At 71.2% G+C, this 230,686-nt stretch carries 172 protein-coding genes, 1 tRNA gene and 5 pseudogenes (1 of these 178 cut by a window edge); 115 read left to right on the plus strand and 63 right to left on the minus strand.

All coding sequences use genetic code 11. From position 1 onward, the window contains the following. Window positions 1-135: 135 nt before the first annotated feature. Window positions 136-2,154 (minus strand): hypothetical protein, encoded by a 2,019-nt coding sequence (locus AB0C25_RS08895; protein WP_357372008.1) that lies wholly within the window; start codon window positions 2,152-2,154, stop codon window positions 136-138. Between AB0C25_RS08895 and AB0C25_RS08900 the strand changes: the two genes are divergently transcribed. Next, window positions 2,110-3,204: a hypothetical protein gene (locus AB0C25_RS08900; RefSeq protein ID WP_357371969.1), complete on the plus strand. Its 1,095-nt coding sequence runs from the start codon at window positions 2,110-2,112 to the stop codon at window positions 3,202-3,204. The two genes, AB0C25_RS08895 and AB0C25_RS08900, sit on opposite strands and share 45 nt — an antisense overlap. Further along, window positions 3,201-4,232 carry an HAD-IIA family hydrolase gene (locus AB0C25_RS08905; RefSeq protein ID WP_357371099.1) on the plus strand — a complete coding sequence of 344 codons (1,032 nt, stop codon included), beginning with the start codon at window positions 3,201-3,203 and terminating at the stop codon, window positions 4,230-4,232. Before AB0C25_RS08900 ends, AB0C25_RS08905 begins: the two co-directional genes overlap by 4 nt. A 9-nt stretch (window positions 4,233-4,241) precedes the next feature. On the opposite strand, the gene AB0C25_RS08910 is transcribed toward AB0C25_RS08905, so the two are convergent. After that, complete coding sequence (locus AB0C25_RS08910; RefSeq protein ID WP_030334914.1) at window positions 4,242-4,580, minus strand: SCP2 sterol-binding domain-containing protein; 339 nt, start codon at window positions 4,578-4,580, stop codon at window positions 4,242-4,244. A gap of 111 nt (window positions 4,581-4,691) precedes the next feature. On the opposite strand from AB0C25_RS08910, the gene AB0C25_RS08915 reads away from it, so the two are divergent. The 5 genes from AB0C25_RS08915 (at window position 4,692) to AB0C25_RS08935 (ending at window position 11,496) form a co-directional block, all read left to right on the plus strand. Next, window positions 4,692-5,339, plus strand: a complete 648-nt coding sequence (locus AB0C25_RS08915; RefSeq protein WP_357371101.1) for a hypothetical protein — start codon at window positions 4,692-4,694, stop codon at window positions 5,337-5,339. A gap of 179 nt (window positions 5,340-5,518) precedes the next feature. Further along, complete coding sequence (locus AB0C25_RS08920; RefSeq protein WP_357371971.1) at window positions 5,519-5,701, plus strand: hypothetical protein; 183 nt, start codon at window positions 5,519-5,521, stop codon at window positions 5,699-5,701. A gap of 38 nt (window positions 5,702-5,739) precedes the next feature. Next, a complete protein-coding gene (locus tag AB0C25_RS08925; protein WP_357371103.1) occupies window positions 5,740-6,597 on the plus strand; it encodes a TlyA family RNA methyltransferase in 858 nt (285 codons plus the stop codon). Window positions 6,598-6,697: 100 nt separating this feature from the next. Next, on the plus strand, window positions 6,698-7,582 hold the full coding sequence (locus tag AB0C25_RS08930) for an NAD kinase (RefSeq protein ID WP_357371105.1): 885 nt from the start codon (window positions 6,698-6,700) through the stop codon (window positions 7,580-7,582). Between the two features lie 191 nt (window positions 7,583-7,773). Continuing rightward, window positions 7,774-11,496: a S8 family serine peptidase gene (locus tag AB0C25_RS08935; RefSeq protein ID WP_357371107.1), complete on the plus strand. Its 3,723-nt coding sequence runs from the start codon at window positions 7,774-7,776 to the stop codon at window positions 11,494-11,496. Between the two features lie 75 nt (window positions 11,497-11,571). Here the strand turns inward: AB0C25_RS08935 and AB0C25_RS08940 are convergent, their stop codons facing one another. Next, window positions 11,572-12,591, minus strand: coding sequence for a helix-turn-helix domain-containing protein (locus AB0C25_RS08940; RefSeq protein ID WP_357371109.1), 1,020 nt, complete (start codon window positions 12,589-12,591; stop codon window positions 11,572-11,574). An 89-nt stretch (window positions 12,592-12,680) separates the two neighbouring features. On the opposite strand from AB0C25_RS08940, the gene recN reads away from it, so the two are divergent. The 18 genes and pseudogenes from recN (at window position 12,681) to AB0C25_RS09030 (ending at window position 35,148) form a co-directional block, all read left to right on the plus strand. After that, window positions 12,681-14,438: a DNA repair protein RecN gene (recN, locus tag AB0C25_RS08945; protein WP_357371973.1), complete on the plus strand. Its 1,758-nt coding sequence runs from the start codon at window positions 12,681-12,683 to the stop codon at window positions 14,436-14,438. A 119-nt stretch (window positions 14,439-14,557) separates the two neighbouring features. Further along, window positions 14,558-15,736: a putative cytokinetic ring protein SteA gene (gene steA / locus AB0C25_RS08950; protein WP_357371112.1), complete on the plus strand. Its 1,179-nt coding sequence runs from the start codon at window positions 14,558-14,560 to the stop codon at window positions 15,734-15,736. A gap of 27 nt (window positions 15,737-15,763) precedes the next feature. Next, a complete protein-coding gene (locus tag AB0C25_RS08955; RefSeq protein ID WP_357371114.1) occupies window positions 15,764-16,708 on the plus strand; it encodes a copper transporter in 945 nt (314 codons plus the stop codon). A 67-nt stretch (window positions 16,709-16,775) separates the two neighbouring features. Continuing rightward, window positions 16,776-17,642 (plus strand): hypothetical protein, encoded by an 867-nt coding sequence (locus AB0C25_RS08960; RefSeq protein WP_357371116.1) that lies wholly within the window; start codon window positions 16,776-16,778, stop codon window positions 17,640-17,642. A gap of 1 nt (window position 17,643) precedes the next feature. Further along, the gene (locus AB0C25_RS08965) at window positions 17,644-19,323 is read left to right on the plus strand and encodes a lipid II flippase MurJ (protein ID WP_357371118.1); all 1,680 of its coding nucleotides are present in this window, start codon (window positions 17,644-17,646) and stop codon (window positions 19,321-19,323) included. Then, complete coding sequence (locus AB0C25_RS08970; protein ID WP_357371120.1) at window positions 19,320-20,489, plus strand: glycosyltransferase family 4 protein; 1,170 nt, start codon at window positions 19,320-19,322, stop codon at window positions 20,487-20,489. Before AB0C25_RS08965 ends, AB0C25_RS08970 begins: the two co-directional genes overlap by 4 nt. Beyond that, window positions 20,489-22,948 (plus strand): hypothetical protein, encoded by a 2,460-nt coding sequence (locus AB0C25_RS08975; protein WP_357371122.1) that lies wholly within the window; start codon window positions 20,489-20,491, stop codon window positions 22,946-22,948. The genes AB0C25_RS08970 and AB0C25_RS08975 overlap by 1 nt, the downstream gene beginning before the upstream one ends. Window positions 22,949-23,103: 155 nt before the next feature. After that, a complete protein-coding gene (locus AB0C25_RS08980) occupies window positions 23,104-24,855 on the plus strand; it encodes a CTP synthase (protein ID WP_357371124.1) in 1,752 nt (583 codons plus the stop codon). A gap of 37 nt (window positions 24,856-24,892) precedes the next feature. Beyond that, the gene (locus AB0C25_RS08985) at window positions 24,893-25,498 is read left to right on the plus strand and encodes an NUDIX hydrolase (protein ID WP_357371126.1); all 606 of its coding nucleotides are present in this window, start codon (window positions 24,893-24,895) and stop codon (window positions 25,496-25,498) included. Window positions 25,499-25,839: 341 nt separating this feature from the next. Beyond that, the gene (gene ald / locus AB0C25_RS08990; protein ID WP_357255836.1) at window positions 25,840-26,955 is read left to right on the plus strand and encodes an alanine dehydrogenase; all 1,116 of its coding nucleotides are present in this window, start codon (window positions 25,840-25,842) and stop codon (window positions 26,953-26,955) included. 38 nt (window positions 26,956-26,993) lie between these two features. Next, window positions 26,994-27,959 carry a site-specific tyrosine recombinase XerD gene (locus tag AB0C25_RS08995; protein WP_357371128.1) on the plus strand — a complete coding sequence of 322 codons (966 nt, stop codon included), beginning with the start codon at window positions 26,994-26,996 and terminating at the stop codon, window positions 27,957-27,959. Between the two features lie 181 nt (window positions 27,960-28,140). Next, window positions 28,141-29,064, plus strand: coding sequence for an AAA family ATPase (locus tag AB0C25_RS09000; RefSeq protein WP_030487987.1), 924 nt, complete (start codon window positions 28,141-28,143; stop codon window positions 29,062-29,064). A gap of 23 nt (window positions 29,065-29,087) precedes the next feature. Continuing rightward, window positions 29,088-30,005 (plus strand): annotated as a pseudogene (locus AB0C25_RS09005) (segregation/condensation protein A); the annotation flags it as partial. Window positions 30,006-30,933: 928 nt separating this feature from the next. After that, window positions 30,934-31,740 carry an SMC-Scp complex subunit ScpB gene (gene scpB, locus AB0C25_RS09010; protein WP_357371975.1) on the plus strand — a complete coding sequence of 269 codons (807 nt, stop codon included), beginning with the start codon at window positions 30,934-30,936 and terminating at the stop codon, window positions 31,738-31,740. After that, window positions 31,727-32,497, plus strand: a complete 771-nt coding sequence (locus AB0C25_RS09015; RefSeq protein WP_357371130.1) for a pseudouridine synthase — start codon at window positions 31,727-31,729, stop codon at window positions 32,495-32,497. The genes scpB and AB0C25_RS09015 overlap by 14 nt, the downstream gene beginning before the upstream one ends. A 195-nt stretch (window positions 32,498-32,692) precedes the next feature. Beyond that, the gene (cmk, locus tag AB0C25_RS09020; RefSeq protein ID WP_357371133.1) at window positions 32,693-33,373 is read left to right on the plus strand and encodes a (d)CMP kinase; all 681 of its coding nucleotides are present in this window, start codon (window positions 32,693-32,695) and stop codon (window positions 33,371-33,373) included. Window positions 33,374-33,503: 130 nt separating this feature from the next. Then, window positions 33,504-34,880 carry a ribosome biogenesis GTPase Der gene (gene der, locus AB0C25_RS09025; protein WP_357255867.1) on the plus strand — a complete coding sequence of 459 codons (1,377 nt, stop codon included), beginning with the start codon at window positions 33,504-33,506 and terminating at the stop codon, window positions 34,878-34,880. 194 nt (window positions 34,881-35,074) lie between these two features. Next, window positions 35,075-35,148 (plus strand) — tRNA-Pro (locus tag AB0C25_RS09030). Between the two features lie 113 nt (window positions 35,149-35,261). Here the strand turns inward: AB0C25_RS09030 and AB0C25_RS09035 are convergent. Continuing rightward, complete coding sequence (locus AB0C25_RS09035) at window positions 35,262-36,443, minus strand: site-specific integrase (protein ID WP_357371134.1); 1,182 nt, start codon at window positions 36,441-36,443, stop codon at window positions 35,262-35,264. Window positions 36,444-36,639: 196 nt separating this feature from the next. On the opposite strand from AB0C25_RS09035, the gene AB0C25_RS09040 reads away from it, so the two are divergent. Continuing rightward, entirely contained in the window at window positions 36,640-36,879 is a 240-nt protein-coding gene (locus AB0C25_RS09040; protein ID WP_357371136.1) for a hypothetical protein, read from the plus strand. On the opposite strand, the gene AB0C25_RS09045 is transcribed toward AB0C25_RS09040, so the two are convergent. After that, window positions 36,864-37,133: a helix-turn-helix domain-containing protein gene (locus AB0C25_RS09045; protein WP_357371137.1), complete on the minus strand. Its 270-nt coding sequence runs from the start codon at window positions 37,131-37,133 to the stop codon at window positions 36,864-36,866. The two genes, AB0C25_RS09040 and AB0C25_RS09045, sit on opposite strands and share 16 nt — an antisense overlap. Before the next feature lie 334 nt (window positions 37,134-37,467). Between AB0C25_RS09045 and AB0C25_RS09050 the strand changes: the two genes are divergently transcribed. The 8 genes from AB0C25_RS09050 to AB0C25_RS09085 all read left to right on the plus strand — a co-directional run bounded on the left by AB0C25_RS09050 (window position 37,468) and on the right by AB0C25_RS09085 (window position 43,882). Continuing rightward, the gene (locus AB0C25_RS09050; RefSeq protein ID WP_357371139.1) at window positions 37,468-37,689 is read left to right on the plus strand and encodes a hypothetical protein; all 222 of its coding nucleotides are present in this window, start codon (window positions 37,468-37,470) and stop codon (window positions 37,687-37,689) included. A gap of 430 nt (window positions 37,690-38,119) precedes the next feature. Further along, entirely contained in the window at window positions 38,120-38,692 is a 573-nt protein-coding gene (locus AB0C25_RS09055) for a hypothetical protein (RefSeq protein ID WP_357371141.1), read from the plus strand. An 87-nt stretch (window positions 38,693-38,779) separates the two neighbouring features. Next, window positions 38,780-39,313 (plus strand): hypothetical protein, encoded by a 534-nt coding sequence (locus AB0C25_RS09060; RefSeq protein WP_357371977.1) that lies wholly within the window; start codon window positions 38,780-38,782, stop codon window positions 39,311-39,313. A 24-nt stretch (window positions 39,314-39,337) separates the two neighbouring features. Next, window positions 39,338-40,075 carry a TIGR02391 family protein gene (locus AB0C25_RS09065; protein WP_357371143.1) on the plus strand — a complete coding sequence of 246 codons (738 nt, stop codon included), beginning with the start codon at window positions 39,338-39,340 and terminating at the stop codon, window positions 40,073-40,075. A gap of 1,559 nt (window positions 40,076-41,634) precedes the next feature. Continuing rightward, the gene (locus tag AB0C25_RS09070) at window positions 41,635-42,063 is read left to right on the plus strand and encodes a hypothetical protein (protein WP_357371145.1); all 429 of its coding nucleotides are present in this window, start codon (window positions 41,635-41,637) and stop codon (window positions 42,061-42,063) included. Window positions 42,064-42,452: 389 nt separating this feature from the next. Further along, window positions 42,453-43,142, plus strand: a complete 690-nt coding sequence (locus AB0C25_RS09075; RefSeq protein ID WP_357371147.1) for a tyrosine-type recombinase/integrase — start codon at window positions 42,453-42,455, stop codon at window positions 43,140-43,142. Further along, window positions 43,052-43,315, plus strand: a complete 264-nt coding sequence (locus AB0C25_RS09080; RefSeq protein ID WP_357371149.1) for a DUF1883 domain-containing protein — start codon at window positions 43,052-43,054, stop codon at window positions 43,313-43,315. The genes AB0C25_RS09075 and AB0C25_RS09080 overlap by 91 nt, the downstream gene beginning before the upstream one ends. A 372-nt stretch (window positions 43,316-43,687) precedes the next feature. Beyond that, window positions 43,688-43,882, plus strand: coding sequence for a GNAT family N-acetyltransferase (locus tag AB0C25_RS09085; protein WP_357371151.1), 195 nt, complete (start codon window positions 43,688-43,690; stop codon window positions 43,880-43,882). 196 nt (window positions 43,883-44,078) lie between these two features. Here AB0C25_RS09085 and AB0C25_RS09090 read toward each other — a convergent pair whose 3' ends face one another. Beyond that, a complete protein-coding gene (locus tag AB0C25_RS09090) occupies window positions 44,079-44,312 on the minus strand; it encodes a hypothetical protein (RefSeq protein ID WP_357111728.1) in 234 nt (77 codons plus the stop codon). 210 nt (window positions 44,313-44,522) lie between these two features. After that, on the minus strand, window positions 44,523-44,897 hold the full coding sequence (locus AB0C25_RS09095; protein ID WP_357371154.1) for a VOC family protein: 375 nt from the start codon (window positions 44,895-44,897) through the stop codon (window positions 44,523-44,525). A 1,180-nt stretch (window positions 44,898-46,077) separates the two neighbouring features. Here AB0C25_RS09095 and AB0C25_RS09100 point away from each other — a divergent pair. Further along, window positions 46,078-46,685: pseudogene (locus tag AB0C25_RS09100) on the plus strand (transposase family protein); the annotation flags it as partial. A gap of 375 nt (window positions 46,686-47,060) precedes the next feature. On the opposite strand, the pseudogene AB0C25_RS09105 reads toward AB0C25_RS09100, so the two are convergent. Further along, a pseudogene (locus AB0C25_RS09105) lies at window positions 47,061-47,264 on the minus strand (DUF2510 domain-containing protein); the annotation flags it as partial. A gap of 170 nt (window positions 47,265-47,434) precedes the next feature. Between AB0C25_RS09105 and AB0C25_RS09110 the strand changes: the two are divergent. Continuing rightward, window positions 47,435-47,647, plus strand: coding sequence for a hypothetical protein (locus AB0C25_RS09110; protein WP_357371156.1), 213 nt, complete (start codon window positions 47,435-47,437; stop codon window positions 47,645-47,647). Window positions 47,648-47,971: 324 nt separating this feature from the next. Here the strand turns inward: AB0C25_RS09110 and AB0C25_RS09115 are convergent, their stop codons facing one another. The 4 genes from AB0C25_RS09115 to fxlM are packed head-to-tail and all read right to left on the minus strand — an operon-like array spanning window position 47,972 to window position 51,985. Then, the gene (locus AB0C25_RS09115) at window positions 47,972-49,300 is read right to left on the minus strand and encodes an MFS transporter (RefSeq protein ID WP_357371158.1); all 1,329 of its coding nucleotides are present in this window, start codon (window positions 49,298-49,300) and stop codon (window positions 47,972-47,974) included. Next, window positions 49,297-50,199, minus strand: a complete 903-nt coding sequence (locus tag AB0C25_RS09120; protein WP_357371160.1) for a hypothetical protein — start codon at window positions 50,197-50,199, stop codon at window positions 49,297-49,299. The genes AB0C25_RS09115 and AB0C25_RS09120 overlap by 4 nt, the downstream gene beginning before the upstream one ends. Then, window positions 50,196-50,747, minus strand: a complete 552-nt coding sequence (locus AB0C25_RS09125) for a kinase (protein WP_357371162.1) — start codon at window positions 50,745-50,747, stop codon at window positions 50,196-50,198. The genes AB0C25_RS09120 and AB0C25_RS09125 overlap by 4 nt, the downstream gene beginning before the upstream one ends. Continuing rightward, complete coding sequence (gene fxlM, locus AB0C25_RS09130; RefSeq protein WP_357371164.1) at window positions 50,744-51,985, minus strand: methyltransferase, FxLD system; 1,242 nt, start codon at window positions 51,983-51,985, stop codon at window positions 50,744-50,746. Before fxlM ends, AB0C25_RS09125 begins: the two co-directional genes overlap by 4 nt. 427 nt (window positions 51,986-52,412) lie before the next feature. Between fxlM and AB0C25_RS09135 the strand changes: the two genes are divergently transcribed. From AB0C25_RS09135 to AB0C25_RS09145, 3 genes are all read left to right on the plus strand, one after another. Next, window positions 52,413-53,276 carry a helix-turn-helix transcriptional regulator gene (locus AB0C25_RS09135; RefSeq protein WP_357371166.1) on the plus strand — a complete coding sequence of 288 codons (864 nt, stop codon included), beginning with the start codon at window positions 52,413-52,415 and terminating at the stop codon, window positions 53,274-53,276. Between the two features lie 93 nt (window positions 53,277-53,369). After that, window positions 53,370-53,921, plus strand: a complete 552-nt coding sequence (locus AB0C25_RS09140) for an NUDIX domain-containing protein (RefSeq protein WP_357371168.1) — start codon at window positions 53,370-53,372, stop codon at window positions 53,919-53,921. 273 nt (window positions 53,922-54,194) lie between these two features. Then, on the plus strand, window positions 54,195-54,605 hold the full coding sequence (locus tag AB0C25_RS09145) for a hypothetical protein (RefSeq protein ID WP_357371170.1): 411 nt from the start codon (window positions 54,195-54,197) through the stop codon (window positions 54,603-54,605). A gap of 155 nt (window positions 54,606-54,760) precedes the next feature. Here the strand turns inward: AB0C25_RS09145 and AB0C25_RS09150 are convergent, their stop codons facing one another. The 3 genes from AB0C25_RS09150 to AB0C25_RS09160 are packed head-to-tail and all read right to left on the minus strand — an operon-like array spanning window position 54,761 to window position 56,999. After that, complete coding sequence (locus tag AB0C25_RS09150; protein WP_357371172.1) at window positions 54,761-55,264, minus strand: hypothetical protein; 504 nt, start codon at window positions 55,262-55,264, stop codon at window positions 54,761-54,763. After that, window positions 55,261-55,845 (minus strand): sigma-70 family RNA polymerase sigma factor, encoded by a 585-nt coding sequence (locus tag AB0C25_RS09155; RefSeq protein WP_357371174.1) that lies wholly within the window; start codon window positions 55,843-55,845, stop codon window positions 55,261-55,263. Before AB0C25_RS09155 ends, AB0C25_RS09150 begins: the two co-directional genes overlap by 4 nt. A gap of 11 nt (window positions 55,846-55,856) precedes the next feature. Further along, on the minus strand, window positions 55,857-56,999 hold the full coding sequence (locus AB0C25_RS09160) for a S8 family serine peptidase (protein WP_357371176.1): 1,143 nt from the start codon (window positions 56,997-56,999) through the stop codon (window positions 55,857-55,859). On the opposite strand from AB0C25_RS09160, the gene AB0C25_RS09165 reads away from it, so the two are divergent. The 4 genes from AB0C25_RS09165 to AB0C25_RS09180 all read left to right on the plus strand — a co-directional run bounded on the left by AB0C25_RS09165 (window position 56,970) and on the right by AB0C25_RS09180 (window position 62,581). Then, window positions 56,970-59,885 carry a CHAT domain-containing protein gene (locus tag AB0C25_RS09165; protein ID WP_357371178.1) on the plus strand — a complete coding sequence of 972 codons (2,916 nt, stop codon included), beginning with the start codon at window positions 56,970-56,972 and terminating at the stop codon, window positions 59,883-59,885. The two genes, AB0C25_RS09160 and AB0C25_RS09165, sit on opposite strands and share 30 nt — an antisense overlap. Before the next feature lie 271 nt (window positions 59,886-60,156). Further along, window positions 60,157-61,227, plus strand: a complete 1,071-nt coding sequence (locus tag AB0C25_RS09170; protein ID WP_357371180.1) for a hypothetical protein — start codon at window positions 60,157-60,159, stop codon at window positions 61,225-61,227. Window positions 61,228-61,815: 588 nt separating this feature from the next. After that, window positions 61,816-62,199, plus strand: coding sequence for a hypothetical protein (locus AB0C25_RS09175; protein ID WP_357371182.1), 384 nt, complete (start codon window positions 61,816-61,818; stop codon window positions 62,197-62,199). An 88-nt stretch (window positions 62,200-62,287) separates the two neighbouring features. After that, the gene (locus tag AB0C25_RS09180; protein WP_357371184.1) at window positions 62,288-62,581 is read left to right on the plus strand and encodes a hypothetical protein; all 294 of its coding nucleotides are present in this window, start codon (window positions 62,288-62,290) and stop codon (window positions 62,579-62,581) included. Between the two features lie 670 nt (window positions 62,582-63,251). On the opposite strand, the gene AB0C25_RS09185 is transcribed toward AB0C25_RS09180, so the two are convergent. After that, on the minus strand, window positions 63,252-63,587 hold the full coding sequence (locus tag AB0C25_RS09185) for a cold shock domain-containing protein (protein ID WP_357371186.1): 336 nt from the start codon (window positions 63,585-63,587) through the stop codon (window positions 63,252-63,254). Window positions 63,588-64,122: 535 nt separating this feature from the next. Between AB0C25_RS09185 and AB0C25_RS09190 the strand changes: the two genes are divergently transcribed. Further along, complete coding sequence (locus tag AB0C25_RS09190; RefSeq protein WP_357371188.1) at window positions 64,123-65,166, plus strand: DUF808 domain-containing protein; 1,044 nt, start codon at window positions 64,123-64,125, stop codon at window positions 65,164-65,166. Between the two features lie 858 nt (window positions 65,167-66,024). Here AB0C25_RS09190 and AB0C25_RS09195 read toward each other — a convergent pair. From AB0C25_RS09195 to AB0C25_RS09210, 4 genes are read right to left on the minus strand one after another with little or no spacing between them, the layout of a single operon-like run. Then, the gene (locus AB0C25_RS09195; protein WP_357371190.1) at window positions 66,025-66,837 is read right to left on the minus strand and encodes an ABC transporter ATP-binding protein; all 813 of its coding nucleotides are present in this window, start codon (window positions 66,835-66,837) and stop codon (window positions 66,025-66,027) included. Continuing rightward, a complete protein-coding gene (locus AB0C25_RS09200; protein ID WP_357371192.1) occupies window positions 66,830-67,645 on the minus strand; it encodes an ABC transporter permease in 816 nt (271 codons plus the stop codon). The genes AB0C25_RS09195 and AB0C25_RS09200 overlap by 8 nt, the downstream gene beginning before the upstream one ends. After that, window positions 67,642-68,412 (minus strand): ABC transporter permease, encoded by a 771-nt coding sequence (locus AB0C25_RS09205; RefSeq protein WP_357371194.1) that lies wholly within the window; start codon window positions 68,410-68,412, stop codon window positions 67,642-67,644. The genes AB0C25_RS09200 and AB0C25_RS09205 overlap by 4 nt, the downstream gene beginning before the upstream one ends. Before the next feature lie 7 nt (window positions 68,413-68,419). Continuing rightward, a complete protein-coding gene (locus AB0C25_RS09210) occupies window positions 68,420-69,394 on the minus strand; it encodes an ABC transporter substrate-binding protein (protein ID WP_357371196.1) in 975 nt (324 codons plus the stop codon). Between the two features lie 237 nt (window positions 69,395-69,631). Here AB0C25_RS09210 and AB0C25_RS09215 point away from each other — a divergent pair, with 237 nt between their 5' ends. Genes AB0C25_RS09215 through AB0C25_RS09225 form a run of 3 tightly spaced genes read left to right on the plus strand, consistent with a single transcriptional unit; the run spans window position 69,632 to window position 71,828 of the window. Further along, window positions 69,632-70,870 carry a flavin-dependent oxidoreductase gene (locus tag AB0C25_RS09215; RefSeq protein ID WP_357371198.1) on the plus strand — a complete coding sequence of 413 codons (1,239 nt, stop codon included), beginning with the start codon at window positions 69,632-69,634 and terminating at the stop codon, window positions 70,868-70,870. Further along, a complete protein-coding gene (locus AB0C25_RS09220) occupies window positions 70,867-71,334 on the plus strand; it encodes a MarR family transcriptional regulator (protein ID WP_357371200.1) in 468 nt (155 codons plus the stop codon). The genes AB0C25_RS09215 and AB0C25_RS09220 overlap by 4 nt, the downstream gene beginning before the upstream one ends. After that, window positions 71,331-71,828, plus strand: coding sequence for a DUF3237 family protein (locus AB0C25_RS09225; protein ID WP_357371202.1), 498 nt, complete (start codon window positions 71,331-71,333; stop codon window positions 71,826-71,828). Before AB0C25_RS09220 ends, AB0C25_RS09225 begins: the two co-directional genes overlap by 4 nt. Window positions 71,829-71,969: 141 nt before the next feature. On the opposite strand, the gene AB0C25_RS09230 is transcribed toward AB0C25_RS09225, so the two are convergent. After that, entirely contained in the window at window positions 71,970-72,524 is a 555-nt protein-coding gene (locus AB0C25_RS09230; protein ID WP_357371204.1) for a hypothetical protein, read from the minus strand. A gap of 7 nt (window positions 72,525-72,531) precedes the next feature. Next, the gene (locus tag AB0C25_RS09235; protein ID WP_357371206.1) at window positions 72,532-73,152 is read right to left on the minus strand and encodes a TetR/AcrR family transcriptional regulator; all 621 of its coding nucleotides are present in this window, start codon (window positions 73,150-73,152) and stop codon (window positions 72,532-72,534) included. A 194-nt stretch (window positions 73,153-73,346) separates the two neighbouring features. Here AB0C25_RS09235 and AB0C25_RS09240 point away from each other — a divergent pair, with 194 nt between their 5' ends. Next, window positions 73,347-73,802: a DUF1772 domain-containing protein gene (locus tag AB0C25_RS09240; RefSeq protein WP_196926089.1), complete on the plus strand. Its 456-nt coding sequence runs from the start codon at window positions 73,347-73,349 to the stop codon at window positions 73,800-73,802. A 242-nt stretch (window positions 73,803-74,044) separates the two neighbouring features. Here AB0C25_RS09240 and AB0C25_RS09245 read toward each other — a convergent pair whose 3' ends face one another. Then, window positions 74,045-74,626 carry a helix-turn-helix domain-containing protein gene (locus AB0C25_RS09245; RefSeq protein WP_357371979.1) on the minus strand — a complete coding sequence of 194 codons (582 nt, stop codon included), beginning with the start codon at window positions 74,624-74,626 and terminating at the stop codon, window positions 74,045-74,047. Between the two features lie 505 nt (window positions 74,627-75,131). On the opposite strand from AB0C25_RS09245, the gene AB0C25_RS09250 reads away from it, so the two are divergent. Continuing rightward, window positions 75,132-75,257: a hypothetical protein gene (locus AB0C25_RS09250; RefSeq protein ID WP_357371209.1), complete on the plus strand. Its 126-nt coding sequence runs from the start codon at window positions 75,132-75,134 to the stop codon at window positions 75,255-75,257. Window positions 75,258-75,270: 13 nt separating this feature from the next. On the opposite strand, the gene AB0C25_RS09255 is transcribed toward AB0C25_RS09250, so the two are convergent. Next, on the minus strand, window positions 75,271-75,555 hold the full coding sequence (locus AB0C25_RS09255; RefSeq protein ID WP_357371981.1) for a lipoyl domain-containing protein: 285 nt from the start codon (window positions 75,553-75,555) through the stop codon (window positions 75,271-75,273). 677 nt (window positions 75,556-76,232) lie between these two features. On the opposite strand from AB0C25_RS09255, the gene AB0C25_RS09260 reads away from it, so the two are divergent. Next, window positions 76,233-77,189, plus strand: coding sequence for a trypsin-like serine protease (locus AB0C25_RS09260; RefSeq protein WP_357371211.1), 957 nt, complete (start codon window positions 76,233-76,235; stop codon window positions 77,187-77,189). Window positions 77,190-77,243: 54 nt separating this feature from the next. Here AB0C25_RS09260 and AB0C25_RS09265 read toward each other — a convergent pair whose 3' ends face one another. After that, window positions 77,244-77,732: a hypothetical protein gene (locus AB0C25_RS09265; RefSeq protein WP_357371214.1), complete on the minus strand. Its 489-nt coding sequence runs from the start codon at window positions 77,730-77,732 to the stop codon at window positions 77,244-77,246. 254 nt (window positions 77,733-77,986) lie between these two features. Here AB0C25_RS09265 and AB0C25_RS09270 point away from each other — a divergent pair, with 254 nt between their 5' ends. The 14 genes and pseudogenes from AB0C25_RS09270 (at window position 77,987) to AB0C25_RS09335 (ending at window position 108,456) form a co-directional block, all read left to right on the plus strand. Beyond that, window positions 77,987-78,232 carry a DUF2267 domain-containing protein gene (locus AB0C25_RS09270; protein WP_357371216.1) on the plus strand — a complete coding sequence of 82 codons (246 nt, stop codon included), beginning with the start codon at window positions 77,987-77,989 and terminating at the stop codon, window positions 78,230-78,232. Between the two features lie 319 nt (window positions 78,233-78,551). Continuing rightward, window positions 78,552-82,064 carry an AMP-binding protein gene (locus AB0C25_RS09275; protein WP_357371218.1) on the plus strand — a complete coding sequence of 1,171 codons (3,513 nt, stop codon included), beginning with the start codon at window positions 78,552-78,554 and terminating at the stop codon, window positions 82,062-82,064. After that, on the plus strand, window positions 82,061-85,144 hold the full coding sequence (locus AB0C25_RS09280) for a thioesterase domain-containing protein (RefSeq protein ID WP_357371220.1): 3,084 nt from the start codon (window positions 82,061-82,063) through the stop codon (window positions 85,142-85,144). The genes AB0C25_RS09275 and AB0C25_RS09280 overlap by 4 nt, the downstream gene beginning before the upstream one ends. Next, a complete protein-coding gene (locus AB0C25_RS09285; RefSeq protein ID WP_357371222.1) occupies window positions 85,141-85,356 on the plus strand; it encodes a hypothetical protein in 216 nt (71 codons plus the stop codon). The genes AB0C25_RS09280 and AB0C25_RS09285 overlap by 4 nt, the downstream gene beginning before the upstream one ends. Window positions 85,357-85,404: 48 nt before the next feature. Beyond that, on the plus strand, window positions 85,405-88,926 hold the full coding sequence (locus tag AB0C25_RS09290) for an amino acid adenylation domain-containing protein (RefSeq protein WP_357371224.1): 3,522 nt from the start codon (window positions 85,405-85,407) through the stop codon (window positions 88,924-88,926). A 14-nt stretch (window positions 88,927-88,940) separates the two neighbouring features. After that, complete coding sequence (locus AB0C25_RS09295) at window positions 88,941-94,412, plus strand: SDR family NAD(P)-dependent oxidoreductase (RefSeq protein WP_357371226.1); 5,472 nt, start codon at window positions 88,941-88,943, stop codon at window positions 94,410-94,412. A gap of 22 nt (window positions 94,413-94,434) precedes the next feature. Next, window positions 94,435-95,388, plus strand: a complete 954-nt coding sequence (locus tag AB0C25_RS09300; protein WP_357371228.1) for a TauD/TfdA family dioxygenase — start codon at window positions 94,435-94,437, stop codon at window positions 95,386-95,388. Continuing rightward, window positions 95,388-95,576 (plus strand): MbtH family NRPS accessory protein, encoded by a 189-nt coding sequence (locus tag AB0C25_RS09305; RefSeq protein WP_357240545.1) that lies wholly within the window; start codon window positions 95,388-95,390, stop codon window positions 95,574-95,576. Before AB0C25_RS09300 ends, AB0C25_RS09305 begins: the two co-directional genes overlap by 1 nt. A 55-nt stretch (window positions 95,577-95,631) precedes the next feature. Beyond that, window positions 95,632-98,748, plus strand: coding sequence for an amino acid adenylation domain-containing protein (locus AB0C25_RS09310; protein ID WP_357371230.1), 3,117 nt, complete (start codon window positions 95,632-95,634; stop codon window positions 98,746-98,748). Further along, a complete protein-coding gene (locus AB0C25_RS09315; RefSeq protein WP_357371232.1) occupies window positions 98,745-104,309 on the plus strand; it encodes an amino acid adenylation domain-containing protein in 5,565 nt (1,854 codons plus the stop codon). Before AB0C25_RS09310 ends, AB0C25_RS09315 begins: the two co-directional genes overlap by 4 nt. Window positions 104,310-104,432: 123 nt before the next feature. Then, window positions 104,433-104,576 (plus strand): annotated as a pseudogene (locus AB0C25_RS09320) (SDR family NAD(P)-dependent oxidoreductase); the annotation flags it as partial. Between the two features lie 205 nt (window positions 104,577-104,781). Next, window positions 104,782-105,282 carry a hypothetical protein gene (locus AB0C25_RS09325; RefSeq protein ID WP_357371234.1) on the plus strand — a complete coding sequence of 167 codons (501 nt, stop codon included), beginning with the start codon at window positions 104,782-104,784 and terminating at the stop codon, window positions 105,280-105,282. 341 nt (window positions 105,283-105,623) lie between these two features. Further along, the gene (locus AB0C25_RS09330) at window positions 105,624-107,051 is read left to right on the plus strand and encodes an MFS transporter (RefSeq protein WP_357371236.1); all 1,428 of its coding nucleotides are present in this window, start codon (window positions 105,624-105,626) and stop codon (window positions 107,049-107,051) included. Between the two features lie 34 nt (window positions 107,052-107,085). After that, window positions 107,086-108,456, plus strand: coding sequence for a carotenoid oxygenase family protein (locus AB0C25_RS09335; RefSeq protein WP_357371238.1), 1,371 nt, complete (start codon window positions 107,086-107,088; stop codon window positions 108,454-108,456). A 162-nt stretch (window positions 108,457-108,618) separates the two neighbouring features. Here AB0C25_RS09335 and AB0C25_RS09340 read toward each other — a convergent pair whose 3' ends face one another. From AB0C25_RS09340 to AB0C25_RS09350, 3 genes are all read right to left on the minus strand, one after another. Continuing rightward, a complete protein-coding gene (locus AB0C25_RS09340; protein ID WP_357371240.1) occupies window positions 108,619-110,694 on the minus strand; it encodes an ATP-binding protein in 2,076 nt (691 codons plus the stop codon). Between the two features lie 64 nt (window positions 110,695-110,758). Then, window positions 110,759-111,331, minus strand: coding sequence for a TetR/AcrR family transcriptional regulator (locus tag AB0C25_RS09345; protein WP_357371983.1), 573 nt, complete (start codon window positions 111,329-111,331; stop codon window positions 110,759-110,761). Between the two features lie 255 nt (window positions 111,332-111,586). After that, complete coding sequence (locus AB0C25_RS09350; protein WP_357371242.1) at window positions 111,587-112,528, minus strand: hypothetical protein; 942 nt, start codon at window positions 112,526-112,528, stop codon at window positions 111,587-111,589. A gap of 730 nt (window positions 112,529-113,258) precedes the next feature. Here AB0C25_RS09350 and AB0C25_RS09355 point away from each other — a divergent pair. From AB0C25_RS09355 to AB0C25_RS09400, 10 genes are read left to right on the plus strand one after another with little or no spacing between them, the layout of a single operon-like run. Continuing rightward, the gene (locus tag AB0C25_RS09355) at window positions 113,259-114,494 is read left to right on the plus strand and encodes an ATP-grasp domain-containing protein (RefSeq protein ID WP_357371244.1); all 1,236 of its coding nucleotides are present in this window, start codon (window positions 113,259-113,261) and stop codon (window positions 114,492-114,494) included. Further along, window positions 114,491-115,339 (plus strand): DUF364 domain-containing protein, encoded by an 849-nt coding sequence (locus tag AB0C25_RS09360; RefSeq protein WP_357371246.1) that lies wholly within the window; start codon window positions 114,491-114,493, stop codon window positions 115,337-115,339. Before AB0C25_RS09355 ends, AB0C25_RS09360 begins: the two co-directional genes overlap by 4 nt. Next, complete coding sequence (locus tag AB0C25_RS09365; RefSeq protein WP_357371248.1) at window positions 115,333-116,409, plus strand: PLP-dependent cysteine synthase family protein; 1,077 nt, start codon at window positions 115,333-115,335, stop codon at window positions 116,407-116,409. Before AB0C25_RS09360 ends, AB0C25_RS09365 begins: the two co-directional genes overlap by 7 nt. After that, window positions 116,406-117,428 carry an enolase C-terminal domain-like protein gene (locus AB0C25_RS09370; RefSeq protein WP_357371250.1) on the plus strand — a complete coding sequence of 341 codons (1,023 nt, stop codon included), beginning with the start codon at window positions 116,406-116,408 and terminating at the stop codon, window positions 117,426-117,428. The genes AB0C25_RS09365 and AB0C25_RS09370 overlap by 4 nt, the downstream gene beginning before the upstream one ends. Continuing rightward, a complete protein-coding gene (locus AB0C25_RS09375; protein ID WP_357371252.1) occupies window positions 117,425-118,669 on the plus strand; it encodes an MFS transporter in 1,245 nt (414 codons plus the stop codon). Before AB0C25_RS09370 ends, AB0C25_RS09375 begins: the two co-directional genes overlap by 4 nt. Beyond that, window positions 118,666-119,469, plus strand: a complete 804-nt coding sequence (locus AB0C25_RS09380; RefSeq protein WP_357371254.1) for a class I SAM-dependent methyltransferase — start codon at window positions 118,666-118,668, stop codon at window positions 119,467-119,469. Before AB0C25_RS09375 ends, AB0C25_RS09380 begins: the two co-directional genes overlap by 4 nt. Window positions 119,470-119,498: 29 nt before the next feature. Beyond that, entirely contained in the window at window positions 119,499-121,064 is a 1,566-nt protein-coding gene (locus tag AB0C25_RS09385; RefSeq protein WP_357371256.1) for an ABC transporter substrate-binding protein, read from the plus strand. Beyond that, window positions 121,061-122,005 (plus strand): ABC transporter permease, encoded by a 945-nt coding sequence (locus AB0C25_RS09390; protein WP_357371259.1) that lies wholly within the window; start codon window positions 121,061-121,063, stop codon window positions 122,003-122,005. The genes AB0C25_RS09385 and AB0C25_RS09390 overlap by 4 nt, the downstream gene beginning before the upstream one ends. Next, window positions 122,002-124,392 (plus strand): ATP-binding cassette domain-containing protein, encoded by a 2,391-nt coding sequence (locus tag AB0C25_RS09395; RefSeq protein ID WP_357371261.1) that lies wholly within the window; start codon window positions 122,002-122,004, stop codon window positions 124,390-124,392. Before AB0C25_RS09390 ends, AB0C25_RS09395 begins: the two co-directional genes overlap by 4 nt. Then, window positions 124,389-125,120, plus strand: a complete 732-nt coding sequence (locus AB0C25_RS09400) for a GNAT family N-acetyltransferase (protein WP_357371263.1) — start codon at window positions 124,389-124,391, stop codon at window positions 125,118-125,120. The genes AB0C25_RS09395 and AB0C25_RS09400 overlap by 4 nt, the downstream gene beginning before the upstream one ends. Window positions 125,121-125,337: 217 nt before the next feature. On the opposite strand, the gene AB0C25_RS09405 is transcribed toward AB0C25_RS09400, so the two are convergent. The 3 genes from AB0C25_RS09405 to AB0C25_RS09415 all read right to left on the minus strand — a co-directional run bounded on the left by AB0C25_RS09405 (window position 125,338) and on the right by AB0C25_RS09415 (window position 129,922). Beyond that, window positions 125,338-126,252, minus strand: a complete 915-nt coding sequence (locus AB0C25_RS09405; RefSeq protein ID WP_357371266.1) for a phosphotransferase — start codon at window positions 126,250-126,252, stop codon at window positions 125,338-125,340. Between the two features lie 461 nt (window positions 126,253-126,713). After that, a complete protein-coding gene (locus tag AB0C25_RS09410) occupies window positions 126,714-129,191 on the minus strand; it encodes an FtsX-like permease family protein (protein WP_357371268.1) in 2,478 nt (825 codons plus the stop codon). Beyond that, window positions 129,185-129,922: an ABC transporter ATP-binding protein gene (locus AB0C25_RS09415; protein ID WP_357371270.1), complete on the minus strand. Its 738-nt coding sequence runs from the start codon at window positions 129,920-129,922 to the stop codon at window positions 129,185-129,187. Before AB0C25_RS09415 ends, AB0C25_RS09410 begins: the two co-directional genes overlap by 7 nt. 174 nt (window positions 129,923-130,096) lie before the next feature. On the opposite strand from AB0C25_RS09415, the gene AB0C25_RS09420 reads away from it, so the two are divergent. The 5 genes from AB0C25_RS09420 (at window position 130,097) to AB0C25_RS09440 (ending at window position 135,000) form a co-directional block, all read left to right on the plus strand. Then, the gene (locus tag AB0C25_RS09420; protein WP_357371272.1) at window positions 130,097-130,855 is read left to right on the plus strand and encodes a GNAT family N-acetyltransferase; all 759 of its coding nucleotides are present in this window, start codon (window positions 130,097-130,099) and stop codon (window positions 130,853-130,855) included. A 260-nt stretch (window positions 130,856-131,115) separates the two neighbouring features. Continuing rightward, entirely contained in the window at window positions 131,116-131,949 is an 834-nt protein-coding gene (locus tag AB0C25_RS09425) for a hypothetical protein (protein ID WP_357371274.1), read from the plus strand. Between the two features lie 442 nt (window positions 131,950-132,391). Beyond that, window positions 132,392-132,880 carry a hypothetical protein gene (locus AB0C25_RS09430; RefSeq protein WP_357371276.1) on the plus strand — a complete coding sequence of 163 codons (489 nt, stop codon included), beginning with the start codon at window positions 132,392-132,394 and terminating at the stop codon, window positions 132,878-132,880. A gap of 88 nt (window positions 132,881-132,968) precedes the next feature. Beyond that, window positions 132,969-133,823, plus strand: a complete 855-nt coding sequence (locus AB0C25_RS09435) for a hypothetical protein (RefSeq protein WP_357371278.1) — start codon at window positions 132,969-132,971, stop codon at window positions 133,821-133,823. Window positions 133,824-134,370: 547 nt separating this feature from the next. Further along, window positions 134,371-135,000 (plus strand): hypothetical protein, encoded by a 630-nt coding sequence (locus AB0C25_RS09440; protein ID WP_357371281.1) that lies wholly within the window; start codon window positions 134,371-134,373, stop codon window positions 134,998-135,000. A gap of 629 nt (window positions 135,001-135,629) precedes the next feature. On the opposite strand, the gene AB0C25_RS09445 is transcribed toward AB0C25_RS09440, so the two are convergent. Together AB0C25_RS09445 and AB0C25_RS09450 are read right to left on the minus strand one after the other, a co-directional pair. Next, window positions 135,630-136,622 (minus strand): hypothetical protein, encoded by a 993-nt coding sequence (locus tag AB0C25_RS09445; RefSeq protein WP_357371283.1) that lies wholly within the window; start codon window positions 136,620-136,622, stop codon window positions 135,630-135,632. Window positions 136,623-136,633: 11 nt separating this feature from the next. Continuing rightward, on the minus strand, window positions 136,634-137,131 hold the full coding sequence (locus tag AB0C25_RS09450) for a sigma-70 family RNA polymerase sigma factor (protein WP_357371285.1): 498 nt from the start codon (window positions 137,129-137,131) through the stop codon (window positions 136,634-136,636). Between the two features lie 1,210 nt (window positions 137,132-138,341). On the opposite strand from AB0C25_RS09450, the gene AB0C25_RS09455 reads away from it, so the two are divergent. After that, window positions 138,342-138,980 carry a DUF6461 domain-containing protein gene (locus tag AB0C25_RS09455; RefSeq protein WP_357371287.1) on the plus strand — a complete coding sequence of 213 codons (639 nt, stop codon included), beginning with the start codon at window positions 138,342-138,344 and terminating at the stop codon, window positions 138,978-138,980. Window positions 138,981-139,005: 25 nt separating this feature from the next. On the opposite strand, the gene AB0C25_RS09460 is transcribed toward AB0C25_RS09455, so the two are convergent. The 5 genes from AB0C25_RS09460 to AB0C25_RS09480 form a co-directional block, all read right to left on the minus strand. Continuing rightward, window positions 139,006-139,509 (minus strand): RNA 2'-phosphotransferase, encoded by a 504-nt coding sequence (locus tag AB0C25_RS09460; protein WP_357371289.1) that lies wholly within the window; start codon window positions 139,507-139,509, stop codon window positions 139,006-139,008. Between the two features lie 8 nt (window positions 139,510-139,517). Then, complete coding sequence (locus tag AB0C25_RS09465; RefSeq protein ID WP_357371291.1) at window positions 139,518-139,667, minus strand: hypothetical protein; 150 nt, start codon at window positions 139,665-139,667, stop codon at window positions 139,518-139,520. Between the two features lie 140 nt (window positions 139,668-139,807). Next, entirely contained in the window at window positions 139,808-139,942 is a 135-nt protein-coding gene (locus AB0C25_RS09470; protein ID WP_357371293.1) for a hypothetical protein, read from the minus strand. A gap of 238 nt (window positions 139,943-140,180) precedes the next feature. Beyond that, window positions 140,181-140,558 carry an aminotransferase class I/II-fold pyridoxal phosphate-dependent enzyme gene (locus AB0C25_RS09475; protein ID WP_357371296.1) on the minus strand — a complete coding sequence of 126 codons (378 nt, stop codon included), beginning with the start codon at window positions 140,556-140,558 and terminating at the stop codon, window positions 140,181-140,183. Window positions 140,559-140,891: 333 nt separating this feature from the next. Further along, window positions 140,892-141,320: a DUF4440 domain-containing protein gene (locus AB0C25_RS09480; protein WP_357371298.1), complete on the minus strand. Its 429-nt coding sequence runs from the start codon at window positions 141,318-141,320 to the stop codon at window positions 140,892-140,894. Between the two features lie 66 nt (window positions 141,321-141,386). Here AB0C25_RS09480 and AB0C25_RS09485 point away from each other — a divergent pair, with 66 nt between their 5' ends. Further along, complete coding sequence (locus AB0C25_RS09485) at window positions 141,387-141,728, plus strand: helix-turn-helix domain-containing protein (protein ID WP_357371300.1); 342 nt, start codon at window positions 141,387-141,389, stop codon at window positions 141,726-141,728. Between the two features lie 168 nt (window positions 141,729-141,896). On the opposite strand, the gene AB0C25_RS09490 is transcribed toward AB0C25_RS09485, so the two are convergent. The 3 genes from AB0C25_RS09490 to AB0C25_RS09500 form a co-directional block, all read right to left on the minus strand. Beyond that, entirely contained in the window at window positions 141,897-142,409 is a 513-nt protein-coding gene (locus tag AB0C25_RS09490; RefSeq protein ID WP_357371302.1) for a hypothetical protein, read from the minus strand. After that, entirely contained in the window at window positions 142,399-144,198 is a 1,800-nt protein-coding gene (locus AB0C25_RS09495; protein ID WP_357371304.1) for a RyR domain-containing protein, read from the minus strand. The genes AB0C25_RS09490 and AB0C25_RS09495 overlap by 11 nt, the downstream gene beginning before the upstream one ends. A gap of 76 nt (window positions 144,199-144,274) precedes the next feature. Then, window positions 144,275-148,489, minus strand: coding sequence for a HEAT repeat domain-containing protein (locus tag AB0C25_RS09500; protein ID WP_357371306.1), 4,215 nt, complete (start codon window positions 148,487-148,489; stop codon window positions 144,275-144,277). Window positions 148,490-148,784: 295 nt separating this feature from the next. Between AB0C25_RS09500 and AB0C25_RS09505 the strand changes: the two genes are divergently transcribed. After that, complete coding sequence (locus AB0C25_RS09505; RefSeq protein ID WP_357371308.1) at window positions 148,785-149,741, plus strand: SCO2521 family protein; 957 nt, start codon at window positions 148,785-148,787, stop codon at window positions 149,739-149,741. A 6-nt stretch (window positions 149,742-149,747) separates the two neighbouring features. Here AB0C25_RS09505 and AB0C25_RS09510 read toward each other — a convergent pair whose 3' ends face one another. The 4 genes from AB0C25_RS09510 to AB0C25_RS09525 all read right to left on the minus strand — a co-directional run bounded on the left by AB0C25_RS09510 (window position 149,748) and on the right by AB0C25_RS09525 (window position 154,403). After that, window positions 149,748-150,725 (minus strand): SCO2522 family protein, encoded by a 978-nt coding sequence (locus tag AB0C25_RS09510; protein WP_357371310.1) that lies wholly within the window; start codon window positions 150,723-150,725, stop codon window positions 149,748-149,750. After that, on the minus strand, window positions 150,710-151,639 hold the full coding sequence (locus AB0C25_RS09515; protein WP_357371312.1) for an SCO2523 family variant P-loop protein: 930 nt from the start codon (window positions 151,637-151,639) through the stop codon (window positions 150,710-150,712). Before AB0C25_RS09515 ends, AB0C25_RS09510 begins: the two co-directional genes overlap by 16 nt. Then, the gene (locus AB0C25_RS09520) at window positions 151,640-153,481 is read right to left on the minus strand and encodes an SCO2524 family protein (protein WP_357371314.1); all 1,842 of its coding nucleotides are present in this window, start codon (window positions 153,479-153,481) and stop codon (window positions 151,640-151,642) included. Window positions 153,482-153,611: 130 nt separating this feature from the next. Then, the gene (locus AB0C25_RS09525) at window positions 153,612-154,403 is read right to left on the minus strand and encodes an SCO2525 family SAM-dependent methyltransferase (protein ID WP_357371316.1); all 792 of its coding nucleotides are present in this window, start codon (window positions 154,401-154,403) and stop codon (window positions 153,612-153,614) included. A gap of 585 nt (window positions 154,404-154,988) precedes the next feature. Between AB0C25_RS09525 and AB0C25_RS09530 the strand changes: the two genes are divergently transcribed. Genes AB0C25_RS09530 through AB0C25_RS09545 form a run of 4 tightly spaced genes read left to right on the plus strand, consistent with a single transcriptional unit; the run spans window position 154,989 to window position 159,014 of the window. Then, window positions 154,989-156,530 (plus strand): phenylacetate--CoA ligase family protein, encoded by a 1,542-nt coding sequence (locus tag AB0C25_RS09530; protein ID WP_357371318.1) that lies wholly within the window; start codon window positions 154,989-154,991, stop codon window positions 156,528-156,530. Then, window positions 156,527-156,973, plus strand: a complete 447-nt coding sequence (locus AB0C25_RS09535) for a DUF4188 domain-containing protein (protein ID WP_357371320.1) — start codon at window positions 156,527-156,529, stop codon at window positions 156,971-156,973. Before AB0C25_RS09530 ends, AB0C25_RS09535 begins: the two co-directional genes overlap by 4 nt. Continuing rightward, window positions 156,970-158,079, plus strand: a complete 1,110-nt coding sequence (locus AB0C25_RS09540) for a hypothetical protein (RefSeq protein WP_357371322.1) — start codon at window positions 156,970-156,972, stop codon at window positions 158,077-158,079. Before AB0C25_RS09535 ends, AB0C25_RS09540 begins: the two co-directional genes overlap by 4 nt. Next, window positions 158,076-159,014, plus strand: coding sequence for a hypothetical protein (locus AB0C25_RS09545; protein WP_357371324.1), 939 nt, complete (start codon window positions 158,076-158,078; stop codon window positions 159,012-159,014). The genes AB0C25_RS09540 and AB0C25_RS09545 overlap by 4 nt, the downstream gene beginning before the upstream one ends. A gap of 104 nt (window positions 159,015-159,118) precedes the next feature. Here the strand turns inward: AB0C25_RS09545 and zwf are convergent, their stop codons facing one another. From zwf to AB0C25_RS09560, 3 genes are all read right to left on the minus strand, one after another. Then, window positions 159,119-160,612: a glucose-6-phosphate dehydrogenase gene (gene zwf, locus AB0C25_RS09550; RefSeq protein WP_357371326.1), complete on the minus strand. Its 1,494-nt coding sequence runs from the start codon at window positions 160,610-160,612 to the stop codon at window positions 159,119-159,121. A 232-nt stretch (window positions 160,613-160,844) separates the two neighbouring features. After that, a complete protein-coding gene (locus tag AB0C25_RS09555) occupies window positions 160,845-161,297 on the minus strand; it encodes a hypothetical protein (RefSeq protein ID WP_357371328.1) in 453 nt (150 codons plus the stop codon). Between the two features lie 52 nt (window positions 161,298-161,349). Beyond that, complete coding sequence (locus AB0C25_RS09560) at window positions 161,350-161,811, minus strand: hypothetical protein (protein WP_357371329.1); 462 nt, start codon at window positions 161,809-161,811, stop codon at window positions 161,350-161,352. Window positions 161,812-161,945: 134 nt separating this feature from the next. On the opposite strand from AB0C25_RS09560, the gene AB0C25_RS09565 reads away from it, so the two are divergent. The 5 genes from AB0C25_RS09565 (at window position 161,946) to AB0C25_RS09585 (ending at window position 165,926) form a co-directional block, all read left to right on the plus strand. Then, complete coding sequence (locus AB0C25_RS09565; protein WP_357371331.1) at window positions 161,946-162,590, plus strand: LysE family translocator; 645 nt, start codon at window positions 161,946-161,948, stop codon at window positions 162,588-162,590. Window positions 162,591-162,634: 44 nt separating this feature from the next. Continuing rightward, a complete protein-coding gene (locus tag AB0C25_RS09570) occupies window positions 162,635-163,297 on the plus strand; it encodes an HAD family hydrolase (RefSeq protein ID WP_357371333.1) in 663 nt (220 codons plus the stop codon). A gap of 194 nt (window positions 163,298-163,491) precedes the next feature. Further along, the gene (locus tag AB0C25_RS09575; protein WP_357371335.1) at window positions 163,492-163,620 is read left to right on the plus strand and encodes an NAD-dependent epimerase/dehydratase family protein; all 129 of its coding nucleotides are present in this window, start codon (window positions 163,492-163,494) and stop codon (window positions 163,618-163,620) included. 161 nt (window positions 163,621-163,781) lie between these two features. Further along, window positions 163,782-164,243, plus strand: coding sequence for a hypothetical protein (locus AB0C25_RS09580; RefSeq protein ID WP_357371337.1), 462 nt, complete (start codon window positions 163,782-163,784; stop codon window positions 164,241-164,243). Window positions 164,244-164,339: 96 nt separating this feature from the next. After that, window positions 164,340-165,926, plus strand: coding sequence for a hypothetical protein (locus tag AB0C25_RS09585; RefSeq protein ID WP_357371339.1), 1,587 nt, complete (start codon window positions 164,340-164,342; stop codon window positions 165,924-165,926). Window positions 165,927-165,933: 7 nt separating this feature from the next. Here the strand turns inward: AB0C25_RS09585 and AB0C25_RS09590 are convergent, their stop codons facing one another. After that, window positions 165,934-167,091 (minus strand): NADAR family protein, encoded by a 1,158-nt coding sequence (locus tag AB0C25_RS09590; RefSeq protein WP_357371341.1) that lies wholly within the window; start codon window positions 167,089-167,091, stop codon window positions 165,934-165,936. 369 nt (window positions 167,092-167,460) lie between these two features. Here AB0C25_RS09590 and AB0C25_RS09595 point away from each other — a divergent pair, with 369 nt between their 5' ends. Together AB0C25_RS09595 and AB0C25_RS09600 are read left to right on the plus strand one after the other, a co-directional pair. Beyond that, window positions 167,461-168,039 carry a hypothetical protein gene (locus AB0C25_RS09595; protein WP_357371343.1) on the plus strand — a complete coding sequence of 193 codons (579 nt, stop codon included), beginning with the start codon at window positions 167,461-167,463 and terminating at the stop codon, window positions 168,037-168,039. A gap of 93 nt (window positions 168,040-168,132) precedes the next feature. Continuing rightward, a complete protein-coding gene (locus tag AB0C25_RS09600; RefSeq protein WP_357371345.1) occupies window positions 168,133-168,768 on the plus strand; it encodes a LysE family translocator in 636 nt (211 codons plus the stop codon). 20 nt (window positions 168,769-168,788) lie between these two features. On the opposite strand, the pseudogene AB0C25_RS09605 reads toward AB0C25_RS09600, so the two are convergent. Next, window positions 168,789-169,097, minus strand: a pseudogene (locus AB0C25_RS09605) (transposase family protein); the annotation flags it as partial. Window positions 169,098-169,151: 54 nt separating this feature from the next. Between AB0C25_RS09605 and AB0C25_RS09610 the strand changes: the two are divergent. Together AB0C25_RS09610 and AB0C25_RS09615 are read left to right on the plus strand one after the other, a co-directional pair. Next, entirely contained in the window at window positions 169,152-169,493 is a 342-nt protein-coding gene (locus AB0C25_RS09610) for a hypothetical protein (RefSeq protein ID WP_357371347.1), read from the plus strand. A gap of 39 nt (window positions 169,494-169,532) precedes the next feature. Beyond that, window positions 169,533-170,033, plus strand: a complete 501-nt coding sequence (locus AB0C25_RS09615; RefSeq protein ID WP_357371985.1) for an NUDIX domain-containing protein — start codon at window positions 169,533-169,535, stop codon at window positions 170,031-170,033. Here AB0C25_RS09615 and AB0C25_RS09620 read toward each other — a convergent pair. Together AB0C25_RS09620 and AB0C25_RS09625 are read right to left on the minus strand one after the other, a co-directional pair. Then, a complete protein-coding gene (locus tag AB0C25_RS09620; RefSeq protein WP_357371349.1) occupies window positions 169,954-172,533 on the minus strand; it encodes a DUF6493 family protein in 2,580 nt (859 codons plus the stop codon). The genes AB0C25_RS09615 and AB0C25_RS09620 overlap by 80 nt on opposite strands. Then, complete coding sequence (locus AB0C25_RS09625; RefSeq protein WP_357371351.1) at window positions 172,530-173,864, minus strand: SWIM zinc finger family protein; 1,335 nt, start codon at window positions 173,862-173,864, stop codon at window positions 172,530-172,532. The genes AB0C25_RS09620 and AB0C25_RS09625 overlap by 4 nt, the downstream gene beginning before the upstream one ends. Before the next feature lie 89 nt (window positions 173,865-173,953). Here AB0C25_RS09625 and AB0C25_RS09630 point away from each other — a divergent pair, with 89 nt between their 5' ends. Then, window positions 173,954-174,574 carry a hypothetical protein gene (locus AB0C25_RS09630; RefSeq protein WP_357371987.1) on the plus strand — a complete coding sequence of 207 codons (621 nt, stop codon included), beginning with the start codon at window positions 173,954-173,956 and terminating at the stop codon, window positions 174,572-174,574. Window positions 174,575-174,648: 74 nt separating this feature from the next. Then, entirely contained in the window at window positions 174,649-175,263 is a 615-nt protein-coding gene (locus AB0C25_RS09635; RefSeq protein ID WP_357371353.1) for a hypothetical protein, read from the plus strand. Window positions 175,264-175,356: 93 nt separating this feature from the next. Here AB0C25_RS09635 and iolB read toward each other — a convergent pair whose 3' ends face one another. From iolB to AB0C25_RS09670, 7 genes are all read right to left on the minus strand, one after another. Beyond that, entirely contained in the window at window positions 175,357-176,229 is an 873-nt protein-coding gene (gene iolB, locus AB0C25_RS09640; protein WP_357371356.1) for a 5-deoxy-glucuronate isomerase, read from the minus strand. 13 nt (window positions 176,230-176,242) lie between these two features. Then, window positions 176,243-177,427: a glycoside hydrolase family 88 protein gene (locus AB0C25_RS09645; RefSeq protein WP_357371358.1), complete on the minus strand. Its 1,185-nt coding sequence runs from the start codon at window positions 177,425-177,427 to the stop codon at window positions 176,243-176,245. Window positions 177,428-177,511: 84 nt separating this feature from the next. Continuing rightward, window positions 177,512-178,189 (minus strand): hypothetical protein, encoded by a 678-nt coding sequence (locus tag AB0C25_RS09650; protein WP_357371359.1) that lies wholly within the window; start codon window positions 178,187-178,189, stop codon window positions 177,512-177,514. A gap of 5 nt (window positions 178,190-178,194) precedes the next feature. Continuing rightward, entirely contained in the window at window positions 178,195-179,088 is an 894-nt protein-coding gene (locus tag AB0C25_RS09655) for a carbohydrate ABC transporter permease (protein WP_357371361.1), read from the minus strand. Beyond that, window positions 179,088-179,951: a sugar ABC transporter permease gene (locus tag AB0C25_RS09660; RefSeq protein WP_357371363.1), complete on the minus strand. Its 864-nt coding sequence runs from the start codon at window positions 179,949-179,951 to the stop codon at window positions 179,088-179,090. Before AB0C25_RS09660 ends, AB0C25_RS09655 begins: the two co-directional genes overlap by 1 nt. 116 nt (window positions 179,952-180,067) lie before the next feature. After that, a complete protein-coding gene (locus AB0C25_RS09665) occupies window positions 180,068-181,372 on the minus strand; it encodes an extracellular solute-binding protein (RefSeq protein ID WP_357371365.1) in 1,305 nt (434 codons plus the stop codon). A 42-nt stretch (window positions 181,373-181,414) separates the two neighbouring features. Continuing rightward, the gene (locus AB0C25_RS09670; RefSeq protein WP_357371367.1) at window positions 181,415-183,418 is read right to left on the minus strand and encodes a DUF2264 domain-containing protein; all 2,004 of its coding nucleotides are present in this window, start codon (window positions 183,416-183,418) and stop codon (window positions 181,415-181,417) included. Between the two features lie 265 nt (window positions 183,419-183,683). Between AB0C25_RS09670 and AB0C25_RS09675 the strand changes: the two genes are divergently transcribed. The 6 genes from AB0C25_RS09675 (at window position 183,684) to AB0C25_RS09700 (ending at window position 192,317) form a co-directional block, all read left to right on the plus strand. Then, window positions 183,684-185,654, plus strand: coding sequence for a heparinase II/III family protein (locus AB0C25_RS09675; protein WP_357371369.1), 1,971 nt, complete (start codon window positions 183,684-183,686; stop codon window positions 185,652-185,654). Next, on the plus strand, window positions 185,651-186,790 hold the full coding sequence (locus AB0C25_RS09680; protein ID WP_357371371.1) for a substrate-binding domain-containing protein: 1,140 nt from the start codon (window positions 185,651-185,653) through the stop codon (window positions 186,788-186,790). Before AB0C25_RS09675 ends, AB0C25_RS09680 begins: the two co-directional genes overlap by 4 nt. Before the next feature lie 114 nt (window positions 186,791-186,904). Further along, window positions 186,905-188,230: a serine/threonine-protein kinase gene (locus AB0C25_RS09685; RefSeq protein WP_357371373.1), complete on the plus strand. Its 1,326-nt coding sequence runs from the start codon at window positions 186,905-186,907 to the stop codon at window positions 188,228-188,230. An 84-nt stretch (window positions 188,231-188,314) separates the two neighbouring features. Continuing rightward, a complete protein-coding gene (locus tag AB0C25_RS09690; protein WP_357371375.1) occupies window positions 188,315-190,081 on the plus strand; it encodes an extracellular solute-binding protein in 1,767 nt (588 codons plus the stop codon). Between the two features lie 148 nt (window positions 190,082-190,229). Then, on the plus strand, window positions 190,230-190,739 hold the full coding sequence (locus tag AB0C25_RS09695) for a hypothetical protein (RefSeq protein WP_357371376.1): 510 nt from the start codon (window positions 190,230-190,232) through the stop codon (window positions 190,737-190,739). A gap of 438 nt (window positions 190,740-191,177) precedes the next feature. Then, window positions 191,178-192,317 (plus strand): glycosyl hydrolase 53 family protein, encoded by a 1,140-nt coding sequence (locus AB0C25_RS09700; RefSeq protein WP_357371379.1) that lies wholly within the window; start codon window positions 191,178-191,180, stop codon window positions 192,315-192,317. 86 nt (window positions 192,318-192,403) lie between these two features. Here the strand turns inward: AB0C25_RS09700 and AB0C25_RS09705 are convergent, their stop codons facing one another. Next, window positions 192,404-193,489, minus strand: a complete 1,086-nt coding sequence (locus AB0C25_RS09705) for a hypothetical protein (protein WP_357371381.1) — start codon at window positions 193,487-193,489, stop codon at window positions 192,404-192,406. Between the two features lie 351 nt (window positions 193,490-193,840). Between AB0C25_RS09705 and AB0C25_RS09710 the strand changes: the two genes are divergently transcribed. The 4 genes from AB0C25_RS09710 to AB0C25_RS09725 all read left to right on the plus strand — a co-directional run bounded on the left by AB0C25_RS09710 (window position 193,841) and on the right by AB0C25_RS09725 (window position 217,487). Next, the gene (locus AB0C25_RS09710; RefSeq protein ID WP_357371383.1) at window positions 193,841-196,321 is read left to right on the plus strand and encodes a hypothetical protein; all 2,481 of its coding nucleotides are present in this window, start codon (window positions 193,841-193,843) and stop codon (window positions 196,319-196,321) included. 238 nt (window positions 196,322-196,559) lie between these two features. Beyond that, on the plus strand, window positions 196,560-211,856 hold the full coding sequence (locus AB0C25_RS09715; protein ID WP_357371385.1) for a toxin glutamine deamidase domain-containing protein: 15,297 nt from the start codon (window positions 196,560-196,562) through the stop codon (window positions 211,854-211,856). 178 nt (window positions 211,857-212,034) lie between these two features. Beyond that, window positions 212,035-214,782 carry a LuxR C-terminal-related transcriptional regulator gene (locus AB0C25_RS09720; RefSeq protein WP_357371387.1) on the plus strand — a complete coding sequence of 916 codons (2,748 nt, stop codon included), beginning with the start codon at window positions 212,035-212,037 and terminating at the stop codon, window positions 214,780-214,782. Then, entirely contained in the window at window positions 214,779-217,487 is a 2,709-nt protein-coding gene (locus AB0C25_RS09725; protein WP_357371389.1) for an AAA family ATPase, read from the plus strand. Before AB0C25_RS09720 ends, AB0C25_RS09725 begins: the two co-directional genes overlap by 4 nt. On the opposite strand, the gene AB0C25_RS09730 is transcribed toward AB0C25_RS09725, so the two are convergent. Continuing rightward, window positions 217,472-220,015 (minus strand): hypothetical protein, encoded by a 2,544-nt coding sequence (locus tag AB0C25_RS09730; protein WP_357371391.1) that lies wholly within the window; start codon window positions 220,013-220,015, stop codon window positions 217,472-217,474. The genes AB0C25_RS09725 and AB0C25_RS09730 overlap by 16 nt on opposite strands. Window positions 220,016-220,099: 84 nt before the next feature. Then, window positions 220,100-221,530: a hypothetical protein gene (locus tag AB0C25_RS09735; RefSeq protein ID WP_357371393.1), complete on the minus strand. Its 1,431-nt coding sequence runs from the start codon at window positions 221,528-221,530 to the stop codon at window positions 220,100-220,102. Window positions 221,531-221,653: 123 nt separating this feature from the next. Between AB0C25_RS09735 and AB0C25_RS09740 the strand changes: the two genes are divergently transcribed. The 8 genes from AB0C25_RS09740 to mycP all read left to right on the plus strand — a co-directional run bounded on the left by AB0C25_RS09740 (window position 221,654) and on the right by mycP (window position 229,789). Beyond that, a complete protein-coding gene (locus AB0C25_RS09740; RefSeq protein ID WP_357371395.1) occupies window positions 221,654-221,941 on the plus strand; it encodes a hypothetical protein in 288 nt (95 codons plus the stop codon). Then, complete coding sequence (locus tag AB0C25_RS09745; protein WP_357371397.1) at window positions 221,938-222,267, plus strand: hypothetical protein; 330 nt, start codon at window positions 221,938-221,940, stop codon at window positions 222,265-222,267. Before AB0C25_RS09740 ends, AB0C25_RS09745 begins: the two co-directional genes overlap by 4 nt. Window positions 222,268-222,321: 54 nt before the next feature. After that, entirely contained in the window at window positions 222,322-223,272 is a 951-nt protein-coding gene (locus tag AB0C25_RS09750) for a hypothetical protein (RefSeq protein ID WP_357371399.1), read from the plus strand. Between the two features lie 188 nt (window positions 223,273-223,460). Beyond that, window positions 223,461-224,018, plus strand: a complete 558-nt coding sequence (locus AB0C25_RS09755) for a sigma-70 family RNA polymerase sigma factor (protein WP_357371401.1) — start codon at window positions 223,461-223,463, stop codon at window positions 224,016-224,018. A gap of 117 nt (window positions 224,019-224,135) precedes the next feature. Continuing rightward, window positions 224,136-225,896 carry an RICIN domain-containing protein gene (locus tag AB0C25_RS09760; RefSeq protein WP_357371403.1) on the plus strand — a complete coding sequence of 587 codons (1,761 nt, stop codon included), beginning with the start codon at window positions 224,136-224,138 and terminating at the stop codon, window positions 225,894-225,896. Then, a complete protein-coding gene (locus tag AB0C25_RS09765) occupies window positions 225,893-227,575 on the plus strand; it encodes a S8 family serine peptidase (protein WP_357371405.1) in 1,683 nt (560 codons plus the stop codon). Before AB0C25_RS09760 ends, AB0C25_RS09765 begins: the two co-directional genes overlap by 4 nt. A gap of 130 nt (window positions 227,576-227,705) precedes the next feature. Then, window positions 227,706-228,593 (plus strand): zf-HC2 domain-containing protein, encoded by an 888-nt coding sequence (locus tag AB0C25_RS09770; RefSeq protein WP_357371407.1) that lies wholly within the window; start codon window positions 227,706-227,708, stop codon window positions 228,591-228,593. Window positions 228,594-228,595: 2 nt separating this feature from the next. Next, complete coding sequence (mycP, locus tag AB0C25_RS09775; RefSeq protein WP_357371409.1) at window positions 228,596-229,789, plus strand: type VII secretion-associated serine protease mycosin; 1,194 nt, start codon at window positions 228,596-228,598, stop codon at window positions 229,787-229,789. Between the two features lie 15 nt (window positions 229,790-229,804). Here the strand turns inward: mycP and eccCa are convergent, their stop codons facing one another. Beyond that, window positions 229,805-230,686, minus strand: the final stretch of a protein-coding gene (gene eccCa / locus AB0C25_RS09780) for a type VII secretion protein EccCa (protein ID WP_357371411.1). The gene runs 3,087 nt beyond the window's last position; only the last 882 of its 3,969 coding nucleotides appear in the window; its start codon lies beyond the right edge, outside the window; its stop codon occupies window positions 229,805-229,807.

A 230,686-nucleotide genomic window follows, 5' to 3' on the forward strand; every position in this document is an offset into this window, starting at 1 on the left:
GGTACTGCACTCGTGAGGGTGTGGGAGAGTAGGACGCCGCCGGACAATCTTCCAGTCGAGGGCCGCCCCATCCGGGTCGGCCCTCGACTGCGTAGCGCCATTGGTGGCGCAATCAGGAAGGATGTACCTGTGAGTTCAGGACCGCAGGGCGGAGACCGTCCCCGTCGCTACGAAGACCGTACTGACGGTGCGGGCGGACGCGACCGCGGCCCGCGCCGCGATGACCAGGGCCGGCCCCCGTACCGGGGAGACCGCGACAGCGCTGGTGGCGCCCGCGGCGGCTACGCCGGCGGCCGTGACTCTGGTTCCCGTGGCGGTGACCGGGACAGTTCGCGTTCCAGCGCTCCCCGTGAGGGTGGTTACCGGGGTGGCGACCGCGACGGTTCGCGTTCCAGTGCCCCGCGTGAGGGTGGTTTCCGCGGTGGCGACCGCCGCGAAGGCGGTTACCGCGGCGGTGACCGCGACGGTTCGCGCTCGGGCGCTCCCCGTGAGGGTGGTTACCGGGGCGGCGACCGGGACGGTTCGCGCTCGGGCGCCCCGCGTGAGGGTGGTTTCCGCGGCGGTGACCGCGATGGTTCGCGTTCCAGTGCCCCGCGTGAGGGTGGTTTCCGCGGTGGCGCTCCCCGTGAGGGCGGTTACCGCGACGGTGGCTTCCGGGGCGGCGACCGCGAAGGTGGCTTCCGCAGCGGTGACCGCGACGGTGGCTTCCGGGGCGGCGACCGCGAAGGTGGCTTCCGCGGCGGTGACCGTCGCGAAGGTGGTTTCCGTGGTGGTGATCGGGACAGCTCGCGTTCCAGTGCCCCGCGCGAAGGTGGCTTCCGCGGCGGTGACCGCCGTGAGGGCGGCTACCAGGGTGGCGGCGATCGCACCCGTTCCGGCCCCTCCCGTGAGGGTGGTTTCCGGGGCGGTGACCGCGACGGTGGCTTCCGCGGCGGTGACCGCCGCGAGGGATCCCGGCCTGGCGCGCCCCGCGAGGGCGGCGGTTTCCGTGGCGGTGACCGTCGTGAGGGCGGGTTCCGTGGCGGCGACCGGGACGGTTCCCGCACGGGTGCCCCCCGCGAGGGCGGCTTCCGTGGCGGTGACCGTGATGGTTCGCGCTCGAGCGCCCCGCGTGAGGGTGGCTTCCGTGGTGGTGACCGTGAGGGTGGTTTCCGCGGGGGTGACCGTCGTGAGGGCGGGTTCCGCGGTGGCGACCGTGATGGTTCCCGGTCGAGTGGACCGCGTGACGGCGGCGCGCCTCGTGAGGGCGGCTTCCGCGGCGGCGACCGTGAGGGCGGCTTCCGCGGTGGTGACCGTGAGGGCGGCTTCCGCGGTGGTGACCGCGAGGGCGGCTTCCGCGGCGGTGACCGTCGTGAGGGCGGCTTCCGTGATGGTTCCCGGTCGAGTGGACCGCGTGACGGCGGCGCGCCTCGTGAGGGCGGTTTCCGCGGTGGTGACCGTGAGGGTGGTTTCCGCGGTGGCGACCGTCGTGAGGGCGGTTTCCGCGGTGGTGACCGTGATGGTTCGCGTTCCAGCGCCCCTCGTGAGGGCGGTTTCCGCGGTGGCGACCGTGAGGGTGGCTTCCGGGGCGGTGACCGTCGTGAGGGCGGGTTCCGCGGTGGCGACCGTGATGGATCGCGCTCGAGCGCCCCGCGTGAGGGCGGTTTCCGGGGCGGCGACCGGGCCGGTTCCCGGCCGAGTGGACCTCGTGACGGCGGCGCGCCTCGTGAGGGCGGCTTCCGCGGCGGCGACCGTGACGGCGGCTTCCGCGGCGGCGACCGTGACGGCGGCTACCGGGGCGGTGACCGTCGGGAAGGCGGCGCGTCTCGCGAAGGCGGCTCCCGCGGTGCTCCCCGCGAGGGCGGCTTCCGAGGTGGCGACCGGGACAGCTCTCGGCCGAGTGGGCCGCGTGACGGCGGTGGCTACCGGGGCGGCGACCGTGAGGGTGGCTACCGGGGCGGCGACCGGGCTGGTGCTCCCCGGGCCGACGATCGGCCGCGTCGCGAGGGCGAGTTCCGCCGCGACGACCGTGCTGGCGGCTCCGACTCGTACGACGGTGGACGTAGCTCGGCCCCGGCCCTGCCGGACGACATCGTCGCGACCGACCTCGACAAGGACGTTCGCGCTGAGCTGCTCTCGCTGAACAAGCCGGTCGCCGAGACGGTGGCCCGGCACCTGGTCGCGACGGGTCAGCTGATCGACGAGGACCCGGCCGAGGCGTTGGCGCACGCGTTGGCCGCCCGGCGGCTCGCGTCGCGCATCTCCGCAGTCCGTGAGGCGGTCGGTCTGGCCGCATACCACGCGGGGGAGTGGCAGTCGGCGATCGCCGAGCTGCGCACGTACCACCGGATGAGTGGTCTGCAGAGCCACCTGGCGGTGCTCGCGGATTGTGAGCGGGCGCTCGGCCGGCCGGAGCGGGCCATCGACCTGTTCCGCGGTGCCGACCGGGAGAAGCTGGACCAGGCCGTCGCGATCGAACTGCTCATCGTGGCCGCGGGTGCCCGCGGTGACCTCGGGCAGAAGGACGCCGCGGTCGCGATGCTCCAGGTCCCGGACCTCACCAGCGAGGCGACGGTGCCGTGGACGGCCCGGCTGCGCTACGCGTACGCCGACGCGCTGCTCGCCGTGGGCCGACGTGAGGAAGCCCGCGAGTGGTTCTCCCGTGCCGCTGACGTGGACACCGAGGGTGAGACGGACGCCGCCGAGCGGCTGCTGGAACTCGACGGCGTGGTCATCGAGGGTGACGACGAGGACGAGGCCGCTGAGGAGATCGCCGCGGGTCCGGGCGCTCCGGGAGCGGTTCCGGCGGAACCGGACGCCGACCTGACCGGCGAGAACGACGACGACCGCGACGAAGACGAAGACGACGACGACCGCGACGACGACGACCGCGACGACGAGGACGACGACGACCGCGACGACGACGAAGAGGACTTCGACGACGACGAGGACGACGACGAGGACGACGACGAGGACGAGGACGACGGCGAGGACGACGAGGACTTCGACGACGACGAGCGGGACGGTGCGGTCGGCCGTCCTGGCGACGACGAGGACTCCGTCGACGAGGACTCCGTCGACGAGGACGAGGACCGTCACCCGGACGAGGCCGGCAACGCCGAGGCGGACACCGCTGCCGACGGCAGTGTGACGTCCGGCGACACGGTGAACGCCGACGAGACCGCCCCCACCCGGGGCGACGAGTCGGAGCCGACGCAGCGGTGAACGGGGGCGCGGGGGAGCGGCTGGTCGACGGGTACACCCTTGTCGTTTTCGACCTGGACGGGGTGATCTACCTGATCGACCGGCCGATCCCCGGCGCCGTCGAGGCGGTAGCCCGGCTGCACGACGAGGGACGGGCGGTGGCGTACGCCACCAACAACGCGTCCCGCCGGTCCAGCGAGGTCGCCGGCCTGCTGACGGGGATGGGTGTGCCGGCCCGGCCGGAGGAGGTGCTCACCTCCGCGGCGGCGTCGGCCGAGCTGTTGCGGGATCGGCTGCCCGCCGGTGCGCCGGTGCTGGTGGTCGGGGCGGAGGCCCTGCGTGCGGAGCTGCGCGCCGTCGGCCTGACCCCGGTCACCAAGGCCGACGAGAATCCGGCCGCGGTGGTGCAGGGGTACGGGCCGCAGGTCGGCTGGGCCGAGCTGGCCGAGGCGTCGATCGCGGTGCGCTCCGGAGCGCTCTGGATCGCCACCAACACCGACCGGACGCTGCCCAGTGGGCGAGGTCCGTTGCCCGGCAACGGGTCGCTGGTGGCGGTGCTGCGGACGGCGCTGGAACGGGACCCGGACGTGGTGGTCGGCAAGCCGGAGTCGGCGCTGTTCGAGACCGCCGCTCGGCGCGCGGGAGGTGGCCGGAGCCTCGTGGTGGGTGACCGGTTGGACACCGACATCGAGGGTGCCCGCCGGGCCGGGCTGGACAGCCTGCTCGTGCTCACCGGCGTCCACGGCGTACCGGATCTGCTGGCCGCCCCTGCGCAGCGGCGTCCCACGTACGTGGCGAATGACCTGGCGGGGCTCTTCGACCCGGCGGCTGCCGTGCGGGTCCCGGGCGCGGCGGACGCCGCTGGCTGGTCCGTGACCGACCGCGACGGCACCCTGGAGCTGGCCGGCTCAGGTCGGCCGCTGGACGCGGTGGCGGCGCTCTGCGCGGTGGCCTGGTCGGCGCCGGAGCCGGCGCTGCCGAGGATCCGCCCGATCGGCCCGGACGCGACGCACGCGGTGGAGCGCTTCGGTGTGACCGCCGCTGCCTGACCGGGCTCGTCAGAGCAGTTTGCGCAGCTTCAGCAGGTCGAACGGGTTGGCCTTGATCGACACCCGGCGGGAGGTCACCGCGTTGGTGACGTCCAGGTCGCCGCGGACCAGGGCGAGCAGGTCATCGCTGGACGTGCTCAGCGCGATCTTGGCCTTGGGGTCGTCGCCGTCGGTCAACTCGACAAGTCGACCGCCGGTGATGCGGCCGTGGAATGCGGTGTCCAGGTCGGTGATCCGGCAGGCCAGTGTCCGGTCCAGGTCGATCCGTTCGCGCACCGTCTCGGCGTTGCGATCCAGCCGGGCGGCCAGCTCCTGCAAAGCCTGCCGGCACTCGTCCACGCTGGCCACATCTCCCCCTCGTTGATCGCCACGCCGTCCTCGGCACCGTACCGCACGGGTTGGTCCGGGGTGCCCGGTAGCGTGACACCTGCACACCCCGCCCCGTGGAAGGACTCAGGCATGCAGGACGCGTGGCGCGCCTACCTCGAGCTGGCCATGGGCCTCGCGGAGGCGCCCCGGAAGAAGGCCCAGGACGTGGCCCGTCGTCTCGTCGGCTCCGGCGGCGCGACCGCCGCCCAGCTCCAGGCCCTCGGCGAGGAGCTGGTCACCACCGGCGCCGCCAACCGGGAGGCGCTGACCAAGCTGGTCCGATTCGAGGTCGACCGGGCCCTCGGCGCGGTCGGGCTGGCCACCGCCGACGAGGTGGCCGAGCTGACCCGACGGGTGCACGACCTGGAGCGGCAGCTCCGCGAGGCGCGCGCCGCCGAGCCGACCACCGCGCCGGCTGTCACCGAGCCGACCGCGACCCCGTCGGCTGTCACTGAGCCGACCGCCGCCGCGCCGACCACCGCCGGCAGCACGGCGCAACCTGACCCCACGCTGGCCGCGCGGCCCGGCACCGGTCTCGTGCCCTCCGACGCCTCGGCCGGTGCCCCGGTGGCCAAGGAGGCCGTGGCGAAGAAGGCCGTGGCGAAGAAGGCAGTGGCGAAGAAGGCCATCGCCAAGAAGTCGTCAGCGCCGCTCGGCGCCGCCGACGAGGCTCCCACTCCCGCGGACATGCCGGCCAAGAAGGCGGTCCGCAAGCAGCCTCCGGACGACGCCGAATGAGCCAGCCAGGCGCACCGGCCGGCGGGTCGTTCCCGGCCCGGCCCGGCCCACCACCCAACGCGGCGTTCCCAGCCCGTCCCGGCCCACCGGCCGGCGGAGCAGCCCGTCCCGGCCCACCGGCCGGCGGAGCAGCCCGCCCCGGCCCGCCAGCCGGTGGCGCGGCCCGGCCCGGCCCGCCGATGGTCGTCCGGCCCGGCCCGTTGCCGGACGTCGGAGACGACGAGGCGCGGCACCCGGCGGTGGACGCCGCGGTGCGGGCCATGGCCAACGCGGCGACGCTGGCCCCGGCCGATCAGATCGCCCAGTACGAGGCGGCCTACGAGACGTTGCGCGAGACCCTCGCCACCATCGACCAGACCTGAGTGGGACGACCAGGCCTGAGCAGACCGGAGAACCACCCATGGCACGTCGCAACCGGCTGGACGCCGAACTCGTCCGCCGTGGTCTGGCCCGCTCCCGGGAGCAGGCCGCCGCGTTGGTCGACGCCGGCCGCGTCCAGCTGCGGGGAGTCGTCGCGCGCAAGGCCGCCGCGATGGTCGACCCCGCCGATCCGCTGCTGGTGACCGGCGAGGACCCGACCGAGGAGTACGTCTCCCGGGGCGGTCACAAGCTCGCGGGCGCGCTGGCCGCGTTCGGGGCCGGTGGGCTGCGCGTCGCCGGCCGGCGCTGCCTGGACGCCGGGGCGTCAACGGGTGGTTTCACCGACGTGCTGCTGCGCGCCGACGCCGCCGAGGTGGTGGCCGTGGACGTCGGCTACGGGCAGCTCGCCTGGTCACTGCGTACGGATGAGCGGGTCCGGGTTCTGGAGCGCACCAATGTCCGTACCCTCGAGCCGGATGCGATCGGCGGGCCGGTCGATCTCACGGTGGCCGACCTGTCGTTCATCTCGCTGCGGCTGGTGCTGCCGGCGTTGGCCGGCTGCACGCGGGACGACGGTGACCTGGCGTTGATGGTGAAGCCGCAGTTCGAGGTGGGCAAGGACCGGGTCGGCGCCGGTGGTGTGGTGCGCGATCCGCAGCTGCGCGCCGAAGCGGTGCTGGACGTGGCGGCGGCGGCGGCGCGGCTCGGTCTCGGCCTGGCCGACGTGGCGGCCAGTCCGCTGCCCGGGCCGAGCGGCAACGTGGAGTTCTTCGTATGGTTGCGCCGGGGCGCGCCACCGGCCGACCCGGAGCGGGTGCGGGCGGTGGTGGCGGCCGGGCCGGACGGCCCGACGGTCGGCGACGTGCCGGACGTGGCGGCGGAGGAGGTCGCAGGGTGAACGCGCGCAGCGAGGGCGCCGCGACGGTCCGCGGGAGGACACGCGGCCGGGTCGGGGCGACGGCGACGGTGGCGTGCCACGGTCCGGGGCGGGTGGCCCGATGAGCCGGACCGCGTTGCTGGTGACCCACACCGGCCGACGGCGCAGCACCGAGCATGCCCGGTCGGTCGCCGCCGACCTGATCTCCGCGGGTTTCGAGGTGCGGGTGGTCGCCGACGAAGCCGACGACCTCGACCTGCCCGGTGTGGTGCCGGTCGCCGGTCCGCAGGCCGCCGAGGGCGCCGAGATCGTCTTCGCGCTCGGTGGGGACGGCACCTTCCTGCGCGCCGCCGAGCTGGCCCGGCCGGCGAAGGCGCCGCTGCTCGGCATCAACCTCGGCAAGGTGGGTTTCCTCGCCGAGGCCGAGATCGACGACCTGGACAGCGCGGTGCGCGACGTCGTCGGTCGCAACTACACGGTCCACGAGCGGCTCACGCTGGACGTGACCGCCGAGTTCGACGGTGGGCCGACCATCGAGTCCTGGGGGCTCAACGAGATCAGCATCGAGAAGGGCGAGCGGGCGCAGATGCTCGAACTGCTCGTCGACGTGGACGGGCGGCCCCTGTCGCGCTACGGCTGTGACGGTGTCGTGTGCGCCACCCCCACCGGCTCCACCGCGTACGCGTTCTCCGGTGGCGGGCCGGTGGTCTGGCCGGAGGTGGAGGCGTTGCTGCTGGTGCCGATCAGCGCGCACGCGTTGTTCAGCCGCCCGTTGGTCACCGCCCCGACGTCCACCTTCGTGATCACCGTCGACCCGTTCACCACCCTCGCCGTGTTGTCCTGCGACGGGCGGCGCGTCTACGACCTGCCGCCGGGCGCCCGGGTGACGGTGCGTCGGGGCGCCCTGCCGGTGCGCATCGTGCGGTTGCGGGCACGCCCGTTCACCGACCGGTTGGTCGCCAAGTTCGGCCTTCCCGTGCACGGGTGGCGCGGCAGCCGCCGGTGACCGCTGCACGGCTGGCGCGGCAGCCGCCGGTGATCGCGGCGTGCACCGTGGGTGGACGGCGGTTGTCCACCTGACGACATGTCGCCGCTGCGGCGGCTGGCGACTAGTGACCTGATGACAGGCTCCGTCGCAGACTCCGATCGGCCCTCATCCACGGATGGCGGGCCTGGAGGAGTAGAGGAGCGCATCGCATGCACTGGTCCCCCCGCTGGCTCGCCGTCGGCGCGGTCGGCGCGTTGGTGGTCGGCCTCGCCGCACCGGCGTCCGCCGACCCGCCCGTCCGGCCCACCGGCCCGAACTCGGGCACGCCCACCCCGCTCGCGGCACCCGTCCGCGTCACCCTGATCACCGGCGACCAGGTCGAGCTCGCGCCGGCGGCGCCGGGCCGGGTCGCCGCCACCGTCCGCCCGGGACCCGGGCGTGAGCGGATCATCTTCCAGACTCTGGAGGTCGACGGCCGGCTGCGGGTCCTGCCCAGCGACGTCCTTCCCTACGTCTCCAGCGGGGTCCTCGACGCGAACCTCTTCGACGTGCAGGAGTTGGCAGCCGACGGGTACGGCGACGCCGAGCAGGGCGCGTTGCCGCTGATCGTGCGCTACCAGGAGCAGGCCGCGGGGCGGGTCAGGCCGCTCGCCGGTGCCACCGACGCCCGGCCGTTGGAGAGCATCAACGGCGCGGCGTTGCGGGTCGGCAAGGGCGACCTCGGTGGCCTGTGGACCACGCTCGCCGGCACGCCCGGGCAGCGTGCCGCCGCCGGGACGCCGGCCACACTCGGCGCCGGCATCGCGCGGATCTGGCTGGACGGGAAGGTCCGCCCGACGCTGGAGCACAGCGTGCCGCAGATCGGCGCCCCGACGGCCTGGGCAGCGGGCCGCGACGGTGCCGGCGTGACGGTGGCGGTGCTCGACACCGGCGTCGACGCCACCCACCCCGACCTGGCCGACCGGATCGCCGAGGCGCGGGACTTCTCCAACAGCGGCAGCCCCCGCGACGGGCACGGCCACGGCACCCACGTCGCGTCCACCATCGCCGGCAGCGGCGCGGCCTCCGCCGGACTGCGCAAGGGCGTGGCCCCCGGCGCGAAGCTGCTGATCGGCAAGGTGCTCGACGACGGTGGCTCCGGCTACGACTCGTCCATCATCGCCGGCATGGAGTGGGCCGCCCACTCCGGCGCGAAGGTCGTCAGCATGAGCCTCGGCGGCGACCCGACCGACGGCACCGACCCGATGAGTCAGGCCGTCAACGACCTGACCGCCGAGACCGGCGCGCTGTTCGTGGTCGCCGCGGGCAACGCGGGTGCGGCGCGTACCGTCGGTTCGCCGGGCGCGGCCGCCGCGGCGCTCACCGTCGGCGCGGTGGACCGCGACGACAACCTGGCCGAGTTCTCCAGCCGCGGCCCGCGGCTCGGCGACAACGGCCTGAAGCCGGAGATCACCGCCCCGGGCGTCGGGATCATCGCCGCGCGGGCCGCCGGCACCACCATGGGTACGCCGGTGGGCGACGCCTACACGACCGCGAACGGCACCTCGATGGCCACCCCGCACGTGTCCGGGGCGGCCGCGATCCTCGCCCAGGAGCACCCGGACTGGAATGCCGGCAGGCTCAAGGACGCGCTGGTGAGCACCACGAAGGCCAACCCGGCGCTGACCGTCTTCGAGCAGGGTGGCGGTCGCGTCGACGTGGCCCGGGCGCTCACGCAGCAGGTGGTCGCCTCGGCCACCGCGGACTTCGGCCGGCTCTCCACCGGCGGTACGGCGGTCGAGCGGACGGTGACGTACACCAACGGCACGACTGTCGCGCTGACCCTGCGGCTGGCCCTGGACCTGCGCAACCTGGACAGCGGTGCGGCCGAGACCGACGGCGTCGCCGTGGCCTCCGGCGAGGTGACCGTGCCGGCGGGCGGCAGTGTGGCCGTGCCGCTGCGCGCCGACCCGGCGAAGCTGGCCCGGGGTCCGCACGGTGGCTGGCTGGTGGCGACCGGTACGGACGGCGTCGCCGTGCGGACCCCGGTCGGGCTGACCGTCAGCGGTCCGATGCACCAGGTGACCGTGCAGGTGTTGGACCGGCAGGGCCAGCTGACCGTGTCGCCGGGGATGACTCTCTTCGGTGAGCAGCCCGAGTCGGACTTCTGGGGCTGGTGGCCGGGCGAGGGCACCCTGCAGGTCGAGGAGGGCTCGTACCTGCTGACCGCGATGGTCGAGCACGGCGCCCCGTTGGACGAGCAACTGACCGAGGTCGTCGAGCCGGAGCTGACCGTCGACCGGGACCTGACCGTGGTGCTCGACGCCCGCAAGGGCACGCCGGTGCGGATCGAGACGCCGAAGCCCAGCGAGCAGCAGGCGACGCTCAGCTACTACGTGCACCGGGTGATGGGCAACGGCCGGCAGGTCGACCACGGGGTGATGTCGTACAGCACCGTTCAGCAGGTCAACGTCACGCCGACGCGCCAGGTGCGCCGGGGCGAGTTCGAGTTCGCCTCGCGCTGGCAGCTCGTCGCCCCGATGGTGGAAGCGAAGATCAGCGGCGTGTCCGGTCCGCTGGACATCAACCTGATGGGCACGTCACCGGCGCCGACCGGCCGGCGGAAGCTGGCGCTGGTCTGGGCCGGCACGGGGACTCCCGCTGAGCTGACCCGGGTGCGGGGCGCCGCCGCGCTGCTCGCCACCGACCCGAACCGCTCCGAGGACGAGCAGATCGCCGCCGCGGCGGCCGCCGGTGCGGCGGCGGTGCTTGTCGTTCGACCGGCGGACTTTTCCGCGTGGACGGTGTGGCGCCCCCTCGGGGACCGACTGCCGATCCCGTCGATGGCGGTCGCCCACGACGACGGGCAGCGGCTCATCGCGGCGGCCAGGAAGGGCCCGGCGACGCTCGACCTGACGCTGACCGTTTCCAGCCCCTACCTGTACGACGTGTGGCAGGTGTCGAAGGGCCGGGTGCCGGAGCGGATCGTGCACACCGTGACCGCGAAGAACACCGCCGAGGTGAGCGCGAGCTACGGCGACACGGGTGCGGGTTGGGCCAGTGAGCAGCGCTTCGGTTGGCGTCCGTGGCAGGAGTACTCCTGGAACGACGACCAGCGGATGGTTCGCAACGGCACCACCCGGCAGGAGTTCGTCAGCGCCGGGGACAACTGGTGGCAGCACCGGGTGCAGCACAAGCTCATGTACCTGCAGTGGGGGCAGTTGGCCGGCGGCCTGAACCAGGAGCCCCGGCGCTACGGCGCCGACGATCGGGAGACCGAAGCCTGGCACGCGCCGGTGGTCCGCCCGGCCGTACCGGCGAGCGGGGTGCCGGTTCCCACGCGGACCGGTGACACCCTGGCTCTGCGGGTGCCCGAGTTCGTCGACGCAGACGGGCACTACAGCGTGGCCGGCGGAAGTGAGGAGTCGGACACCGTCGAGGCCCGGGTCAGCCGGGACGGGCAGCAGATCGCCGACCTGTCCGGTGGGTGGGTCCCGGTGCCCACCACGGCGGGTCGGGCCCGCTACCGGCTGGACCTGACCACGAAGCGGTCCTCGGACGAGTGGCGCTACGCCACCCGGACCGACACGGCCTGGGAGTTCACCTCGGCGCGACCGACGGGCGACGCCGCCACGCCGTTGTCGCTGTTGCAGGTGGACTACCGGGTGCCGGCCGACCTGCTCGGCACGGTCCGCGGCGACCGGCCGCACCAGCTGGGGTTGACCCTGCGCCAGCCCGCCGGGGTGCCCGCGCCGACCGGCGCCAGCGTCCGCGTGCAGGTCTCCTTCGACGGGGGCGTCACCTGGCGCACCGCGCCGACCAGGGGGTCGGGTACCCGGTACACCGCGACGGTGCCGGCCGGGCGCGGAACGGTGTCGCTGCGGGTGCGCGCCGCCGACCGGGCCGGGAACACCGTCGAGCAGACGGTGCTCGCGGCGTACGGGCTGCGCTGACGCGTACCGGGCGGGGCGGCGGGGGCCGTCCCGCCCGGGTGGGGTCCGCCGTCGCTCGAGGGCGGACCCGCCGCGTCAGAGCCAGCCGCGTCGGGCCACCTGGAACGCCAATCCGGGCCGGGTGTCCACCCCGGCGGCGGCCATCAGGTCGGCGACGCGTCGCTGCACGGTGCGCCGGCTCACCCCGAGCTGGGAGGCGATGGACTTGTCCGGTACGCCCGCCACGAACAGCGACAGCAGCCGTGCCTCGTCGGCGTCGGGCTGGTAACCGTCGCCCGGTTGGTCCGCGGGCTCCGGCCGTCGAGCCTCGGGGGCTGCGACGGCCAGGGGATCGTCGAGCCGCAACCGGGTGGCCACCCGCCAGTGGCTCTCGAAGAGGGCGAGCAGCGCGTCGAGCAGTTGACTGCGGCCGATCACGGCGGCGCTCGGCTCGCCGCCGTCGCGGTCGGGCACCAACGGGCAGATGGCGATGCGGGCGTCCACGATGGCCAGTCGGACCGGCAGCCGGTCCAGGACCCGGGCCTGTTCCCCGGCGGCGACGCCCTTGGCCAGGTCGGTCAACGCGCCCGGTTCCAGCAGCAGGTCACGCTCGTAGATGGCCCGGTAGCTCACCCCGCGGGCCAGCGCGTCGAACTCCTCGACATTCTCCGGGCCGGCCATCGCCAGGGGGTTGGCGCGGCAGAACCAGAGCACCTCGGTGCGTGCCGCATTCTGCAGATCGCGCAGACGGTCGCGGAGCACCCGGGCGCCGGCGATCACCTCGACGAGGTGGTCGACGTGCTGCCGGCGTAGGCCGGACCGGTACTCCTCGGCCAGTTGGGTGACCCGTCGGCGGGCCGCCTCCAGGTCCTCCTGGCGGCGCAGGAGCGTCGCGCCGAGGGCGACGTCCGGGGCGGTCGGGCGCAGCGACGCGTCCGGGTCGTTGTCGGTGGGCTGCACCAGGCCCTTGGCGCGCAGCGCCTCGACCTGGGCGACGACCTCGTCGCGGGGTCGGTTCAGTCGGCGCACCAACTCGTCGATGCGGGCCGTGGTGAGCTGGAGCAGGCAGCGGTAGAGCTCCTCCTCAGCCGTGGTCAGGCCGATCACATCCAACACGGGGCAGAACTGTACGGCGGCCGGGTGTCGGCCGCACCCGGGCCCGTCGGCTGGTCAACTGTCGGGCCTCGCGTCTACTGTCGGTGGCTGTGCTGGAAGAGCTGCGCATCACCGGACTGGGCGTCATCGAGGACACCACGCTGCCGTTGACCGGCGGCATGAACGTCATCACCGGCGAGACCGGTGCGGGCAAGACGATGGTGGTGACCGGCCTCGGCCTGCTCTTCGGAGGTCGGGCCGACGCCGGGCGGGTCCGCGCCCAACCCGGCCGGGCGGTGGTCGAGGGGCGGTTGCGCCTGAGCGGTCGGGTCGCCGACGCCGTGCACGCGCGGATCACCGAGGCCGGTGGCGAGCCCGACGAGGACGGCTCGGTGCTGCTGAGCCGCACGGTCACGGTGGAGGGGCGCTCACGCGCCCACGTCGGCGGCCGGAGCATGCCGGTGTCGATGCTCGGTGAGGTCGGTGAGCAGGCCGTGGCCGTGCACGGCCAGTCCGACCAGCTGCGGCTGCTGCGCCCCGCCGAGCAGCGCGCCGCACTGGACCGCTTCGCCGGGCCCGCGCACGAGAAGCTGCTCGACGCGCTGCGGGAGGCGTACACCGGGTGGCGGCGGGTGGTCGACGACCTGGCCGACCGGCGGCGCAACGCCCGCGAGCGCAACCAGGAGGCCGACCTGCTGCGGCTCGGTCTCGACGAGATCACCCGGGTCGATCCGCAGCCCGGTGAGGACGACGAGCTGAAGACCGAGGCGCAGCGGCTGGAGCACGCCGAGGGGCTGCGGACCGCCGCGCAGATCGCCCAGCAGTGCGTGGCGGGTGGTGCGGAGGCCGCCGACGAGGCGCCCGACGCGGCGGTGCTGCTCGGCACTGCCCGACGGACGTTGGAGGCGCAGTCCGGCACCGACCCGGCGCTCGGTGAGCTGGCGGCCCGCCTGGAGGAGGCGGCCACGCTGGTCACCGACGTGTCGGCGGAGCTGTCGGCGTACCTGGCGACGCTCGACGCGGACCCGGCCCGGTTGCAGCACGTCTACGAGCGGCGGGCGGCGCTGCGGGCGCTGACCCGCAAGTACGCCGACGACGTCGACGGGGTGATCGCCTGGGCCGACCGGGCGCGCACCCGACTGTCCGACCTGGACACGTCCGACGACCTGCTCGACGAGTTGGAGCGCGACGGTCAGCGGCTCGCCGTGGAGGTGGCCGACCTGGCCGGGCGGGTGTCGGCGTCCCGGCAGGAGGCGGCGGTCCGGTTCGCCGACCAGGTCACCGTCGAGCTGGCCGGGTTGGCCATGCCACACGCGCGGATCGAGGTGGCGGTGCTGCCCCGCCCGGCTGGTCGCGCCGAGCCGTCGCTGTCGGTCAACGGCGTGGAGGTGGGTGTCGCGCCGGACGGCGGTGACGAGGTGGAGTTGCGGTTGCTGGCTCACCCGGGCGCGCCGTCGTTGCCGTTGCAGCGGGGCGCCTCCGGCGGTGAGCTGTCCCGGGTGATGCTCGCCATCGAGGTGGTCTTCGCCGGCTCGGGTGGCCCGCCCACGTTGGTCTTCGACGAGGTCGACGCGGGCGTCGGCGGTCAGGCGGCGGTGGAGATCGGTCGGCGGCTGGCCCGGCTGGCCCGCAGCCACCAGGTGCTCGTCGTCACACACCTGCCGCAGGTGGCCGCGTTCGCCGACCGGCATCTGGTGGTGGCGAAGGACACCGGCGGCGCGGTGACGACCAGCGGGGTGCGGGTCGTGGAGGACACCGAGCGGGCCCGGGAGTTGGCCCGGATGCTTGCGGGTTTGCCCGATTCCGATCTGGGTATCGCTCACGCCGAGGAGCTCTTGGCCGTGGCCGCCAAGGAAAGGCGGCTGTGACGCCGCGTATTGTGAGCGCAAGCACACCGGCTTGTGCCGTCGTGTGCTTCCCTGGGTAGGCGGCCCTGCTCAGGCATGTCGCGACAGAAAAGTCTGCCTCACATGCCAGGATGGTCACGATGCGTCTACCCACGTTGCGCCGGAATCGGAACTCCGAACCGGGCAGAGTCCTCGGCACCGCGCGCCTTGATCGCCGGACGAAACGCCTGGTCGGTCGGCTGCGCCCTGGAGACATCGCGATCATCGACCACGTCGACCTGGATCGGGTGGCGGCCGATTCGTTGGTCGCGGTCGGGGTCGGCGGGGTGCTCAACGCCAAGCCGTCGGTCTCCGGCCGTTACCCGAACCTCGGCCCGGAGGTGCTGATCGCCGCCGGCATTCCGCTCCTCGACGACCTCGGGGAGGGCGTCTTCGAGCAGATCCGCGAGGGCGACCAGATCCGCATCGAGGGCAACACGGTCTTCGCCGGTGACGAGCCGGTGGCCCACGGCAGCCTGCAGGACGCCGAGTCGGTCGCCAAGGCGATGGCCGATGCCCGGGAGGGCCTGTCGGTGCAGTTGGAGGCGTTCGCCGCCAACACGATGGACTACCTCCGTCAGGAGCGCGATCTGCTGCTCGACGGTGTGGGTGTGCCGGACATCGAGACGCAGATGCAGGGGCGGCACTGCCTCATCGTGGTGCGCGGCTACGACTACAAGGCCGACCTGGACGTGCTGCGCCCGTACATCCGGGAGTTCAAGCCGGTGCTCATCGGCGTCGACGGCGGGGCCGACGCGCTGGTCGAGGCCGGGTACACCCCCGACATGATCATCGGGGACATGGATTCGGTCACCGACGACGTGCTGCGGTGCGGCGCCGAGGTGATCGTGCACGCGTACCCGGACGGGCGGGCGCCCGGCCTGCCCCGGGTCAACGGTCTCGGCGTGCCGGCGATCACCTTCCCGGCGGCGGCGACCAGCGAGGACCTGGCCATGCTGCTGGCCGACGAGAAGGGCGCCTCGCTGTTGGTCGCGGTCGGCACCCACGCCACGCTCGTCGAGTTTCTCGACAAGGGTCGCGGCGGGATGGCCTCGACCTTCCTGACCCGGCTGAAGGTCGGTGGCAAGCTGGTCGACGCCAAGGGTGTGAGCCGGCTCTACCGGCAGAGCATCTCCGGGTCCTCGTTGCTGTTGCTGGTGTTGTCGGCGATCGCGGCGATGGCGTCCGCGGTGGCTGTCTCGACCGTCGGGAAGGCGTACCTGGGCGTGGTCGCCGAGTGGTGGGACAATTTCGTGTTCCAGCTGTACCGGCTCTTCTAGTTCCCGACCGATCAAGAGGCTGCAAGCGTGATCAACTTCCGCTACCACGTGGTGTCCCTCACCGCGGTGTTCCTGGCTCTGGCGATCGGCCTGGTGGTCGGCACGGCCGCCCTCAACGGCCCGGTCGCCGATTCGCTCGAGGGGCAGGTCACCGGGCTGCGCAAGGACAACCAGTATTGGCGCCAGCAGGTCAACAACATGGAGACGCAGCTCGGGCGGGAGGAGGAGTTCGCCGACAAGGTGTCCGAGGTCATCCTCCCCAGCACCCTGACCGGGCGGCGCGTGCTGGTGATGACCCTGCCCAACGGGCGCGACCACACCGAGGGTGTGCTCAAGAAACTTCAGCTCGCCGGGGCCACCATCACCGGCCGGGTCGATCTGCAGGACAAACTCGTCAACCCGGACAACAACTCCAACCTGCTGGAGTTGGCGGTGACCGCGGCCCGCCCGACCGCGCAGACCACCGGCCTGCCGGGCAACGGGCACGGTGTGGAGACCTCCAGCGCGCTGCTGGCCAGTGTCCTGCTGGACCGTTCCCAGGGCGTCGCGCCGGTCAGCGACGCCGACCGGCGGGCGGTGCTCGCCGCGTACAACAACGCCGGCTACCTGACCACCGACAACAACAAGGTCACCGGCTCGGCCGAGGCGGTCGTCGTGGTCAGCGGTCAGCCGTACGTCGACAAGGACTCCGACAAGCGGGACGAGTCGGTCGTCAAGATCGCTGAGCAGTTCGACCGGACCGGTTCGATCGTGGTGGCCGGCAACGGGTCCGCCGGCGGCAACCTGGTGTCCGTGGTCCGCGGTGACCCGGTGCTCTCCCAGACCATCTCCACCGTCGACAACGCCAACACCGTGCAGGGCCAACTGGTCACCAGCCTCGCCCTGGTGCAGCAGCTCACCGAGAAGAAGGCCGGCCAGTACGGCGTCGGCGACAACGCCGCCTCCGGCCTGGTGCCTACACTGCCCCAGTGAGCGAACGACGTACCCCCGTGTCCGTAATCGACGCTTCCGCGAGCCTGCGGCCCCGCGGGGCGGCGGCGTGAGCGCGCTGGGCCGGCTGCTGATCGCCGGTGCCGGCGCCGCGGCGGCCCGCTACGCGCTGCGCGAGGTGCGCACCTCCCCGGCCGGACCGGCGCTGGAGCGCACCAACTTCCGGGGCCGCACGCTGACCCTGGCCGCCGGCCCGGCGCTCGCCGCCGGGGCGAGCGCCGCTGGCGCGTTCGGTGCCACCAGCGGCGCCTCCGGTGCCGCCGCCCTGCTCGCCGGCCTCGGTGCCGGTGGCGTCGGCCTCTACGACGACGTGGTCGGCGCGCGACCGGAGCAGAAGGCGGCCAAGGGCTTCGCCGGTCACCTCGCCGCGTTACGCGCGGGACGGATCACCGCGGGCCTGGTCAAGGTCGTCGGAGTGGGTGCTGCCGGGCTGGGTGCCGCCGCGCTGCTCGCCGCCGACCCCCGCGTCGCCGCGCACCCTCGCCGGCAGCGTCACGGCGCGTTCGGTCGGAGCGTCGACGTGCTGCTCGGCGCCGGCGTGATCGCCGGTACGGCGAACCTGCTCAACCTGCTCGACCTGCGGCCGGGTCGCGCCCTCAAGTCCGGGCTGCTGCTCGCCGCGCCGCTGACCGGCGGCCCGCACGGCGGGATCACCGCCGGCGTGGCCGGTGCCGCCGCCGGCCTGCTCCGCGACGACCTGGCCGAGGACGTGATGCTCGGCGACAGCGGCGCGAACGCGCTCGGGGCGCTGCTCGGTGTCGCGCTCGCCGCCCGCAGCGGCCCGCTCGGCCGCGCCGGTCTGCTCGCGCTGCTCGCCGGTCTCACCGCCACCAGCGAGAAGGTCAGCTTCACCGCGGTGATCCAGCGGACCCCGGGGCTGCGGGAGCTCGACGCTCTGGGCCGGCGCGCCGACTGACGTGACACGACCGGCACCCCTCGCCGGCGCCGGCCGGTTGGCCGGGGCAGCCGCGCTCATCGCCGTCCTCACCGTGGCCAGCCGCCTCGCCGGCTTCGGCCGCACCGCCGTGTTCACCTGGGTGGTCGAGCAGAGCGACCTCGGCGGCATGTACGTCATCGCCAACACGGTGCCGAACATCGTCTTCGAGATCGTCGCGGGCGGGGCGTTGGCCAGCCTGGTCGTGCCACTGCTCGCCGGGGCGGTCGCGGCGGACGACCGGCGGACGGTGGCGGCGACCACCGGCGCCCTGCTCACCTGGACGGTGAGCCTGCTGGTTCCCCTCGCCGCGCTCGTCGTCCTGTTCGCCGACCCGATCATCTCGCTGATCAGTGAGGGACGATCGGCGGCGGAACTCGCCGCCGGCGCGCGGATGCTGCGCGTGTTCGCCCCGCAGTTGCCGCTCTACGGGATCGGCATCGTGCTCACCGGCGTCCTGCAGGCACATCGACGCTTCGCCTGGCCCGTCATCGCGCCGCTGCTGTCCAGCCTCACCGTGGTCGTCGTCTACGTGGCCTTCGGCGCCGCTCAGGGGCGGGGCGTGTCCGTGGCCCAGGTCGGCCGCAGCGGCGAACTGCTCCTCTCCGGCGGCACCACCCTGGGCGTGGTCGTGCTGTCGCTCTCGCTGCTGATCCCGCTGCGGCGGCTGCGGGTGCGGCCCCGCTTCGGGTACGCCTTCACCGCTGACGCGCGGGAGCGGATCGGCGGGCTCGCCACGGCCGGTGCGGTGACGGTGGCCGCACAGCAGATCGCGCTCCTGGTGGTGCTGAACCGGGTCTCCGGGGGCCCCACCGGCTCCCCGCAGGTGTTCAACCTGGCCCAGGCGATCTACCTGCTGCCATGGGCGGTCCTCGCCGTGCCGTTGGCGGTGGCCTCCTATCCCACCCTGGCCACCGCCAGCGCCGCCGGGGACGAGGACGGTTATCGACGGACCCTCTCCGGCGCGGTGCGGGGCGTGCTGCTCTTCAGTTGCCTGGGCGTCGCGGCGTTGATCGGCACCGCGCAGCCGATCGCCGCCCTCTTCTACCCGGACAACCCGGCGTCGACCGCGGCGGCCATCAGCGGGTTCGCGCCGGGGTTGCTCGGCTACGGGTTGTTCGCGGTGCTGTCTCGCGCGCTGTACGCCCGCGGCGACACTCGCTCGGCGACGGTGGCGATCACCCTCGGCTGGCTGGTCGTTCCGGCCGTGGCGCTGCCGTTGACGGCGTTGCTCCCCACCGCCGACCGGGTGCTCGCGGTGACGTCCGCGAACTCGGTGGGGATGCTGGTCCTCGGGGCGCTGCTGCTCCTGGCGGTGGCGCGCAGCGCCGGCCGTCCGGCGCTGGCCGGCGCGGCCCGTGCCGGGGCGGCCGGTGGCCTCGCCGGTGTGCTCGCCGCGCTCGCCGGGCTGGGCCTCACCCGCTGGCTCGACACACCGGGCGGCGGCACCCCGACGACGGCGGCGGCACTCGGTCAGGGCATGCTGTCCGGGGTTCTGGTCGGGGCGGTGTTCCTCGCTGTGGTCTGGTTCGTCGACCGGCGAGACGTGCAGCCGCTGCTCGCCGGGGTGCTGCGGCGTCTGGGTCGGCGGGGGCCACGGGGCGGCGGGCCGACGCCGGTCTCCCCGCAGCGGGGCGACGGGAAGGAGACGGCAGCGCGATGACTGAGTCACCTCAGCCTGCCGGTTGGTCGGGCAGGGTCGCGTTGGTGCTCGCGTCCAGCACCGGCGGGGTCGGCCAGCACGTCCGCTCGGTGGCCCGTGGTCTCGTCGCCGGCGGCGCGGCCGTCGTGGTCTGCGGGCCGGCCGCCACCCAGGAACAGTTCGACTTCACCGGTGTGGGTGCGCGGTTCGAGCCGGTGGAGATCCCGGCCAGCCCGACTCCGGCCGACGCCCGTGCGGTGCTGGCCCTGCGGCGGGTGCTCTCCGCCGCCCGCGTCGACGTGGTCCACGCGCACGGCCTGCGGGCCGGGCTGGTCGCCGTGCTGGCCCGTCCCGCCGCCCCGCTGATCGTGACCTGGCACAACGCGGTGCTCTCCGGCGGGCTGCGGGGTGGGATGTCCCGCCTCGCGGAACGAGTGGTGGCCCGCAGCGCACGGGTGGCGCTGGGCGCCTCCACGGATCTGGTGCGCCGGGCCGCCGCGCTGGGCGCCACCGATACCCGACTCGCCCCGGTCGCCGCGCCGACGCTTCCCGCGCCGCGCCGACGCCCGGCGGCGGTACGCGCCGAGTTCGGCGTACGGCCGGACCAGCCGTTGATCGTCTCGGTTGGCCGGTTGCACCCGCAGAAGCGCTACGACGTGCTGATCGACGCGGCTGCCCGCTGGCGGACGCGTACCCCACCGCCGGTCGTGGTGATCGCGGGCAGTGGGCCGGCGTATCTGCCGCTGGCCGCGCGGACCTCCGCGGCCCGCGCACCGGTGACCCTGCTGGGGCACCGCACCGACGTGGCCGACCTGCTCGCCGGCGCCGACCTCGCGGTGGTGACCAGCGACTGGGAGGCCCGGCAACTGTTCGCGCAGGAGGCGCTGCGCGCCGGCGTACCGCTGGTGGCCACCGCGGTCGGCGGCCTGCCGGAGCTGGTCGGCGACGCCGCCACGCTGGTTCCTCCCGGGGATGTGGACGCGGTCGACGCGGCGGTGCGTGCGCTGCTGGACGACCCGGCCGCGCGGGCCGAGCTGGGCCGGCGGGGCGCGCAACGGGCGGCGACGTGGCCGACCGAGACGGACACCGTCGCCACGCTGGCCGCCCTCTACGCCGAGCTGACCGGGCAGTCGACCGGTCCGGCGGCCACCCCCGACTCCGACGCCCCGAGAACGGGACAGCGGTGATGCTGCGCCGAATCGCCCCCGCCCTGTTGACCGTGCTCGTGGTGGCGCTCGGCGTCACCGCGCTGGCCGCCCGCCCGCCACGGAGCGCCCCGCAACGCACCGCCGACTTCGTGGTGCTCGCCGGGATCGCCGGGCTGCGCTGGGAGGACGTCGATCCGCAGAGCACCCCGACGTTGTGGCGGATGGCCCAGGACGGGTCGATCGGCTCGCTGTCGGTGCGTTCCGCGCACCGACCCACCTGCCCGGTGGACGGCTGGCTGACCCTGGGCGCGGGCAGCTTCGCCGGGTGGAACGGCAGCCGGCCCCCCGACGGCTGCCCGCCGGCCGGGGTGGCCGTGGAACAACCCGACGGCATCGGCGCGAACCTGCCCGACCAGGAGAGCGTGGTGCAGTACAACCAGCAGCGCCTGTCGTGGGGTGCCATGCCCGGTTCGCTGTCGGAGTCGGTCCGCTGTTCCGTCGCCGTGGGTCCGGGTGCGGCCGTGGCGGCCGCCCGACCGTTCGGCCGCGTCGACAGGTACGCCTCGGCGTTGCCGGCCGATCCGCGGGTGCTGCTCGGCTCGTGCGTGCTGAGCATCGTCGACCTCGGCACGGTCGAGGGGACCGACCCGGCGTCGCGCGCGGGGCAGGCCCGAGCGGCGGACGCCCAGCTGGCCCGGGTGCTGGCGGCGCGGCCACCGCAGTCGTTGGTGCTGGTCGCGGGGATCTCCGACACCGCCCAGCCGTCGCGGCTGCACGTGGCGGTCGCCGACGGTCCGGGCTGGGAGCGGGGGTGGCTCACCTCGGCCAGCACCGGCCGCGACGGCTACCTGCAACTTGTCGACCTCGCGCCGACCGCCCTCGCCGCGTTGGGCCGGCCGATGCCGGAGCGCCTCTTCCTCGGCCGGCCGGCGGTCAGCACCGGTGGTCGTCCGGCCGACCTCGCCGACGCGATCAGCGCCCCGGCGAACGCCGATCGGGAGGCGGCCGCCCAGCGGACCGTCTCCGGTCGGTTCTTCACGCTGCTCGCCGGTGTGCAGGTGCTGTTGGCGCTGGCGGTCCTGCCGCTGCTGCGCCGTGCCCGCCCGCACGCCGGGCCGGCCGGTCCGACCGCCGTCTCCGGGCGGGTCGCGGCCGTGGCGGAGTTGCTGCTGGTCGCCGTGGCGTTGACGGTGCCGGCGGCGCTGCTGGCCGACGCGGTGCCCTGGTGGCGGGGCGACCACCCCGGCTGGTTGTTCGCCGGGATCACCGGGCTGCTGGTGGCCGCCGGCACCGCGGCGGTCCGGTTCGCCCCCGGGTACGCGGGCACCCTCGGCCCCCTCGGTGCGGTGGCCGGTCTCACCACACTCGTCGTCGGGCTGGACGTGCTCACCGGGGCCCGACTGCAGCTCAACGGCGTGGTCGGCTACTCGGCGTTGCAGGGTGGCCGGTACGCCGGGCTGAGCACCGTGGGGCTGGGAGTCTTCCTCGCCGGGGCGTTGCTCACCGGGGGCTGGTTCGCCCAGCGGCTGCACCGGGGTTGGCGGCCCGCGGTGATGGTGGCCGTGGGTGGCCTCGCCGTGGTGGTGGTGGGCAGCCCGTTCCTGGGCGCCGACCCGGTCGGCGCGATCGCCCTCACCGCCGGGGTGAGCGTCGCCGCTGTGATCAGCGCCGGTGGCTGGTTGACGGTCAGCCGGCTGGCCTGGGCCGCCATGGCCGCCCTGGCGGTCGGCATCGGGTTCGCCGTGGTGGACCTGCGGCGTTCGGCGGCCGAGCGGGGCAGCCTGGGCCGGTTCCTCTCCGCGCTCGGCGACGGCACCGGCGGGTTCACCGTGCACCGGTCCAGCACGGAGAATTTCGAGACGTTGGTCAACAGCCCGCTGACCGTGCTGGCGTTGGTGGGTGGGTTGCTGGTGTGGTTCGCCCTGTTGCAGCCGTGGGGTGGGCTGATGCGGTTGTTCGGCATCTATCCGGCGGTCCGGGCCGCGATGGCCGGCACCGTGGTCGCCGCCGTGCTCGGTGGTGTGCTCGACGGTGCGGCACTCGACGTGCTGGGCGCTGCCGCCGCGCTGGTGGTGCCGATGGCGGCCCTTGCGTCGTTGCGGGTCCTCGGACACGCCGCCGACCGGACCCGCCCGCTGCCGGGTCGCTCCCGCGCGGACGGCGCCGACGACCCCGGGTCCGGCGGGGTCGGTCCGGTCGGTGGGGGTGACGGGCCGACCGGGGGTGGCGGGCCGCTGGGTGCGGTCCACCCCCGTCCGATCAGCGGACCGCCCGCGGGCGTACCGGAGGCGGTCGCGCCACCGGAGAGCCCTCCGGCCGACGCCGACGCCTCTCCGGCCGACGCCGACGAGCCCTCGGCCGACGCCGAGGACTCCTCCGTCGACTCCGACGAGCCGGCGGGGCCGACCCGGGGTGGGACGACTCCGGAGGCCGCCTCGCCGGTGCCCGTGCCGCCCCGACAGGTCAGCCGGTCATCGACCGAGGTTGCCGCGTCCTGAGCGCCCGGACGACCCGGTGGTGTCGCAGCCGGGGTGCGGCCTGCGGGTACCCGCCCGGGAGGTGTTACCGTCGAATCCCGTGGATCGCGTGATCACTTTTGCTGATCAAGCACGGCGGTCTGCCATGACCGCGACAGACGACACGGGAGCAGGCCTTGGCCCCATCAGCACGGACGACCAGGCACATTTTCGTCACCGGGGGCGTCGCCTCCTCGCTGGGTAAGGGCCTCACCGCCTCCAGCCTCGGCAACCTGCTGACCGCGCGCGGGTTGCGGGTGGTGATGCAGAAGCTCGACCCCTACCTGAACGTCGACCCCGGAACGATGAACCCGTTCCAGCACGGTGAGGTCTTCGTCACCGAGGACGGCGCCGAGACCGACCTCGACGTCGGGCACTACGAGCGCTTCCTCGACCGGGCGTTGTCCGGCAAGGCGAACGTCACCACCGGCCAGATCTACTCCGACGTGATCGCCAAGGAACGGCGCGGGGAATACCTGGGCGACACCGTCCAGGTCATCCCGCACATCACCAACGAGATCAAGTCGCGGATCCTGGCGATGGCCGACCCGGACGAGGACGGCCAGCTCCCCGACGTGGTGATCACCGAGGTCGGCGGCACCGTCGGCGACATCGAGTCGCTGCCGTTCCTGGAGGCGATCCGCCAGGTCCGCCACGACCTGGGCCGGGACAACTGCTTCTACCTGCACGTCTCGCTGGTGCCGTACCTGGCGCCCTCGGGTGAGCTGAAGACCAAGCCGACCCAGCACTCGGTGGCGCAGCTGCGCAACATCGGCATCCAGCCGGACGCGATCGTGCTGCGCTGCGACCGGGAGATCCCGGTGAAGCTCAAGGAAAAGCTGTCGCTGTACTGCGACGTGGACACCGAGGCGGTCGTCGCCGCCCCGGACGCCCCGAGCATCTACGACATCCCGAAGGTGCTGCACCGCGAGGGGCTCGACGCGTACGTGGTGCGCCGGCTCGGGCTGTCGTTCCGGGACGTGGACTGGGCCAGCTGGGACGACCTGCTGGAGCGGGTGCACCGGCCCCGGCACACGGTCACCGTCGCGGTGGTCGGCAAGTACGTCGACCTGCCCGACGCGTACCTGTCGGTCAGTGAGGCGATCCGCGCGGCCGGGTTCGGTCACCGGGCGCGGGTGCAGCTGCGCTGGGTGCCCAGTGACGAGTGCGTCACCCCGGCCGGCGCCGCCGCGGCGTTGGCCGGCGTGGACGGCATCCTCATCCCCGGCGGCTTCGGCGTGCGCGGCATCGAGGGCAAGATCGGCACCGCCCGGTACGCCCGCGAGACCGGCATCCCGCTGCTCGGCCTCTGCCTCGGCCTGCAGTGCATGACCATCGAGGTGGCCCGGCACCTGGCCGACCTGGACGGCGCCAACTCGCTGGAGTTCGACGAGCAGGCCGCACACCCGGTCATCGCCACCATGGCCGACCAGGAGGACATTGTCGCCGGCAAGGGCGACCTGGGCGGCACCATGCGGCTCGGGGCGTACCCGGCGACGTTGACCGAGGGGTCGATCGTCGCCGAGGCGTACGGCAGCACCGAGATCAGCGAGCGGCACCGGCACCGGTACGAGGTGAACAACGCCTACCGGGACGCGCTGACCAAGGCGGGCCTGCACATCTCCGGCACGTCGCCGGACGGTCGGCTGGTCGAGTTCGTCGAGCTGGACCGCAGCCTGCACCCGTTCTTCGTGGCCACCCAGGCGCACCCGGAGCTGAAGAGCCGACCCACCCGCCCGCACCCGCTGTTCGCCTCGTTCGTCAAGGCCGCGGTGACGTACTCGCAGGCCGACCAACTGCCGGTCGACCTGGACGCGGCGGCGGAGGCCCCGACGACGCGCAAGGCCGCCCGCAACGGCGCCGCGACGAAGGCGGCATCGTCCTCGTGAGCGAGCGCACCAGCAGGCTCGGTAGCGGGGCGACGGCGTGAGCGGGGTCGAGCACCGCTACGAGGTGCGCTCGCGCGAGGAGCGGTACCGGGGGCGGATCTTCGACGTGGTCACCGAGGAGGTGACCATGCCCGGCGGCGGGACGGGCGTACGCGATGTCGTCCGGCACGTCGGTGCGGTGGCCGTGGTGGCGCTCGACGACGTCGGTCAGGTGGTGCTGATCCGGCAGTACCGGCATCCGGTCGGCCGGCACCTGTGGGAGCTGCCCGCCGGGTTGATGGACGTCTCCGGCGAGGAGTTGCCGGCCGCCGCGTTGCGGGAACTGGCCGAGGAGGCCGACCTCACCGCCGGGCAGGTCGACGTGCTCGTCGACCTGCACAGCTCACCCGGGTTCACCAACGAGTTGGTGCGGGTCTTCCTGGCCCGGGATCTCGCCGAGGTGCCGGCCGACGAGCGGCACGAGCGCCGCGACGAGGAGGCCGACCTCCAGGTCGTCCGGATCGATCTGGACGAGGCGGTGGCCATGGTCCTGGCCGGTGAGATCACCAACGCGTCCGCGGTGGCCGGGCTGCTGGCCGCGGCCCGCGCCCGGGACACCGGCTGGGCGGCGCTGCGCCGGGCGGACGCGCCGCTGCCCCGCTGAGCGACGCCGCCGGTCCGACCCGGCGAGGGAGTACGCGCGAAGGGGTCCCGCGGTCAACCGCGGGGCCCCTTGCCGGCTGTCCTCAGCGGCATGCGGCAGATGGGGCGATAATGGTCGAACCCCGTCCCGGCGGCGGAGGCGACCGCGCACCGGCGAATCCGCCCGCGTGCCCCTGACACTCCGTCAGGACACCCGGGCACCGGATGCCACTGTGCTGGCTCACGGCGGCACCGGGCGCGCCTAGACTGCCGCCGGCGGGACCGGTGGACCGTGGTGGCAAAGGGGCCACCGTGGCACCGAGCAGTCGGGGGAGAGCAGCCCCGAAGAGAGGTGTCTGCATCGTGAAGGTCGGAATCCCACGCGAGGTCAAGAACCACGAGTACCGCGTGGCGATCACGCCAGCGGGCGTCAACGAGTTCACCCGCAGTGGTCACCAGGTCTTCGTCGAGGCCGGTGCGGGGGTCGGCTCCAGCATCACCGACGAGGAGTTCACCGCCGCCGGTGCGACGATCCTCGCCACCGCCGACGAGGTGTGGGAGACCGCCGAGCTGGTGCTCAAGGTCAAGGAGCCGATCGCCGAGGAGTACCACCGGATGCGCGAGGGGCAGGTGCTCTTCACCTACCTGCACCTGGCCGCCTCCAAGGAGTGCACCGACGCGCTGATCGACCGCAAGGTGACCGGCATCGCGTACGAGACGGTCGAGCTGCCGGACCGGTCGCTGCCGCTGCTCGCCCCGATGTCCGAGGTCGCCGGCCGGCTCGCCCCGCAGATGGGCGCCTTCTACATGATGCGCACCGGCGGTGGGCGCGGTGTGCTGCCCGGCGGTGTCTCCGGCGTGTACGCGGCCAAGACCGTCGTCATCGGCGCCGGCGTGTCCGGCATGAACGCCGCCGCGATCGCGCTGGGCCTGCAGTCCGAGGTGCTGCTGCTGGACAAGAACGTCGCCCGGCTGCGCTCGGCCGACGCCATCTACCGGGGCCACCTGCAGACCATCGCGTCCAACGCCTACGAGGTCGAGCGGGCCGTGCTCGACGCCGACCTGGTCATCGGCGCGGTGCTGGTGCCCGGCACGAAGGCGCCGACGCTGGTCTCCAACGAGCTGGTCTCCCGGATGAAGCCGGGCAGTGTGCTCGTCGACATCGCCATCGACCAGGGCGGCTGCTTCGAGGACTCGCGCCCCACGACCCACGCCGACCCGGTCTACAAGGTGCACGAGTCGATCTTCTACTGCGTCGCGAACATGCCCGGCGCGGTGCCGAACACCAGCACCTACGCGCTGACCAACGTCACCCTGCCGTACGCCCTGGAGTTGGCCAACCACGGCTGGCAGGAGGCGCTGCGCCGCGACCCGGCGCTGGCGCTGGGCCTGAACACCCACGCCGGCCAGGTCACCTACGGCCCGGTCGCCGAGGCGCACGGCATGGACGTGCTCCCGCTGACCGACGCGCTGGCCTGAGCGGTGGCGGGCTGACCGGCGGCACGGACCCGGCCGGCGTGGGCGAGCAGCCCACGCCGGCCCTGCGCCGTGCCGTACGCGGCTACCTCGACCACCTCACCGTCGAACGTGGACTGTCCGCGAACACGCTCGCCTCGTACCGCCGGGATCTGGACCGCTATCTGACGACGCTGGCCGACGCCGGCGTCACCGACCTCGCGGCGGTCGGCGCCGGTCTCGTCGAGTCGCACCTGGCCCGGCTGCGCGCGGGCGACGACGCGCACCCGCCCCTCGCCGTCTCCTCCGCCGCCCGCGCGGCCAGCGCGGTCCGCGGCCTGCACCGCTTCGCGGTGCGCGAGGGCCTGACCAGTCTCGACCCCAGCCGCGACGTGCGCCCGCCCACCCCGCCGCGCCGGCTGCCCCGGGCGTTGCCGGTCGACGACGTGGTCCGGCTGCTGGAAACCGCCGGCCCGATCACCGCCGCCGGCGACGACGCGCCGCTCGCGCTGCGCGACCGGGCGCTGCTGGAGTTCCTGTACGGCACCGGCGCGCGGATCTCCGAAGCGGTCGGCGCCGCCGTGGACGACCTCGACACCGACGAGGGCACCGTGCTGCTGCGCGGCAAGGGCGGCCGGGTGCGGCTGGTGCCGATCGGCGGGTACGCCGTCGACGCCGTGCGCGCCTACCTGGTCCGGTCCCGTCCCGGCCTGGCCGCCACCGGTCGGGGCACCCCGATGGTGTTCCTCAACGCCCGCGGCGGCGCGCTGACCCGCCAGGGCGCCTGGGGCATCCTGCGCGCCGCCGCCGGCCGGGCCGGGCTGCCGGTCGACGGGCCCGCGGCCGTCTCCCCGCACACCCTGCGCCACTCGTACGCCACCCACCTGCTCGACGGCGGCGCCGACGTCCGGGTGGTCCAGGAGTTGCTCGGCCACGCGTCGGTGACCACCACACAGGTCTACACACTTGTCACCGTGGAGCGGCTGCGCGAGGTGTACGCCACCGCCCATCCGCGCGCCCGGGACTGAACCCGGTGGCGGTCGGCGCCGACACGCCGGGCCGGTGCCCAACCCCCTGCTGGTCGGTGGCGTACAGTCGGCATCGGCGCGGACCTCCTGGAGCGACACGACCGGGGTGCGCAGCGGCGCCGCGAAGGACGTCGGACGGCTCCGACGCCGGGTGGGGTCGTCGGGAGGGGGCAACGAGCACATGGCTGGCAACGGTGACCGTGCCGAGACCTGGACGTCGGAGCTCCGCGAGCAGCAGGCCACGCTCGGCGCGGACCTCGGTCCGGCGGACCCGGCTGCCTACACGATGCGCAAGCCCATCCCGGAGCCGATGCCCACCGACCGGCACGGGCCGGCGCGCATCATCGCGATGGCCAACCAGAAGGGTGGCGTGGGCAAGACCACCACCACCATCAACCTGGGCGCGGCGCTCGCCGAGTACGGCCGCAAGGTGCTGCTCGTCGACTTCGACCCGCAGGGCGCGCTCTCGGTGGGGTTGGGCGTCAACCCGCACAACCTCGACCTGTCCATCTACAACCTGCTCATGCAGGACGACATCATCGCCGAGGACGTGGTCATCAAGACCGACGTCGCGGGGCTGCACCTGCTGCCGGCCAACATCGACCTCTCCGCCGCCGAGATCCAGCTCGTCAACGAGGTCGCCCGGGAGATGGCCCTGGCCCGGGTGCTGCGCACGGTCCGCAAGGAGTACGACTACATCCTGATCGACTGCCAGCCGTCGCTCGGCCTGCTGGCGATCAACGCGTTGACCGTCGCGCACGGGGTGCTCATCCCGCTGGAGTGCGAGTTCTTCAGCCTGCGCGGGGTGGCACTGCTGCTGGACACCATCGACAAGGTGCGCGAGCGGCTCAACTTCGACCTGGAGCTCGAAGGCATCCTCGCCACCATGTACGACAGCCGCACCACGCACTGCCGTCAGGTGTTGCAGCGGGTGGTGGAGGCGTTCGGCGACAAGGTCTACCAGACGGTCATCACCAAGACGGTGAAGTTCCCCGAGTCCACCGTGGCCGGTGCCCCCATCACGACGATGGACCCGGCCTCCTCCGGGGCACGCAACTACCGTCAGCTGGCCCGCGAGGTGATCGCCGCCCAGTCGGAGCGGTAGCCGGACCGCCCGGTGCCCGCCTCGTGGACTACGGTCGTGCGGTGACCGCGCCACCCCTCGACCCACCCGACACCGCTGCTCCGGGCGAGGTCGACGGTGTGCCGCTCGCCGACCCGGCTGCCGACCCGCCCGCCGGGGCGGCCGACCTGCCTGCCGCCCCGGCGGCCACCGGTTTCACGGTGCGGCTGGCCAACTTCACCGGCCCGTTCGACCTGCTGCTGCAACTCATCGGCAAGCACAAGCTCGACGTCACCGAGGTGGCCCTGCACACGGTCACTGACGAGTTCATCGCCTACATCCGGGCCATGGGCGACGACTGGGACCTGGACGAGGCCAGCGAGTTCCTGCTGATCGCCGCGACGCTGCTCGACCTGAAGGCGGCCCGGCTGCTGCCCTCCGCCGAGGTGGAGGACGAGGCGGACCTCGCCCTGCTGGAGGCCCGGGACCTGCTCTTCGCCCGGCTGCTGCAGTACAAGGCGTACAAGGAGGCGGCGGCGTACATCGCCGAGTTGGAGGCGGTCGGCGGCCGCCGGTACCCGCGGGCGGTCAGCCTGGAGGCCCGCTACGCCGACGCGCTGCCCGACCTGGTCCTCGGCATCGGCCCGCAGCGGCTGCTGAAGCTGGCCGTGAAGGCGATGACCCCGAAACCGGTGCCGGAGGTGTCCATCGCCCATGTGCACATGGTCCGGGTCAGTGTCCGCGAACACGCGGCGATCCTCGCCGCCCGGCTGCGGCGGGCCGGCACGGCCACGTTCTCCCTGCTCTGCGCCGACTGCGAGGCCACCCTGGAGGTGGTGGCGCGGTTCCTGGCGCTGCTGGAGCTGTACCGGGAGGGGCTGGTCGCCTTCGTGCAGGAACAGGCCCTGGAGGAGCTGACCGTGCGCTGGACCGGCCCGGTCGACGGCGACACCGAACTGCACGTCGACGAGTACGCCGGCACCCCGGCCGACGCCGGTCCGCCGAGCGCCGCCCCTGAGCCGGTGGAGCCTGAGCCGGTGGAGCCTACGCCGGTGGGTCCTGAGCCGGTGGAGCCTGAGCCGGTGGGGGTTGGGCCGGTGGGGGTTGGGCCTGAGCCGGCCGGAGCTGAGCTGCACGGGACCGGGCCTGCGTCGGCGGGGGTTGGGCCTGCGCTGGCGGTGGCTGAGCCTGCGCTGGCGGTGGCTGAGCCTGGGTCGGCGGTGGCTGAGCCTGGGTCGGCGGTGGCTGAGCTTGAGTCGGCGGGGGCTGAGCCTGAGTCGGCGGGGGTTGGGCCTGCGCTGGCGGGGGTTGGGCCTGTGCTGGCGAGGGCTGAGCCTGGGTCGGCGGTGGCTGAGCCTGAGTCGGCGGGGGCTGAGCTTGAGTCGGCGAGGGCTGAGCCTGGGTCGGCGGGGGTTGGGCCTGCGCTGGCGGGGGCTGAGCTTGAGTCGGCGGGGGCTGAGCTTGAGTCGGCGGGGGTTGGGCCTGCGCTGGCGGGGGCTGAGCTTGAGTCGGCGGGGGTTGGGCCTGCGCTGGCGGGGGCTGAGCCTGCGCTGGCGGGGGCTGAGCCTGCGCTGGTGAGGGCTGAGCCTGAGTCGGTGGGGGAGGCCGGCGGGCCGGACGGGACGGGAACGACGGAGGGTGCGCGGGATGAGTGACGAGCAACGCCGGGACTCACTGGCCGACCAGGCCGCCGCCTGGGTCCCCCCGTGGGACCGCCCCCGCCCGCCCGCCGCCGACGGCACCCAAGACGCCCCCGAAGCCCCGCCGAACGAGTCGACCGAACAGCCAGACGAGTTCGCCGCGGCGCCACCGTCGAACCCCGAAGATCTTGGAGAGAAAGTGCCCCTCCAGGGGCCGGAACCTTCCAAGATCTCCGACGAGCCGGCCGCGAACGCGTCGGGCTCGGCGTGGGTGGGGCAGGGCTCGGCGGTGGGGCAGGGCTCGGCGGTGGGGCAGGGCTCAGCGGTGGGGCAGGGGTCGGCGGCGGGAGAGCCGGGGGGCGTTGAGGGGGAGGGCTCGGCGCAGGCGGGGCAGGGCTCGGCTGCGGTGGAGGGCTCGGCTGAGGTGGGGCAGGGCTCGGCGGGGGAGTCGGGGGGTGCTGGGGACGTACCTCGGCGGCAGTTGGCGGGGCGGCGGCGGGTGCCCGTCGCGCCGGAGCCCGCGCCCGACATGTCCGACAGTGAGCTGCGTGGCGCCCTGGAAGCGATCCTGCTGGTGGTCGACGAGCCGGTCAGTGAGCTGGTCCTGGCGCAGGTGCTGGAGCAGCCCGCTGAACGGGTCGGGCCGATGCTCGACGAGATCGCCGCCGGCTACACCGCCGCCGGGTACGGGTTCGAGCTGCGTCGGGCGGCTGGCGGGTGGCGGCTGTACACCCGGCCGGAATACGCTACGTACGTTGAGCGGTTCGTGTTGGACGGGCAGTCCGTACGGCTGACCCAGGCGGCGTTGGAGACGCTCGCCGTGGTCGCCTACAAGCAGCCGGTGACCCGTTCGCGAATCTCAGCCATCCGGGGTGTGAACGTCGACGGGGTCATCCGTACGCTGGTCACCCGCGGCCTCGTCGAGGAGTGTGGCACCGAAACGGACAGCGGGGCGTTCCTCTACCGGACCACCACGTTGTTCCTGGAGAAGCTCGGGTTGAACACCGTTGCCGAGCTGCCGCCCCTCGCACCTTTCCTGCCCGACGACGTAGAAGAGCTTGCTGATGCGACCCGATAACCGTTCCCCCAAACCCGACGCCCCTGTCTTCGAGGGGGCTGAGCGCCTGCAGAAGGTGCTCGCCGCCGCCGGCGTGGGTTCCCGGCGTGCCTGCGAGGACCTGATCTTCCGCCGCCGGGTCACCGTGGACGGGCGGGTCGCCAAGCTCGGCGACAAGGTCGACCCGGCCATCGCCGTGATCCACGTGGACGGCGAGCGCCTCCAGGTCGACGTCCGCCTGGTCTACGTGGCGATGAACAAGCCGCGCGGGGTGGTCACCACGATGGCGGACGAAAAGGGACGCAACGAGCTGTCCGACTTCATCGGCGCCCGGCTGGAGCAGCGGGTCTACCACGTCGGGCGGCTCGACGCGGACAGCGAGGGCCTGCTGCTGCTCACCAACGACGGCACGCTCGCGCACAAGCTCATGCACCCCTCGTACCAGGTGCTGAAGACCTACCTCGCCGAGGTGGTCGGGCCGATCCCGCGCAACCTGAGCAAGCGGCTGCTGGCCGGGGTCGACCTGGAGGACGGGCCGGTCAAGGTCGACTCGTTCAAGGTGGTGGACACGCTGGGTAAATCCGCCCAGGTGGAGCTGAGCCTGCACGAGGGGCGCAAGCACATCGTCCGGCGGCTGATGGAGGAGGTCGGCCACCCGGTCACCCGGCTGGTGCGTACCTCGATCGGGCCGATCCGGCTCGGTGACCTGCGGACCGGGCGGATCCGGCGGTTGACGAACGCCGAGGTCGCCGCCCTGTTCAACGCCGTGGGTGACTGACCCCCGAGTTCGGGGTACGGCTGCCGGTAGGCTCCACAACGGCCGAGACGCGGCCGCGGGGGTGGCGTGGGTCGCCTCCGGCGGCGTCGCGCGCGGGTCCGCCACGGACCGCGGGCATGATTGATGACGATTGACCATCCGCTTGCGGCGCCAGATCACCGGGCGATCCGTGAGGTACGGGCTGAGGAGGACACGGTGGAGGAAAACGTACGGGCCAGGCGATGTGTGGTCGCTGTGGACGGGCCGTCCGGTTCGGGTAAGTCCACCGTGTCGCGGCGGCTCGCCGTCGCGATCGGTGCGCGCTACCTGGACACGGGAGCGATGTACCGGGCGATCACGTTGGCCGTGCTGCGCTCCGGCGTGGACCTCACCGACGCCGCGTCGGTGGCCAAGGTCGCCGGCGACGTCAAGCTGCACATCGGCACCCACCCGCAGGGGTACGCCGTGACCGTCGACGGCGTGGGCGTGGACGCGGAACTCCGGGGCCCGGAGGTGACCGGCGCGGTTTCGGCAGTCGCCGCCGTGGCGGCTGTTCGTGAGCTGCTCGTCACCCGGCAGCGCGAGATGATCGCCAACGTTGGCCGGATCGTCGTCGAGGGTCGGGACATCGGCTCGGTCGTCGCGCCGGACGCGGACCTGAAGGTGTTCCTGACCGCTTCCGAGGCGGCCCGTGCCGCCCGGCGTAGCGCCGAGGACGCCGCTGACGTGGCGGCCACCGCGGCCGACCTGGCCCGACGGGATCGGCTCGACTCGACCCGCGAGGTCAATCCGCTGGCGCAGGCACCCGACGCGGTGGTGCTGGACACCACCGAGCTGGGCATCGACGAGGTCGTGGCGCGGTTGCGCGAGCTGCTCACCGAGCGGGGTGTGGCATGAGCAGCGCGGTGGTGTCTCAGGTCGGTCCGCAGCGTAGCGAGCGAATCATCGGGCTCAGCGCGATTGGGTCTCAGGTCGGTCCGGAGCGCAGCGGAGGAGCGGCGTGAGCGAGGGTGCAGGATGGGTCGAGCTGCGTGAGCCCGACGTCGCCGTCGAGGAGCCGAGCGGCCCGCAGCCGGTGGTGGCCGTGGTCGGCCGCCCCAACGTGGGCAAGTCGACGCTTGTCAACCGGATCATCGGCCGTCGGCAGGCGGTCGTCGAGGACGTCCCGGGCGTGACCCGCGACCGGGTGCCGTACGACGCGCAGTGGAACGGCCGGGCGTTCACGGTGGTGGACACCGGCGGTTGGGAGCCGGACGCGAAGGACCGTGCCGCGGCCATCGCGGCGCAGGCCGAGACGGCGGTCGTCACCGCCGACGTGGTGCTCTTCGTGGTCGACGCGATGGTGGGCTCCACCGACGTGGACGAGGCCGCGGTGAAGATGCTAAGGCGCAGCGCCAAGCCGGTGATCCTGATCGCCAACAAGGCCGACAACACCGCCATCGAGATGGAGGCGACCTCGCTGTGGTCGCTCGGCCTCGGTGAGCCGTTCCCGATCTCCGCGCTGCACGGGCGCGGCTCCGGCGACCTGCTGGACGCCATCCTCGCCGCGTTGCCGGAAGCCCCGGCGATCGTGGAGAACCGGCCGCGCGGCCCCCGCCGGGTGGCGCTGGTCGGGCGGCCGAACGTGGGCAAGTCCAGCCTGCTCAACCGGTTCTCCGGCGAGGACCGGGCGGTCGTCGACTCGGTGGCGGGCACCACTGTGGACCCGGTGGACAGCCTGGTCGAGATCGGTGGTCAGACCTGGCAACTGGTCGACACGGCCGGGCTGCGCAAGCGGGTCGGTAAGGCCAGCGGCACCGAGTACTACGCCAGCCTGCGCACCGCCGGCGCGATCGAGGCCGCCGAGGTGGCCGTGGTGTTGCTGGACTCCAGCGAGCCGATCAGTGAGCAGGATCAGCGGATCCTGTCGATGGTGACCGAGGCCGGTCGGGCGATGGTCATCGCGTTCAACAAGTGGGACCTGGTCGACGCCGACCGTCGGTACTACCTGGACAAGGAGATCGACCGGGAACTGCGTCGCATCCCCTGGGCGATCCGCCTGAACCTGTCCGCGATGACCGGCCGCGCGGTGGACAAGCTGGCCCCGGCCCTGAACAAGGCCCTGGCCAGCTGGGAAACCCGGGTGCCGACCGCGCAGCTCAACCAGTGGTTGACCGCGCTGGTGCAGGCCACCCCGCACCCGGTGCGCGGCGGTCGCGCGCCGCGGATCCTGTTCGCGACGCAGGCCGGCGTGGCGCCGCCACGGTTCGTGCTCTTCACCACCGGTCCGCTCGACGCCGGCTACCAGCGCTTCGTCGAGCGCAAGCTCCGCGAGGAATTCGGGTACGAGGGCAGCCCCATCGAGATCTCGGTCCGCCCGCGCAAGAAACTCGGCCCCGGCGGCCGAGGCAAGGCGCACGGCTGACCCGTTCTTGTTCTCCAGAAATGCCGGATGGGTGGTCCTCGCCCGTCCGGCATTTCTTCCACCCCACCCTCCTAGGACGCTGTAGGGGTTGTGCGGTGGTTCGGTCACCTCGCGACGCGGGTGGGGCCTGTGCGGAGGACCCGGGGCAGCTGCGCTAAGCTGTACCGGCTGCCGCGGGGGAAACCGCGCGGGGGCGGGACGTAGCGCAGCTTGGTAGCGCACTTGACTGGGGGTCAAGGGGTCGTCGGTTCGAATCCGGCCGTCCCGACAGAGTTTCGGCAGGTCAGAGGCCTTGATTCACTTCGGTGAGTCGGGGCCTTTTGCCGTTTCGTCTCACAATTTCTCACGTACGCGCGTACTGCTGAATTTCGGGCGCTCGAGTCACCCGAACAGCCCTGATTCGAGGTGCTCGGCCGCCACCTTGAGGTGGCTGCTGTCGGGGTGGACGTAGACCCGCTTGGCGAGCGTGCCGCCGTCGGCGTGGCCGGCCCAAGCCGCCAGCACGACGTCGGGCACTCCGACGCCGGCGAGGTAGGTCAGGCAGGCGTGCCGGGCGTCGTACGGCCGGACCTTGCGTACTCCGACCTTGGTCATCAGCTCGTAGACCCGGCGGCGGAGCCAGTCGGTGCGCTGCGGCTGGCCGAGTTCGTTGACCAGGACGTAGCCGCTGTCGACGTAGGTGTTACCGGCCTTCAGGCGTTCCTTCTTCTGCAGGGTGTTGAACGCTTTGAGCGCCTTCGTTACCGTCGCGGGCATCGGCAGGCCGCGTTTGCCGGCCGCCGATTTGGCTTCCTTCTCCTCGATCTCTCCGTCAACGAGCGTCCGGGTGTTGTCCCCGGCCGCGATCGTCCCGGTCTCGAAGTCGACATCGGACCATCGCAGCCCGCACACCTCAGCCGGTCGAAGACCCATCAGCGACAGCAGGCAGGCGGCGTAGAGGCGTTCGCTTGTGATGCCGGTCAGAAACGCCTTCACCTCTTCCTGGGTCCAGGGCTTGCGCTCAGCCTGTGCCTCGGCCGCGGCCTTCGCAGCCGCTCTGGGGATGGCGACGAACGCGGCGACGTTGCGGACCACGAGCTGACGCCGAACCGCCACGTTCAGCGCGGTTCGAAGGCGGCCGAGCGTCAGGCGCACTGACCGGACACCGAGCCCCGATCCTGGCTTGCCACCACGTTTCCGGCCCTCCGTCAGCATCCAGTCGATCAGAGCCTCGATGTCGGCCTCGGTGACGTCCTGGAGTGGCTTGCTGCCAAGGCGGGCGCGGACCGGCAGCAGCGCATCGCGGTAGTTGGCGGCGGTGGCCTTCTCTACATCGCGGGTGGCGGACGCCAACCACTCGTCGAGGAAGTCGTTGACCGTGATCTTGCCGGGTTTGACGTATGTGCCGCGGTCGGTCTCGTGCTTGATCCGGGCGTACTCCGCCTTGGCTTCCTTCCTGGTGTCGAAGGTGTACGTCCGCTGGTCCCGACGCCCGTCCGGCTTGCGTCCGATGTCGAGGACGAACCGGTAACGGGTCTTGCCGCTTCGAAGCGTGATCTTCTTGATCGGATCCGAGGTGCTCATTCTGCTTCTGCGCCTTTCGTGGAGGGGTTTCGTCGGGGCCTGCAACGGGGAGGATGCGTCTTCAAATGGTACCGAAAAGAGGTACCAAATTCCGGCCCCGGCGTCCGGCTCATGGCGGATGGCGATAGGCGATGTGAGATGTGGGACCCTCGACTCGTCATGCGGCCGTTCGATCTGCTTGCCTAGGAGTTGAGGTATGCCGCGACAGCGCCCTGTCGCTGACAACCTGCCGCCGTTGCCGGCGCGGGAGAAGCGGGATCAGCAGGTCAAGATCAGGCTGACGCCGTCGGAAATGGAGAAGTTGGGTGTGCTGCGGCCCGACCTGACCCCGCCCGGGATCGTCGCCTTGCTCGTTGACGATGTGCTCACCGGTCGGTACCGGCCGGCATGGGCTGCCACTGCGCCCGACGAGGATGGACCTCAGCGATCGGCGTAGCGCCGCTCTGTCTGTTCCAGACGATCATCACGGACAGCCGTGGGCTGTCGGTCGACGCCGACGAGCCGGAGCAAATCTGCCGTGCGCACGCGGTACGAGGTTCCAATCCGAAGTACCGGGCAGGGGAAGGCGTTGCTCTTTGCCAGGTCGTAAGCCTTTGTGCGGCCAACTCCGAGAGCGCGGGCGGCGGTCGCCAGGTCGATCATCGCAGGAAGTTGCAGTAGCTCGTCCTGGTTGAAACTGCTGGTGGTCATCACCCTGCTCCTTCGGTCGAGGGGAGCGGACGCCAGGGGCGTCTGGTTGGAGAGGCATGGTCTGGCATGCCTCGACACGACCATCCGGTATGGGCGTTGTTTGTGGCGCTACCCGTTTCTGGTAGCGGTGTTCCAGGGAGCGCGGTAACACGGCTTGCGATCCAAGTTCGGACCCTGTTTCTTCGCCGGTCCGGCCGTTCTGTCCCGGGCCCCCAGGCGTCTAGTGAGTGTGGCGACGCTTCAGAACGGCGCTGACGGCTGGTGCCGCTTCCGGGCTGCGGAAGGGCGTCAAACCGCTGCAGCCGTCGGCGGCACTACTGCGGCGACGGCGACCATGATTCTGCTGACGGCCTTCAGCATTATCTCCTGGCTGCTGGGCACCACCACGGCCGTGGTCGCCGGCATGGGTGCCTGCACTCTGGCGGACGACGAGATTCGCCGCTACCTCGGCGTTGCCGTCGACCAGGAACTCCGTCCGCAAAGTTCAAGGCGTCCGAGGATCCCAGGCGGGATGACGAATGAGCGCGAGGATCGGCCCATCCAAGAAGCCGCTTGACCCAACCGCCGGGCTCGTCGTGCATTCGCCTACTCCCTGCGGAGGCTGCGCCAGGAGGCCAGCAGCCCGTCGTACCGGACACTGGCGAACCGCACGTACTACTCGGTGTCCGCGCTGTTCGTCGCCTCTAGCGGAAGCAGTTTCCCGAGTGGGGCATGCGCTGAGGCATACGTCCGGGACGTGCGGGGTCGGTGGCGACCCCTAGATGAGTTCCTCACCGCGCTGGACCAGGCGGGGCAGCGCAGGTCCGGATCCAGCAGGCGCTGTATGACTACGTCGACCGGATCTGGGAGGACACCAAGGCCCGCGGCATGAGCCCGGCGGTCCGGCCGGACTGGAACGTCGTGGCCGGGCTGCGGGACGTGACGAGATGCGCTGGTCGAGCAGGCCGGGCAGGCGCAGGCCGACGCCGGCGAGGACTGAGCTGCCGATGACCGACAGCGGCTCGCGTGATGCCGAGATCCGGGACCTGGTGGCCAGCACAGCGATGCTCGGCCGGGTGTCCGGGCACGAGCTGCTTTCACGGTGGCCGGTGGCCGGTGGCCGGTGGCCGGTGGCCGCGCCGGTCCGGCTGGCCGGTCGTGCCCCGGCTGGCCGCGCCGTGGCAGGACACCCTCACGAGCGGATCGGCTGGCGGATGCGCGCGGCGAACCTACGCGGCCACGACCCCGATGACGCTTCCGTGCGGGACGAGTTCGTCTTCGAGGCCGACTACCAGATATGTCATCGGTGCCGGATCGGCTGGGTCGAGCAGCCGCATGCCCTGCCGGCCTATCGCCGCCGCGGACTGGCCGCCGCCGGCCTCGCGGCGTTGCGCAGGGAAAACGCCTGCTACGACTGGCACACGCTCGGCGGGTACATCGACGGCTCGCCGGCCTTCTGGGACACCATCGGCGCCGACGTCCCGGGCGGCTACCGGCCCCGCCGTGTGCGAGCAGGTCGCCGCCGGTGGCTGAACGGCCAGGACGTCACAACGGCGCCTGAGGATGTGGACTCCAGGTAGGGGCAGCAGCCGGGAGGGCGCGGGTGCGTCAGACCCCCGCCGTAGGCTGGACCAGACGGTAGGTCAGAGGAGAGGATCTTGGCGAAGGTGACCATCAACAAGCAGGGGATCGCCCGGATGATGCGCGAGATGCAGCGCGAGTTCGACAAGCACCCCATCCAGGTGACGACGGTCGCCGATGCGCCGACGGGCCTGCGCGGGGCGGAGCGTACTACCGTGCCGACGACGATCACCTACAACGGGCCGGTGATCCACGGCGGGGCCGCAGGCGCTCAGCTGGCATGGAACAACACCGGCACCGTCAACCAGACGCAGACACACAACGAGCAGATCACGCCTGGCTTCGAGGCCCTGGCCCAGGCCGTGGTCAGCACCCGACAAGGGCTGTCGGCGGTTGGTCTGTCGGAGCAGGACCTGCAGGATGCAGAGGCTGCCGCCGACGAGGTCCTCACCGAGGTCACCCAGGAGACGCCGGACCCGAGCCGGCTGCGGCGCGGCGTCGCCGCGCTCAAGGGACTGCTTGCCCCAATCGCCACCGGCCTGGCCATCGGTGCGGGTGAGGGAGCCCAGGCCTGGGCACAAACCGCCATCGAGCAGCTGGGCAACGCCGCGATCGGCTGACTCAGATCCAGGAGCCTCGACCACGTGCAGAACTGGACCCTCACGGCCGACGAAGTTCGCGCCCTAACCCTCGACGAGCTCGCCCTGCGGGTGCTGGCCTCCGCGCAGGATGCGTGGAACTGGCGCAACTGGCTACTCGAAGTCCGGCAGGATCACTATCCCCGGGATCCGGACACGGTTCAGCTCCTGTCGGAGGCATGGGGCTGGCTGCAGGCCAAGTGCCTGATCGCCCGGACCGTTGACCAGAGCGCCGCCGAGGCATTTACCACCACCAGGCGCGGTCGTCAGTTTCTACTTCACGGTGCCCACTGGCTCCGGGCGGTCGAGCGGCTCGACGTCGACCTCGTTCCTGAACTGGAGTTCACCGCCCGGCCTCAGTTCCTGCGCGGCGATTACGAGACGGCGGCGTTCACGGCGTTGAAGGAGGTCGAGGTCCAGGTCCGTCGCCGCGCCGGGCTCTCCGACAGCCTGGTGGGGACGAAGCTGATGCAGGAGGCGTTCCGCCCGCCGAAGAACCCCAGCGACCAAGCCGGCCCCCTCTGGCGCGATGACCTTGACCCAGGCGAGTCGGTGGCCCAGATGGAGCTGTTCAAAGGCGCCATCGGGCTGTTTAAGAACCCATCGAGCCATCGCCGCGTCGACTACTCCGACTCCACCGAAGCCGCCGAGACCGTCCTCCTGGCGGACCTACTTCTCAGGCTGCTCGGCAAAATCCCCGATGGTCCCGTCGCTGGTGAAGGCGTGGACCTTCACGGCGACTGACCCTTCCCATCGCGTGAGTGCCAGACGGAGCGCGTCGGGGTCAAGGCAGGCACTATTGTTCCAGTCTGGACGTCAAGGAGCGGTGACGGCGGGCGGCAGCGTCGCTGCAGGGCTACCTGGCGCCACTGGAGTTCACCGACTGGTCCGCCGCCCGGGTGACCGCCGAGTTGACTCGCCAGGTCGTGGGCTGGGGTGTGGAGCACGGATGGCGAGTGCGCCGCGAGGTGCCCAGCATCGCCGGCCTACCCGGACCACACCCTGACCGACCCGGCTACCTGGACGTCGTGTGTCAACGGCTCGACGGCCCGCCCATCGCTATCGAGATCGACCGCACCGACAAGCAGTGGTCCAGCCGGAAACTGCTGTGCGAGGCCGACGCCGGTGCGATCCCGCTCTGGGTGCGCTGGAACGACGCGAGGACATGGATCGTGCCCGACCCGATTGGAGTAGTCCGAATACCTACCATCCGCCGGAGGATCGCCGGGCGACCGCTCTACTCCCGGGCTGCCGCCGAGCACACGCGCCGCGCGCCCATGACGCAACCAGTGCCACCAGTCGAGGGAACGGTCGTCCTACAGCCTGCAGATCCGGCGCAGCCGAGCGCACACTGCTCGGCTGTCACTACCAAAGGCGAGCCCTGCATGATCGACCCACGACCGTCCGGTCTGTGTCACGTTCACGACCCGGCGGTGCAGTGCGGAGCCATCAATCGCAAGGGCAGACGCTGCACCATCGCCACCGGCGGAGGCCGCTGCAAACGTCACCAAGATGTCGACGGGCACGGTGCAGGGCTGTTCGCTCGCCCCGACACCCTGCTCTAACAATCATCACCCGATCCCACCCGGCTGGCCGATCCGGAGCATCATCGGCATTCGCTGGATCCGCCTCGAACAGATGTGCGCCGTCATCAGCGTATCGAACCTGGACAGAACCGGGGATGTACCGGGTCTGTGGGAGAGGAACATTCCTCGGCACTGCGGTTGTCACCAACCGTGGAGCTCCTACCGCTCGGCGCCGCTTCTCGGAGCGAGCGCGGGGGTCCAAACCCCGCAGCCGAAGAGGAGGATTGCGGTGCGACAACAGCCGGAGCAGGACGCTCCGCGCAGGTCACCTCGTGAACCGAGCTGTCGGCGTGCGCAACTGGTGTGTCTACGGTTGTGATGCAATGCGCCGGCTGCCCACGGTCCTCGGGTACTATCAGAGTGTTCTCGGCAGTCGGACTTGGGAGGGGCTACTAGGGATGAGCCCGCCGGAGAGGCTCTTTACAGCAATTTTCGGCTAATGGCCAGTTAGCCGATGCTGCCCAAAATCCGGCGGAGATCATCAAGATTGGCCTCGCGTTAGCGCTGGTCACCGGGGCCCTGACCTTTTCCTACCACTTTTCCAAGCAATTGGCTTCGATCCTCTGCGCGGTGATCCGCACGGTGGCCGCTGGCAAGCTCCCTGATGTTCCGTCCACTGGGTCGGCCCCTCCGGAAGGCTGTTGCTGCGACGGTCAGCGGTGCCGACCGTCAGTCGTACTCTTTGCGCAGCCCCGCCGCGGGGATCATGCGGACACGGTGAGAAAACAGGACGCCATGTCGCATGCAGGGTTCGGCAAGACCATCAACCACTATGGCCCGGTCATCTACGGCAACGTGGACAGGACGCAGTTGGCTTGGGGGAACAACACGGTCAGCCAAGCGTGCAGCCATACGGAGCAGGTTGCTCCGGGGTTCGAGCTCATCGCCGAAGCGGTGGCAGGCACGGTAGAGAAGCTGGCCGACGTTGGCTTGAGTGAAGATGATCTCCGTGAGGCACGGCTGGCGGCTACCGATGTCTTTGTCGAGGCTGCGCAGACTGAACCTGACCGGGAAAAGGTCCGTCGTGCCGTCAACGCGTTGAAGGGCCTTCTCGCCCCAGTGGCTATGGGCGTGGTGGCTGGCAGTACGGCAGGTGCTCAGGAGCGGGCTCGTACGGCAATCGAGCAGCTTAGCGTGCCGTTCTGACGGCCTGGTGGACCAATACGCACGCCTGTACGACGGGTGCCGCCGCCGCGCGCGTCATCTGCGCACTGGCCGCCAACACCACCAAGGCGTACCGGGCCCGCACCCGCGCGTACGCCGCCTGGCTCGACGAGCACGCCGGCGAGCACCCGGACGCCTTCGTCGACCAGGTCGGCGCCGAGACCGCCGTCACGCCTGGCGGCGGCACCTCACCGCCACCAACGCCGGTTTGTCCAGCTGAACCAAGCCCTCGCCGCCGTCGACCTGCTCTACGAGATTGGCGCGCGCCGGGCTCCGGCTGAAGGTCAAGCGGACCCGCGTGTCCCGACCCGGCGAACCCGACGCGCTCACCCCCTAGGAGCAAGGCGCCGTCGATCGGGCCGCCAGCCGCCGTGGCGTCCGCGACGCCGCCGTCGCCGTGTTGTTTATACCGACGCCCGGCGCAGGAGTGCGCCCGCCTCGACGTCGACGACCTCGCCCTCACCGTCCGCACCGGCACGATCCGCCTGTACGGCAAGGGCGACGAGGTCCGTCAGGTGCCGGTCCCGGCACCGGCACGCGAACGCCTCAGCGCCTGGCTCTGCCACCGCGGCACCGAGGCGGAACCGCTGTGGACCGGGCAGCGCGGCCGGCTGACCACCTCCGGCATCAGCCAGGTGGTGCTCATCGTCGGCGACGCCGCCGGCCCGCCCAGCCTGCGCCCGCACCGCCTGCGCCACACCTACGCCACCCGGTTGCGCCAGGGCGGCGGGAGCTCCGCGCAGTTCCAGGCGCTGCTCGGGGCACGCCTCGCTCGACACCACCGCCGGCTACTTTCGCGCAAGCATCGCGGAGCAAGCCGCCATGGTGGAGCGGATCTTCGAGTGAGCTCTTCGAGGAACGGCCAGGCCGACCTCCGTATCGCCGCCGCACGCAGGACGGGCACCACCGCTGTGACCGTGCTCGCCCGGCAGCCTTCCTACCGGGCGTCACCATCCACTACACATAGCGTATGGATCACCTCTACTGGAACCTCGGCACGTGCGCGGGCGGCGCAGTGTTCGAGGTCGGGTTGCGTGGCTCGACCGCCCGGGTCTGCCTGATGGACGGCGACGAGTATCAGGCGTATCTCGACGACGAGGAGTACGAGTACTTCGGCGGCTTCTACGACCTCACCCCCGTGTTCCTGGAGGTGCCCTACGACGACCACTGGTTCCTCGTGGTCGACAGCCACCCCGATCGCATCCGGGTCACGGTGAACCAGGTCTTCGACTGACCGTTTCCGGCCCACCACGACGGCGAAGGCTTCGTCAGATTGAGCTCGCAGGACCCGCAGCCACCACTGGCCGCTGCCCAGGCCGATCGGAATGGTGACCAGACCGAGGATCAGGGTGAGGATCAGCGACGGCAGCGAGCGGGACAGCGCGCCGTAGGTGAAGCCGCCGATCAAGGAGCACGAGGCCCAGAGCGCTAGCACCACGCCGGTCCAGTCGACCTGGCCAGCGTCACGCAGCATCGCAACCACTGACACATCGATGCCGGCGATCACCAGTGTGCTGGCCGTGCCACCGGCGAGCAGCCCGATCAGCCGTGGGGTCAGCCACTGCCGGCGGCTGGCTACCGGCGCTGGCCGGGGCTGGTGGCCCACATGTGCGTACTTACTAAGCCGAATGAACGTGGGCGCGGGCTGGCGCGTGCCGTTGCCTCCGTAGCAGTCGCGGACGGTTTGGCGAACCATCTGCTGCCGCAGTGGCGGGCTCGACCGGAACCGTCGCGCCGAGTGGCGCGGGCGCTGGGATTCCGTCAGCTTGGCGCTCAGCTGAGCATCCGGATCAGAGCCTGAGCCCCGAACGCCAGTTCGCCGGCTGCGCGGACGGCCGTGCCGAACGCGGCGCGAGTCGCGCGATCAGCGGCAGATGCCGTGCGTTCTCGGGTCGTTGCCCGTGGAAGCGTTCTGCGGGACCGGACCGGACCGGTGCCGCACCGACCGGCTGACCTCTGGCGGCCCAGACAGCCGCATCACCGACCGGACTGCCTCGTTAACGGTCCTGCTCGGTTCTCAGCACGCGCATCATTCGCAGGATGCCCTGATGAATCAACACGCCGACGCCGGTGTTGGCTATGGCGAGCCCAGACGCGCCGAGCAACCCCGGCCCGACACTCATCACGTCGTCGGCGGCGAGCAGGACTGGCCACCCCAGAGCGGCGGCGATGAGCGACAACCGCCACCAGCGTCCGAATACAAGGCCGAACAAGATCAGTGTCGGGATCACGGCGATCCGCCCTTCGCTGCTCCCAACATACGCTCATCGGCCGGGCGTCCGCCCCACCCCGCGACGTCACGGAACGGGGCGCCCGCTCGGCGGCAGAAGAGTGTGTCGACGGCTCCACACTCTCGCGGCCACTTCTGATCAGTGGCAACGACGACGGTGCGTACGACGCCATCAGCAGGTCTCGGATGCTCGGTCGAAAGCCGAACCAGATCACACCCGGTAGTACTGCACGACGCAGAACTCGTTGTCCTCCGGGTCGGCCATGACGAGGACTGCGCCCTCCTGGTAGTCATGCCGTTCACCTGTCCACCGCCCGCCCAACATCCCGATCCGATCGACCGCTTCGTCAACGTCGTCAACGGCGATGTCGAGGTGTAGTCGCGTCTTGCCAGCCTTGGGCTCCGGGACCGGCTGGAATGTCAGCACCGGGCCGCCCCCGGCGACATTGACGCGCCGCCAGCCGGGAAGAGACTCCGTCACGCGTCCTCCAAGCACCACGGACCAGAAGTCAGCCAGTCGCTGCGGATCCCGGCAGTCGACTGTGACTCCGGCAAGTCGGCCCAGTGTCTCCACGACACCGACCATAGCGACGATGTGCAGCCCGCTCCGACTGGGGCGCACTCAGCTCGGCAGATCAGTGCGCACCGCGTCGGGTCGTGGAGACGCGTCCGGCTGAGAGGGCTCGTGACAAAGACGGGTTTCGAACGCCTGGCGCGGGACCTAGGTGGGCTGATCTTCAGCTGAGCGGGATGGCGCCGATAAGGCGTATCCCACGTCGGGCATCGGTCCGTGGCGGTCCACCGAGACGAACCCCTTGCCCGGGGTAGGCGAGTCGCGACGGGCGGGCGCACGCTGTTTTCTGGTGACGGCACGTCCCCGATGGCGGGGGAGCGGGGCGCGCTGGGACCCAGCACTGTCATGTCTGCCGGGCCCCCGTTTACCCCCCGAAAACCCCCGTCTGCCGTTGACAATCAGTGGCAAGGAGCGACCAGCGTTTTGATCGTGTCCGTGCAGCTCAACGCCTATTTTTGACAATCAATGACAAGCTCGGTTTCGTTACGGATGGTAACAAGGGGTTTTGACAAGCAATGACAAGCCTTGACGGAGGAGGCTTGACATGAGGTCTTCGTGGGTTCAATTCCCCTCGTTCCCCACGAGCATCTGGCTCCTAAAGCGAAGGTTGCGTCGGTCGAGGTTACTACGAGCGAGCCGGATCGCCGACTACTTCGCAGTTGACAGCAGCACGCCTCGGTGATCGAGATGTCCGTTCAGTGCGGCAAGATCCGCCGATCGTAAAGGTGCATATGGCGTGAAGGGTCATCGCGGCGCACAGGGCTGGGGCTTCAGGTGAGAGCTTGCTGGGTTGCTTCCGCCGCCTGAGATGCGGTGGGAGATCCGTGTTGACATCCACGACGTGGCTCTTCGGCTTGGGGCATCTTCGGCGCTCCGATGGGGAGCGTGCCTGCAACTGCGTCGTCCGTACGCTTTGTGCTCGCCGGGCCGTGTGCAGCACGCGCCGGGCGAGTCGTCGTCCCGGCATCTCTCGGCGTGGTCGTGCCGGTACGGGCGGCGGCGCCACGCATCTGGTGGGGACCCGACGTGGTGCGGGATCGGCGGTCAGCGCCATCGACGAAGCGCTCCCCGCGAGGAGGTTGAGGCGGCGAGGAGAGTGCTCGCTGTCGACTATGACAAGAGCCAGCCATCCAGCCGATGAAGAGCTAAAGCGATCGTTGGCTGCCAAGGACGGTCCGGCGGGATGCCGGGGGTGCAGGTGATCACGGCAGCCCGCCCGGAGTGGATCTTCCCGATCACACGGTTGCAGCCCGCGCAGTTCCGCACGCTGGTCCGGCTGGTCGCCGAGCGTGGCGGTGACGGCATCGCTGACGGCCGACCGGGTCGGCAGTGGGCCCTGGACCTGCCGGATCGGGTGTTGCTGGTGGCCGCCTACTGGCGAACGAACCTGACGATGCGGTAGATGTGGTCCCCTGTTCGGGGTGTCGCACTCGGCGGCGCACCGGGTCATCGACACACAGCACCGCTGCTGGCTTTGGCGCCGGTGCGCAAGCGGCCGGTCGAGCACATCGCGATCGTCGACGGCACTCTGAGTCCGACGCGCGATCACCGGCTGGCCGCACGGAGCAAGAACTACCGATACTCGACAAACCTGCAGGTCGCCATCGACGCCTCCACCCGCCTGGTCATCGCTGTCGGCGAACCCCAGCCGGGCAACCGCAACGACACGATCGTCTACCGCACCTCCGGCATCAACCAAAGCTGTGCGGGCGGACGGTAATGGCCGACGGTGGGCACCGCGGCAATCCCGAGGTGATCATGCCGTACCGCAAGCCCACAAACGGCAGCTCGCTGCCGGAGCGCGGCCACCGCCGAGACTAGTAAGGAGCAGACACCCACAGCAGACAGCAGCAAGGTCTGGGCAAGGACAGCCGTGGCCGGAACCAGGAATTCGAAGAGACCTGCGCGATCTGCCCTGCCCTCCCCTGCCGTAAGCGCAGGCGGAGGTTCACCAGCCCGAACTGGCACGTAGAGCCCTGCTCGAAAAGCTTGACGTGGCACTCGGCTGAGTCCAGCCCGTCTCGTCGCTACTGGCACGACGAGCCTTCTTCGAGAGGCTTGACGTGGCACTCGGCGTCGAGCCCGCGTCGTCGCTGAGAGGTCAGCTGGCCAGTCTATGTCCAACCCCTGAAAGGCTGCCGCAACAGCATGCCACCCCGGATTAGTGGGACCGGAAGCCGCACGAGTGCGGTCGGTCCAGCAGCGGCCATCGAAGTACCGCTCCAGCGGCAGATCCGAGGGGCACTGAAACCAGCCCTTAGCCTGCTCTGCCATCGACCATCCCCCCGCGTGTGCAGATGATAGCGCTGGTGTGTGGATCTGGCGGCACCTCTCTATGTCAAGGATTTGGCATAGAGAGGCCTCCGCGTCCATGATCATGCTTCGATAGACGACGTCGATGAGGCACGCGCATGGCCTTGTGTGGGTCTTACCTGCGGCCCGTTGGCGCTGGTATTAGCGCGTCTCTGTCGACCCCAGCGGCGGCTTGGACCCGCACGTCGCCCGTCTGTCCGTCGCGCGCCCCCACCGATGATCCCGAGAACGCGCGGATGTTCGCCGCGGTGACCGCACTGCGCGCCCAGGGCCTCGACGGCCGGGTGTTGACGGCTGCTGAGACGTTGTTCCTCGAACCAATCCAGCCCGAAGTGCCCGGCGCTGTCGTTCCGTACATCAACGGCCGACACCGGGCTGACGCGATGCTCGACGCCGGCGTACGCCACACCGTCATCGGCCGCTGGAGCGACCCAGGCGCCGACCGGTGACCAGCGGCGCGTATGCCCTAGTCGGGCCATGAACTCGGACGGGGGCGCGCCGGCTTGCAGACCGGTGGTGATCGCCGTGGACAACGCTTCGGTTAGGCCGGCCAGGGTGGAGCCGTGTTTGTCGACGCGCAGGTCGACGTGGGTGAGCTGACCGGACGAGGTGGCCGTGGTGAGGCGTCTCGTGTGCCGTCCAGCACGAAATCCGTGGTGGTGCCGGTGTAGCGGCGGGGGTGCCCGCCGCTGCGCGTTGTCATCGCTCACTTTGCGTTCTCCCTGGGTGTGGTGGCGGCGGCCGTGACGGCGGTGGGTAGGCGGGTGCTCGCGCTACCGGAATGACGTGCCGGTAGGCGACGTCCCTCTGGGCGGGTTGGCGGCGGGGGTGTGGGTCGGGTTGTTCATGGTTGTCTTCCATGGCAGGAACGCGGCGCTGGTGAGGGTGAGGGCGGCGGTTGCCGTGAGGGCGGTGCGGGGGCCGGTGGCGGCGGCGAGGATGCCGGCGGCGGCGATGACGATGGGTTGGGTGAGTTTGCTGGTGATGGACCAGGCGGTCAGGACGCGGGACAGGCAGTGCTCGCTGGTGTGGTTCATGCGGTAGGCGGCGAAGGTGGGATTGAACGTTCCCGCCATGAACAGCAGGAGTGTGTCGGCGAGGGTGATGATGATCAGTCCCGGTGTGCCGGGCGGGGCGAGGGGGATGAATCCCATCCAGGGGGTGCGGGCGACGCCGGTGGTGAGTAGGACCGTGCGGAGGCCGTATCGGGTGGTGAGGGGGCCGGCGGTGAGGGAGCCGAGGATGCCGCCGAGGCAGGGCAGTCCGAGGGCCAGGCCGTACTGCCAGGGCGCTAGGTGGAGGTCGCGGAGCATGAACACCGCGATGATGGGCGTGCTGGCCGTGATGGCGCCGCCGAAGATGATGGCGTTGACGAACAGGGCTCGCAGGCCCGCGTGGTGAAGGATGTTCCGCCATCCTTCGATGGCTTCCCGGCCGCGGCTCGGGGCGGGTTGCCGCGTTGGTGGCGGCGGTTCGGGGCTGCGGAGGCGGTGGATCCCGAGCGCGGACATCAGGAAGCTCGCGGCGTCGACGGTGATGGACGCGGTAGCGCCGAGCCAGGACACGAGGACACCGCCGATGGGTGAGCCGAGGCTGTTCGCCGTCCACTGGGAGGTCTCGAATCGGCTGTTGGCGGTGACACGTTGATCGGGGGTGACGAGGTGTTTCAGGTGTGCGCCGCTGGCGGCGCTGAACACGATGGTGCCGGCGGTCTGCACGACGGCGACGACGCACAGCTGCTCGTACGTCAGGGCGCCTAGCGCGGCGGCGATGGGGACGCTGGTCAGGGCCGCGAAGCGCAGCAGGTCGGCGCCGATCATCACGGGCCGTTTGCGCCGGAACTCAATCCAGGGACCCAGGGGTAGGACGATGACTGCCGAGGCGAGGCCGGAGATCACCGCGAGCAGGGAGATCTGCAGACTCGATGAGTCCAGCAGCAGGATCGCGACCAGCGGCAGCGCGCCCGCCCCGACGGCGGATCCCAGGTGGCTGACCGAGTAGGCGCCCCACAGCCGGTGGAAGTCACGGCTCAGCGGGGAAGGTGCCTGTGAGCCGCCCACAGGGCTGGGCTGGACCGGCGCGCCGGCGGTCGTCCGGTTCATGCCCATCGCGTCAGCGCCTGAACGTGGTGGCGTGCCTGGCTGAGTGGCTGTCGCAGGTACGCGAGCCGGGACGTGGTCGCGCCGCCTGCTGGCAGCACAGTGTGCAGACGGATCTCTCGGCAGGTCAGCAGGAGCAGGCTGACGTAGTAGGCCGTCGTAATGTCGGCGGTGAGCACACGTTCGGCGATCGCGGCAGTGAGGGTCGGGCTGGCCGCAGCGCCGACGATGTGCAGCAGCGCGAGGTCGTAGCCGGGTAGGTAGCTGCCGGTGTGCACGAAGTCGATGAGGGCGCAGTGCTCGCGGTCGAGGAGCAGGTTCGCGGGTAGGGGGTCGCCGTGCGCGGTGACCCGGCCCGCGCCGAGCTGGTCAACGAGGGTGTGTAGGGCGTACTGATCGGCGTCGTCGAGGAGTCCGGCGGCGTGTTCGGCGTCGGTGCGGCCGTGGTAGTCGACAGGTTGCGGCAGCGGCGGTGCCGGCGTCCAGGCGGCGACGGTGTCGAGGGTGTCCAGGACCAGCTGTGCGGTGGCCGGGCTGACGTCGCGAGTGAGGTGGCGTTGGTCGTCCAGGCGCTGCCCGGGTAGCTGAGTAAGGACGGTCAGGTGGGCATCGGCGTACAGGACCCGCGGCACGCGCACGAGGGGCGGCTGATCGGTGAACAGCTCGTACATGCGCAGCTCGTGCTGACGCCAGCCGACCCAGTACGGGTCATCGGTGGTCAACACTTTCACGATCACCAGTCGGCCGTCGCGGCGGCCGGTGGCGACGACGGCCTTGCCGGTACGGTGCACCACCCGGCCGGCGCCCACCCGTGCGGCAGCGGCACGGGCGACCAGCGCCGCGAACACATCATCCGCCCCGAGCCCGGCATTGTCTGGGGTTGCTCTCGGTGGTGCGGTCATGGGACTGCCGGGAGCAGGTCGTCGTCGCGGCCGGTCAACGGCAGGCCGGCCGCGGTGGCGATGCGCTCGATCGCCTGCTCCAGCGTGGTGGTCTCGGGCAGGACGAGTTCGTCGCTCCAGCCGAGGACGTCGCGTGGGGTGTACCAGCTGCGCAGGTTCTCCGGCGACACCTCCGCCGCCATGGGACGCGTTTCGTGGCGCCGTAGGGTCTCTGGCAGCGACACGTCGAGGTAGACGAAGAGCGTTCGCCCGCGGTGCGCGTCGCGCTGCTCGGTGAGCATGCTCCGGTACCGGGCGGTGTGCATGATCCCTTCCAGGATCACGTGGTAGCCGTGGTCGAGACAGAAGCGGACGTTCTGCGCCATGAGCGTGGGTGCGAGACCACCTGGCCTGTCACGTTCCCTGAGCAGGATCCGCCTAATATGATCTTGGCCGACGAGGGCGCAGCCGCGGCCGTGTCGATACCGCAACTCACGGGCGATGGTGCTCTTACCGGAGCCGGAGTTCCCGCGGAGGCAGATCAAGATCGGCAACTCGGTGTTGCTCATCGGTCTGTCTCCGGCCAGGTGATCGCGGTCAGCGTGTGGCGGCGGGGCACGAGCAGCTGCAACCGTTCAGTGTCGGGCAGTCGCGTGCCGGCCGGGTGCACGGTGATGTCCGGGCCGGCGCCGGCGCGGAACTGCCGGTCCCAGGCCACTGTCAGTGCCATCAAATCGCTGGTCAGTTCGGTGGCGTGCGGACCGAAGCCGTGCCCGCCGAGCTGCCACGTCGTCGTGTCGTAGCCGCGCACGGTCAGGTAGGCAAGGCTGTCACCGGTCAGCAGGGTGGGGCAGAAGAAGCGGTCCTGTGGATCCAGCAGGCCGGCGGTGCGGTCCCGGTCGACTCTGAGCACGCCGTACGGGCGGGGTTGACTGGCCAGCCAGAGGTGCAGGCTCTCGAGGCAGGTGCTCATGCTCATGTCCAGGGTCACCGGCGAGGACACCTCGACCCGTGGGCCGTCAAGGGCAGCGCGGAGGGCCTCGGTGTTGGTGGTGGTGGTGTCGTCGTCCAGGGTGAGAACGGCGTCGTCGCCGCGCAGCGGCACCCGGCGGGCCGGGCCCCGTCCGTGGCCTTGCATCGCGACGAAGCCGCACTGCACGGATGCTGTCGCGGCCAGGTGGTCACCTGCGGACTGCAGGGTGAGGCAGCGGGTGTTGCCGCGCATCCGCAAAGGCACCACCAGTCTGCCGGCTGGTGAGAGCTGGTCGGTCCACGCGGGTGGGAGGTCACTTGCCTCGACCGTGACGAGCACCGTGTCCCACAACCCGTCGGCAGGATGGCCGTGGACGCCATCGGCGTGGACCACCTCGACCTGCGGGTAGCCGGCCTGTGCCAGCGCCTCTCGCGCGTGGGTGACGACCTGCACGTCGATGTCGACGCTGACGACGGTTCCGGCTGGGCCGACGACCTCGGCGATCAGCGCGGCGTTGTACCCTCCTGAGCCGATTTCGAGGACCCGGGCTCCGGGCCGCAGCTCGGCGGTTTCCAGCATGTACGCCTGCAGCCACGGCGCGGAGATCGAACTGGTCGCCTTCCCGTCCGAGCCGCGTCGGGTGACGACAACACCATTCGCGTACGCGCTCTCGATGCTGGTACCGGCCGGCGCGAACAGGTGCCGCGGTACTGCGGTGAACGCCGCCGCCACCTCCGGTCGGGTAATCCAACCCTGACGGCGCAGCTGGTCGACCAGCTGCCGGCGAGCGTCCTCCGTCTTCAACGTCTCGGTCGTCCTGCTTCCAGGTGCCACGACATTTCCTCCCTCGAACGAATATCAGGTGAGCAGCCGGCCGACCGCGACGAGCATCGGCCCGTTGCGGGGATGCGGCAGGTCGAGATCAGGAGACCGGCACGCCGTCTTCGAGGTAGCGGGTCGACCCGTCGACAGGCTGCTGGAGGCATTCGCTGACGCGGCGGGCCAGCGGTGAATTCCTGGGGGGTCGGAGGGCATGCGGGCACCGTAGGACTCCAGGTAGTCGACACGCCCGCAGCGCCGCGCGCCGACAATGTCGGCACATCTCGACATCAGCTCCAACACCCGCCGCCTGGACCGCTTTCGGCGACAGCCGATGGTGCTACCCCGCCGCATGATGCGCCGGCTGTCGGCCCGACAAATGTCACAGCCAGTCGCTACGGTGACCGCTCACCGTGAGCGCTCTACCCGGGGGTGGTGGCCGATGGGCGACAGCGACGAGATCAGTGCTGCGCGCCGCGCGCTCGGCCGTCGCCTCGCGCAGCTGCGCAAGGCTGGCGGACTCACGCAGCATGGCCTCGCCCCTCTTGTGCGGTATGCCCGCAGCTCCATCGCCAGCATCGAAACCGGTCGGCAGCACCCCGACCGGACGTTCTGGTGCCGCTGCGACACGATCCTGCGAACGGGCGGCGCGCTGAGCGCCGAGTACGACCGCATCATCGAGCTGGACCTTCACCGTCAACGCGCCCAGGCCAGGCCGGCCGACACCGCGGCGGCCAGTGGTGACGTGCTGTTCGAGCGCGAGGAATGCATCATCGCCCGCCGGTCGGCCCTGATAGGCACCACAGACGATGACGCCCGGCTGACGCACCTGGAACACGAGATTCAGCGGGCGATCATTGACAACGAGCGCTTCGCGCCGAGCACGCTGGTTGCCCGTCTGCGTCCGCTGAGGGCCTGCGTCGACGAGCTGATGGCCGCCCAACACCCACCGCAACGGGCTCGGCTCTACACGGCCGCCGCACACCTGTCCGGACTGCTCGCCGCCCTCGCCCTGGACCTGGGGGCCTTCCGCATCGCGCGCGCGTACGCCGCCGAGGTGTCCGACCTGGCCGTCGCCGTAGAGAAGCCCGAAGTACTGGCCTGGGCCCACGCCACTCAGAGCCTGATCGCCAATCACACTAGCGATCCACCGGAGGCCCTCACTGATGCGGAGGGCGGCCTGATACAGGTCGAAAAATGCTCACACCGCATCGGCGTGGTCATCAGTGGGCTGGCGCGGCATTCGTCCGCATCGGCGGTCGCAACGACGTCGACCGCGCCGCCGAAGATGCCGTCGCCTCGATAGCAAGCAGCCGACAGGCACAGGTCAGCTCACCTTGTCCGAGCAGTCGACCCGGAAGAAGTGTGCTCGGGCTACCACCGACAACGGAGGCGAGTCGTGACGATCGACAACTCGGACGTCTTGGGAGCCTTGTCTGCCTACCTCACGTTCTACCCCCACGAAGCCGCAGGGCTGGCGGTGCCGATGCGGCTGTTGTCCGAAGGAGCGAACGTCGCCTCTCGTTCTCATCTGCCCATGCACGTGACTGTCGGCGCGCTTCTGGTGCGCGGCGGCGCCGAAGTACTGCTCGTCGATCACCTCGCCTACGGGATACTGCTCCAGCCTGGAGGACACCTCGAGCCGACTGATGCCACGCTGATCGGCGCGGCGATACGGGAGCTCGTGGAGGAGACCGGCGTTGATCCCTCCGGTATTGTCCCGACCTCGCAGGTGCCGGCTTATGTCGAATACGGGCAGGTGCCGGCGCGGCCCGACAGAGGGGAACGCGCGCACTTCCATCTCGACTTCGGGTTTCCGTTTGCGACAGCGTCTGCTGATGTGGGTCTGATCCAGGAGTCGGAGGTGCGAGGTGCCGCCTGGTACCCGCTGGCCGAGGCCGAGCGGCTTGTCGGCAGCCGCATCGCGCGGGCGGTGACTGCGCCGGCATGACGGGTTGACCAGGCCGGGTGACGTTTGCTCCCCCCGAACCGCCGCTGGGCTGACGCACCCCGGCCCCTACCGGTCTGCCTTCGCCCGGCACGACTCTGCGGGTAGCGTCATCGGGGGCGATCGCGTAGAACATTCCGGCGAGCCGCCGCATCGGTGGACGGTCCCTTCGATGTCTTGCCTCCCGTGACGCGCTGTGCGCTGCTGGTTTGACGGCGCCCGTGATTGCGTCGATCTCTGCGGTGGATGTTGCCAGACGGCGGAGGAGGGTTAGCCATGCGTATCTGCGTCGCCTGCCGAGCAGACCTGCGCACCGATGTTCGTATCGGCAGATGGGGCCTGCCGCACGGTACTCCCGGGCACCAGGTCAATTACCGCTGGACCAGCCTGTCTGCCTGTCCTTTGTGTGGGGCCGGGCTTCTCGTGTACTTCGATCATGACTGTTTCCGCCAGCCCTGGGAGGAGCCGTGGGACATGGACTGGTCGTGGCCGGTCGCCGTTGACGGGGTTCAGCAGTTGAACGCTGCTCTTGGCCGATGTCCAGATCTGCTGCATCCGTCGTGCGAGTGCCCTGTGCACCGGTCGTTGCGTGACAGCATCGAGAGCCCGCCGTCGCGTGAGGTTCCGCTGACGGTTGCGCTGACCGAGGAGGGGCTGCCACAGGTTCGGTCAGCACGCATGCCGTGAGGCGGCGCGGCACGGTGGCAGGGCCAGCGGGGGCGATCAGACCTGCGGGATTCTGTGTGGGACTCCCGTTTACCCCCCCGAAAACCACCGTCTGCCGTTGACAGTCAGTGACAAGAAGCCGCCAATGTCTGATCGTTTCTGTGCAGTCAGGTCAGTCAGCGCGGATAACGCAGGACAAGCCAGCTCGTCACCATGGTTCCTTCGGCGAGTATCGCCCGCAGCCGCACCGGCCCTGGCGCAGGCAGTGGCAACTCAAACCCGCCCAACTCGGCGAGTGGGGAGTGGCCGAAGACGCCTCGGGGGGTCTCGCCGACCACCTCGAGGAGAGGCTCGTCGGGGGCAGCCGGGTCGGTGCCGTCGATGGTGTAAACCTGTCCGACCAAGCCGGATTCGGTGACTTCGACGTCGATCGCGAGTCGGTCGGTGCGGAACGCCAGGAGGCGCGCGGAACCGACCGCCCGGATCGGACCGGCTGGCTCGGGATCGCAGGCTGAGTCGAACACCAGCTCCGCGAGGATGGCCTGGCCGTGGGTGCGGCCGATGTCGAATGTGGAAAGCGCCTGCTGCCGGAGCAGTTCTGATGACAGCCCGCCGGGAGACAGGGCCGCATGCAGATCGGTGACCAACCAACGGTCGTCATCCCACCGCCGCCCGTTCACCTCGTCACCGTCCGCCCACGCTCGAGTTGCGCGGCCACCGTTGGGCTCGCGCGGAGCTTGTCAAGGCACCGGCGTTGGGTGGGCCCGATGCTGCCGATACGCATGCCGGTCCTTGTCACGATGTCGCGGTAGCTCATCTGCGGCTCGCCGAGCAGCATGCTCAACAGCTCACGGCATCGGTCCGGCAGTTGGGCGAAGCCGGTACGCAGCGCGTGGTACTGCTCCTCGCGCAGCGCAGCCTCCATCGGGTCCAAGGGCTCGGTCTCCCGGCTCATCAGCTCGTCTTCGCTGCCGACGAGGTGCGCGTGCTGGCCCGCGGTGCGTTGCACGCGCAGGCACTCCCGTCGGGTGGTGGTGTCGATCCACTTCGGCAGCGCTGCCGGGTGACGCAGATGCTCCAGCCACTCCACCACGCGCAGCCACACTGTCTGGTTGACCTCGGCGGCGTCCGGGCCGGTCAGCCCGCACTCCTCGATGGTCGCGACGATCATGGGCATCAGGTGGGTCACCAGCTCCTCCCATGCCCGCCGGTCCCCGCCGGCGGCCGCCCGGACGGTGGCGTCCAGATCGACGTGCGTCACCTGTTCACCGCTCACGGCACTACGGCGCCGTATCCGGCGTACGGCTTGGGTCCGACGCACAGCGAGGCGGCGGCGGCCTGCGGGCTGATGCCGAGGTTGGTGACCAGCTTGGCCATCCGGCCGATGGCGTACGGAACCGCGAACGAGGTTCCGTGCCAGGTTGCGAAACCGTCGAAGGACAATGGTTTCTGGTCGGGCGGGGCGAGCAGACCGGTGACGTACGGTCCTTGATGTCCGCCGATGGCACACAGGTCGACCCAGGGTCCGAAGTTGCTGTATTCGGTCGGCACCTGGCCGAGCAGGGCGTCCGTGCGCAGCGCCGCGACCGCGACGACACCCGGTAGCGCCGCCGGCCAGGTGGGCCGGGCCGATCCGGCATTGCCCGCCGCGGCCACCACCACCGGCGCCACGCTCGGCGTGGGAGCGAGGCTGGCGATCGCGTTGGCCAGCGGCAACGAGGGCACGTTGCCCATGGTGTAGCAGCCCAGCGAGAGGTTGACATACGACACGGTCGGGTTCAGCGACGCCAGGGCTGCCGCGACCGAGGCCTCGTCGCCGATCCCGTGGGGTGTGAGCGCGACGGCTGGATCGAACATGATCGACGGAGCCGTCCGGCGCAGGACGCCGGCGATGAAGGTCCCGTGGCCTGCCTGCAACGCCAGCGTGGAGTTCCCCTGGTAAAGCTCATCGATGTCGGCCGGTGCGGCAGCGTAGCTGCCGGCGAACCAGAGCGGGTGCCTCTTGGTCGCGTCGGCCCAGATCCCGGTGTCGCAGATGCCTACGAGCTGGCCGGAGCCCGTAGAGCCCGTCGCCGGTGCGACGGACACCGCGAGCGACGCGGGCGCATCGCCCGGGTTGCCCATGATGTTGGGGTACCCGACAACGACGTGGTGCGGCTGCACCACCGGGACGGGCGCGGCCCAGTTCGCCCGATTGCGCAGGTCATCCACGATCGCCTTGATGTCGACGTCCACCCTGAACATGACCCGGGCGACACCTGCGAACGGGGCGCCGGTCGCGACGACGTACCCGAGGTTGGTCAGGCGCGCCATGACGCGGCCAAGGTCGGCGGGAGCGACCAGGAGCTGCCGGGGCCGATACCAGAACTCCTGGCCGGGCGTCAGGTGGGCGCGGATGTTCGGGTCGGTGGCCACGACAGACTGGAATGCCTGCTCATACCATCCGGGAGCGGCGATCGCCCGCCCGGGGCGCAGCAGTGCTCCCAATGCGGCGGCCCCTCCCGCCGCAAACACGGTCCGTCGACGCAGCCTTCCAGGCTCGATACGCATGGCGCGCCTCCCATCCTTGTGGATGCGGATGCATCGTTGCCAAGGCTAGGATGTCTTTTCGCGATGGTCATCCATAAAGCCGACCGTATCAAGGCGGGCTCAGCCGCCTCGTCGGCTGCCGGCCGGCAGGAGCTGGCCGACCTCGCCGCGCGTGCGCTGGCGTTACGGCAGCACCAGCCGCGCGAGGCGATCGTCCTGGCCGAAGAGGTCCTTGTCGGCTGCGGGCGTACTGGCTTCGCTCAGGAGCGATCCGTCGCCGAGCGGGCCCTCGGCCTGGCTCACAAGGAGATGAACGACCTCGTGGCGGCAGAGCGGCACCTACGTCGTGCGGTGGCCGCGGGTCGCCGCAGCGGGTCGTCGCAGATCTTGGCCATGGCCCAGATGAGCCTCGGCTATGTGCTCGCAGCCGCGGGGAGAACCGCCGCCGCGTACCACGCCGTCAGTGCCGCGCTGCCGCAGCTCGGCGGCGCCGAGGCCGGGCAGGCGCTGATGCAACGCGGCGTCGTGCAACATTTCCGCGGCCGGTACGCAGAGGCGGCCGTCGACTACGGCGCAGCCATCGATGTCGCCCGAAGGGAAGGCGATCGGCTGGTGGAGGCCCGGGCCCGCAACAATCGGGCGGTGCTGCCGATCGGCGATCACGTCCTGTCGGGTGAAGCAGATCTGGAACGGGCCGCCGAACTCTTCGGCGAACTCGGCCTGGATCTTGCTGCAGCCGATTGCCGTTGGAACGTCGGGCATCTCGCGGCTCGCTGCGGCGACCTGGCCCGGGCGCTGGAGATCTTCGCCGACACCGAACGCCAGTACCGCCGCCTCGACGTGCCGCGCCCCGGCCTGCTGCTCGACCGGTTCGAGCTGCTCGCCGCCGTACCGCTGATCGGGGAGGCGGCGGCGATGGCGGAGTTCGCCGTGGCGGAACTGCACCGCCGAGGGCTTGACTCCGATCTCGCCGAGGCGTTGCTGGCCAGGGCGCGTGCTGAACTGCTCGCCGGTGACCCGCAGCGGGCCGCAGGCTCCGCGGCGGCGGCATACCGGAGGTTCCGGCGACAGCATCGCCCAGTGTGGTACGCATTCGCCCGCCACATCGAGCTGCGTGCCCGGTTCGCACAGGGTACAAGGACCCCGGCCCAGCTGCGCGCCCTGAGCGACAGCGCCGCCACGCTGGCCTCGGCCGGCCTGACCGGTCTCGCGCTGACGGCCTGGCACGAGGCGGCGACGGTCGCCTTCGCGGTGAACCGGCCAAGCCAGGCCCGAACACTGCTGGCGCTGGCGGCCAGACACAGGCGCGGCGGACTGGCGGCAGAACGGGCCCAGGGCTGGCACGCCCAGGCGCGACTGCACCGCCTGGACGGCAACGACCGAGCCGCCATGTCCATGCTTCAACGCGGACTGTCCGTTCTCGACGAATATCGCGTGACCCTGGGCACGTCCGAGCTCCGGGCACGCAGCAGCGCTCACGGGCAGGAGCTGGCCCGGGAAGGTCTGGAAATCGCCATCGCCACCGGAGCACCCGCACGGGTCCTGGCCTGGGCGGAACGGTGGCGCGCGAGCACCCTGCGGATCCAGCCCGTGAGTCCGTCGACCGACCCGGAGCTGACCGCGGCACTGGCCCGCCTGCGGGTCGCGGCCCGCGACGCCGAGGACGCCGCGCTGGCCGGCGGCTCGCAGCTCGCGGCGATGCTGCGCCAGCAGTCCGCACTCGAGGCCAACGTACGCGACCTGGCCCGACGGAGCCAGGGCGCCGGCACCGGAGGCGGGACGCCGGTCTGCGTGCCTGACATCGCGGCGATCACCGCTCAGCTCGGTCCGGCGGTTCTCGTCGAGCTGCTTAGCCACGGCGACCGGATCTGGGCGGTCCTGGTGCGTGACGGGCGGGCCAGCCTGCACGATCTCTGCGCGCTGCCTGCCGTGCTCAAGCACCAGGGACGCATTCGGTTCGCCCTGCGGCGACTGGTCACGCTGGGCGCCTCGGCCGGGGCGTCGGCGGCACTCGAGCACTCCGCCGGCCTGGTCGACGCAGACCTGTTCGGCCCGATCCGGCGCAGGCTCGGCGATCTGCCATTGGTCATCGTGCCCGGCCAGGCGTTGTACGCGCTGCCATGGGCAGCACTGCCGTCCTGCGTGGGGCGTCCGGTCACGATCGCACCATCGGCCGCGACCTGGCTCGCCGCCACCCAACGGTCCGCACCCGGCGGGCGGCCGGTCCTGGTCGCCGGTCCGCGCCTGCCGGATGCGCTCAGTGAGGTCGCGGCACTCGCGGCGCTGTGGCCCGAGGCGACTGCGCTGGTAGGGGAGCAGGCTACGGTGGACACCGTCACCGCAGCCCTGTCCGGTGCGCGCCTGGCTCACATCGCGACGCACGGAACGTTCCGTGCCGACAACCCGCTTTTCTCGACTCTGGAGCTCGCCGACGGCCCGCTGTTCGCGTACGAACTGGAGCGGCTGAGCACGGCTCCGGGATGCGTGATCGCCTCCGCCTGCGAGAGCGGACGGGCCGAAGCCACCCTCGGTGATGAACTCATGGGCTTCGTCTCGGCACTGCTGGCGAGCGGCACCCGCACGCTCGTCGCGGCGCTGCTGCCGGTGCCCGCGGACCGCACCGTGGCACTGATGACCGAGCTGCACCGTCGACTGCGGGCGGGCACACCTGCCGCGCCCGCCCTCGCCGAGGCGCAGCAGGTGTTGCGCGCCACCGGCGACCCGGTGGACCTCGCCACGGCTGCCGCTTTCGTGTGCCTTGGCGCCGGATAAGCGCCGGTGCGCGCTAATTGAACGGCAGGCCTACAGGCCGATGATGAGCCCAGAAACCGGTGTGTATCAAACAGCGACGAGTCGCCTCTGAATGGTGCGGACCTCGGCAGATACCTCGCTACGGTGTGGGATCGTCCACAACAGTTACTGACCGATTCCCATTGAAAAACGTAGGCGCCGCGCCCATTGTGAAGCAAATCGCCGGATCGGAATCTGGGGCTCCACTCGAATTCAGGTCCGGCAACTCGACCCCGACAAGGGAGTGGTCTACATGCAACCCAGGAATATCGGGCGGCGCCCAAGGTACCTCATCCTGGCCCTGGCCCTGCCGCTGCTGACCGTCGGCCAGCCGGCGCAGGCGGCTCCGCACGCCGACGGAGACAGCATCCGTCAGGTGGGTACGGCCGTCAGCGCCGAGGCGTGGGCGGCCGGCAGGCAGCGGTACGGCGCGCAGGTGACTGCCGACGCGGCGATCGAGGTGTACTGGACGCCCGAGCGGATGCGCAATGCCAGGCCCGTCGAGGAGTCTCCCTCGTACAAGGCCGCGGCACGCCGTTTTGCCCAGAGTGGAGGAACCTCGTCTGCCGCGCCGACCAGCCGGTCCAGGCCGGTGGATGTGCCTCCGGTGGCGGGCCTGATGGGTACCCCGGGCATGTCCACGCAGGCCATCAACCCCAACCTCGGCTCCAACCACCCGACCGCCCGGTCCAACGGCAAGGTCTTTTTCAACATGGACGGCGGATCGTGGGTCTGCTCGGGCGCGGTCATCAACTCGGTTGGCTTCAACACCGTGTGGACGGCTGGCCACTGCATCCACGGCGGCCCCGGCAGCAGTCTCGCCACCAACTGGTCGTTCGTCCCGGCGTACGACGATGACCTGGCCAACCCTCGGCCGCACGGCACCTGGACGGCCCGCGAGCTGTGGACCTGGAGCAGTTGGATCGACAGCTCCAACTGGGAGGCCGACATGGCCGTGGCCATCATGAACACCCGCAACGGCGTCCACATCGTGAACCAGTTCGGGGGCCACGGCTTCCGTACGCACCAGGGCTTCACGGTCGGCATCAACAACTTCGGCTACCCGAGCGGCGCGCCGTTCGACGGCGGCAACCTGTTGAGGTGCAGCGGCAACTCGACCCAGTCCGGGGCGCGGATCCGCATCAACTGCGACCTGACCGCAGGCGCCAGCGGCGGCCCGTGGTTGATCAACTGGAATGGGAACTGGGGCTACCTCAACGGGGTCAACAGCACGCTCAACTCGTACGCGGCACCGACCTTGTGGTGGTCACCCTATTTCGACGACACCGCGTCGGAGTTGTACGACTTCACCGCCACTCACTGACCGATGTCCGGTGACGGATGTCTCGTCCCGGTAATGCGCACTTGACCTGAGCGGGCCGGCTCCAATGGCAAGTGATCGAGCGACTGGTCGCCATTGGAGCCGGCCTACGGCGTGTCGGACGAGCTACTCGCAGAGCGAGGTGCGGTTGTTCTCTGTGGCGGGGAATCGGTGTGATGCAGGGTGATCGTGTAGTCGGTTGACGGCTGCGCTGAGCTGGGGTGTCCTCGTGGCAAGCGGCCTTTGTGGAGGCGAGTAGAGCGGGTGAGACCGCACCGTCCGTGGTCGCCGGCTACCCCGACGCGTCACCACCCACCGTCACCGAGGGTGAGACGTCAGGACTGCTACGCGCCTTGTCGCGCGTACCGGATCCCCGCGACCCTCGCGGGGTGCGGTACCCCCTGACAGGTCTGGCGCCGGCAGAAGAAGCCGTCAGGATCCACCGGCGGCTGGCCGAAACCGACCCTGACGCCTACCTCCCCAACCTCGCGAGGTCGCTCTGGACATTCGCCTCTTTGTGTACGGCAAGCAGAAGAGAACTTGCGAAGTCACTCGCATCAATACGAGAGGCGATCGGCATATACGAGAGCCTTGCCGCAGATCTTCCGCAGGCGTTCGGACCGTCCCTTCTGTGAAGGCAACCGGCAATTTGACGGCATGACCGCCCAGGTGACCCAGATCGAGGCCCGGCCCGATCGGCGCAGATTGCCTTCACGAAAGGTTGTGCCGCTGCCGATCGGCGGTCTTGCCGCCCCGGACGCGATCGGGGCCTGGGCCGGCCGCTACCTCGACGCTGCCATCCGCGGCGTCCGCTCGGCCAAGGTCGCCGACAAGATCGCCCTGCACCTGGCCCGTTCCGCGACCACTTCCACGAGTGACAATGCATTCGGCAACTTCGAACTCCCGCCTCAGCCTGTGTCGCGGTTCATTTGGGCCGTTGCTCGAACCTTGACTTCGGATCGTGTCGACGGATGATTGTGTCCACCAGGGGGCCGGTCGTCCCGCGTCCACCCTCCGTAGAGCCGATGGTCTCGGGCCGGTCGCGTCGCTAGGCTCCAAGGCCATGCGAACCATGTGGGAGTACGCACGCCTGCAGCTGAGTTGCGATCCCGGCAAGGACGTCAATGAGATTTACGGCTTCCTCTCCCTGCCCGGAGCGACCGACTGGGAGCAGCTCGGGCTGGTCACAGGCATCACCGCTCTGCTCAACAAACTAGGCCGGGACGGCTGGGAGCTCGTCGGCATGCCGAACGACGTGAACGCGGTCTTCGCGTATCAGGCGGCCAATAGCACCTGGCATGACCGCGCAAACTTCGTCGAACGACACTTCCTGTTCAAGCGACCGGTGCACGCATGATACATATCCCCGGCCATGTGCCCGGTGTCCATATCCCAGGCACGACTGTCCCGATTGCCGCCGTCATGGCGGACCAGAATGCGCACCAGCAGGCTGTGGCCGACCAGCAAGCAAAGAAGCGCCGCGCTGCGCTGCTGCTCCTGCTCGGCAGGTAACCGCTGCTTCAGGACGTCAGTTTTTCGTCCGGGGAATCGCGGCGGGTCCGGCTGCGTTCTTGGGCGATTGATCTCGTGATCGTCCAGCGTGGTGGATGAGGCCGAAGGGCCGGGTGTGTAGGCGGGCGAGTTGTCGACCTCGACCGGGGCCACGCAGTCCTCAGCGTTCTATGCGGGTGTCGTGGGTGGCGCGAACTCGACGTCGTCGGTCGGCGGTTTGTCGTTCGTCTACGCCATCGCGAGATCGGTCCGTTCCCGCGCGGCTCGCGCTTCGCGCCGCTCGCCTCGTTCCGTGACCTCATCGCTCAGCCGAGCCGGGGCGCTACTTTCCTCATAAAGGGTAAGCGTTGCGACCCAGCGGCACGCTCTCAAGAACCAACTGGCCAACACGCCGCATCTTTCGGGTGCCGAGCCCCGCGTTGGTCGGCCAGCCAATTGTGCGGGGCTGTCTCGTATCCCTGGAACGTTCAGACGAGCGTGTGTAGCGCGCCGCGCTGCGAAACTCCAGGCAAGTCCTACTGCGGATGATCTGCACGGTTCGGAGTGTCGCCGTCTGTCGGTGCATCGAACTCCAGGCGCAGGATGCTGTTGTAGGCCACTGACGGTTGCTGAGGGGCGGGTGCCGGTGGGCGGTCGTTGCCGGTCCAGACGGCGAGGGCCCGATAGTCGTATCCGTCCTGCCAGCCGGTCTCGAACTCGAACGAGACCGGTTGACCTGGGCTGAGGGAGCGGTAACCGCTCATCAGGACGTTGCTGTAGTGGGCCCAGCATCCGCCGGGGGTGGCGTCGGAGTCGAGGACTCCCCAACCATCGTCGGTGTGCCATTCCCGGACGGTTCCGACCGTAATCACCTAAACAGTGTTGCACCTGGTCGTGGTGACGTGCTGCTCAGTTGCTTGGGTCTGTCGTCGGTGGAGCGTGCTGAAGTGATGTCCTCCGGCGTTGAGCACCAACCACGAACCGGGCGCCATCGCTGCCACTGGCCACGGCCACGGCGATCCGTCGGTGGCTGCGGGAACCCGATGGCCGCCTCCATAGTGATCACCGCGGCATTCAACCCGATGCCGTGGGCACGCCAGGGTCACGGGCCCGGGTGGGGAGCAGAGTGGGGTGCGGCGTCCTGTTTCCCCCGGAGTGCTCAGCGGTTCTGCGGAGAAGTCAGCACTCCTCTACGTCACCTGGTAGGGGATTGCGCGCAAGTCAAGGCGGTAAGGAGCCATAGGTTGGCCTGCCCGGACGCGGTGGTGGCGGGTCGTCGGCCGAGCGCGACAGCCGGTCACCTCGAGCTCTCGCCCGATATACGGCCGGGCGGTGGCGTGCCGCGCGCAGGGACCTGGGCGAGAATGGGCCAGTTCGGACTCTGCGCAACTCTGGAAGGACCCTCCCTTGGCCGGTGGACTCGTAGCCCTGCTGGATGACGTGGCGGTGCTGGCCCGGGCCGCTGCCGCGTCGATCGATGACATCGGGGCGGCCGCCGCGAAGGCCGGCGCCAAGGCTGCGGGCGTCGTCGTCGACGATGCTGCCGTCACGCCGCAGTACGTGCGGAGCCTGGCGGCCGAGCGCGAGTTGCCGATTATCAAGCGCATTGCCGTGGGGTCGCTGCGCAACAAGTTCTTCATCATCCTGCCAGCGGTGCTGCTGCTCAGTCAGTTCGTGCCCTGGCTGCTCACTCCGATCCTCATGCTCGGCGGCGCCTACCTCTGTTATGAAGGCGCGGAGAAGGTGTGGGCCAAGATCGCCCATCACGATGCCCACGGCGCGGGCGAGGAAGAGGTGCAGGACGAGACGACACTGGTGTCCGGGGCGGTACGAACCGACCTGATCCTCTCGGCGGAGATCATGGTCATTAGCCTTGACGAGGTGATCGATGAGGCGTTCTGGTCCCGCCTGGCGATCCTGGCTGTCGTCGCCGTCGTCATAACCGTCCTGGTGTACGGCGTGGTGGCCCTGATCGTGAAGATGGACGACGCCGGGCTGCGCCTGTCGCAACGTTCCGGCGCCGTCGCCACGTTCGGCCGCGGTCTGGTGAGGGCGATGCCGGTGGTCCTCACCGTGCTGACGGTAGTCGGCACCGCGGCGATGCTGTGGGTGGGCGGGCACATCCTGCTGCTGGGCACGAACGAGCTGAACCTGCACTTCCTGTACGAGGCCGTGCACCACGTGGAGGTCGCAGCCCACGACGCCACGGGTGTTCTCGGCGGGCTCGTCGGCTGGCTCGTCAACACGGTGGCCAGCGCGATCCTCGGGCTGATCGTCGGAGCGCTGCTCGTGCTGGTCATGACTCTCACGCTCCACCGCCGCCAATCCAAGGCTGCGACTGCGACTGCGACTGCGACGGCCACGACTCGTACTCACGGCACCATCCCCGCGCCGCCGAGCCGTGCAGCTCGGCGTCGCGACGCTCCTGCGGACCGAGCGCCGCGAGGTTGACCGCAAAATCATCGCAACTCGACCACGGGGTCAGGCGTTCTGGTGCTGAACCGCGCTTGGTACTCCAGCCGCACCTGGTGGAGTCGGATTCTCCGCTGGTATTAGGCCGTTTTGGCGCGGTATTGGTGTCGTCGTCGCCATCGTGACCATCGATGGATGTGGCCGAAGGGTCAAATCGTGGTGATCAGGTGTGCCACCCCGAGGTGAGCCGCCTGTCGGGCGCACCCTTTGCGCCAGCAGACTCGCGACGAGCCGGCTGGCCGAGCCGTCGGCCGGCGGGCGTCCCATGAGGTGAAGGTCCTCGACGGTGGCGTCTTAAGGGATCGACGCGATAGCCGTCTCTCATTTACCCAATACGCCCATCACGGGCAAGTCGTGTACTACTCCCGTGGACGCAACCGCCTGGTGATAATCGGATCCGATGATCAGCGATAGTTCCGGCATACAGGTCGGCGACGGCAACACTCAGTACAACCACTAGTACGGGCTCTCCTCACCCGGCGTGCCGCTTGCGGAGTGGTGGAACGACACGTGGTTGCCGTTCGCCGAGCCTCCCCTCGGCCCGGAGATTGTGTTGGCGGGGCGCCAGGCGCAGGCCGCCGCCGCCGGCCGCTGCTCGCCGGGAACCGGCGGGATGCGCGCAACGGTGTCGGATCGACCCTGACACCGTTAGCTGCTCTACGTGCGCGAGCGATTCAGTTTTTCCGCAGGGTGACCGACACTCCAGCGTGCAGGTGACTGTAGGTCGGAACGACTGATACCACTTCCCATCCCTGAGCTGATCATCCACCGCACTGGCCCCGGGCGGCCCGGTCGCGTGCCGACGGCTAGGGGCGTTGCCGGGGTCGGCGAGGCGCGTCACGGTGCCGGGTGGGGCGCCGAGGCCGGCGCACGCTTGGCCCGCTGGATCTGCGCGTAGACGTGGGTCCGCAGCTCGGTGAACCGGGGCAGCGCCCGGGTGGTGAGCTGATCACGTTCCCGCGGGAGGTCGATCACGAGGTCTTCCTGCACCCGGGTCGGCGAGTGGGACAGGACGAGCACGCGCTGGCCCAGATACACGGACTCGTCGATGTCGTGCGTCACGAAGACAGTGGAGATACCGCGGTTCAGGTGCAGGTCGCGTACGAGGTCCTCCAGGTCCGCGCGGGTCTGCGCGTCCACCGCCGCGAACGGCTCATCCATGATCAGCACTTCGGGTCGGTACGCGATGGCGCGAGCGATGGCCACCCGTTGCTGCATCCCGCCGGAGAGCTGCCATGGATGGCTGCGGGCCGACTGCGGCAGTCCGACCGCGTCGAGGGCGTCGGCGACCCGCCGGTCGCGTTCAGCGCGGGAGAGCTTCTTGTGTCGAAGGGGAAGCTCCACATTGCCCCGGACCGTCAGCCAGGGATAGAGGCTGCGGCCGTACTCCTGGAACACCACTGCCATCGCCGGGCTCGGGCCCGTCACCGGAGATCCCTCCATCTCGACGAGGCCGCTGGTGGGCCGGAGCAGTCCGGCGAGGCACTTCAGGAGGGTGGTCTTTCCGCAGCCCGAGGGGCCGACGACGCACAGCAGTTCGCCGGGCATCATGGTGAAACTGAGATCCCCGATCGCCTCGACCTCGCCCCGGCCGGAGGCGTAGACCTTCCGCAGGTGCTCGACCCGCAGCAGCGGACTTGCGTCAGGCACGGGTGACCTCCCTCATTCCGTGGTACCAGCGCAGGACGCGGCGTTCGACGACGCCGAAGGCCACGGCGAGGAGGACGCCGATGAGGCCGAGCAGGAGGATGCCGCTCCACATCTCGGCGATGAGGTAGTTCCGCTGGAAGTAGGCGATCCGGTAGCCGAGGCCGGCCGAGGACGCGAACATCTCCGAGATGACCATGAGGATCAGGGCCACCGAGAGTGCCTGCCGTACGCCGGTCATGATGCGCGGACTCGCCGCCGGGAGGATCAGCAGCCACACCCGTTCCCACCGGGAGATCCGGTACGAGTCGGCGGTCTCCAGCATCACGCTGTCGGTCGCCCGGACGCCCTCGATCGTGTTCAGCAGGATCGGCCAGATCGCGCCGGACACGATGACGACGACCTTCATGGTGTCGGTGATGCCGAGCAGTAGCATCGCGACCGGAATCAGCACCGGTGGCGGAATCGCGCGGAAGAACTCCAGCAGCGGTTCGAGGATCTCGCGTAGCGGGCGGATCCGGCCGATGAGGACGCCGGCGGCGATGCCGAGCATGATGGACGCGAACAGGCCGGCCAGCAGCCGGTACACGCTCGGCAGCACGTCGTCGACGAACGCCGGGCCGATCCAGGTCTGCCGGAACGCGTCGAGGAGCGGGCGGGGGCCGACGAGGAACCGGTTGGCCGACCGGGTGGACCAGACGGCCCAGAGCCCCACGGCCAGGACAGGAAGCCCGACCGCGTACAGGACGTCCTCGGCGACCCGGACGCCGAGGCTGCGAGGGGCGGTCCTGCCGGCACCGAGGGCGGTCATCGGGTTGCCTCGTCCGCGAGCACCGACTGGTGCCAGGCCAACGAGCGGCGTTCGGCGAAGCGGAACACGACGTTCACCATCACGCCGAGGAGCCCGGTGACCACGACGAGGCCGTACAGGCCGACGGCGTCCCCGGCGGAGCGCGACAGCTCGATCATGCGTCCGAGGCCGGGGTTACCGATCACCATCTCCGCGGTGACGGCCAGGATGAGCGCGACCGTCGCGGCGAGGCGCAGGCCGGTCATCAGGTACGGCAGAGCGGTCGGAAGGACGAGATACCGCAGCCGCTCGAAGCGGGTGAGGCCGAAGCTCCGCGCGGTGTCCCGGGCGACCGTGTCGACGTCGGCGACGCCGTAGATCACCTGCACGAACACCTGCCAGAACGCCGCGTAGACGATGATGACGAGTGCGGCGCGCATCTGCAGGCCGAACATCAGCACGGCGAGGGGGATCAGCGCGACCGACGGCACCGGCCGCAGGAACTCGACTGTCGTGTGCGTGGCGCGACGCAGGAACGGCACCAGCCCGACCACCGTCCCCAACCCGACCGCGGCGAGCGTCGCCACCGTCAGGCCGATCGCCCACGACGTCATGGTGAGCCGGAGTCGCCGCCAGAACGCCAGGTCGCGGACCTCGTGGAACAGCCGTCCGAACACGTCGGTGGCGTACGGCAGGTCGTTCCGGTCGACCAGCCCCAGAGCCGGGAGCAGTTGCCAGACGGCGAGGAACCCCAGCAGGCCGACGGCGCCCAGCAGGATCTTGCGCATCGGTCGGCTACTGCTGCTGGACGAGACGGTCGAAGTCGGGCTGCCGGTCGAGTACGTGGTACTTCTGAGCGAGCGTCGCCAGTTGCTCCAGGCCGGCCCGGTCGATTTCCCACCCGAACGCCGGGAGCCGGACGGAGTCCGCTACCGCATCCGGCAGTTCGAGGTTGTCCTTGATGGCCTGCCGCAGGCCGGCCTGGCTGGCCGGGTCGTTGGCCCAGGTGAGCGTCTTCTTCATCGCCGACGAGAAGTCCGTCACCAGCGTGGCGTCGGAGTCCTTCAGCTTGCTCGACGTGATCGTGGTCAGGGTGGTGAGTCCGGGAACGGTGGCCTGGTAGGGAGCGACCACGAGAACGTCACCGCGCGTACGCAGCTGGGTGATGAACGGCTCGGTCACCCAGGCGGCGTCGATGTTGCCGGCGGCGAGCTGGGCCGGTGCGTCCGGGAAGGCCACCTCGACGAACTTGACCTCGGTGGGATCGCCGCCGTCCTTCTCGACCGCTGCCATGATCGTGACGTCGCCGGCGGCGCCCAGGCTGTTCACCGACACCGTGCGTCCGGCGAGCTGGGCCGGCCGGGTGATACCGGACTTCGCGGACGCCAGCACGGCGTTGATGTCGTCGCCGTCGGCGTAGGACGACGCGTAGTTCCCGATGATCACCACGCCGAGGTTCTGCAGATCGGCGCGGAACGGGCCGAACGGCTGGCCGATGGCGAAGTCGATGTCGCCGTTGATCATGGCCGGGATGGCCTGGGCGCCGCCCTGTGCGGGCACCACCTCCACGTCAAGCCCCTGCTCCCGGAAGATGCCCGCCTTGATGCCGCCCCACAGCGCGGCGGTCTCGCTGATCGGCAGCGCCGCCACCCGGACCTTCCGCAGGTCGCCGCTCGTCCCGGGGGACGGATCGGTGGCATCGGAATCCGTGCAGCCGGTCAGGGCGATCACGACGCCGGCGAGAACAGCGAGGGCAGTGACCTTCTTCATGGGCGGGCCCTTCCGTGCGCAGCGCCTGTGCAGCCTGAGGAGTGGGGTCGACGGAGTGCCGAAAGCATCCGACCGCGTCGATCAGCGTCATGCAGAAGCGATTGATTGTCAAGAATTCCAAAGGGCGAATCGCATAGCGATGCGAGTGGTCCGATGGCGATGAGAACACGTCTTGACGGCCGACGATTTCGTGACCAAACTGTGCGGTTGGTGGCGCGGGGCGGAGAGGGCGACGACGTGGCAATCGTGATCGTGGGCGCTGGTATCGGTGGCCTCGCCACCGCGCTCAGCCTGCACCGGGCCGGCTTCCGTGAGATCACCGTCTACGAGCGCGCCGCCGCGCTGCGCCCACTCGGCGTCGGAATCAATCTACTCCCGCACGCCGTCCGTGAGCTGACCGAATTGGGCCTCGGGGAACGCATGGAAAGGCTGGGCGCCGCACCCGGCACGCTTGCCTACTACAACCGCTACGGTCAGCAGATCTGGAGCGAGCCACGCGGACTGGACGCCGGATATCGCTGGCCGCAGCTTTCCGTGCACCGCGGCCGGTTCCAGATGGAACTGCTCGCCGTGGTGCGGGAACGGCTGGGCGCCGACGCGGTGCGCACCGGGCACCGGCTCGTCGGCGTCCGCGACGGCGTCGCGCACTTCGAGACGGCGGCGGGGGAGGTGAGCGTCGCTGGCGACCTGATCGTCGGAGCGGACGGCATCCACTCCGCGCTGCGCCGCCACCATCGGCCCGGCGAGGGGGCGCCACTGTGGAACGGGCTGACACTGTGGCGGGGGACGGCACGGGCACCCGGATTACTGGACGGGCGAACCATGATCATGGCCGGGGACGCGGAACAGAAGTTCGTGGCGTACCCGATCGGCGCCGGCCTGATCAACGTGGTCGCCGAGCGGCGCGGGCCCGGTTTCGCCGGGCCCAACGCGGACTGGAACCGGACGGTCGACCCCGCGCCGGTCGTCTCGCTCTTCGCGGACTGGCGTTTCGCGTGGCTCAACGTGCCGGAACTGCTGGCCGCCACCGACGAGATCCTCGAATACCCCATGGTGGACCGCGATCCGATCGACACGTGGACCCACGGCAACACCACGCTGCTCGGCGACGCGGCCCACCCGATGTATCCGAACGGTTCCAACGGGGCGTCGCAGGCGATCCTGGACGCACGTACCCTCGCCTTCCACCTCGCCACCGCACCGACGGTCCGGGCGGCGCTCGACGCCTACGAGGCGGACCGGCGGCCCGCGACCACAGCGCTCGTGCTGAGCAACCGGCGGCAGGGCCCGGAACAGGTGATGGTGCTCGCCCACGAGCGCGCGCCGGACGGATTCACGCACATCCACGACGTCATCCCGCCGGAGGAGCTCACCGCTATCGCCACCGGCTACAAGAAGGCGGCCGGTTTCCTGCCCGCCGACCTCAACGAACGGGCCTCCCTGACGCCGACGGCCTTCCCGGGTGTCCTGCCGTGACCGGCCCGGAGCCGACCGAACTGGACGCGGCGCGACTGGCGTCGGTGATCTCACCGCTGCGCCGCACGCTGCTCGCCGCAGCCCGGGCCGCCGAGCACCTGCCGGAGATCCCGGACGCGCAGATCGAGATCGTGCGGGCTCTGCCCCAGGGCACCGTGGCCGGCCCCGGTGAGCTGGCCGAGCGGCTGCGCCTGAGCCGATCCACGGTCAGCAACCTGCTCACCGCGATGGAGGGCAACGGTCTCGTCGAGCGTCGCCCCCGTCCCGGCAACCACCGCCACGTCGACGTCCTCGCCACAGCGAAGGCCCTCGACCTGTTCGACCGCTTCGACCTCGCGAGCGGAGACCTGGTCGCCCGCGCCGCGGCGACCCTGCCGGCGGCGGACCGCGCGGCCCTCGCCGCCGCGGTGCCCGCGCTGGAACGCCTCCGCGACGCCCTCGCGCACGCCAAGGACACTCCATGAGTACGCGCCGAGCCGCCGGTCGGGACGCCGTGACTGGCCCGCCGGTTCCCGGGCTGGAGGCCGCGTTCGAGGTGGAGGTGCGGCTGGGCGCGCTGGAGGACCACGGGATGACCCGTGCCGGTCACCGTCGCGTGGTGCCTGTTGTCGGCGGCCGGGTCACCGGTCTCTTCGAGGCCGACATCTTGCCCGGCGGCGCCGACTGGCAGGTGGTCCGCCCCGACGGCGCGATCGAGATCGACACGCGCTACTCGGCGCGTACCGCCGACGGCGGTCACGTCTACCTGCGTACGTTCGGCGTCCGCAGCGGCCGCGCGGAGGTCCTCGAGGCGTTGCTGCGCGGCGACGCCGTCGACCCGTCCGAGTACTACTTCCGCCTGGGCGTACGACTGGAGACGTCGATGCCCGCGCTGGCCGTCCTGGAGCAGTCCGTCCTCGTGGCGTCGGCGATCCGCGAGGCCGACCGGGTGCGCTACACCGCTTACCGCGTCACGTAGCTGTTCCCGCCCAGGGCTGCGACAGGGCGCGCTTGTCGGGCTTGCCGCTGGGAGCCACTGGCACCCGGTCGATCGACTGGATGGTCCGGGGGACCGACGGTTCCCCCAGTCTGCGCCACCACCGCACGCAGCCGGTCGGCATCAGGCACGCGACCGGCGGCAGGCAACACGTACGCGTGCACCGCCTCCCCGGTGACGTCGTCCGGACGCGAGCGATTGATGTGCTGCGGGCTCGCGGCGGTGCCTTCGCTGGTCCGGGAGACACCGGACGCCCCAGCACCGCTGACCCGACGGTCTACCGACCGGTGGTTGAGGCCACTGGTGGTCGTGCAAGACAAGAATTCGTCCGGACTTCTTGGCATGGGAAGCGCTTGACGATCCGCGGAAACGAGCCCGGTAACGGACGGGATTGCCGTAGGTGGATGAGTCGGTGATCCACGGCATGGAACGGCATTCGTGTGCGCCGTTCTTGTCCCCGGCGAGGTAGGTCAGGCAGGCGTGCCGCGCGTCGTACGGCCGGACCTTGCCGACTCCGACCTTGGTCATCAGCTCGTAGACCCGGCGGCGGAGCCAGTCGGTGCGCTGCGGTTGGCCGAGTTCGTTGACGAGGACGTAGCCGCTGTCGTTGTAGGCGTTACCGGCCTTTAGGCGTTCCTTCTTCTGCAGTGTGTGGAAGGCCTTGAGCGCCTGACCCACCAGCGGATCAAACGTCGGCCCCACCTTGTGGAGGGGTGACGCCATCGTAGGCACCGGTGACGGTCCTGAGGAGCTCGACATTGCTCGGGTAGGTCGCCGAGAGGAGTTCGCGTATTACGGGTTCACGGTCATAGTCGTCGGCCAGACGTAAGCCGAGGATGACGTTGGCCATCATGCCGGCGGCAAGGGTCTGACTGGCTTGTTCGGGTGTGAGATCGCCGCGGTTGACGAGCACTCGGTAGACGCGGAGGAAGCCGTCTCTGGCGAGTGGCCCGATCTCCGGATCGGTGCCGGCGGTGAAGGCGTGCGCGAGGCAGAGTTGCAATCCCTGCTCCTTGAACAGTTGAAGGTAGGCGACACCGATACGCGGTGCGAGGTCGCCAGGTGCTTCGTCGTCGATCGTCTGCTCGAACACCTCGACCACCCTGTCGAGCGCGTGTTCGATCGCGGCTCGGATGAGCGCGTCTTTGCTGCCGAACAGGGACACCACGTAGGGCTGGCTCACGGCGGCCTCGCGGGCGATGTCTGCCGTGGTGGTTGCGGCGAAGCCCTTGCTGCCGAAGATCCGGATCGCCGCAGCGAGCACGGAAGCGCGTCGCTGGGACGAGGAGACTCGTTTCTGGTCCATGGTTGACATGTTATCAATCAATCAATAACCTCTGCGATGCGCTGCCGACCGGCCACCTCGGCGGGCGCACCGGCGATCGCGGCGATCGGCTCCAGCCGTGCTTTCTCATGTGCGGTGTCACGTCGCGGATGCTGCGGCACAGCTCGCCGATGGGGCGTGGCACTGAGCAGTCCGGCACGATGAGAGGACCGGGTATGGACGTGCTGATGTTCGCCACAGTCGCGGTGCTGGGGTTCACGGCGTGCGCCGAGTTCGGCTCCTATGCTTTTGTGCATCCGGTGGTCAAGCGTCTGGCGCCGCGTGACCACATCCTGGTCGAACAGGGTCTGCTGCGTACCTTCGGGATCGTGATGCCGGTGCTGATGACGGCTTCGCTCGTGCTGGCTATCAGCTACGCGGCCCGCCCTGATGGGGCGGGGTTGCCCGAGGTGTTGCGTTGGGTTGCGGCCGCGACCTGGGCCACGGGCATCGTCACGACCGTGGTCGTGAACGTGCCGATCAACCTGTCCACACTGCGCTGGGACAAGGATTTCCCTCCGGAGCGCTGGCAAGAGCGCCGTAACCGCTGGGAGTGGTTTCAGGGATACCGTTCGTGGGCCTATCTCGCGGCCTTCCTGCTCGTCGCTCTCTCGGTCGCCACGGTCGGCTGAGGGAGTGTTGGGTTACCCGATGACCACGTGAAGTGAGTGGACGGGATCCGTTGTGGTGGAGGGGATTACAGAAGCGGATACCGGATCAAGTGCGACCGGCTTGCCGACGGTCAGTCGCGGCCAGTACCCGCCTGGCTTTGGATGCGGTGCCCGTGGGACGAGGTGGCGTGGCCTTCGTGGTCGTCGTCTACCTCGTAATCTTCCGTACCAGGACGGCCTGTCATGACGCGCCTCATGACACTTCAGGTCAGGAGTTCGCGGGCCAGGGCCTCGGTCCACCAGCGTTCGACGTGATCGGGTTGCCAGCCGCGTTCGTCGGTCAGTGTGGCGTAGACGTCGATGTTGCAGATCGCCGCATAGATATCGACGGCCGACGGAATGTCCAATCCTTGCCGGAGAACGCCTTCCGGCCACGACGAGAACACCTGGATCCTGGTCTTGTCCCCCTGCTGACGGCCGTCGCGGTAGGCGGTCGCCAGCGCGGGCTCGGTGCGGCCCGCCTCGCGTACGAGCGCGATGATGTCACCGGCACGCTCGAAGAGTCGCCGGTCGTAGCCGGCCATCGCCGCGAGCTGCCGCACCGGATCGTTGTCGGCCCCTTCCAGTTCAGCGAGCGACTGCGATGGATCCGCGGCGATGTCTGCCGCGTCGGCCAGGGCCTGGATCAGCCCGGTCTTGTTCCCGTACACCGCGTAGACGGTCGGCACCGAGACCCCGGCCTCCCGCGCCACGTCCCGTACCGTGGTCGCCGCCCAGCCGCGGGAGAGGAACAGCCGACGAGCGGCGCTGGCGATCTCACCCCTGGTCTCTGCCGCTTGCGCCATCCGGCGCAGCGACTCGTACCTGCGCCTGCCTGTCTCGGCGGTCAATGGCTTGTCGAACGCGTCCGTTCTGACGGAGGGGCGGGCGGCGCGGGATGACTACAGGTTTTGCAGGAAGGGAAGGAGGCTGTCGGTGGGGCGGTAGCGCTTCGTGTCCTCGGTGCGTGGTGCGGTGCGGGCCAGTGCTTTCTCCTTCAGGGCCGCACCCGTTGTGGTCGTGGCCGGGCGAACCCTGGACGAGTGATTCCGAATTGCGCAGCCGGCTCTACCCACTCGATAGCTTCTGGATCCACACCGCCGGCAACTCAGAGAGGGTTGGCTCGATCGCGCTGTACGCCAACGACTGCGGCACCGTTACGGGCCGCGCCCTTACCGACCACCGCGCCCAACAAGCCCAAGCCACCACCCATCAAGCGCGATAGCCCCCTCGACGCCCCACCAGATCGACCCCAGACGGAAGGCTCCGACCGCATCCGACGGCTCAGCCTGGCTCCGTGACGAAGTCGATGTGCTCGCCGCCAACAGCGTCGCGGCGGCGCTGCTCTCCCCGTTCGCAGGCACGCGCGGCCTGACCCGCCTGTTCAAGGTCTTCCACCACCCGGACGCCGGGCGGATCGAGCTCACGTACCACTAGGTTATCTGTCCAGCTATATCTGCTGTTCGGCCACCGCTGACGGCCTTACGGCGAGCAGCGGATATCCGACCGGAACCTCATCGCCCTCGCCAACGAAAACAGCCGCCACCGTTCCGGCGGCCGTGGCGGGGATTTCTGTATCGACCTTATGGGTCGATACCTCCGCTACCGCGTCACCGACCTGCACCGGTTCGTCCACGTGCTTCATGATCCGGACAACTGTGGCGGTCGTGACTCCCCCCCCAATTGGGGCATCTCGACCGCCACTGTATCCCTGGGCAGATCTGGCCAGGCTGATGCGTCCACGGCGGCTCGCGCGAGGCGACGCCTGTAAGCATCAACTGCCAGGGCGATCACAACCGCGAGGCCGACCAGTGGCGCGACGATGTTCCACGCCTCATGCGGCAACCTCATGCCGCCGATTATGGCTGGTTTCTCGCATCCGTTGACAGTTCAGCGAGGGCGCAGCATCAGCGCTGGTCTGAGCCCATAGACGCCAGGATCTGAATGACCAAGTGGGTGACGATCGGGGCGGATCCAGACGGGCATCCACGGACACCGACGGACGCAACTGCCAGCGTGGGGCACCTGATGTGATTCGAGGTGCTCGGCCGCCACCTTGAGGCGGCTGCTGTCGGGGTGGACGTAGACCCGCTTGGCGAGCGTGCTGCCGCCGGCGTGGCCGGCCCAAGCTTGCCAGCAGGACATCGGGCACTCCGGCGCCGGCGATGCAGGTCAGGAAGGCGTGCCGCGCGTCGTCCGGCCGAACCCTGCGGACTCCGACCTTGGCCCGGTCATCCACACGCGCCCTGTGACCGCCATCCCGAAGATCGGTCAATCGGCACGAATCAGGTCTTGGGTACGTCGCCCGAGCCGGAAGATCGCTAACCTTCAATAGATTTCGACTTCGCTGGCATCGAACTCGTAGGCTCAACCGAACTCCGCCTCTACTGGAAGGGCACGCCGCCCGCCGCGGTGACCACGGTTGTCAAGCGGCTCCGGCAGAGCGTTCCGATCAAGGTTGTGCCCGCGGCGTACGCGTTGCGCGAGCTGAAGACCGAAGCGACGCGGCTTGTCAAGGAGGGGACCACGTCCGGCATCGTCCTGGCGGCGCCGCTCGCCGATGGCAGCGGTCTTCGGCTCCGGGTCGCGGGCACCGCCATGACCCGGACGGCACAGGCACTGACCACGATTCCCACGTCGGTCGAGGTCGGTGACGCGCCGACGCCCACCGGCCGGTGGGCCGACACCGTACCGTTCTGGGGTGGATCGACAATCGAGCGATCCGCCGGCGGCAACAAGGTCACGCGCTGCACGACCGCGTTCGCCGGCCGGCGCAACAACCAGAACGTGCTGCTGACCGCCGCGCACTGCGGCTCGACCGGTCAGGCATGGACCACTCCGAGCGGCACCTACTTCTCGCAGATCGCGGTCGGCACCGCCAACTACGAGAAGCCCGACCTCGAGGCCATGTTCATTCCGGTGTCCGATCACCGCGGCCGGATCTACGACGGCGGGGTCGACCCGACGGGGCAGGGCATCGGCGAGTTCTCCAAGGCCGTCGCCGGCTGGGCACCGCCCGAGGTGGGACAGTACATCTGCCAGTCCGGCAGCTACTCCGGTGTCCGCTGCAGCATCCGGATCACGCTGAAGTGGGTCACGTACTCGCTTGACGGCATTATCGTCACCAACGGCGTCGAGGCGCAGCGCGACGACAAGACCAACGCGGTCGGCAAGGGCGACAGCGGCGGGCCAATTTTCCGGCTGTCCAGCGATCCGAACCGGGTCGTGGCCCTCGGCGTGCAGTCGGCGGGGGACAGCTCGACACCGGCCACCTGCACCGGCATCGCTACGCAGTGCTTCTGGCGGCTGTACTTCGCCGACATGACCCAGATCGTCGGCCAGACAGGGTTCACCGTCACCGTCGGCTGACGCCGTGGCCGTTGTTCCGGCGGAGCAGCCCCGCTCCGCCGGAACCGCGCCGCGTCAGTCGATCCGCACCGACCCGGAGATCGTCTCGACCAGCCCCGGGTCGGTCGACACGACCTCGACAACGATGTCGCGGTCGGGCACGACCATCAGCCATCGGGTACGCCCGTCCGGCATCGACCCCGCGCCGATACGCACCGGCACACCGCCGATCTCGCCGGCCGTCGAGGCGGCACTGTTCGCCGGGTCCGCGGTCAGGTCCGACTCGCGCAGCGCCACGTAGCTGACTTTCGGCTCCGGGCTCAACGCGCACATCGGCACGTTGCCGGGATCGAGTACGTAGGTGTCGGCCACCGGGGTCCCGCACTCCAGCCGGTTCTTCGGCCATGCCGCTGGCACCACCACGCTGACGCCCGCCTTGCGAAGCTCCCGGCCGGCGGCGACCAATTGCTCACTCGAACTAGAGCGGACGCGCGCCCACCAGACCACCCCGACAACGAGTGCCACGGCGACGGCTGCGGCAACCCAGATAGCTCGCCTGCTCATCCCACCTAACTCGGAAGTAGACCCACTTCCTCCCGATTAGGGCCGCTTCGCGCAGCGGAGCGACAGCGACTAGCCCCGAAGTCGACGGATCCTTATTGGACCTCTACCGCACCGTACCGGTGAAAGTCAACGTCACCGTGGGCGGGTCGGTCGCTGCGGGCGCGTCAGTACCTGTGCGGCCCAGTGTCGGGTCTGGGCGTGTCGATCCGGGTCCGCACCGGGATCGAGCGGCCCGCATCACCGAGGCGCTGTTGGTGCGCCGTGGACTGCTCCTGCACGGGCACCCGGAGTTGGCCGCCGCCGGGCCGGAGGACTTCCTCCGCCGCGTCGGGCAGCGCGCCGGGGTGGACCCGGCCACCGCCCGGAGCGGCACTGGCGCCGTCTTCGCCACCCTGCGTGAGGCGGTCATGGTGCGGGAGTTCCGGGAGATGGTGTCGCGGTTGCCGCGCGACGACGACGGTGCTGTCGGCCCCGTCCCGCCGGAACCGTTCACGCGCTGAACCCACGGCGCAGAGCGTGGAGCGACCCCGATGCCTCTGGTCGGGAAATTCCTCTACGCAATGAATGTGCGACCGCAAAAAGAGCCCCTGGTGATCGTTTTAGGCGAAAATCCGCCACTGCACCAGGGGGATGATCGGACGATTTTCGTCATCCCTCGTCTGATCACCCGCTAGCCCTTCGGGTCGACTCTAGTCAATGATCTTCCGCGCCAGGCATTGAGTCCTATGCTCGCTCCATCGTGAAGTCCTGGGGGGATCATGATCAATGTAGCCGGCCGCGGCGTGTCCGTCTTGCGTGGAGCGATGTGCGCGTCCTGAGATGGAAAATTCGACGCTGATCCGTCGCTTCGGCGATGCCACTACCGCCCGGCCCAACCATCCCGCCGTGCTCGGTGACACCGGCCCGCTCGACTACGCCGGCCTGGCCGGCCTGGCCGGCGGCCACGCCGAGCTGCTGGCCGGGGCCGGCGTTCAACCCGGCGACCGGGTCGGACTGCTGACCACACACGGCGCCGGCACCATCGCCGCGATGCTGGGCACCCTCGCCGCAGGCGCCGCCTACGTGCCGCTCGACCCGGGCTTCCCGGAGCAGCGACTGCGCCAGCTCGTCGACGGCGCCGACGTCACCGTGCTGCTCAGCGGGGGCGAGCACACCGAGCTGGCCCGCCGGCTCGCCACCGACCGGCCCGGCACGCGGGTCGTCCCCGCCGTCGACGTGCGGCCGGCGCCGCTGCGGCCGGTGTCGGTGGACCCGGACGCCCTCGCGTACGTGCTGTTCACCTCCGGCTCCACCGGCCGGCCCAAGGCGGTCGGGCAGACCCACCGCAACCTGCTGCACGTGGTGGACAACCAGATCGCCACCCTCGACCTGCGTCCGGACGACCGGCTCAGCCTGCTCGCCTCGTTCAGCTTCGACGCGGCCATCCCCGACCTCTACCCGGCGTTGCTCACCGGCGCCGCCGTCGTCCCGGTCGACCTGCGCCGCCACGGGCTGGCGTACGCCGTCGAGCAACTGGCCCGGCACGGCGTCACCGTCTACCACTCCACCCCGACGGTCTTCCGGTACCTGCTGGACACTCCCGGCGTCGACCGGCTCGACCGGGTCCGGGTGGTGCTGCTCGGTGGCGAACAGGCCAGCTACGCCGACGCCGCCCGCGCCCAGGGTCACTTCGCCCCGGGTTGCGTGCTCGTCAACGGCTACGGTGCCACCGAGATGACCTTCGCGGCCCGGTCCGCGTTGCCGCTGGCCGACGTCGACCGTACGGCCACCGGGCCGCTGCCGATCGGCACCGCCCTGCCCGGGTACGCGCTGCGGCTGACACCGGACGGCGAGATCGTGGTGCGCGGCCGGCACCTCGCCCCCGGCTACCTCGACCAGGTCAGCGACCGGTTCGGGCTGGACCCCGACGGGGTGCCGGCGTACCGCACCGGCGATCTCGGCGAGCTGCTGCCCACCGGCGAGCTGCGCTGCCTCGGCCGCCTCGACCGGCAGGTCAAGGTGCGCGGGTTCCGGGTCGAGCTGACCGAGATCGAGTCGGTGCTCGCCGCCGAGCCGAGCGTCGCCGAGGTGCGTGCCATCGCCCGCGACGGCGAGCTGCTGGCGTACGTCCGGTCGACCGGGACACCGGTGGACCCGGCCGCGCTGCGGGCCGCCCTGGCCCGGCAACTACCCGAGTACGCACTGCCCCGCGCCGTCGTGCCGGTCGCCGAGTTTCCGCTGACCATCAGCGGAAAGATCGACGAACGGGCGCTGCCGGCGCCGGCCCGGGCCGTGCTGGCCGAGGATCGACCGGCCAACCCGACCGAGCGGATCGTGCACGACATCTGGTGCACCGTGCTCGGCCGGGACGCTGTCGGCCGCACCGACAGCTTCTTCGACGTCGGCGGGCAGTCCCTGCTGCTCGGCCAGGTGCAGCAGCGGCTGACCGAACGGTTCGGGGTCCGGCTGCCGCTGCTGCGGCTCTTCGACCATCCGACGGTCGCCGCCCAGGCTCGACTGGTCGACCCGCCGCCGTCCGCCGACCTGCCGGCCCCGCCCGTCGCGACCGCCTCGGCGTCCACCGCGTCGCCGTCCACCGGCGGTGCGTACTCCTCGTCGGTCGGCGTCCGCGAGTACACCGGCGAGGAGATCGCCGTGGTCGGTCTCGCCGGCCGGTTCCCGGGAGCGGCGGACGTGGCCACCTTCTGGTGGAACCTGTGCGCCGGCGTGGACGCCATCCACGACCACAGCGACGAGGAGTTGGCGGCGCTGGGCGTCGGCCCCGGGCTGCGCGCCGACCCCCGGCACGTGAAGGCCACCGGGCGACTCGACGGCATCGCCGACTTCGACGCGGAGTTCTTCTCCTTCGGCGACCAGGAGGCCGCCCGTACCGACCCGCAGCACCGGCTGTTCCTGGAGACCGCGTGGGAGGCGCTGGAGGACGCCGGCCACGACCCGACCCGGTTCCCCGGCCTCGTCGGCGTGTACGGCGCCACCTCCGTCAACCGTTACTTCCTCTTTCACCTGATGGACAACCCGGCCGTGATCGGTGACGTCGATCCGGACGACTGGGAGGCCCGCCTGATCGGCCGGCAGCTCACCGACCACCTGCCCGGCCAGGTGGCGTACCGGCTGGGGTTGACCGGGCCGGCGGTGGCCGTGCAGAGCGCCTGCTCCAGCTCGCTGGTCGCGGTCTGCCTGGCCGCGCAGAGCCTGGCCGACTACCAGTGCGACATCGCTCTGGCCGGTGGCGTGAGCGTCACCTGGCCCCGGCACCGGCACACCCCCGGTGGCCTGGCCTCACCGGACGGCCGCTGCCGGGCCTTCGACGAGGCCGCCCAGGGCGCCGGCTTCGGCTCCGGCGTCGGGGTGGTGGCGCTGCGTCGGCTCGCCGACGCGCAGGCCGACGGGGACCGCGTCCTCGCGATCCTGCCCGGCTGGGCGGTCACCAACGACGGTGCCGACCGGGCCGGCTACGCCGTCCCCGGGCCGGCCGGGCAGGCCGCCGCGGTGGCCGGCGCGCTCGCCGCCGCCGAGGTCGCCCCGGGCGAGGTCCGTCTCGTCGAGGCACACGGCAGCGGTACGCCGCTCGGGGACGCCATCGAGGTGGCCGCGCTGCACGAGGTGTACGAGGGTGCCGCCCCCGCCGAGACCTGCGCGCTCGGCTCGGTGAAGACCACCATCGGTCACCTCGACGCCGCGGCCGGCATCGCCGGGCTGATCAAGGCGGTGCTGGCCGTACAGCACGGGGTCATCCCGCCGAACCTGCACTTCACCCGTCCGCACCCGGAGATCGATCTGGCCGCCGGTCCGTTCTACGTACCGACGAAGGCGCGGGACTGGCCCGACGTGCCGCGCCGGGTGGCCGGGGTCAGCTCGTTCGGGCTGGGCGGCACCAACGCGCACGTCGTGGTGGAGCAACCACCCGCGGTCGAGCCGGTCGACACCGGGTCGGCCCGCGCGCACCTGCTGCCGGTGTCGGCGCGTACCCCCGCGGCCCTGCGGGCGGCCCTGACCCGGCTGCGGCGGCACCTGGCGGGCACCGCGCCCACGCTGGCCGAGGTCGCCGCGACGCTGGCGCTGGGCCGACGGGAGTTCGGCTGCCGGGCCTCGGTGGTCGCCACCACCCCGGCCGACGCGGTCGCCGCGCTCGACGCGTTACTGGCCACGGACACCCGAGTGGTCGGTCCGGCCGGCCCGCTGCGCGACCTGGCCGCCGGTTGGGTGACCGGCCGGTCCCTGGACTGGACGGCCCTGCACCCGGCCGGCGGCGTCCGACGAACCTCGCTGCCCACCTACCCCTTTCAGCGGCAGCGGTACTGGATCGAACCTCCTCAGAAAGGTGTTCGGTGAACTGGTTCCTCTCCGCCGGCAGCCGCGATCCGGCACCGGCGCAATTGTTCTGCCTGCCCTATGCCGGCGCCGGAGCCGGCGCGTTCCGCAACTTCCCGGGCCGATTCGGTCCGGACATCGAGGTGCTGCCGGTGCAGCTCCCCGGCCGGGAGAACCGGATCAGCGAGGACCCCCGGTTCCGGGTGGTCGACGTGGCGAGCGCCATCGCCGGGCGGGCCACCGGGCCCTACGCCATCTACGGCCACTCGATGGGCGGCCGGCTCGGCTTCGAGGTGGTCCGCGAGCTGCGCCGCGCCGGGCGTCCACTGCCGCTGCGGCTCTACGTCGGCGGCGCCCGCGCACCGCACGTCACCGCGCCCACCATCTTCGACGGGCTGTCCCAGGTGGACGACGACGAGCTGCTGCGCCGGCTGGGGACCGGCGGCGGCCTGCCCGCCGGCGTGCTGGAGCACCCCGAGCTGGTCGACCTGCTGCTGCCGCTGCTGCGCGCCGACTTCGAGCGGGTGGACACCTACCGGTACCGGCCCGAGGAGCCGCTGCCGGTGCCGATCATCGCGTTCACCGGCCGGCGCGACCCGGCGGTGACCCGGGAGCAGAGCGCGGCCTGGCGGGAGCACACCGCCGCCGGCTTCACCCTGCACGAGCTGGACGGCGGGCACTTCTTCCTGCACGACGCGTTGCCCGACCTGGCCGACGCGATCCGCGCTGACCTGACCGCGGCGCTCAGCGCCGAACCGCCGGCCGCCGCGCCGAGGGCGGCCGCCGCCGCGCACCGCGTCCCGCTGGGCGACACCGGCTGGTCGGTGTGGCGCGACGCCGTCCTGCGCAGCACCGGCTTCCCGGCCGACGGGCTGACCCTACTGTCCGCGCCGCACGCCGCCGCGGCGGCCGACGAGCTGCTGACCACCGGCACCGGCGCCGACGTTTTCGACAAGGAGTTCGCCGAGGCGCTGTCCACGGCCACCCGGCGGATCACCGAGCTGGCCGCCGACCCGCTGCTACGCGAGGCGGTCACCTGGCAGAACCGGGGGGTGCTGCCCACCCTGGACGGGCTGATCCGTGGTGGCTCCGACGCTCCCCGCAACACCCGTAGGCGCGAGCGCGAACGGGCCGTCATCAGGTACTGGCAGCGCTACTGCGGCAAGAACGAGACCGTCGGCTTCTTCGGCCCGAGCTGCTGGGTCACCCTCGACCCAGAGCTGCCGGTCGCCGCCGAGGTCCGGCCGGGAGCGGCGCTGACCCGTGACCGCTGGGTGTGGTTCGAGTCCTGGGCGCTGACCGTGTACGCGCAGCGGATCGCCGAGGACCTGGCCGTCCGCCGCTGGTGGGCACCCCAGCTCGCCCCGCACCTGAGCCTCGCCGGCCGGGAGGTGCGCCGGCCGGGTCGACCCCCGGTGCCCCTGTCGCCGGTCGAGGCGGCACTGCTCGGTGCCGCCGACGGCCACCGCCCCGCCCACGAGCTGGTCACCGACCCGGCCGTCGGTCTGCGTCGGCCGGAGGACGGGTACGCGCTGCTCGACCGGCTGGTGCAGCGGGACCTGGCCACCTGGGACGCCGCGCTGCCGGTGAGCCCGGCCGCCGAGGAGGTGCTGCGGCAGCGGATCACGCAGGTCGGCGACGCCCCCGCGCGGGCCGCCGCCCAGGCCGGCTTCGATCGGCTGTGCGCCGCCCGGGACGCGGTCGCCGCCGCGGCCGGCGATCCGGACCGGCTGCACGCCGCGCTGAACGCGCTCGACGAGACGTTCACCGACCTGACCGGGCAGCCGGCGCAGCGCCGGGCCGGGCAGATGTACGCCGGTCGGACGCTCTGCTACGAGGACACCAGCCGTGACCTGGACGTGGTCTTCGGCGCACCGCTGCTGGACGGGATCGCCGCCCCGCTCGCCGTGCTGCTGCGGGCCGCCCGCTGGCTGGCCGGCGCCTTGGAGGAGGCGTACGCGGTGGTGTTCCGGGAGCTGTACGACGAGCTGCGCGCCGAGGCCGGCGACGCCCCGGTGGCCCTGTCCGACCTGTGGTTCCTGGTCCAGGGCATGTTCTGGGGCAGCGGGCCGCGCCCGGTCGACGCGGTGGCGGGCGACTTCGCGGCCCGCTGGGCGGGGCTGTTCGGGCTGGCCGACCTGCCGCCGGGCAGCACCGACGTGCGGCTGGACGTGGCGGACCTGGCCGCCCGGGTCGACGAGGTCTTCCCCGTTCTCCGGCCAAACTGGTCGAACTCCCGGCTGCACAGCCCCGACCTGCAGATCTGCGCGGCCGACGCCGACGCGCTGGCCCGCGGCGACTACACCGTGGTGCTCGGCGAGCTGCACGCCGCCTGGCCGTCGTTCGACTGTGCGGTGCTCACGGCCGCACATCCGGACGTGGAGCGGCTACGCGACGCGCTGGCGGCCGACCTCGGCCCGAACCGGATCCGGCTGCTCTATCCCACCGACTGGCCGCGCCGCACCAGCCGGGTCGCCGAGTCGCTGATCGGCCCCACCGACCGGCAGGTGGCCTTCGCGTCCGCGCCCAACGCCGACCCGGACCGGGTGCTGCCCACGGTGGCGCTGACCGTGCGGGACGAGGACGGCCGACTGACGGTCGTGGCCCCCGACGGGCAGCGCTGGCTCCTGACCGAGGTCTGCGCCGGGCTGCTCAGCCTGCACGCCGTGGACGGGTTCAAGCTGGTCGCGGCCGCCCCGTACACCCCGAGGATCACGCTGGACCGGCTCGTGGTGGCCCGGCAGACCTGGCGGACCACAGTCGGCGCGTGCGACTTCGGCGCGGCGCAGGGTGAGCGGGCCCGCTTCCTGGCCGTACGGGACTGGCGACGTCGGTTGGGCCTGCCCGAGCAGGTGTACGTCAAGCTCGGCACCGAGACCAAGCCCTGCTTCGTCGACCTGAGCAGCCCCGCCTTCGCTGACATGTTCTGCGTGATGGTCCGGGCGGCCCGGCGTGACGGCGGCGACGACACGACGGTGGTGGTCAGCGAGATGCTGCCCACCGAACAGGACGCCTGGGTGCCCGACGGGGCCGGTCGGCGTTACTTCAGCGAACTGCGACTGCACATCGTGGACGCCGACGAGCCGGAACCGGTCCGATGAGTCACGTGCTGCCACTGGGCGGGACGGGCTGGTCGGCGTGGCGGGACGTGGTGCTGCGTACCGCCGGCTTCCCGGCCGAGGGTCTGACCGACGTCGCCGCCCCGGACGCTGCCGACGGGTTGCTCGCCCAACGCGGTCGTGGTCACCGAGCTGTTACCGGCACCGGGCGACAGCTGGGTGACCGACGCGCAGAGCCGCGGCCACGTCAGTGAGCTGCGCCTGCAGATGACCGATCCGCACAGCTATCCCGGGGGGAACGGGTGACCGACCTACTGTCCAGCAACGCCGTACGGGGCGAGGCCCTGCCCTGGCCGGACGCGACGATCGCCGAGCTGGTGGTCGCGCAGGCCGCCCGTACGCCGGACGCGACGGCGGTGCGCCAGTGGGACAGCCGGCTCAGCTATGCCGAGCTGCTGTCCCAGGCCGCCGGGGTGGCTGCCGCGCTGCGAGCCCGCGGCGTCGGCCGACAGAGTCTGGTGGGAGTGTGCGGCAGCCGCCGGCCGGAGCTGGTGGCGACCGTGCTGGGGGTGTTGCTGGCCGGCGGTTGCTACGTGCCGCTGGAGCCGGGCGGCCCGCGTCGGCGGCTTCGCGGGATCGCCGCCGACGCGGGCATTTCCCTGGTGGTCGGCGACGCCGCCGAGACCGAGTTCGGTGACGCCCCCGGCGTCGAGGCGATCGGGTTGCCCGGTCCCGCCCCCCTCGCGCCCTGCCCGGCCCGTCCCGGGGACCCGGCGTACGTGCTGTTCACCTCGGGCTCCACGGGTCGACCCAAGGGTGTGCTGACCAGCCACCGCAATGTGGTGGAGTTCGTCACGGGCGTGGCCGCGCTCAGCGGTGCCGACGCCGGCGTACGCAGCCTCGGCCTGGCGTCGCTCGGCTTCGACGCGGCCACCATCGACCTGTTCGTGCCGCTGCTGCTCGGCGGGACGGTGCAGCTCCTCGGCGCATCGGATCGCGCCGACCCGGTCCGGCTGACCCGGTTCATCATCGAGCACGAGGTCAACTGGGGTTTCATCACGCCCACCGTGCTGGCCATGCTGGACCCGGCCGACCTGCCCGGCTGGCGTACGGTGCTCTGCGGTGGCGAGGCGGTGCCCGCCGACCTGGCCGCCCGCTGGGCGCCCGGCCGCCGCTTCCTCAACGCGTACGGCCCGACCGAGACGACCGTGCTGGCAGTCAGCGGCCCGTTGAGCGCCACCGAGATCGACCCGGTACCGATCGGCCGGCCGATGCCCAACCACCGGGCGTACGTGGTGGACGCGGTGCTGGACCTGGTGCCGCCGGGCGAGACCGGTGAGCTGCTGATCGGCGGGCCCGGCCTGGCCGACGGCTACCTGGGCCGGCCGGCGCTGACCGCCGAGCGGTTCGTTCCGGACCCGTTCTCCGGGCTGCCCGGCGAGCGGTTGTACCGCACCGGCGACCTGGTGCGGCAGGACCCGGACGGGCGGATCGTCTACCTGGGCCGGGCCGACCGGCAGGTGAAGATCCGTGGGCAGCGCATCGAGCTGGGCGAGGTCGAGGCGGTGCTCGCCGACCTGCCAGGGGTGACCGGGGTGGCCGTCGAGGCGGTGCCCGGTCCGGCCGGCACCGAGCTGGTCGCGTTCCTCACTCCGGCGGATGCCCCCGACGACGCGCGGCTGCGCGCGTACGCCGGCAGTCGGTTGACCACGGCGATGCTGCCGGCCCGGGTGCTGCGCAGCGCGGCCCTGCCGATCAGCCCGATCAGCGGCAAGCTGGACCGCCTCGCGTTGCGCGCGCTGGCCGCGGACCGCACCGCCTTCTCCGCCGACACCGTCGCTCCGGAGGTGCCCGGTGGTCCCCTCGCGGCGGCCGTGGCCGGCATCTGGACCCGGCTGCTCGGCGCGGCACCCGGGCCGGCGACCGACTTCCTCGCCGCCGGAGGCAACTCCATCGCGGCGATGCGCCTGGTCGCCGCGCTGCGCGCCGAGCTGGGCCGGCAGCTCGACACCCGTGAGGTGTTCACCGAGCGCACCTTCGGCCGGCTCGCCGAGCGGGTGGCCGCCGCACCCGTCGGCGACGACCGGCTGAGCACCGGCAACCCGCCCACTCTCTCCCCACCGCAACGCCGGCTCTGGTTCGTCGACCAGCTCGCGCCGTCCAGCGCGCCGTACAACATCGCGGTGGCGCACCGGCTGCTCGGCCCGCTGGACATCGCGGCCCTCGGCGCGGCACTGCGGACCGTCGCCGAGCGGCACGACGTGCTGCGCTGGCGCATCCCGCAGACCGCCGGAGTGCCCTACGCGGTCTGCGCCGAGCCGACCGACGTGGCGGTGCCGGTGGTCGACCTGACCGGCAGCGCCGAGCCGAAGGCGGAGCTGGCCCAGATGCTCGCCGCCGGTGCCGCGCATCCGTTCGACCTGGCCACCGGGCCACCCTGGCAGGTGACCGTCTACCGGCTCGGCCCGGCCGAGCACGTGCTGGCCGTCACCTGGCACCACGCCGTCTTCGACGGTTGGTCGGAGCGAATCTGCTACGACGACCTCGCCGCCGGGTACGCCCAGTCGGTGGCCGGCACGGCGCCCACACTGCCGGCGCTGCCGGCCCGGTACGCCGACTACGCGGTGTGGCGTGCCGAGCGCGACCGGCTGCGGGGCGAGCCCGACCTGGCCTGGTGGACGGGGCACCTGGACGGCGTGCCGACCGTGCTGGACCTGCCCCGGGACCGGCCGCGGCCGGCGGTGCAGACGTACGCCGGGGCGGAGGCGGCGGTCCGGCTGCCCGCCGACACCGACCGCGCGGTCCGCGAGCTGGCCGAGCGTCGCGGCACCACGGTCGCCGCGGTGCTGCTGGCGGCCTTCGGTGAGCTGATCGCGCGGCTCACCGGTGGCGACGACCACGTGCTCGGGGCGATCGTCGCCGACCGGCGGTTGGCCGCCTTCGACGACGTCATCGGCTTCTTCATCGACACGGTGCCGGTACGGGTCCGCACCGGCGGGGTGAGCTTCGCCGAGCTGGTCGACCGCTGTGCCGGGGAGTTGCACGAGGTCGCCGCCCACCCGGGGGCCCCACTGGAACGCATCGTCGAGGCGCTCGGCGTCGGCCGGGACACCGCCCGCGCACCGCTGGTGCAGGTGCTGTTCAACGTGCTCAACTTCGCGCCGCCCGCGCTGACGTTGACCGGGTTGGCCGCCGAGCCGGTGTCGGTGCCCAAGCCGGGCTCGCCGTTCGACATCACCGTCTACGTGGTGCAGCACGGCGGTCGTACGGGCGTCGAGGTGGTCTACAACCCGGACCTGTTCGACGCCGGGCGCGTCAACGACCTGCTCGCCGACCTGGCCGAGCTGGTGGGCGCGCTGACCGCGGCGGCGGACACACCGGCCCGCGAGGTCGCCACCGCGCTGCCCCGACCCACCGTGCGGGTGCCGCAGCTCGGCGCGATGACGGTCGCCGGCGGTGACCCGGTCGGCCCCCCACCCGCGCTGATGCCTGTCGGCCCGGACGGGCTCACCGAGACCGAGGAGCTGATCGCCGGGATCTGGCGGGAGGTGCTGGAGCACGACCGGGTCGGGGTGACCGACAACTTCTTCGACATCGGCGGGCACTCGCTGGCGCTCGCCGCCGTGCACGCCCGGCTGACCGCCGCGACCGGCCGGTCCATCCGCATGCTCGACCTGTTCCGCCACCCCACCGTCCGAGCGCTCGCCGCCAGCCTCGACGGTGCCGCCGACCGGCCGGAGCTGGCCCGGGCCGCCCTGCGGGCCGCCGCACGCCGCGGCCGTACCCGTCGTAACCCACCTCGCCGCCCCGGCGGCTCCGCGTGACGAAGGACAGCCTGATGAGCAACCCGACCGCAGCCGACCAGTCCGACGACGTCACCGAGTCACCTGACCACGGCATCGAACCGATCGCGATCGTCGGCCTGGCCGCGCGCCTGCCCGGCGCCGCCGACGTCCACGAGTTCTGGCGCAACCTGGTCGACGGCGTGGAGTCCACCACCGAGCTGACCCGGGAGGAGCAGCTCGCCCGGGGCGCGACACCCACGGAGGTCGACGACCCGGGCTGGGTCAACCGCGCGCCGCTGGTCGACGGCTACGACGAGTTCGACGCCACGCTGTTCGGGATGACCGCCCGGGAGGCGGAGCTGACCGACCCGCAGCACCGCCTGTTCCTGGAGTCCTGCCACACCGCGCTGGAGGACGCCGGCTACGACCCGGCCCGCTACGACGGCGCGATCGGCGTGTACGCGGGCACCGGCGGCAACACCTACCTGCACCGCCACGTGCTGCGTAACCAGCGGGTCGGCGGCAACCCACACAGCACGGTCTCCATCGCCACCGGCAACTCGCCGAACTACGTGGCCACCAACGTGTCGTACCGGCTGGACCTGCGCGGGCCGAGCCTGACCGTGCACACCGCCTGCTCCACCTCGCTTGTCGCGTTCCACCTGGCCTGCGAGTCACTGCGCAACGGTGAGTGCGACATGGCGCTGGCCGGCGGTGTCAACATCGAGCTGCCGCACGTCGGCTACCTCGGCATGGAGGGCTTCACCTCGCCCGATGGCCGGTGCCGCCCGTTCGACGCCGCCGCCAACGGCACCGTGTGGGGCAGTGGCGTCGGGGTGACGCTGCTCAAGCGGCTCTCCGACGCGATCGCCGACGGGGACCACATCCGTGCCGTGGTTCGGGGCAACGCCATCAACAACGACGGCGCCGGCAAGGTGGGCTTCACGGCGCCCAGCGTCGACGGGCAGGTGGCCGCGATCGCCCAGGCCGTCGACATGGCCGACATCGACCCGCGCACCATCAGCTACGTCGAGGCGCACGGCACCGGCACCGCGATGGGCGACCCGATCGAGGTCGCCGCGCTCTCCGCCGTCTACAGCCGGGACACCGACGAGCGGGGCTGGTGCGGCATCGGGTCGGTGAAGTCCAACATCGGCCACCTCAGCCAACCCTCGGGCATCGTCAGCGTGATCAAGACGGTGCTCGCCATGGAGCACGGGCTGATCCCACCGACGATCAACTACGAGACGCCGAACCCGGCGGTCGAGTTCGCCGACACCCCGTTCTACGTGGCGAACACCCTCACCAAGTGGGACACCGACGGCGGGCCGCGCCGGGCCGGGGTCAGCTCGTTCGGCATCGGCGGCACCAACGCGCACGTCGTGCTCGAGGAGGCGCCGGCGGCGTACCGCACCGACCGCCGGGTGCGCCCGGCGCATCTGCTCCAGGTCAGCGCGGCCACCCCGGGCGCCCTGGACGCCGCGGTGCAGCGCCTCGCCGCCCACCTGGACGGTGCCGCGGACGCCGGGCCCGCGTACCTCGCCGACGTCGCGCACACCCTGCGTGCCGGCCGCCGCCCGCACCCGCACCGCCGCGCGGTGGTCGCGTCGGATCTCCCCAGCGCCGTCACGGCCCTGCGCGCCCCGAAACGCGGAACGCAACCATCGACCGGGCTTCCAGCCCCGAAAGTCGCTCTCCTGTTCTCCGGTCAGGGTTCCCAGTACGCCGGGATGGGCGCGCAGCTCCACGCCGAGCAGCCCCGCTTCGCTGCCGTCGTCGACGAGTGCGCCGAACTGCTCCTTCCCGACCTGGGCATCGACCTGCGTGACCTGATCCTCGGTCGGGATCCGATGGCGGGGGAGAAGCTCACCGAGACCCGCTACACCCAACCGGCGCTGTTCACCGTCGAGTACGCCCTGGCCGCGCTCTGGCAGGCCACCGGCGTACGCCCGGCCGCGATGATCGGCCACTCGATCGGTGAGTACGTCGCGGCCACCGTTGCCGGGGTGCTGAGCCTGCCGGACGCGCTGCGGGTGGTCGCCGCCCGGGGCCGGCTGATGCAGTCGCTGCCCACCGGGTCGATGCTCGCCGTCTCGCTGGACGAGTCGGCGGTCGCCGACGTGCTGCCCGAGGGGCTCTCGGTGGCCACGGTCAACGGGCCGGGGACCTGCGTGGTGGCCGGCGAGACCGCCGCCGTCGAGGCGTTCGCGGCGACGCTGACGGCGAAGTCCAAGATGCTGCGCACCTCGCACGCGTTCCACTCGCCGATGATGGAGCCGATCCTCGCCGAGTTCACCGCGCTGATGGGCACGGTGTCACTGCGCCCGCCGACCGCGCCGTTCCTCTCCAACGTGACCGGCACCTGGATCACCGCCGAGCAGGCCACCGACCCGGCGTACTGGGCGGCGCACCTGCGCCAGCCGGTCCGCTTCGGCGACTGTGTGGCCACCCTGCTGGCGGCGGGCACCTGGCAGTTGGTCGAGTGCGGTCCCGGCCGGCAACTGGCCAGCCTGGCCCGGATGCAGGTCGCCAAGGCAGCGCCGGAGCAGCGACAGCTCATCCCGCTGGGCAGCCTGCCCGCCGCCGGGGAGACCACCGGCGACCTGGCCGCTCTGCTCGGCACCGCCGGCGCGCTCTGGTGCGCCGGGCTGCCCGTACGGTTCGACGTGGACCCGGCGGCGCGGCGGGTGCCGCTGCCCAGCTACCCGTTCGAGCGCCGCCGCTACTGGATCGACCCGGACCCGGAGCAGCAGGTCGCCGCCGCTCCGGTGGAGACCGGGCCGCGACCGCTGCCCGAGTGGTTCGCGGTGCCGGTCTGGCGGCAGGCCGCGCCGCTGTCGCCGACCGGGTCGCTGGGCCGCTGCCTGGTGCTGACCGCGGGCGCGCGCGGCGACGCCCTGGTCGCCGGCCTGCGGGCCGCCGGTGCCGACCCGGTCCCGGTACGCCCCGGCGACGCCTTCACCGCCGACGGCGGCTACCGGCTGCGCCCCGGGGTGCGCTCGGATCATGAGGCGCTGGTCGCCGCGCTCACCGCCGACGGTGGACTGCCGACCCGGCTGGTGCACGCCTTCGCGCTGGACGGTGCGCCGACCGGCACCGACATCGCGGCCACCTGGGCGGCCCAGGAGCTGGGCTTCTTCAGCGCCCTGCACCTGGTGCAGGCGCTGGCCGGCGTCGGCCTGACCGGCGAGGACGACGACGTCGTCCTGGATCTGGTCACCGCCGGCACCGGCGATGTGCGCGGCGACGACCTGCGCCGCCCGGAGCACGCCACCCTCGCCGGGCTGGCCCGGGTGCTCCCTGCCGAACTACCCGGGTTGGCCGTCCGGCTGGTCGACGCGGACCCGGCCGACGACGACGTCACCGCGCTGGTCGCCGAGCTGCGCCGTCCTCGGGAGCCTGAGGTCGCCCTCCGTGGGGGCCGGCGTTGGGTGGCCGACGTCGAACAGGTGACGCTCGACGCCGAGGGGGAGCCGGGCGCGCTGCGCGACGGCGGCCGGTACCTGATCACCGGTGGGCTCGGCGGCATCGGCATCACCCTGGCCGAGGACTTCGCCACCCGCGCCCGCGCCAAGCTGGTGCTGCTGGCCCGCTCCGGGCTTCCGGAGCGTGAGCGGTGGGACGACCACCTCGCCGTGCACGGCGACGACCGGGCCGGTCGGGCCATCGCGGCGATCCGCCGGATGGAAGCCGCCGGCGCCGAGGTGCTGGTGCTCGCCGCTGACGTCACCGACCCCGCCGACCTGCGCCGGGTCCGCGACGCCGCGCAGGCCGCGTACGGCGGCGTCGACGGCATCGTGCACGCGGCCGGTCTGCCTGGCGGTGGAATGATCGAGGTCAAGGAGCGGGCCGAAGCCGAGCGGGTGCTCGCCCCCAAGCTCGCCGGCACGCTCGCCCTGGCCCAGGTTTTTGGCGACCTGCCGCTGGACTTCGTGGTGCTCTGCTCGTCCATCACCGCGGTGGTCGGCGGCTTCGGGCAGGTCGACTACTGCGCCGCGAACGCGTTCCTGGACGCGCACGCCCGCTCGGGCGCCGGCTGGCGTGCTCCGGTGCTGTCGCAGAACTGGGGCGGCTGGGCCGAGGTGGGCATGGCGGTGGAGACCGCCGCGCCGGCCGGGTTCCGGGCTGCCGGCCGTGACACGGTGACCAGCACCGTCGACCATCCGGTGCTCACCACGAAGGTCAGCGGGCCGACGGAGACCGTGCTGCACGGCCTGGTCTCCGCCAGCACCCACTGGTTGCTCGACGAGCACCGGATCGCCGGCGTACCGGTCGTACCGGGCACCGCCCACCTGGAGTCGGTGCGGGCCGCGGTGGCAGCCGCGATGCCCGCGCCCGACGGGGACGCGGCAGTGGAGCTGCGCGACGTGGTCTTCCTGGAGCCGTTCGCGGTGCCCGACGGCACCATCGCCCAGTACCGGGTGGAGCTGACGCCCTCCGACGACGGCGGCACCGACTTCGCCGTCCGGAGCCTGGCCAGCGGTCTCCTGCGCACCCACGTACGGGGGGGAGCCGGCTGGACCGACGAGCCCACCCCGCCGGCCCACCGCGTCGAACCTACCGGTCGGCGGGTGGACGACGACGCGTCCTTCGGCCGGGGCCGCACCAGCATGCTCACCTTCGGGCCGCGCTGGGCAGCCTTGCACGAGCACCATCTGGCCGACGACACCGAGCTGGCGGTGATCGAGGCCCCTGCCGCTGCGCTCGGTGACCTGCCCGCCTGGGGCCTGCACCCCGCGCTGCTGGACGTGGCGACCGCGTTCGGCCGGGGCCGGGGCAGCGGCGCCTACCTGCCGCTGTCCTACGGCCGGATCGTGGTGCGCGGGCCGCTGCCGGCCCGGTTCACCAGCGAGCTGCGACACCGGCCCGGTCCCACCGACGAGGTGGTCGCCGCCGACCTGTCACTGCGCGACCCGGACGGCCGGGAACTGGTCGCGATCAGCGACTTCGTGCTGCGCCGGGTCGACCAGGGGGCGGTCACCGGTGGCCTGACCGAGACGTCCACGGTCGATGCCCCGTCGTTGGTCTCGACCGACGACATCCGGCCAGTGGACGGTGCGGAGGCGTTCCGCCGCAGCCTCACCGCCGGTCTCGGCGCCCAGGTCGTCATCGCCACCCGGACGGTGGCCGACATCCGGCATCGGGCCGGTCGGGTCACCGCCGACGACCTCGCCGGCGACGACACGGTCACCGGCTCGACCCGGTCCGGCCTCGGGGACGGCGGCGCCGCACCGGGCACCGAGCTGGAAAAGATCATCGCCCGGGTGTGGGAGGACGGGCTCGGGGTGGCCGAGGTCGGCGTCGACGACGACTTCTTCGCCCTGGGCGGCAATTCCCTGGTCGCGGTGCAGCTCATCGCGGCGATGCGCAAGGCGACCGGCGTGCGGCTGCCGATGCGCAGCCTCTTCGAGACCCCCACGGTGGCCGGGCTCGCCGCCCGGATCGAGGAGCTGCGTGCCGCCAACACCGACGATCCGGCCGCCCCGGCGCCGACCTCCGCCATCCCGCGACTGCCCCGCGCGTAACGAGAATCAGGAGTAGAGAGCAATGAGCGACACGATCGCCACGCTGCCCGTGGTCGTCGAAGCCGACGGCCGGGCGCTGACCGAGCTGATCACCGATCGCCGCGCCGAGCTGCGGGCCACCCTGGCCGACCAGGGTGGGCTGCTGTTCCGCGGCTTCGACGTGGGCGGGGTGGACGGCTTCGACCAGGTGGTCCGGGCGTTGTCCGGGGAACCATTGACCTACACCGAGCGGTCCTCGCCCCGGCACGCCATCAAGGGCCGGGTGTACACCTCGACCGACTACCCACCGGACGAGGAGATCTTTCTACACAACGAGAACTCGTACCAGGCGCGGTGGCCGTTGACCCTGTTCTTCTACTGCATCACCGCGCCGCAGACGCTGGGCGCCACCCCGTTGGCCGACATCCGTCAGGTCTACCGGGAGATCGACCCGGCGGTACGCGAGGAGTTCGTACGCCGCCGCTGGATGCTGATCCGAAACTTCCACGAAGATTTCGGCACCACCTGGCAGCACGTGTTCGGCACCGACGATCGTGCCGAGGTGCAGGCGTACGCGGCGGCCAACCGGATCACGCTGGAGTGGGTGGGCCGGGACGGGCTGCGTACCCGTGCGGTGCGTGACGCCGTGCACCTCCGCCCCGGCTCGGACGTTCCCCGCTGGTTCAACCACGCCACCTTCTTCCACGTGAGCAGCCTGGCGAAGGACCTCCAGGAGGGCCTGCTGGACATGTTCGGCGCCGACGGGCTGCCGTCGAACACCTACTACGGCGACGGTGGCGAGATCCCCGCCGACGTCCTGGACCACCTGCGGGCCGCCTACCGGGCCGCGAGCGTCCGCTTCGACTACCACCGCGACGACGTGCTGGTGGTCGACAACATGACCGCCGCGCACGGCCGGGAACCGTTCACCGGCCCCCGCAAGATCGCCGTCGCGATGGCCGAACCGCACACCCCTGACACCAACGGAGAGCAGTGATGGCCGAGCCCCGATTCCTGGTCGTGCGCAACGACGAGGAGCAGTACTCGATCTGGTCGGCCGAGCGGGACCTCCCGGCGGGATGGCACGACACCGGCTTCGCCGGCACCCGCGAGGAGTGCCTGGCGCACATCGACACCGTCTGGACCGACATGCGCCCCCGCTCGGTACGCGAGGGGGCCCAGTGAGCGCGAGGAGTGCAGCGGAGCGGAGCCCCGCAGTCGCGAACGAAAGGCGGCAACGATGAGCAAGGAGTGGACCTTCCCGGCGTCCTTCGCCCAGGAGCGGGTGTGGACGGCCAACCAGCTCGACCCCGGGTCGCCGGTCTACAACGTCTCCGCGCCGTGGCGGTTCCCGGTCGGCGTCACCGCCGCACAGGCCAGCGAGGTGTTCGGCCAGGTGGTCGCCCGGCACGAGTCACTCCGTACGCACCTGCGGATCGTCGACGGCGCGTTGGTGCAGGTGGTCCGGGCCGTCGAGCCGTTGGACCTGCCGGAGTTGGACCTGACCGGTCTGCCCGCCGACGAGCGGGATACTCGCTACGACGAGACCCTCGCCGAGCTGGCGCGTAGCCCGATCCCGCTGGACACCCCGCCGCCGTGGCGGGCCCGGCTGGTCCGGTTTGCCGCCGACCGGGTCGGGTTGCAGTTCGTGGTGCACCACGCGGTCTTCGACAGCCACTCGGCGGTGCTCTTCGACGCCGAGCTGACCGCGTTCAGCCGGGCCGCGCTGACCGGCGCACCCGCCGACGTGCCCGAGCTGCCCATCCAGTACGCCGACTTCGCCGTCTGGCAGCGCGACCAGCTCACCGACACCGAGTTGGAGCGGCAGCTCGCCTTCTGGCGCGGTCACCTGGCCGGTGCGCCGGCGGTGACCGGCCTGCCGCTTGACCGGCCGCGCCCAGCCCAGCTCGGCTTCGCCGGTGACGAGGTGCGTTTCGACCTCCCCGACGGGCTGCTGGACCAGGTCGGGCGGCTCGCCGCCGGCAACTCGACCACCCCGTACATGGTGCTGCTGGCCGCCTTCGCGGCGCTGCTCTCCCGAATCTCCGGTGACCCCGAGGTGGTGGTGGGCGTCTCCACCGCCGGCCGCGACACCGCCGAGCTGACGCCGCTGATCGGCATGTTCGTCAACCCGGTGGCGCTGCGGTGCGACCTCACCGGCGACCCGAGCGTCAACGAGGTGCTCGGCCGCGTCCGGACCGGCCTGGTGGACGCGATGGAGCACGGGCAGACCCCGTTCCAGCGGATCGTCGAGGCGGTCGCCCCGCAGCGCGACCCGTCGGTGCAGCCGGTGTTCCAGACCGCGCTGAACCTGATCCCGGACTCCGGCCTGGACCCGGTGCCGCTGGGCACCACAAAGGACGACCTGGCCTTCGACATCACCGGCGGCACCAGCCGGCTGGTCTACCGCACCGACCTGTTCGACCGGGCCACCGCGGAGGCGGTCGTCGCCCGCTACCTGCGGCTGCTCACCGCCGCCGTGACCGACCCGGGGACGCGGCTGTCGGCGCTGCCGCTGCTCGACGACGCCGAACGTGACCTGCTGCGCGCCTGGACCGACACCGGGCACGCGGTCGCCCCGATCACCCTGGTGGCCGAGGTGGAGCGGCAGGTCGTCGCCACCCCCGCCGCGATCGCGCTGGTCTGCGACGGGGAGGAGCTGAGCTACGCCGAGCTGAGCGCTCGGGCCAACCAACTGGCCCGGCTGCTGGTCGAGCGCGGCGCCGGCCCGGAGACCCGGGTCGCGCTGCTGCTGCCCCGCTCGGTGGAGTTGCTGGTGGCCATCCTCGCGGTGCTGAAGGCCGGTGCCGCGTACCTGCCGGTGGACACCGGCTATCCGGCGAACCGGATCAGCTACCTGCTGACCGACGCCGAGCCGACGCTCGTGCTGGCCACCTCGGAGACGGCCGCGCTGGCCCCCGCCGACGCACTGGTGCTGACCGACACGACCGCCGCCGACCTGGACTCCGCCGACCTCACCGACGACGACCGCCGTACGCCGTTGCGTGCGGAGCACCCGGCGTACCTGCTCTACACCTCCGGCTCCACCGGGCGGCCCAAGGGCGTGCTGGTCGAGCACCGCGCGGTCACCGCGTACCTGGCCTGGGCCCGGGACACCTACCCGGGGCTGGCCGGTGTCGCGCTGCTGCACTCGCCGGTCTCGTTCGACCTGACCGTGACCGGGCTGCTCGGCCCTCTCACCGCCGGGGGCACGGTCCGGCTCGCCGGCATCGACACCCCGGCGGCGCGGGCCGGTGGTCCGCCGACCTTCCTGAAGGTCACCCCCAGCCACCTGCCGCTGCTCGACGACGCCCTGTCGCCCACCACCGATCTGGTGATCGGCGGGGAGGCGCTGACCGGCGAACAACTGGCTGGCTGGCGGGCCACCCACCCTCGGGTGGCGGTGGTCAACGAGTACGGCCCGACCGAGGCGACCGTCGGCTGTGTCGCGGCCCGGATCGCTCCCGAGCAGCCGGTCTCCGCCGGGCCGGTGCCGATCGGCCGGTCCACCTGGGACACCCGGGTCCACCTGCTCGACGCCGCGCTGAACCCGGTGCCGCCGGGTGTGGTCGGTGAGCTGTTCATCGCCGGGGCGCAACTGGCCCGGGGCTACCTGGGCCGGCCGGCGCTGACGGCCGAGCGCTTCCTGCCCTGCCCGTACGGGCCGCCAGGGGAGCGGATGTACCGCACCGGGGACCTCGCCCGCTGGCGGGCCGACGGGGCACTGGAATACCTGGGCCGCCGGGACAACCAGGTCAAGATCCGGGGGATGCGGATCGAGCTGGGCGAGATCGAGTCGGTGCTGCGCGCCCGCGCGGACGTGGCCGAGGCCGCGGTGGTGGTCCGCGCCGACCACGGCGAGCCGACCCTGGTCGGCTACCTGGTCGGCCGGGTCGACGAGGCGACGCTCGCCGCAGACCTGACCGAGGAGCTGCCCGCGCACCTGGTGCCGAGCGCGTTCGTCTGGTTGGACGCGCTGCCGCTGACGCCGAACGGCAAGCTGGACACCGCCGCGCTGCCGGCACCGACCACCGCCACCGCCGACGGCTTCCTCGCCCCGCGTACCGACGCCGAGGTGCTGGTCGCCGAGGTCTACGCCGAGATCCTGCAACTGACGAAGGTCGGCGCGCTCGACGACTTCTTCGCCCTCGGCGGCAACTCGCTGCGCGGCATGCGGGCGATGGCCCGGATCCGCGCCGAGGTGGACGTGGAGCTGCCGATGCGGGCGCTGTTCAGCAGCCCGGTGGTGGCCGACCTGGCCGCCCAGATCGAGCAGCGGATCGCCGCCGAGCTCGACGAACTCTCCGAAACCGAGGTCGCCGCGCTGCTCGCGGCGGATAAGGACATCCCCGTATGACCGACGTGAAGGACTCGGCCCGCGACGCCGCCCGGCAGGCGCTGATCGCCCAGCGGTTGCGCCGCCGGTCAGGCAGCCCGCCCGCCGCGCGGATCACTCCCCGCCCGCCGGACGCCGAGGTGCCGCTGTCGTACGCCCAGGAGCGGGTCTGGTTCATGGACCAGCTCGCTCCCCGCGAGGCGGCGTACCACATCGCGGTGCCCTTGCGAGTCCGTGGCCCGCTGGACGTCGCGGCGCTGCGCCGCGCGCTGGCTGACCTGACCCATCGGCACGAGTCGCTGCGCACCCGGTTCCCGGCCGACTCGGACGGCCGGCCCACCGTGGTGCTCGACGAGGTCGTCGAGGTGCCGCTGACCGTGGTGGACGCCGCCGACGACACCGCCGCCCAGGCACTTGTCGACGAGGCGGCCGTCGAGCCGTTCGACCTGGCCAACGGGCCGCTGCTGCGGGCTCTGCTGATCCGGCTGGCCGCCTGCGACGATAATCCGGCCTCCGCGCCGCAAGACGGCACTCCGGACCGGATGAACGTCGACGAGCACGTGCTCTTCCTCGGCCAGCACCACATCGTCGGTGACGGCTGGTCCGTGGACGTGCTGCTGCGTGACCTGATCGCCCGCTACCGCGACCGGGAGCTGCCCGCCCTGCCGGTGCAGTACGGAGACTTCGCGGTCTGGGAGGCACGGGAGCTGGCCGGGCCGGGCGCGCTGCGGCACGTGGACTGGTGGAAGGAGCGCCTCGCCGGGATCACGCCGCTGGAGCTGCCGCTGGACCTGCCGCGGCCGGCCACCCAGACGTACCGGGGTGACTTCGTCGAGTTCACCCTGGACGCCGCCGCCACCGAGGGGCTGGCCGCGCTGACCCGTGCCTACGGCGGCACGATGTTCATGACGCTGCTCGCCGCGTACCAGGTGTTCCTGGCCCGGCACGCCGGTCAGGACGACTTCGCGGTGGGCGCGTCGGTGGCCGGCCGGTCCGCTCCGGAGCTGGAGAACCTGGTCGGCATGTTCATCAACATGCTGCCGATGCGTGCCGAGCTGGCCGGCGACCCGACCTTCACCGAGCTGCTGGATCGGACCCGCCGCGCGGTGCTGAACGGGCTGGAGCACGGCGAGGTGCCGTTCGCCCGGGTCGTGCACGAGCTGGGTCTGCCGCGTGACGTCAGCCGCTCACCGGTGTTCCAGGCGATGTTCGTGCTGCAGAACTACGAGATGGGCCGGTTCGAAGGGGTGGCCGAGGACGCCGACGTCAGCTTCGAGTGGCATCCGATGGAGCTGCGCGCCACCCGCTTCGACTTCGAGCTGCACGCCGTCGAGACCGGCAACGGGCTCTGGGGCAAGCTGGTCTTCAACACCGACCTGTTCACCCGGGCCACCATCGAGCGGATGGCGCACCGGCTCACCACGCTGCTGCGCGCCGTGGTCGCCACCCCGGATCTGCCGGTCTCCGCGCTCGATCTGCTCGCACCCGCCGAGCGGGAGCTGTTGGCCGGGTGGAACGACACCGACCACGTTTTCCCCCGGCAGCAGACGCTGCACGCCCCGATCGAGGAGCGGGCCGTTCGTACTCCGGACGCGGTGGCCCTGCGGTTCGCCGGCCGTTCGGTGACGTACGCCGAACTGAACGCGGCGGCGAACCGGGTGGCGCACCGGCTGCGCGCCTGCGGGGTAGGCCCGGAGACCCTGGTCGGTGTCTGTGCGGAACGCTCGGTGGAGCTGGTCGCGGGCCTGCTCGGCGTGCTCAAGGCCGGCGGCGCCTACCTGCCGTTGGACCCGGAGTATCCGGCGGACCGGCTGGCCTTCATGGTCACCGATGCCGCCGCGCCGGTGGTGCTGGTGCAGGCACACCTGCGCGACGTGCTGCCGACGACCGACGCCACCGTGCTCGCCCTGGACGACGAGGCGGTCTGGGCCGACCAGCCGACGAGTGACCCGACGCCGACGGCCGGCCCGGCGCACCTCGCGTACGTCATCTACACCTCCGGCTCGACCGGCCGGCCCAAGGGTGTGCCGAACACCCACCGGGGCATCGTCAACCGACTGGACTGGATGCAGCGCACCTACCGGCTCGGCGCCGACGACGCGGTGTTGCAGAAGACCCCGGCCAGCTTCGACGTGTCGGTGTGGGAGTTCTTCTGGCCGCTGCGCGAGGGCGCGCGGCTGGTGCTGGCCGAGCCGGGCGGTCACAAGGACGCCGGCTACCTGCGCGACCTGCTGGTGTCCGAGCGGGTCACCACCGCCCACTTCGTCCCGTCCATGCTCACCGTCTTCCTCGCCGAGGACGGCGTCGAGGCGGCCACGGCGCTGCGCCGGGTGATCTGCAGCGGTGAGGAGTTGCCGCTCGCCGCCGCCCGGGACTTCACCGCCCGGCTGCCCGGCTGCGGCCTGCACAACCTGTACGGCCCGACCGAGGCGGCGATCGACGTCAGCTCCTGGGCGTGTGACCCGGCGCTGCTGGCCGAGGTGGCCAGCGTGCCGATCGGTGCGCCCATCAGCAACGTGCGGCTGCACGTGCTGGACGCCCGGGGCAACCCGTGCCCGGTGGGAGTCGCGGGTGAGCTGCACATCGGGGGGGTGGGGCTGGCCCGCGGCTACCACCGTCGGGCGGCGCTGACCGCGGAGCGGTTCGTGCCCGACCCGTTCTCCGGCGAGCCGGGTGCCCGGCTGTACCGTACCGGCGACCTGGCCCGCTGGCAGGTCGCGCCCGGTGACCGGCCCGGCGGTGTGCTCGAGTTCCTCGGCCGGATCGATCACCAGGTCAAGCTGCGCGGCCTGCGCATCGAGCTGGGCGAGATCGAGAGCGCGCTGCGCGCCCAGCCCGGGGTGACCGAGGCGGTGGTGCTGGTCCGCGAGGACACCCCCGGCGACAAGCGGCTCACCGGGTACCTGGTCGGCGCGGCCGAGCACGACGCGGTCAAGGTGGCGCTCAAGGAGACCCTTCCGGAGTACATGGTGCCGGCGGCGTTCGTCACCCTGGACGCCCTGCCGCTGACCCCGAACGGCAAGCTGGACCGCAAGGCGCTGCCCGCGCCGGTGGTCACCCGCGCCGCCTCGGTGGCGCTCGTGCAGCCGCGCGACGACACCGAACGGCTGCTCGCCGGGATCTGGTCCGAGGTGCTCGGTGTGGCCACCCTCGGCATCGACGACGACTTCTTCGACCTGGGTGGGCACTCGATGCTCGCGACCCAGGTGGTGGCCCGCATCCGCAAGGCCGAGCACGGTGGGCGGCCGGTCGGCGTGATGGACCTGTTCCAGCAGCGGACCATCCGCGACCTGGCCACGTTCATGTCCGGTGGCGGTGGCGACGGGCCCCGTCGGCTGCTCTACGAGCTGACCAAGCCGATCTCGCCGGCCCAAAGAGTGATCACGTACGTCTGCGTGCCGTACGGCGGCGGCAGCGCGATCGTCTACCAGCCCCTCGCGGACGCGCTGCCGGCCGGGCACGCGCTCTGGTCGCTGGCCATCCCCGGGCATGACGTGGGGCTCACCGAGGACGCGCTGCCCTTCGACGAGCTGACCACCCGGGTCGCCGAGGAGATCATCGAGCGCGTCGAGGGCCCGCTCGCCCTGTACGGGCACTGTGGCGTGGGCAGCGCGATCGTCGCCGAGGTGGCCCGCAAGGTGGAGGCCGCCGGACGGGAGCTGACCGCGCTCTACATCGGTGCGATGTTCCCGTTCGCCCGGCCCAAGGGCCTGTTCGCGGCAGTGCGTACCAAACTGGAGAAGCTGCGCAGCAACAAGCACTACGCGAGCTGGCTCAAGTCGATGGGTGTGGACACCGACGAGCTGGAGCCGGAGCAGGCGGACCGGATCATCAGCAACATGCGGGCCGACTCCCGGGCTTCCGAGGAATACTTCACCGCCCTGCTCGACCAGGGCGCGGTGAAGCTGCGCGCCCCGATCATCTCGGTGGTCGGCTCGGAGGACCCGGTCACCGACTACCACATCGAGCGGTACGCCGAGTGGCAGTTCCTCAGTGACCGCCTCGGGCTGGTGGTGCTCGACCAGGCCGGGCACTTCTTCCTCAAGTACCGCGCGCCGGAACTGGCCGAGATCGTCACCCAGGTGCACCCGGCGCTGATCGCCGGCGACGTCGGCGAGCTGACCCCGCAGGCACGGGGCGAGGACGCCGGCTGGGCGGTGGCCGACACCCGGGGCGTCGACGCCGTCGTCGTCCCGGACAAGCCGGTGGTCCGGCCCAGCATGGCCCGCTTCGTGTCGGTCACCGTCGGGCAGCTCGTCTCCACCACCGGTTCGGCGCTGACCGCGTTCGCCCTGCCGATCTGGCTGTTCACCCGCACCGGCTCGGTGACCGACCTGGGTCTGCTCTGGGCGTTGGCGCTGATCTGCGGCGTGCTGGTGCTGCCCGTCGCCGGGGCGATCACCGACCGGATCAGCCGCCGCAAGATCATGATGATCGCCAGTTGCAGTGCCGGTTCGGTCCAGCTCGTGCTGGCCGCGCTGCTCTGGACCGACAACCTGGCGCTCTGGCACATCTACGGCCTGGTGGCGCTCAGTCAGGTGGCCGGCTCGTTCCAACGGATCGCGTTCCAGTCGGCGGTGCCGCAGTTGGTACCCAAGCGCTACCTGGGCCACGCGATGGGCATCGCCCAGCTCTCCAGCGGGTTCGCCATGCTGCTGATGCCGGTCTTCGCAGCCGGCCTGCTGGCCGCGATCGACCTCAAGGGCATCCTGCTGCTCGACGTGGCCAGCTATGTGATCGCGGTGGTGACCCTGTCCGTGGTCCGCTTCCCCGACCTGCTCGGATGGCGACCTCGGGAGCGACTGCTGGTGGCGATCGCCAACGGTCTGCGCTACTCGTGGCGGCACCGTGGCTTCCGGCTGATGCTGGGCTACTTCGCGCTGGGCAACATCTTCCTGGCGCCCGCGCTGGTGCTCACCACCCCGTTGGTGCTCTCCTTCGGCAACGCGACGCAGGTGGCCCAGGTGGCCCTGGCCGAGGCTCTCGGCGCGGTCGCCGGCGGCGTACTCATGTCGCTCTGGGGTGGTCCCCGCAACCGACGCATGATCGGCGTGCTGATCGGCAACCTCGGCACGGCGGTCGGCTGCGTCCTGGTCGGCCTGGACGCGTCCGTGGCGATGATCTGCGTCGGTGCGTTCTGGCTGGCCATGTCGATGACCACGGCACAGTCCATCTACGCCACGATCGTCCAGGTCAAGGTGCCGCAGCGCTATCACGGTCGGGTGTTCAGCCTCAACCAGACCATCTCCTGGTCGACGCTGCCCATCGGGTTCGCGCTGATCGCCCCGGCGGCCACCCGCCTGTTCGAGCCGCTGCTCGCCCCGGACGGGGCTCTGGCCGGGTCGGTGGGCGCGGTGATCGGCACCGGTCCGGGTCGGGGCATCGGCTTCGCGTACGTCTGCTTCGGCGCGGCGCTGATCCTGATCACCCTGGGCGGGTTCGCGATCCGGCTGCTCCGCCGCTTCGACGTTGAGGTCGCGGATTCGCTGCCCGACGACCTGATCGGTGCGCAGGAGCGGGAGCGTCGGCTGGCGGCCCGTGCCGCGCAGCGCGAGGAGGAACGGGTGCCGGTCGGCGTGTGACGACTGCGAAGGGGCCGCCGCGGTGCCTGCGGTGGCCCCTTCTTGGCCGATTGCCCGGACCAGCCGACCGGCGGCGTGGTGTGAGTGCACGGTGAACTCTGACGGCCGTCGTCGTATGGCCGGCTGGACGTGCTGGTCAACAACGCGGGGATTGTCGGCAGCGGGACGCTGGGGACGATCAGCCGGGATCTAATCGAACCGCAGCTGGCGACCAACCTGGTTGCGCCAGTCATGCTGGCGCAGGCCGCGTTGCCCGCGTTGCAGACCAGCGGCGGGGGTGATCGTGAACGTCACTACGTCGGTCGGGCAACGGGCCTGGCCGGGCAACGCGGTTTATGCCGCGACGAAAGCCGCCCTGGAGCTGATACTGCAACGGCAGTAGGCGAATCGAGTCCGACTCGCGTTCGTTGGTCTGCGTGTGATTGCGGCGGCTGCCGTCGCCGCACCCCGCTACGGAGGTGCATTGACCGGTATGCCAGTGCCACTCGCGGTCCATCGCGCGTCGGTTTGGGTGCAACACGGCCAGGTGCTGGTCAGCGACGCGGAAGGCGGCGACCTGGCAGGCCTCGACGACTCGTGGGACGACGCAGTCGAATCCGGGCGCTTCGTGGGCGCCGCCGACGGCATCGTGAACATCGTGACTCCCCGCGCGGACAGCACCGGCACACCATTCACCGTCGAGGAATGGGCCGACGAGCCGCCGGACGATCGACACGACTGGGATCACGAAGTCGACATCGACATCGACGCGCCGAGCGGGAGGCTGGAGCTCTTCCTCACGACCGGCGAGATAGAAGACGGCACCGCCCGCCTCACCAAGGCCGGCCCGTGCCGGCTGCGGGTGTCCGCCCGTTTCCCCGAGGCTGGCGACGACGACGCCGACGTGTACCGGCTACGGGTATGGCCGCGCACCGCCGACACGCCGCCGCAGCTCCGGCAGTCCTGGCCGCACTGGCCCAGAGTCCGCTCATGACACCACCGAACACGCCTCACCCGCCTCGCCGCCGCCGGCGGCTCGCGTCCTGGGCGGCCATCGTGACCGTCGCGCTCAGCGGCTACGGGCCGGCCCTCACCGGCAAATCCGCCGGCCAGGGCGCACCCGCTTCGTCGCGCCCCGGTGTCGCCTGCATCAGGATCAAGTCTCCTCGTTTCCCACTGACATGGCGTATCAGTGGTTTTCGACATCGTTGGACCGTGCTGGACGGACGTGGACAGCGCTGAACCCTGGAACGTGGACGCCGCTGAGACAAAGACTCCTCATCGAGCGCAGCCGTCACCCCCGGCGGCTGCGACACCTGATGGCAGGAGTGAGCGATGTCCACCGTCTCGACGGCAATCCCGGTCGCCATCACACGGCATCCGCGTGCCGTCGTGGTGCTCGCCACCGCGCAGTTCCTGGTGCTGCTCTCGACCTCCATCGTCAACGTCGCGCTGCCCTCGGTGCGTGACGGCCTCGGGCTCAGCGCGGGGTCGGTGACGTGGGTCGTCAATGCCTACGTTCTCGCATTCGGTGCCCTGCTGCTGCTCGGTGGGCGCCTGGCTGACGTCTTCGGGCAGCGACGGACGTACACCATCGGTCTTGGCATCTTTCTCGTCGCCACGCTGGGCGCCGGGCTCGCGCCCACCCCGGAGGTCCTGTTCGCGTCGCGGGCCGGGCAGGGCGTCGGCGCGGCAGTCCTGTCCCCCGCAGCGCTGGCCCTGTTGCTCCGCCTGCATTCCGGCCCCGAGGAGCGCAACCACGCCCTCGCCGTCTGGGGCGGGGTCTCCGCGGCTGGGGGCGCGGCAGGAGTGCTGCTCGGCGGTGTGCTGACCGAATCGCTGGGCTGGCGATGGGTGTTCCTGGCTGCCGTACCCCTCGCCCTGGCTGCGTTGTTGCCCGTGGCGCAGGTGCTGCCGGCGGACGAGGTGCGCACTCAGCGCTCGCTCGACATTGGCGGTGCGACGCTGGTAACCGCAGGCGTGGTGCTGGCGACGTACGCCGTGGTGCAGGGCGGCACGAACGGCTGGTTGACCGTGACCACCGCGCTGGTGGCGGCCGCCGCCGCCGGAGCGCTCGTGGCTTTCGTCCTCGTCGAGCGCCAGCAGCCGCAGCCCCTGCTGCCCCTACGGCTGTTCGCGAACGTCGAACTCAGCCGGGCCAACGTGGCCATGGCGTTGTTGGGAACCGTCTGGGTCGGGCTGTTCGTGGTGCTGCCGCTCTACCAGCAGCAGGTGCTGGGCTGGTCGCCGCTGAAGTCCGGAGTCACCCAGCTTCCGTTGGCGCTGGCCAACATCGCCGCGGCCATGCTCACGCCCCGGATCGTCGCACGCGTCGGAGCTGCATCGGCCACCGTCGGCGCGCTGCTGCTGCTCGCAGTGGGGCTCGCCTGGCTGGGTGCCGCCGGCACCGACGGGACCTTCCTGCGGGCGCTGCTCGGGCCCACAGTCCTGATCGGCGTCGGCATCGGTGCGGCCTTCGTGCTGCTCACCGACGCGGCAACCGCCGGCGTGGCCCCCGGTGACGTCGGCGTCGCGGGTGGCTTGGTGAACGTCACACGCCAGGTGGGCGGTGCGATCGGTCTCGCCGCCATGCTCGCGGTGGCGAAGGCGCGTACGTCGGCCTCGCAAGCCCTGCCTGCCGTCGAAGCGCTCGCCGCGGGGTACCGCGCCGCATTGCTCACCGCCGCGCTCGTCGCGCTGCTCGCGGCTGTCGTCAGCGCCACCGGGTTACGCCGCCGCGCGGTCCGCGGTCGGACTCTCTGACCGAATGCCCCTGTCATACAGAAGGAGACGCCACATGTCTGTCACCACTGCCGCCTCCGTCGGCAATGCCCCGAGGCCGTACCTGCAAGCCCACTTCGCCCCGGTCGTCGACGAGATCAGCGCGACCTCGCTGACCGTGCAGGGCTCCCTCCCCTCCGAGCTGGACGGGCGCTACTTCCGCAACAGCCACAACCCGCTGCCCGGTGTCGTCCCCTCGAACTGGTTCGCCGGCTCGGGCATGATCCATGGCATTCGACTGCGCGGCGGACAGGCCGGGTGGTACCGCAACTCCTGGGTCCGCACTCCCGCGCTCGACGGTGCCCCCTACCGCCGTGCCGACGGCAGCACCGATCTGACCGCGAGCGTCGCGGGGACCAACATCATCGAGCACGCCGGCAGGATCCTCGCCCTTCAGGAACAGAATCTGCCGTTCGAGATGACACCTGAGCTGGCCACCGTCGGGCCCTACGACTTCGGCGGCACGTTGCGGACCTCTATGACGGCCCACCCCAAGGAGGACCCCGTGACCGGCGAGCTGCACTTCTTCTCCTGGTCGCCCTACCCGCCGCACGTCACCTACTACGTCGCCGACTCCTCGGGTGAGATCGTTCGCGCGGTACCCGTGCCCGCCGCCGGGCCGACGCTGCAGCATGACTTCGGTCTGACCACCAACTACGTCGTGTGGCTCGACATGTCACTGGTGTTCGACCACACGAACCCCGGCCTGCCGTTCGGGTGGAGCGACACCTATGTCCCGCGCCTCGGCGTCATGCCCCGCACCGGCCCCGCCGAGGTCCGCTGGTTCGAGGTCGAGGCCGGCGCCCTCCTGCACGTCGGCAACGCCTATGAGGACGGGGACGGCAACATCGTGGTCGAGGGTCCGCGGTACGACCGCAGCGCCTGGGAAGTCACCGACAAGTTCACCCTCGGCGCCCCCGGTCACCTGGGTACACCCAACGGCGGCGCGGTGCAGACCCGCTGGGTCCTCAACCCCGGCACCGGGAAGGCCGGTGAGGTCGTCGTCGATGACCTGGTCACGGAGTTCCCCACCATCAACGAGGACTACCTCGGCCGCGCCAACCAGTTCAGCTACGCCATGGCCTTCCCCGGCGGCGGGCTGGACGAGTACGCCGTGGTCAAGATGGACGCCGGCAGCGGCCGGACGACAGTGGCCCGGATGGGCGACCGGCGGATGCCCGGCGAGGCCGTCTTCGTGCCCGCTCAGGATGGCACCCGCGAGGACGACGGCTGGCTGCTCACCCTGGTCAGCGACACCTTGGCCGACGCATCCCAACTGCTGGTCATCGACGCCTCGAACCTGAACACCATCGCGGCCGTCGAACTGCCCCGCCGGGTGCCCTCCGGCATCCACGGCAACTGGATCCCGGACTCGGACCTCGGCTGACAGCCCGACCGACCAGCAAGGAGAACCCAGCCATGGACACCATCATCAACCGGTGGCATCCGACCGTCACGGCCACCGCCGCCCACCAGGGGCCTGCCGTTCAGGACGGGCTCGTACCCGGGCCCTGTGCCGACTCCACAAAGTCGGACGGCCGCCGCTGATTCACGTGGACGCGACTTCGGCTTCCCACAGCACGTCGCTCACCCGGGCGACAGCCGCTCGCAGGTGCCGGCGGTAGGTGCCGAAGGGTAGACCGAGGCGTCGCGCCGCCGCCTCCTGGGTCGGGGCGCCGGAGAAGTAGGTCGCCGCCAGCGCCGCGTGGGCCTTCACACCGGCCAGGTCCGTACGCATCGCGTCGGCCGCATCCTGCACCATGGCCCGCAGAACGACGACCGTGTCATCGCCGGCCGACGTCAGGAAGCTCCGGCGCAGCAGGGGGTTCGACGCGAAACCCTCGGGGTGACGCCAGGTCTGCAGAGCGAGGCGGACGTACTCGTCGAACTCCTCGCGCTCCAGCTCGGCGTCGCCCCGCTGGTCGGAACACCGCGGCGGGATCTGCACCGCGGTGTCCAGCTCACCGACACTGACCGGGACGTCGCCGCCGACCACGGCGTCGAACCACTCCTCGAACGACTCCAGCCGCCAGTCGCTGACGAACAGCCCGTAGGTCGCATCGCCGACCCGCGCGCATCGACCCGAGTCCGCCATGGCACTGCCGAACCGAGCCGCCCAGGCCTCCATGTCCTGGTAGACATCGAAGTCGTGCGCCCTCCCGGTCGCCCGATAGGCCTCGACCAGCGCTCGCCAGTGGTTCAGCTCAAGCACCGGCGACGGTTGCTCGTACGCGGGTGGATAGACCGCGAAGCGCGTGATGGAGATGTGCTCGCCAGGCCCCGCCGGGCTGATGTCGTTGCTGTATCCCCAGGCCGCCGCGACCACCGGGTCGGTGGCGAGATCCTCGGAATCGGCTGGCACGGGGAGCACGAGGTGCGCCGAGAAGGCCAGAACCTCGCTGCTGCGGGCCTCCCGGAAGACGTGGAAGGCCTGCGGCTGCTTGGCGTACCAGTAGGAGACCAGCTCTGCTGACTCCTCGCCCTCGGCCGCACGACACAGTTCGAGCACGCGCGGGAGGTGCTCCGGCGCCATGTCGTCCTCGTACACCCGACCCTGGCGCGCCCACGAGTACATCGCGCCCACAAGCCGCACGTCGCGGTACAGGTAGAACGCACGGCCCATCGCCTCGAGCATCTGGCTGGCCGGGGCTTCGCGCGCCTGGCGAAGGTACGCCTCCAGCAGCCGCATCCGGATAGCGTCGTACGCCTGCGGCGACCGCCAGCGCAGATCGGCGGCGAGCGTCGCCCGTGCGGCGTCGTGCGGGAAGAGCCCCTGCGGCGAGGACTCCATGAACGGCAGCCCGCGCAGCCAGTCGAACAACGCCCGCGCGTCCTCGCCCGGCAGGGCCGCGAACAGCAGTTCCTCGGTCGTCGAGTAGGCCTGCGCGGCTATCTCCAGCGCCCGCTGGTGGATGGCCGAGGGGACGTCGCCGATCAGCCGTGTCATCAGGGTCGCGAGTACCTCGCCAGTCGGTGTCCAGTCCTGGGTCTCCCGGACAGGGTGCTGTAAGACGGCTGCGGCGAGCGACAGCGCGAGCGGGTTGCCGCCGGCGAATCCAGCAACGGCGGGCACATCCGCTGCCCGGACACCACGAGCCGCGAGCAGCGCACCTGTCTGCCCGGGGGTCAGGGGGGACAGCTCGATCACCCTCAGGATCTCCGACCAGCCAGGGTCCATCGACCACTCGACCTCGGGCCGTGTACGACCGCTGAGCACCACGAGGGCACCGTCGGCGAGGCGGGGGAGGAAACGCTCGCGCAACCACCCCTCGATCCACTGGCACTTGTCGAAGGAGTCGACGACGAGCACGGCGGAGCCGTCTTCCAGCACCGCGGCCGCCGTCTGCTCGAACTCCTGCGGCGACCGCCCGACGAAACGCCCGTCGACCTCGACCACCGCCCGCCCCGCCCGCAGCGCCTCCTGCACCCACAGGCGCGTCAGCGTCGACTTGCCGATGCCACCCGGCCCGTGGACCCAGAGAACAGCGACCGCCGAGCCACCGAACAGGGCGTCATGAAAGGCAGCCCGCTCCTGTTCGCGGCCCACGAAGGCGCGCTCACGGGCGGCTTCGAGTCGGCCTGCCAGATCGCCACCGGAGGAAGGGGAAACCAGCTCTGACCGCATCGTGCGCTACTCCCGGTGGCTCGTCGGCAGTGTCTCGTGCACAACTCTCCCAGACAGTCGGCGCTCAGCTGTCGCGCTCCGAGCCAGGGGTACCGCCCGGCATGCGCATGGTGGTCATGGCCGCGAGGAGTCCGTCTGTCAGCCGCTCGATCCTGGCGGGATCCAGGTCAACGCCTCGGACGACGACACGCCAGTAGAGCGGCCCGATCATGAGGTCCAGGGACTGATCCACATCGCAGTCGGCGGGCAGTTCGCCGCGCTCGATGGCCCGGCGCAACATCTCGGCGGCCATCCTGCCACGGGGGCCTTCGACGGCATCGCGCAGCAGTGCCGCAAGTTCGGGGTTGTGCTGCGCCTCGGCCATGATTGCCGGGATGATGCGGCGGGCCAGCGGGTAGCGCACAGCGTCCACCGTGCTGGTCAAGAACTGGCGAAGGTTGCTGCGCAGCGCGCCGGTCTCGGGGAGGTCGACGCCGTGTACGGCGACCTCGGCGATCAGGGCGAGCGCCATCGCGTCCCTGCTGGGCCAGCGGCGGTACACGGCGGCCTTGCTGGTGCTCGCGCGTCTGACGATGGGCTCCACGGACAATCGTCCGTAGTCAACGTCGGCCAGTTCCTCGAAGAACGCTGCTCGGATGCTGGCGGTGAGGCGTTCGTCGAACGGTTGCCGCGACGGAGGTCGACCCTCCGGGCTGTCAGCCGGCCAGGCTCACGATGACCGCATTGATCCACGCCGTGTGCGGACAAAGGACCTGGCCCCGCTGCTTTCGCAGGACGCGCCGTGGCTGACCGTGGACGAATTCATGACCGCCCTGACGAGAACCTCGCCAACTCATGAGCACGGGCACAAGCAGGATGCGCCACCGATCGCGGCGGCGCACCCCGTTCCGTCTCAGGAGACCCAGCCCTTGTCGTACATGTGGTGCATCAAGGGTCGGACGGCGTTCGGGTTGTCCCGAAAGAATTGCTGTGTCTCGGCTACACGGACCGGGTCCAGGAACTGTCGGAAGGCGGCAATGTACTGCGGGCGGGGCATGACGAGCGCACCCGGCACCGGTGCCGGGTGACCGCCGCCCAGCGCCACGGCGTCGTGGATGTGGTTCTCGCCGACCTTCCAGAGCGTCGGCTGAGCGGCATACTGCGCGAACCGGGTCAGGCGCAGCAGCATGGCAGCCGATCGGGCGACCTTTGGTCGGTCGGCGAACTGGGCGAGGCTCGGATCCTCCAACGGCAGGGCCGATTTGATCTCGGACCGCAGGGCGACGATGTTCACCCTCAGAGTGGCCCGGGTAGAAGAGGTCGTCCGCATCCGGTCTATTTCGGTCGCGCGGTGGTGGGTGCGGACCGTATCGGTGATGGACTGGACGTAGTTGTGCAGCATCTCGCCCTTCTTGGCGGCGGGGCTGTCCTTGCTCGCGCCGGTGCCCGCCAACTCCTTCCTGAGCGCGGCGAGGATGTCGCCGGCCGCCCGGTCGACGGCCTCGAAGTCGTCGACAAGCTTCTTCTGACGACTCCTGTCCTTGTCGGCAACCCACTCGTCGATGTGCTCGTCGGTGAGCAGCCCGGCGATCTCGCCGGCGCACGCGACGAGACCCATCAGCGGGCTGTCGAGTCCGATCGCGGCCGGCAGGCCGTGACCCGGGAGGAGGGGGAGCGCGCCCTCCTCGTACATGACAGTGACGCCCTGTGCTCGCCAGATCGCGATCTCCTCGTCGTGCCTTATGCGGGAGTGCAGTTCGCCGGCCATGATCACACGGGTGCCGCCCGCGAAGGCCGCCATGACCGCGTTCTGCGGCGCGGCCGGCGCCGTGCCGGTGGTGGTCGGTTGGGTCACGGAACTCCTCCTAAGTACTGAATCAACAACAGCCCGTACCGTATGGAGTCGGCAGCTGACGATCAGTAACGCGGGCGACATGAGGGTTGTCCGATCAAGGACAGGCATCGCGAGGCATCTCGGCGGCCCGCTCCGGCGGGATGTCATTGATCAACACGCCCATGGCGGACGTCTAAGGTCGCCGGTAGCACCCCGCACGACTACGACACCATGCTCAAGGCCGTCAACGGCAGGCGCTGCGCCAAGGCGTCGACCCCGACACGCGCCGGACCCCGACGTGGGACCGCATCCGTCAGGCCGGCTTCCTGGCCGCCGCGGCCAGGTCCACGACCACCACCTTGCTCGAGGCGCGCGCCTCACGCTGCGAACTTCCGCGGGCAGCCGGCGTCAACACCCCGGCGGCGCGCTGTGACGGCAATGCTCCGACAATGCAACGGCATTCAGGGGTTCGGGCGCTGCGCATACGCGCGATAAGAGTCGGTGCTTGGAGCTGTGCGTGGATCCGCCGACGCCCCGGTGAGGTCAGGGTGGTCGCCGGGTAGCGGGCGACCACGGTTCCGTCATGGCCGGCCTGCCGTCGGTCGCGCCGTTGTAAGCCCTTGGTGTCTTGTACGCGACCCCCGCTGGTCATTGCAAATGAAAACCGTTACCGTCTAGCGGTCCGGGATTCCTCGAACGTCGGGAGTGCGCGGTGGGTCATGTGCTGTTGGTCGAGAGCTGGGTTGGTGCCATGAGCACGCTGCTGCCCAGGGCGGTTCGGGAAGCGGGGCATCGGTTCACGTTCCTGACCAGGGACCTGCACCATTACTTGCGTCCGGGCGGTCATGAGGGTGTGCATCCGCTGCTGATGGCGGACAACGTGATCACCGCGGAGACCAACGACCTGGACATGCTGCTGCCTCAGGTTCAGCGGCTGCATGAGGTGCTGCGGTTCGACGGGGTCGTCACGTCGTGCGACTACTATCTCGGCACGGTAGCTGGGCTGGCCGCCCACATGGGCCTGCCCGGCGTGCAGCCCGAGGCCATGGAGCGCGCGTATCGCAAGGATCTGACGCGGCAGCGGATGCAGGCGGCCGGTCTGCCGGGTCCGGCGTTCGCGGTCAGCGAGGATTGGCTGGGTGCCCAGGCCGCCGCGCGCAGGCTTGGGTTCCCGCTGGTGATCAAGCCGGTTGATCTGTGCGCCGGGATGTTCGTCCGGCTGGTGGCCGACGAGACGCAGCTGCGGGAGGCGTTCGACGCCCTCGACGGCTTCCCGGTCAACGCCCGTGGCCAGCGCCGTGCACCCCTGGTGCTGCTGGAGGAGGTGCTGGTCGGGCCGGAAGTGAGCGTCGAGACCGTCACCGTCGACGGCGTGACGACGGTGCTGGGCGTGACGGACAAAAGCTTGGCAGGCCATCCGTGGTTCGTGGAGACGGGGCACATGTTCCCCGCCGCGCTCGACGCCGCGACGGTGACCGCGGTGTGCGACATGGCGGTCGCCGCCCTCGCCGCGGTCGGCCTCGATCGGGGGGTGGCGCACACTGAGCTGCGGCTGACCGCCGCCGGGCCGCGGGTGGTTGAGATCAACCCGCGGCCGGCAGGCAATCAGATCACCGAGCTGGTGCGTCGGGTGACCGGTGTGGATCTGCCCATGGTGTACACCCAGCTCGCCCTGGGCGAACAGCCTGATCTCACGGTGACCGACACGGGCGTACGCAGCGCGGCCATCTCGTTCCTGTTGCCACCCTGCGCCGGGTCCGTGGCCGGGATCGACGGTACGGCCGCGGTGGCCACGGCTCCTGGCGTCGTTGACTGGGCGGTGAAGCCGGCCGGGCACCGCACCGGCGACGCGGTGAGCAACAACAACTACCTCGGTCACGTCATGGTGGTGGACACCGCCGGCCCCGGCGCTCGCGCCCGGGCCGAGAAGCTGGTCGCCGGGCTGGCCGTGCGGTACGCCGAGGACCTGGCCGAGGCCCTCGCGTGACGACGTCGTCGCCGGTCAAGACCGGTGAACCTTTCACGTCGTTGACGGACCTGATCTCGGCGGTCACCGCCGGCCGTCTGGGCACCGACCCGGCCGTCGAACAGGTCAGCGTCGCGTTCACCACCCGGCAGGGTGCCCGGCACGCCGGACGCGGCCGCGGCTACCGCAACCACGTGCTGAGTCTGCGCGTGGGTGCCGCCGTCGGTTCGTGCTCGGTGGAACCGGACGAGCTGGCCGATGACGTCGCCTACGACTGCGTGGGCCGCAGCGTCGCCGAACTGCTCACCGATCCGGTGCGGGCGGTCCGCGTCGCGGCCCTCGACGCCTACCTCGCCGCCGTGCACCCGCACGAGCACGCCGCCCACGACACGGTCATGATCGCGGCGGGTACCTCGCTGGCCAAGTCGACGGCCAGGGCGACCTCGGTGGTGGAGCTGCTGCCGGTGACCGCCGGGCAGACGGTCCTGGTCGTCGGAGTGGTGAATTCCTTGCTGGAACAGCTGCGCCGCCGTGGCGTCAGCTACTTGCCGTGCGATCTCGCGGGGGGTAGCACGGAGTGGTCCGAGCCGTTCCTGCCGGACGCCGCCGCTCTGCTGGAACGCTGCGACGCTCTGCTGGTGTCCGGTATGACGCTGGGCAACGGCACGTTCGAGCCGCTGCTGCAGCACGCTCGCGCGACGGGCAAGGCGATGGTGGCCTTCGCGCAGACCGGAAGCGCCGTCCTGCCCTGCTTCCTCGGCACCGGGCTGAGCGCTGTGTCCGCCGAACCGTATCCATTCTTCTGGCTCGACGGTGGACCGACACCGCTCTACCGGTACCGTGCCAGCGCTGGGTCGCCGTGCTGACCGCCACCGCGCCGGCCACCTGCGCACCACACCTGCTCGCCCTGCTGGGGCGCTCCCCGGTGGCCTTTGTCGACACCCCACTGCCGCACCCACACCGCGGCTTCTACGCCAAGGTGGAGTACCTGAGCCCGGGCGGCATGAAAGCCCGCGCTGCCGTGGCCATGCTGCAGGCCGCCCGGCTGCGCGGAGCCCTGCGGCCGGGAGCCACCGTGGTCGAGTCCACCAGTGGCACGTTCGGGATCGGGTTGGCGTTCGCTGGTCAGGCCCTGGGCCATCCGGTCATCCTCGTGGTGGACCGCGAGATCGAACGCCCGATGCGGGCGCTGCTTACCGCCTACGGGGCTGCGGTCGTGGTGGTCGAGCAGCCGCATCCGGTCGGCGGGTGGCAGCAGGCCCGTCTGGACCGACTGCATGAGGTCCTGGCCTGCACCCCGGACGGGTACTGGCCGGATCAGTACCACAACCCGGACAACGCCGCCGGCTACGGCGCCCTCGCCGAGGAGCTGATCGGGCAGGTTGATGCGGCGGACGTGCTGGTGTGCAGTGTCGGTACCGGTGGGCACAGTGCGGGCCTGGCCCGGGCGCTGCGCCGGCACTGGCCCGCCATGCGGATGGTTGGTGTCGACACCGTCGGCTCGACGATCTTCGGCCAGCCGGCCCGGCCGCGGCTCATGCGCGGACTGGGCAGCAGCATTTTCCCGCGCAACGTGCACTACGCCGCCTTCGACGAGGTGCACTGGATCGGGCCGGTGGAGGCGGTGGACACCTGCCGCCGGCTGGCGCGCTCAGCGTTCGTCACCGGCGGTTGGAGCACCGGTGCCGTCGCTCGTGTCGCCGGTTGGATCAGCCGCATGCAGCCCGACGCCCGGGTGGTCACGATCTTTCCCGACGGTCCGCACCGCTACCTCGACTCCATTTTCGACGACGCGTTCTGCACCAGCCACGGGCTGTTCGCTCCGGCTCCGGGTCACCCGATCGAGATCTCGCACCCGAACGCCGTCGAGGTGACCAGGTGGAGCCGCTGCCGGACCGTCGTCGACCCGCTGCACAGCCTGGCGGTGCCGGCATGAGGCTCGGCTGGCGCACCTATCCGCTGCGGCTGCGAGAACCGCTGCGGATCTCCCGCTCGACGATGCCCGGCCGTAACGCGGTGCAGGTGGACCTGTCGCACGACGGCGTCCACGGTCACGGCGAAGTCGTCACGAGTGTCTACTACGGGCTCGACCTGCCCGCCATCCTGGACATGCTGGCCGCCCTGAGGGGCCGCGTGCGCGGCTACCACGAGCCGGAGACTCTGCTCGCGGACCTGCCTGCGCTCGCCGCTGAGCTGCCCGCCGGGATGCTGGCGGGCCTGGACGCCGCCGTCCACGACCTGCTGGGCCGCCGGGCCGGGATGCCGGTGCACCGATGGCTCGGCAGGCCGGCCTGGTCGCCGGTGCCGACCGCGTACACCATCGGCCTCGTCGCGCCGGACCATGCCGGTGCCACCGCACGGGCGCTGGTCCAGCGCGGCTTCCAGCTCATCAAGGTCAAGTGCGGGGACGAGGTGGACTCGGTCCGGGTCGCGGCCGTGCGCGCCGCTGCGCCGGCTGCCCGGCTTGTGCTGGACCCGAACGGCGCCTGGACACCTGAGCAGAGCGTACGGATGCTCGACGTCCTGCGCGCACACGGCATCGACGCCGTCGAACAACCCATCGCGCCCGGCACACCGCAGCGGCTGGCGTGGATCAGCGCCCGCACCGACGTGCCGGTCATCGCCGACGAGGACGCCGCCACCGTCGCACACGTCGATGCCCTCGCCGGCGCGGTCACCGGCATCAACATCAAGATTGCGAAGTGCGGTGGTATCCACGCCGCCCAGCGGATCGTCGACGCCGCCCGCGCCCATGGCATGGACCTGATGCTGGGTTGTCTGGTGGCCAGCTCGCTGGGGATCGCACCGGCCGTGCACCTCGCCAGCGAGGCCCGCTGGATCGATCTGGACGGTCACCTGCTGCTCGCCGACGACCCGTGGACCGGTCTCGGCGGTGACGACGGGGTCCTGCGGCTCACCGGTGAGCCGGGACTCGGCGTGCGGGCGCTGCGATGAGCACGTTGGCGACGCTGCGCAGCTTTCCGTTGTCGATCCGGCTGCTGGTTGTCAACCAGCTCGGCGTAAACGTCGGCTTCTACCTACTGCTGCCGTTCCTCGCGGGGTACCTGGCCGACGACGTCGGCCTGTCCGTCGCCGTGATCGGCATCGTGCTCGGAGTGCGGAATCTCAGCCAACAGGGTCTGTTCCTGCTGGGCGGCTCGGCCGCGGACCGGCTGGGCGCCCGCGGCGTCATCATCGCCGGCTGCGCCCTGCGGGCCGTCGGGTTCGCGCTGTTCGCCGTCGGCACGTCGTTGCCGTTGCTGCTGGCCGGGTCCGTGCTGTCCGGGCTGGCCGGGGCGCTGTTCAACCCGGCGGTGCGCAGCTACGTGGCGCAGGCCGCCGCCGACCGGCGGGCCGAGGCGTTCGCCCTGTTCAACGTCTTCGCCAGCGCCGGCGCGTTGCTCGGGCCACTACTGGGCAGTGTCCTGCTGCTGGTCGACTTCCGGGCAGCCGCGCTGGCCGCCGCGGCAGTGTTCGCCGCGCTCACCGTGGCGCAGGCGACCTGGCTGCCGGCCCAGCCGGTCGTCTCCAGTGGCGGCACCGTCTGGCAGGACTGGTGCGCCGGCGTCGCCGACCTAAGGTTCCTGGCCTTCAGCGTGGCGCTGGCCGGGATGTTCGCGTTGCAGACCCAGCTGTATCTGATCCTGCCGGTCCAGGCGGAACACGTCACCGGGCAGCCCGTGGCCGTCGCCCTGCTGTTCGTGGTCTCCACTGTGGTGACGCTCGCCCTGCAACTGCCCCTGACCGGCTGGCTGCAGGGCCGCTGGAGCCGCGGCGCGGGTATCGCCGCCGGGATGGCCGTCATGGGTGCCGGATTCCTGCTGCCGATGCTGCGCGTGGAATCGGCGTCGCCGGTGCTGCGGCTGGTGCCCGTGCTGGGCGCTGCGGTACTGCTCACCCTCGGAGTGATGATCGCCCAGCCGTTCGTGCTGGAGCTCATCCCCGCCTTCGCCGGCCACGGACTGACCGGCACCTACTTCGGCCTGTTCTACCTGGTGTCCGGGGTCCTCGCGGCCGGCTGTACCGCCGCCGTCGGCGCGACGGTGGACACCTCCGACGGGGCCGGCGTGCCCGCGGCGGCGTGGCTGCTCACCGCCGCAGTGGGCCTCGTATCCGCCGGCACGGTGTGGCTGCTGCACCGCCGCGGCCAGCTCACACCCGCACCCGCACCCGCGTCGGCGGCGGGTGTGCCATGAGCGGTGACAACCTGCTCACCGACAACCCGGAGCTGTACGAGCACCAGTTCCCCGACCCGGGCCGCATCGCCGCCCGATTCGTCGACGACGTCGTGCGCCGCTTCGCCGACCGCACCGACGCCGCGCCCCGGCTGCTCGACGTCGGCTGTGGCACCGGCCGCGACGCCGGGCACCTCGCCACACTCGGATACACCGCCACCGGGCTGGACACGTCGGTGCCGATGCTGACCTACGCGCAGCGCCGACACCCGAGCGTCCGGTTCGTCCGCGCCGACATGCGCACCTTCGAGCTGGCCGACCACTTCGACGTCATCACCTGCCTGGACAGTGCACTGCTGTATTGCCACACCAACGCCGACCTGACCGGGTTCCTGCAGCGCTGTCACCGGCACCTGCGCCCCGGCGGGTTGCTGCTGGCGGAGTTGCGCAACGGGGCGTTCTTCCTCGGCAACACCGAACTGCTCGACGGGGTACGCACCCGCACCGTTACCTGGCGTGACATCTCGTACACGTCCCGGACGCGGCTGTGGATCGATCACAGCGCGCAGCTGCTGCGCCGCGAACGCGCCTGGACATGGCCGGACTGCCCGCAACCGCTGGTGCAGACCTCTGCGTGGCGGCTGCTGTTCCCCGCCGAGCTGCGGCACCTGCTCGAGACCGCAGGCTTCGAGGTCCTGGCCCTGTTCGACGCCCCCGGCCCCCGCACCGATCCGCCCTGGCATCCGGCAGCCGCGCTGTCCAGCGCCCTGTCCGGCGACCGCCTGCACCTGCTCGCCCGCCGCCGCAGCGACGCGGCCTGACCCTCGCCCCGTATCGAAAGGGAACCACCATGCTCTTCCCACCCGTCGCCGCACCGCGACTGTCCCGACGCGGCTTGCTCGGCGGCGCCGCCGCCGTCTCCGCCGTCCTGCTGAGCGGCTGCGGCGCTGACTCGACCCCGGTCACCGCCGCCTCAGGCCAGCCCAAGCGTGGCGGCCGGCTGCGGGCCGCGTTCGCCGGCGGCGGCGCCAACGAAACCCTGGACCCGCATCTGGCCAACCTGTTCAACGAGGCCTCCCGCGCCAAGGCGATGTTCGACAAGCTCGCCGACTACGGCCCGGACGTCTCCATCGCGCCCCGGCTCGCCGAACGCTGGGCACCCAGCAGCGACCTCACCCGCTGGACGATCACCCTGCGCCAGGCCACCTTCCACGACGGAAAGCCGGTCCGCGCCGCCGACGTCCTCTACAGCTACACCCGGATCACCGACCCGAAGCGGGCGTTCCGTGCCAAGGCCAGCCTCGACATGCTCGACCTGCCCAACAGCCGCGCCGTCGACGACCGCACCGTCGAACTGGCCCTCAAGCGGCCCTTCGCCGAGTTCCCCAACGCCCTCGCCGCGTTCGGCGCCTACATCGTCCCCGAAGGCGCCGACACCTTCGAGCGTCCCGTCGGGTCCGGGCCGTTCACCTTCGACTCCTGGCAGCCCGGCCGGACGCTGCTGCTCAAACGCCACGACGGCTACTGGGACGGTGCCGCGCACCTCGATGAGCTCGAGTACCTGATCAGCAACGAGGAATCCGCGCGGGTCAACGCCCTGCTCGCCGGGCAGGTGGACTACGCACACGACATCACCCCCACCACCGCGCGCACCCACACCAACAACGGGCGAATGAGCGTCACCCGGATGCCGAACAGCACCATGCAATCGTTCGTCATGAAGGTCGACCGGCCGCCGTTCGACAACCGCGACCTGCGCGAGGCCATGTTCCTGCTCACCGACCGCCAGCAACTGGTCGACACCGTCCTTGCCGGCTCCGGTCAGGTCGGCAACGACCTGTTCGGCAAGGGATACCAGTACTACGCCGATGACATCGCCCAGCGCACCCCCGACCTCGACCGCGCCCGGTTCCTGATCGACAAGGCCGGCGCCAGGGGTCTGCGCATCAAGCTCGACACGGCACCCGTGGCCAGCGGCTTCGTCGAGGCCGCCAGCGTCTTCACCGAACAGGCCAAGCAGGCCGGCCTCGTCATCGAAACCGCCATGGGAAATAAGGACACCTACTGGAAGGACATCCTCAACTCCGGTGTGCTGGCCTCGTACCGCTCCGGCGCCATGCCCATCGAAACGCACATCTCCCAGCGGCTGCTGACCAACTCCACCACCAACGCCACCCGGTGGACCCGCCCCGATTTCGACGCCCTCTACGCCAAGGCCATCTCCAGCGCCGACGAGGCGGCCCGCAGGCAGGCGTACGGCGATATGCAGCGCACCCTGCACGCCGAAGGTGGATTCCTCATCTGGGGCTTCGCCGACTTCCTCGTCGCCACCGCACCCCGCGTCGGCGGGGTGTCGGCCAACGCCCCGGCCAACACCCTCGACTGGGCCCGATTCGACAAGGTCTGGCTGGGGTGAACCTGCCCCGCTACGCCGCCGGGCGGCTGCTGCTCGGCCTCGGGCAGGTCGCCGGTATCGCCACCATCGTGTTCGTGCTCACCGAGGCGCTGCCCGGTGACGCCGCCGTGGTGATCGCCGGCGACCAGCCCGACCCGGCCCGCATCGCCGCGATCCGGGCACAGCTGCACCTGGACCAGCCGGCCTGGCAGCGCTACCTCGATTGGCTGAGCGACCTGCTGCGCGCCGACCTCGGAGTCTCGCTGATCTCGGCGCGGCCGGTCACGTACGGGCTCGCCGCCAGCGCGGGCGTCACCCTGCTGCTGGCCGCCGTGACCCTCACCGTGCTGGTGCCGCTGGCCGTCGCGCTGGGCATGCTGGCCGCCCGCTCCGAAGGCGGGCGCCTCGACCGGGCTGTGTCCGCGGTGTCGGTCGCGCTGTACGCGGTGCCGGAATTCGCCCTGGCGATCCTGCTCATCGCCGTCTTCGGTGTCCAACTCGGCTGGTTGCCACCCACCGCGTTCGGCGCCGACCTGCTCGCCCAGCCGTCCGTCCTTGTGCTGCCCCTGCTCGTGCTGCTCGCCCGGCCGATCTGCACCATCAGCCGGCTCACCCGCGCCGGGATGATCGATGCCCTGCGTAGCGAACACGTGCGCCACGCCCGACGGTTGGGTATCACCGGCGCCCGGCTCTGGCTTCGCCACGCACTGCCGGGCGCCTTGGCCCCGGTCGTGCAGCAACTGGCCCGGACCACGGACTGGCTACTAGGCGGCGTCATCGTCGTCGAAGCGGTGTTCGTCATTCCCGGCCTGGGCACCGCCCTGGTCGACGCCGTGGCGACCCGCGACATCCCCACCGTGCAGGCGCTGTGCGTCCTCATCGCCGTCAGCACGGTCGCGGTGAACCTGGCCGCCGACCTGGTGGCGTTCCGCCTCGCACCGCGGACCGGAGCGGTGCGATGACGCGACTGCGTACCCTCACCGGGGCAGTCCTGCTCACGGTGCCGCTCGCGGTGGCCGTGCTCGGACCGGTGCTGGCCGGCGAGCCGGGCGGCCGCACCTTCCCGTTCGCCGACGACGGGCCGCTCGGCACCGACTTCGTCGGCCGCGACGTCTGGCAGCAGGTCCTGCTCGGTGGCCGGTCCGTCGTCCTCGTCGCCCTCTGCGCCACGGCGTTGGCCTACCTCACCGGCATACCCGCCGGACTTCTCGCCGCGCTCACCCGCCGCCGGTGGATCGACGAACTGCTCATGCGCCCCCTCGACCTTGCTGTGGCCGTGCCGTCGTTGCTGCTGCTGATCTTGCTGGCCGCCACCGCGCCACCCGGACCCCTCACCCTCGTCGGCATCGTCGCGCTGATCGGCCTGCCGGAGGTCGCCCGCATCACTCGGGCCGCCGCGCTGCCCCTGGCCCACGGCCCTGCCATGGAGGCGATGCGCCTGCACCGCGAGACCTGGTGGCGCCGCAGCCTCGGTTACGTCGGTACCGGCATCCGCCGCGTGCTGCTCGCCGACGCCGGCGTCCGCTTCATCGGCGCGGTCTATCTGGTCGCCACCGCCAGCTTCCTGGGCATCGGCGTCAAACCCGACGCCCCCGACTGGGCCGTCATGGTCGACCGCAACCGGACGGGACTGTTCCTGCAGCCCTGGGCCGTTGCCCTGCCGGCCGCGCTCATCATCGCCCTGGCCGTCGGTCTCAACCTCGTCACCGACCGGATCCTGGCCACCCGCAGCACCACCCACGCGTACGACCCACCCGCAGCAACCGCGACCGACAACCGCCCGTCAGTGAACGGGCCCCTTGTCCAGGTGCAGCGCCTGTCCGCCACCGCCGACGGCCGGAACCTGCTCAACGGTGTCTCCTTCGACCTGCCCGCCGGCGAAGTACTCGCCGTCATCGGCGCCTCCGGCAGTGGCAAGACCACTACCGGCCGGGCACTGCTCGGCGAGGCCACACCCGGTGTCACCCTCGCCGGCACCGTCATCCTGGCCGGCCAGCCCGTGAGCCCGGCTCTGCCACCGAATCCGGGCACCGTCGGATACGTCCCGCAGCAACCCGCGGCAGCACTTGACCCGGTACGTCGCATCGGTTCGGTCCTCCACGAGATCGCCCGGTGCCACGCGTCCGGCGACAGCCGCACCGCCCGCCGGGGCACCGTGACCGCCGTACTCGAACGTGTCAGCCTGCCCAGCGACCGCCGATTCCTGCGCCGTTTCCCCCACCAGCTCTCCGGCGGCCAGCAACAACGCCTCGTCATCGCACACGCCCTGCTGGCCCGCGCCGTCCTGCTCATCGCCGACGAACCCACCACCGGACAGGACGCGCTCACCCGCAACGACGTCGCCCGGGAACTGACGAAGCTCGCCCGCGACGGCATAGCCGTCCTGCTGCTCAGCCACGACCTGCACCTCGTGCGCGCCATCGCTGACCGGATACTCGTGCTGCACCGCGGCACCACCGTGGAACACGGCCCGGCAACCGAAGTCCTCACCACACCACGACACCAGCACACCCGGGATCTGCTCGGCACGCCGCCGACCCGGCAGCCGGCCGGTGTCGTCGGGGACACCCCGCTGATGCACGTCACCGGCCTGAGCGCCGCCCACCGCGACGGCAGCCGGCACCGCGACGTCATCCGCGACGTCGACCTGGCCCTGCCCGGAGGGCAGTGCCTGGCGGTGGTCGGCCGGTCCGGTAGCGGCAAGACCACCCTCGCCCGCTGCATCGCCGGCCTACACCCCACCCGCACCGGCCACCTGACCCTTTCCGGGCACCCCCTGGCCCCGCACCTCGATCGACGCAGGGAGCACGAACTCGCCGCCATCCAGTACGTGTTCCAGGACGCCCGCGCCAGCTTCAACCCCTACCGCCCGGTCCTCGACCAAACCGCCCGCCCCGCACAACGGCTGCGCGGCGCGACCCCCGAGCAGGCACGCAGAACCGCCCTCCAGCTCCTCGAACGGGTCGGCCTGGCAGAGCACACCGTGACCCAGCGTCCCGACCGGCTCTCCGGCGGCGAACTGCACCGCGCAGCGCTGGCCCGCGCGCTCGCCAGCGAGCCCCGTGTGCTCATCTGCGACGAAATGACCGCCGGGCTCGACAGCCTCACCCAGCACCACATCCTCACCCTGCTCGACGACCTGCGGCGCAGCCTGCAACTGACTCTCATCGTCATCAGCCACGACCGCGACGTCGTGGCGTGCCTCGCCGACCACATCATCGTTCTCGACCACGGAACCGTCGTCGACCGTGGCCCCGCCGCCGCACTGCTCACCGACACACAACATCCACTGACCCGCGCGCTTCTCCACCCCGACGCGGCAACCGCCACGGCACCAACGCACTCATGACCGGAGGAATCATGCAACAGCACCGCAGCGTCGGGCCGTACGAGCTCCAAGCGGCCGAGCACCGGCACGTCGACGGGGCGCGCAGCGTCATGCTCGACACCTTCTACCGCGACTTCGGCTACGGCTACCGGTCCGACTGGCACCACGACGTCATCGACCTCGCCGGCACCTACCTCGATCCCGACCACCATGCCCTGTTCGTCGCGACCAAGGGCGACGAAGTCGTGGGCACCACCGCTGTGCGCGCCGCCGCGCCAAAGAGCCCACCCCACCCGCGCTTCCTCGTTGAGCGCTATCCCGAGGAAACCACCGCGCAGCTGTTCCGGGTCTACGTGCGGCCTGAGCACCGACGCTGCGGCCTGGCCCGGGCACTCGTCGGCCTGGCCATTGAGTTCGTCACCCGTCAACCCCGCTATCAGGCGCTCTACCTGCACACCGACACCCGTATCGACGGCGCCGAAGCGTTCTGGCGGAGCATGGCTTCGCCGATCTTCGACCCGCGCGACGGCCGTGACGACACCTATCAGGCCGTCCACTTCGAGATCGCGCTGCCCGGCCGCCTTCAGCCGCACCGGGATGAAGACGTGGAGGCTGCGTCTCCGCGTTCGGCCGCTGACCATGGGCCCGATCAATCGCCGACAGAATTCGACCGCGTGGCCGGTCGCAGCACACCGCCTGCACCACCAACTCCCGGCCGGCCTCCGGCGCGATTGCCGGGCCCGCGTTGACGACGGCGTTCCAGTCGGGTTCGGTGGTCCTGTGCCCGAGGAGTCCTGGAAGGACATGTCCGGTCCGGCTGAACCTGGCCAACGTTCAGAGCTGTGACCAGCGGTTGGACAAGATGGCGTGGACGGACAGGCACGGCCTCGTCCGGACCTACTTGGCCAATTGCCTGTGGTCGTCCTCGTCGACCCACTCGGCGCGCACAGCGGCCCGGTGATGGGGTCAGCGGGTTTTCTGGAACCAGGCGGCGACCAACTCCAGCGGGCGGCGGCGACCGGTGAACATGGTGACCGTGTTACGGAGGTCGTAGGTCTGGCGGGCATCCGTGGGCGTGGTAATGAGGCGGTTGAGCATCAGGGGGGCCAACCAGAAGTACTTCGCGGCGCCGGTGAGTTGGATGGCGCGGCGGACGGTGGCGGCGTCCACCGCGCCAGCGAGGCCGCGAAGGTAGCCGGCGGTGACCACTTCGACGACCTCGTCGATCAGGACCAGATCGACCAGGCCGTCGAAGAACGTGTCGAGGATGAGGTTGGCGGCGTCCTCACCGAGTGGACCTGGGCCGACGAAGCTCCAGTCCAGCAGCACCGGCCCCGAGTCGTCGACGATCAGGTTCGTCGGCCAGACGTCGTGGTGGCAGAGGGTGCGGGGCAGCTCATCCGTGGCACGCAGCACGTCGTACCGGCCTAGCCAAAGCTCTCGTAGGCTGGTCCGGAGTTCGTGCGGCCAGGCGGAGGCCGCGGTGGGATGGTCCCAGGGGATCGGTTCCGTGACGGGGCGGGTCGTGGTGTAGTCGCGCAGCCAGTCGCGGGACAACCATGGCTCGGTGGGGCGCTGGCTTAACCAAGACGCGTGCCCAGCGCCGAGCCGCTCGGCGAAGTCGCCCAGCATCGCGGGCGTTGCCGCGGTGCCGGGCACGCCGTCGACGTGCTCCAGCCACAGCGCGACCGACCCGTCGGGCCGGTCCGTCCACTCCAACAGGGCCGGAGCGCGGATGCCGGCCGCCGAATAGGCAGTCTCCGCCAGCCCATCGCGGTAGGCCAGGGCTTCTCGCTGCCAGTAGTTCCAGTGGCCCTGGTCGGTGCTCGCCGCCCAGTGCGCGGGCACCCCGTTCCGGCCAGGCGGGGCCGCGATCTTCAAGATCGTATTCCGGCCATCGCGGTTCACCCGCCAGATACCACCGGTCGCCCCGTTGAGTGAGTTATGAGTCAGCAGCTCGGCCTCGGACTGCCGCCCTATGAGATCACCAGGCGGGTTCATCAGCCCATCCTATGTAGCGCTCTCAGCTGGACGCTGGCCAACCACCGGGCGTGGTCACCCTCTGGGTAGACGCGACTACCCGGCTAATTGGGCGATGTCGTTCTCGTCGAGCGGGATCTATGTGGGTGCCCCACCGCGTGGGCTCGGTGCGTAGTGGAGGTGCAAGAGGTTGCGGTGGCCGGGTCCCGGACGTTGCGGGGCTGGTAGGTGCTGCGCCCGGCGGGACTGTCTGGGGGCACGGGTGCTTGAGGGCCGGCGGGAGCCCGCGATGGGGGAACGGGCTCCCGGGCGGGACCGATCCGAAGCGGTCGGTGCCCGGCGCTGTCAGGGCCGGGCGGCGCTCACTCGCGGGCGCCGGCCAGCTCCACCGGGCGGGTGCGCAGCGCACTGGCGGCGGGCAGCACGGAGGCGACCACGGCGACCACCACGCACGCCCCCAGCGTCGCCGCGAGCGTCTGCCAGGGCAGCACCACGCCGGACCAGACTGACAGGGCGCCCAGCGAGCCCCAGATGCCCAGGAGGTTGACCGCCGTCACGATCGTGCCGAGCACCGCGCCGACCACCACAACGGTCATCGCCTCCACGGCGACCAGGATGAGGGTCTGCCGCTTCGTCGCACCGGCGAGGCGCAGCACTGCGAGGTCGCGTACCCGGTCCGAGGTGGCCATCACCATGGTGTTGCCCAACGCGATGCCGGTGTAGATCAGCGCGATGCCGAGCACCACCAGGTAGCCGACGCGGGTCTGGCGGCTGTTGCTCGGGTACTCCGACTGGATCCACTCCGCCCGGGTCTGCACCTCCGCGCCGGTGGGCTGCAGGGCGGCCCGCACCGCTGCGGTCCCGGCGCTCGCGTCGGCGCCTGCGGCCCAGGTGACCTCCAGCCGGTCCGGCGCGACCCCGGGGGCGTTGCGCGGGGTCACGTAGACGCCGTTGTTGCCGGTGCCGGCGGCGATCACGGCCGCGATCCGCAGCGACCTCTTGGTGCCGTCGCCGAGCCACACGTCGACCTGCTCGCCGAGGGTGTGCTGCGCCCACTCCGCGTTGACGACGATGCTGCTGTCGTCGAGGTCGGCGATGTCGCCGGCTCGCACCGGCAGCTTGCGCGCCGCGGTGAGCTCGCCCGGGTCGACGGCTTGCGCGTCCGAGCGGATCAGCGCCGTGCCCTCCTCAAGGTGGTAGACGGCGGTGGCGGCGCGGGCCATTACCCTGGCTCCGGGCACCTGGCGGACCTGCGCCACCGTCTGGGCGGCGAAACCCCCGGCGGCGTCGTCGGCCTGCACGATCAGGTCGGCGCGGGTCTGCTCCCGGATCTCGTTCGCCTTCGCCTCGTTGATGGTCGCCGTCGCACCCAGCAGCGAGCCGGCCAGCGCCACGGTCACCAGCACGGGCGCCGCGACCGCCGCGGTGCGGCGCACGCCGGCGGCCGCGTTCTCGCGAACCAGCATGCCGGTGGCGCCGGGCAGTTGGGCCGGGAGCCACGCGAGCAGCCGGGTCAGCGGCCGTACGAGGATCGGCGCGAGCAGCGCCACCGCGGTGATCAGCAGCATCGGCTGGGTGGTGTACGTCTTGCGGTGCAGCGCCTCGCCCGGGTCGACGAGCAGCCGCCAGACGAGCATGCCGAGCCCGGTGGCGAGCAGGCCGGCACCGAAGATCCAGCGCCCCAGCGTCATGGCCCTGGTGTCCACCGAGGCCTCCCGCAGCGCCTCGACGGGACGGATGCGCCCCGCCCGCACCATGGCGACCGTGACCCCGCCGAGCGCGACGAGCAGCCCGGTCCAGAACGCCACGTGGTACGGCCAGGTGTACGCCCCGATGGTGAACCACGGGGGTGCGAGCTGTTCGTCGACGAGCAGGCCCGCGAGCCACGGGGCGCCGTACGAGCCCAGCACACACCCGGCGACCGAGGCGAGCACGCCCACCACCACCGCCTCCATGAACATCATCGAACGCACCTGCCGCGGGGTGGCGCCGGCGGTGCGCATCAGCCCGATCTCGCGGCGCCGCTGGGCGACGGCGAAGGCGAAGGTGGACGCCACCACGAAGACGGACACGAACGTGGTGACACCGCCCGCGGTGCCCAGCAGGGCGTTCATGGCGATGAGGGCGTCGCGGTCGCGGTTGGGCTCCGGGTCGGCCTTGCGCCGGTCGCTGCCGGTGAGCACCTGGACGTCCGAGCCGGCACCGAGCACCGCACGCACCATCTCGGGCGCCGCCTGCACGACCAGGTTGTCGATGCGCGGCGACAGTTTGGCGGCCTCCGCGTCGGCGAAGAAGATGGCCTCCTCGAAGCGGGCGGGCGCGGTCACGCCGGCGACCGTACGCGTGCTCAGCCCTGCCGGGGTGCGCACCGGCACCGCCGTGCCGACCAGGGACGCGTCGCCGGGGAGCACCACCTCGGCGGGCTTGCGGGGCTCGTGCCCGGCGGTCAGCCGGTATCCGCCGAACGCGGCGATCGACCACGGGTGCCCGACCAGGCCGTCGTCGCCGCCGGGTCCGGCCACGCGTACGGGGAACGACCGGTCGGCGACCGTGGGGGCCTTCGCGGCGAGCGCCGTGGCGACCTCGGGCGCGACGCCGCGCGGCTGGGCGAGCGGCTGGGTGCGGTCACCGATCGGCGAGGGCACCCGCAGTTGGTCGGCACCGCGCACCACGACCGGCGCGCCGGCGAGGCGCTCGGGCTTCTGGTCGGGGGCGTCGATGGTCGACGCGAGCCCGAGGCCCATCGTGGCGATCAGCGCCACGCCCAGCGCCAGCGCGACGAACGTGCCGACGAGCGTCACCCAGCGGGTCCGCAGGGTGCTGAGGGTCACGGTCAGCATGCGACGGTCTCCATCTGGGTCATCCGGGCGGCGACGGCCTCGGCCGTGGACGCCTCGAGCTCGCCGTTGAGGTGGCCGTCGGCGAGGAAGACGACGCGGTCGGCGTACGACGCGGCGACCGGGTCGTGGGTGACCATCACGATCGTCTGCCGGTGCTCGTCCACCATGGCCCGCAGCATCGTGAGGACCTCGCGGCTGGTGGTGGAGTCCAGCGCGCCGGTGGGCTCGTCGCCGAAGAGCACCTCGGGCTGGGTGATCAGCGCCCGGGCGATCGCGACGCGCTGCTGCTGGCCGCCGGACATCTCGCCCGGCCGGTGCTTGGCGCGGCCCGCGAGCCCGACCTGGGCCAGCACGTCCTGCACCTGCGAGCGGCCGGGCCGGCGCCCGGCCAGCCGCAACGGAAGCGCTACGTTCTGCTCGGCGGTCAGCGCCGGCAGGAGGTTGAAGGACTGGAACACGAAGCCGATGCGCTCGCGGCGCAGCAGGGTCAGTTTCGTCTCGTTGAGCGTCGTCAGGTCCGTCTCGCCGAGCAGCACCGAGCCGGAGGTCGGCCGGTCGAGGCCGGCGGCGCACTGCAGCAGCGTCGACTTGCCCGATCCGGAGGGGCCCATGACGGCGGTGAAGGTGCCCCCGGTGAAGGACAGGGAGAGGTCGTTCAATGCGGTCACCGCTCCGTCGCCCGCGCCATAGGTGCGGGTGACGTTGCGGAGCCGGATCGCGTCACGGGTCATGGTGCAACCTTGGTGTACGGCGAGGCTGCGCACAGCCCCGGGGGAGCGAGTCTTTTGGGGTAGTGCTAGCGATATCGGGAAGGGGCACCGGTGTCGGGGGACGCCGGTGCCCCTTCGTGGCCTGCCGTGGTTTCTCGGTGGCGTGCCTTGCCAGTCGGTTGTCATGATGCGACGGTGATCGACGATCGGCTGCTGGGCCGCGCTCGGCGGCTCTGGGTCGGCCTGGCTGGCGTGCCGGTCGTCTTCAAGGACTGGGCCGTCGATGTGACCGTCTCTCCAGGGTCGTTGCTGTGCCCAGCGGGTTGGGTAGGCATCGTTGGTCTCGGTAACGCTGTGATCGCTACTGCCCCGGACGAGGACGCTGCCGAGATCGTGCGGCGGGCTCTGAGTGATCTCCCCGTGATCGCCTTGATCGACGCGGTGGCAGTCGGTGGCAGGTTGCCGGTGGCCGAGGTTTTGGGACCTGCGACGTTGGCTTACTGCGAGATCGCCGGTTTCCGCCCAATCGCGTCCCGCGCCGTGGAGGTGGTCCGGGCGGACGGGAGCGATGTGGAAGGGTTGCTGACGCGTGTGCCGGCTGAAGACGCCGCTGAGTCGGGCCTGGTCGAGATCACGTCACCGGCGTTTGTGGTGCGTGCCGGGCTGGACGTGGTCGCGGCGGCGGGCTATCGAATGTGGCCTGGCAGTACTGCCCATGTCAGCGTGCTGACCGTCCCAGCGGTGCGTGGGCGTGGGCTTGCGCGGGTGGCAGCCACGGCCGCTGTCACCCACGCGCTGGAAGCCGGTCTGATGCCGCAGTGGCGGGCTCGCCCACAGGCGTCACGTCGGGTGGCTCGAGCGCTCGGGTTCCGAGAGTTGGGTTCGCAGTTGAGTGTCCGCCTCCTGCCGGCAGGCGCGGCCGAAGGCGTAGACACCCTCGCCCGCCTTGGCTGACGACCCGAGTGCCAGCTCGTCACTCATCTCTGCCGCGACTGGCGGAGGTAGCCGGGCGAACTACGTAGTCGTAAGCGCGGAACGCGGTGCGCAGCCGTTCCTGATCGGCAGTCACACGTCGGCGAAGGAGATCCAAACCCTGCTTGACCGGCCGTACAGCTGCCCCGAAGACACGGTTCTGCCGACGCTGTGAGCAGCCTTACCGCTGATCGCGTCCGTGCTGTCGACCGTCCCTGACACGTACGTCCTACTGTCGTGGGATGAGTTCCCCTGCTCGTCCTCCCTTGCCGCCCGACGTCGACCCCCACCTGTGGTTCGAAACTGAGCAGTGCGGACGGCACTACCTGCTCGACGGCAACCCGCACACCTCCGCCGGCCGCATGGACGCCTACTGCGCGGAGCGCGGCATTCGTACCCGGGTGTCGAAGGGGGAGATCCGCGACTGCTCCGAGCAGACCCGGTACTTCGTACGCGGGTTCCTGTCCGGCAGTGAGCTGGCCCCGCCGGAGTCGCGCGACGGCACCGAACCGGCCTATCTCGCCTGGCGCGAGGCGGCCGCTCGTTTCCGAGACACCGGTTCCTGGGTCGACATCGACGCTGCCGGTGACGTTGCTACCGCCCCGACGGAGGACACCGAGGCGGAGGAACTCCCCGACGAACTGCGGGCCTTGGTGCGAGATGAGGCGACGGTGCGGGTGGCGCTCGTGGTCGACGTGCCGAACAGTGCTGCGGACCGCGCCGTTGAGGTGGCCACCACACTCGCCGAACGGGTGGGCAGGCGGACCTGTGACGGCCCCGGCCCCGTCGAGGTCAGTGGGCCGGTGTCGATCACCCGGGTGTACGCGCTGGTCGGCGTCAGCGGACATCGCCCCTGGGTGGCGGTGCAGACGGCGATGACAGCACTGGGCCGCAGCGGCTGGTCTCCTGCGACCGCGGTCGAGGGCGAGCAGTACGTGACAGCGGAGTTCCAGGCGCACCGCAAGCTCAACCGAGGGCTCGACGCGCTGGGAGTGAGCGCGGTGGAAATTCATGCCGGGTACGGACTGGGCCACGACCCGTCGCGCACGCCGGACAACCGGTGGCAGGGCGAGTGACGACGGCGGTCGTGGCGGGCGGCCGAGGCACCCGTGTCCAGCCACTGCGCATGCCGCAGCACCATGGCCCGGTACGTGCTCAGCGTCTCGAACAGGTCGACCTGGTAGTCGAGAGTCGCGATGAAGCGCCCGCGCTGTTCGGCGTCGCGCCAGGTCGCCGGTTCCGTGGCGGCGACCAGGGTCGCGCCCCGACCGGCCTCCGTCCTCGACGTGCGGAAGCTGGCGGCGAGCGCCGTCTGCTACCGGGAACTCCTGGTACAGCGGATGGCCGGGTGACACCTCGCGTAGCAGTTCGTGGCTGATCGCTCGGGCCTGCTGTTGCTCGGCGTCGCCGGGAGCCCGCAGATCCCACCGGGGACCACGAAGGACCACATGTCAGGCAGGCCGGCCGCCGGTCAGGCAGCGATCCGGGTTCGGCTTCACCCGTCGCGACCTGCTGCTCATGCCTACCAGCGCGGCATTTGTCACCGTCGGTGTCGCGCATTTCCGCGACGAACCTCTCCCCGGTCTGGGTGCCATCGTGTTTGGGGGCGCGTTCCTGCTGCTGCGGCTCATCAGCGTGCTGAGCGGCCGTGTGGCGATGCGCGTCGACGCGGCTGGGGTCACTCTGGATCAAACGCCGCCCTGGCCGTCCTCACGCACCGCGGTGGTGCCGTGGTCCGACCTTGAGGCTGTCGTGCTGTGGACGCAACAGGCCGGCCCGGCCACGGTCTCGTACGTCGGCTTGCAGCGGCGCACCGGCTCGCCGCCGCTGCCGGGCTCGGCGCGTTCGCGTCGCCTGTGGCGGATGAACAAGGCGCTCGTCCCGCACGTGCCACCGGCCGTGATCGCCGACAGCCGGCCGACAACGTTGTGGCGGCTGCACCGTCCGAGTCTTGCGGCGGCGGTGCGCCACTTCGCACCTGCGGTGGACATCGTCGACGTGGGCTGAGGGTTCGTCGCCAAGTGAGCGAAGGCCTCAGGCTGGGAGTGATCAGAGCGCGTCTGTGGTTGGCGACTACGCGTGGCAGGATGCGCCCGTGCGTCCCCGGCTGTTTCTCCTTTCTGCTGCGGCTCTGTGCACCGCCGTCCATGTGGCAGGCGTCCTGACCGCCCGTCCGATCTGGCGTTACGCGGAGCTGTTGAGCGTCGGTTTCCTCCTTGCCTGTGCCGTGGTCAGCCGATCGCCGAGTTCCCGCTGGCCGCTGGGGGTAGCCCTCGCGGTCCTGCTCGTGGACGCGGTCCGGACGATGCCGGCGGCTGCGGGCAGCGATGGCGGCGGCTGGCAGGTGCTCGTGCCCGGCTCGGCCGGGGAGGCACCGTCCGCGTTCGAGTCGGGTCTCTCCCTCTGTTGGCCTTCGTTGACCGCGGTGCTGGTGCTGCTCGTTGCGTGGCGCCGCGGTGGCTGGCATCGGCAGACGGCGGCGCCCGCCGGCGTGGTGGCTGCGCTGATCACCGGCTATGCGGCCTTCCGTATGGTCAGGATCTGGCGTGCCGTTGCTGCTGCACCTCCGCGCACGGCCGGCACCGAGGTGGCCGAACTGATGATGGCCGTGAGCATGGCGGTCCTGCCGCCCCTGGTCCTCGGGATTACCGCGCTGGCACTCGCCTCGGCGCTCGCCGGCCACGGTCGACGGCTCGCCTCGATCGGTGCGACGATGCTGGCCCTCATGGCGCTGCCGCTGATGGACACAAGCATTGGCACGGTCGCGATGCCCCTGTCTGTCGGCAGTGACAGCGGCTTGTTCGCCTGGGTTGGCATCACGCCCACCCTGTCCATGCCGCAACCGATGGGGGCGCTGACGGCGGTGGTCGAACTGACCGCGTACCTGCTGCTCGTCGCCGGCCTTACTGATACGCCCGATCCGGTGGATGCGTCGCCGGCTGAGGCTTGAGAGCGTCGGCGTTGGTGGAAGACGGGCGGAGCCGATGACCCCGTCGCTGGCCGGGTCGGCTGTCCGGCGACGCCGCCGTGCCGCCAAGATCTTTAGGCATGTTTTCTGGGTATGGGCCGTTGAACGCGGCGACGGAGCGGCGCTGTCGAGCATTGCGTCGCAGCGACGGCGGGCAGGCGTGCGGGGTCAGATTCGGTGAGTGCGAGCAGGGCGCAGCATGTTCCGGCCGCCGCGAGCGGTAGGCGGTGGGCGGTAGATGATCATGTTGGGGTGGGCAGCGTCGTGCAGGTGCGCAGTTCGCGCTGGCGTGGGCGCCTGTGGCGACTTCTACGACCGCGAACCTGGTTCTAACGCACTCTGGCGCAAATCCGGCCACGGCGAATGTGCCCGTTGTCGGTATAGCCGCCGCCAGTTCCTTGACGAGGTGTCGTAGCTCCTCGACACCGGGGAAGGCGCTGCGGTGGGCATGGCGCGGCCGTGGGCCGATCGCCGGCTGCCCTCGGTACGAACTCGCACCATTCCTTCGCTCTGTGCGAGGCTTCGTCGGGTGAAGGTTGCTCAAGAGACACTGGACGCTGCGGCGGCGGATTCGAACTCTCCAGCGTGGGAACGAATCTGGAAGGGACAGTCGCCTGATGGCACTTGGGATCTCCCAGAGCCTGCCATCCTGCCCTGGCTGGCTCGGACCTGCTCGGCATTCTCCCGGCACGAACGGGTCGAGGTCCTGGGCCTCGCGGGGGTGGTCGCACGGACGGCCGACGCCGCGAGCCGCACGTTGTACGCCCAGGAGATCGCCACCTTACGCGCGCTCGCCTGTGATGGTCTGGCGGACGAGGCCTTTCCCGATTTCACTTTCGTGGGTCTACAGCAGGCAGTTCTCGGTTTGGACGGTGACAAAGTCTGGAGCTCAGAACTGGGTTGTATCAACGGCGGTGAGGCCGAACTGGAATGCCCAGCGTGCGAGAGCGAACTACTCCTCTGCCTGGAGCCTGGGGAATCCACCATCGAACCGGGCCTCTCCTCAGAATTGGCCGAACGCTTGCATGCCGAGGCCGTGCAGGCGGGTCGCGAATTCGTGGCGACCTCCCTCACGAAATTGTTCGGCCGTTTCACCTGCCCCGAGTGCTGCACCACGTTCAATATTGCCGACCAGGTGGCAAGCGGTATAGCTGAATAACGCATGCGTCCTCTTCCGCCGCCGTCCGCTCAGGATAAGCTTGGGATGCCGCGATGAGGAATGGCTATCGTGCCCGGTCCTCCGTCACAGCCCATCTGATACGCAGGTCGGCCCAGTGCAAGGCGTCTTGCGCCCAAGCCGCCGCGCGCTTGGGCTGGCCGACGATGAGTCGCTCAAGGTGCTCCTGCACGAAGGAGGCATCGGCAAGGGCCGCGACTACGTCGTTGGCGAACACCGGACCAGCATGCCGCAAGTGCGAACGAGGCGATCCCCTGGAGGTATCGCGCTCCTCATGGCGCGATCCCGCGCGACTGCGGCTGAAGCGTCAAAACCTGGTTGAGCCGTTTCGGGAGCCCGCTCACGATGAGCGGGCTCCCCGGAGCCTGGCCCGGCTCGACGGTGCTGCCATCCCTGGATCAGTGACGTGCGGTACCGGCGCCGCACGGTTGGGCAGGCCGGCCTCCGAGGTTGGTGCTTCCAAGCCCTGGCAGGAGAGGTCGTACCGCACCGGTTGTTCCTGCGCCGATCGGCCACCGCAGCCCAGTTCCGGGCCGGGGATCGGGGGAGCAGGTGGGTCCGTGCGCGCCGTCCACGTGGTGCGGACGACGCGCACGGTGCAGGATCGAGGGTCAGAAACTGCCGGCCTTGACGTCGGCCACCGTCACGCGGGAGACCTTGAAGGTTTCGGCAATGGAGGTTCCCGTCTCCGGTGAGTCCATCATGGAGCTGATCGGTACGCCGTTCTCGGCGTTGATGATCAGCACCTGTTGGGTGGCGTCCGTCCACACCTTGGCGGTGATGGTCAGGGTGGGCTGCCCGCCGGTCGTCGAGTCCGCGACGGTGACACCGGGGATGGTGGAGGCCAGGCGAAGCACGCCCGCCCGTACCTTCGGGTCGCCTCCCCCTGCGGAGAGCACGTCGACGCTGTTGACCCAGACGTGGTTGGCGGCGATGCGCTCGCGGTCCTCATCCGTGAGCGGAGACGGGTTCGCGACCCCCTTCTGCCGGAGGATCTTCATTCGCTCCTCCTCGGCGCCGGCCGGGGGCTTCCCCTCGTCGTACACGGAGTTGATCATTTGCTCTCGGGCTTCGGCGAGGTCGCCGGTTGCCGCGTTCCGCGCCGCCGCCACCCCACGGGTGTGGAAGCCGTTGCCGAGGTTCTCGCCACGAGCGATCACCCGTGGGAGTTCGTTCCTGGCCTCCGTGTAGTAGTACTCGCCGCTGTCGGTGTACAGGTGGTACCGGGTACGAGATGGCACGGTGCCCCGACGGACATCGACCTTCTCGATGATCAGCGACGCGTCGCCCGGCAGCGAGGCGTTGTCCGCGGTGAGGTTCGCTGCCAGGGACACGAGCTTGATGTTGCCTGCCGGTGCTGCGGAGGCGGCCCCGGCGTGATTGTCCGGGCCGGTCGGAGCCGGGACCGTGCCGGATCCCGTGGCCATCGGCAGGGCAAGTGCGAGAGCGGCCACGGCCGCGACGCCACCGCCAGCGGCCAGGCCGAGCATCTGGCGGTTGCGTCGCCGGGCCCGGCCACGCTGCTCGATCGCCTCGACCGGGCGATCCATCTGTACGTCGGAAAGGGTCTGCTTCACCGCGTCCCACACCTCATTGTCATTCATGATCGAATCTCCTAACGGGCTGCGGGCGCGAGCTGCCCCCGCAGGGTTGCGGTGGCACGGGACAGATGGACGGCTACGGTTTGGGCGGAGATGCCCAACACCGCAGCCACGGACCTGGTGTCCAGGTCGAGCCAGATACGTAGCACGACCACCTCACGCTGCCGCTGTGGCAGCCGGCGAACGGCGGCCAGCAGGGCGTCATTCGTGTCGAGGTTGTCCTCGATGAGGGACGCTCGCTCGTGGCCGTCGAGGGCCACCTCCCGCCGGCGTCGCCGCCACCAGGACACCCGGATGTTGAGGGCGGTGCGCACCACCCACGCCGCGGGTGCCGGGTGCTGGCTCACCTGTCGCCAGGAGGCCCAGGCTCGCGCGTACGCCTCAGCGACCAGATCCTCGGCCAGCGCGCGATCGCCCGTACCAGCTAGTACGGCGCGCAGGCAGTTGTCCCGGGAGCGCTGATAGAAGTCCGCGAAGTCCGTCCGGTCTCGTTCCACAAGGGGATTACGCATCAGCGCCCCGATCCATTTACCCCCACAGAAAAATCTTTCGTTGATCATGAGGTTAGCGGTGACAAATGGGTTGAACCCTACTCGAACCTCATGATCAACGGTCTGGCGATCAGTTGGTGCCGGGCGGAGCACGCGTGGGGAACCCGAAGCCCTGCGGCCGGAGCCGCGAGGGTGTCGGAGATGATCAGGGCACAGCTTCTGACCACCGCCCTGTCCAGTCAACCGGCACTGCACTGCCTCGTGGCGATGCGACCCGACTTCCTCTCTGCCGAGTCGCAGCTACCTCTTCAGCGGCTCTGCGTCGAGTCCGCTGAGGGAGTCGTCACCCTTGACCAGTACGACCGTGCCGGGAGGGTCGGCGGGCTCTGGCCGACGCCGATGAGCACCGCCCGAGGTGACAGGGAGCCGCAGGATCAGTGCCGCCAGTCGCCTAAGGTGCGGGGAAGGCTGCCCGGCTCGCGGGCTCGACGAGCGGCAGCCCGGAAGGCGACGGATACTCGCATGATGACTGGACCGGATCTCGACCCCGAACAGTATCCGCCCATCGACCCGCGTGAACCGGTTCCAGACGACGCGGGCGACCTCCTGCCTGGCGCGCCGGACGAACTGCCCGAAGCCCCGGCCGAACCGATGCCAGACGACGGTGGCAACGCCGGCGGTGTGCGCGAGCCGGCATAGATCCGTCCGCCGTCGAGCGCGACACCAGCCCGACCCCCGATACCGGCGCTCAGGGCGTCTGCGGACGTCAATGATGAACAAGATGCCCCACGCCGTCGGGTGTCTCACCGGGGAAGCTACCTACGCTCAGGGCATTTCGGGACGGCATTGGCCATGCCCGGCAACGAAAACTGGGGTGAACCCGGTGGTAGCAGGGGCCCAGATCGTGTGCTCCTGACGACCTGAACCCCGAGCAAGGTCAGTAGCCGTTACTCGGGCCGCGGCGGCGCCGGCGATCAGTGTCCAAAGGTCGGGACGCGGCTCCGCCGCCGAGGTCAAGTACGGTGCCTTCGCGAAGAACCAGCGTGTCCTCGGTACCGAAAGGTTCGACGTGAGTGTGGTGAGCTAACAAGGGCATGGCAGGACGGAGGGCCTGAGGCTCCCTCGGCCCTCCATCGTGCTCTAGCGGGTGGCGGAGTAGGAGACACAGGTGAGTGAATCCCCAGCTGCGCAGTGGGCATGGGCCATGGCCCCACGTCGCGGCATGTGGTGTGTGACGTTCACCAAGGGCCGCAGCCCCGAGGATGTGCTGGTGCGATACGGCGCCGACCCACAGGCGGCACGTTCTCTCGACCATCACGCCAGCTCCCAGTACGGCGAAAGCCTGCAAGAGGGAGCGGTGCTGCGAGCCGGAATTCTAGCGACTTGGTCGTTCTGTCTCGAGGAGGAGAGCGTCGCAGGCGCCATGCCGGCCACATGTTCGGCACTGTCGGAGGGCACCGAGACCCTCAGCATCCTGCGCGGTGGTGACGGCATGAACATCTTCGCTCATTGGCGCGACAAGCGATGCGTCGAGCAGTTCGAGCCCGGCATGCCCAACACGAAACCCCAGCCGCCGCACCCATGGTGGGATTTGATGCACGGCCAACTTGCCACGCCTCCACCGCAGCGCTCGCGGCTGATCCCGGCTCTGGAGGCTGTCGCCGTATATATCGGCGCCCCGCTCGACTCCCACTCCGTTGACGGGCCGTTGCTCACTGCACGCCTCTCCGCCCAGCGAACCCACTCGCCGTCCCATCCTTACACCACTGACCGCCGTCCACCGGGACGCCTGCTCCGCAGGCCCGGACCGAATCCATCAGCGCCTGCTCAGGAAGGGCGCGCCCTCAACAATCTTAGTAACGGCCTGTAGCGCGGCGGTCCGAGCCAGGCCGGGCTCAGTCGAGCAGATAGCCGGGCGGGACCGCGTCGGTGAGCCAGACACCGTTGGCGCTGCGGTGGAACACGTGCCCGGCCGCGGCCATCGCCGCCGCGTCGATGGTGAGGATCACCACCCGACCGGCCCGTCGGGCGCCGACCCGGTGGGCGGTCTCGGTGTCGGCGGAGAGATGGACGTGATGCCGGCCGCCGCGGTGCAGACCGGTGGCCCGGATCGACTCCAACGCACCGGCGCCGGTGCCGTGATAGAGCCGGTCCGGTGGGGTCACCGGGGGCAGCCCGAGGTCTACCGGGACCGAGTGGCCCTGGTTGGCCCGGATCCGCAGCACCCCGTCGGTGCCGCGCTCGACAGCGAACCGCTGCTTGTCGTTGCCGGCGACGACCGCGTCCAACTCGGCCCGCTCGATCCGTAGGGCGGCGAGCAGAGCGTCGACGGGTGTCCAACCGGCCGGGTCGAGCACCAGGCCGGCCCGGTCAGGGGCGTGCCGGAGCGCCCTCGACATCCGTTTGCTCACTTCACCAGGCGCTCGCGTTCCACGGTGGCATTGTGGCCGATCCCCGTCGCTCGAATCGAGAGGTTTTCCGGCAACACCGAACCGGGTTCTCCCCGGTGGGCCTGGCGGGTACGGCCGGCAACGATCTGCTGCTGACCGGTGAGCATGGCCTCCGGGGTCGTCGCCCTGTGCACCACCTGAGCGGCCCCGGCCACAGCTCTCCGGCAGCAGCGGCAGGTGGGGATCCGACAATCGTCAGCCCCCACCTTCATCGCCGCATTCGGACAATTGAGCGATGCTGCCGGCGTCAGCGCCCGGTGGGCACGACGTTTGAAGAATGCCCGTTCTGCTCTTCGCGCTTCAGGCGCTTCGCAGTCTGCTTCTCCTTGGTCGTCTTACCCTTCTTCTTGACGTTCGCCTTGGTCGTCGAGTCCTTGGACATGATCGAACCTCCTGAAACAGGTAGGTGAACGTGCAACGTGGTACTCGCCTGATCGCGGCGTGCTGACAGAAGACCCACGCGGCGGGCGCGTAAGTCCTCCACTGCACGCCGACCCTACGCTGTTCCAGCTCCTGCCGACGGTGGGAAGTGCCTCGACGCCCGCCGGCCGGCGGAGATGCTCGTGAAATAGCACCTCCGTCTCGACCTCCACCGGAGTACCCCGGCACGGCCTTCAGCGTTACTGCGCCTCGGCGAACAGCCTCGCGATCCGCTGCACCCCATCGACCAGGTCGTCGTCGGCAAGCGCGTACGAGAAGCGGAAATAGCCCGGGGTGCCGAAGGCCTCGCCGGGGACAACCGCGACCTCCGCCTCCGTGAGCACCAGGTCGGCCAGCTCGGCGCTGGTGCTCGGGCGCCGCCCCCGCAGTTCTTGCCCGAGGATCCCCCGGACGGACGGGTAGGCGTAGAAGGCACCGCGCGGCTCCGGGCAGACGACGCCGGGAATCTCGTTGAGCATCCGCACGATCGTCTGTCGTCTGCGGTCGAACGCCGTCCTCATCTCCGCTACCGCGGTGAGATCACCGGACACCGCGGCGAGGGCGGCCGCCTGTGCCACGTTGCAGACGCCTGCTCGCGCGGGTAGACGGCACCGGCGGGGTTCGACGGTGAGACGAAGACCAGGAGCTTCGTACGACTGGTACGTGCGGCTTCCAACTGCGCGACGTTGGCCAGGTAGCCCGTTCCCTCACCCTCGTCGTTGTCCTGGACGCCGCCCGAGAGCAAGGCCAGCCAGCCGAGCGAGGCCACGACGATCAACCAGATCCCGAGCACCAGCGAGGCGGCTCGAATGGGCCGACTCGCGTTGATCTAGGCGTACCAAACCACCCCCCACGGCGGCTGCGGTCAGCAGCATCCACTGGCGCCAGGGGCAGGACGTGGACGTCCTGCCCTAATCGGGGCGAGTCTCCGACTCGGCAGTGCCGAACGGGTTGTCGATGATGTACCGCCAGCGGCCGTCGGGACCGCGGCGGGCCACGTCGGTGGCGGTGCCTTCGATTTGTACGGGACGGCCGTCGCGATCGGTGCCGTCAATGGTCCAGTCGACGATGAGCAGGGCGATGTCGTCGGCCACGTAGACGTGGCGGGGCCGTACGTCGATGGGGAGCCCGAGGTCGAGGAAGCGCTGATTGGCGGCGATCCGGGCGGCACCGGTGACGGGCTGACCTGGGACGGTGACGAGTAGGCCTTCGGGTTCGTAGACCTGTTCGACTGCGGCGACGTCCCCGGAGTTGAAGGCGTGGGCGAACACCGACGGGTGCTCAGCCGCGCTGTCGCTGAGTGGGACACTCTCGGAGTGGGTGTCGAGATCACGGGACATGCCGACAGTCAAGGCGCTGGGCGCGTAGGTAACCAAACGGTGAGAGGCGGCTGGGATCGTGACCTGGTGCCGGACCAGCGCGGCGCGACCCGCCGGCCGGAGCCCAGTTGCCCCGTCGAGATTGCCCTGGCCGCGGTGAGCGGCCGGTGGGCGACCCTGGTGTTGCGGGAACTGATGCACGGCCCACGATCGTTCGGCCGACTTCAGGCGGCGCTGCCCGACCTGAGCGCCAAGGTGCTCAGCGAGCGGCTCGCGGCACTCACCCGGCAGGGCCTGGTCGAGCGCGACCGCTCCCGCACCTTCCCGCCGAGTACCTGCTACCGCCTGACCCGTGCCGGCACGGAGCTGCGCCCACTGCTCGTCGAGCTCTACCGCACCGGTGACGCGCTGTTGCGCGAGCGGGCGTGAGAGTTCAGCCTCGGATCGGGTCGAGTCCGCGACGATCGATGGACGGACCGCCACTGGTGGCGATGGGGTGAACCATCCCCCGGCCGAGAAGAGGATCGAGGTCGGCCTGGCGCTGCGCGAGGTAGGCCGTCAGATCGGCGCGCCGCCACCGACAGCAGGACCCGCCCGTCAGCCCTCGATGGGCGTTCGGCGGGCACCGACGGGCCAGAGGATCGTGGTCGGTACGCCGTGGTGCCGCGCCCAGTCGATGGTCCGCTCCGTCGACGCGGGGTGACAGCCAGGTTTGCCGTCCCACACCGCCACGAGTCGCTGCACCCGTCGGACCAGCTCCCGGTTGGCGACCACGTAGGCGGCGGTGCCCGAGCGGTCGTAACCGGTGTGGACGACCGCTGCCGCCCGGTCGAGCAGCTCGTCGAAGGCCAGCCGATTCTCCGGCCTGATCACCGCGACCCGGTAGTCACGGGCCGGCAGGATCACCTCGTAGGTGCCGCCCAGGTCGAGGATCGTGCGCGCGAAGACCTGGTCCGCGCCGGCCGCCAGGCAGGTCACGCCGTGTACGGGCCGGTCGCTGATCCGGCCCAACTCGACGCGGAGGGCGTCGGCGACGAGCAGCTCGGTGTCGCGGGTCAGGTTGATGTGCCCGGTCACGCCGACGCGGACCGGGCCGAGGTCAGGCGGCATCCCTCGGGCCTCTCCGCTGCGCGGGCACCGGAGGTGTCAGCCGGATCAGCTCGAACCCGCTGTCGGACAGCACGTCGGGCAGTGCCCGGATCCCCTCGCGGTTCTGCTCCTGCACGTCGGACGGCAGCTCCTCCCACGGCCGCAGGGCGGGATGCCGCCGCTGGACGTCGTCACGTGGGTCACCGTACGTCCAGCCGTCCCCGCGCCGTTCCCGGCACCACCGGTCGTGTTCCAGGCGGGCGAGTTCCTCGATCCGGTCGTCGATGGCCTGCCCGGCGGCCGAGGCGTCACCGGTGCCACCGTGGCGGGGCGCCACGACGCAACCGAGATCCAACAGCTTGGCGGCGATGTCCTGCACGTGGGCCCGGTTGGCCCGCCGCAACGACTCGGGTAGTCGTGACCAGTCCACCATCGCCGGGGCATCGCCGAGCCGTACCCCGGCGCGCTGCTGGGCCTGGACGTACCGCTCGTGGATCAGCCGGGCCAACCGCTCGGTGAGGTCCTCGGCGATCAGCCGGGCGTCGCAGGCGTGGGTGAGCACCGGATAGAGGCGGAGCTTGCCGTGCACCTCGTCGAGCAGGTCGTGACGGGGGTCGCCGTGGAAGGCCGCGGCGAGCGCCGCCTGCCGGTAGACCGGCACGAACACGGCACTCTCGGCGCCCTGCCACAGGGCGGGCGTGTCCAGCACGAACCGCAGGCCGCTGATCTCGTCCGGTGCGCAGACGTAGATGCGGTCGTAGCGGTCGCGGCCGAGACCGACGACACCGTCGAGATCCAGGTCGTACGCGGTCAACTGGCAGACGGTGGCCAGGAACGGGTAACGCGACGACGCCAGCGCGATCTCGGTGCCGGCATCCGGTGCCACGACGTCCACCCGCAGGGGTGGCACGGCGTGGCCCGCGGGGGTGTCGGCTCGGGATGCGTGCCAGTGCCGGGCGCTCTCCACCAGGAGGGCCCGGCGGAAGGGGCCGGTGCCCGCGATGAGGATCCTGGTCGGTTGGTCCCCCGCGCTGGGCAGCGGGTGGTGCCGGTGCAGTGCGCGTGCCGCGACGTCGTCGACGTGGAAGTAGTCCAGCCGCAGCCGGCTGGACCCGGCGGCACCGAGTCGTCGGGCCTGCAGGGACAGACACATCTCCGAGTCGTGGACCAGGATGTAGACCCGCGGTGGTTGCCGTCGGTCCTGGATGAGCCGGTTGGCGGTGTTGGCGATCGCGTGGTTGCGGTCGTCGTCGTCGCTGCACGCGTAGATGGTGTGGGCTCGGGGCAGGCCGGCGCCGCGCAACACCTCGGGGCTGGTCGGGTCGCCGACCACGCCGAGGTACCGGCGCCACCGGTACTCCAGTGGCCCGAACGGTTCGGAGCGCACCACCACCACACGCTCACCGTCGGCGAAGAGCCGGTCGGCGAGCATGCGGGCGAACTGGGAGTCGCCGCAGACCAGGACGTGACCACGTGCCCGCCGGGCGCGCAGGCGGCGAGTCTCGGCGGCCAGCAGCAGCCGGCTGGCCTCGGCCACGGCGAGGAGCGTGAACAGCGGGGCGGCGAACCGGGCGACCTGCAGCTGCCACGGGTACGGGCCGGCGTCCTGGAAGGGTTCGGCGCCGAAGACGAACAGTTGCAGGTCGTAGTAGAGCAGGTCGTACGGGTCGTGGGCGACCTCCGGTCGGGCCTGGAGCAGGCGCTCGAAGCCGACATAGCCGAGGACGAGAGCGGTCAGCCCGATCACTCCGAAGAGGACCCGCAGACTCCAGCCGGCCGGGCGGGACGAGCCGGCGACCGGATCCGTCATGAGCTCATGGTATTTGACGAGGTCGATCGGATCGTCGCTCGACGCGCACGCGTGTGCACCTACGGCTCCGGGTCGATCACGGAAAGTCGTCGGGTCGGGTGTCGGGCAGCGTGGCCAGCAGTTGTCCGGCCAGCCGCCGCACCGCGCCGTCATCCTCCTGGTGCGCGAGCCGCACGAGCACCTCCCGGGTCCGGGTGTCCCGGTCGTAGTGACGGGTCAACGCGAGCAGCGCGGTCCGGCGGATCTCCCAGTCATCGTCGTCCGCCAGCCTCAGCAGCAGGTCCCGTACCCCCGTGCGGCCGGCCAGGGTGGCGCCCAGCTGCTCCACGGCCCGGCGGCGGACCTCCAGGGCCGGATCGTCGCGGACCAGCCCGACCAGCAGCACCTGAACCTCCGGGTCGGCGCCGAAGTGCTCGCCGAGCGCGGCGGCGATGCGGGCGCGGATCGCCGGGTCCTGGTCCGACAGGCGGCGCATGAGCCGCAGCGTCACCGCCATGGACGCCGAGCCCTGCTTGGTCAGGCAGCGCACGGCCGCGTCGAACACGGTCGGGTCGGTGTCGGACTCGACGCATTCCAGCAGCACGTCGGTCACCAGTTCCGGGCTCCCGTGCGCGCAGAGGGTCTGCACGGCGGCCAACCGGATGCCGACGTAGCTGTCTCGGCGGGCCCGCCGGCACAGTGTCTCCATCAGGCCCGGGGCGCCGCCGTGGCGGGCGAGCGCCTGGGCGGCGGCGCACAGCACGTTCGGGTCGGGGTCCCGACTGACCTGGTCGGCAAGGCACTCCCGCACCTCAAGGTCGGGTGGGTCGGCGAGACGGGCCAGGCTACGGGTGACCCGCAGCCGGACGATCGGGTCCCGCTCCTGGGAGGCGCGGCTGATGAGCAGATCTCGGGTCGCGTGGCCGAACAGCGGTCGCCCGGTGAGCAGGTCGACGGCGGCGAGCCGGACGCTCGCGGTCGGATCGCGTCGAGCGCTCTCCAGCAGCAGTTCCCCGGTGCGGTGGTCGGGGTAGGCCTCGGCCAGCGCGCGCACCGCGGCGAGGCGTACCGTCGCGTCCTCGTCGACGTGAGCCGTGCGGGCCACCACGGTCCACCCGGTGTCGTCGGCGCGGTCCCGGTCGATCAGAGCGGTGACCGCGGCGGCCCGCACGGAGGACTCCTCGTCCTGCTCGATCTGATCGACCAGCCGGGCCCGGCAGCGCCCCTCCGGGTCGGGGACGAGCGCCAACCGCTGCACGGCGACCGCGCGGACCCGCGCGGACGTGTCCGAGCAGGCCAGCTTCAGCAACAGCTCGGTGCTCTCCGGGCTGGGTCGCTCGGGCAGCAGCTCGATCAGAATGCAGCGTCGGACCTCGTCCGGGGAGTCGCCGGTGACCCGCTGCAGCGCCGTGGTTCGTGCGGTCTCGGCGTACTCCGGCCGAACCAGCAGACCCTTCAGCACGCACTGCACCACACCGGGGTCGGTGTCGGTGGCCAGCAGTCGCTGCATCGACTCGGGTGCGTCCGGCAGATCGGCGCACCGCGCGGTGAGCACTCCGGCGGCGGCTCGCCGCACCGCGGCGGCGGTGTCCCCGGTGGCCCTGGCCAACACCTGGCGGACGTCGTCGGAGAGGTCGGACCGGGTGCCGAGGGACTGCACGGCCAGCGCCCGCACCGCGAGATCGGGGGAGTTGGCGAGGTCGCGCAGCACGTCCACGAGGTCGAGGTGGGCGCCGAAGTGGGCGACCAGTGCGCGTACGGCCGCCTGCCGCACCGCGGTGGAGACCTCGGCCTGCGCCTGAGCGAGCAGCATGTCCCGGCATCGGCGACTGTTGCCGCCGGTGGCCTCGAGGCGGCCGGCGGCCTCGGCCAGCCCGGCGACCAGGGTGAGGTGGGCCTGCCGCTCGCGGCCCTGGCCCAACTCCCGGACGAGCAGGTCCTCGATCTGCTCCTCGGCGGTGGACAGCACCGCCGCGATCCGGGTGGCGAAGGCAGAGCCGGATCGCCAACTGGTCCGCACCCCACGGCGGCGGTACCAGTGCAGGAAGATCTCCCGGCCGGGCCAACTCGGGCCGAGCGCCCGGATCGAGGACAGCAGCTCCTGCTCGGTGAGATCCACCAGGTTCGGGTCGTCGGCGGAGATGCCGTGCTCGATGAGACGTACGACCTGGCGCAGCACGGCGTCGCCCGCGCCGGCCAGTTCGGCGGGCTGCGGCGCCTCGGCCACGCACTGCGCCGCCAGCACCAGGTTCCACGGCGGCCCGGTCAGGTTCAGCGGCGGCCACGGTTGGGTGGCCTCGGTGGCGAGCAGGGTGACCAGCTCGTTGGCGATCTGGGCGGGCAGGGCGCTGGCGACCAGTCGAAGCACCTCCCGCCACGACGGATCGGCCCAGTGGTCGCGAAACAGCGAACGCAGTCGATCGAGGCCCCAGTTGGCCTTGTCGTGTTCGCATCTGTCCACGATCTCTTCGGCGCAGAAGAACTCCAGAAACGCGCGGTGCACGAACCCGAACAGTCGCAGTCCGTACCGTTCCAGGATGAAGCTTCGCTGCCGCAATTTGTCGATCATCGAGTAAGCCATGGCGAGCGCCCGCTCATTCTCAAAACCGTAGAACGCGACGAGGTGATCCCGGAAGATGCGGGCCAGTTCGTCGGATTCAATGTAGTTTCCGGCGGGGCCGGACTCGCGGACCTGCATCCAGTACGCCAGGTGACGCAGCAGCCGACGCTTCGCCTGCAGGTCCAGCGACGGCACGTCGCCGTGGCTCTCGCGCAGTTGCTTGGTCACATCCCACTCGGAGATCAGTACGTCGGTCACGTGCGCGTAGAGCCGGCGTCGGTTGCGCGGCAGCGGGTGACCCCGGCCGACGATCGCCATGAGCATCAGCAGCAGGGGGTTGCCGGCGATCTCGCGCATCGCCCGGGAACTGCCCACCACGTCGAGGATCTGCCGCCGCTGCCGCTCCGCCTCCGCGGCCGGCGTGGGCATCACGTAGCGGTACCAGTTGCCGAGGAACCTCGCGATCTGCTCGTCGTCGAGATCCTCCAGGGTGAAGTGGTCGAAGCCCGCGTTGGCAAGGGTGTGCCGCTGGTAACCGGCCACCCGCGAGGTGACCACGGTCAGCACCCCCGGGTACTCGTTGGCGAACGTGGCGATCTGCGCGGCCACCTCTTCGCGCTGCGCCGGGTCGAACACCTCGTCCAGGCCGTCGAACAGGAACAGCGCCTGGCCGCCCTGGCGCAGGTAAGCCTCCAACACGTCCTGGTCGATCCCGGCCAGCCCCTGCTGGTGGCGGTGGCCGACGTAGTCGAGCAAGCCGTCGCACCGGCCGTCCCCGTGATGGGTGGCGTAGGAGCGCAGCTCGATCAGGACGGGTAGGTACCGGTCCAGCGCGCTCAGTCGAGGCTCGACGCAGACCCCGGCCAGCGTCAGCGCCAGGTACCGCGCGGCGGCGGACTTGCCGGAGCCGGGGTCGCCGAGCAGCATGATGGTGCGCCGGCCCGGGTCGGACACCACGTCGAACAGCGACAGCTCGTCCTTGGCCGCGTACTCCTCCCAGAGCCGCTCCACCTCTTCCGGGTTGACCACCCCGGGCAGCCCGCCGACGTCGTCGCCCGGTGTGGACCCTGCCCAACGCCACCACGCCAGCGGCATCTCCGGTCGCGCGTCCTCGTGGACGCGGGGCTCCACGAACACCTTGGGCAGCCCGACGGTGAGGTAGCCGATGGTGGGACGCGGTGAGACCGCGTCCACCGACACGGCCTGGTATCTCAGCGACAACTGCTTGTAGTACTGGTTGCGGACGGCCGTCGGCAGGTGGGTGTCCGGGTCGGCGGGCTCGCGCGCCGGGGACCTGCCACTGCGTACGTCGGCAAGTGCGGCGGTCACCTTGGCGGTGAGGTCGTCCACGCCGGAGAAGAAGGCGCAGAGGTGGCGCTCCTTGAGCTCACGGCGCAATGCGACGATCTGCTGCCAGTCGGCATCCCGGTCGATCATGTCGACCGGCCAGGGCGTGTCCTCCGCGAGCAGGAACACCAGGCAGGGCTTTCCCGCCGCGAGCGCCTCCCGGTATTCCAACTCGGTGATGGAGGACTCCTGGTCGGGCGGGCGAAACCCGTACCGCCAGGCGAACAGCCCCACGTAGAGGTCGCACCGGCGCACGTCGGAGAGGCAGCGTTCCAGCGGCGGCCGGATGTCGGCGCCGTACGCCTCCATGGCCACGTCGTCGATCTCCAGACGGCGAGCCACGGCGTGGACGGCAGCGCGGTATTCCAGCAGGTCCTTTTGTGTGGCCGAAATGTAGACCTTCATGAACGGCAAACTCCAGGGGGTGGCTGGCGACCGCACCATTGAAAATATCAGCCGCTGTCACGTGCGTCCGACCGCGAACACTCCGAACGCCGGCCGTACATGGGATTCCCGCCGACCCCGGGCCTATGATGGCCATCAACAGATACGGATCCGGGCGGTCGAATCTCGTAATCGTGGAGTTTCGGTTGTCCGACGCGGATCCGTGTCCGTGCCGGTCGCGAGGGTGTACGTCAATCAGCATGAGCCGCATACCGCGGGATGAGCGCGGGTCGGTGGCAGCGTTGCGGAGGAAGCCATGCTCACGGTCGGTGAGGTGCACACCAGCCTTCTGCAGCACAGCACGGCGTTGGCCCAGGAGCAGAGCGCCGAAGTGCTCAGCCTGATCGAGGGCGAGGCCGTGCTGACCTCCCGGCGGCCATCGCTGTACGCGGTGTCACCCGATGTCCGCACCGGTGTCGACTGCTGGCTCCCGAGCGCCAGGAAGCGTCAGTTGCGGGGGGTGGGAGCCGTCGTCACCCGGGCCGTCATCACCGGCGGCCGGATCGTGCAGGCCTCCTCGGTCATCCACGTCGTCGCCGGCGAGCGCCGCCAGCCGTGGTCGCACTATCTGGCCAACCCCGGCGTCCTGGAGACGGTCGGCAAGCTGGACGTCGCCGACCTGAGCGCGGGCTTCCTGCGGGGCAACAACGCCGACGTGCTGAACCTGGAGGCGATCACCGGCCGGGTGCTCGACGGTGTGCAGATGTCCGAGCTGCTGGACCGGCGCCCGCCGCTGCGCACCGCCCGCACGCGGCTGCGCTGGACGGCGCAGGCCGACGAGCGTGGCAACCGGGACGTCTCGGCGGTGGTCACCGTGGACTCACCCACCCTGCGCACGGTCGAACTCGTGCTCGACCCGCAGGACGTGCCGGCCGCCGTGGCGGGGCTCTGCGAAGATCTCGCGTTGCACGACTGGCTGCTGACCATGCTGTCCTCGCTGGTGGAGTCCGCGGTCACCCGATCGGCCTCCGGGCAGGAGCACGTCGATCGGCTGCGGCCGGTGCTGGAGCACCTGCTGCACCTGTGGCTGCCCGGCGCGCGGGTGCACCCGCGGCTGCGGCCGATCTGGGACCAGTTGGAGCAGGTACCCGGGTTCAGCCGTCAGTGGAACTCGTCGGTCAACTGGATCCGGGATCAGATCAGCGTGAGCAACATGGCGCTGCTGCGCGACCTGGCCGGCCGGGTGACCGTCGACGAGCCGTGTGGGCGTTGAGCGCGCTCAGTCGCCGATGAACACGTAGCTCAACCTGTCGACCAGCTCGCTGGGCAGGTGCAGGCCCTCGCCGCCGGCCCGTTTGGCGACCTGCTGCGCGACCGCCGGCGGCACCGCCACCTGGCCGAGGATGGTCCGTACGGCCAGCTCCACCGGCAGGTACTGGGTGCCCATCAGGGTCAGCGTGCGATACGCGCAGAACGGCGCGGCCGTCGGGTTCAGCTGGACGATCGCCGGCAGTTCGTCCCAGTCCGTCGGCAGCTCGCCGGTGAGCCGGCACGGCTGCGTCATCGTCTCGCCCTGGTGCCGTAGCACGCCGAGCCGGGTCATCTGCCAGACCGAGGCGAGCAGGGCGCAGGCCCACACCCGGGCATCCGACTCGTCGGACCAGAGCTCGATGTCGACGAAGATGGAGTGCCGGGGATCGCCGGACTGCAACGGCGGAGACCAGGGCCGTGGCAGGGTCATCGCCGGCGCGTCGACGTGCCCGGGGGACCGCTTACCGTTGGACAGCCAGCCCGACTCGATCAACGGCGGACGACTCCCGGTGGTCTGCCGAGGTGGTTCCACCACCAGTGTGTCGACCACCAACCGGGCCAGTTCGGCACCGTCGTGCCGAGCGAAGCTGGACTCCCGGGCCACGTAGTCCAGGATCAGGCCGTGCTCCGCCGCGGCGCTCTGCACCTGCGGGATCACCTCGCGGGGGGTGCCGAAGCGGTGGAAGTAGTCGTCCAACATGAAGCAGGTGCTGATCCGGGGCTCCCGGTGTGCGGGCAGTCCGCGTCGGGCCAGAGCCGGGATCGCGGCCGACCAGTCCGCGATCCGCTCGAACTTGCGCCTCAGCTCCTCACACCCGTCGCCGAAGTCCTCCGCGTAGAAGTGCCCCAGCTCCACGGACAGATGCGAGTACGCCACGCTCTCTGTACGTCGCACCGCAGCTGCCTCCTGGAACCTGACATCCATGCCGATCACGCCGTGTCCCATGCCGTCTCGTCGAAAAGCTTCTCGGTCAGGACAACGAAGGCGTCCACCGTCTTGACGTTGGCAATCTTGGCCTGCACGTCGTGATCGGAGATCAGCTGCTCCCGCCACTGCAGCAGAGGATCCAGCGGCACCACGCCGAGCAGCGTCGTACGCCCGACACCCCGTCGTCGGGCCAGCTCCGACAGCTCCAGGTCGCACTTGCGCAGGAAGGCCTGCTGGGCGAGGCCGAGGTGGCCGACCTCCGGGCCCCGTGAGTCGATCACCGCCGTACGGATGAAGCGCAGTGACTCCCGTAGCTTGTCCGGCTCGTGGCCGTACTCCTTGCCCATGGCCACGATCCCACCCGCCTCGAAGGCCAGGTCCGCCGCCGCGGTGACGTGCTGGGGAGTCCACCTGTGGAAGACCAACCAGCGCACGGCGACCTTACGCAGGGTCGAGGTCGCGGTGGCGGCCAGCGCGATCTGACTGGCGTACGACCGGCCGGCGCTGAGGTCCACCAGGGTCAGGTCGAACTCCTCCTCCAGGCGGAGGAAGAGTTCGGCGCAGCGCTTGGCGATGTCGTTGGTGAAACCGAACTCGCTGCCGTTGCGCTGCCCCGGCAGGAGCACCAGCGGACCGGACCCGATGGGCCGCTGCCGTAGGCTGGCACGTTCGGAGGTGCCCCACACGTCCAACTGCTCCGGCGACGGGATCTCCCCGCGCAGGTATCGGTGCAGGCCGCCACCGTTGGGCCCGGCGCCCTCCACACCGTTGACGGCCTGCGGAATCTGGAACGTGATGCCGGCGGTCGGCGAGCCGAAGTCGTAATCCAGGTAACAGGTGGGGCGACCGGACAACGCGCTGCGGTAGGCGATGTTCGCCGCGGTCACCGACCGCCCGGTGCCGCCCTTGTGTGACGTGACGAAGACCAGCATTCAGATCCCCTCGCTGGCCTTCTGCTGCCCGGTGGCGACGTCGTTGAGTAGCAACAGGAGAGTGTTCACCAGAGCGGCCGCCGTGCCGGGACGCTCGTCGACGAGCAGCTGCGCCCGGCCCAGGCTGGCCCGGATGCTGCGCATGCTGCGTTGCATCGCCTCACCGTCGAAGGTGCCGCGCATCAACTCCCGGTCGAACAGGTATTCGGCCTCGTCGATGAGGTCCTGCGCGTAACCGGCCAGCCGGCCGGCTCGGGGGAACGGCCGCTCCCACAGCAGCTGACCGGAGGTGACCAGCGCCTGCACCACCCGCTCGGTCAGATACCAGGAGGGTGCGTCCGGCTTCGGCGCCAGGCCGGGAAAAGCACCACCGGCGTGGTCCCACAGCCCCTGGTGCCGGCCATCCGGGATGCGACGCAGCAGCAGGTGGTCCCACACCTCGTCGGCCAGCTCGAGCAGTTCACTGCGCCGTCGGGCGTTGCTCAGCAGACCGGCGACGGTGACCGCCCGCTGGAGCAGCACCGTGGAGAACTCGTTCACGTTCCACGTCATGATCGGCTTTGACGTGTCGTCGTTCAGGGTCACCCGCTTGCCCGGCGCGTGCACGAACAGCGCCGGTTCGCCGGGCGACGCCCGCCGGGTGATCCGCGCCCGCTGCGCCAGCTCCACCAGCACCGCGGCGATCCGGCCGAGCTCCTCGTCACCGCCGCGCCCGACGGCGATCAGGCCCTTCACCGCCAGCGACGTGGCCTGGAGGGTGTAGTAGTCGGTCCGGTCACCGTCGGTCGTCCGCCAGGGGATGTCCTCGATGGGCCACCGCCGCCGGTTGCCGAAGGTCGCCACCGTCGCCCAGTACGTCCGGGTGAGCTCCCAACGCAGTTGCAGCGCCCGGGACAACCGCTGCTGCTCCTCGTTGAGCAACCCGAGCAGCCGGGTGCGTTCGGAGTTCAGGTCCTCGATGGCGTCCATCGCGATGACCGTGAAGTAGAGGTAGGGGGCGTTCTCCGCCGTGCCCGCACGCTGCCGCCCGATCGGCTCGGTGGTCGGCACCTCCTCGGCCCCGGAGATGAGCCCCCACGACCAGCCGCACTCGAACAGCATCTCGCTGTTGTCCAGGTCCTCGGTCACCCGACCCGACCCGATGATCACGCTGCGCAGACTCGCCATGGTGTCCCGCAACTGCTCGCGCAGGGCCGCCACCAGCTCGCGGCGCGGCAGCTCGTCCTGGTTGACCATGTCGCACAGACGAATGCCGTACTCGTCGGTGGAGGTGAAGACGAAGGTGCTGAAGCTGCGGAGCAGGCCGACCATCGCCGCCGTGAGGCGCACGCTCGCCATTGCGTCCAGTTCGTCCAGTTGCGCCAACAGGTCGCGCCGCTGGGTGGAGCTGCGGTAGACCTTGACGAAACCGATGGTCGCCAGCGTGAGAGTGACCGACACCGCGAACGAGTCGACGATGTCCAGGGAACGCTGCTCGTCGGTGAGCTCCGGACCGCCCTCCAGCGGGGTGAGGTAACTGCCCCCGGCGAAGATCGGAGTGCCGGCGTCGTCGGTGTACCGCCGGAAATAGTCGATCATCACGCTGACCAGCCGGCGGGGAATCTCGATCGCGCCGCCGAGCGGGCTGAGCGCCTCGATCACCTCTTCGTCGGCGCGGTCCGGGTCGTCCAGTGACAACACCGGGACCTTGGCCGCGGGAAGCAACAGGGTCAGCAGTTGCTCCGCGTCGCTGATCGAGTTGCTACCACTTCGGCTGCCCCAGTGCCATTCACCGTCCGCCCAGCAACTGCGAACCGTAGCCCGCCAGATGTCGAGGATCTCCTGGCGCGGCTGCATCCGCATGATCCACCGCCGTCTGTTGTAGTCGTCGACTCGAAACCGCTGGTATTGCCGTGCCCACGATGGCGTACAGCATCATGGTAGCGGGCCGGTCGAGTGCCACTTGAAAGGCTTCGATGGCCGCGTGTCGGCGCTATCCGCGGGTACGGCCGGTAGCCAGCAGCATGCTCAGATACCCGTCCCGCAGCGGCGGCTTGGGCCGTACCTCGTGGACGTCCAGGTCGTACGCGCCCGCCGCGATGCTGGCCACCACGTCGGCGCGCTGCAGTGCCACCGCCGGGAACATTCGCCGCCCGACGCTGTAGCCGAGCGACCCGAGCATGACCGTCACGGCGAAGGGCGACCCGGGCCGCAGCGCGTCCAGAAACCGACCGATCGCGTGCTCGGCCTCGGCCCGGTCGGTCGAGATGGAGCAGGCCACGAAAAACATCGTGCCGGCGCTCCAGGCGTGCCTCGGCAGGGTGAAGACGCTGGTCCGCACCACCCGGCCCACCTGCGCCAGGCGTCGGCGCGGGTCCGCCAGCGCCGCGTACGCCGGGTGCTCCGCGCACACCCGCCAGTACGGGTCCCAGAGCTCGTCGTAGCTGTCGACCTGCGCGCGCAGCCAGTCCACGTTCGCCGTCGACCATTCACACAGGTCGACGGCCTTCGCGAACGGCAGAAGCGACAACGCCGGGTACAGATTCGCTCCCGACCCCACATCGACGCACCGCGCGTCGGAGAGTTTCGCCTCGGCGAAGAAGTCTCGGATGCGGCAGAGGATCTCCCGATCGTCGGACCGCAGATCCGCGTAGTTGTGCCGGACATATGCCTGCGGGTCGAAGCTGTCCCACTCGACGTCGGAATTGACCGGCCTCGGTGACTGAATCGGTGAGCGTGGCGTCGACTCGCCGCAACCGCCCCCAGTCGCCGGGGTCAACGCCATAGACGGGCCTCCATCGGGTTGGCGGATCACCGTGGTCGCTGAAGCGGCGCTCACCGCACTGCTCATTATGTAGCAGAGGTGGTGTTGGCCCACAAGTGTAGGAACTTCACCATCCGCCGGAAATGGCGACGACAGGACGCTGGCCGGATGCCGACAAGCCGACCAGCACCCCAGCCGGCGCGCGTGCCCAGACCTGTCCGACCTGGTGTCCAATATCCGTCACGACGAACAGCATCGCCGTCGCCACCACTGGCGCGGCTATCCGCTGACCGGGTCGGAGACTGCCGCTTCGCCGTCGACGCTTCCGCCCACGTCCACGACACCAGTGGAGCGCATTTCGAACTCGGACAACCGTCCCGCCGAATTCGCACATCGACACCGGCGCCGAGATAGCCGAGCTGTTTGGCGTGACCTGATCAACTGTCCACCCGGCGATCGGGCGCACCCCGGTGCCGGGTCAGCAGACACGCGGTGGAAAGTTGAACGGTCAGTCACTGGGGGTGATGCAGCGCCTCGTTCGACTACTCAGGACAACTGAGTACCCGCCATCAGGTGGCCGGCTCGACCGACCAATAGTGTTGCCGCGTGGTGACATTCCTGCGTCGGTGGACCCTGCGGGTCGCAAGCTTCGCCCTGACCTGGCTCTACACCCTCTACCGGATCCATCCCGCGGTGTGGCGGCTCACGGCACGCCAGTACCGCCCCCACATGGGTCGCTTCGCCCGGCTGCACGCCTGGATGACCTGCCAGTTTGCCGCGATCGACGTGCCCGCGTACGGCGATTTCCTCCGCCGCCACCAGTGGCGGTTCCGCTGGTTCGATCTGTCGTCCTACCCGCCCACCGACAAGCGGTCGTACGTGCAGGCGTACCCGGAGGCGCAGCGTTGTCGGCACGGGGAGATCGAGATCGCCGGCAGCGTGGTCGACGAGTCGTCGGGCTCGTCCGGGCAGCCGTTCAACTGGATCCGCAGCCGCCGCGAGCTGCGCTCGGTGCACAAGAACCTGGCCGGCTACGCGACAATGGTGTTCCCGTCGAAGCGCCGGTTCGTCATCAACGCGTACTCGATGGGCGCCTGGGCCACCGGCACCAACACCGGCATTGCCATGTCGAAGATCGCGATGGTCAAGAACACGGGACCCGATCTGCGGAAGATCGTCGACACCCTGTTGTACTTCGGACCCGGCTTCGACTACATCGTCACCGCCTACCCGCCGTTCCTCAAGCACCTCCGCGACAAGCTCGACGCCGATGACTTTCCCTGGGCCGACTACCGCATCAGCGGTCTGGTCGGCGGTGAGGGGATTACCGAGGCGCTGCGCGACTACCTGGAGGAGCGCTTCGTCAAGGTGCGCTCCGGCTACGGGGCCAGCGACCTCACCATCGGTATGGCCGGGGAGAGCGACTTCAGCGTCTGGGTCCGCCGGCAGCTGCGTACCGACGCCGCACTGCGGACCGCCCTGCTCGGCGCCGACGAGCACCGGCTGCCGATGGTCTTCCAGTACAACCCGCTGGAGACCTACCTGGAGACCACAGCGGACCACGAGGTGCTCTGCACGATCAACTCCACCGCGGTGCTCAATCCCCGGGTCCGCTACAACATCGGCGACGAGGGCCGGCTGATCTCGTACCCGGATGTCCTGGCCGCGATCGCCGACCCCGCGGCGCGGGCCGCCGCGGACCGTGCCTGGCAGGTCGACCGGATGCGCCTACCACTGCTGTTCCTGTACGGCCGCAAGGACAGCACGATCTCGTACATGGGCGCCAACATCTACCCGCAGGACGTCGAGTACGGCCTCTACGCCGGCAATCCCCAGGCGCACCTGCTGCAGAGCTTCTGCCTCGCGGTCACCGAGCAGGCCGACCTGGAAAGCCGGCCGGTCGTCAACCTGCAACTGCGCGAGGGCCTGACGCTCGACCCGGTGCAGCGGCGAACCCTCACCGACACCTGCCGCGCGGGAGTGCTGCGCCACCTCGCCGCGGTCAGCCGGGACTTCGCCGAGTCCCTCGCCGAGGACCCGTCCGCGGCGGACCTGCGGGTGGAGGTCCACGAGTACGGCACCGGCCCGTTCGCCGACGCGGCATCCACAATCAAGAACGTCTACCTGGTGAAGGGCGTGCCGGCATGAGGACCACCGACTTCTCCGCCGCGCCCGCGGTGGGCCAGGCGACAGCCATGTTCGTCGGCGCCACCCGCTACCGGGGGCCGCGCTCGATTCTCACGCTCACCCGGACGTGGTTCCGGATGGTCCGGCAGATGAGACGAATGGACGGATACCGCTGGCACACCGTCTATTACCAGTTCCCGTTCACGCTCGGCACCATCGCCTTCTTCAGCGACCGTGACGCGCTCCTGACGTTCGCCCGTAGCCGCCATCACCGTGACCTCATGTGCTGGGTGACCGACCACGGCACGACGAACGCGACAGGCGGCTACATCCGCCTCTACAACGCCGAGCCCGAGGGCTACAGCAACGGCATCTGGCGCGCCGAGGGGGACGGCATGGCGCACATACCGACCTTCACCCCGCTCTCGCGTGAGACGGCCGGCCCGCCGGTGCACCGCCCATGAGGCTGGAACCCGTACAGTCGCGGGCCGACCTGCGCGCATTCGTCGACTTTCCGCTCCGACTCCACCCGACCGACCGGTACGTACCCCTGGTGTCATCGGTCATCGCGGCCCACCGCGGCGCCGCCGAGCTGTTCGTGGTCCGCGACCGACGCGGCGAGGTCGTGGGCCGCACCAGCATGCACCGCAGTGCGCCCTTCGACGCCAAGGTCGGCCCGCGGCAGCTGTTCGGGCACACCGAGTTCGTCGACGACGACGACGTCTTCACCGCCATCATGGACGCGGTCGAGACCCGGGCCGACGGCCGGCACCTGTTCGGGCCGGTGGCCCTGCTGCCCAACCAGACCGGCGGGGTGATCACCTCCGGCTTCGCCGACCGTGGCTTCGTGGACTCGGCGTGGAACCCCGCCTACTACCCGGACATGTACGAGCGGCACGGCTTCCACCGTCGCTTCGAGGCAGACACCTGGCTCGTCGACCTCGACGGCACGGCCATGGCTGCTCGCCCCGCCGCCGGTGCGCCGGCCGGGACCGACCACGGGTTCGCCTTCGACGATGCCCGGATAGCCGCCGAACAGCTCGTCATCCGGCACGGCTCCCGGCGGCACCTGCGCCGCCAGCTGCCGATCCTGCGCCGGATGCTCAATGCGAGCTTCGCGCAGTTGGGCTACTACACCGACATCTCCGCCGAGCAACTGGCGGAGCAGACCGACGGCCTGGCGTTCCTGCTCGACGAGGCGCTGCTGCTCTGGCTGGAGAAGGCCGGCCGACCCGTCGCGTTCGTCGTCACCGTGCCGGACATCTCCGAATACCTCATGCGCGTCGGCGGTCGGCTCGGCGTCCTCAATCAGCTCCGGCTCCTCGCCACCCGCGGCCGGTACCGGCGCGACGCGGTCCTCATCATCAAGGGCACCGTGCCCGACGAGCAGGGCAACGGGTACCTGACGCTGCTGTCCCGGGAGTTGCACCGCAACCTCGCCCGCAACGGCTACCGGACGCTGCGCAGCACCTTCGTCGAGCGGACGAACGCCGCCTCGGCCGCGCAGTACCGGCGTGCGGGTGGGCGGCCACTGCACGGGCACACCTTCTACGAGCGAGGAGCCGGGTGAACTGGGTCGAGCAGCTGCGGGCCACCGAGGCGATCTGCCGCCGGGCACCGAGCGCGCACAACACGCAGCCGTGGCGACCGGAGTACCACACCGACGAGATCACCATCGATGTCGATCCGGGCTGCCGCCTGCCCGACTCCGACCCGACCGGGCGCGACCTGGCCCTCGGCATCGGCGCGTTCGTCGAGACCTGCCTCATCGTCTCCGCCGAACTCGGCCTCACCGTCACCGTGGCGCCCGGTCCACGACTGGTCGCCGCGGCACACCGGTACGCGACTCCGTTCACGATCGCCGACATCGAGGCCCGCCGGGTCGCCCGTGGTCCATACACACCCGGGTACCTCGACGACACCGTCCTCGCCGACCTCGAGCCGGGTGTCGCACACGTCCCGACCCGGGACCTCGTATCGGACCTGGCCATCGCCGACCGGTGGATGTTCGGCACACCTGCCGTCGCGGTCGAGTTGCGGGACTGGCTGCGCCTGAGCCCACGCCATCCTCGATACCACCTCGACGGACTCACGGACCGAGCGCTCAACCTGTCCCGCACCGAGGCGCGCTTCCTGTCCGCCGCGCTGCGCGCGTACCCGGTCGCCCGCCGACTGGGCCTGCCGGCGCTGCTGGCCGCAAGTGGCCGCGACCTGTTGCGCTACGACGGCAGCGTCCTGGTCCTCCTCGCCGCCGCCGACGACGACCGGATCAGCGCCGGCCGACGCCTGCTGCGGACGTGGCTGACCCTCGCCCGGCACGGCCTGGCGGTCCATCCGCTCAGCCAGCTCATCGACTGCCCCGCGACCGCCGGTCGGCTCGCCGAGCGGGTCGCCGGCCTTCCGCTCGCGGTGTTTCGGGTCGGCCGACCCCCCACCGCCCCGGTCCGGTCCGCCCGACGCGGCGAGCAACTGTCGACCCAGCCCAATAGCTCCCGTCGTCGCTAGCGGTCACGGTGCTGGCAGTTCCCGCAACTGACCGCGCGTCAACCGGTGCGGGCGACGCAGTCGGGTTGGTCGAGGCGCAGGCTGGCCCTTGTGGTGCCGTTGGGTCACGCGGAGTTGCGCCACTTGCGGCCGTGCCGGCCGATGAGCCGGTCGGCGTCGGTCGGGCCCCAGGAGGCGGCCTCGTAGGTGGGGATCGGCGATTTGTCCTTATCCCAGTTGTCGATGATCGGGTCGACGATCCGCCAGCACTGCTGCACCTCGTCGCTGCGGATGAACAGCGACGCGTCACCGATCAGCGCGTCCAGGAGCAGACGTTCGTACGCCTCCGGCGACTCCTCGACGAACGTCTGATCGTAGGAGAATTCCATCGTGGCGGTGCGGACCCGGAAGGAGTGGCCCGGCACTTTGGCACCGAAGCGCAGCGAGATGCCCTCGTTCGGCTGGATCCGCAGGATCAGCGCGTCCGCATCCAGGCCGGTGAGCTGGTCGGTCGGGATCGGCAGGTGCGGCGGTCGCTGGAACTGCAGTGCCACCTCGGTGAGCCGGGCCGGCAGGCGCTTGCCGGTGCGTACGTAGAACGGCACCCCGGCCCAGCGCCAGTTGTCCACGTTGAGCCGCATCGCCGCGTACGTCTCGGTCCGCGACAGGGGGTCGACGCCGGCCTCCTCGCGGTAGCCGGCCATCAGCTCCTCGCGGGTGCCGCCCCGGGTGTACTGTCCCCGGACCGCTGCCTCGGCGATGTCCCGGTCGGTGGGGAGCCGGATCGCCTGCAGCAGCTTCACCTTCTCGTTGCGCAGGCCCTCAGCCTCGAATGAGGCCGGTGGCTCCATCAGTGCCAGCGCGAGGACCTGGAGCACGTGGTTCTGCACGATGTCCCGCATCGCGCCGGCGTCCTCGTAGAAGCCGCCGCGGCTGCCGACACCGAGGGTCTCGGCGACGGTGATCTGCACGTGGTCGACCCAGGAACGATCCCAGATGGGCTGGAAGATCGAGTTCGCGAAGCGCAGCGCCAGCACGTTCTGGACGGTGTCCTTGCCCAGATAGTGGTCGATACGGAAGACCTGGGACTCGTCGAACGCGCTGTGCACGACACCGTCGAGCTCGCGGGCCGTGACCAGGTCGCGCCCGTACGGCTTCTCGATGACCAGGCGGGAAAACGAGCCTTCCCGTGGCTGGTTGAGCCCGACACCGGCCAGTCCGTTGATCACCGGCTCGAAGGCGCCGGCCGGGGTGGACAGGTAGAAGAGCCGGTTGCCGGACGTGCCCCGCTGCGCGTCCAGTTCGTCGAGGGTCTCCACGAGCCGCTTGTAGGTCTCCGGGTCGTCGTAGCCGCCGGCCACGTACCGTACGCCGCCCTGGAGTTGGCGCTTGCTGGCGAGGGTGCGTTCGCCGAGGACGCTCTCGGCGAACTGTTCGTCGGTCATCGACGTGCGCGCGACGCCGACCAGCGCGAACTGGTCCGGGAGCCGCTCGTGCCGAGCCAGGCTCTCGATGGCGGGCAGCAGCTTACGCCGGGTCAGGTCACCGGAGGCACCGAAGATCACCAGCGTGGCCGGCGGGGCACTCCGCTCCTGGATGAGTTGAGCTGCGTGGTCCATGGTCTGCGTTCCTCCGGGCACAAGGGGTGTGGTGTTCAAGAATGCCGTGCTGTCATGCCAGGAATTGTGCGGGCTTTGACGCTAGCGTCCGGGGCCACGCGGCGTGGCCCGTTGGTTACGGAGCTTGAGCGTCGCATGCCGGGCTGACGGCTGGGCAATTCGGGTGCGGTCTGTCGGCGTACGCGGTGGCGGTACGAATGATCGTGGCCAGGCAGCCCGCGGAGGTCAACGGTCAGTCGAACCAGTTGAACAGCAGGTCACCAAGTCGGTGCGGACGGTGGTAGGTGACGTCCCGGCGTTCTTCGTCGGTCAGGAGCTGCAGGTACCGATCTTCGATCGGTGCCTCCAGCTCCGCCGTGGTGGCGACCCGCAACCCCACTCGACGATAGATCTCCCCGCCTGGCACCTCGGCGAACAGCAGGGTGACCAGGTGGGGATCTCGCTGTTGGGCCGCGGCGACCAAGGCGGCCGCGGCGTTGAGGAGAATGCACAACGGCTTGCCGTCACCGAGGCGCACACCGATCCGGTAGTAGTTTCGGCCGACTGTTGGTTCCTCGACCGAGGTGGTGACCGCGCCACCGGTTCCTCTGATGCTCTCGTGCACCGAGGCCAGCCACGTGGCACGCGCCGCCGAGTCACGGCACGGCATGGTCACCCCGGCTCGTAGCGGATCGATGTGGGGCACGCGGGACATTATCCGGTCATCCGGTCCGCAGTCGTCGAGTTGGCGGGGATGGTCAGCGGGAAAGGTCGTCGGGCACCGGCAGGTCCAGCGCCGTGAGGAGCCGTGCCGTCTTCACGTCGACGAAGGTGTCGTCGCCGTCATCGTCGTCGTCGTCGTCGTCCATGTCGGCCGGGTCGAGATCCTCGGCGAGAAAGGTGGTGATCTCACCTTCCTTCGCGCTGCGCTCGGTATCACTCGACCCGCCCCGGTGCTGCGCCCACCACTCGCTCAGGCCGGCAGCCTCGCGCACGACGTCGGTGGGAGCCGAGGCGTCCGGGCTTTCAAAGTACGTGCGCGGGGTGTAGCCGAGGTAGGCGACGCCGCTCCCTGGACCAGCCGGACGGTAGGTGAGCGTTGCGATGTCGCTGTCGTGGATGTCGACGAGCAGCCACGGCTCCGGGCTGGTTGCCTGCTGTCCAGGCGCCTGCGCCGTCCACCGGCCTTCAGCGAAGAGGTAGGTGCCGAAGAATCCCACGATTGATCTCCTATGCCGGACACGGTGCCGCTGTTCGGGTAGCGGTAGCTTGCCACCTTCAATACGAGCGGGTCGGCCGCATTCAGGCGCACGCAACCCCGACCACGGCAGCCGCCCACGATAGGTTGATCATCGTGACAGCCCTCAGCGCTCTGTGGTCCTTCGTCCTCGTCGTCGGCCTGCTCACCATGACTCCCGGGATGGACACCGCCCTCATCCTGCGCACCGCGGCCCTCGGAGAAACCCGCCGTGCCTGGGGAGTCGTCCTCGGTATCCAAACGGGGACCCTGGCCTGGGGTGCGCTCACCTCCGCTGGTGTCACCGCGCTGCTGACGGCTTCGCACCTGGCGTACGAGGTGCTGCGGTGGGCTGGCGCCTGCTATCTGATCTGGATGGGGCTGAGCATGCTGTGGGCCACCCGTCACCGTCGACCAGACGAATCGCTCCAACCGATGGACGAACTCGCGACGGCCGACAACGACTTCCTCCCGGGGTGGCGTCGCGGCGCACTGACGAACCTGCTGAACCCGAAGATGGGCGTGTTCTACGTCGCGCTCCTACCGCAGTTCATCCCCTCCGGCGCTTCCCCGTTCGCCTTCGGTATGTTCCTGGCCTGCGTGCATATCCTGCTGGGTACCGCCTGGTCGGCCGTGCTGGTCGTCCTGGCCCGTCGGCTGCGCACGGTGTTGCGACGTCCCGCGGCTCGCCGGCTGTTGGACCGCGTCACCGGGACGGTGATCACCGGCTTCGGGATCCGGCTCGCCACCAGCAGCCACTGACCTCGCCGACCCCCTGCGGCTGCGGCGACGACTACGCTGCGAACGTGATCAAGGGACTGCTGCTGGACTTCTACGGCACGGTGGTCGAAGACGACGACGCGATCATGCAGGCGACAGCTGACCAGGTAGCCGCCGGCGCCTCGACATCCGTCTCCGGAGGCGACGTCCTGGATGCCTGGTCGCGGCAGTACGAGGCGGTCGCCGCCGGCCCGCAGTTCCGGACGCTTCGACACTGCGCGATGCGCAGCCTGGCCACGGTGCTGGCCGAGGTGGGCTGCGCCGGTGACCCGGCGCAACTGTGCGCGGCGCAGTTCGCGTACTGGCAGTCGCCACCGTTGCGTCCCGGCACCCGGGAGTTCCTCTCCCGGGTCACGGTGCCGATCTGCGTGGTGTCCGACGTCGACCGCGCCGACCTGGACGCGGCAATGGCACATCACGACCTGACCTTCACCGCCGTGGTGACCAGCGAGGACGTCCGCGCCTACAAACCGGACCGGGCGATGTTCGCCCGAGCGCTCGCCGCCCTGGACCTGGATGCGGACGAGGTGCTGCACGTGGGCGACTCGCTCAGCGCCGACGTGCGCGGGGCGCACTCGGCCGGCATCCCGGCGGCGTGGATCAACCACCGCGGGCACACCCTGCCGGACGACACGACCGTCGAGTACGAGGTGACGGACCTGACCGGCCTTATCGGAATCATCCGATAATCGCCTCCCCGGCCGCTGCGTCGTCGACGTCGGCGGTTGTCGATGCGGTGGCGACGGTGCTCGCAACGTAGGTAGCGGGCCGGCACAGTATGGGCAGCGGCTACCGATGTCGCCACGGGTGGCGGAGGTCAGGGTGGGCGTATGGCCTTTACGCCGTCGATCGCCCGTCAGCCGCCTAGAAATTAGGTGGACTCATGACGTTACTGGTACTCGGCGGCACGAGGTTCGTTGGTCGGGCGATCGTCGACGCTCTCCTCGACAGCCACGACGTGACCGTGCTGAACCGTGGAACGCAGCCGCTCTGGGACAGCCGGATCACGTAGCTCGTCGCCGACCGCGACGACGCCCGCCAGATGGCCGACGTGTGGACGGCGGCGTACGACGCTGTCGTCGACGTCTCCGCTGCGGTGCCCGGGCACGTGCGGCACCTGCCCCGAACCACGGAGATTCCCCGGTACGTGTTCATCATTTCCTCTGGGCCAGGATGGCCGCCGACCAGCCGATCTTCGTACCGGGCGACGGCCGTACCCGGATCCAGTTCTGCGCCTCGGGGACGTTGGCCGACACGGTCGCGGCGGCGGTGGAGGGTCGGCTGCCGACCGGTACGTACAACGTCGCCGAACAGCGCGGATACACGTTCCTGGAGTACCTCGCGGTACTCGCGGACGTCATCGGCCTACCTGCCGCCCGGATCGTGCCGGTTACGGACCCGTCCGTACCGGCGCGGGAGTACTTCCCGTTCCGCCAGGCCGAGCTGACGCTCGATGTCAGTCGCCTCGCCGCGTACGGCCTCGTCCCGGACGTGGACCTGGCCAGCGGCCTGGCCGCCACCCTGGCCTGGTTCCGCCGCAACGGCGGCCTGCCCGACGAACCCACAGCACGGGAGTACGCGTGGCGCGCGACGACACCCGGCGCCAGCCCGTGGAATGTTCCGGGTGGCCGGTGACGGCCTGCGTAGGCGCGGTTGACGCGGGCTTCGGTTCGGGGCAGGGCTCGGAAGATGCGGTGCGGTTGGGTTGGTTGGTTGGGGCAGGATGTCGGCATGATCTGGGGCAGACGCGACAGCGACGTCCGCCCGCCCTCGGTGGCGGGGGAGAGTGAGTTGCTCGGCGCGGTGCGGGTCGCGGCTCACGAGGCGTGCGATGGTCGGTGGGAGGAGTTGCACCGTCTGGTCGAGGTGCTGCTCGAGGTCGATGCCGTGGGCGACGAGGTGGTCGCGCGGTCGGCGTTGGCGTTGGTCGCCGGGCGGCCGGGGCTGGTGGTGCGGCTCGACGGGCACGCGCGACCGGCGCCGTACGCCCAATACCAGGAGCCTGCGATGCGGCGCGCCTCGAAATGGTTCTCGGGTGTGTCGTCGGGGCCGGTAGCGACGGCCTTGGCGAGCATGCACGGGGACGGGCGGATCCGCGAGCGTGCGGTAGCTGCGATGGTGAGTCGTCCGTGCTCGGAGGTGATGCCGTTTCTGGTGCTGCGTACCGCCGATTGGGTCAAGCCGGTGCGGGACGGGGCGCGCGCCGGCCTCGCGGTGCTGCTCGCCGACGACCCTGCGGTCTGCCTGCCTGCGGTGTTGCCGATGGCACTGCGCCTTGACGCGCGCCTGCGTGCTGGCTTCGCGGTCACCCAGGTTCAGGCGGCGGTGCTGGCGGTGACGGAGCAGGTGTGGCGCGGTGTCCTCGGCGAGGGCGGTCGCCGAGAGCGGCGGTTCGTCTTCGAGCTCGTTCTGACGCAGGGCCGGCTGCGTGTGCCGGATCTCGTGACCCTCGCCGAGTCGGATCCGGATGTCCGGCTGCGGGCGCGGGCGGCAGAGGCGGCGTGCCGTGAGGCGGTGTGGACCCGCCGGCTTGATGTCCTGCAGCGTCTGGCGCGGTCGGGCCGGCCCGAGGTGCGGGTGGTGGCGCTGACCGGACTGATCCGCGCCGGCAAGGACGCCGACGTCGTCGGACACCTGGACGATGACGCGCCGCTGGTACGGGCGGTGGCCCGAGACGCGGCCCGCCGCCTCGGTGTCGACGTGCGGGAGTGCTATCGGGTTGGCGTCGACGTCGGCGAGCCGGCTGCGGGGGCGATCGCCGGACTCGCCGAGACCGGCTCCGCGGCGGACGCCCCGTTGCTCCAGCGACTGCTCGGCCATGAGCGGGCAAGGGTCCGTGCTCAGGCGGTACGTGGTCTGCGACTGCTGGACGCGGTGGTGCCGGGGGAGATGGCGGCATTGGTGCGGGATCCGTCACCGGCGGTGGTGCAGGAGGTGACCGCGGCGCTGCGCCCGGTGGCCGGCGCGCTGCCGCCGGACCTGCCGTGGGAACTGCTTCGGGATGGGCGAGCGGAACTACGTCGGGCCGGTTACCGGCTCCTGCGTGGTCGTGGTGTCGACGTCGAGGTGCGCGCCGCACTGCTACTGGCCGTTGACGCGAACCCGCGTCTGGCCGGGCGGGGCAGGGCCGATGCCACCCGCATCGCCCGTGACGTGGCGCGGACGACGCGGCGCTGGACCCCGCGACCGGAGCTGCAGGTCACCGGGGCCGAACACGCTGAGCTTGTCGCGTTGGCGGCAAGAGCCGCAGCGGCGCTCGGCGCGGAGACCAGTCAGCAACTCTCGGGCTGGCTCGCGAGCAGCCGTCCCAGCGAATGACGGCCATTCAGGAGAGCGGAGACCCTGACGGTCGTGGAAGGGGGATTCCGGCCGCGGCGGCGGCGAGTTCGGAGCGGATCACTTCGAGCAGTCGGCCGACCCAGTTGGTGGCTCGTTCGCTACCGATGGACCAGTAGGCGGAGCCGGAGTCGACGTAGACGACGTGGGCGTCGCCGCTGTCGAGCAGGGTCTGTGCCATCTGCGGGTGCTGGGTGTACTTGGCGCGTAGCAGGACGATCATGACGGCCAGCCGCGCCGCAGCCCAGTCGGCGCGGCGGGGTGCCTGCTCAGCTAGCTTTCCGGCGTCGTATCCGCGCGGTGCCGCGGTGATCTGGTCGTGCCAGTGTGGGTCGGACGTCGAGAGCGCCCAGTAGGCGTGTGTGACGCTGGGGTAGCTGGTGGCGCCGACGGTGATCAATGCCGGGTAGTCGTTCTGCAGGACTTCGACGCCGGGTGGATCCGGCCAGCCGCGGGGGTAGACCACCTTGGGGATGGTCAGTGTGGGTTGCACCGGGTGTTCGGGGCCGTCGGCCGGGACTCGTGCGTCCCAGGTCTCGATCGCGATCTCCCGCTCGCGGAAGTACGCGACTGCCTCGGCCCGCCTCTGCTCGGTGACGACCGGTCCGTTCGGCCGACCGTGCAGTGGTGCACCGAGGTCGGTGATCAGGATTCGCAGTGGAACGTCTTTGCGGTCCATATCGCCGAGGGCGTAGACGCGGAGGTGTTCGGGGATTGCCAAGTAGCGCTCACGAACCGCGTGTCGGTTGTCGTCGGTGGGGTTGGCCAGGTAGATCTGCACTGCTTGCAGGCATCGACCGGTGGAGTCGGGTCGACCGTTGAGCCGGTCGATCTCGTCGGAGACCTCGCCGAGAAGCATCTCGGCGCTCATGGCGGAGCTGGGTTCGGTGAACCGCCACCCCGCCAGGTGATGCGCCGATGCCCATGCGCCGTCCTCCAGATTGGTGGCGACGCTGCCGCAGCGCAGTTGTTCCGCCAACCCGTCGAGGTCGGTGAGTCCGCCGGTGCCGCAGTCGATCGCGCCGTCGGCGTAGATGACCAGGTCGGTCAGGAAGTACGTGCCGATGTTGCGGGTGAAGACGTGCCGCCAGGTGCCTTCGACCCGTTGGCCGTCCACATGGCGGTAGGTGCGGCGATATCTGGTCACCGGCGCACCGTAGTCCAACCGATTCTGACCCACCTGCGCATCGGCCGCCCATTACCCGTGCCCCTGCCCGTCGGCGAGCGTCACGCGGAATCGGGGTCGCCGGATCGGCACCGACCGGGCATGATCCTCTACGCACCGAACCGGCGGATCCCCACCCGTGCGACGAGATGCGATACCAGTTCAGCTGGCCCAGCGAGTCTCGGCCGCGCCGCTCAGGAGAACACCGTGCACTGTACGAAATGCGGAGCCGAACTCGGACACCCCGGCCAAGGCCACACGTGCCGGTCCTCCACACCTCCGCCCGCGCTCAGGACCACAGGCTGGAACGTCGCGATCTGGTTCGCGATCGGGTTCGCCATCCTCTTCGCCGTGGCCGCGATCGCCGCGGCCGTCCTTGGTAGCCTCCCGAGCGGCCGGGCACGGCCGTTGCCCCCGTCCGGCACCGGCGCGGCGATCGGCGGCTCCGGCACCGCGGTCGGCTTGGCCCTGGCCAACCTGGTCCTGTTCGCCGCCATCATCGGCCTGGTTGTCAGCGGGCTGATCTGGGGCCGCGGCACCCGCCAGTTCGCCGAGGCGCACGGCTCCTCGGGCCGCTCGTACAGCCGCCACTGGGGCACGCGCGTCTTCTCCGCCTGCATCGTCTCCAGCCTCGCCGTCGCCTGGCTGGCCACCGACCGAACCGCGCCGGCCGTCCTGTTCGGCCAAGCGACCCTGCGTATCCTGGGAGCGGCCGCGTTGATCGGGGGCATGTTGCACAGCCGGGCGCGGGTCCTGCGGCTGATCGCTGAAGTCGACCGAGTCGTCGCCGGCCACTATTCGCCGGTCGCCGGGCAGGACCCGGCGTGGCCGCTGTCGCCCACTCCGACGAGCGAGGACTGGAACGCCGGCCAATGGGACCCCGAGGTGATGCGCGACATCGAAGCCCGCCGCCGCCGCGACAGAACCTGATCTCAAGTTACGGCTGGTCTCCAGTGTGACGACGGTCGAGTACGGCTTGCAGCCGGACTCGACCGAGGGCTGGGTGAGCAAGGAGACGGTGTGATGAGTCGGAACCTGCTACTACTCTTCCTCGCCACGACGATCCCGATCGTCTGCTTCCCCGGTCCTTCTGTCGCGTTCATTGTTACCAACTCCGTGCAGAGGGGCCGCGCCATCGGCCTGGCTTGCGTGCTCGGAGTCGAGATCGGTTATCTGGTACACGTTTTCGGTGCTGTCGTTGGCGTCTCCGCCGTCATAGCGGCGAGCGCCCAGTTGTTCACCATCGTCAAGCTGGCCGGCGCGGCGTGGCTGTTGTGGCTCGCCTGGAAGGCATTCCGCTCCCGCAAGGAGGGGACTCTTGCCCAGACGGGTGACGGTGCCCGCGGAGATCTCAGACCTTTTGCCGCGTTCCGCAGCGGGCTGCTTGTCGGTGCTCTGAACCCGAAGACCGCCGTCTTCTTCCTGGCCTTCCTGCCCCAGTTCGTCTCCGCCGACGCTGCTCCCGTCCCCGTGCAGTTGCTGATCTTTGGGCTGCTGTTCATCGCACTTGCCAGCATTCCTGACACGCTCTGGGCACTGGCCGGCGGATTCCTGCGAACGCTGACACCGAGGCTGCGACTCCGTTCACTCGACCGGGCAGCCGGCGTGGTCTACTGCGTGCTCGCCGCCTTCGCGTTGACTACGACATCGCGTACGTGAGGTTGACTACTGAGCCATTTTCATCCTGCGTGGCGGTTCGCTTTGCCGTGGCGCAGGACGAGGATGGCCTGCACGATCGCGGTGGCGCGGCGGGGGCAGCAGCGCAATTTGGACAGGATCTTCCAGGTCTTGAGCGTGGCAATGGCTCGTTCGCCACGAGCGCGGATCTTCGTGTGGGTCCAGTTGACCGCCTTCTGTCGGCGTGACAGCTTCGGCCGGAAGCGGCGCCTCTTGAACGGCGTGCGCACGCTGCCCTGTGCACCCTGGTAGCCCTTGTCGGCGAAGGTCATGACGGCCTCCGCTCTGGTCAGGGCGTCGATGATGCCGTGGGCGACATAGCGCCAGGCAACGAGGGCGGTGGAGCCGCGCGTATGGTCCGTCGCGTGACGAGTGACGAAGAGCGCGAGCGCCTCGCCGAGCAGCTCGCGGCGTTACCGGTGTACGAGCTCGTTGACGTGATGCGCCGAGTCTTGCCGCGCCACACCGAGGACAACCACGGCATCCGAACCGAGCTGGTCCTGGCTGAGGCGACAGCCTATGAGGACGATCCCGGTCTCGAGGTGGAGCTGGTCGCCTGGCCTGACCGCGACTACTACGACGGTGGGCTCGGGCTTTACCAGGGCCTGTGGGAGAACGGTCACTGCGCGAAGTGCGACATCGAAGTGACATCGAACGCCAAACGCGCCTTCTGCCCCTCCTGCGGCTCCCGGTGCAGCCTGACGTGACCTCCAGGTATCGATCCCGACGTGAAGCGAATGGTCGTCATGCCCGAGAAGATCGTCACACAGAAGGCGCTCTGCTACGTCGTGCGGAATGGGCTGCTGCTCGTCTTCCGGCACACGAACTGCAGCTACGAGGAGGTGGGCGTCCAGGTGCCGGGTGGCACCATCCGTCCCGGTGAGGCTCCGGAGAATGCCGCGCTACGCGAAGCCCGCGAGGAGACCGCGCTCACGGACTTCAGGGTCGTCCGCAAGCTGGGGGAGTCCGAGTACGACATCAGCCCTCATCGGTTCGAGATCCAGCGCCGACACATTTTCCTCATGGAACTCCTCGAGCCCACGCCCCTGCGTTGGTCGAGCCGGGAGGACCACGACGGCACCCAGCCGCCGACTCCGTTCGAGTGCTTCTGGGTGCCGTTGACGGCGGGGCACGTCCACGGTGCGTCAAGCCCAGCCCGCCAACCCCTCAGTGATCAGCGGAATCTGGGCGACGTCCTGGTCTGGGCTCGAAGCCACTCGCGTCGGACAGGCGCCTCGCCTCGGTGACCAGTCGGCTCGACCCGCCGCGCGCGGTGACCTCGGCCAGCCCGGGCACGTCGATCCGGACGCCTGTCGCGCCCGCCGTCTCCGCCGCCAGGGTCAGCAGGTCCGGGGTGCCGCGCGGGGCCTTCGGTGCCGCGAGCAGCGCGGGCAACGCGGCGGCGAGCAGGCGCCAGACGCTGAGCGGGGCACCGAAGGCGGCCGCGTCGCGCAGCGGCTGCACGGCGCGGTTAGGCGTGAGGTCACCGACGGCGGCGAGGGTGCCGAGGTGAGCTCCGACCGTGGGAGCGTCCAGGTCACCGGCGGCGGCCAGCATCAACAGGGCGTCCACGGCCGCGACCCGGTCGGACTCGTGCCGGGCACCCAGGCCGTACGCGAGGGCGAGGTCGACGGCGGGACCGCCGTCGCCGCCGCACTCGGCGAGCAGCGGCAGGATCGCGGCACCGCCGGACAGGTCCTGGTCGGCGCCGCTGGCGATGTCGGGCAGCGCGTACGCCGCGACCAGTCCCCGGTAGCCGGGCAGCACGGCCGGCCAGAGCAGGGCCGCGTCGCCGACGTAGCTGTCGATTGATCCGGCCGGCACGGTGAGCAGGCCGAACGGGTCGTCGACGCCCTCCGGCGCGCTGACCAGCACGTGGGTCCGATGCCGAGGCGGTTCGTCGTACCCCAGGTAGTAGCTCTGTAGGCGCTCCTGTCGGGATAGCGTGACCACCCGCTGGTCCGGGGTCGGCAGGCCGCCGGCGCGCAGCCAGCCGGCGAGCCGGTCACCGGCGGGCGTGCCGAGCGCCGCGGCCCTGGCCGCGACGGGCTCGTCGACCCGCGCGGGCAGCCGCAGCAGGGCCTGCGTCAGGTCCATCTCCCACGCGTCGCGCTGGCCGAGCCGGGCCAGCCGGTCGCACAGCACCTCCGGGTCGAGGGCGCCGTTCGCCGTGGTCGGGGCCGCGAGCAGACCGGGGTGCTGGGGCATGCCGACGCGGTCACCGATCTCGGCCAGCCGGGCGCGTAGCAGCCGGTGCGGCGGGGGTACCCGTGGATCGCGGGACGGTCGTCCACCCGGCGTGCGGCGCCGCATCGCCGTCAGCGTCGCGGTCCACAGTCCCCGCCGTCCGCCCGCCTCGACCGGGTCGGCCGCCGCGTGCAGCACCCCGCCGAGGAGGCCGCACAGGCAGCACGGATCCCACGAGTGTTCCGTCGCGCCAGCGCGGTGCCGCCACAGCACGGGAGTCAGGGCCTCTTTCAGCCGGGCTCGGTCAGCACCGGCGAGCCGGACCACCGCGTCGAGAACCCGTTCCAGACCGGAAGCTGTTTTCGGGCCGCCGAGCAGGGAGGCGACCTCCTCGGCCAGTTCGTCGGGGTCGGCGATGGGCGGTGGCGCGGGCAGTGGGCCGGCCGGTGGTGGCAGGTCGTCGCCCACCGCACCGACCACGACCCGCGGGGCGACCACGTGCCCGTGCCGGGCGGCCAGCGTGCCGGCCCGGTCGCGGATGTCCGCCGCCGGGTGGTCGACAGCTGTCGCGATCACCTCGGCGATCTCCGCCGCCCGGTCGGGGTGCCGGCGGGAGAGCTGGTCCAGCCACGCAAGCTGGGTGCGGACCAGCGCCTTGTCGGGCCGGACGAGCACAGCCCGCGACGTGTCGAGCAGCCCCTCGACCTCCACGCCGTCGAGAGCCCGCAACGTCTTCTGCGCCATGGACGCCACGGGACCGGGGGCGTCGGCGAGCAGGCGCAGGTAGTCGTCGCGATGCCCGTCGACCTCGCCGGCGGTGGGCTCCAGCAGGGCGTGCAGGGTGACGAACGCGCGCAGCGCGGCCGGCCGGTCGCCGCGCAACAGCCGGCTCACGCAACCGTCGAACAGCACCCTCCGGTCCAGGCGGCCCTCGCCGGCCAGTCGTGCCAACGCGCGCGGCAGGGCGAACGTCTCGTCGGTCATGAACTCGTCGAAGGACATCCGCGTCCCGGCGCCGTCGAGCTCAAACAGGCGCGGCACCAGGGCGTCGAGAAACACGTCCGCCCGGAGCCGGTCCACCAGCGGGACCCGCCGCTGCCCCTCCGGCGGCCACTGCATCAGGGCGAGCCACCCCTGCACGAACTGGTCACCGGTGGGTGCCGCCACCTTCTCGGCGGTGAGCAGCTCGGCGACGAATTCCCAACCGTCCGTCGGGTCGTCGCGGCGGAGCCGGTTCGCCAGCCGGTAGGCCAGCTCGGCCAGCCAGGGCACTCCGCGCGTCCGCCCGACCTGGGCCACCAGCGCGGCGTCGGCACCCCGCAGCGACACGTTCTGTCGACCGAGCAGCTCGGCCGCCGCGGCGGCGGTCGGCAGGCACCCGACGGCGGCCACCGCCAGGGCACCCGCCTGATCGTTCCACCACCAGTTGTCGCGCCGCCGGCGCACGTGGGCCACCAGCCCGTCGGCGAACGACCGCCGCCCCTGCTCGTCGAGGTCGGTGACCGCGTCGACGGTCGCGCGAACGTCGCCCTGGACCAGGAACTCGAACGGATCGCTCACGCCCCGACCTCCACCGAAGCGCCCACCATCGACGTGGCGAGCGCGTGCTTGCACGGCCCGCGCTGACCGCGGTGCCGCGCCCACCAGGGACAGGAGCAGGTGTACGAGTGGTCCGCCCGGCGGCGCACCCGGTAGACCTCGTCGCCGTGGCGTACGGTCGCCGCCTCGCCGTCCAGGGTGACCGCGCCCGCCTCGACCAGTGCCCGCGCCGCGACCAGCCGAGGATTGTCCCGCTCGGCCCGGCCGGCGTCGTACGGCAGCACCCGGTGGAAGTAGCCCGCCTCGGTCACGTCGAAGCCGACCCGTCCGGCGGTGCCCAGGTGGGCCAGGGCGGCCCGGACCCGGTCCGCCGAGATCCCCGCCGAGGCGGCCAACGCGTGGACATCGATCGTCGGGTCCCAGGACAGCAGTGCGGCGACCAGCGCGGCGTCGTCGGCGACGTCATCCGTGGCGAGCGCGGTCAGCGCACCGCCCTCGCCGGAGAAACCCCGGTAGGGCTCCGGCGACAGGGTCAGCGACAGCCGCAGCGCGCCGGTGTCGAGCTGCCACACACTCGGCAACGGCGGCGACCCGGCCGCCGCCGGTGGCCCGTACACCCGCAGGCTCTTCGCGTGCCGGAGCAGCCCCCGCAGCGTGGCGAGCCGCCCGGCGCCGGCCAGGCACACCGCGCCGGGCACCGGTCGTGCGGTCAGCCGCAGCGAGCGCCCGGCCGGCACCACCCAGAGCACCGACCGGTCGTTGCCCGCTGGCAGCCGACGCAGGAAGGCCGACGCCTCCGCCGCGGCAATCTCCGCCCGCGGTTGCATGGCCGCGGCGATCAGATGGACCTCGGCGAACCCCCGCAGCCAACGCCCGGGTAGCGGCACTTTCTTCTCCACCACCGCCCCGTCGAGGGTGGACACCGTCAGGTCGTCCGGCCCCACCGACAGGTGCAGGGGGTCGATGCCGCCCACCCGGGCCAGCGCCTCCCGCAGCGGCGCGTTCACGTCGACGTTCGTGGTGCCGTGCTCGACGATGTCACCGTCGAACCCGGCCGGTACGACGTCCAGCCGCGCGTACACCCCGCAGCAGCCGGAGAACGACTCGAAGCGCATCCGGTCCCGGCTGCCGGTGACCACGGGATCGAGGCTCGCCGGGCTGACCGGCTGGTGGTATCGGGTCCGGGCGACCTCGGCGACCGCCAGGAGCCCGGCGGCCGCCGCCTGCGGAGTCGTCAGGAAACCCGAGAAGAACCGCGGGTTCGTCGCCGGTCCGCCGCTTGTCTGCAGCGCCAGGTCGCCGCGGTGCAGTGTGGACGGTCGGAGGTAGCGGTAGGTCTGGAGGGCGCTCACGACTGCAGAACCTACGACCGACCCCCGACATCCTGCGAGGGAGGCCAGTCCGCCAGCCGCACGGCCGGTATGGTCGGGGCGTGTCTGCGATGGCCGGTGTGCCCCGTCCTGTCGTGGCGCTCGTCGCGGTGCTTGGCGCTGCCGCCTGTGACGGCGCCCCGGCTCCGGTGGCGGTGCCAACCACAGGTGCGACCACGGCCAGCGCTGCCGCCAGCATGCCCACCGCCTCGGCCGGCCCGGTCTTCCGCGCCCAGGATCTGGACCTGTGCAAGCGTACTGATCTTCGACCGTTGGCGGAGCTGTCCCTGACGGTTGCCCGCACCGATCCGAAGCCACCGCTGGGGCACCCGGGGGCGGCGTGTCTGTTCGAGATGCGGACCAGGACCGGCCACCAGGCGAACCTGCGGGTGGAGGCGTCCACGCTGGTCAGCGCGGAGGAGGCTGGGCGGCTCTACCGGGCGACGCAGCAGGTGACGGTCATGACCCCGGCCGGCGGCATCCCCGGTCTGGGCGATGAGGCCGAGGCCTTCACCAGGCGCTCCGATCCGGGTTTCAAGTACGCCGAGTACATGGTCCACGCCCGCACGGGCAACCTGGTGGTGAAGGTCTGGTTCTCCATCGGGGGTGCTTCGTACGCCGCGACTGAGACGCTCAGGTCGAAGGCGCTGACGTTCCTCCGGGCGACGCAGGCGGCCGTACCCATCGTGTGACGCAACCGTCGGGTACTCCTGCCGGCGGCGTTCGGCGGGCATCGGCCGGCCGACCGGCACACGATACTGAGCGGGTGCGCGAAGACGACGTGTTGCGGGGTGTCGCCGCTCGCGTGGCAGCTGGCGACTACAGCGATGACGTGTTGATCCGCCCCGGCGACCTGGACGCGAACGGCAATTGGACGCTGAGTCCCGCGCCCGAGGGCACCCGGTGGCTGGTGGTACGCGGGTCGCAGGAGCACCTCGCGGCGCTGGCGGCGGACGCCGTCGACCCGTTGCCGCCGCTCGAACCGGCCTCTGTGCAGGCCGTCGACGACGCTGAACGGGTGCTGGGGCAACCGCTGCCGCCGCTGCTTCGACGCATCTACCTGGAGGTCGCCAACGGCGGCTTCGGTCCGGTGCTGGGCGTTGCTGGCGGTTGCACGGACGATCTCGGTCGTACCGCGATCGATCTGCTCAGCCCTCGCCAACCCGCCGGCCTGCTGCCGATCGGCTACTGGGGATGTGCGATCTACTCGTACGTCGACTGCCTGGGTCGGGGAGCGACGATGTGGGGCTTCGACCCGAACTCCGGCCTTGGCGACCACTCGTTCTACGCGGAGGGGATGTCTCTCGTGGACTGGCTCGACGGGTGGCTCCGCGGAAGCCTCGAACAGCCGCACCTGGCACCCGATCCGGCGAGCGGGTGACCGGCGGCCCGGTCGCGATGGTCTGGTCGATCGCATGTCGCTGGTGACCATCGCGACGCGGCCGCCGAGGCGCAGAGGTGCCCAGGACCGTCGCTACAGGCCCAGGCTGCGCAGGGTCGGTACGGTCTGGCCCACCCAGGCGAGGGCGGCGTCTTCGCGGGCGCCCTGGGTGCGTTGCGTGCCGGCCAGGAACCACAGGAAGTAGGTGGTGTAGCCGGGTGCGCTGACCACGGTGTGGTAGCCCTCGGGCATCATCTGCATCACGTGGTCGCGGATGGTGACGTTCTCCTCGTACCCCTCGTCGGTGTAGACCCGGCTGATACCGAATCCGTCCGCCGGGTTGACGCGGTAGTAGTACATCTCCTCGTGTGCGGCCTCGGCGGGCAGGTCGTCGACCTTGTGCCGATGTGGCGGGTAGGTGCTCCAGTTGCCCGAGGGCGTGTAGGTCTCGCCGACGATGAGCCGGCGGGCGGGCAGTTCCGGTTGGGCGATCTCGGTGAGGATCTGGTGGTAGGTGCGGCCGAAGTTGGCCGCTCCCCAACGGCCGGTCGCGACCTGCTCCGGCGCGATGACGTAGGGCTCGGTGGCCAGGTCGCTGGGGGCGCTGGGCAGGGCGATCTCCACGTCGGTCACGGCCTCGACGGTGACCGAGGAGCCGGCCGGCAGGTAGACGGAGTGCGGCTTGCCGGAGAACACGTCCGCACGACTGCCGACCTGTGGGAAGTGGTGGCCGCCGACGGTGAAGGTGGCGGTGCCACCGAGGATGACCGCCAGGATCTCCCGGTCACCGGACTCGCCGGTCCAGGACTCCCCGGCCGACAGCCGCAGCAGAGTGAAGTCCAGCAGCTGACAGGGATTGACGGGCAGCGTGTTCCGGCCCTCGGCGGCGGGAATGGTGCAGTGGTAGCGGTAGTTCATGGTCACCTTTCGGGATGCGGGGCGGTGCGGGTCGGTCGCGGTGGTCACCAGGGGGCGATGGTCACCAGGGGCTGGTCCAGCCGGCGATGGTGGCGCGGGTGAGGGCTTCCAGGTAGAAGTAGTCGCCCCACAGGGTTCCCTCGTCGACGCCGACGTCCTTGGGTTTGTCGTAGACGCCGTGCAGGAGCAGCGCGTTCGAGCCCGGCTGGCCGCCGGTGGAGTAGTTGTCGATGAGTGAGCGCAGGATCTCGGCGGCGGCCGCCCGGTACCGGCCGGCGCTGGCCGGGTCGGTGAGGTTGTCGGCGAGTTCGAGCAGGCCGCAGACGGCGATGGCCGCGGCCGAGCTGTCCCGCTCCTGGCCGCTGCCGTCGCCGAACTCCAGGTCCCAGTACGCGACGTGGTCGTCGGGCAGGTGGGCCAGGAAACGGTCGGCGCAGGTCATCGCGGCGGCGAGCAGCGCGGGATCGCCGAGGTGCCGGTGGTTGAGGCTGAACCCGTAGATGCCCCAGGCCTGCCCGCGAGCCCAGCAGGAGTGGTCGGCGTGACCCTGCTCGGTTTCGCCGCGCAGCGGGGCGCCGCTGTCGGTGTCCCAGTAGAAGGTGTGGAAGGTGGTGCCGTCCGGACGCAGGATGTGCTGGCGCAGTTGCGCGGTGTGCCGGCGGGCCGCGTCGGCGTAGCGGTCGTCGCCGGTGGTCTGGCTGGCCCAGAAGAGCAGCGGCGTGTTCATGAGGCTGTCGATGATGGTGCGGCCCCGCTGGCGGGGGTCGTTCAGGTCGCCCCAGGCCTGGATGATTCCGGCGGGTTCGAGGACGCGCGTCATCAGGTGGTCGGCGGCGGCGAGAGCCGCGCCGCGGGCCCGCGGATCGTCGGTACGGCGGGCCGGGGTGACGCAGGAGAGGGTGTAGAGGAACCCGAGGTCGTGGGTGTCCAGGTCGATGCCGCGGTCCACCCGATCCGCGAAGCTGTCCACATGGGACAGCGCGGCCCGCAGGTGGCGGTCGTCACCGGTCAGGTCGTGTGCCAGCCAGAGCTGCCCGGGCCAGAAACTGGTGGTCCAGCCGACGTTGGCGCCCTCGGGTTGGCCGGCGCTCGCCGGCCGCAGCGGGTAGCGGTTGGCGTCGGTGGTGTCCGCGGGGTACCGGTCGCCGAAGGTGGCGATGTTCGCGTCGACGGTGCGGATCGCGGCGGCCACCGCGGCCGCCGTGGCCTCTGCGTCGGAGCTGGGACGGACGTCGGTCGCCGTCATGGATGCTGTTCTCCCTCGTGGATCCGGTCCGGTGCCGGGCGGGTGTGCCAGCGGCGTCCCGGCCCGGTGGCAGGAACGTGGTGGTCAGATGCGTTGAGGTTCGACGGTCGGTGGGTCGAGGGCGGCGCGCAGCGTGAAGCGGCTGTTCGCCCAGACGACGTAGAGCAGCGGCGCGGCGGCGAGGCCGAGCGCGATCGCGGGGCGGGCCGCCAGAAGCTGGGCCAGCAGCACGAGCACGAGCAGGGACACGGCGGTGAGGTACCACCGACGAACCGCCAGGTACACGCAGGTACGGGCCACCTCGCGCAACCGCGCGGTGGGCCGGTCGGCGAGGGCCACCAACCCGAGCAGCGCGGTCGCGACGGTGAGGACGATCAGGGTCGCCAGCACCGGCAGGGCAAGCGCTCCGACCCGGTGGCCCCACGCGGCGCGGGCGTCGACGGCGAGCACCACCAGGGCAGTCATGGCCGCCGCCGTCCAGAGCATCGCCGGCCGGGCGGTGGCTCGCCAGGCACGGCCGTAGGTGCGCAGCACGCCGCCGGTGTCGCCGGCCGAGTAGGCGGACATGACCGCGAAGGCCGCACAGAGCCCGGGCGCGCAGAGCGGAGCGGTCAGCGCGTACAGCGGCCAGGACCGCGCCGCGTCGGTGGTGAACGCGAGCGTCACCAGTGGCAGGCAACCGAGCACCAGCAGCACGTTGGTGGCGAGCGCGGCGTAGATCCCGTCGAAGACGGCGGTCATGGTGTGGTGGCGCGAACGCATGGGCCTCAACCCTTCAGTCCGGTCGAGGCGACGCCCTCGATGAAGTAGCGCTGGCCGAGCAGGAAGATGACAGCGACGGGCAGCACGGACAGCACCGAGCCCGTCATGATCAGCGCGTACTCGGCGTTGTACTGGGAGATGAAGGTGTTCAGCCCCAACTGGATGGTGCGCAGCTCCGGACTGCGCAGGTAGACGAGCGGACCGAGGTAGTCGTTCCAGGTGGTCGTGAACATCAGCAGGGCCAGACTGGCAAGCGCCGGCCGGGACAACGGCAGAATGATCCGTCGGTAGATGCCGTACTCGCTGAGCCCGTCGACCCGCGCCGCCTCGCTGAGTTCCTCGGGGATCGTCTCGTAGAACTGCTTCATCAGGAACACGCCGATCGCGCCGAACGCCTGTATCGCCACGATCGACCACAGCGTGTTCGACAGGTGCAGCTTCGACATGAGGATGAACTGCGGGATCATGTACGACTGCCAGGGCACCGCGATCGTCCCGACGTACGCCAGGAAGAGCAGGTTGCGGCCGGGGAAGCGGACCCGGGCGAAGCCGTAGGCCGCGAAGCTGCCGGTGAACACCTGCAGGAAGGTGACGATCACCGACAGCAGCAGGGTGTTCCACAGCCACGTCGTCATGTCCGAGCGCTGCCAGATGTCGACGTAGTTTCGCCACACCACCGGATCGGGGAGCCAGGTGATCGGGATGGTGAAGACGTCGTTGTTGGTCTTCAACGACGCCACCACCATCCAGAAGAACGGCAGCAGCAGCCCGGCCGCCGCGAGCACGAGGGCGGCGTACCCGAGGATCCGCCCGCCCACGGACCGGACCGGTCGACGGGGCGCGCGATTGCCGGGCGCGGCGACGGCCGGGGTGGGCAGGGAGAGGTCGGTCGCGGTCATCAGCTGTTCCTCCGCTTGTTGACCATGAACTGGATGACCGTGATGCCGAAGCAGATGGCGAACAGGACGATGGAGACCGCCGAGGCGTAGCCGAACTGGTTCTCCTCGAAGCCCTTCTGGTAGATGTACTGCGAGAGCACAAGCGTCGACTGGCCCGGTCCGCCGCCGGTCATCACGAGGATGAGGTCGAAGACCTTGAAGCTTTCGATGGTGAGCAGCACCGTGACGAAGAAGGTCGTGGTTCGTAGCCCGGGGAGGGTCACGTGCACGAACCGCTGCCACGGTGAGGCGCCGTCGGTCTCGGCCGCCTCGTAGAGCTGGGCCGGGATGGTCTGCAGGCCGGCCAGGAACAGCAGCATGTAGTAGCCCATGTACCGCCAGGTGCCGACGATGATGACCGCCGGCATCGACCAGGTCGCCGACGCGGTCCAGCCCGGCGGATCGTCCACCCCGACGGCGCCGAGAAGAGCGTTGATCGGGCCGTACTCCGGGCTGAACAGCTGGTTCCAGACCACCGCGATCGCCACGATCGAGGTGATGTAGGGGAAGAAGGCGATGGTCCGGAAGAACCGTACGCCGCGCAGTTTGCGGTTGAGCAGCAGCGCCAGCCCGAGTGCTGCCGCGAGCGTCAGCGGGATGTGGAAGACGGCGTAGTAGACGGTGTTGCGCAGTGCCGTCCAGAAGCTCGAGTCGTCCCACATCCGCCGGAAGTTGGCGGTGCCGGTCCACTCGGCCACCCCGAAGACGTTCCAGTTGGTGAAGGCCACGTAGAACAGCACGACGACGGGTAGCAGGGTAAGCGCGGCGAAGCCGAGGAAGTTGGGAAGGATGAACGACCAGCCGGCGACCGTGTTGCGCGACACCAGCCGCCGGTTCCTGGGTCTCGTGCGCGGCAATGTTGCCATAGGGAGTCTCCGGAAGCGTTCGGCCTGGGGGCGGGACCGGCGTGCGGCAAAGGCGCGCCGGTCCCGCCATCAGCTCACTGGTTGAGGACTTCGTTCTTGGCGCGGTCCTGCGCCTTGCTCAGCTCCGCGTCGACGCCCTTGCTGTCGGAGAGGATCGCCGAGTGCGTCTCGTTGAGGAGGTTCTGCAGGCCGGCGGTGTGCTTCGACACGGGGTTCTCCGGCTTGATGGTGTGCTTGGCGTAGGCGAACTTCGACAGCTCGTCCTGCGGTACGCCGTCCAGCCCGAACAGCGTCGCGGTGACCGCGTCGGTGACCTGGGCCGGGGTGATGCCGATCCCGGTCAGCGCCTTGCCGGCATCCGGGCCGGCCGCGTACTTGAGGAAGTCCTTGGCCGCGGCGGTCTTGGCCTTGCTGATCTTCGGGTTGATCCCCAGGCCGGTCGGATCACCGAAGGTGACAGGCGTGGCGGAGGTGCCGGTGGTGGACTTGTCGAACTGCGGCGCCGGCGCCATGCCCCACTGGAACTTGTCGGCGTCACCGCTCTTGCGCTGGTTGAGCAGCGTGGCCACGTACCAGGTGCCCATCAGCAGCATCGCCGACTGCTGCTTGCCGAACTGCGCCTGGTAGGTGAGCTTGTTGGTCTTCGCGGTGCCGAAGGTCGGCTGCGCGCCGGCCGCCTGCAGGTCCAGTGACTTTTCGTAGTACGGCTTCAGGAAGCCGAAGTTCCCGGAGAGCAGGTCCGCGTTGGGGGTCTGCGCGAGCGCGAATCCCTGCACCGTCGACTGGAAGGTGTGCTGGTAGGCGCCCGTCGCGTTCGAGCCGGCCCCCTTCAGCCCGGTGTGCAGTCGCTTCGCCGCGTCGGTGTAGTCGTCCCAGGTCCAACTGCCGTCCGGGGGCGTCACCTTCGCCTTCGCGAACAGGTCCTTGTTGTAGAACAACACCCACGAGTCCTGCCGGTACGGCACCGCGTACGCCTTGCCGTCCACCTGGTACGACGCGAGCCCGGGGACCGAGGCGAGACCGGAGGCGGCGTCGGAGACGTCGAGCAGCTGACCACCGCTCTGGTACGTGTAGAAGTTCTTGAGGTTCTTCATCACGTAGACGTCCGGGGCGGTGCCGGCGGCCAGGTCCGTGATCATCTGGGTGTCGTAGTCGTTGCCCGGGGCGTACTCCTTGAGCTCCACCGTCACGTTCGGGTGGGTCGCCTTGAAGCCGTCGGCGAGCGTCTTGAACTCGGGTGTGGACGCCAGGCTCCAGCCGGCCAGGGTGATCGTCACAGGGGCGTTGGGGTCGACTGGCTCGTCTCCGCCCCCGCAGCCGGCGAGTACGAGCGTCAGGGCCGTCGCAGCGCTGATGACGGCCGGTATCGCACGCTTCATCCCTTTCTCCTTCAGGTCAAGGGCCCGGATGGGCCCGCACTGCTACCAGGCCGCTTGGGTGGGCCTGGGATGTTCCGTGTCCAGACGGGTCGACGTGCTGATCCCGTCGGGCCAGTCGACCGCCAGGTGGAGGCGGTGGCCGTCCTCGTCGATCACGGCCTGGCATGCCTGCCCGGCCGTGGCCACCGGCACCCTGGACAACTCGGTGAAGGTGGCGACCCACGCGCCCGGCCGGACGGGGTGGTCCAGCCAGGGCACGACCAGCCCACCGGCCAGGGGTCCGCCGTCGGGGACGGCGGTGGCGCCGGCCGTTCCTCCGCCGTGCACGCTCTCGAGCAGGCTGGTCAGGCCGGCGCCGGTCACGGTCGCCACCCCGCCGCTGAGGTCGGTCGTCGCATTCCCGGCGACGGCCCAGCCGCCGATGCGCAGCCGCAGCGCAGCGGCGTCGACGCCGTGGACGAGGTCGTCGACGCGGGTCAGACGCAGCTCCCAGGGGCCTCGGACCAGCGAGTACACCGTGAGGTGCCCGGCCGGTCGGTGACGGCCCACGCGGCCGCCGCCGTGATCGCGCTGACCCGGCTCCGGGTCGACCCAGTGGGCGAGGGCACGTGACCCGGCCACACCCACGCCGTCGGTGTCGACGTGGACGGTCAGCAGGCGCATGCCGGCGCGGTGGGTGACCCGACCCGCGTCGTCGACGAGCGTGACGGACTGGTCGAGCGGGCTGGCCCAGCCGCTGTCGTCGACGACGGGAGTGGTGGCGGTGGAGTAGCCCAGTCGGGCGTAGAGCGGGGAATCCGAGACGGTGGCGCCCTCGACGGCGTGGTCGGTGCCGTGGTTGACGACGCGGACGATGCCGTCGGTACGGGTGCTGGAGACCAGCCAGCCGGGCGCGTGTATCGCCCGTACCGCGTCGCGCTCCTGCACCGGCAGCGGCTCCTCGGGGGCCGTCCACACCGGATGGTCCGCGGGTAGCGCGATGCCGAGCAGGCCCTTGCTGGCCCAGTACGGCGAGCCCGGCCCGGAGTACGACTGTGCCAGTCGCGGCCACGGCCCGTGCCAGCCGAGGGTGAGCAGGCCGCGTTCGTCCAGGGCGTCGTTGGCGACGAAGTGGCGCACGATGCGGGTGGCCGCGCCGCGCAGCCGGCCGAGGCTGACCGAGGGCACGCCGGCGATGGCGCCGACCCAGAACGGCGCCGCCGCGGCGAAGCGGTAGATCAGGCTTCGCCCCTGGATCAACGGTGACCCGTCGGCGCCCACGAGCGTGACCGCGTCGCTCAGGAAGCGGTCGAGGCCGGCCAGGTCCCGTTCGCGGCGCTGCTCGGCCAGGTCGGCGGCGCCGGCCATCCGGGACCACAGCGTCGGGTAGAGGTGCAGGGCCCAGCCCACGTAGTGGTCGTAGGCGCGGTCCGGCCCGTCGGACATCCAGCCGTCGCCGCGGACGAAGCTGTCGTGTGTGGTCAGGTCCTCGTTCATCTCGTCGAGCGAGTGCGGCCCGCCCACCGACCGCAGGAACGTCTGGACGACCAGCCGGAACCAGACCCAGTTGATCCGGGGGTACGTGTCGTCGCCGACCGCCGGGCGTAGGTAGTCCACCACCCGCTCCCGCACCGCCGACGGCAGCCGGTCCCAGATCCACGGGCGGGTCAGGTCCAGGACCAGCGCGATGGAGGCGGCCTCCACCTTGGCCTGGGGGTGCTCGTCCAGGCGTACCCAGCGGTCCGGAGAGCGCGGGTCGGTGCCGGCGGTGATGCCGGCCGTGTACCGGTCCACGAGGTCGTCCACGCCCACTCCCTGGGCGCCGGCGATGCGGAAGCCGGCCAGCAGGAAGGTGCGGGCGAAGCCCTCCAGGCCGTCGACGGCCCGTCCGTAACCGCCCTCCGGCCCGGGAAACGTGACGAGGGCGTGGCCGGGCGACGCGAACGGCCGGGTGGCGGCCAGCATCCGGTCGGCGAGGGTCAGCCAGTCATCCCGGCGCCAGGTCGCGGCGAGCGCGGGATCCGAGTGGGTCCCCGGTGCCGGCCGGCCGGTCGTCCCGAACGTCATCCGAGGTCCTGTCGCATCGATCCGTCTCCGTGGAAGGTGCCGAGCGGGGCGTACGCCTAATGTGACGCGCAGGCATCCGCTGGGTTTCCGAAGTAAAACGCTCACAACAGAGCAAGTCAATGCTTCTCTTCGACCGATGTGAACACACCTGATCAAAAGGACACACGATGCGGCCTCCATCAACCGTAACCGCGGGCACTCGACTGTCATAAGTGCTCTGATACGATCAGAATCGTTCAGACTCGCTCTACCAGTCCGAGGGGCCATGACCGTCGCAGAGCGCTTCGCGGGCCCTCTGGCTGCGGCCTGGCCGGGCAACCGCACGGACCTGCTGGCCCGGGCACTCGTGCCACCGGACGGCTCGTTGCCGGTGCCGCCGGCGCGCGAGCGTGCCGTGTGGGCGCACCCGCACGCCCCCACGCTGCGACAGCTACGCACCCGGGCCGAGGGCGACCTCGCCACCCCCTGGCCACTCCCACTCGCCCACCAGTACGCCCGGTACTTCCGCGACGGCGAACGCGACACGTACGAGCAGGTGGTCTTCGCCCGGCAGCGGCGCCTGACCCGGGCCGCCGTGCTCGCCGCGGTCACCCTCGACCCGACCTGGCTGGACGAGGTGGTCGACGGCGTGACCCTGCTGTGCGAACAGAGCAGCTGGTGCTGGCCGGCGCACGACGACACCCGCGCCGTGCACGGCGCGGTGCTGCCGACCGTGACCGATCCGTATGTCGACCTCGGCGCGGGAGAGGTCGCCGCCCAACTGGCCTGGCTCGACCACCTGCTCGGCGAGCCGCTCGACGCACACGCCCCCGGCCTGCGGTCCCGGATCCGGCACGAGGTCGACAGGCGCGTGCTCACACCGTTCGCCCAGCGCCGCGACTGGCACTGGCTCGGCCTCGACGGCGACGTGCACAACTGGAGCCCGTGGATCCACGGCAACGTGCTCGTCGCCGTACTGCGCCTGGTGGACGATCCACCCCGGCGCGCCGCGCTTGTCGACCTGGTGGTCGAAGGGCTCGACCGGTACGTGGCGTCGCTGCCCGCCGACGGCGCCATCGACGAGGGCTACGGCTACTGGTGGAACGGCGCGTGTCGGGCCCACGAGGCACTCGACCTGCTCGCCCACGCCACCGGTGGCGCGTTCGACGGCGTGCCGGCCGACGCCCTGCGGCACACCGTCGCCTTCCCACACCGGATGCACCTGGGCGGCGACTGGTACCTCAACCACGCCGACGGGTCGGCCCGGCCCTCCGGGGGCCAGCCCTGGCACGCCCTGCACCGGGCCGCCCGCCGGGTCGGGGACCGGGACGCGTTGGCGTACGCCGCGGCGCACCGTCATCCCGACGCGCCCGTCGCGGACGAGGAACACGGCCTGGGCCGGCTGCTGCTGGCGTTGACCGACCCGGCCTGGATCTCCGCCACCCCAGGGCCAGCACCGCTACCACGCGACGTGTGGCTGCCCTCCGTCCAGGTGCTGCTCGCCCGGGTGGCGGCCGGCAGTCCCGACGGGTTGACCCTGGCGGTCAAGGGCGGGCACAACGGCGAACACCACAACCACAACGACGTCGGCAGCATCGTGGTGGCCCTCAACGGGGTGCCGGTGGTCGTCGACGCCGGGCGCCCCACCTACACGGCGCAGACCTTCGGACCCGGTCGGTACGACATCTGGACCATGCGCAGTGACTGGCACAACGTCCCGCACATTCGTGGCACCGAGCAGGCGCCCGGCCACACGTTCGCCGCCCGGCACGTCACCGCCACCACCGACGGCGCCGACGCCGAGTTGCGGCTGGACGTCGCCGGGGCGTACCCGCGCGCGAATGTCCGGCACTGGTGGCGCAGCTCGCGACTGGAACGCCACAGTGGACGGGTCGTCCTCGTCGACACCTGGGAACTTGACACCTGGGAGCTCGACCCCTGGGCGCCCGACCGGGACCGGGCAGCCCCGCCGACCCACCTCCACCTGCTCGTCGCCGGCCAGGTACGGCTCGGCGACGGCCGCGCCGAGGTCACCGCGCTGGACGGCGCCGGCCGACTCGGGCTCAGCTGGCAGCCGGCATCGGCGCCCTGCGCCGCGTCGATCCGGCAGATCACCGATCCCCTGCTCCTCGACGTATGGGGAGACCAGCTGACCCGGCTCGCGATCGACGTCACCGCGTTCGGCCCGGCCGGCGAGCTCGTCGTCATCATGCAAGAGCTCCCGCCGCACGAAGCGTTCCTCGGAGGTCCCCCATGACCAAGGACAGTCCCGTCGTCACCACGGCGGAGTCCTCCCGCGGGCCGCTTCAGGTCGTCCGCCGCCAGCAACTGTTGGCAGCCCTGCAACGCGACGGCTCGATGCGCGTCTCCGACCTGTCCCAGGTGCTGGGCGCCGCACCGGTCACCATCCGGCGCGACATCGCGGAGCTGGCCGCCGAGGGGTTGGTCCGCCGCGTCCACGGCGGGGTCGCCCTGATCCTGCCGGACGACGCCCCGAACGCAGACGAGGCGCCGGTCGCCGGTCTGACCCCGCTGGGCGGGCGCGCCCTCGGCATGCTCGTGCCCTCCTTGGACTACTACTGGCCGGACGTGGCCCGCGGGGTCGAGGGCGCCGCCCGCGAGCTCGACATGCGTGTGGTTCTGCGGGGCTCCTCCTACGACACCGAGGACGACCAGCCGCAACTGGCCCGCCTGGTCGAGCGGATGGGCGTCGACGCGCTCATCATCGCGCCGAGCATGGACGCGCCGAGCGCCGAGCGCACCATCGAGTGGCTCGACCAGGTCGGCATCCCGGTCGTCCTGCTGGAACGCACCGCCACGGTGGGCAGCCATCACGCGGTCATGGAGTCGGTGGTCACCGACCACGCGCTCGGTGCCGCCATGGCGGTACGCCACCTCACCTCGCTCGGACACCGCAAGGTCGGCCTGGTGCTCGACGCCAACAGCCCCACCAGCCAACACGTACGGCGCGGCTGGATCGACGCCACGACCGAGTACGGCCTCGACCCGGACGCGACGGTGGTGGCCACGGTGCCCGACGCCCGGTCACCGGAGCGGGACAGCGTGCTCAACGACGTCCTCGACAGGTGCCGGGCGACCGGGACGACGGCGCTGCTGGTGCACGCCGACGCCGAGGCCATCGCGCTGGTGCAGCACTGCGAGGAGCGGCACCTCTCCGTTCCCGGCGACCTCTCCATCGTGGCGTACGACGACGAGGTCGCCGGGCTCTTCAGCCCGCCGCTGACCGCGGTCCGACCACCGCGACGCTCGATCGGGCGGGCCGCCGTGCGTCTCGTCGCCGACCGGCTCGTCGACCCCGACCTCCCCACCCACCGGATCGTCATCAGCCCGTCACTACGGATCCGGGGGTCGACCGCGCCGCCACCCGCGTAGGCGGTGCCCTCGACCCACCCCATTGCCGGACGTCCTCGGTCACCGGCGATGGACATGGCACGATGGCCGTGTCCTGCGCCGCCGGTGGCCGGGCACGACACTGATGGAGTCGGGATGTCAGAGCTGGCCGGCGCGCCGGTGCCGGGGTTGGCGAAACTGTGGACGCACGACCCGGTCACCGCCGGCCCGTACCGGCTGGTCGGCCGGCTGGGTGCGGGTGGGCAGGGGGTCGTCTACCTCGGTGAGGACGACGCCGGTGACCGGGTCGCGGTCAAGATGGTGAACGTCGATCTGAGTGATCCACGGGCGCGGTCGCAGTTCGTGAAGGAGATCGCCGCCGCACGCCGGGTCGCCCCGTTCTGCACCGCGCAGGTCCTCTTCGCCGAGGTGGACGGCGAACGGCCCTACGTCGTCAGCGAGTTCATCGAGGGCCTGACCCTGCACCGGCACGTCCGCGAACGTGGTCCGGTGACCGGTAACGCCCTGCACCGGCTCGCGGTCGGCACCGTCACCGCGCTCGCCGCGATCCACAGTGCCGGCGTGGTGCACTGCGATCTGAAGCCGGACAACGTGGTGCTGGGCGAGGACGGTCCCCGGGTGATCGACTTCGGCATCGCCCGCGCGTTGGGCGTCACCGAGACGGCGACCAGCCGGGTCATGGGGACCACCGCGTACATGGCGCCCGAGCGGTTCCGCAACGACGCGGTCGGTCCGCCCTGCGACGTCTTCGCCTGGGCGGCCACGATCGCCTTCGCCGCCGGTGGTCGGCCGCCGTTCGGCAACGACTCGCTCTTCGCCGTGATGCACCGGGTGCTCAACGACCCGCCCGACCTGCCGGCGCTGCCTCCCGTCCTGGACGAGCTGATCCGGGAGTGCCTGGCCAAGGACCCGGCGGACCGGCCGGCCGCGGAGCGTGTGCTGGTGCGGCTGCTCCGGCAGGACGGCCGGGTCACCGATCCGCTGCGTCGGGACCACCTGCTCGAGGTCGGTAACAAGACCGCGGGCGCGCCCACACCGAACCACCAGCTGCCACCGGTCACGCCCACGGCACCGCAGCCGCGCCCGACGCGACCGCAGATACCGACCCAGGCCCAGGCGACCCAGCCGGCGCACCCGCCGGTGCCGACCCACCCGGCGCACCCACCGGCACCGACCCACCCGGCCCCCGTGCCGGTGACGCAGCCGGCGCACGTGTCGGTGACGGAGTCCGGCGTCGGCGCTGGTGATGGCGGCGCGTTGCGGCGGCTACGGACGGAGGCCCCGGACGCCTGGGGCATCTCGACCGCGCTCTTCCTGGGTGCCGTCGGCGTCGCCGCCGGTTACGTCGCGTCGAGCGCGGTCGGCCCGGCCGCCGCCGTCGGGGCGATCACCTTCGTCGTGGTCTACCTGGTGCGACTGCTGGTCGCGACGGCGATCGGGGGGCGACTCGACCGGGGGTGAGACGCGCGCTGGGGTCGCGATCGCCGGCTGGCGTCGCATCGATAGGTTGACTGCCACCAGCCGCCCGCCGAGGAGGACGTCCCGATGCCCCCAACCGCCACGCGTCCGCGGCAGTGGTTGCCGTACACTGCCGCCGTCACCGCCGGGCTGGTGGTCATCGCCGGGGCGTTCGTGGTCGTCCGGCAGCGCGAAGCCGACTGCACCACCACCCTCGAGGTCAACTCCTCCACGGAGAAGGCGGCCCTGCTCGTCGACCTGGCCGAGCGCTACAACCGCGACGACCGGTCGATCGATGGCGACGGCTGCGCCCAGGTGCACGTCACCGCGCTGAACTCGGGCCAGGCCACCGAGGCGCTGGCCGCCGGCTGGACCAACACCGGCCTGCCGCAGCCACAGGTCTGGTTGCCGACGTCGAGCCTCTGGACCGGCCAGCTCCGGCTGCTCGACCAGGCCGCCGGGCGGGAGCCACAGACCCCGGCCCAGTACCCGTCGATCGCGAACAGCCCGCTGGTGATCGCGATGCCGCAGCCCAAGGCCGAGCTGGTGCGTCAGCGCGGTGCGCTGGGCTGGGGGGAGATCCTGGGCCTCTCCGGGCGGGACGGGTGGGCGGGCTTCGGCAAGCCGGAGTGGGGCCGCTTCACCTTCGGCAAGGACAACCCGAACCTGTCCACCTCCGGGCTGGCGGCAACCATCGCCACCTACTACGCGGCGGCGCAACTGTCCAGCGACCTGAAGCGGTCCGACCTGGCCAACCCCACGGTCACCCAGTTCGTCAGGCGGATCGAGGCCAACGTGGCGCACTACAGCGACGACTCGGTGGACCTGCTGCGCAGTCTCGCCGAGGCGGACCTGGCCGGTGGCGCGGACCGCCCGGACGACATGAGTGCCATCGTCCTGCAGGAGGAACTGGTCAACCTCTACAACACGGGGGCGCTGAGCCCCCGGCAGGACGGGCAGGAGCGGGGGCGCCGGCCGAACGTCCCGCTGGTGGCCGTCCATCCCAAGGAGGGCACGTTCAACCTGGACCACCCGTTCGTGGTGCTGCCCTCCGCCGACGCGCGGCAGAGCGCGGCGGCCGCCGACTTCCAGAGGTTCCTGACCGAGGACGACCAGCAGCAGAGCTTCACCCGCCTCGGCTTCCGGGATCACCAGGGCCGTGCCTCGGTGGATCTGCTCGCCAGCGTCGGTGCCGAACCCACCGCCGGACTCACCTACTTCGAGCCCCCGGATCCGCAGGTGGTCGCCGCGATGCTGGACGGCTGGCACACGCTCCGCAAGAAGGCCAACATCCTGATCGCCCTGGACACCTCGGGGTCGATGGACGTGCAGGTCGGCACCGCAGGTAGCCGTTTCCAGGTCGCCTCCGCGGCGGCGGACAAGGGCCTCGCGCTGCTCAACACCGAAGACCGGGTGGGGCTCTGGTCGTTCTCCTCCGAGACGCCGCCGAAGCGCCCCTACCGGGAGGAGGTCCCGCTCGGCGAGTTCGACCAGAAGCGGATCAACAGCAAGATCGCCGGCCTTCAGGTCGCCGGCGGCACCGCCCTCTACGCGACGATCCGGGCCGCGCACCGGGAACTGCGCGACCGGTACGACCCGCAGCGGATCAACGCGATCGTCGTGCTGACCGACGGCAAGAACGAGTACAACCCGGACAACGACCTGGACCGGTTGCTCGCCGAGGTGACCCTGGACCCGGATCGTCCGGTGAAGGTGTTCTGCATCGCCTTCGACCGCGATTCGGACTTCGCCACCCTGGACCGGATCGCCAAGGCGTCGTCGGGCAAGGCCTTCGACGCCACCGATCCCGCCACCATCGACGAGGCGTTCGTGAAGCTGGTCAGCAGCTTCTGACGTACTCCCCGGCCCGCTGTGGGTCGGGGAGACCCGTCGCGGCCTCATCGGACCCCGGGCGGCCCCTGGTGCCGGCAGCGCGCGACCTCCGGAGCAGGTGACAGCGGCCGGTAGGGTGAGTTACCGATCAACACGAACGGTGGTGCCGGTGAGTCTCATCCAGGCGGGTGTCACCGCGATGACGACGATGCTGGCGGTCCTGATCGGTGGGTGGCTCACCGTTCGAGCCCAGGATCGGCTGTGGCGGCGCGACCAGGATCGACAGTGGCGTGACATTCGGCTGCACGCGTACACCGACTTCGTCGGCGCGGTCCGGGAGTACGTGGCTTTCGTCCTCAACCCGGCCGCCCGCATCACCGCGGTGCCGCGCCCGCGCGATCCGGGTGATCTCATGCCGTTCTTCGACGACGAGGGCAGCCGCTACCGGGAGCGGCTGGAGAGCACCAAGACCGCGCTTCGGCTGGTGGCCGGCGACGTCGACGTGGTGAGCGCTTCGTCGGAGCTGGTGCGCCAGGCGCGGCTCCTGGCGGCCACACGGGCGGGTAGCGGCGCCGAGGCGTTGCCCGCGGATCGGTTCGACGCCCTGTGGGAGGCCGAGCGCCGATTCATCGAGGTGGCCCGGGCCGAACTCGGCCTGCCCTCCGCGTTCACGCGCTGACCAGCCCGTGCCGTCGTCGCAGTCACGCCAGACGCGTCATCGGCCCTCGCCGAAGGACCGCACGGCATGCGGGGTCGGCCCAGACGAGTCCTAACTCAAGCTGGGGATGGCGTGCAGGGCGCCGGCCGTCCGCTGTACTGCCCGCCAGGTCGATGTGCTGGTGAGCGATATACCGCAGAGGTATGAATATGACTCTGCGGTATATCGCTCACTACCGCATCCGCTCCCACGGAGGTTACCGACGGTCACCGCCGGCCGCCGGCTGCGCCCACGCTGGCGTTGCCGCCCGGTCCAGCCCGAGTCGGGCCGGCCGAGGGGTGAGATACGTTGGCGATCATCGATGCGTTGCCGCATCGTCGAGGTGTGCCAGGCGTCTGTCGCCGTGACCGTCGAGGGAGCTGATCTGGCTCGACCCGTCCCCTTCTGCGAAGGAGTCTCGTGGACACCTCCTCGGCCACACCCCACCACCGCACCAGGGCCCTGATCGGGGCGGTCACGGCCGGCATCCTCGCCGTCTGCGCCACGCTCGGCGGCGCGCCCGCGCCCGCCTCCGCCGCGAACACGCTCACTATGCGGGGGGCCGACGTCTCCTCGTTGCAGCGCAGCCTGGATCTGGGCGCCAGGTACTACGACGCCGGCGGCGTCGCCCGCGACCCACTGGACATCCTGAAGTCCGTCGGCGTCAACTACGTCCGACTGCGTGTCTGGAACAACCCGGCCAGCGGCTACAACAACAAGAGCAGGGTGTTGGCGCAGGCGAGGGCGGCCCGGGCGAAGGGCCTCAAAGTGCTCATCGACTTCCACTACTCCGACACCTGGGCCGATCCCGGCAAGCAGTACAAGCCGGCCGCCTGGGCCGGCCACAGCCTGAGCCAACTGCGAACCGACGTGTACACCTTCACCTACGACATCTGCTCCAGCCTCAGCCGGCAGGGCACCCCACCGGACAGTGTGCAGATCGGCAACGAGATCAACGTCGGGATGCTGTGGAACGAGGGCAAGGTGGTCAACAACGACTTCGCCCCGCTGGCCGGCCTGCTGAAGCAGGGCTACCACGCGACGAAGGCGTGCGGCGGAGGCATCCCGGTGATGATCCACACCGCCAACGCCGACAGCAACGCCAACGCCCGCTGGTTCTACGACGGCATCCGCGCCCAGGGTGTGCAGTGGGACATCACGGCCCTGTCGTACTACTGCGTGTGGCACGGCACCCTGGCGAACCTCTACAACAACATCGTCGACCTGCGTGGCCGCTACGGCAGGCCGGTGGTGATCGCGGAGACCGCGTACCCCTTCACCCGCGACAACGCCGACAGCGAGCCGAACGTCATCGGCGACGCGACCTGTGACGGCATCAGCTTGACCTGGTCCGGGCAGGCCCAGGAGTTCGACTGGGTCCAGAACACGGCCCGCAACGCGGGGGCCATCGGTGTCTTCTACTGGGAACCGACCTGGTACGCGATCCGCGGCAACGGCTGGGACCCGGCCAACATCAACGGCACCGGAAACGGGTGGGACAACATGACCATCTTCGACTGGACCGGGCGGGTGAACCCGGGCGTGCGCTGGACGCCCTGATCCCTCGCCGCACGCGCCGGGACGACCCGTTGGTCACCGCCGCCCGGCGGTGACCTGGGTACGGCCACCGCCGGTCCGGCCCGGCGTCAGAGCCGGGAGGTGAAGGTGGCCAGGAAACGGTGTGGGGTGACCACGCCAGCGTTGTCGAAGCAGATCACGTCGACGTCGGCGTTCGTGGTGTAGGGCCAGGGTTGGGTGAGGTGGCAGTAGTTGCTGCCGGTGCCCTGCGCCACCACCTGGGCGTGCGTCTCCTTGAGGCCCACCTGCGGGAAGGTCGCCAGGTAGCGGCCGGCGGGCGCCAGCGGCGCCACCGTGTTCGCGCCGACACCGAGTACCGAGTTGTCGTTCGTCGGACCGCCGACGGCGGTACCGAGGTAACCGAAGTGCGACGGTGGGGCGAGGGAGCCGATCACCGGCCGCCGACGGTGGTACGAGAGGACGAAGTCGGTGTTGACGAACGCGCCGGCCTGGTCGTAGCAGAAGACGTACACCTGCACACCGGTGCCGACCGCGTTCCAGGAGTAGACCTTGCAGCGGCGGGGACCGGCGTTCGGCTGCACGGCGGTGACCTGCACGTTGCCGGCGAGCACCCCGGCCAGTCCCACCCCGGGCAGCCGCACCAGGTACTGCCCGACGCCCACCGGCCCGGCCGTGTTCACGACGCCCGTGGAGTTGTAGGACTGCGCCACCAGGCCGCTGCTCCACTGCACGTACGCGTGGGAGGTGCCGGCCGGCAGAACGCCCGAGCTGGTCGTCCAGAGCACGGTGAACGGAGTGTCCTCGCGTGTGCCGCCCGGCCTGTGGCACTGCACGTCGACGATCTCGTCGACGCCGGACTGGAACCAGCGAACCACCTCGCAGTAGTGCCCGGTCCGGTTCACCGGGGTCACGTGCGGCACGCCCCGCGCGCCGGCGCCCACCTGTGGGAATCGCACCTGGAACCGGCCGGGCGCGAGCTTGATGCCGGAGGCCCAGGCGGCCGGGAACGCGGTCTTCCAACTACCCCACTGCCGGCTGGTGTCCAGCACGGTCCAGACCGCGACGGTGGGGTCCTTGACGTACGCGAAGCCCCAGCGGTCGGCGGTGGCCGCGGCGGCCGGTGCTGCCGGGGCGAGCGCGCCGGCGGCCAGGACGGCGGCCAGGGCCGCGGTGACGAACGATCGGAGACGCATCTGTTCCTCCAATTCGACGGGAGCATGTCGGGGAGGAGTGTGCGCGTGGTGATCTCATGGTCACAGTCAGCTAGCGGGTGCGGCGGTGTCGGTTGTCCGCTACTCGTGTCCGCGCTGGTGGCCGGCGTCAGGTCACCTGGCCGGCGTCCATCTCATCGAGATGGCGCCATGCTGGCCCTGCGGTAACCACAAGGTCGAGCGCCGACGACGCGACGCCGCGCTCGGCGGGGGATTTCCCCCGAAACGATGCCTACGGCCGACGTCGGACGCCCTGCCGGTGTCGATGCGTCAGTCTCAGGACATCGGGGTGCGGCTGGTTCGAGACCTCGACGAACTGGGGGTCCGAGTCGGATGGCGCTGCTGTGGATGCCGCGCTGGCGCAGACGACCGACCCGCGCCGCGCGACCCCCCGACCACGAGCTCTTCGTGGAGTGGCACGGTTCGGCCGCGGTGATCTCCCATCTGGGCGATCCACCGTCGCTGCTGTGGCAGATGCTACGGACCGCCGTCGCGGCGTCCGACGACGTGCTGGTCATGACCTCCGAGCGTGCCGTCCGCAGCGCCGCCTGCGGTGGCGTGCTGCGCGGGGTGGTCGAGGGCGCCGCCGGGGAGTGGGGTGTCGGCCGGGTCTGGGTGGCCGCGAGCGGCCTCGGCCGGCCGGACGAGGCGTACGCCTCCTGGCTGACCCGGCTGGCGGCCCGCACCGGCGTCGAACTGCTCGCCCCGGACGGTCCCGTGCACGCCACACCGGACGGCACCCTCTACGCGGCGGGCGGCACCGGGGCCTGGGGCTGGCGGTCCTTCCGACCCGGCGCGGGCAGCCCGGTGGTCGGCAACCGTTACCCGGTCCCGTCCTGGGAGAGTGCGTTGGCGGACCGTCCGGTGGTCCTGTCCGGGCTCGTCGCCGACCCCGTTCCCGCCGGAGTACTGCTGCGTGCCTCGGCCGCCGCGCCCGCGACGGCGGGCGACCCGGCCTACGACGTGCCGGTGGACCGGCACCGGCCGGCGCTGCTCCTGCGGCAGGTCGGCGAACCACCGCCGGATCCACGGTCGCTCGCCGGAATCTTCGCGGGGCTGCCGGCGAGGACGATCGTTCGGATCGAGACCGCACTACTCGACCCGACGGCGCCGCCGCCGCGCGCCGCATGGGTGGACGCCCTCGCCGCGGCCCTCGACGAAGCGTCCGCTGTCGCCGACCCGATCGTGCTGCCCGAGCCGGGCGACAGTCGACGGACGCTCGGTCGACCACCACCGCTGCTGAGCGACGGTTGGGTGCGCGCCAGCAGCCGTCTCTACCGCCACGCGATCGAGCCGGACCTGCTCGCCGAGGTGGTCCCATCCGGCGTCCTGCTGCGGACGGCTGGAGCCCGTCGGCCCGACGGCATGGCCTTCGTCGACCCCGCCGAGTGGGTGCTGGCCGTCGACGTCCGCGACTCCGACCGACTTGTCGACCAACTGTGCCGGATGCTGGCCGTGGCCGGCGGAGCGCCGGGCCTCACCCTGGCGGGGCAGGCCGGCGAGGCGATGATGGTACGGCTGGAAGTGGCGCTCCACGGCGGGACGGCTTCCCTTGTGGAGTTGCCGGCGGATGTCAGGGCGACCTGGGCGGCCGGGACCGGCACTCCTGCGGCCGAAATCACGCAGCGTTCCGTCGAACCAGCGACATCAGCCGTCCCTGCGCAGCGTTCCGTCGAACCAGCGACATCAGCCGTCCCTGCGCAGCGTCGGGTGGAACCCGACCGGGTCAAACGGCGGCCGGCAGCCACTGCCGAGCCGCCGCCGACCGTCAGCCAACCGCTCTCGGCGGAGGTGGTCGACGCGCCCACGCCACCGCGTCGACAGCCCGCCGGTGCGCCGCCGGTGATCACCAGCTCCGGGCCGTACCTGGGCGAGCTGGAACGCCCGGTCGTCGCCAGCGCGCCCACGCCCGCGGGCGATGGAGCGCGCACGCCCTCGCATCCGGGTGCTGCCGTCGCGTACCCCGTGGGGCGCGTGGTGAACCGTTACTCGCCCGCGGTGGCCGACCCCGTCGAGGACCGGGCCAGCACCGCGACGGAACAGCGGGACCTCGCTGCCAGCCTCGGCCCCGCCTTCACCGACTCGATCACCACAGTCAACGCGGCCCTGGCCGCGTGGCCCGCGCTGCGCCAGGGCATCTCCGCGTCGGCGAAGACGGACTTCGTCGCCGTGCACGTCTTCTTCGGCCGGTCGGACGCGGGGGCGGCCCGGCTCAACGCGGGACTGCGTGCCGGGCGGGCACCGGACCTGCCCGGCTACCTGCCGTGCCTGGTGTCCGGGCTGCGTCGCCTGCCGCCCTACCGCCGCGCGATGCTCTGCCAGGGGCGACTGGCGGACCAGGCGCGACACCTCTACCCCGAGGGTGGCCTGCTGGTGGAGCCCGGGTTCCGCAGTGTCAGCGGCGCCACCGACCTCGCCGTGGAGGGCGCCGACGTCGACTACCTGGTCTGGTCGCGTACGGCGCGGCAGGCCGGCGCGTTGGCCGAGCGGCAGGATCTGGACGAGGCGGTGTTCCTGGCCGGGGCCCGGTTCAAGGTGCTCGCCGTCCGTGAGGGAGCAGCACCGCCGGCAGACCGGGCCGGCATCCCGACGACCGCCGTACTGTTGCGGGAGGTGTTGCCCGACGAGCAGTCCGCGTCCGGTCTGGACGACGCCGACCGGACAGCGCTCAGCCGCCTGGAACGGGCGCTGACCCGTCGGAGGGCAGCCTCGCCCCGCCTGCTCACCGACGCACACACCATCGACCGGCTGGTCGGCCCGCCGCTCGGTTACCTGGAGGCAGCCCAGGCATCAGTCGGTGCGGGCACCGACTGATGCCTCCGGTCCTGAGGGATTACCCCCAACTCCGGCCACAGGGCCGCGAAAACGGCCGGGTCGACGGTCGCCGTCGCATGCTCGTCCGGTGCGGGTGTGACAGGGGGGTGGAGCGGGGATGCGAGCGCTGTCACTGCGATGGGTCGGCGACCTGACGGTGGGCAGCGGGGTAGGCGCCGATGCCTCGGTGCAGGGCAGCGCGCTGTCGTCGACCACCCGATAGCGGGAGCGGCCCGGCATGGACACTCCGATTCCCGACTGGTTGAACCACATCCTGAACTTCTTCGTCGGGGCGACGTGGCCGACGGGTAGTGAGGGCGGGATGCGGGCGCATTCCGAGCAGTGGGAGAACCTTCGGGATGTCCTGGATGCCGCCCAGGAGACGCTTGTGGATCAGCGTTCCCGGGTGCCGGACGTATTGACCGGAAGGTTCGCCGACGGTGTCACGGAGTCGTTGGACAGTCTCATCAAGTATCTCGGTAGTTTGCGGACGACCGCGGAGAGCATGCGCAAGGACCTGAAGAACGGCGCGGCCGAGCTTCAGGAAAAAAAGATCATGCTGGTGGTGCAGTTGGCGCTGCTGGCCATCCAGTTGGCCTGGCTCATTGCGTCGCTGTTCGGGGCGTTGGCGATTCCGCTTGTGGTTGGTGGGTTCCGCGCCATCATCACCGCGCTTCTTCGCAACCTCTTCGTCGAGGTCGGGCAGGAGATCGCGCAGGAGCCGCTGCTGATGATCGTCATTCAGGCCGCGCAGGACGCCGACGGGGTTCGGGAGGGCATCGACTGGGATGCGATCAAGAAGGCCCTCATTCAGACGGTGATCGCCGCCGGTGTCGCCGGTGTCACCAATTTCGCCGCGGACAATGTCGTCGACTGGGCGGCGAGGAGGATCGCCAAGGTCGACCGGGTCGGCGTGGACGGCACCCTCTACATCACCGATGGCGCTTTCCGTGCGGGTGCGCTCTTCACCAAGGGCGGGGCGCAGGCGGCTGTGGCGATGCCGGCCGAGGCGGCCGGGCAGGTTGCGGTGGGAGCGCCGATCGAGTGGAAGTGGGGGACGGCGACCAGCGCGTTCGTCGGTGGTCTGTACGAGGGCAACGCCGCTACTCCGGGGCAGTTGCTCAATGGTCTCAACCTGCCAAGCCTCGACGGGTCTGACGAGAAGGCGTACACCCTGTCGCCGGAGGGAGACGGGCGACACGGCAGTGGAAATTCTGGCGTCGAGGGCAAGCACGAAACGCCGTACATCGATGACAAGGCCCCGGACGGGCACCGCGGGGTCGGCGCGGACGACGCCCAGGTGACCTCGACGGCCAACAGCGTGATCGGCACCGAGAAGATCGCCGACTGGGACACCGAAACTCTGGTCGGCGACGAGAAGGGCGTCGTGGGGACAGGAAACGCGCCGGCCCAGGCCGGTGAGTCCGGTGCCGCCCGGCAGTCCCTCCCGGGGGACACCGGCATCGGCACCGGCCGGGCCGCTGGGCTGGGGTCCGGCGGGCTGGGCACAGCGAACGCGGAGGCGTCATCGAACGCAGGGGCTGCCAGCGCCTCGGTGGGCACCACGGCAGGCTCCGGCGTCCATGCGACAAGCGGCGAAGCCGCCGGTCATGGGGCCGGGACCGCCAGCGCCTCGGCGAACGCTGGTGTGGCCGCTGGTGGCGCGGCGAACGGTGGCGCGGCGAGCGGTGGTGTGGTCGCTGGTGGCGCGGCGAACGGTGGCGCGGCGAGCGGTGGTGTGGTCGCTGGTGGCGCGGCGAGCGGTGGCGCGGCGAACGCTGGTGTGGTCGCTGGTGGCGCGGCGAGCGGTGGTGTTACGAACGGTGGTGCGGACGGTGGCGCGGCACAGCGCTTCGCGGGCCAGGGCGTAACGAATGGGGCCGCCGGCGACAGTGCCATTGGCCGGCCGGGCGGCGGTCTCGATGGTCATTCCCTCGGCGGCTCTCACGAGGGTGCCGGCCGCTCGTCGGCTGGCATCTCGGCCGAGACAACGGTTGGTGGCCAGTCAGGTGGGTTCGCGGAGGGTTACGGCGCTCGCGCCGCCGGTGAGCAGATCACCGGTGGCCAGCCGGCGACCGGAGCCCCCGAGGCCGATGCCGCTGACGGCGCTTCCCGAGGTGGTACGGGGTCGGAACGGGTCGACGGTGGTCCGGCGTCGGTCGGTGGCTTGGCGTCGGTCGGCGGCCCGGCGTCGGTCGGCGGCCCGGCGTCGGTCGGCGGCCCGGCGTCGGTCGGCGGCCCGGCGTCGATGGGTGGCCCGGCGTCACCGGTGGGGGACGCGGGCGGTGCCCGGGGGGATGGGCAGCAGCGAGTCGCGGGGGAGGCGCGCCAGGCGCTCGATGGCGGCGCCGCCCGATCGGGGCCTCCGGTCACGGTGCTCGGGGGTGCGGGTTCGGGCGCAGCCGACCGGGCGACCACGGAGTCGGGCAGCTCATCCGACGTGCGGACCGTCTCGGACCCCGGTAGGCAGCAGGCGCCGGGACTCACCGCCGACCGGTCGGACGGCGAACACCCGGCCCTGGCGCGGTCCGCTGAGGCGTCGCTGGGCAGGAGCGATACCCGCAGCGGCGGAATGGAACGCCTGCTGACGTCGTCGACCCAGGAGGTGTCGCATGTGGTGGCGAACACCCAGGCCGCGTTCGACAGCGCGCAGGACGCGATCATTGGCGCGCTTCAGGCGTCGCCGCCGGATCGTGCCACGGAGGTGGCGGCTGCCCGCGACGCCGTCCAGACGGTCCAGCAGTCACTGACGCACCTGGCGGAGTCGCTGCCGAGCCTGTCCAAGCAGCAGGCGAGGGCCGACACCGCGAGGGTGCTGGCCGCCTACGACACCGCGTCCCAACAGGTCCGCACTGTCACCGGCGTCGCGCACCTGCCCTCGGTCGACACGCTTGTCGACATGACCCGTCCGGAGGTGGTGGGCGGAGACCGGTCGGCGGCGGCCCACGAGCCGGTCCACGAGCCGGTCCACGAGCGGGTGTACACGGTGACGAGTGTGCAGACGAACCCCGTCGTCGGGGTGGACCATCTGGTGCCGGCGACGGTCGACGGCGTGCGGCGCGCCGCGCAGGATGTTCTGGACCACCTCGACGGGTTGACCGGTCCGATCGAGTCGGCGTTGCGGGAGGCGCTGACCGACCAGACCGGCACGGCGGAGGGCGCGGCCCGGACCGAGCAGGTGGAGACCGCCAGGGCGGTCCTCGACGCGGCCCGGCAGTCGCTCGCCGGAGTGGTGAGCTCGGACCAAAGCCGGTCGGGGCCGGCACGCGAGCACTTCCGCGACGCGCTGCTCCAGGTGGACCACGCCCGCTACGAGGTGAACCGGGCGACCGGCGTGGAGACCGTGCCGACGGTGGAACGCCTGCGGGAGGCGCCGACCGAACCAGGTGGCCCGGACGTGACCCCGCGCTCGTCCGGCCCGCTGCCGACGTACACCGTGGGTATGGCCCGCGTCGACGACGCCGCGCAGCTGGTGGCGGCGCTGCCGGGCAACGGGCAGGACATCGTGCAGGCGTTCCTGTCGCTGCGGGACGAGCGGGTCGATGACATCAGGGCCGCTCTGCAACAGCCTGGCTCGTCGGCTGCCTTCGCCGCCGTGACCGCGTTCGACATGAGACTCACCGCTCTGGAGGCGGGCATGACCGGCATGCCCGAGCAGACGCTGAGGGCTGGCCTTGTCGACCTGGTGCGCGACTATCGGATCGCCCATGGCCAGTTGCTGGCGCTGACCGATGACCAGAGCCTGCTCCCGCCGGTCGAGGCGATGCTGCTGTCGTCGACCTCGGACGACGACGACACGTCGACGGGCAAGGGGAAGGGCAAGGCGTCGTCGAACACCCGTGACGCCGGTGGCCAGGGCTCGTCGACGAGCCCTGGCGGTGACGCTGGGGGGCCGTCGGGTCGGGGCGGTGGTGGGGGCGCGGACAGTCGGGGTGGTGGCGCTGGGGGATCCTCGGGTCGGGGCGGTGGTGGGGACACGGACAGCCGGGGCCCGGCTCGGGACGGCGACGACGGATCCACCCCTACCCCCCGTGTTCCCGAGGTCGTCGCCGACCATCCCGAGGACGGCCGGCTCTACACAAATCCGGAGATCATCGCGGCGCTCCGGGAGACCGGGCAACTGCTGAGTGCGGTTCTCGATCCCGGGCAGCGGGACGCCCAGTGGCTCGCCGACAACGCCGACACCAAACTGCGGCAGCACCGCGACGAGGTGCGGGCGGCGACGCAGACCAGGAACGACCTGACGAACGCCGAGCAGGAGGTGCGGGACCGGCAGCGGCAGACCGATGCGGCGGAGCAGGCGCTACAGGCCAGTCAGGCTGGGGTGGCCGCGGCGGCGAAGGCGCTTGCGACCGCGACCGAGCAGCTCGCGCAGACCGAGCGGCAGCACGACGTCCTGCGGGAGACGCGTGCCGACGCGGAGCGGGCCAGGGCCGAGGCCGAAGCCGACAGAGCCGCCGCGAAAGCCGAGATCACCAGGCTTGAGGACGAGCGGGACACGGTGCAGGACCGGTTGGAGGAGGTCGACGAACAGCTCGGCAACCTCAGCCAGGAGCGCCTCGCGCGGCTCGCCCAGGATGAGCGTGCCGCCGGCCAACGGCGCCGCATCCACCTCATCGAGGAGCAGTCCACGCTCAACAATCGGCTCGAGGTGATCGCTCGGGAGGGTCGGCAACAGGGCGGCAGGGGCAGAGCAGCCGACGCCGCCCTGGCCAAGGCCAAGGCCACGATCACCGTGACGGACCAGAGCCTGGAATCGGTGACGGCGAGCCTGCGGAGGCAGCGCGCCACCCTGGCCGGGGACGACGGCCCGCGGGCACGTCTGCACCGTGCCGAGGAGAAGCACGCCGAGAACAGGGACACCGCCGAGGCAGCCACGGCGAGCCGGGACGAGGCCGGGGCGGCACGGGATCTGCTGCGTACGGAGGCCGCGCGCCTGCCCTCCGAGAAGGACCTGGCGGACACCACGACCCGCCTGACCCAGGCGACCCGGGACGCCGGTCTGGCGCGGGACGCGGCCGTTGCGCGAGCCGATGATGCCCGACAGGCCCGCGACGAGTGGCAGGACATCGCCGACGGGCGCGATTCAGACCTGACGATCTTCGGCGATCGTGACTCGACCGAGGGCGAGCGCAGCTTCCTGAGCATCGGCGCCGAGGGCGTGATCACCGAGCAGGCCGCGGCTCGGATGCGGCAGCTGGCGATAGCTGCCGTCCGCCCCCTGGGGCACTGGACACAGGACGCGGAGATCCAGAGCGACATCGCCCGCCTGACGACACCGATGGCGCTCGTGGACGACCTGCCGTCCTCCACCGGGCGCAGTGGCGCCGTCCGGGTGGTCGGAAGCGGCCGTCACGCGGTGCGACTGACGTTCCACTCGACGCTCACCCGACACGACGAGCGGGACCTCAATCCGGCGTACCCGCCACCCGAGGTCACTCAGGGCGAGAAGCGGCGCTTCTCGGATGTCTCCTCCACCAGCAGCCACAGCAACATCAACTACCGGGACCTGCCGCTGCCCATCCAGGAGTTCCTGGGTATGGGGACAACCGGCCCGTTGCGGGTGCTCAGTGTGTCGGCGGTGCCCCGGCTGACCCACAACCGGCAGACCCGCACCGCTTTCGTCGAAACCGGCACGGGACCGGCGACCATCGAGCGACTGCGGGAGCCAGGACTGGCACACTTCTATACCTGGGAGATGAGGGTTACGGCGGAGCCGGCCGCCCGCCTCCCCCGGCTGGTGACGCCCCCGGGTCGGCCCACTCTCGACGATCCGGACGACCCCTGGCAGGAGGACCTTGAGGGCGACCTGGGGTCGGACACCGTACGCGAGCGGTTGGTGGTGTTCTTTCCGCAGCACCTCGCCGTACCGGACCCGCCGGCGGACACCACGGTGGCGGACGAGGTGGCTCTCGCCACGTACCCGATGTCACTGGACACGCTGCACGACCCGACGGACCTGCCGCTGCGCATCCTGCACGAGTTGCCCGGTCTCGTCGCGGAGGCGCGCGCCCAGAGGAGGGCCGCCGCCGGCGGCCGGGGCGCCGCGCGTGACGCGAGGGTCGTGCGCTCGCCCCGCCGGGGACGCCGCCTCGGTGCCCGGCGGCGGCACCGCCCGGGGACGCTCAACACGAGGTCGCAGAAGCACGTGTTCAGCTTCGCCGGGCACGGCAACATGCACAACGTCTTCCAGCGGGCGCGCGACGGAGGCGCGTACACCGACCCGATCCACGACGCGAACGGCAAACTGCTCGGCATCCTGCGCCTGTCGATGGAGCCGGTCAAGGACGACACCAGCCGCATCGTCACCCGGGCGAGTGAGAACTCGCTGGAGTTTCTGAGCGAGTCGCAGATGACCGAGCGCGGATCGGTCGTGCTGCGCAACGCCTTCGACCTGCCGGTCACCGGCGGCGTCACCCTGCTGACGGCACCTGACGAGGAGACCAGGATTCCGGGCACGTTCTGGTCGGGCGGTCCTGCGGTCACCCTCGGCCTGGGCACCGGTGTGACCATCGGCCACAACAGCGGGGCGGTCTCGTTCGTGGGCCGCGGGTTCCGGTCCGGCCGGGAACCCGACCCGAAACGACCAGGTCTGGCACCCGACCCCACGGCGACCAAGGCGATCCGACGTGGCATGGTCGCGGACGTCGGCATGCGGTGGAAGCTGGAACTGCTCACCGGTGGGAGAGAGCAGCACAGCTCGCCGCCCTCCCGCACGTGGACCGGAAGCTCCGCCGGCCGTGGCGCCCGGGTGCGATACCTGCCCTACACGCTCCGGGACGCGGACCAGGTGCGCCACCCGCCGCGGGGCGTCGTCGACGGTGACGGGCCGGGCATGGTGGTCTACAAGAACTTCACCGTCGCCCCCCAGGGGACCGCCGCCGATCCGCGACCGAACCTGGACCGTCAGGTGGAGGAGTACCTGCGCGGCGAGGGGTATCTCCCGAAGACCGGTCCGGGCACCGGCCTGTTGGCCAAGAACCACAGGCGTCTGCTGGAGACCAGCTCCGGTGCGCACCGCGTCGGCATGATCGGTGCGCTGCGCGGCACCGGCCTCTGGGTGCCCTACGACAAGCTCACCGCCTCCGGGACGCACCGGAAATGGATCAAGTACTACGTTCCCAGCGATCAGGACCCGGACGTACGGTACGAGGGTCTCACCGACGAGCTCGGCGCGAACATGACGATCGACTCGTTCTTCCGGCTGGACAGCTTCCGGTCGATGTTCCGGTCCAAACGCGCCGCTCTCGACGCCAACCTCAGCCTGCCGGTCCGCAAGTGGTTGAAGAACCTGCTGCCCGGCTGGACGAACTCGGTGCTCAGCGGCACCGTGATCGGCAAGACCTGGGAGAACACCACGGCCATCGTGAACGGCCAGGTCCCTGGCCGGTCGGTGGTCCTGGACACCGAGCAGGACCAGGCGATGCACAAGTTCGTCCTCTCGACGAGCCTGCGCGCCGAGGCCTACGACGAGGGCCACGACACACCGGACGAGGAGTTCACACCGGGGCACCAACCCGTCTCCTACGAGGCGTGGGTGCCCGACATGCGGGTGCTGACCACAGCCTCGACCCGGCGTGAACCGATCAGTCACCGCGCCCCGACCGACTTCGACCGGGCCATGCTGCAGGCCGGTCCCACCCTGCCGAACCTCGCGGGCATCGACGCCGTCCGGGGCAGCGCCGCGCTCGACGCGATGTTCGCGGAGCTCGCCACGAGGCAGTTCGCCCCACTCCTGGAACAGCTCAGCAGGCTTCCCGACCAGATCGTCGGGCGGTGGTCGAAGCTGTTCGGCAACAACCCCGGATGGCCGACCACCCTGTCCGCGCACACCCGCCGGGTCTTCACCAGCGAGGAGCGGCTGCTGGCGGTGATGGACGTGATCCTGCGCGGCGCGCACTCCTCCGAGCAGGCATTCGAGCCGGGCCTGCTCTCCGACGTGGAGGGCCGGCACGAGTTGCAGGCCTATGTCCGGGATGTGCCCCGGTACGTGCCGCAGCCCCGCGACTACGAGCTCTATCTCGAGGACGGGATCCCGGTCACCGGCACCAGCGGGTTCACCCGGAGCCGGGAGGAGGCGCGGTACCACAGTGGCGGCGCCAACGTCGTGCACCCGCACGGCAATGCTCCGAGTGTCGCGTTCCTCGCGGCCGTGCGTACTCGCGTCAGCGAGACCAAGACGCTTGCGGGCACCGACTACCGGATCAACAACATCAGCGCCCGCACCTACACGATCATCATCCCGGTCACGATGGTCGGCACCTTCACCGGCGCCTCCCGCAACCTGGTGAACAGCCTCCGCTCACTCTTCGGCGGAGTGTGGGAGCCCGCGCTGCCGGCGACGGCGTCGGTCAGCGCGATCGACGTCGAGGACGGCATCCAGGTGCTGGTCAGCATCCTCGACATGGCGACCATCTGGCGGGATCTCGAACGGTCCTGGCCCGACGTCGCCGACTTCGCGGACGTGGATGGCAGGCCGGACGACTTCCGCCGGCCCGACGACTTCATCGCGGGTCTGCCCCCCGCGCTGCACGCCCAGGTCAAGGCCGCCCTCGACCTGTTGCCGCCCGAGCCCGGCGACGAGCCGGGCGCGGACGCCGTCTACCCACCACGACGGATCAGCCAGCGGCTGGGCCTGGGTGACACCTCGGTGCTGGACATCAGGCTTCCCGCCGGCCGTGAGTTGCTCCACCACACGCTGCGCAACGTCGGGGTGGACGCCGAAGGCTCCACCGCCCTGGGCTCCAACAGCTACTCGGCCGGGCTCTACGACTGGATCACCCTCCACGCGTCGAGCATCGTGACGCGCGGCGACATCCGCCGGTACTTCAGCTCCGGCCCGTCCCCGCACCCGGTGGTGGTGGCGCGGTTCGAACGCGCGATCACCCACCTGGGTGGCACCATGATCGTCGACTACAAACTGCTCGCCCGCCCGGACCCACTCCACGACGAGATGCGGCTGCACGGCCGGAGGCTCCCGCATCAGATCGACCTCTCCGCGACCGGCGCCGTTGACGAGAACGGTCGCCCCTTCGGTCCGGTACCCGCGCCGGAGTCGGACATGGAGATGCACGGGACCCACCTGACGTCCCGGGGCAAGGCGACGCAGCGGGTGACGTCGAAGGTCGGCCGCCTCTCCGGCCCCGTTCACACCAGGGCGCAGCGGAACGAACCGGTGCGACTGACCGGCGCGGCCCCGCAGATCGAGCTGTCTCGGCAGCGAGGCGAGGCCGACCTTGAACGTGACCGCCAGGAACCGCGGGTGATCACCAAATCCAAGGGTGGGCTGGCCCGCATGTACTACCCCTTCGAGATCAGCGTCGACGTGCAGGTGACGCCCCTCAAGGATTGGCTGATGGCGGCGGTGACCCCGACCGTCTTCTCCTGGGCGAAGTCGCTCTGGTCCAATCCGGACAGCGGCGCGGGCCAGCGGCCCTGGCTGAAGGCTGGCGCCGTACTGGAGTTCATGGCGGCCGACGGTTCCCCCCAGCCGCTGGTGCCGACCGGGCCGGGACGCCCGCCCGCGGCCACGGTGCTGCTCGGCGACCCGGCGGGGCGGGAGGTCCTGCACGGGACGCGGATCAACCCGACCCCCCGGACCAACGAGGTGGGCTCGTTCACCCTTGACGTGCTCCGGTCCTTCCGTCCCACCGAAGGGTTGGGACCGGAGTTCCGGGTGAGCTGGTTCAGCGCCCTCCCCAAGCTGCAGGCCCTGGTGTTCGAGGTCCTACCCGGCGTGCACCAGCGGGAACTCGCCGATTTCGTGGACGGGGAGGTCGGCGGGGGCAATCTCTACTCGGTGCTCAAACACGGCGGAGTCGAACAGACCTTCCTGAGCGGAGACCTGGGTGTCGGTGTCGACGGAGCGTTGAGCATCAAGACGATCGCCGCGTCACCCTGGCGGCCTCCCGCCGACCAGCACGAGCCCGACCCGGACGACTCCGATTCGCCTGTCGACTTCACTCCTGGCCGTGACACCGTCACGGTGTTCGAGTACTTCCCGATCGTCGGCTCGGTCATGACCTCCACCAGTCAGGCCGAGCAACGCCTGACCGTGGCGCTGGCCCCGCTCGTCTCGCTGAACCAGGGAGACGGGGTACGGCCGGCACCCAGTCCCACGGTCAGGTCGCGCCAACTGGACTCCGGTGACCCGTCGGGCGACGGCGGCGGTGGCACCAGTTCCGCGGGTCGTCCGCAGTTCGGCGCGGCCCCGGGCAGCCAGAGCTTCATCAACTTCACCATCCTGGGTGTGTCGTTCATCGGCTCCGAGACCATCGGCGCAAGCACGCAACTGCGCTGGTCGGACCGGCGAGGCCGGCGTTTCGCGCCGGCCAAGACCGGTTCCCTCGAGGAGAAGCACCCGGTCGTACTGCGCCAACGCGACGTGCTGTTGGAGATCACCGGCAACACCTCGACGGTGCCGAGCGTCATCTGGGACGGCATCGTCGACACGGTCCGCCAGGCCAGCCGCAGCGTTGGCGACGCGGCCAAATGGGTCGAGGACCTGGCCGGCTTCGGCGGGTCCATCGACGCCCTCGCCGAGCGGCTGAGCCCGGGTTCCTCCGTCGGGAGCCAGACCACGCGGACCCGGCTGCTCGCCGCCACCGTGGAGACCCGGATACCGTACGTCCTGGTGGACCCCGGCGAGGGGGTCGACGCGGGCGTCTACCTGCCGGGCGCGGCCGACCGCGACACGCACGTAGCCGCCATCGAAGGGCTGCCGGCGCAGCCGGACGCGCCGATGGTGATCGGCCGCGGTATCACCGTGGACGGCACGAGCACCATCGGCGGTCGGACGGCCGCGCAGGTTCTGGACACGCTGGAAACGGCGGGCGTCTCCCGGAAGTCCCTCTTGATCGTGGTGGCCGGTACGGACCGGTCGTTCGTCGAGGAGCTGTCTCGCGGCTGGGTCGGTCCCGTGCTCGCGAACCGGCATGTCGTGATCGACAAGGACGGCCAAGCGCTCGGCTACACCGACGAGGACGTCCGCGATGGTCTGCGATCACTTCGAAACTGGGAGGAGTTCCGGGGCGGTCGGCTCCACGGGGAGCTCCCCTCGCACAACCTCACCGACGTGCTGAGCCGCCGAAACGGACCGGACGTCCGACCGCAAGCTCCGGTGCGCACGGAGTCGCAACCGGTGTCCCTGTCGGCGCCGTCGGCCAGCAGACCGCTACCGCCCGACCACCAGGAGTACGAGGGCGCGCGGATCGCCGGTGGTGTCGGGAAGCCCAGGGGTGTCCTGAAGGCCAGCGGCATCGGGAAGGCCGACGACAGCGGGAACGCCGGTGGCACGGCACGGCAGCGGAAGGTGCGCTGGGCCCAACCGGAGGATTCCAGGACGTCCGCCGGCCCCTCCGCCGGCCCCTCCGCCGGCCCCTCCGCCGGTCCTTCCGCCGGCTCTTCCGCCGGGCCGGCGGGGCGCGGCGACCTGGCCGGTGCGACGCCTGCCGACCGCAGCGGGTGGACAAGTGTCGGTCCGCCACGGGTGGCGAGCGAGGTGCTGACCAGGCACCCGTATCTGCGCGGGAACGGTACGGACGCCACCATCTCGCGGACGAACTGCATCTTCGCGTCGATCGTGACGGACCAGCGGCTACACACGCGAGGCCAGGGCACTTTCGTCGCCCCGGAGTCGGTGGAGACCGAGGTGGGCGTTCTGCCCTGGTACGCCGGGCGGCCGCTACGGGACGTCGCGGGCTTCGACGCGATCACCGAGGCGGTGCGCAACGCGCCGGACCGCGCCACCGGCATCGTGGTCGTCAACGGCGCAGACGGCGAGGTGGCGCACGCGTTCAACGTGTTTCGCGACGTCGACGGAGAGCCCACCTACTGGGACGAACAGACCGGCCAGCCCGCGACGGCGCCCCCGGATCCGTCCCGGATACGGTTCGTGGCCACCACCGAGGGCGTACCCGATCCGGCCGCGCCGCCGACCTTGCCACCGCCGCCGGTCTTGCCGTCAGCGGTGGACGCCGCCGTGGACCTGGCCGGGACGTCGGCCGAGGAAGAGACCGGCACGCCGGCCCAGGACCGGTGGCCGGCCGACGGGTTCGTCAACCATCCCGACGAGTTCCGGGCCGTCGGAGACGACGTGCGCCGCCGCCTCGAGGTGGGGGACGATCCCATCCCGTACCGCACCCGTGGTGTGTTGTCCGGCCTCGCGCCCGGCGCGGACGCCGCGCTGACCCTGACCCTCGGTCTCGACCCGGCGGATCCGGCGCGCACGTCGGTCGACGGCGTCGCCGTGGCGGCGCGGCTGCGTCGGCCGGAGAACGTCACGATCGCGCCCGACGGCAGCGCCGTCACGATGCGGATCACCGACGACTCCTCGGACACCTGGACCGATCTGCGGGAGATCGTCCGCCACCTGCGCTCCACCGGCGTGCGGCAGGTGCGCGGTGGCATCGAGGCCGCTCTCGACCCCGCTGGCGACACATCGGGCCTGTCGACGCTCGTCGACGGGTACGCGGCGGAGGTGGGCGTGCTGCTGGCCGCGACTGCCGACCCCCACGCGCCACCCGGTGGCCTCCTGCTGAGGCCGGACGCGATCGTCGCGGAGATTCCCGCCGCGCGGCTGGACCTCGGCACCATCCAGGCGCAACTCGCCCTGGTGGCGGCGGTACGGGCCGTGGACCCCACCTCGATGACGGCAGCGTCGCGGCCCAGCGCCGTTGCCCGCCCGTCCGCCGCGCGCGCCCTGATCGACCAGGTCGGGACCGGTCCGGCGCACCGACGTGACCTGGCCCGGCTCTTCCACCTCAGCGGACGGGTCGCCCCCAACGGCGAGACGCGGTCAGGGCCGACGGGCGTACCCGGGCAGGGGTCGCGGGCTCTGACCGGTGACGGGCTGCGTCGGTTGTTCGACGAGGTCGTCGCGGCGGGCCGTGTGGTCGATCCGGCCGGTCGGATGACGGTGGCGGACTGTCTCGCGGTGGGGCAGGCGCTGGTGTCGCGGCTGTTTCCGGGTGGCCCCCTGGCGCACGCGGTCCGGGTGCCCCGAACGCGGGACGACTCGGATCTTGGCCGGCCGGCGGAGGCGTGGTTGGGGGATCGGCAGGACTGGGAGCGGTTCGACGGGTGGGACGGGTTGATGGCGCGTCTGGGCGCGGAGGGGCTCGGTCAGCGGTCGGTGGCGGTGGTGTTGGTGGAACGGACGCGGTCGGGGTTCGGGCACGTGTACGCCGCGTATCACACGGCGGACGAGGGTGTGCTGTGGCTGAACCTGACCGATCCGGGTGCGCTGCCGCGGGTGGGCGCGCCGCAGGAGACGCCGGAGGAGCACGACGCGGATGTCCACGCTCGTGCGCTGGTGATCGGTCCGGACGGGGTGGTCCGCGGCGGCGGCACGTCCCGGCGATCGCTGGCCGAGGCCCTGGTGGACCCGGTCGCCAGTAGGGGGTATCGCGGCGGCGGGCTGGAGGGTGAACGCACCATGCCGATGGACTTCAACATCGACGCCATGGTGCGGGCGCGGTCGGGCAGCATTCTCGCCCGCGCCCGCGACGGCAGCTTCCACATCGAGGTGGAGACGAAGCAGCTGCACCACGCGGCCGAGGAGGCCGAGGACGGCGAGCCCCGCGGCTATGTGCTCCCCGACGATCCGGCCGCCGGCGACCCGGCGTGGATCGCCGTGCCCGAGCTGGTCACCGGAATCATCAGCAACCTTCCCGGCGAGCAGGGCCGGATCGAGGACACCGAGGACTTCTGGCGGCAGCTGCAGGAGCTGGAGGACCGGTTCGAGGCGGTCCAGGGGCCTGCGGGCCTGCCCACTGTCGCCCTGCCCGCGACTCTCGCCTCCGCCGAGGTGGTGGCCGAACCGGCGGCCAGCGGGACGATCGGTCCGCCACCGCGAGGTGACGAGGGTGGTTGGCACTGGCACATCTCGATGGGTACGCCGATCGAGCGCCTGTCGCGCTTCCTGGCGCACGTCGGGGAGCGCACCTGGCGCGACAGCTCTGTCACCTACGAGTCGGCCCCGCTCGGTCTGCTCGCCTATCGCACGAAGGAGAACCAGCAGGACGGGGTCGCCTTCGGTGATCGCGAGGCAGAGCACGTCCTGCGGTACTTCGCCGGTGCGGGTCAGGTGCCCAGCGCCCGGGTGCTCGACGCGATCAAGGGTGTGCTCGCGCTGGTGTACGCGCACACGGCCGGGGCCGCCGAATACCTGCTCGCCCCGATGAGCCTGACCAAGGCACACGTCGCCGCCCTGTCCCGGCCCGCGTTGGGCCTCTACGTCCGACAGTTGCCCTGGTGGGCGCGGCTCTATCTGAGCGATCAGGCGGACGCGATCCACAACCGCTTCGCCCAGTTCTACCTCGACCACAACAACGGCTACCTGGACGAGCTCGGAGCCGTGGCCGGCGCGGGGGTCGGTGTGCGGCTGTCGAGCCGTCAACAGCCCTGGACCGCGTCCCGCGCCGCACCACTGATGTCGCCGATGATGTACCTGCTCTCGGCGCTGCACGGGAAACTGGTCGACCAGCAGCACGTGTTCCCCGGGATGACGACGCACGACGAGCTGGACACGGCGGACGGCAGCCTGTCGGCCGAGCTCGGAGTGGTGGAGGTGCGGTCCTACGGGGCCCGCCGGGGCACTGTCGCGCAGGCCCGTGTGTGGTACCAGGAACTCGCCGGCCTGGCCCGCGACCTGTACCTGGAGGTGAAGGACCTACCACCGCTGCGGGACGTACCGCTGCCGGAGGCCGGGCCGACCACCACAGGGCAGGCGCGCCCGGTCACGGCACCGCTGTTCGAAGCCGTCAGCCGAGCCCTCGCCGACGACCTGCCGGGCGCGCTCGACGCGCTCGAGCCGGCCCGCCGACACCTGACGGTCAGACAGCGGGCCCAGTGGGCCAGGCAGCTGACGTCGCTGAACCACACTCGGGTCGTGGTGGGTGCCCCGGGTCCCGGAAACCCGTTGCTGACTCTCGCGGCCGAGATCTCGATGCCACTGATCAGCATCTGGCTGATCGCGCCCACCTGGGACACCGCGATGCGGGAGTGGCAACCGCTCAACGACATCCTCGCCGTCGACGGCGGCCGGGAGCTGGTCCCCTTCCTCCAGGAGAACCTCCTGCCGGACGATTTCGACGCCCCGCCCTGGCAGACGGTCGGCGGTGGCGGCGAGGCCGCGCGCCAGGCCGCGGCCACCGTCATCGACCTCGCCAGTGCGGGCCTCGGGAATGAGACGCTGGCGCTGCTCGCCGCCGACGGCGCCGAGGCCCGCCAGGACGCGTTTCGCGCTCTGGTGGCCAAGGCCGACCTGAATGAGTACGACAGGTTGCACCGACTCATCGAGGTGGCCGGCCCGCCCGCGGCCGACGTCGCGATGCTGACGGCCCTCGGTCGTGCCGCCGGTGACGACGTCGACGCGGCGGAGCTGATCATTCGGGACACGGTGGATCACCTCGACTCCACGTCCCGGAACTACTGGATCCGCCGGTTGAGCCACCAGGGCGAGCGCGGCGACATCGGTCTCCCCGAGGTGGACCGGCTGATCCTGCTCATCGCCGAGGCACCGGAGACACCGTGAACGACTCGGGGTCGCGTCTCGTTTGACAGGCACGTCCGGCACACCGTCGGGCGTGGATGGAGGCGAGCACGTGGCACGGGTCGAGAACGAACCTCGGTGCGCCGATCGGATGATCGTGCCGGAGGTTCCACGACCGCGCACCGCGCGGGTGAGAGTCATCCCGAGACGGCGGACGATCGTGGGCCGTGCCGTGCAGGTGGACGCCCTCGACGAGGCCCGTGCGGCCGCCGCGATCGGTGGCCGGTTCGCACTGGTCCGGGGGCCGGCCGGCAGCGGCCGGACGTCGCTGCTGGACGCGGCCGAGGGCGCGTGGCGTGCGGCCGGGGTGGTGGTGCTTCGCGTGGCGCCCCCCGTGGCCGGTGACACCGCCGCCGGCTTCGCGGCACTGCTGAATGCCGTTCGCGACAAGTACGAACTGCTGGCCGACCCGCCGCTCGCCGGCCCGCTGAGCGCGCTCGGTGCTCTCTGCGACACGTCCGCCGACCAGTACGCCGGGCGTGGCGTCGCGTTGGCTCAGCAGGCCGCCGCCGCGTTCGCCGTGATCGGCCGGCGGGCGCCGACGGTGGTGATCGCCGACGACGCGCCTCCCGCGCTGGCCCCGGCGCTGGCCGCCGCCGTACGCGACGGTTGCCTCGTCGTGGCCGTGGGCGCGCCCGGTGACGGCCGGCTCGGCACGCTCGCCGACGTCGTGGTGGACCTGCCGCCGTTGAGCACCGAGGCCGTGCGTGGGATGCTCGCGCGCCGCTATGCCGTGCCGCTCGACGACGCGGTGCCGCCGGCCCTGTCCACCGCGCTCGGGCCGCTCGCCGGGCATCCCGGCACGGTGCTGGAGGTCGCCCACGAGTTGACCCGGGCCGGGCGGCTCGCGGTCATCCGGGGACACCTGTGCCTGCTGGACCCGCACGCCCCGATCGCGCTGCCGACGGACCACCGCCTGCTCGCCGCCCTGCGAGCGCGCGGCCCGGTCGCCGTCCGCCTCGCCACCATGGCCGCCGTCACCCGATTCGGCATCGACGACCTGCCGCTGTTCGCCGACGCCACGCGGGGCCGGCTGTCCGAGTACGGCGAGATGATCGACGAACTGATCGACGACGGACTGCTCGTCACCGAGCCGCAGGGCGGGATCCTCCCGCAGAGCCCGGCCCTCGGCGCTCGCCTGATCACCGATGCCGGTCCGGACGCGGTGGCCCGCCTGCACCGCGCCTGTGCCGCGGCGATGTTCCGCCGGGCCGCGTCCGGCGCGCCGACCGATGGGGCAGCCCTGGCCGACCAGGTCACCTCGGCGGGCGTCGCCCTGCCGTTCGACACGCGTACGGCGGTTACCCTCGCCGCCACGGCTGTCGAGAACACCGACCGTGCGCCGGACCGGGCGGCGCACTGGCTGCGCGCCGCGCTCTGGCACGCCGGCGTCGGTCGGGCCGGCGACGACATCCTCGCTCGGCTGCTGCGGCTGCTGGTGCGGACCGGCCAGGTCGCCCGCCTCGGCGAGGTGGTGGACACGGCGATCGATCGAGGCCACGGCCCGTCGTCCCGTCACGCCGGCGACCTCGCGGCGGCCGCCGCACTGGTCGCCGTGCACACCGGAGTGCCGGTGCGCCCCACCATCCGCTTCGCTCTGGGAGTGGCACCGGCGGCGCGGGCAGTCGTGGGCTTCGCCGACTGGTGGCTCACCGGCGCACCACCCGCGGAGCCGGGGCCGCCCGCGGAGCCAAAGCCGGAGCCAAAGCCAAAGCCGGAGCCAAAGCCAAAGCCGGAGCCAAAGCCGGAGCCGGGGCCGGTACTGCCCGCGGAGTCGGGGCCGCCGGCAGCCCCCGGCGACAGCGGATCGCTGCTGCACCCAGCGGAACTCGGCGTCCTGGCCGGTGCCGTCGGCGACGGCCTCACGGATACGGGACCGGCGACCGAGGAGTTGCTGCTGGCCGGCGAGACGGGGGACCTGGCGGCACTCCTGGGGCTGGTCCTGGGTCCGCAGCGCTACGGCATGCCGAAGGGCGGGCACCTGTCCGCGTACCACCGGCTGCACATGTGTCAGGCCGACGGGGACCTCTCCGGTGTGCTCTCGGCCGCCCGCGAACTGGACCTGACCGGCGCCGAGGCGCCCCTGCAGCGCTGCCTCGCCCGACTCTGGGCGGTCGAGGCGCTCGGCCTGCTGGGTCGAGCCACGGAGACGCCCTCCTGGCGTTCGGTCCCGAACGACCCGCCGTACGCGGCCCTTCGGTGGTGGGCCGGGAACGGTCCGGCCGGGGAGGCCCAGTCGGCGCGGGAGGCGGCCCGGCGGTTGGGCGAGGGGCGTCTGGCGTACGAGAGCCACCGGCGCCACGGCAGCCGCATCGGCGTCGAGCATCTCCTGGTACGGGCGGCGGGCCTCGCGGCACGGTTCGGTCTCGGCGAGCAGTTGGCCTGGTTGGCGGCGGTGGTCGACGCGGACGTGGCCGAGCCTCGGCGTCGGCTCAGCAGGCAGACGACGCTGTTGATCCAGGCGTTGTGCAGGGGTGACGCGACCGCTGCCGCGGACGGTGTCGACCTCGTCCGGGCCGGCGGAAACCGTCTCGCCCTCGCGTACGCCGCTCTGGCGTTCGGCCGGGTCGCCGAGGACCCGGGGCCGTGGCTGATCGAGGCGCAGGCGGTGGCGAAGACGATGACCTCCGGTTGGCTGCGGTCCGCCGTCGCCGCCGCGATGCGGGAGCGGGACGTCCGGCAGCCCCGCACCCGTACACCCAGGACGGGGTTCAGCCCGGTGGAGATGCGCATCGTCGAGTTGATCGGTAACGGACGGACCAATCGGCAGATCGCGGCGCAGGTGCGGATCAGCGAGAAGACCGTCGAGAACCACCTGACCAGGCTCTTCGCGCGTACCGGCTGCCGTTCGCGTGTCGAGTTGGCCGCGGTGAGCCTCACCACCGACATCCTCGGCTCGGCGTCGTGAACGGCGGAGGACACCTTCCGGTCGATCTCGACGGGCCCACCCTGACCGTGCTCACCGGTCCGGCCGGCATCGGCCGCACCCACGCGTTGCGCTCGCTGCGGGAAGCCGCCGAGCGGGCCGGCAGACCCGTTCTCGACCTGCGGTTGGCGCCGGAGTGTCGACACGACGCGGGGTACCTCGCCGGGCGGATCCTCGCCGCGCTCGCCCCGATCCCCACCCGCCTGGCCGCCGGTCGTGGGCGCGCCCTCGGGGGCGAGCCACCCTCGCGCGCACTCTCCCGCGTCCTACGGCGACACCCCGGCCTGGTGCTCCTCGTCGACGATGCCCAGTGGACCGACGCCGAGTCCGCCGAGGCGCTGCGGGATGTGTTGCACGAGGCGTTCCCGGTGCCCGTACGCTGCGTCGCCACCCTGCGTGCCGACTCCGGTGTCGGTCCGGAGCAGTTGGCCGCGTTCGACCGCCTGTGCCAGGGCGGGCTCGTCCACATCGAGCGGCTGCGGCCGTTGTCCCGCGCCGGGGTCGACGCGCTCGCCCGTCAGGCGTTGCAGGCGACGCCACACGAGTCCCTCTCGACGCACCTGCGCCGGCTCAGCCGCGGTGTGCCGGCCGCGGTGCTGGCCGCCGTCGAGGGTTACCGCGGCTCGGCGGCCCTCCGGGTCGTCGAGCGCCGCGCCTACCTGACCGACCCGACCCACGCACCCAGGATCCCGGCGGAGCACGACCTCACCCGGCCGGTGCGCCGGTTGGGTCCGGCTGCCCACGCGGTCGCCCGCGCCCTGGCAGCGCTCGAGCCGCTGGGCATGGCCGTCCCCGCACTGATCGGGCAGGCCCTCGCCACGACGCCGGAGCAGGTACACCGGCACCTGGACGCCCTGCGGTCGGAGGGTTCCGTGCGGGAGGACCGGCACGGTTGGCGGATCCGGGTGCCCGCGCTGGCGCTGGCCCTGCGCGCGGGTCTCCGCCCCTATGAACGGCGCCGCCTCGCGCAGGTGGCGGTCGAGGCGCTCTGGTCGGGCACCGCCCGTTGCGCGGATCCGGAGTACCTGCCCGATCAGGTCGTCGCCGCCGGTGGCCTGGTCGACGCCGGTCGGGCGACGGTCCTGCTGCGCCAGCACGCGGACGACGCCGCGGTGCGCGCGCCCGCCGCGGCGGCACGTTGGTGGGCCGGTGCGGCCGATCACAGCGGTGATCCCGCGGACCGCGCCGAGGCCCTACTCGCCCGGGCTTTCGCCGAGTTCGGCGTCGGCCGGTACGCCCTGGCACAGGCACAGCTGCGCCACCTGCTCAGCGGGTACGCCGACACCCTGCCCGACGCCGCCCGGCAGGAGGCCGAACTGCTCTCGCTCGCCAGCGCACGCGGGACGCGTACGACGGAGGCCGTGCACGCCGTCGCGGCCGGCGAGGAATGGCTGTCCGACGGTCCCGTGCCGACCCGGATGACCCGGGCCGCGGCACTCTGCCTCCTGGACCGCTGGGCCGAGGCCGCGAGCCTGCTGCCGTCGGACTCGACCCGGCCGGACACCGGGCCGGTGCTCGGCATGCCCGTGGCCGTCACCGGTCAGGCTCGGGTAGGCGTCACCGGTCAGGCTCGGGTGGGCGTCACCGGCCACGTTCCGGTGGGCGTCACCGGCCAGGCTCGGGTGGGCGACGCGCCGACCGGCGACGGGTTGGTTCGGAGCGCTTCCCGCCGCCGTTTCGCCGACACTGTCGCACGGGTCGGCCGGGCGGCGGTCGTCAGCGAGCTGGACCGGGCGGAGCACGAGCTGGCGGAGGCCGGTCTGACGGTGGCCGAGCTGCCGACGCCCGAGCGGTGCCTCGTCCACTGGCGGGCGGGCCGGTGGGACGCCGCAATCGACGCCGCGCTCCTCGGCATCGCCGCCGACCTCCCCGTGACCCGGCCGGTTGCACACAGCACCGTTCATCGGGCGGCAGCCGAGATCCTGCTCGCCCGTGGTTGGCCGATGCGCGCCCGAGCGCTGCTCGACGCGGCCCGCGCCGACGCGGCACCGTTGCCGCACCTGCTGGCACCGGTGGCGGCCGAGGCGGAGTGGATCCTCGGCGACGTGCCGGCCGCCGCCCGCGTGGTCGGCGACGCCGTGGCCGCCGCCACCGGGCACGGGCTGGTCGTCGGCCTGGACGAGCTCTGGCTGCTGGCCGCGGAGCTCGCGACGGAACGCGGGGACAGCGACGCGGCCCGCCTGGCCGCCGCGTCCGCGGTGACGGCAGCGGACCAGAGCACCGCTCTCGGCGCCCTGCGGGTCGCGACGGCCCAACTGATCGTCCAATCAGGCCGGGCGCGGGCCGACGATCCCGTGGCACTGGCCCGGGTCGTCGGTCAGCCCTACGAGGTGGCCAGGGCGATCGAGCGGGTGGTCCGCTGGACCGGCCGGAGCGTCGAGCTGCTGGGCGAGGCGTACGACATCCTCGGTGACCTGGGCGCGATCCTGCACCGGTCCCGGGTCCGCCAGGCGATGCGCGACCACGGCATCCCCGTTCCGGGACGGGTGCGGACCCTCGCCGAGGGAGAGCAGTTGCTTGCCGTCCTGGTCGCGGAGGGACTGTCGAACCGGCAGTTGGCCGCCGCCACCCAGACCAGCGCGAAAAGCATCGAGGGCCGGCTCACCCGGCTGTTCGGCCGCACCGGCTACCGGTCCCGGGTGGAGTTGGCCGCGGCCGTGCTGACCGGTGACTACCGCAGCGGCTGAGGACGCCGCCGGTCAGGCTCGGGCCGAGGCCCGAGCGGGGCCAGGAAGCTCGACAGGGGCTGGTCGATCCCTTTCGTCCGCTGCCGCCAGCGTCCGCCGTCGGCGTGCAGCACCTGGTCCACCCGGGCGCCGTCGTAGCAGCCCTGCGGCAACAGCAGCGTCACACCCTCGGCCACCAACTCGGGTAGGCGCGACCGAACCGAGGTGAGGGCGGACAGGGCCGCGGCGCTGGCTCGCGTGTCGATCGCCTCGCCCGCCACCAGCCGAAGACGTACCAGCCGGTGTCCGTCGCGCACCGGCGGCCGACGTTGGTGCAGCGGCAGGAAGTCGTCCGGCGACTCGACCGGAGAGTCCGGGACCAACGCCCAGGCCCCTGCTCCCCGTGCACCTCCAGGCCAGCGCACCACATCGTCGGGGAGCCCGTCCGTGCCGTGTCGGGCCCCGGTGCAGCGCAGCACGACAGCAGATCCGGGCAGCTCGGTCTCCTCCTGTGGCCGCCCGTCGTCGTCGATGTCGTAGCCCGCGCGCAGCCGGGCCTGGTCGAGCCAGCCCGCCGGCAACAGGAACGTACCCGTCGGCCTGGTGCCGAGGTGGCCCGAAGGCAGGTCACCGACCCGGTCCAGGTCCACCAGGCCGCCGGCCTCGACCCGGAGGCACAGCAGATGCTGGTACGGGTGGGCCCGGGCGACCCGCTCGCCGTCCAGGTCGCCGACGAGGAACAGGTTGGCCGACGGCACACCCTCGATGGCGACCCGCCGCGGCGACCAGGGGCTGGCCAGCCAGAGCCGCACGGGTTCGGCGTTCACCTCGGGTCGCTCCGGCAACCACCGGAGACCGTGTGGCCGGCCGCCGGGTGCGGAGACGGTGAGCGCGGGTCGAGGGCTCGGCGCCGGCAACACCCGGTCGGGCGGTGGCGCGGCCGCCGCCGGCGCGGGTGTTGCCGGCGCGGCCGCCGGCGCGGCGGACGGTAGCGCTGTCGCCGGCGCGGCGGGCGGTGGCGCGGCGGACGGTGGCGCGGCGGGTGACGGCCCCGGCGACTCACCCGCGCCCCGCCGACGCGGGATCAGCCATCCGTCGTCGTTGCGCCACCGACCGGTCTCGGCCCGCTCACCGGGATCGGCGGCCCGCAACCAGCGCGCCGGGCGCCGCTGCTCGTCGACGGCCCGGGCCAGGCCATCCCGGACGACGACGACGGCGCCGGGGGTCAGCGACCAGATCTCGACGCCGAGGTCCGACTCCAGAACGTCGAGGTGCTCCCGTAGGCCCTCGGTCCACTCGGGTGCCACCGGGGTCAGCAGTTGGAGGTCAGTGCCCCGCCAACCAGCATTCGTCAGCAGGGCCCGCAGCTCGACCGCGCCCACCGCGAGGTGGCTGCCGTCCTGGTAGCGCAGAGCGAGTCGCCCTCCGTCGAGAATGGTCAGGTCGACGAGCATCAGGCCGGGCTCAGCCGACAGGTCGACGTACCGGTCGAGGAGCGCGGCCTCCGACGCCCGTTCGGTGCTGATCAGCGCCACGCCGCCGGCGGCACTGACCACGGGGCCGCCACTGGGCCCGAGCCGTCCGTCGCGATCGGCCGCGAATCGAGGCGTGTCCGCCGCGTACGGGGGTCGGTACTCCCGCCAGCGGGCGACCATGCCGGCGCGGTCCCGAGCGGCCAGGTCCAGGCAGCCGCGCAGCAACACCGCCTCGCTGCCGATCTCCGGGGTCCACACCGTCGCGCCGGTCGCCTCGGCCAGAGCTGTCACCTGGGCGTCGAGTCGCTGACACTGCACGGGGTCGTCCGGCCAGCGCAACCACACACGGAGGTCACCGCCGTACAGGTAGGTCGAGGAGAGGACCGCGGCCACGTCCTGACCGGAGTACCGGCCCGGGTTCTCCCCGGCGGCGTCCAACCGGTACGTCGAGAGCCGGAACTGGCCGGCTCGGGTCGCGAGCGCTACCGTCATCAGGTCCGGATGACCGACGCCGAGGCGGCTCGCCGCGGCCCGGCGGACGACGAAGTCCTCGCGGTTGGCGAACTCCAGGCCGCCGGCCAGCGGCAGGGTCGCCAGCCCGCTCCTCGGTAGCACCAGGCCGCCGGCCAGGTCGAACCATCCTGGCAGTGTGGTCCGGAGTGCGGTGGGCTGCACCAGGACCCAGTCGACGACCTCTCCGCTGATCCGGTCGATCGGGACGGCCTCGGCCCGGCCGGCAAGGCTCGGGCCGGCCAGGCGCCGCACTGTCGCGCCAGCGGGCGTGACCAGGATGTCGCACCCCAGCGCGCTGGCGACCTGCCCGAACAGGGCCGCGTCCCGGGCGCCGTCGTCGACGAGGACACGGAGGTCGCACCCCGCGACTCCGGCCGCCCGCGCGTGGGCGGCCACCTCCTGCGGGGTCAGCGCCGTGCCGTGATCCTCTGGCCGGGCCAACCCGCCGTCGTCGGTGCGGACCAGCACGACGTCGCACAGGCCATCGACGGGTAGCGGCAGGTCCGCCGCGGAGACCTGCTCCGGGGCCGCCCCGAGCGGGCGCTGTCGGTTGGGTCGCAACGGTGTCCCCGCTCTATGTTCCGCATCGGGCCGGCGCCGGCCGCGAGGCGTCCATTCTGGGCCTCCGCTGCACGCGGGGCCACCTCACCGTCCGGCCCCCGTCGCAGCCGGCGGGCCCAACCGCAACGACCACCGTGCCGCAGGTCCCGCGCCGACGACAATCGGTACGGTTCGCTGGCGACTTCCGGACAGCACGCGCAGGGGACCCGACAGCGCCACGGCGTCGGGGCCGGCGCACACCACGATCCGTACCCTCGTCGACGTTTCCTCGGCTGCCAACTCTGTGACCGCGTCGATCCGGCGGCAGCCCTCGGGTGCCGCGTCGCCGAGGGCGTCGCCGACCACGACCACGTCCGTGTCGGCGTCGAACTGATCCACCAGGGCGAGTGCGTGCCGGCGGCAGGCGGTCAGGTCACCTCCGATGGTGAGCACGTCGGGGGCCACCGCGAGGTCGATCCACAGCCGTCGTCCGTCCCGGTCGCCCAGCACCACGGGGGCACTGGACGGGGGCGGTCGCTGCCCGTCGACAAGCCATCCGTAGGGGGCTCCCCAGCGAGCCGGGCGCGCCCCGACCAGCCGCACCGTCGCCCGGTCCGGGCCGCAGGCCAGATCCGTGACCAGCGTGGCGAACGGGTGGGTACGGGACGAAGGTGGGAGGCCGGACGCACGGACGTCGGGGACCGCCCGAAGCGGGGTGCGAACGGCGGGTCGCGGCGACGGGACCGCCACGGGTGGTGGTGTGGGTGGTTGCGCGGGTGGCTCGGTTGAAACCGGCGCGGGTGGCTCGGCCGCGATGGGGAGGGGCAGCACGAGGATCGGTTCGGCGGGCACCGGGGGGCGTGGCTCCTGCGGTGGCGGTGCTTGTGGTGCGGTCACCGGTGCGGGCCGTTGATCCGGGGAAGTCGTCGGGCCGGGCCGGGCCGGGCTGCTGTCCGCCGCATCGCCGCCACGGGTTGGCCGACGCCGAGATCGGAGAGCCACCTGTGCCCAGAACAGCAGGAGCACGGCGAGGGCGACAAGCGCTATCCGCAGTCCGGTCGGGGACCACAGGGCGGGCAGGTGCGGCAGCGCGTCGGCGGGGGGCGCCTGCGGTCCTGCGGGCGCCGTGGACGCGCGAGGCGGTGGGGACGGTGGAGACGGTGCCGGTGATGGCGTCGGTGCCGGAAGCGCGCCGGTGCGGACGCCGGGGCCCCTGGCGTCCCGGGGCAGGGCGAGGATCCAGCCGGGCTGCACGATCGTCGCGTCGGTCAACCGGCGGCCGTCGGGTTGGAGCCGTCCCTCGTTGAGGGCGAAGATCTCCCGGGATCGATTGCCGTTGCCCAGTGTCTTCGCGGCGATGGCGAACAGATATTCCCGTTGGCCGTCGACCGGGGGCCCGACGACGTAGTACTTGCCGGTCTCCTCCGGGACCCGCAGCGTCGACGCGGGCGCCGCGTTCGCCACCGAGGCAATCCCCGGTGTGCTGCCGGCCAGCGTGAGCAGGCAGAGGCCGAACACCGCGAGCCGTCGTCTCATCGTGGCATCGTCCTTCGCCGGGGGTCGTCGTGCGCTGCCGCGATCCAAGGATCGTCGGAGGAGTGGTGAACCGGGGCGCGCCACCTCTCGTTCTCAGGATGTTCTCCCGAGATCGGAGGCGTTATGAGGGGAATTACACCGTATCCGCAGTGCGAGGGCAATATCGCCGACGCGTGCCGCGATGCCGCAGCCGGCATCGGTGCGCAGCTCGACCGGCTACGCGCCCACCTGGCGAGCCTCGAACCGGCACGCCTGCGGATGTCCGCCGCCCGTCACGACGCGCTGCTGACCGGGTACGACATCTACGCCCGGATGCTCGACGACGCGCTCCAGGACATCGCCTCTGGCCTGCAGACGGAGGCTGAGCTTCGGCTGTCCGACCTGACGCTCGCGGCCGGTGCGTCCCGATGAGCGGCGGCGAGTGGGGATCAGCCCCCGGCGGTCTGGGCGACCCGGCCGACCTCGGACCGGCCATCAACGCGCTGGCAACCGATGTCGCCAGCAGGCTCGCGACGTTGCGTGAACAGTTGGAACCAACGCGGGCGCGGTGGGCCGACACCCACGACTACCTCGGTCCGGCGGAGGAGTGGGCCATCGCGGCGGACGGCCTGCTCGGCCCGACCGGTGTGCTGGGGATCATCAGTGCGGCTCTGCGGGTCACGCTGCCGGATCTGGTCGGTAGCAGTTGGTCCGAGCGTGCGTCCGGGCACGGTGGATCGGCAGCGGGTGGCGACTGATGTCCGTTGCCGCCGTCCCACACCGTGCGTCGGACACCGGGGAGTGACCCTCCCATGACGACGTCCACCTGCGACGACGCGGCAATGCGGACGAACGTCTGCCTGCTCGTGCTCGGTCGACTGTCCGGTGCGGAAGAAACTGCCGTCAGCGCTCATCTGCGTCGCTGCGCGACCTGCCGGGCCGAACGGGAGGAGATCGACCACACGGTCGGCACACTCCGCCTGCTCAGCGACACCCACGTACGCCGCCTGGTCGCCGACTTCGGGGCCGGGCCCGCCGATCCGGGACGTGCCCCACCTGGTGATCACCTGTTCGGCGCACCCGGGGCCGCGCTGGCGCCGGATCTACCCGCCCGCGCCGTGACTCCGGTCGGCAGCGTGCGGAAAACCCACGCCGCGCCCCGATTCCCGGTCCCCGACGAGGTCGGTCCGGTGGCCCGAGCCCGCCCGGCGATGATCGACGACAGGTACCGCGCCGGACCCGGCGAGGGTTTCCTGCCCCCACGGCCCGCGACGGGCCCGCTGTCCCGCGGCCCGCACTCGCACCGCCGCCCGAGGTCCCCGCGTCGACGGGTCGGCGGCATGGTGGGCGTGACCGGCCTGCTCGCCGTCGCCCTCAGCACGGGACTGCTCATCGAGCCCTGGAACGCGGCTGACTCACCCGGTCCGGTCGTGGCGGTCGCGACCACCGAGGACGGCACCGGTGGTGTGGAGTTCTCCGCGGTTCTCTATGACGACGACGGGCAGGTCAACCTGCGGGTCACCACCGATGGCCTGGCACCGGAGACGTCGTATCAGCTCTGGGCGCTCACCAGGGCGGGCGAGGAGTTGCTGCTCGGCCGGCTCAACGGCAAGACGGGCCGCGGAGCGTACGCCGGTGGTGTCGCCGTGTCGGTGGACGACCTGAGTCAGCTCAGCGTGCGTCAGGTCGACGGCGGGGTCCTGGTGACGGCCGACGTGATCAAGGGATCCCCGCGACCGGGCGGAGGGGTGGAGCCGACGTGAGCCGAGCGGGCGTGCAACCCGTCGAATCGCGACCGCACCGGGCCGCGCCGTCCGTCGCGAGGTTTCGGCAGGTCAGCGTACCCATTGAGCTTCCGACGCCGATCCGGCCCGCCGCGGTCTGCCAAGATTCCTCGGGAAATCCCCCACGAACACTGAACGCGGGTACCCATGCACTCGTTATCGCTGCCATGAACCAGGCCGCGGGGAACACGCTCTCCGGTGCGTCGTCGCCAGACCCCACCTACGACGACGCGCTGCGCCTCGCCTACGAGACACATGGGCCAATACTGCTCAACTACCTCCTGCGCCTGACGTTGGGCAACCGTGGCCTTGCCGAGGACATCGTCCAGGAGACGCTGGTGCGCGCCTGGCACCATCCGGAGGCGCGGACGACAAACGGTCAGTGGAGCCGGGGCTGGCTGTTCACCGTTGCTCGACGCATCGCCATCGATCACCTGAGGGCGGCCCGCGGTAGACCGTCCGAGCAGCTCGACGAGCGCATCGAGGAGCGACACGCCTCAGTGGACGACATCGACCGCCTGCTCAACGGCCGCGAGGTGCGAGACGCCGTGGCCAGGTTGCCGGAGCGGCTGCGCAGCGCGCTGATCGAGATCTACTTCCAGGAACACACGGTCGCCGAGGCCGCGCGCAACCTCTCGATCCCCGAGGGGACGGTCAAGTCGCGGACCTTCTACGCGCTACGGGCATTGCGCGAGGACCTCACCGGGCGCGGATTCAGCATCTGAGTGACCCCTCCGGCAGAAGTTCCGAAGTTGGCCCGCCCAACCGTGAACCAACCGGTCGCCCGGCTCGTTCACAGCGCACACTCGTCGGAGAGGGAACCAACCGTGACACTGAGATCGGTGATCGGACGCCTGGCCACCTTCCGCTCCTCGGGCGGTCGCACATGGCACTCACTACGGACGACCCGCCAGCGGATCGAGGCCGGTGTCGCTTTCGCCGCCGCCGTCGTCTGTATCGTCGCGGCCGGGCTCCAGGTCGGTCCGGCGCTTGCCGAAACCACTGTCGAGGGTGAGCCGGTCCCCGACGACGTGCTGCCGGCAATCGTCGTCGGCGCCACGTCCTGCCCGGCGCTGACCGGGCCGCGACTCGCCGCCCAACTGATGGCCGCTTCGGGGTTCAAGCCGACAGCCGTGTCCGAGCGAGGCGAGGGCATCGCCGGGCTGGACTCCCGGGCCTGGCAGACGTGGGCGCCGTGGCAGCAGGCCCAGCGCGCCGACGTGCGCGCCAATGTGCTCGCGTTGGCCCACCGCACGTGCGAGGCGATCGGCCAGGTGCGGGCCAGCGGGGCCGACGGCGATCTCTGGAGGGCCGCTGTCGCGGCGGAGAAGGTCGGTCTGGACGCGGTGGTCAAGGTCAAGGGCGTGCCGACGTCCGCCCAGGAGCACGTCGACACGGTGGCGGGGTACGCCAACTGGTACGCCAGGCAGCCGCAGTTCTCCGGCGCGACGAAGCCGGCCCGGCCGTCCGTCACTCCCGCGCCGGACCAGGTCGGCATCCCCGAGGAGTACGTCGACGCGGTGGTCAAGGCCGGTCAGGTCTGCCCGTCCACCGTGTCCGCGGCACGGATCGCCGCCCAGTTGAGGTCGCTCTCCGCCTTCAACCCGAATCTGAAGGGCAGCGGCGGCGGCCAGGGCATCGCCCAGTTCACGCCGTCGATGTGGGAGGAGTACAAGCCGTCCGACAGCGCATCGGTCTGGGACCCGCAGGCCGCGATCCCCACCCTCGCCACCGCCATGTGCGACCTGCGCAACCAGCTCTCCGGAATGAATCTGCGCCAGTCGGGGGAGGAGAGCGACGCGTACTCGTTGGCGCTCGCGGCGTACCAGTGGGGGGTCACCGCGGTCCGGGCCAAGGGCGGCGTGCCGCGCGCTGCCGCCGTTCCACAGCTCGTCGACACGGTCGACGTCTACCTCCCCGCGTACTCGTCGGACGAGCGACTGGCCCACGCGTTCCCGTCACCGTCGGCGAGCAGCCCAGCCCCGCCGCCGTCGTCCTCGCCGTCCTCGTCGTCGCCACCACCGTCGTCGTCGCCCTCGGCCACGCCGAAGCCCTCGCCCACGGTCCCGGTTGATCCGCCACCCACGCCCGCCGCGACTCCGTCGCCGTCGCCGTCGCCGCCCCCCGCGCCGCGGGCCACCGCCCTGCCGGCGAGCTGGGATCCGGCTGTCTCCTACCAGTTCAAGAATGCCCTGACGGGCCGGGTCATGGAGGTGCCGGGCAAGGACAACGTCACCGCCAGCGGGACGACCATCCAGCTCAGTGACAACCTGCGCCAGAAGGACCAGTACTGGCACGTCGCCAAGGCCGCTGACCCGAGATACGTGGTGATCACGAACGCGTTCAACAACAAGGCACTGGGCATCCGCGGTGGCTCCATCAAGGACGCCGCGGAGTTGGTGCAGCTCGATCCGGCGTTCGACAATCCCAACCAGCAGTGGTCGCTCATCGACGGCGGCACGTGGGTCACCTTCATCAACCGCAATTCCGGCAAGGCGCTCGACATCCTCGGTGACGACTGCTGTGGCAAGCACGGCACCCCGGTCACCCAGTGGAGTCGGCAGAGCTACGCCGTCGACCAGCGCTGGGTGCTCAGCAGATGACACGGACACGGGACACGGATCCGCGCGGCGCGACGGGCTGGGTGGCGGCGATCCTCGCGGTGGTCGTACTCGTCGTCGGGACACCTGCCGCGCCGGCGCGCGCCGCGGTCGACGAGTACGTCCTCTACTACACCGTCACATCGGCCTACCAGGGCAAGCCGGAGAATCTCGGCGAGATCGCCGGCCGGCTGCTGGGCAACTCGTCGCGCTCCACCGAGATCTTCAACCTCAACACCGCCCGTCGACAGCCGGACGGCGGCGCGCTCACCGACCCGAACACCCTCCACGCCGGCTGGTACCTGGTCGTGCCCTGGGACGCGGTCGGCGCGGGTCTGCAGCACGGCGTGTTGCCGAACACCGCTCCTGCCGGCGCACCGGCCGCGAGTGCTCCGGCCGTGCCGCCGCAGGCGTCCACGCCGCAGGCACCGGGCGTACCTGCCGTTCCTGTCGTTCCGGGCAGCCCGGCTGCTCCGGCCCCGCCCCTCGGCGGGACGCCGCCGATCCCCAGCCTGACCCCGGTCCCGGCGCAGATACCGTCCACGCCGCCGCCACCCGCGCCGGCGGGCAGGTGCGTCGCGGCGACCGCCGCCAGCGCGCCGTCGAACTGGGCCACCGTGCGGCTGGCAGCCGACCTGGCCTGGCCGCACACTCGGGGCGTCGGGCAGCTCGTCGCCATCGTCGACTCCGGTGTGGACGGACGCGCGGGCCAACTCGCGGGCCGGGTGTCGATCGGGGCCAACATCGTGACCGGTGACGGCCGTGGGGACAGCGACTGCCTGGGCACCGGTACGGCGATGGCCGGCCTGGTCGCCGCGCAACCGGCGGACGGGGACGTCTTCGCTGGAGTCGCCCCGGAGTCGGTCATCATGCCGGTGCGGGTGGCCACGGATCAGCCGTCCGCCGACGCGGCCGCCCAGGCGACGGCGATCGAGGTGGCGGTCTCCGCCGGAGCGACGGTGATCGCGCTCGGCTCGTACGTGGATGTCACCGCGGAGGGCGTGTCGCGGGCCGTCGAGGCGGCGCTCAGCCGCAACATCGTCGTGGTGGCTGCTGCGCCGGTCGGGCCGGGCGCCGCGGCCCCGCCGGCGGAGCTGATCAGCGTCGGCGGTGTCGGCGCCGACGGCACGCTCCTGGAGGAGTACGCCGCGGACCTGGTCGACGTGGTGGCGCCGGGGGTCAACGTCTCCAGCATCGGCATCAACGGCACGAAGCAGTTCGTCGGTAGCGGCACGCAGTACGCGGTCGCTCTGGTCTCCGGCACGGTCGCCCTGGTTCGTGCCGCCCGCCCGGATCTGTCGGCCGCGCAGGTCGCCCACCGGGTCCGGGTGACGGCCGACAAGACGGGTGACGCGCAACCGGATGCCAGGTACGGCGGTGGCATGATCAACCCGGAGGCCGCGGTGACCCGGGAACTGCCCGAGGAGGCGACGCAGGTGTCCACGGGTCGACGACCCGGCCAGAGCACCGGGGGCGACGGCACCCGGGTCGCGTTCCTGCTGACCGTCCTGGCGGGGCTCGTGCTCAGCGGACTGCTCGTGTTCCGCCTCCGCCGCAGCGTACGGCGGGCCGAGATGGAGCCTGACACCGAGGACGAGGACGATGGGTTGGATGCGGACTGGCCGGCGGGGACCGCGCCCGAGGAGCAGCCACGTCAGCCGACGCTCACTGGCACGCACTGAGCGGCGGTCGGTTTCGTGACAGCGCAGACGTCCCCGGTCGTGAACTCCCCGCTGGGCAGTTCCGTTCTTAGAAGGTCGGGGACCGCGGGCGACCAGCCGCGCGGGCGAGGGATTGAGGACTTGGTGCGACATGGCTGACGACGTGTGCGATGAGCCCCAGCTCCGCAGCGCGCTCGGCGTGTACCTGGCCGGCGAGTTGGCCGCGGACCAGCGCGACGCGGTCGAGAGCCACCTTGCCACCTGCGCCCCGTGCTCCGCCGAGGCCGACGCGCTGACCGAGGCGGTGGCGATGCTCGCCCTGCTCTCCGACCTCGACCGCCGGGAGTTGGTGGCCGAGTACGGCGTCCCGCCGATCCCGGTGGTGGCCGGTCCAGACCACGTCGACGAGCGGGAGGCAGAACCGGAGCCACCGCCGGCGCCCGAGCGGGAGCCTCCCGCGGCGTTGCCGGCTCCGCCGGCCACGGCCCGTGCGGCGGGACCGACCCGTGGTCCTGCCGTGAACCGCGCACGCACCGGTCCGGGGGGTGCGACGTCCACCCGGCCTGGTCGCCAGCAGCGCCGGCAGCGGATGAGGCTCGCGGGAGCCGGGCTCGCCGTGGTGGCCCTGATCTTCGCGGGTCTGCTTGTCGGCCAGTCGCTGCGGGGCCAGACGACCACCCCGGACGTGGCGGCTCCGAACGGTGGGAACACCGTCGTCACGCTCGTCACGAACGCCACCGACATGCCCAGCGGCGCCACGCTGTCGGTGGTCGTCTCGCAGCAGGACGGCGCGGTGAACCTGCGGGCGACCCTGGCCGGCCTGCGGGTCGGTGAGCCCTATCGGCTGTTCGTCACCGACGTCGACGGGCAGAGCTGGGAGCTGGCCGTGGTGACCGGCGTGGACTTCCGGCAGGAGGTCGCCCGCGGCTGCCCCGTGCCCATTGAGCGACTCGACCGGTTCAGCGTCACCGCGGCGGACGGGTCCCTGGCGGTCGTCGCCGTCGTGGACCGCGCGTCGCCGTCGGTGACGCCCCGCTAGCCGTGGCGGTCGGCCTGGCCGGCGCGGTGGCCGTGGCGCTCACGGTCGTCACCGGCTGGCCGGTGGCCGCGCCGACCCCGCCGGCAACCACCGGCGGTTGCCTGCGTCCGCCGGAGAGCATGGAGACGGGCGTGCCCTGGGCGCAGGAACGGTTGGGCGTGGAGCGGGCCTGGCCCCTGTCGCGGGGTGCGGGGATGACCGTGGCGATCGTCGACACCGGCGTGGCCACGAACAGCCCACAACTCACGGGCCGGGTCCTCGCCGGTGTCGACCTCACCGCCGCGGGCGGGCCGCGCGCCGATGACGACTGTTTCGGACACGGCACGTTCATCGCCGGCATCATCGGTGCGGGGCCGGCGGCCGGCACCGGCTTCGTGGGCGTCGCACCCGAGGTGCGGATCCTGCCGATCCGCGTGGCCAACAGCATGGACGACGGAACAGCAGCCCTGCTCGCCAAGGGCATCCGCGCGGCGGTGGACGCCGACGCGGACGTCATCAACATCTCCGCCAGCACGCGGGCCCCGGAGCCCGGCCTGGTCGAGGCCATCGCGTACGCCGAGGCCAGGGACGTGGTGGTCGTCGCCGCCGCCGCGAACGGTACCCAGCATGGCCAGCTGGTGGCGTACCCGGCGGCGCTGCCCACGGTGTTGGCCGTCGGCGCGATCGACACCACCGGCGCCCTCGCCACGTTCTCCCAGAGTGGCCGGCACCTGGGGCTGACCGCGCCCGGTGTGGACGTGGTGAGCATCGGTCCCGGTGGGCCGGGCCACTGGCAGGGCAGCGGCACCAGCTACGCCGTACCGTTCGTGGCCGGGGTGGCCGCGCTGGTCCGGGCGTACCGGCCGACTCTGACGGCGGCCGAGGTGCGGCACCGGCTGCTGGTCACGGCCGACCACCCGGCGGTGGCGTTGCCGCACCCGGGTTATGGCTGGGGCGTGGTCAACCCGGCCGCCGCCGTGGCGACCGTGCTGCCGGAGGAGGACGTCGCCCGGCCCGGCCTGCCCGTGCCGCCCGCTCGCCGCCCCGACCTGCCGACCCCCGACCCGATCGGGCGTTACCTGGTGGCTCTCGGCGCGGGGCTCGCGGTCGTGCTGACCGGGCTCGTCGTCCTGCTCACCGTGCTGCTGCCCGCCGGCCACCGACGTCGCTGGCGGCCCGCCCGCGTCGTCGAGGTCCGCCGTCCGCCGACGATCTGACCTCCCGGTACGACGTCACTGCTCCGGCCGGTCCGGCGCCGGCACCTCGGGGGTCTGCACCAGGCGGACCGAACGTCGGCGGTCGATGTACTGGCCGCGGGCGGTGGGCAGCGTCCGCGGTCGGATGTTGCCGAGGAAGGTGCCCTCCTCCCGAGGACAGGAGAACAGGACCGCGGGAGAGCCCAACTCCCACGCCCGGCGGAGCACCGGGCTCGTCATCGCCCGGGAGGCGCCCACGGTGCTCCGCGCGATGATCAGGTGCAGCCCGATCTCGGCGCCGTGCGGCAACAGGGGCAGCAGGGGTTGCAGCGGCGAGTCCCGGCCGCTCTCGATCAGCTCGAAGTCGTCGACGATGATGAACAGCCGGCCGCCGGTCCACCAGTCCCGTTTGGGCAGCCGGCTCGGTGGGACGTCCGGGCCGGGCAGCCGGCCGGTGAGCACCTGACCCGCCTCGGCGATGGTCGCGGTGAGACGCTCCGCCGACATCGAGTATCCGATCTGGTTCGCCTGCGGGATCGCGTCGTGCAGCTCCCGGCGGAAGTCGCCGAAGACCACCCGTGCCTCGGCGGGCGGGTGGTGCGCCGCGACACTGCGGGCGATGTGCCGCAGCAGGTTCGTCTTCCCGGTCTCGGTGTCCCCGAAGATCAGCAGGTGTGGGTTGGCGTCGAAGTCGTGCCACAGCGGGGCCAGGCGGACGTCGTCGAGCCCGAGCGGGATGCGGATCTCCGCCTCGCGGGTGGGCGCGGTCGCGACCGGCAGGTCCGCGACGGGCAGCACCTCCGGCAGCAGCCGCACCTGCGGCGCGCGTGGCGCGGTGGGCACGTCCAGGAACTCGACCAGCTCGGCCGTCGCCTCGGCCAGGTCCTCGGTCTCCGCAACCCCGTCGATGCGGGGTAG

Origin of the sequence: Micromonospora sp. NPDC048839, assembly GCF_040649915.1 — a bacterium.
GTDB lineage: Bacteria > Actinomycetota > Actinomycetes > Mycobacteriales > Micromonosporaceae > Micromonospora.

Bases quoted from the DNA above. Each gene is read 5' to 3' on its own strand.
- AB0C25_RS09705 (WP_357371381.1), bottom strand. From the start codon at position 193,489: ATGCGTCTCCGATCGTTCGTCACCGCGGCCCTGGCCGCCGTCCTGGCC.
- AB0C25_RS08970 (WP_357371120.1), top strand. From the start codon at position 19,320: ATGACTGAGTCACCTCAGCCTGCCGGTTGGTCGGGCAGGGTCGCGTTG.
- AB0C25_RS08915 (WP_357371101.1), top strand. From the start codon at position 4,692: ATGCAGGACGCGTGGCGCGCCTACCTCGAGCTGGCCATGGGCCTCGCG.
- AB0C25_RS09325 (WP_357371234.1), top strand. From the start codon at position 104,782: ATGCCAGTGCCACTCGCGGTCCATCGCGCGTCGGTTTGGGTGCAACAC.
- AB0C25_RS09355 (WP_357371244.1), top strand. From the start codon at position 113,259: ATGAGCACGCTGCTGCCCAGGGCGGTTCGGGAAGCGGGGCATCGGTTC.
- zwf (WP_357371326.1), bottom strand. From the start codon at position 160,612: ATGGACCACGCAGCTCAACTCATCCAGGAGCGGAGTGCCCCGCCGGCC.
- AB0C25_RS09535 (WP_357371320.1), top strand. From the start codon at position 156,527: ATGAGGACCACCGACTTCTCCGCCGCGCCCGCGGTGGGCCAGGCGACA.
- AB0C25_RS08925 (WP_357371103.1), top strand. From the start codon at position 5,740: ATGGCACGTCGCAACCGGCTGGACGCCGAACTCGTCCGCCGTGGTCTG.
- AB0C25_RS09340 (WP_357371240.1), bottom strand. From the start codon at position 110,694: ATGCGGTCAGAGCTGGTTTCCCCTTCCTCCGGTGGCGATCTGGCAGGC.
- AB0C25_RS09015 (WP_357371130.1), top strand. From the start codon at position 31,727: ATGCGACCCGATAACCGTTCCCCCAAACCCGACGCCCCTGTCTTCGAG.
- AB0C25_RS09045 (WP_357371137.1), bottom strand. From the start codon at position 37,133: ATGACCACCAGCAGTTTCAACCAGGACGAGCTACTGCAACTTCCTGCG.
- AB0C25_RS09200 (WP_357371192.1), bottom strand. From the start codon at position 67,645: ATGACCGCCCTCGGTGCCGGCAGGACCGCCCCTCGCAGCCTCGGCGTC.
- AB0C25_RS09755 (WP_357371401.1), top strand. From the start codon at position 223,461: ATGAACCAGGCCGCGGGGAACACGCTCTCCGGTGCGTCGTCGCCAGAC.
- AB0C25_RS09135 (WP_357371166.1), top strand. From the start codon at position 52,413: ATGGGCGACAGCGACGAGATCAGTGCTGCGCGCCGCGCGCTCGGCCGT.
- AB0C25_RS09450 (WP_357371285.1), bottom strand. From the start codon at position 137,131: ATGCGTAATCCCCTTGTGGAACGAGACCGGACGGACTTCGCGGACTTC.
- AB0C25_RS09375 (WP_357371252.1), top strand. From the start codon at position 117,425: ATGAGCACGTTGGCGACGCTGCGCAGCTTTCCGTTGTCGATCCGGCTG.
- AB0C25_RS09125 (WP_357371162.1), bottom strand. From the start codon at position 50,747: ATGAGCAACACCGAGTTGCCGATCTTGATCTGCCTCCGCGGGAACTCC.
- AB0C25_RS09050 (WP_357371139.1), top strand. From the start codon at position 37,468: ATGATTCTGCTGACGGCCTTCAGCATTATCTCCTGGCTGCTGGGCACC.
- AB0C25_RS09540 (WP_357371322.1), top strand. From the start codon at position 156,970: ATGAGGCTGGAACCCGTACAGTCGCGGGCCGACCTGCGCGCATTCGTC.
- AB0C25_RS09685 (WP_357371373.1), top strand. From the start codon at position 186,905: ATGTCAGAGCTGGCCGGCGCGCCGGTGCCGGGGTTGGCGAAACTGTGG.
- AB0C25_RS09740 (WP_357371395.1), top strand. From the start codon at position 221,654: ATGAGGGGAATTACACCGTATCCGCAGTGCGAGGGCAATATCGCCGAC.
- AB0C25_RS09380 (WP_357371254.1), top strand. From the start codon at position 118,666: ATGAGCGGTGACAACCTGCTCACCGACAACCCGGAGCTGTACGAGCAC.
- AB0C25_RS09490 (WP_357371302.1), bottom strand. From the start codon at position 142,409: ATGCCGCCTGACCTCGGCCCGGTCCGCGTCGGCGTGACCGGGCACATC.
- AB0C25_RS09745 (WP_357371397.1), top strand. From the start codon at position 221,938: ATGAGCGGCGGCGAGTGGGGATCAGCCCCCGGCGGTCTGGGCGACCCG.
- AB0C25_RS09525 (WP_357371316.1), bottom strand. From the start codon at position 154,403: ATGGCGTTGACCCCGGCGACTGGGGGCGGTTGCGGCGAGTCGACGCCA.
- AB0C25_RS09410 (WP_357371268.1), bottom strand. From the start codon at position 129,191: ATGCTGACCGTGACCCTCAGCACCCTGCGGACCCGCTGGGTGACGCTC.
- AB0C25_RS08935 (WP_357371107.1), top strand. From the start codon at position 7,774: ATGCACTGGTCCCCCCGCTGGCTCGCCGTCGGCGCGGTCGGCGCGTTG.
- AB0C25_RS09425 (WP_357371274.1), top strand. From the start codon at position 131,116: ATGAGTTCCCCTGCTCGTCCTCCCTTGCCGCCCGACGTCGACCCCCAC.
- AB0C25_RS08930 (WP_357371105.1), top strand. From the start codon at position 6,698: ATGAGCCGGACCGCGTTGCTGGTGACCCACACCGGCCGACGGCGCAGC.
- AB0C25_RS09400 (WP_357371263.1), top strand. From the start codon at position 124,389: ATGACCGGAGGAATCATGCAACAGCACCGCAGCGTCGGGCCGTACGAG.
- AB0C25_RS09385 (WP_357371256.1), top strand. From the start codon at position 119,499: ATGCTCTTCCCACCCGTCGCCGCACCGCGACTGTCCCGACGCGGCTTG.
- AB0C25_RS09750 (WP_357371399.1), top strand. From the start codon at position 222,322: ATGACGACGTCCACCTGCGACGACGCGGCAATGCGGACGAACGTCTGC.
- AB0C25_RS09000 (WP_030487987.1), top strand. From the start codon at position 28,141: ATGGCTGGCAACGGTGACCGTGCCGAGACCTGGACGTCGGAGCTCCGC.
- AB0C25_RS09670 (WP_357371367.1), bottom strand. From the start codon at position 183,418: ATGACGTTCGGGACGACCGGCCGGCCGGCACCGGGGACCCACTCGGAT.
- AB0C25_RS09735 (WP_357371393.1), bottom strand. From the start codon at position 221,530: ATGAGACGACGGCTCGCGGTGTTCGGCCTCTGCCTGCTCACGCTGGCC.
- AB0C25_RS09055 (WP_357371141.1), top strand. From the start codon at position 38,120: ATGACCGACAGCGGCTCGCGTGATGCCGAGATCCGGGACCTGGTGGCC.
- AB0C25_RS09580 (WP_357371337.1), top strand. From the start codon at position 163,782: ATGGCCGCCGACCAGCCGATCTTCGTACCGGGCGACGGCCGTACCCGG.
- AB0C25_RS09095 (WP_357371154.1), bottom strand. From the start codon at position 44,897: ATGGTCGGTGTCGTGGAGACACTGGGCCGACTTGCCGGAGTCACAGTC.
- AB0C25_RS09245 (WP_357371979.1), bottom strand. From the start codon at position 74,626: ATGGCGCAAGCGGCAGAGACCAGGGGTGAGATCGCCAGCGCCGCTCGT.
- AB0C25_RS09645 (WP_357371358.1), bottom strand. From the start codon at position 177,427: ATGACGGCGACCGACGTCCGTCCCAGCTCCGACGCAGAGGCCACGGCG.
- AB0C25_RS09370 (WP_357371250.1), top strand. From the start codon at position 116,406: ATGAGGCTCGGCTGGCGCACCTATCCGCTGCGGCTGCGAGAACCGCTG.
- AB0C25_RS09765 (WP_357371405.1), top strand. From the start codon at position 225,893: ATGACACGGACACGGGACACGGATCCGCGCGGCGCGACGGGCTGGGTG.
- AB0C25_RS09505 (WP_357371308.1), top strand. From the start codon at position 148,785: ATGCTCACGGTCGGTGAGGTGCACACCAGCCTTCTGCAGCACAGCACG.
- AB0C25_RS09110 (WP_357371156.1), top strand. From the start codon at position 47,435: ATGTTCGCCGCGGTGACCGCACTGCGCGCCCAGGGCCTCGACGGCCGG.
- AB0C25_RS09085 (WP_357371151.1), top strand. From the start codon at position 43,688: ATGTGCGTACTTACTAAGCCGAATGAACGTGGGCGCGGGCTGGCGCGT.
- AB0C25_RS09275 (WP_357371218.1), top strand. From the start codon at position 78,552: ATGGAAAATTCGACGCTGATCCGTCGCTTCGGCGATGCCACTACCGCC.
- AB0C25_RS09180 (WP_357371184.1), top strand. From the start codon at position 62,288: ATGCGAACCATGTGGGAGTACGCACGCCTGCAGCTGAGTTGCGATCCC.
- AB0C25_RS09510 (WP_357371310.1), bottom strand. From the start codon at position 150,725: ATGGGACACGGCGTGATCGGCATGGATGTCAGGTTCCAGGAGGCAGCT.
- steA (WP_357371112.1), top strand. From the start codon at position 14,558: ATGCGTCTACCCACGTTGCGCCGGAATCGGAACTCCGAACCGGGCAGA.
- AB0C25_RS09680 (WP_357371371.1), top strand. From the start codon at position 185,651: ATGACCAAGGACAGTCCCGTCGTCACCACGGCGGAGTCCTCCCGCGGG.
- AB0C25_RS09430 (WP_357371276.1), top strand. From the start codon at position 132,392: ATGCCTACCAGCGCGGCATTTGTCACCGTCGGTGTCGCGCATTTCCGC.
- AB0C25_RS09040 (WP_357371136.1), top strand. From the start codon at position 36,640: ATGCCGCGACAGCGCCCTGTCGCTGACAACCTGCCGCCGTTGCCGGCG.
- AB0C25_RS09665 (WP_357371365.1), bottom strand. From the start codon at position 181,372: ATGAAGCGTGCGATACCGGCCGTCATCAGCGCTGCGACGGCCCTGACG.
- AB0C25_RS09465 (WP_357371291.1), bottom strand. From the start codon at position 139,667: ATGCTCACCGGTCAGCAGCAGATCGTTGCCGGCCGTACCCGCCAGGCC.
- AB0C25_RS09395 (WP_357371261.1), top strand. From the start codon at position 122,002: ATGACGCGACTGCGTACCCTCACCGGGGCAGTCCTGCTCACGGTGCCG.
- AB0C25_RS09120 (WP_357371160.1), bottom strand. From the start codon at position 50,199: ATGACCGCACCACCGAGAGCAACCCCAGACAATGCCGGGCTCGGGGCG.
- AB0C25_RS09035 (WP_357371134.1), bottom strand. From the start codon at position 36,443: ATGAGCACCTCGGATCCGATCAAGAAGATCACGCTTCGAAGCGGCAAG.
- AB0C25_RS09305 (WP_357240545.1), top strand. From the start codon at position 95,388: ATGGCCGAGCCCCGATTCCTGGTCGTGCGCAACGACGAGGAGCAGTAC.
- AB0C25_RS09715 (WP_357371385.1), top strand. From the start codon at position 196,560: ATGGACACTCCGATTCCCGACTGGTTGAACCACATCCTGAACTTCTTC.
- AB0C25_RS09415 (WP_357371270.1), bottom strand. From the start codon at position 129,922: ATGACCCGTGACGCGATCCGGCTCCGCAACGTCACCCGCACCTATGGC.
- AB0C25_RS08975 (WP_357371122.1), top strand. From the start codon at position 20,489: ATGCTGCGCCGAATCGCCCCCGCCCTGTTGACCGTGCTCGTGGTGGCG.
- AB0C25_RS09655 (WP_357371361.1), bottom strand. From the start codon at position 179,088: ATGACCGCGACCGACCTCTCCCTGCCCACCCCGGCCGTCGCCGCGCCC.
- AB0C25_RS09235 (WP_357371206.1), bottom strand. From the start codon at position 73,152: ATGGACCAGAAACGAGTCTCCTCGTCCCAGCGACGCGCTTCCGTGCTC.
- AB0C25_RS09240 (WP_196926089.1), top strand. From the start codon at position 73,347: ATGGACGTGCTGATGTTCGCCACAGTCGCGGTGCTGGGGTTCACGGCG.
- AB0C25_RS09500 (WP_357371306.1), bottom strand. From the start codon at position 148,489: ATGAAGGTCTACATTTCGGCCACACAAAAGGACCTGCTGGAATACCGC.
- AB0C25_RS09310 (WP_357371230.1), top strand. From the start codon at position 95,632: ATGAGCAAGGAGTGGACCTTCCCGGCGTCCTTCGCCCAGGAGCGGGTG.
- AB0C25_RS09495 (WP_357371304.1), bottom strand. From the start codon at position 144,198: ATGACGGATCCGGTCGCCGGCTCGTCCCGCCCGGCCGGCTGGAGTCTG.
- AB0C25_RS09210 (WP_357371196.1), bottom strand. From the start codon at position 69,394: ATGAAGAAGGTCACTGCCCTCGCTGTTCTCGCCGGCGTCGTGATCGCC.
- AB0C25_RS09630 (WP_357371987.1), top strand. From the start codon at position 173,954: ATGGCCGGTGTGCCCCGTCCTGTCGTGGCGCTCGTCGCGGTGCTTGGC.
- AB0C25_RS09170 (WP_357371180.1), top strand. From the start codon at position 60,157: ATGCAACCCAGGAATATCGGGCGGCGCCCAAGGTACCTCATCCTGGCC.
- AB0C25_RS09225 (WP_357371202.1), top strand. From the start codon at position 71,331: ATGAGTACGCGCCGAGCCGCCGGTCGGGACGCCGTGACTGGCCCGCCG.
- AB0C25_RS09480 (WP_357371298.1), bottom strand. From the start codon at position 141,320: ATGTCCCGTGATCTCGACACCCACTCCGAGAGTGTCCCACTCAGCGAC.
- AB0C25_RS09615 (WP_357371985.1), top strand. From the start codon at position 169,533: ATGCCCGAGAAGATCGTCACACAGAAGGCGCTCTGCTACGTCGTGCGG.
- AB0C25_RS09585 (WP_357371339.1), top strand. From the start codon at position 164,340: ATGATCTGGGGCAGACGCGACAGCGACGTCCGCCCGCCCTCGGTGGCG.
- AB0C25_RS09295 (WP_357371226.1), top strand. From the start codon at position 88,941: ATGAGCAACCCGACCGCAGCCGACCAGTCCGACGACGTCACCGAGTCA.
- AB0C25_RS09650 (WP_357371359.1), bottom strand. From the start codon at position 178,189: ATGCGTTCGCGCCACCACACCATGACCGCCGTCTTCGACGGGATCTAC.
- AB0C25_RS09600 (WP_357371345.1), top strand. From the start codon at position 168,133: ATGAGTCGGAACCTGCTACTACTCTTCCTCGCCACGACGATCCCGATC.
- AB0C25_RS09265 (WP_357371214.1), bottom strand. From the start codon at position 77,732: ATGAGCAGGCGAGCTATCTGGGTTGCCGCAGCCGTCGCCGTGGCACTC.
- AB0C25_RS09115 (WP_357371158.1), bottom strand. From the start codon at position 49,300: ATGAACCGGACGACCGCCGGCGCGCCGGTCCAGCCCAGCCCTGTGGGC.
- AB0C25_RS09470 (WP_357371293.1), bottom strand. From the start codon at position 139,942: ATGTCCAAGGACTCGACGACCAAGGCGAACGTCAAGAAGAAGGGTAAG.
- AB0C25_RS09770 (WP_357371407.1), top strand. From the start codon at position 227,706: ATGGCTGACGACGTGTGCGATGAGCCCCAGCTCCGCAGCGCGCTCGGC.
- AB0C25_RS09330 (WP_357371236.1), top strand. From the start codon at position 105,624: ATGTCCACCGTCTCGACGGCAATCCCGGTCGCCATCACACGGCATCCG.
- AB0C25_RS09520 (WP_357371314.1), bottom strand. From the start codon at position 153,481: ATGCGGATGCAGCCGCGCCAGGAGATCCTCGACATCTGGCGGGCTACG.
- AB0C25_RS09300 (WP_357371228.1), top strand. From the start codon at position 94,435: ATGAGCGACACGATCGCCACGCTGCCCGTGGTCGTCGAAGCCGACGGC.
- AB0C25_RS09315 (WP_357371232.1), top strand. From the start codon at position 98,745: ATGACCGACGTGAAGGACTCGGCCCGCGACGCCGCCCGGCAGGCGCTG.
- AB0C25_RS09675 (WP_357371369.1), top strand. From the start codon at position 183,684: ATGACCGTCGCAGAGCGCTTCGCGGGCCCTCTGGCTGCGGCCTGGCCG.
- AB0C25_RS09515 (WP_357371312.1), bottom strand. From the start codon at position 151,639: ATGCTGGTCTTCGTCACGTCACACAAGGGCGGCACCGGGCGGTCGGTG.
- AB0C25_RS09445 (WP_357371283.1), bottom strand. From the start codon at position 136,622: ATGAATGACAATGAGGTGTGGGACGCGGTGAAGCAGACCCTTTCCGAC.
- AB0C25_RS09285 (WP_357371222.1), top strand. From the start codon at position 85,141: ATGAGTCACGTGCTGCCACTGGGCGGGACGGGCTGGTCGGCGTGGCGG.
- AB0C25_RS09575 (WP_357371335.1), top strand. From the start codon at position 163,492: ATGACGTTACTGGTACTCGGCGGCACGAGGTTCGTTGGTCGGGCGATC.
- AB0C25_RS09690 (WP_357371375.1), top strand. From the start codon at position 188,315: ATGCCCCCAACCGCCACGCGTCCGCGGCAGTGGTTGCCGTACACTGCC.
- AB0C25_RS09335 (WP_357371238.1), top strand. From the start codon at position 107,086: ATGTCTGTCACCACTGCCGCCTCCGTCGGCAATGCCCCGAGGCCGTAC.
- AB0C25_RS09710 (WP_357371383.1), top strand. From the start codon at position 193,841: ATGGCGCTGCTGTGGATGCCGCGCTGGCGCAGACGACCGACCCGCGCC.
- AB0C25_RS09145 (WP_357371170.1), top strand. From the start codon at position 54,195: ATGCGTATCTGCGTCGCCTGCCGAGCAGACCTGCGCACCGATGTTCGT.
- AB0C25_RS09205 (WP_357371194.1), bottom strand. From the start codon at position 68,412: ATGCGCAAGATCCTGCTGGGCGCCGTCGGCCTGCTGGGGTTCCTCGCC.
- AB0C25_RS09080 (WP_357371149.1), top strand. From the start codon at position 43,052: ATGGATCACCTCTACTGGAACCTCGGCACGTGCGCGGGCGGCGCAGTG.
- AB0C25_RS08920 (WP_357371971.1), top strand. From the start codon at position 5,519: ATGGTCGTCCGGCCCGGCCCGTTGCCGGACGTCGGAGACGACGAGGCG.
- AB0C25_RS09460 (WP_357371289.1), bottom strand. From the start codon at position 139,509: ATGTCGAGGGCGCTCCGGCACGCCCCTGACCGGGCCGGCCTGGTGCTC.